131 protein-coding genes, 3 tRNA genes, 2 pseudogenes and 1 riboswitch (1 of these 137 cut by a window edge) are annotated in these 161,751 nt (G+C 71.8%); of the genes and pseudogenes, 82 read left to right on the top strand and 54 right to left on the bottom strand.

The annotated features are described in order from the left end of the window. The 15 genes from ACZ434_RS14110 to ACZ434_RS14040 form a co-directional block, all read left to right on the top strand. On the top strand, positions 1-567 hold a 567-nt coding region (locus ACZ434_RS14110; RefSeq protein WP_468455284.1), incomplete at its 5' end, for an ABC transporter permease. Next, the gene (locus ACZ434_RS14105) at positions 560-1,339 is read left to right on the top strand and encodes an ABC transporter ATP-binding protein (RefSeq protein ID WP_468455282.1); all 780 of its coding nucleotides are present in this window, start codon (positions 560-562) and stop codon (positions 1,337-1,339) included. The genes ACZ434_RS14110 and ACZ434_RS14105, both read left to right, overlap by 8 nt. Positions 1,340-1,707: 368 nt before the next feature. Next, positions 1,708-2,619, top strand: a complete 912-nt coding sequence (hpnC, locus tag ACZ434_RS14100; RefSeq protein WP_468455280.1) for a squalene synthase HpnC — start codon at positions 1,708-1,710, stop codon at positions 2,617-2,619. Beyond that, on the top strand, positions 2,616-3,566 hold the full coding sequence (gene hpnD, locus ACZ434_RS14095) for a presqualene diphosphate synthase HpnD (RefSeq protein WP_468455278.1): 951 nt from the start codon (positions 2,616-2,618) through the stop codon (positions 3,564-3,566). The genes hpnC and hpnD overlap by 4 nt, the downstream gene beginning before the upstream one ends. Then, positions 3,566-3,688, top strand: coding sequence for a DUF6380 family protein (locus ACZ434_RS14090; RefSeq protein ID WP_468455275.1), 123 nt, complete (start codon positions 3,566-3,568; stop codon positions 3,686-3,688). Before hpnD ends, ACZ434_RS14090 begins: the two co-directional genes overlap by 1 nt. Next, positions 3,685-5,112, top strand: a complete 1,428-nt coding sequence (gene hpnE, locus ACZ434_RS14085; RefSeq protein WP_468455273.1) for a hydroxysqualene dehydroxylase HpnE — start codon at positions 3,685-3,687, stop codon at positions 5,110-5,112. The genes ACZ434_RS14090 and hpnE overlap by 4 nt, the downstream gene beginning before the upstream one ends. A 71-nt stretch (positions 5,113-5,183) precedes the next feature. Next, complete coding sequence (locus ACZ434_RS14080) at positions 5,184-6,248, top strand: polyprenyl synthetase family protein (RefSeq protein WP_468455325.1); 1,065 nt, start codon at positions 5,184-5,186, stop codon at positions 6,246-6,248. A gap of 119 nt (positions 6,249-6,367) precedes the next feature. Continuing rightward, the gene (gene shc / locus ACZ434_RS14075; RefSeq protein ID WP_468455270.1) at positions 6,368-8,407 is read left to right on the top strand and encodes a squalene--hopene cyclase; all 2,040 of its coding nucleotides are present in this window, start codon (positions 6,368-6,370) and stop codon (positions 8,405-8,407) included. Positions 8,408-8,414: 7 nt separating this feature from the next. Beyond that, a complete protein-coding gene (locus ACZ434_RS14070) occupies positions 8,415-9,065 on the top strand; it encodes a 5'-methylthioadenosine/S-adenosylhomocysteine nucleosidase family protein (protein ID WP_468455268.1) in 651 nt (216 codons plus the stop codon). Between the two features lie 5 nt (positions 9,066-9,070). After that, entirely contained in the window at positions 9,071-10,102 is a 1,032-nt protein-coding gene (hpnH, locus tag ACZ434_RS14065) for an adenosyl-hopene transferase HpnH (protein WP_468455266.1), read from the top strand. Continuing rightward, positions 10,099-11,256: a flavodoxin-dependent (E)-4-hydroxy-3-methylbut-2-enyl-diphosphate synthase gene (ispG, locus tag ACZ434_RS14060; RefSeq protein ID WP_468455264.1), complete on the top strand. Its 1,158-nt coding sequence runs from the start codon at positions 10,099-10,101 to the stop codon at positions 11,254-11,256. The genes hpnH and ispG overlap by 4 nt, the downstream gene beginning before the upstream one ends. A 29-nt stretch (positions 11,257-11,285) precedes the next feature. Further along, a complete protein-coding gene (gene dxs, locus ACZ434_RS14055) occupies positions 11,286-13,199 on the top strand; it encodes a 1-deoxy-D-xylulose-5-phosphate synthase (protein ID WP_468455262.1) in 1,914 nt (637 codons plus the stop codon). Further along, positions 13,196-14,611, top strand: coding sequence for an aspartate aminotransferase family protein (locus tag ACZ434_RS14050; RefSeq protein WP_468455260.1), 1,416 nt, complete (start codon positions 13,196-13,198; stop codon positions 14,609-14,611). Before dxs ends, ACZ434_RS14050 begins: the two co-directional genes overlap by 4 nt. A 75-nt stretch (positions 14,612-14,686) precedes the next feature. Then, entirely contained in the window at positions 14,687-15,310 is a 624-nt protein-coding gene (locus ACZ434_RS14045; RefSeq protein WP_468455258.1) for a helix-turn-helix domain-containing protein, read from the top strand. Then, on the top strand, positions 15,307-15,435 hold the full coding sequence (locus tag ACZ434_RS14040; protein ID WP_468455255.1) for a DUF6126 family protein: 129 nt from the start codon (positions 15,307-15,309) through the stop codon (positions 15,433-15,435). Before ACZ434_RS14045 ends, ACZ434_RS14040 begins: the two co-directional genes overlap by 4 nt. Positions 15,436-15,468: 33 nt before the next feature. Here ACZ434_RS14040 and ACZ434_RS14035 read toward each other — a convergent pair whose 3' ends face one another. Then, positions 15,469-16,260, bottom strand: a complete 792-nt coding sequence (locus tag ACZ434_RS14035; RefSeq protein WP_468455253.1) for a tyrosine-protein phosphatase — start codon at positions 16,258-16,260, stop codon at positions 15,469-15,471. Between the two features lie 456 nt (positions 16,261-16,716). Beyond that, positions 16,717-16,875, top strand: a riboswitch (cyclic di-AMP (ydaO/yuaA leader). A 4-nt stretch (positions 16,876-16,879) separates the two neighbouring features. Here ACZ434_RS14035 and ACZ434_RS14030 point away from each other — a divergent pair. The 4 genes from ACZ434_RS14030 (at position 16,880) to ACZ434_RS14015 (ending at position 20,570) form a co-directional block, all read left to right on the top strand. Continuing rightward, a complete protein-coding gene (locus ACZ434_RS14030; protein ID WP_468455251.1) occupies positions 16,880-17,836 on the top strand; it encodes a peptidoglycan DD-metalloendopeptidase family protein in 957 nt (318 codons plus the stop codon). A 204-nt stretch (positions 17,837-18,040) separates the two neighbouring features. Next, positions 18,041-18,826: an SGNH/GDSL hydrolase family protein gene (locus ACZ434_RS14025; protein ID WP_468455323.1), complete on the top strand. Its 786-nt coding sequence runs from the start codon at positions 18,041-18,043 to the stop codon at positions 18,824-18,826. A gap of 25 nt (positions 18,827-18,851) precedes the next feature. Further along, the gene (locus ACZ434_RS14020) at positions 18,852-19,304 is read left to right on the top strand and encodes a GNAT family N-acetyltransferase (RefSeq protein ID WP_468455249.1); all 453 of its coding nucleotides are present in this window, start codon (positions 18,852-18,854) and stop codon (positions 19,302-19,304) included. A gap of 78 nt (positions 19,305-19,382) precedes the next feature. After that, positions 19,383-20,570 carry an MBL fold metallo-hydrolase gene (locus ACZ434_RS14015; RefSeq protein WP_468455247.1) on the top strand — a complete coding sequence of 396 codons (1,188 nt, stop codon included), beginning with the start codon at positions 19,383-19,385 and terminating at the stop codon, positions 20,568-20,570. A 92-nt stretch (positions 20,571-20,662) separates the two neighbouring features. Here ACZ434_RS14015 and ACZ434_RS14010 read toward each other — a convergent pair. After that, positions 20,663-21,838, bottom strand: a pseudogene (locus tag ACZ434_RS14010) (MFS transporter); the annotation flags it as partial. A 499-nt stretch (positions 21,839-22,337) separates the two neighbouring features. On the opposite strand from ACZ434_RS14010, the gene ACZ434_RS14005 reads away from it, so the two are divergent. The 9 genes from ACZ434_RS14005 to ACZ434_RS13965 all read left to right on the top strand — a co-directional run bounded on the left by ACZ434_RS14005 (position 22,338) and on the right by ACZ434_RS13965 (position 30,203). Further along, positions 22,338-24,251: a sensor histidine kinase gene (locus ACZ434_RS14005; protein WP_468455245.1), complete on the top strand. Its 1,914-nt coding sequence runs from the start codon at positions 22,338-22,340 to the stop codon at positions 24,249-24,251. A 71-nt stretch (positions 24,252-24,322) separates the two neighbouring features. Further along, on the top strand, positions 24,323-24,757 hold the full coding sequence (locus ACZ434_RS14000; protein WP_468455243.1) for a roadblock/LC7 domain-containing protein: 435 nt from the start codon (positions 24,323-24,325) through the stop codon (positions 24,755-24,757). A gap of 2 nt (positions 24,758-24,759) precedes the next feature. Continuing rightward, positions 24,760-25,131 carry a DUF742 domain-containing protein gene (locus ACZ434_RS13995; RefSeq protein ID WP_468455321.1) on the top strand — a complete coding sequence of 124 codons (372 nt, stop codon included), beginning with the start codon at positions 24,760-24,762 and terminating at the stop codon, positions 25,129-25,131. Then, entirely contained in the window at positions 25,109-25,738 is a 630-nt protein-coding gene (locus ACZ434_RS13990; RefSeq protein WP_468455241.1) for a GTP-binding protein, read from the top strand. Before ACZ434_RS13995 ends, ACZ434_RS13990 begins: the two co-directional genes overlap by 23 nt. Positions 25,739-25,796: 58 nt before the next feature. Beyond that, positions 25,797-26,372 carry a GAF domain-containing protein gene (locus ACZ434_RS13985; protein ID WP_468455239.1) on the top strand — a complete coding sequence of 192 codons (576 nt, stop codon included), beginning with the start codon at positions 25,797-25,799 and terminating at the stop codon, positions 26,370-26,372. Positions 26,373-26,554: 182 nt separating this feature from the next. Next, the gene (gene tdh / locus ACZ434_RS13980) at positions 26,555-27,583 is read left to right on the top strand and encodes an L-threonine 3-dehydrogenase (protein WP_468455237.1); all 1,029 of its coding nucleotides are present in this window, start codon (positions 26,555-26,557) and stop codon (positions 27,581-27,583) included. Positions 27,584-27,612: 29 nt separating this feature from the next. Then, complete coding sequence (locus ACZ434_RS13975) at positions 27,613-28,812, top strand: glycine C-acetyltransferase (protein ID WP_468455235.1); 1,200 nt, start codon at positions 27,613-27,615, stop codon at positions 28,810-28,812. Between the two features lie 36 nt (positions 28,813-28,848). Further along, on the top strand, positions 28,849-29,754 hold the full coding sequence (locus tag ACZ434_RS13970; RefSeq protein ID WP_468455233.1) for a LysR family transcriptional regulator: 906 nt from the start codon (positions 28,849-28,851) through the stop codon (positions 29,752-29,754). Between the two features lie 92 nt (positions 29,755-29,846). Beyond that, positions 29,847-30,203 carry an MmcQ/YjbR family DNA-binding protein gene (locus ACZ434_RS13965; protein WP_468455231.1) on the top strand — a complete coding sequence of 119 codons (357 nt, stop codon included), beginning with the start codon at positions 29,847-29,849 and terminating at the stop codon, positions 30,201-30,203. Positions 30,204-30,206: 3 nt separating this feature from the next. Here the strand turns inward: ACZ434_RS13965 and ACZ434_RS13960 are convergent, their stop codons facing one another. Both ACZ434_RS13960 and ACZ434_RS13955 read right to left on the bottom strand, forming a co-directional pair. Further along, a complete protein-coding gene (locus tag ACZ434_RS13960; protein WP_468455229.1) occupies positions 30,207-31,118 on the bottom strand; it encodes a transketolase family protein in 912 nt (303 codons plus the stop codon). Positions 31,119-31,193: 75 nt separating this feature from the next. Continuing rightward, complete coding sequence (locus ACZ434_RS13955) at positions 31,194-31,901, bottom strand: transketolase (RefSeq protein WP_468455227.1); 708 nt, start codon at positions 31,899-31,901, stop codon at positions 31,194-31,196. A gap of 135 nt (positions 31,902-32,036) precedes the next feature. Between ACZ434_RS13955 and ACZ434_RS13950 the strand changes: the two genes are divergently transcribed. From ACZ434_RS13950 to ACZ434_RS13940, 3 genes are all read left to right on the top strand, one after another. Continuing rightward, positions 32,037-32,110, top strand: a tRNA-Pro gene (locus ACZ434_RS13950). A gap of 302 nt (positions 32,111-32,412) precedes the next feature. After that, a complete protein-coding gene (locus ACZ434_RS13945) occupies positions 32,413-33,591 on the top strand; it encodes a sensor histidine kinase (RefSeq protein ID WP_468455319.1) in 1,179 nt (392 codons plus the stop codon). A gap of 17 nt (positions 33,592-33,608) precedes the next feature. Beyond that, a complete protein-coding gene (locus tag ACZ434_RS13940; protein ID WP_468455225.1) occupies positions 33,609-34,319 on the top strand; it encodes a response regulator in 711 nt (236 codons plus the stop codon). A gap of 11 nt (positions 34,320-34,330) precedes the next feature. On the opposite strand, the gene ACZ434_RS13935 is transcribed toward ACZ434_RS13940, so the two are convergent. The 5 genes from ACZ434_RS13935 to ACZ434_RS13915 all read right to left on the bottom strand — a co-directional run bounded on the left by ACZ434_RS13935 (position 34,331) and on the right by ACZ434_RS13915 (position 37,364). Then, positions 34,331-34,867, bottom strand: a complete 537-nt coding sequence (locus ACZ434_RS13935; RefSeq protein ID WP_468455223.1) for an NUDIX hydrolase family protein — start codon at positions 34,865-34,867, stop codon at positions 34,331-34,333. Between the two features lie 22 nt (positions 34,868-34,889). Then, positions 34,890-35,702, bottom strand: a complete 813-nt coding sequence (locus ACZ434_RS13930; protein ID WP_468455221.1) for an SAM-dependent methyltransferase — start codon at positions 35,700-35,702, stop codon at positions 34,890-34,892. Positions 35,703-35,840: 138 nt separating this feature from the next. Continuing rightward, positions 35,841-36,503 carry an HhH-GDP family DNA glycosylase gene (locus ACZ434_RS13925; protein ID WP_468455219.1) on the bottom strand — a complete coding sequence of 221 codons (663 nt, stop codon included), beginning with the start codon at positions 36,501-36,503 and terminating at the stop codon, positions 35,841-35,843. 2 nt (positions 36,504-36,505) lie between these two features. Continuing rightward, positions 36,506-36,838 (bottom strand): DUF3140 domain-containing protein, encoded by a 333-nt coding sequence (locus tag ACZ434_RS13920; protein WP_468455217.1) that lies wholly within the window; start codon positions 36,836-36,838, stop codon positions 36,506-36,508. Between the two features lie 43 nt (positions 36,839-36,881). Further along, entirely contained in the window at positions 36,882-37,364 is a 483-nt protein-coding gene (locus tag ACZ434_RS13915; protein WP_468455215.1) for a Dps family protein, read from the bottom strand. 316 nt (positions 37,365-37,680) lie between these two features. On the opposite strand from ACZ434_RS13915, the gene ACZ434_RS13910 reads away from it, so the two are divergent. Both ACZ434_RS13910 and ACZ434_RS13905 read left to right on the top strand, forming a co-directional pair. Further along, positions 37,681-38,868 carry a thiolase family protein gene (locus tag ACZ434_RS13910; RefSeq protein ID WP_468455213.1) on the top strand — a complete coding sequence of 396 codons (1,188 nt, stop codon included), beginning with the start codon at positions 37,681-37,683 and terminating at the stop codon, positions 38,866-38,868. Between the two features lie 76 nt (positions 38,869-38,944). Further along, positions 38,945-39,718: a sulfite exporter TauE/SafE family protein gene (locus ACZ434_RS13905; RefSeq protein WP_468455211.1), complete on the top strand. Its 774-nt coding sequence runs from the start codon at positions 38,945-38,947 to the stop codon at positions 39,716-39,718. Here ACZ434_RS13905 and ACZ434_RS13900 read toward each other — a convergent pair. From ACZ434_RS13900 to ACZ434_RS13890, 3 genes are all read right to left on the bottom strand, one after another. After that, positions 39,704-41,137: a diacylglycerol/lipid kinase family protein gene (locus ACZ434_RS13900; RefSeq protein ID WP_468455209.1), complete on the bottom strand. Its 1,434-nt coding sequence runs from the start codon at positions 41,135-41,137 to the stop codon at positions 39,704-39,706. The genes ACZ434_RS13905 and ACZ434_RS13900 overlap by 15 nt on opposite strands. A 106-nt stretch (positions 41,138-41,243) precedes the next feature. Further along, complete coding sequence (cobF, locus tag ACZ434_RS13895) at positions 41,244-42,017, bottom strand: precorrin-6A synthase (deacetylating) (protein ID WP_468455207.1); 774 nt, start codon at positions 42,015-42,017, stop codon at positions 41,244-41,246. Positions 42,018-42,086: 69 nt separating this feature from the next. Further along, a complete protein-coding gene (locus ACZ434_RS13890; RefSeq protein WP_468455205.1) occupies positions 42,087-42,614 on the bottom strand; it encodes a DUF309 domain-containing protein in 528 nt (175 codons plus the stop codon). Positions 42,615-42,713: 99 nt separating this feature from the next. Between ACZ434_RS13890 and ACZ434_RS13885 the strand changes: the two genes are divergently transcribed. Continuing rightward, positions 42,714-42,787 (top strand) — tRNA-Pro (locus ACZ434_RS13885). 138 nt (positions 42,788-42,925) lie between these two features. Next, positions 42,926-43,600, top strand: a complete 675-nt coding sequence (locus ACZ434_RS13880; protein ID WP_468455203.1) for an NUDIX domain-containing protein — start codon at positions 42,926-42,928, stop codon at positions 43,598-43,600. Here ACZ434_RS13880 and ACZ434_RS13875 read toward each other — a convergent pair. Next, positions 43,587-44,531, bottom strand: coding sequence for an endonuclease/exonuclease/phosphatase family protein (locus ACZ434_RS13875; RefSeq protein ID WP_468455317.1), 945 nt, complete (start codon positions 44,529-44,531; stop codon positions 43,587-43,589). The two genes, ACZ434_RS13880 and ACZ434_RS13875, sit on opposite strands and share 14 nt — an antisense overlap. A 208-nt stretch (positions 44,532-44,739) precedes the next feature. Here ACZ434_RS13875 and ACZ434_RS13870 point away from each other — a divergent pair, with 208 nt between their 5' ends. Further along, the gene (locus tag ACZ434_RS13870; RefSeq protein ID WP_468455201.1) at positions 44,740-45,720 is read left to right on the top strand and encodes an aldo/keto reductase; all 981 of its coding nucleotides are present in this window, start codon (positions 44,740-44,742) and stop codon (positions 45,718-45,720) included. A 16-nt stretch (positions 45,721-45,736) separates the two neighbouring features. On the opposite strand, the gene ACZ434_RS13865 is transcribed toward ACZ434_RS13870, so the two are convergent. Genes ACZ434_RS13865 through iolC form a run of 5 tightly spaced genes read right to left on the bottom strand, consistent with a single transcriptional unit; the run spans position 45,737 to position 51,235 of the window. Further along, positions 45,737-46,522, bottom strand: a complete 786-nt coding sequence (locus ACZ434_RS13865; protein ID WP_468455199.1) for a GntR family transcriptional regulator — start codon at positions 46,520-46,522, stop codon at positions 45,737-45,739. A gap of 41 nt (positions 46,523-46,563) precedes the next feature. Then, complete coding sequence (gene iolD / locus ACZ434_RS13860) at positions 46,564-48,435, bottom strand: 3D-(3,5/4)-trihydroxycyclohexane-1,2-dione acylhydrolase (decyclizing) (protein WP_468455197.1); 1,872 nt, start codon at positions 48,433-48,435, stop codon at positions 46,564-46,566. Beyond that, positions 48,432-49,325 (bottom strand): 5-deoxy-glucuronate isomerase, encoded by an 894-nt coding sequence (gene iolB / locus ACZ434_RS13855; RefSeq protein WP_468455195.1) that lies wholly within the window; start codon positions 49,323-49,325, stop codon positions 48,432-48,434. The genes iolD and iolB overlap by 4 nt, the downstream gene beginning before the upstream one ends. Before the next feature lie 28 nt (positions 49,326-49,353). Continuing rightward, a complete protein-coding gene (locus ACZ434_RS13850; protein WP_468455193.1) occupies positions 49,354-50,229 on the bottom strand; it encodes a Cgl0159 family (beta/alpha)8-fold protein in 876 nt (291 codons plus the stop codon). A 13-nt stretch (positions 50,230-50,242) separates the two neighbouring features. Continuing rightward, positions 50,243-51,235 carry a 5-dehydro-2-deoxygluconokinase gene (gene iolC / locus ACZ434_RS13845; RefSeq protein WP_468455191.1) on the bottom strand — a complete coding sequence of 331 codons (993 nt, stop codon included), beginning with the start codon at positions 51,233-51,235 and terminating at the stop codon, positions 50,243-50,245. Between the two features lie 318 nt (positions 51,236-51,553). Between iolC and ACZ434_RS13840 the strand changes: the two genes are divergently transcribed. From ACZ434_RS13840 to ACZ434_RS13820, 5 genes are read left to right on the top strand one after another with little or no spacing between them, the layout of a single operon-like run. Beyond that, positions 51,554-52,573, top strand: a complete 1,020-nt coding sequence (locus tag ACZ434_RS13840) for a sugar ABC transporter substrate-binding protein (protein WP_468455189.1) — start codon at positions 51,554-51,556, stop codon at positions 52,571-52,573. Further along, positions 52,573-53,649, top strand: coding sequence for an ABC transporter permease (locus ACZ434_RS13835; RefSeq protein ID WP_468455187.1), 1,077 nt, complete (start codon positions 52,573-52,575; stop codon positions 53,647-53,649). Before ACZ434_RS13840 ends, ACZ434_RS13835 begins: the two co-directional genes overlap by 1 nt. A 5-nt stretch (positions 53,650-53,654) precedes the next feature. Further along, on the top strand, positions 53,655-54,563 hold the full coding sequence (locus ACZ434_RS13830) for an ATP-binding cassette domain-containing protein (RefSeq protein WP_468455185.1): 909 nt from the start codon (positions 53,655-53,657) through the stop codon (positions 54,561-54,563). A 1-nt stretch (position 54,564) separates the two neighbouring features. Further along, a complete protein-coding gene (locus ACZ434_RS13825; protein WP_468455183.1) occupies positions 54,565-55,467 on the top strand; it encodes a sugar phosphate isomerase/epimerase family protein in 903 nt (300 codons plus the stop codon). A 26-nt stretch (positions 55,468-55,493) separates the two neighbouring features. Beyond that, the gene (locus ACZ434_RS13820) at positions 55,494-56,513 is read left to right on the top strand and encodes a Gfo/Idh/MocA family protein (protein WP_468455181.1); all 1,020 of its coding nucleotides are present in this window, start codon (positions 55,494-55,496) and stop codon (positions 56,511-56,513) included. Between the two features lie 72 nt (positions 56,514-56,585). Here the strand turns inward: ACZ434_RS13820 and ACZ434_RS13815 are convergent, their stop codons facing one another. Genes ACZ434_RS13815 through ACZ434_RS13805 form a run of 3 tightly spaced genes read right to left on the bottom strand, consistent with a single transcriptional unit; the run spans position 56,586 to position 59,615 of the window. After that, positions 56,586-57,590 (bottom strand): Gfo/Idh/MocA family protein, encoded by a 1,005-nt coding sequence (locus ACZ434_RS13815; RefSeq protein WP_468455179.1) that lies wholly within the window; start codon positions 57,588-57,590, stop codon positions 56,586-56,588. A gap of 52 nt (positions 57,591-57,642) precedes the next feature. After that, positions 57,643-58,419: an SDR family oxidoreductase gene (locus ACZ434_RS13810; RefSeq protein ID WP_468455177.1), complete on the bottom strand. Its 777-nt coding sequence runs from the start codon at positions 58,417-58,419 to the stop codon at positions 57,643-57,645. Between the two features lie 20 nt (positions 58,420-58,439). Beyond that, positions 58,440-59,615: a phytanoyl-CoA dioxygenase family protein gene (locus tag ACZ434_RS13805; protein ID WP_468455175.1), complete on the bottom strand. Its 1,176-nt coding sequence runs from the start codon at positions 59,613-59,615 to the stop codon at positions 58,440-58,442. Between the two features lie 109 nt (positions 59,616-59,724). Between ACZ434_RS13805 and ACZ434_RS13800 the strand changes: the two genes are divergently transcribed. Both ACZ434_RS13800 and ACZ434_RS13795 read left to right on the top strand, forming a co-directional pair. Further along, the gene (locus ACZ434_RS13800; RefSeq protein ID WP_468455173.1) at positions 59,725-60,759 is read left to right on the top strand and encodes a LacI family DNA-binding transcriptional regulator; all 1,035 of its coding nucleotides are present in this window, start codon (positions 59,725-59,727) and stop codon (positions 60,757-60,759) included. 54 nt (positions 60,760-60,813) lie between these two features. Next, the gene (locus ACZ434_RS13795; protein WP_468455171.1) at positions 60,814-61,419 is read left to right on the top strand and encodes a TMEM175 family protein; all 606 of its coding nucleotides are present in this window, start codon (positions 60,814-60,816) and stop codon (positions 61,417-61,419) included. Between the two features lie 134 nt (positions 61,420-61,553). Here the strand turns inward: ACZ434_RS13795 and ACZ434_RS13790 are convergent, their stop codons facing one another. Beyond that, positions 61,554-62,717, bottom strand: coding sequence for a Gfo/Idh/MocA family protein (locus ACZ434_RS13790; RefSeq protein ID WP_468455169.1), 1,164 nt, complete (start codon positions 62,715-62,717; stop codon positions 61,554-61,556). A 169-nt stretch (positions 62,718-62,886) separates the two neighbouring features. Here ACZ434_RS13790 and ACZ434_RS13785 point away from each other — a divergent pair. Beyond that, positions 62,887-62,960, top strand: a tRNA-Pro gene (locus ACZ434_RS13785). 154 nt (positions 62,961-63,114) lie between these two features. Here the strand turns inward: ACZ434_RS13785 and absR1 are convergent. Further along, on the bottom strand, positions 63,115-64,200 hold the full coding sequence (gene absR1, locus ACZ434_RS13780; protein ID WP_468455167.1) for a beta-glucuronidase AbsR1: 1,086 nt from the start codon (positions 64,198-64,200) through the stop codon (positions 63,115-63,117). A gap of 96 nt (positions 64,201-64,296) precedes the next feature. Here absR1 and ACZ434_RS13775 point away from each other — a divergent pair, with 96 nt between their 5' ends. Next, positions 64,297-66,033 (top strand): LuxR family transcriptional regulator AbsR2, encoded by a 1,737-nt coding sequence (locus ACZ434_RS13775; RefSeq protein WP_468455165.1) that lies wholly within the window; start codon positions 64,297-64,299, stop codon positions 66,031-66,033. 207 nt (positions 66,034-66,240) lie between these two features. Here ACZ434_RS13775 and ACZ434_RS13770 read toward each other — a convergent pair whose 3' ends face one another. After that, positions 66,241-68,808 (bottom strand): CHAT domain-containing protein, encoded by a 2,568-nt coding sequence (locus tag ACZ434_RS13770; RefSeq protein WP_468455315.1) that lies wholly within the window; start codon positions 68,806-68,808, stop codon positions 66,241-66,243. 165 nt (positions 68,809-68,973) lie between these two features. Between ACZ434_RS13770 and ACZ434_RS13765 the strand changes: the two genes are divergently transcribed. Genes ACZ434_RS13765 through ACZ434_RS13755 form a run of 3 tightly spaced genes read left to right on the top strand, consistent with a single transcriptional unit; the run spans position 68,974 to position 71,524 of the window. After that, positions 68,974-70,404, top strand: a complete 1,431-nt coding sequence (locus tag ACZ434_RS13765) for a S8/S53 family peptidase (protein ID WP_468455163.1) — start codon at positions 68,974-68,976, stop codon at positions 70,402-70,404. Positions 70,405-70,463: 59 nt separating this feature from the next. After that, positions 70,464-71,048 carry an RNA polymerase sigma factor gene (locus tag ACZ434_RS13760; RefSeq protein ID WP_468455161.1) on the top strand — a complete coding sequence of 195 codons (585 nt, stop codon included), beginning with the start codon at positions 70,464-70,466 and terminating at the stop codon, positions 71,046-71,048. 5 nt (positions 71,049-71,053) lie between these two features. Next, complete coding sequence (locus ACZ434_RS13755) at positions 71,054-71,524, top strand: hypothetical protein (RefSeq protein WP_468455313.1); 471 nt, start codon at positions 71,054-71,056, stop codon at positions 71,522-71,524. Between the two features lie 981 nt (positions 71,525-72,505). Here ACZ434_RS13755 and ACZ434_RS13750 read toward each other — a convergent pair. Then, positions 72,506-73,303 carry an N-formylglutamate amidohydrolase gene (locus ACZ434_RS13750; RefSeq protein WP_468455159.1) on the bottom strand — a complete coding sequence of 266 codons (798 nt, stop codon included), beginning with the start codon at positions 73,301-73,303 and terminating at the stop codon, positions 72,506-72,508. Positions 73,304-73,388: 85 nt separating this feature from the next. Here ACZ434_RS13750 and ACZ434_RS13745 point away from each other — a divergent pair, with 85 nt between their 5' ends. Continuing rightward, positions 73,389-73,730, top strand: a complete 342-nt coding sequence (locus tag ACZ434_RS13745) for a DUF5713 family protein (protein WP_468455157.1) — start codon at positions 73,389-73,391, stop codon at positions 73,728-73,730. Between the two features lie 109 nt (positions 73,731-73,839). On the opposite strand, the gene ACZ434_RS13740 is transcribed toward ACZ434_RS13745, so the two are convergent. Together ACZ434_RS13740 and ACZ434_RS13735 are read right to left on the bottom strand one after the other, a co-directional pair. Then, on the bottom strand, positions 73,840-76,059 hold the full coding sequence (locus ACZ434_RS13740) for an NADP-dependent isocitrate dehydrogenase (protein ID WP_468455155.1): 2,220 nt from the start codon (positions 76,057-76,059) through the stop codon (positions 73,840-73,842). Positions 76,060-76,292: 233 nt separating this feature from the next. Next, positions 76,293-77,390 (bottom strand): mechanosensitive ion channel family protein, encoded by a 1,098-nt coding sequence (locus ACZ434_RS13735; RefSeq protein ID WP_468455153.1) that lies wholly within the window; start codon positions 77,388-77,390, stop codon positions 76,293-76,295. Between the two features lie 320 nt (positions 77,391-77,710). Here ACZ434_RS13735 and ACZ434_RS13730 point away from each other — a divergent pair, with 320 nt between their 5' ends. Next, positions 77,711-79,615: an ABC transporter ATP-binding protein gene (locus ACZ434_RS13730; RefSeq protein ID WP_468455311.1), complete on the top strand. Its 1,905-nt coding sequence runs from the start codon at positions 77,711-77,713 to the stop codon at positions 79,613-79,615. A gap of 67 nt (positions 79,616-79,682) precedes the next feature. On the opposite strand, the gene secD is transcribed toward ACZ434_RS13730, so the two are convergent. The 4 genes from secD to ACZ434_RS13710 are packed head-to-tail and all read right to left on the bottom strand — an operon-like array spanning position 79,683 to position 84,138. Further along, on the bottom strand, positions 79,683-82,013 hold the full coding sequence (gene secD, locus ACZ434_RS13725; protein ID WP_468455151.1) for a protein translocase subunit SecD: 2,331 nt from the start codon (positions 82,011-82,013) through the stop codon (positions 79,683-79,685). 42 nt (positions 82,014-82,055) lie between these two features. Continuing rightward, positions 82,056-82,472 carry a hypothetical protein gene (locus tag ACZ434_RS13720; RefSeq protein WP_468455149.1) on the bottom strand — a complete coding sequence of 139 codons (417 nt, stop codon included), beginning with the start codon at positions 82,470-82,472 and terminating at the stop codon, positions 82,056-82,058. Continuing rightward, the gene (locus ACZ434_RS13715) at positions 82,469-83,155 is read right to left on the bottom strand and encodes a response regulator (protein ID WP_468455147.1); all 687 of its coding nucleotides are present in this window, start codon (positions 83,153-83,155) and stop codon (positions 82,469-82,471) included. The genes ACZ434_RS13720 and ACZ434_RS13715 overlap by 4 nt, the downstream gene beginning before the upstream one ends. Beyond that, the gene (locus tag ACZ434_RS13710) at positions 83,152-84,138 is read right to left on the bottom strand and encodes a HAMP domain-containing sensor histidine kinase (RefSeq protein WP_468455145.1); all 987 of its coding nucleotides are present in this window, start codon (positions 84,136-84,138) and stop codon (positions 83,152-83,154) included. The genes ACZ434_RS13715 and ACZ434_RS13710 overlap by 4 nt, the downstream gene beginning before the upstream one ends. Positions 84,139-84,411: 273 nt before the next feature. Between ACZ434_RS13710 and ACZ434_RS13705 the strand changes: the two genes are divergently transcribed. From ACZ434_RS13705 to ACZ434_RS13680, 6 genes are all read left to right on the top strand, one after another. Then, positions 84,412-84,738, top strand: a complete 327-nt coding sequence (locus ACZ434_RS13705) for a TraR/DksA family transcriptional regulator (protein WP_468455143.1) — start codon at positions 84,412-84,414, stop codon at positions 84,736-84,738. 43 nt (positions 84,739-84,781) lie between these two features. Then, the gene (locus ACZ434_RS13700; RefSeq protein ID WP_468455141.1) at positions 84,782-85,150 is read left to right on the top strand and encodes a TraR/DksA family transcriptional regulator; all 369 of its coding nucleotides are present in this window, start codon (positions 84,782-84,784) and stop codon (positions 85,148-85,150) included. Further along, a complete protein-coding gene (locus ACZ434_RS13695; RefSeq protein ID WP_468455139.1) occupies positions 85,147-85,950 on the top strand; it encodes a rod shape-determining protein in 804 nt (267 codons plus the stop codon). The genes ACZ434_RS13700 and ACZ434_RS13695 overlap by 4 nt, the downstream gene beginning before the upstream one ends. A gap of 36 nt (positions 85,951-85,986) precedes the next feature. Continuing rightward, positions 85,987-86,610: an Rv1733c family protein gene (locus tag ACZ434_RS13690; protein ID WP_468455137.1), complete on the top strand. Its 624-nt coding sequence runs from the start codon at positions 85,987-85,989 to the stop codon at positions 86,608-86,610. Positions 86,611-86,951: 341 nt separating this feature from the next. Next, the gene (locus tag ACZ434_RS13685; RefSeq protein ID WP_468455135.1) at positions 86,952-87,965 is read left to right on the top strand and encodes a glycoside hydrolase family 11 protein; all 1,014 of its coding nucleotides are present in this window, start codon (positions 86,952-86,954) and stop codon (positions 87,963-87,965) included. Between the two features lie 25 nt (positions 87,966-87,990). Continuing rightward, the gene (locus tag ACZ434_RS13680) at positions 87,991-88,995 is read left to right on the top strand and encodes a polysaccharide deacetylase family protein (protein ID WP_468455133.1); all 1,005 of its coding nucleotides are present in this window, start codon (positions 87,991-87,993) and stop codon (positions 88,993-88,995) included. Positions 88,996-89,082: 87 nt separating this feature from the next. Here the strand turns inward: ACZ434_RS13680 and ACZ434_RS13675 are convergent, their stop codons facing one another. Both ACZ434_RS13675 and ACZ434_RS13670 read right to left on the bottom strand, forming a co-directional pair. Beyond that, positions 89,083-89,724: a dienelactone hydrolase family protein gene (locus ACZ434_RS13675; RefSeq protein WP_468455131.1), complete on the bottom strand. Its 642-nt coding sequence runs from the start codon at positions 89,722-89,724 to the stop codon at positions 89,083-89,085. 11 nt (positions 89,725-89,735) lie between these two features. Next, a complete protein-coding gene (locus tag ACZ434_RS13670) occupies positions 89,736-90,143 on the bottom strand; it encodes a DUF2267 domain-containing protein (protein WP_468455129.1) in 408 nt (135 codons plus the stop codon). 136 nt (positions 90,144-90,279) lie between these two features. Here ACZ434_RS13670 and ACZ434_RS13665 point away from each other — a divergent pair, with 136 nt between their 5' ends. Then, the gene (locus ACZ434_RS13665; RefSeq protein ID WP_468455127.1) at positions 90,280-90,615 is read left to right on the top strand and encodes a DUF6343 family protein; all 336 of its coding nucleotides are present in this window, start codon (positions 90,280-90,282) and stop codon (positions 90,613-90,615) included. A 42-nt stretch (positions 90,616-90,657) separates the two neighbouring features. On the opposite strand, the gene ACZ434_RS13660 is transcribed toward ACZ434_RS13665, so the two are convergent. Then, positions 90,658-91,395, bottom strand: coding sequence for a nitroreductase family protein (locus ACZ434_RS13660; protein ID WP_468455125.1), 738 nt, complete (start codon positions 91,393-91,395; stop codon positions 90,658-90,660). 142 nt (positions 91,396-91,537) lie between these two features. Here ACZ434_RS13660 and ACZ434_RS13655 point away from each other — a divergent pair, with 142 nt between their 5' ends. Beyond that, on the top strand, positions 91,538-91,888 hold the full coding sequence (locus ACZ434_RS13655; RefSeq protein ID WP_468455123.1) for a deoxyxylulose-5-phosphate synthase: 351 nt from the start codon (positions 91,538-91,540) through the stop codon (positions 91,886-91,888). 76 nt (positions 91,889-91,964) lie between these two features. Here ACZ434_RS13655 and ACZ434_RS13650 read toward each other — a convergent pair whose 3' ends face one another. Then, entirely contained in the window at positions 91,965-92,987 is a 1,023-nt protein-coding gene (locus ACZ434_RS13650) for a LacI family DNA-binding transcriptional regulator (RefSeq protein ID WP_468455121.1), read from the bottom strand. 138 nt (positions 92,988-93,125) lie between these two features. Between ACZ434_RS13650 and ACZ434_RS13645 the strand changes: the two genes are divergently transcribed. The 10 genes from ACZ434_RS13645 to ACZ434_RS13600 all read left to right on the top strand — a co-directional run bounded on the left by ACZ434_RS13645 (position 93,126) and on the right by ACZ434_RS13600 (position 110,699). Beyond that, entirely contained in the window at positions 93,126-94,430 is a 1,305-nt protein-coding gene (locus tag ACZ434_RS13645; RefSeq protein ID WP_468455119.1) for an ABC transporter substrate-binding protein, read from the top strand. Positions 94,431-94,440: 10 nt separating this feature from the next. Then, positions 94,441-95,397: a carbohydrate ABC transporter permease gene (locus ACZ434_RS13640; protein WP_468455117.1), complete on the top strand. Its 957-nt coding sequence runs from the start codon at positions 94,441-94,443 to the stop codon at positions 95,395-95,397. Then, positions 95,394-96,212: a carbohydrate ABC transporter permease gene (locus ACZ434_RS13635; RefSeq protein WP_468455115.1), complete on the top strand. Its 819-nt coding sequence runs from the start codon at positions 95,394-95,396 to the stop codon at positions 96,210-96,212. The genes ACZ434_RS13640 and ACZ434_RS13635 overlap by 4 nt, the downstream gene beginning before the upstream one ends. After that, positions 96,209-98,590, top strand: coding sequence for a beta-xylosidase/alpha-l-arabinosidase (locus tag ACZ434_RS13630; RefSeq protein ID WP_468455113.1), 2,382 nt, complete (start codon positions 96,209-96,211; stop codon positions 98,588-98,590). Before ACZ434_RS13635 ends, ACZ434_RS13630 begins: the two co-directional genes overlap by 4 nt. Positions 98,591-98,673: 83 nt before the next feature. Then, on the top strand, positions 98,674-99,483 hold the full coding sequence (locus ACZ434_RS13625) for a class I SAM-dependent methyltransferase (protein WP_468455111.1): 810 nt from the start codon (positions 98,674-98,676) through the stop codon (positions 99,481-99,483). 120 nt (positions 99,484-99,603) lie between these two features. Beyond that, positions 99,604-100,143, top strand: coding sequence for a GNAT family N-acetyltransferase (locus ACZ434_RS13620; protein ID WP_468455109.1), 540 nt, complete (start codon positions 99,604-99,606; stop codon positions 100,141-100,143). Between the two features lie 169 nt (positions 100,144-100,312). Continuing rightward, the gene (locus ACZ434_RS13615; RefSeq protein ID WP_468455106.1) at positions 100,313-101,902 is read left to right on the top strand and encodes a TIGR02677 family protein; all 1,590 of its coding nucleotides are present in this window, start codon (positions 100,313-100,315) and stop codon (positions 101,900-101,902) included. After that, a complete protein-coding gene (locus ACZ434_RS13610) occupies positions 101,902-107,448 on the top strand; it encodes a TIGR02680 family protein (protein WP_468455104.1) in 5,547 nt (1,848 codons plus the stop codon). The genes ACZ434_RS13615 and ACZ434_RS13610 overlap by 1 nt, the downstream gene beginning before the upstream one ends. Further along, positions 107,445-108,740 carry a TIGR02679 family protein gene (locus ACZ434_RS13605; protein ID WP_468455102.1) on the top strand — a complete coding sequence of 432 codons (1,296 nt, stop codon included), beginning with the start codon at positions 107,445-107,447 and terminating at the stop codon, positions 108,738-108,740. Before ACZ434_RS13610 ends, ACZ434_RS13605 begins: the two co-directional genes overlap by 4 nt. 279 nt (positions 108,741-109,019) lie before the next feature. Then, positions 109,020-110,699, top strand: a complete 1,680-nt coding sequence (locus ACZ434_RS13600; protein WP_468455100.1) for a carboxylesterase/lipase family protein — start codon at positions 109,020-109,022, stop codon at positions 110,697-110,699. Between the two features lie 129 nt (positions 110,700-110,828). Here the strand turns inward: ACZ434_RS13600 and ACZ434_RS13595 are convergent, their stop codons facing one another. After that, positions 110,829-113,834, bottom strand: a complete 3,006-nt coding sequence (locus ACZ434_RS13595; protein WP_468455098.1) for a carbohydrate binding domain-containing protein — start codon at positions 113,832-113,834, stop codon at positions 110,829-110,831. A gap of 379 nt (positions 113,835-114,213) precedes the next feature. On the opposite strand from ACZ434_RS13595, the gene ACZ434_RS13590 reads away from it, so the two are divergent. Continuing rightward, a complete protein-coding gene (locus tag ACZ434_RS13590; RefSeq protein ID WP_468455096.1) occupies positions 114,214-115,935 on the top strand; it encodes a carbohydrate-binding module family 20 domain-containing protein in 1,722 nt (573 codons plus the stop codon). A gap of 163 nt (positions 115,936-116,098) precedes the next feature. On the opposite strand, the gene ACZ434_RS13585 is transcribed toward ACZ434_RS13590, so the two are convergent. Then, the gene (locus ACZ434_RS13585; protein ID WP_468455094.1) at positions 116,099-118,096 is read right to left on the bottom strand and encodes an N-6 DNA methylase; all 1,998 of its coding nucleotides are present in this window, start codon (positions 118,094-118,096) and stop codon (positions 116,099-116,101) included. 152 nt (positions 118,097-118,248) lie between these two features. Here ACZ434_RS13585 and ACZ434_RS13580 point away from each other — a divergent pair, with 152 nt between their 5' ends. The 4 genes from ACZ434_RS13580 to ACZ434_RS13565 all read left to right on the top strand — a co-directional run bounded on the left by ACZ434_RS13580 (position 118,249) and on the right by ACZ434_RS13565 (position 128,099). Beyond that, positions 118,249-119,193 (top strand): serine/threonine-protein kinase, encoded by a 945-nt coding sequence (locus tag ACZ434_RS13580; RefSeq protein WP_468455092.1) that lies wholly within the window; start codon positions 118,249-118,251, stop codon positions 119,191-119,193. Between the two features lie 114 nt (positions 119,194-119,307). Next, positions 119,308-120,570: a serine/threonine-protein kinase gene (locus ACZ434_RS13575; protein ID WP_468455090.1), complete on the top strand. Its 1,263-nt coding sequence runs from the start codon at positions 119,308-119,310 to the stop codon at positions 120,568-120,570. Between the two features lie 135 nt (positions 120,571-120,705). Then, positions 120,706-123,957 (top strand): DISARM system SNF2-like helicase DrmD, encoded by a 3,252-nt coding sequence (gene drmD, locus ACZ434_RS13570; protein WP_468455088.1) that lies wholly within the window; start codon positions 120,706-120,708, stop codon positions 123,955-123,957. Then, positions 123,954-128,099: an Eco57I restriction-modification methylase domain-containing protein gene (locus tag ACZ434_RS13565; RefSeq protein WP_468455086.1), complete on the top strand. Its 4,146-nt coding sequence runs from the start codon at positions 123,954-123,956 to the stop codon at positions 128,097-128,099. The genes drmD and ACZ434_RS13565 overlap by 4 nt, the downstream gene beginning before the upstream one ends. A gap of 6 nt (positions 128,100-128,105) precedes the next feature. Here the strand turns inward: ACZ434_RS13565 and ACZ434_RS13560 are convergent, their stop codons facing one another. After that, complete coding sequence (locus ACZ434_RS13560; protein WP_468455084.1) at positions 128,106-129,014, bottom strand: type IIL restriction-modification enzyme MmeI; 909 nt, start codon at positions 129,012-129,014, stop codon at positions 128,106-128,108. Positions 129,015-129,157: 143 nt separating this feature from the next. Between ACZ434_RS13560 and ACZ434_RS13555 the strand changes: the two genes are divergently transcribed. Then, positions 129,158-129,997 carry a tyrosine-type recombinase/integrase gene (locus ACZ434_RS13555; RefSeq protein WP_468455082.1) on the top strand — a complete coding sequence of 280 codons (840 nt, stop codon included), beginning with the start codon at positions 129,158-129,160 and terminating at the stop codon, positions 129,995-129,997. 81 nt (positions 129,998-130,078) lie between these two features. On the opposite strand, the gene ACZ434_RS13550 is transcribed toward ACZ434_RS13555, so the two are convergent. The 6 genes from ACZ434_RS13550 to ACZ434_RS13525 all read right to left on the bottom strand — a co-directional run bounded on the left by ACZ434_RS13550 (position 130,079) and on the right by ACZ434_RS13525 (position 133,346). Then, the gene (locus ACZ434_RS13550) at positions 130,079-130,258 is read right to left on the bottom strand and encodes a DUF397 domain-containing protein (RefSeq protein WP_468455080.1); all 180 of its coding nucleotides are present in this window, start codon (positions 130,256-130,258) and stop codon (positions 130,079-130,081) included. Between the two features lie 10 nt (positions 130,259-130,268). Continuing rightward, a complete protein-coding gene (locus ACZ434_RS13545) occupies positions 130,269-130,472 on the bottom strand; it encodes a DUF397 domain-containing protein (protein ID WP_468455078.1) in 204 nt (67 codons plus the stop codon). Continuing rightward, on the bottom strand, positions 130,469-131,329 hold the full coding sequence (locus ACZ434_RS13540) for a helix-turn-helix domain-containing protein (RefSeq protein WP_468455076.1): 861 nt from the start codon (positions 131,327-131,329) through the stop codon (positions 130,469-130,471). The genes ACZ434_RS13545 and ACZ434_RS13540 overlap by 4 nt, the downstream gene beginning before the upstream one ends. A gap of 183 nt (positions 131,330-131,512) precedes the next feature. Continuing rightward, positions 131,513-131,959 (bottom strand): DUF6086 family protein, encoded by a 447-nt coding sequence (locus ACZ434_RS13535; protein WP_468455075.1) that lies wholly within the window; start codon positions 131,957-131,959, stop codon positions 131,513-131,515. A 326-nt stretch (positions 131,960-132,285) separates the two neighbouring features. Next, entirely contained in the window at positions 132,286-132,492 is a 207-nt protein-coding gene (locus tag ACZ434_RS13530; protein WP_468455074.1) for a DUF397 domain-containing protein, read from the bottom strand. After that, positions 132,489-133,346 carry a helix-turn-helix domain-containing protein gene (locus ACZ434_RS13525; protein WP_468455073.1) on the bottom strand — a complete coding sequence of 286 codons (858 nt, stop codon included), beginning with the start codon at positions 133,344-133,346 and terminating at the stop codon, positions 132,489-132,491. Before ACZ434_RS13525 ends, ACZ434_RS13530 begins: the two co-directional genes overlap by 4 nt. Positions 133,347-133,521: 175 nt before the next feature. Here ACZ434_RS13525 and ACZ434_RS13520 point away from each other — a divergent pair, with 175 nt between their 5' ends. Beyond that, positions 133,522-134,061 (top strand): ATP-binding protein, encoded by a 540-nt coding sequence (locus ACZ434_RS13520; protein WP_468455071.1) that lies wholly within the window; start codon positions 133,522-133,524, stop codon positions 134,059-134,061. A gap of 23 nt (positions 134,062-134,084) precedes the next feature. Here the strand turns inward: ACZ434_RS13520 and ACZ434_RS13515 are convergent, their stop codons facing one another. Beyond that, positions 134,085-134,786 carry an 8-oxoguanine DNA glycosylase OGG fold protein gene (locus ACZ434_RS13515; RefSeq protein ID WP_468455069.1) on the bottom strand — a complete coding sequence of 234 codons (702 nt, stop codon included), beginning with the start codon at positions 134,784-134,786 and terminating at the stop codon, positions 134,085-134,087. Between the two features lie 315 nt (positions 134,787-135,101). Between ACZ434_RS13515 and ACZ434_RS13510 the strand changes: the two genes are divergently transcribed. Both ACZ434_RS13510 and ACZ434_RS13505 read left to right on the top strand, forming a co-directional pair. Continuing rightward, positions 135,102-135,368, top strand: coding sequence for a ParA family protein (locus ACZ434_RS13510; protein WP_468455067.1), 267 nt, complete (start codon positions 135,102-135,104; stop codon positions 135,366-135,368). A gap of 218 nt (positions 135,369-135,586) precedes the next feature. Beyond that, positions 135,587-136,240: a hypothetical protein gene (locus ACZ434_RS13505; protein ID WP_468455065.1), complete on the top strand. Its 654-nt coding sequence runs from the start codon at positions 135,587-135,589 to the stop codon at positions 136,238-136,240. Between the two features lie 195 nt (positions 136,241-136,435). On the opposite strand, the gene ACZ434_RS13500 is transcribed toward ACZ434_RS13505, so the two are convergent. Continuing rightward, positions 136,436-137,080: a response regulator gene (locus ACZ434_RS13500; protein ID WP_468455063.1), complete on the bottom strand. Its 645-nt coding sequence runs from the start codon at positions 137,078-137,080 to the stop codon at positions 136,436-136,438. Beyond that, positions 137,077-138,258 (bottom strand): sensor histidine kinase, encoded by a 1,182-nt coding sequence (locus ACZ434_RS13495; protein ID WP_468455061.1) that lies wholly within the window; start codon positions 138,256-138,258, stop codon positions 137,077-137,079. Before ACZ434_RS13495 ends, ACZ434_RS13500 begins: the two co-directional genes overlap by 4 nt. Before the next feature lie 156 nt (positions 138,259-138,414). Between ACZ434_RS13495 and ACZ434_RS13490 the strand changes: the two genes are divergently transcribed. Next, positions 138,415-139,050 carry a VanZ family protein gene (locus ACZ434_RS13490; protein ID WP_468455058.1) on the top strand — a complete coding sequence of 212 codons (636 nt, stop codon included), beginning with the start codon at positions 138,415-138,417 and terminating at the stop codon, positions 139,048-139,050. A gap of 219 nt (positions 139,051-139,269) precedes the next feature. Here the strand turns inward: ACZ434_RS13490 and ACZ434_RS13485 are convergent, their stop codons facing one another. Further along, on the bottom strand, positions 139,270-141,819 hold the full coding sequence (locus ACZ434_RS13485; RefSeq protein ID WP_468455056.1) for a GmrSD restriction endonuclease domain-containing protein: 2,550 nt from the start codon (positions 141,817-141,819) through the stop codon (positions 139,270-139,272). Between the two features lie 122 nt (positions 141,820-141,941). Continuing rightward, positions 141,942-142,784, bottom strand: a complete 843-nt coding sequence (locus ACZ434_RS13480) for a hypothetical protein (RefSeq protein WP_468455054.1) — start codon at positions 142,782-142,784, stop codon at positions 141,942-141,944. Positions 142,785-143,069: 285 nt separating this feature from the next. Here ACZ434_RS13480 and ACZ434_RS13475 point away from each other — a divergent pair, with 285 nt between their 5' ends. Further along, on the top strand, positions 143,070-148,955 hold the full coding sequence (locus ACZ434_RS13475) for an AAA domain-containing protein (RefSeq protein WP_468455052.1): 5,886 nt from the start codon (positions 143,070-143,072) through the stop codon (positions 148,953-148,955). An 84-nt stretch (positions 148,956-149,039) separates the two neighbouring features. Here ACZ434_RS13475 and ACZ434_RS13470 read toward each other — a convergent pair whose 3' ends face one another. Further along, positions 149,040-151,211, bottom strand: a complete 2,172-nt coding sequence (locus ACZ434_RS13470) for a UvrD-helicase domain-containing protein (RefSeq protein ID WP_468455050.1) — start codon at positions 151,209-151,211, stop codon at positions 149,040-149,042. A 179-nt stretch (positions 151,212-151,390) separates the two neighbouring features. Between ACZ434_RS13470 and drmA the strand changes: the two genes are divergently transcribed. Genes drmA through drmC form a run of 3 tightly spaced genes read left to right on the top strand, consistent with a single transcriptional unit; the run spans position 151,391 to position 157,868 of the window. After that, positions 151,391-155,215: a DISARM system helicase DrmA gene (gene drmA, locus ACZ434_RS13465; protein WP_468455048.1), complete on the top strand. Its 3,825-nt coding sequence runs from the start codon at positions 151,391-151,393 to the stop codon at positions 155,213-155,215. Beyond that, a complete protein-coding gene (gene drmB / locus ACZ434_RS13460; protein ID WP_468455045.1) occupies positions 155,212-157,107 on the top strand; it encodes a DrmB family protein in 1,896 nt (631 codons plus the stop codon). Before drmA ends, drmB begins: the two co-directional genes overlap by 4 nt. After that, a complete protein-coding gene (gene drmC / locus ACZ434_RS13455; RefSeq protein ID WP_468455043.1) occupies positions 157,104-157,868 on the top strand; it encodes a DISARM system phospholipase D-like protein DrmC in 765 nt (254 codons plus the stop codon). The genes drmB and drmC overlap by 4 nt, the downstream gene beginning before the upstream one ends. A 92-nt stretch (positions 157,869-157,960) precedes the next feature. Here drmC and ACZ434_RS13450 read toward each other — a convergent pair. From ACZ434_RS13450 to nhaA, 4 genes and pseudogenes are all read right to left on the bottom strand, one after another. Beyond that, positions 157,961-158,370, bottom strand: a pseudogene (locus tag ACZ434_RS13450) (carboxymuconolactone decarboxylase family protein); the annotation flags it as partial. Positions 158,371-158,659: 289 nt separating this feature from the next. After that, the gene (locus ACZ434_RS13445; protein WP_468455041.1) at positions 158,660-159,919 is read right to left on the bottom strand and encodes an amidohydrolase; all 1,260 of its coding nucleotides are present in this window, start codon (positions 159,917-159,919) and stop codon (positions 158,660-158,662) included. A 177-nt stretch (positions 159,920-160,096) separates the two neighbouring features. Then, positions 160,097-160,753: a trimeric intracellular cation channel family protein gene (locus ACZ434_RS13440; RefSeq protein WP_468455039.1), complete on the bottom strand. Its 657-nt coding sequence runs from the start codon at positions 160,751-160,753 to the stop codon at positions 160,097-160,099. Between the two features lie 47 nt (positions 160,754-160,800). Next, a protein-coding gene (gene nhaA / locus ACZ434_RS13435; protein ID WP_468455037.1) for a Na+/H+ antiporter NhaA crosses the window boundary here: on the bottom strand, positions 160,801-161,751 show its 3' portion. The gene runs 927 nt beyond the window's last position; 951 of the gene's 1,878 nt are visible here — the last part of the coding sequence; its start codon lies beyond the right edge, outside the window — the gene reads right to left on this strand; the stop codon is at positions 160,801-160,803.

Below are 161,751 nucleotides of genomic sequence, written 5' to 3'. Positions count from 1 at the left end.
AGCTCGGTGATGACCGGGGTGCGGGCGATCTCCGGCAACCTGGGCCTGGTGCGGGCGCTGCACTTCCCGCGGGCCTCGCTGCCGATCTCCTTCGCGCTCCAGCAACTCCAGCAGCTGCTGGTCTCGATGGCCGTCCTCGTGATCGTCATGCTGGCCTTCCGCAGTTTCCCGGACGTCTCCTGGCTGCTGGTCGTGCCCGCGCTGCTGCTGCAGTGTGTGTTCAACACCGGGCTGGCCCTGATCTTCGCGCGGCTCGGCAGCGAGACCCCGGACCTGGCCCAGCTGATGCCGTTCGTGCTGCGTACCTGGATGTACGCCTCGGGCGTGATGTTCAGCATCCCCGCGATGCTGCACGACAAGGACGTCCCCGCCTGGCTCAGCGACGTGCTCCAGCTGAACCCGGCCGCGGTCTACATGGACCTGATCCGCTTCGCGCTGATCGACGGTTACGACTCCTCGTACCTGCCCCCGCACGTGTGGGCGTTCGCACTGGGCTGGGCGCTGCTGACCGGCGTGCTCGGCTTCGTCTACTTCTGGAAGTCCGAGGAGAGGTACGGCCGTGGCTGACGACAGGACGGATGCGCGCGTACCCACCGTCATCGCGGACGAACTGCACATCGTCTACCGCGTCAACGGCGCGAAGACGGGCAAGGGCAGCGCCACGGCGGCGCTGAGCCGCATCCTGAAGCGGGGCGAGGAGCGGGGCGTGCGCAAGGTGCACGCCGTGCGCGGGGTGTCCTTCGTCGCCTACCGGGGCGAGGCGATCGGCCTGATCGGCTCCAACGGCTCCGGGAAGTCCACCCTGCTGCGGGCCATCGCCGGGCTGCTGCCCGCCGAGCGGGGCAAGGTCTACACCGACGGCCAGCCCTCCCTGCTCGGCGTCAACGCGGCCCTGATGAGCGACCTGACCGGCGAGCGCAACGTCATCCTGGGCGGGCTCGCGATGGGCATGTCGCGCGAGCAGATCAAGGCCCGCTACCAGGAGATCGTCGACTTCTCCGGCATCAACGAGAAGGGCGACTTCATCACCCTGCCGATGCGCACCTACTCCTCCGGCATGGCGGCCCGGCTGCGGTTCTCCATCGCCGCCGCCAAGGACCACGACGTCCTGATGATCGACGAGGCCCTCGCCACCGGCGACCGCAAGTTCCAGAAGCGCTCCGAGGCCCGGATCCGGGAGCTGCGCAAGCACGCCGGAACGGTGTTCCTGGTCAGCCACAACAACAAGTCGATCCGCGACACCTGCGACCGCGTGCTGTGGCTGGAACGCGGCGAACTGCGCATGGACGGGCCCACCGACGAGGTGCTCAAGGAATACGAGAAGTTCACGGGCAAGTAGCCCGGCCCGCCCGATCACCTTCTCCGAGCCCCGCAGGAACTTTCCGGCGGGGCCGGTCGTCTGCGAAGAGGGCGCCCCTTTCCGCCGCGAGGAACCGAAACGCCGTCCGGCGTGCCGCCGAGCTGCCCGGGAGACCCCCGCGATGCGCCCCGCGTTGTACAACGTAAGCTGGACCGGTCCCGAAAGGCGGCAATCAGGGCCATAATGCCCGTCACCATCCAGCGATACCGCCGGGCGGAAACCTGGGCGGCGTGTCCGAAATAGTGTGTATTGCGTCAGCAGTGTAGAACGGGAGATGTGACGGCAATGGCTACGGAGACCACTCGGCTGAACGCAGCGTGTGCCGTCCCCGCCCCGGGCAGCCGACGATGACGCCCACCGGTACGGCGCGCGCCGCCGGCGTCGAACGGGCCACGCTGGACAAGGCCGCCGCCGAGAACTTCCCCGTGGCCCCCTTCTTCCTCCCCAGGCCCTGGCGCGACGACCTCATGGCCGTGTACGGCTTCGCCCGTCTGGTCGACGACATCGGCGACGGGGATCTGGCGCCCGGCGGCGCCGACGCCCGGCTCCTCGGGGTCCCGGCGGACCGGGCCGAGGACCGGACGGCACTCCTGGACGCCTTCGAGGCCGATCTTCGCCGGGTGTTCGATCCGGCCGGTCCCGGCCCCCGCCATCCGCTGCTGCTCCGGCTGCTGCCGACGGTCCGCCGCCACGCGCTGACCCCGGGGCCCTTCCTCGGCCTGATCGCCGCGAACCGCCGGGACCAGCTCGTGCGGCGCTACGAGACCTACGACGACCTGCTCGCCTACTGCGAACTGTCGGCCAACCCCGTCGGCCGTCTCGTCCTCGCCGTCACCGGGACCGCCACCCCGGAGCGCATCCGCCGCTCCGACGCGATCTGCACGGCCCTGCAGATCATCGAGCACCTCCAGGACGTCGCCGAGGACCTCGGCCGCGACCGCGTCTATCTGCCCGCCGCGGACATGAAGCTCTTCCACGTCCAGGAGGCGGACCTCGCCGCACCCACCGCCGGCGCGTCGGTGCGCGCGCTCGTCGCGTACCAGGCACAGCGCGCCCTGGACCTGCTGAACGAGGGCGCGCCCCTGGTGGGCAGCGTCCACGGCAGGCTCCGACTGCTGCTCGCGGGGTTCGTGGCAGGAGGCAGGGCGGCCGTCCGGGCGATCGCCGCCGCCGAATTCGACGTACTTCCCGGCCCGCCCAAGCCCGGCAGGATCCAGCTGTTGCGCGAGGCGGGCCCGACTCTGCGAGGAAAGGGGTGATCCGGACCGTGGAGTCGCAACCACCCGCGTCCGCACCGGTACTCGCCGCCTACAGCTACTGCGAGACCGTCACCGGACAGCAGGCACGCAACTTCGCCTACGGCATCCGGCTGCTGCCGGCACCGGAGCGGCGCGCGATGTCGGCGCTGTACGCGTTCTCCCGGCGGGTCGACGACATCGGCGACGGCGCTCTCGCGGACGACGTCAAGGTCGCCCGACTGGAGGACACCCGGGCGCTGCTCTCGCGGATCCGCGAGGGAGCGGTCGACGAGGACGATACCGACCCGGTCGCCGTCGCCCTCGCCCACGCCGCGGCCCGCTTCCCGATCCCGCTCGGCGGCCTGGACGAGCTCATCGACGGCGTCCAGATGGACGTACACGGTCAGACGTACGAGACCTGGGACGACCTCAAGGTCTACTGCCGCTGCGTCGCGGGGGCCATCGGCCGGCTCTCGCTCGGCGTGTTCGGCACCGAACCCGGCGCGCGCGGCTCCGAGCGCGCCCCGGAGTACGCCGACACGCTGGGGCTCGCGCTCCAGCTGACCAACATCCTCCGGGACGTCCGGGAGGACGCCGAGGGCGGCCGCACCTACCTGCCCGCGGACGACCTCGCCAAGTTCGGCTGCTCGGCCGGGTTCGGCGGACCGACCCCGCCGGAGGGCTCCGACTTCGCGGGACTGGTGCACTTCGAGGTGCGCAGGGCCCGCGCCCTCTTCGCCGAGGGCTACCGGCTGCTCCCCATGCTCGACCGGCGCAGCGGCGCCTGCGTGGCCGCCATGGCCGGCATCTACCGCCGGCTCCTGGACCGTATCGAGCGCGACCCCGAGGCCGTGCTGCGCGGCCGGGTCTCCCTGCCCGGACGCGAGAAGGCCTACGTCGCGGTGCGCGGACTGTCCGGCCTGGACACCCGGAACGTGACCCGGCGGACCGTCAGGAGGCGGGTCTGATGGACACTCCGCTCCCCGGCGGAAAGCGGCGGGCAACCCTCCGCCACGACGCCGCGTCCCAGACGGAGACGGCCGGCCGCGCACCGTCGAGGCGGCCCGGCCGGACGGGGGAGGGCGCATGAGCCACGGCACACGCACCGAGCGGCCGCGCACGGACGGCCCGGTCCCGGCGGGCCGGCACGCCGTCGTGGTCGGCGGCGGACTGGCCGGCGTCACCGCCGCCCTCGCGCTCGCCGACGCCGGAGTGGGCGTCACCCTGCTCGAAGGCCGGCCGCGCCTGGGCGGACTCGCCTTCTCCTTCCAGCGCGGCGACCTGACCGTCGACAACGGCCAGCACGTGTACCTGCGCTGCTGCACCGCCTACCGCTGGTTCCTCGACCGGATCGGCGCAGCCGCGCTGGCACCGCTCCAGGACCGTCTCGAGGTGCCCGTGGTCGACCTCGCGCGCCCCGAGGGACGCCGGCTCGGCACCCTGCGGCGCGACGCGCTGCCGGTCCCCCTGCACCTGGGCCGCAGCCTCGCCACGTACCCGCACCTGTCACTGGCCGACCGGGCGCGGGTGGGCCGGGCCGCGCTCGCCCTGAAGCGGCTCGACCTCGCCGATCCGGCCCTGGACACCCAGGACTTCGGCAGCTGGCTGGCCGCGCACGGCCAGTCGGCGCGCGCCGTCGAGGCCCTGTGGGACCTGGTCGGGGTCGCCACCCTCAACGCCGTCGCGGAGGACACGTCCCTGTCCCTCGCCGCGATGGTGTTCAAGACCGGCCTGCTCTCCGACCCCTCGGCCGCCGACATCGGCTGGGCCCGGGTGCCGCTGGGCGAACTGCACGACCGGCTCGCCCGCGAGGCGCTCGACGCCGCGGGCGTACGCACCGAGGTCCGTACCCGGGTCACCTCCCTGTCCGCCCGTGCGGACGGAGGCTGGAGCGTGCGGGTCCCCGGGGAGACGATCACGGCCGACACGGTCGTGCTCGCCGTCCCCCAGCGCGAGGCCTACGACCTGCTGCCCGCCGGCGCGCTCGACGCACCCGAGCGGCTCCTCGGGATCGGCACCGCGCCGATCCTCAACGTCCACGTGGTCTACGACCGTCAGGTGCTCGCACGGCCCTTCTTCGCGGCCCTCGGCACCCCCGTGCAGTGGGTCTTCGACCGCACCGACGCCTCCGGACTGAAGCGCGGCCAGTACCTCGCCGTGTCCCAGTCGGTCGCCCAGGCCGACATCGACGAGCCCGTCGCCGCACTGCGCGCACGCTATCTGCCGGAACTGGAGCGGCTGCTGCCGCGCACCCGCGACGCACGGGTCGAGGACTTCTTCGTCACCCGGGAGCGCACCGCCACGTTCGCTCCCGCACCCGGCGTCGGACGCCTCAGGCCCGGCGCCCGCACCGAGGCCCCCGGCCTGTACCTGGCCGGAGCGTGGACCGCCACCGGGTGGCCCGCGACCATGGAGAGTGCGGTCCGCAGCGGCGTCGGCGCGGCGGACGCCGCGCTGGACGCCCTCGGCCGGCCCCGCCCCCGCCACCTCTTCGCGATCGAGGAGGCGGCCTGATGCTGCAACGGAGCGGCGCGGCAGGTCACCGCACCCCCGGTACCGCGACAAGAGGAGAGACTGTGCCCACTGTGCCCCCGGCCTCGCAGGCCGCTCGACGGACCGCGGTGGACGTCGCCGCGCTCCTGGAGCGCGGGCGGACCCTGGCCACGCCGGTACTGCAGGCGGCCGTCGACCGCCTGGCACCTCCCATGGACACGGTCGCCGCCTACCACTTCGGCTGGATCGACGCCCAGGGCCGGCCCGCCGACGGCGACGGCGGCAAGGCCGTGCGCCCCGCGCTCGCGGTACTGTCCGCCGAGGTCACCGGGGCCGCCCCGCAGACCGGCGTCCCCGGCGCGGTCGCCGTCGAACTGGTCCACAACTTCTCGCTGCTGCACGACGACCTGATGGACGGCGACGAGCAGCGCCGGCACCGCGACACCGTCTGGAAGGTGCACGGCCCCGCCCAGGCCATCCTGGTCGGCGACGCCCTGTTCGCCCTGGCCAACGAGGTGCTCCTGGAGCTCGGCACCGTCGAGGCCGGCCGTGCCACCCGGAGGCTGGCCACGGCGAGCCGCGCCCTCATCGACGGCCAGGCCCAGGACATCTCCTACGAACACCGCGACCGCGTCAGCGTCGAGGAGTGCCTGGAGATGGAGGGCAACAAGACCGGCGCCCTGCTCGCCTGCGCCAGCTCCATCGGCGCGGTGCTCGGCGGCGCCGACGACCCCACCGCCGACGCGCTGGAGAGGTACGGCTACCACCTGGGCCTCGCCTTCCAGGCCGTCGACGACCTCCTCGGCATCTGGGGCGACCCGGACGCCACCGGCAAGCAGACCTGGAGCGACCTGCGCCAGCGCAAGAAGTCCCTCCCGGTCGTGGCCGCGCTCGCCGCCGACGGACCCGCCTCCCGGCGGCTCGGCGAGATCCTCGCGGCCGACGCCAAGAGCAGCGACTTCGCGAACTTCTCCGAGGAGGAGTTCGCGGCCCGTGCCGCCCTCATCGAGGAGGCCGGCGGCCGCGAGTGGACCGCCGGCGAGGCACGCCGTCAGCACACCATCGCCATCGAGGCCCTCGACGCCGTGGACATGCCCGACCGGGTGCGGGAGCAGTTCACGGCGCTCGCGGACTTCGTCGTCGTACGAAAGAGATGATCACTATCGGTCGAATAGCCCTCGCGTAGTCGCCGGCCGGCGCCCCTGGGGAGAAGGCACCGGCCGACGGCGGACCCACAGCAGACGCACCGCTTGCAGGACTGCACGAAGGGGAAGCCATGACAGCGACGACCGACGGAAGCACCGGGGCGGCCCTCCCGTCCCGCGTGACCGCGGCCAGCGAAAACGACACCGACATCCCCGAGGCGGCCGGGGTTCCCGACAACGCCGCCCGCGCCATGCGGCGCGCCACCGACTTCCTGCTGGCCCGGCAGGACGACCAGGGCTGGTGGAAGGGCGACCTCGAGACCAACGTCACCATGGACGCCGAGGACCTGCTGCTGCGTCAGTTCCTCGGCATCCGCGACGAGGAGACCACCCGCGCCGCCGCCCTCTTCATCCGCGGCGAACAGCGCGAGGACGGCACCTGGGCCACCTTCCACGGCGGACCCGGTGAACTCTCCACCACCATCGAGGCCTACGTCGCCCTGCGCCTGGCCGGCGACCCGCCCGACGCCCCGCACATGGCCAGGGCCTCCGCCTGGGTCCGCGAGCGGGGCGGCGTCGCCGCCTCCCGGGTCTTCACCCGCATCTGGCTGGCCCTCTTCGGCTGGTGGAAGTGGGAGGACCTGCCCGAACTGCCGCCCGAGCTGATCTGGTTCCCCTCCTGGGTACCGCTCAACATCTACGACTTCGGCTGCTGGGCCCGGCAGACCATCGTGCCGCTGACGATCGTCTCCGCCAAGCGGCCGGTGCGCCCCGCCCCGTTCCCGCTGGACGAACTGCACACCGACCCGCACCACCCGAACCCTCCCCGCCCGCTCGCGCCGGCGAGGAGCTGGGACGGCGCCTTCCAGCGGCTGGACAAGGGCCTGCACGCGCTGCGCAGGGCGGTGCCGCGCCGGCTGCGCGCGGCGGCCATGAACACCGCCGCCCGCTGGATCATCGAGCGGCAGGAGAACGACGGCTGCTGGGGCGGCATCCAGCCCCCGGCCGTGTACTCGGTCATCGCGCTGCACCTGCTCGGCTACGACCTGAACCATCCGGTGATGCGCGCGGGCCTGGAGTCGCTGGACCGGTTCGCCGTGTGGCGCGAGGACGGGGCCCGGATGATCGAGGCCTGCCAGTCCCCGGTGTGGGACACCTGCCTCGCCGTGATCGCCCTGGCCGACGCGGGCCTGCCCGCCGACCACCCCCAACTGGTCAAGGCCGCCGACTGGATGCTCGGCGAGCAGATCGTACGGCCCGGCGACTGGTCCGTACGGCGGCCCCAGCTGCCGCCCGGCGGCTGGGCGTTCGAGTTCCACAACGACAACTACCCCGACATCGACGACACCGCCGAGGTCGTCCTCGCGCTGCGCCGGGTCGGACACCACGACCCCGAGCGGCTGGACAACGCCATCGGGCGCGGGGTGCGCTGGAACCTCGGCATGCAGTCGAGGAACGGCGCGTGGGGCGCCTTCGACGTCGACAACACCAGCCCGTTCCCCAACCGGCTGCCGTTCTGCGACTTCGGCGAGGTCATCGACCCGCCGTCGGCCGACGTCACCGCGCACGTCGTGGAGATGCTCGCCGTCGAGGGCCTCGCCCACGACCCGCGCACCCGCCGCGGCATCCAGTGGCTCCTCGCCGAACAGGAGCTCGACGGCTCCTGGTTCGGCCGCTGGGGCGTCAACTATCTCTACGGCACCGGCTCCGTGGTCCCCGCGCTGACCGCGGCCGGCTTCCCCGGTTCCCACCCGGCGATCCGGCGGGCCGTGGCCTGGCTGGAGAAGGTGCAGAACGACGACGGCGGCTGGGGCGAGGACCTGCGCTCCTACCGCCAGGTCCGCGAGTGGAGCGGCCGTGGCGCCTCCACCGCCTCGCAGACCGCCTGGGCGCTGATGGCGCTGCTGGCGGCGGGGGAGCGCGGCTCCGCGGCCGTCGAGCGCGGCGTCGCGTGGCTGGCGGCCACCCAGCGGGAGGACGGCTCCTGGGACGAGCCGTACTTCACCGGCACCGGCTTCCCCTGGGACTTCTCCATCAACTACCACCTCTACCGGCAGGTCTTCCCGCTCACCGCGCTCGGCCGGTACGTGCACGGCGAGCCCTTCGGCACGAAACCGGTGACGGCGCGGTCCGATGCCGGGCAGCCCCTCGCCGAGGCGAAGGGGAGCTGACGACCCGATGAGTCCCCGGCCCGCCCCGGTCCCGCTGCTGATCGCCTGCGCGCTCGGCATCGAGCAGTTCGCCCTGCGCAGGCGTGAGCGCGGCGGGCCGGGCGGGCCCGGAGGGCCGGTCACCGTCCTGCGCACGGGCATGGGTCCGGCGGCGGCCGAGCGCTCCGTCACCCGGGTGCTCACCGGCCCGGCCCTCGGCGGGGCGGCCGTCCTGGCCACCGGCTTCTGCGCCGGCCTCGCCCCCGGCATGCACCCGGGCGATCTGGTCGTCGCCGAGGAGACCCGCGACCCGCGCGGCAGCGTCCCCTGCGTCGGAACCGAACTGCTGGTGAAGGAACTGGCACGGGCGGTGCCCGGGCGCACCGTCCACACCGGTCCGCTCACCGGGTCCGACCATGTGGTCCGCGGACCCGAGCGGGCCGATCTGCTCGCCACCGGCGCGATCGCGACCGACATGGAGTCGGCGGCCACGCTTCTGAGCGCCGTCCGGACGGCCGAGCGCCCGGTTGCGGCCGTCCGGGTGGTCGTGGACGCTCCTGAACACGAGCTCGTCCGCATCGGCACGGTCCGCGGTGGAATATCGGCTTTCCGTGTCCTTCGTTCCGTCCTTCCGGCTTTCTATGAATGGCACCGTTCCTTGCTGCTCCCCAGGAGGTGAGCCAGATGGCCATGCCGCTGCGTCAGTCCATCAAGGTCGCTACATACTTGGCCGAACAGAAGCTCCGCAGGCGGGACAAGTTTCCGCTCATCGTCGAACTGGAACCGCTCTTCGCCTGCAACCTCAAGTGCGAGGGGTGCGGCAAGATCCAGCACCCGGCGGGGGTGCTCAAGCAGCGGATGCCCGTCGCCCAGGCCGTGGGCGCCGTCCTGGAGTCCGGCGCGCCGATGGTGTCGATCGCCGGCGGCGAACCCCTGATGCACCCCCAGATCGACGAGATCGCGCGACAGCTGGTGGCCAGGCGCAAGTACGTCTTCCTGTGCACCAACGCCCTGCTCATGCGCAAGAAGATGGACAGGTTCACCCCCTCGCCCTACTTCGCCTTCGCCGTGCACATCGACGGCCTGCGCGAACGGCACGACGAGTCCGTGGCGAAGGAGGGAGTCTTCGACGAGGCCGTCGAGGCCATCAAGGAGGCCAAACGGCGCGGCTTCCGCGTCACCACCAACTCGACCTTCTTCAACACCGACACCCCGCAGACCGTCGTCGAGGTGCTCAACTACCTCAACGACGACCTGAAGGTCGACGAGATGATGATCTCGCCCGCCTACGCCTACGAGAAGGCCCCCGACCAGGAGCACTTCCTCGGGGTGGAGCAGACCCGGGAGCTGTTCAAGAAGGCCTTCGCGGGCGGCAACCGCCGCCGCTGGCGGCTGAACCACTCCCCGCTGTTCCTGGACTTCCTCGAGGGCAGGGTCGACTTCCCGTGCACCGCCTGGGCGATCCCGAACTACTCGCTCTTCGGCTGGCAGCGCCCCTGCTACCTGATGAGCGACGGCTATGTGCCGACGTACCGGGAGCTGATCGAGGACACCGACTGGGACCAGTACGGCCGCGGCAAGGACCCGCGCTGCGCCAACTGCATGGCGCACTGCGGCTACGAGCCCACCGCCGTCCTCGCCACCATGGGATCGCTGAAGGAGTCGCTGCGCGCCCTGCGCGAGACGGTCTCCGCCAAACCGGGACCCCGGCCATGACCGCCGTCCCGCTCGGAATGCCCGAGGTGCCCGCACCGCCGCTCGCCGAGCGGCGCGTCTCGCGGCGCATCCAGGTCGGACCGGTCGCCGTCGGAGGCGGCGCACCGGTCTCGGTGCAGTCGATGACGACGACCCGTACCTCCGACATCGGCGCGACCCTCCAGCAGATCGCCGAACTCACCGCGTCGGGCTGCCAGATCGTCCGGGTCGCCTGCCCCACGCAGGACGACGCGGACGCGCTCGCGGCCATCGCCCGCAAGTCGCAGATCCCGGTGATCGCCGACATCCACTTCCAGCCCAAGTACGTCTTCGCGGCCATCGAGGCCGGGTGTGCCGCCGTCCGCGTGAACCCGGGCAACATCAAGCAGTTCGACGACCGGGTCAAGGAGATCGCCCGGGCCGCCGAGGACCACGGCACCCCGATCCGGATCGGCGTCAACGCCGGCTCGCTGGACCGGCGCCTGCTCCGGAAGTACGGCAGGGCGACCCCCGAGGCGCTGGTCGAGTCCGCGCTGTGGGAGGCGTCCCTGTTCGAGGAGCACGGCTTCCGGGACATCAAGATCTCCGTGAAGCACAACGACCCGGTGGTGATGATCAACGCGTACCGGATGCTCGCCGAACGCTGCGACTACCCGCTGCACCTCGGCGTCACCGAGGCCGGCCCCGCCTTCCAGGGCACCGTCAAGTCGGCGGTCGCCTTCGGGGCGCTGCTCAGCGAGGGCATCGGCGACACCATCCGGGTGTCGCTGTCCGCGCCGCCGGCCGAGGAGGTCAAGGTCGGCATCCAGATCCTCCAGTCGCTGGGGCTGAGGGAGCGGCGGCTGGAGATCGTCTCCTGCCCCTCCTGCGGGCGCGCCCAGGTCGACGTCTACAAGCTGGCCGACGAGGTCACGGCGGGCCTCGACGGCATGGAGGTGCCGCTGCGGGTGGCCGTCATGGGCTGTGTGGTCAACGGCCCCGGCGAGGCCCGCGAGGCCGACCTCGGCGTCGCCTCCGGCAACGGCAAGGGGCAGATCTTCGTGAAGGGCGAGGTCGTCAAGACCGTCCCCGAGTCGAGGATCGTGGAGACGCTGATCGAAGAGGCGATGAAGATCGCCGAGCAGATGGAGCAGGACGGCATCGCGCCGGGGGAGCCGGCCGTCACCGTGAGCTGAACAGCACGGAATCCGAAGGGGGCCCGAGCGTGACGATCCTGGAGAGCATCCGGCAACCACGCGACCTGAAGGCGCTGTCCGAGGCGCAACTCTGCGAACTGTCCGACGAGATCCGGGAGTTCCTGGTGCATGCGGTCGCCAGGACCGGCGGTCATCTGGGACCCAACCTCGGGGTGGTGGAACTCACCGTCGCCCTGCACCGGGTCTTCGAGTCGCCCGTGGACCGCATCCTGTGGGACACCGGTCACCAGAGCTACGTCCACAAGCTCCTGACCGGACGTCAGGACTTCTCCAAGCTGCGCGGCAAGGGCGGCCTGTCCGGCTATCCCTCCCGCGAGGAGTCCGAGCACGACGTCATCGAGAACAGCCACGCCTCCACGGCCCTCGGCTGGGCCGACGGACTCGCCAAGGCCCGCCGGGTCCAGGGGGAGAAGGGCCATGTCGTCGCGGTGATCGGCGACGGCGCGCTCACCGGCGGGATGGCCTGGGAGGCGCTGAACAACATCGCCGCCGCCAAGGACCGGCCGCTGATCGTCGTCGTCAACGACAACGAACGCTCCTACGCCCCCACCATCGGCGGGCTCGCCGACCACCTCGCGGCCCTGCGCACCACCGACGGCTACGAACGCGTGCTGGCCTGGGGCAAGGACGTGCTCCAGCGCACGCCCGTGGTCGGCCGCACCCTCTACGAGGCCCTGCACGGCGCGAAGAAGGGCTTCAAGGACGCCTTCGCCCCGCAGGGACTCTTCGAGGACCTGGGCCTGAAGTACCTCGGCCCGATCGACGGCCACGACATCAAGGCCGTGGAGTCCGCGCTGCGCCGCGCCAAACGGTTCCACGGTCCCGTGCTGGTCCACTGCCTCACCGAGAAGGGCCGCGGCTACGAACCCGCGCTCGCCCACGAGGAGGACCGCTTCCACACCGTCGGCGTGATGGACCCGCTCACCTGCGCGCCCCTCGCGCCCTCCGGGGGGCCGTCCTGGACCTCCGTCTTCGGCGAGGAGATCGTCCGGATCGGCGAGGAACGCCAGGACGTGGTGGCGATCACCGCCGCCATGCTGCATCCGGTGGGCCTCGGCGCCTTCGCCGAGCGCTTCCCGGACCGGGTGTGGGACGTCGGCATCGCCGAACAGCACGCCGCCGTGTCCGCGGCCGGCCTGGCGACCGGTGGCCTGCACCCGGTCGTCGCCGTCTACGCCACCTTCCTCAACCGCGCCTTCGACCAGCTGCTGATGGATGTGGCGCTGCACCGCTGCGGGGTCACCTTCGTGCTGGACCGGGCCGGCGTCACCGGCGCCGACGGGCCCTCGCACAACGGCATGTGGGACATGTCCGTCCTCCAGGTCGTCCCCGGGCTGCGCATCGCCGCCCCCCGCGACGCCGAACAGCTGCGCGCCCAGCTGCGCGAGGCGGTCGCCGTCGACGACGCGCCCACCCTCCTGCGGTTCCCGAAGGAATCGGTGGGCCCGGCGATCGCCGCGCTGGACCGCGTCGGCGGCATGGACGTGCTGCACCGGGCGGAGGCCCCCGAGGTGCTGCTGGTGGCCGTCGGTGCGATGGCGCCGGTCTGCCTCCAGGCCGCCGAACTGCTCCAGGCGCGCGGCATCGGATGCACGGTGGTCGACCCCCGCTGGGTCAAACCCGTCGACGCGGCGCTCCCGCGACTCGCCGCCGGGCACCGCATGGTGGCCGTCGTCGAGGACAACAGCCGTGCGGCCGGGGTGGGTTCGGCGGTGGCGCTGGCGCTGGACGACGCCGACGTCGATGTGCCCGTGCGGCGCTTCGGGATCCCGGACCGGTTCCTGCCGCACGCCAAACGCGGCGAGGTGCTCGCCGACATCGGTCTCACGCCCGTCGAGGTCGCCGGGCGGATCGGCGCGAGTCTCGCCGTCCGGGGAGAGTTCGCGAAACAGCCACCGGAACCACAGGAGCATCAGGCATGACGACAGCGGAGTCCGCGTCGGACTCGTCGCAGACCGGGGACTTCGACCTCGGCGCGCTGCTGGCCGAGCGCGGGGCCGAGCGGTACGAGCTGCACGCCCGGTACCTCAACCACCAGCTCCCGCGCATGCTGCACACCATCGGCTTCGACAAGGTCTACGAGCGCGCCGAGGGCGCCCACTTCTGGGACGCCGACGGCAACGACCACCTGGACATGCTCGCCGGGTTCGGCGTGATGGGCCTGGGCCGCCACCACCCGGTGGTCCGCAAGGCGCTGCACGACGTCCTGGACGCCTCCCTCGCCGACCTCACCCGGTTCGACTGCCAGCCGCTGCCCGGCCTGCTGGCGGAGGAGCTGCTCACGCACAGCCCGCACCTGGACCGGGTGTTCTTCGGCAACAGCGGCACCGAGGCGGTCGAGGCCGCCCTGAAGTTCGCCCGGTACGCGACCGGCCGGCCGCGCGTGCTGTACTGCGAGCACGCCTTCCACGGCCTGACCACCGGCTCCCTGTCCGTCAACGGCGAGGCCGGCTTCCGGGACGGGTTCGCCCCGCTGCTGCCCGACACCGCGGTACCGCTGGGGGACCTCGACGCCCTGGCACGGGAGCTGCGCCGGGGGGACGTGGCCGCCCTGATCGTGGAGCCGATCCAGGGCAAGGGCGTGCACGAGACACCGCCCGGCTATCTGCGGGCCGCGCAGGAACTGCTGCACCGGCACAAGGCCCTGCTGATCGCCGACGAGGTGCAGACCGGGCTGGGCAGGACCGGCGACTTCTACGCCTACCAGCACGAGGAGGGCGTGGAGCCGGACCTGGTGTGCGTGGCGAAGGCGCTCTCCGGCGGGTACGTACCGGTGGGGGCGACCATCGGCAGGGACTGGATCTTCCGGAAGGTCTACTCGTCGATGGACCGGGTGCTGGTCCACTCGGCGAGCTTCGGGGCCAACGCCCAGGCCATGGCGGCGGGGCTGGCGGTGCTGTCGGTGATGGAGAACGAGCAGATCGTCGCCCACGTCCGGACCACCGGTGAGCTGCTGCGGACCCGGCTGGCCGCCCTCACCGACAAGTACGAGCTGCTCGCCGACGTCCGCGGCCGGGGCCTGATGATCGGCATCGAGTTCGGCCGTCCCCGGTCGCTGAAGCTGCGCTCGCGCTGGACCGTGCTCCAGGCCGCCCGCAAGGGACTCTTCGCGCAGATGGTGGTCGTGCCGCTGCTCCAGCGGCACCGGATCCTCACCCAGGTGTCCGGGGACCACATGGAGGTGATCAAACTGATCCCGCCCCTGATCATCGACGAGGGGGACGTGGAGCGGTTCGTGGACGCCTTCACCGCCGTGATGGACGACGCGCACGACGGCGGACTGATCTGGGAGTTCGGCAGGACCCTGGTGAAGCAGGCGGTCGCCGACCGCTGACCGGAGACGGCCGGAGGTCTTTGCCTCTGAGGCAAGAAAATTGCCACAGGGGCAAATCTTCGGCTGAATGGAGGCATGAGCTCCTCCGAGACCGAGCCGTCGGCCCAGCCGGCCGGCGCGCTCCCCGCGGTCGCGCCGCAGCTGCGCGCCCTGAGGCGACGGGCCTCCCTGACCCTGGAGGCCGCCGCCCGCGACGCGGGGCTGTCGCCCGCCCATCTCTCGCGGCTGGAGACCGGGCAGCGCCAGCCCTCGCTGCCGATGCTGCTCTCCCTCGCCCGCACCTACGGTACGACGGTCTCGGAGCTGCTCGGCGAGGCGGCCGCCGGCCGGGACGCCGTGGTGCGCGCCGCCGACATGGACTCCACCGCGGCGGGCGGCTGGACCTACTGGCCGGCCGGTGCTCCCGGGCGCGGCATGCAGGCCCTGCGGGTCCATGTGCCGCACGGTTCGCAGGGCGACATCGTGCGCGTCCACCCCGGTGAGGAGTGGCTGTACGTCCTCAGGGGGCGGCTGCGGCTGCGCCTCGGGGACACCCTGCACCGGCTCGCCCCGGGCGACAGCGCGCACTTCGACTCGCTGACCCCGCACCGTATCGCCGCCGCCGACCCCGACGGGGTCGAGCTGCTGTTCGTCCACACCCTTCTGCAGAGTCCCACGGCCGCGCTGTGCCTGGGCCCGATCCACGGAGACGCGACATGACCGGCAAGGACATGGAGGAGAAGCTGCCCCGCGCGATGTGGGTGCGGCTGTTCATCTACGTGGTGGTGGGGCACGTCCTCGCCGCCTTCATCTACTTCCTGTTCGAGGTGGCGCCCCAGAAGTAGGGCCCGGTCCGCACGGCGGTCCGGGCCCCGGCCTCAGTCGAGCATGCGCGCGCGCAGCCGCTCCCGGGCCGCGGGGGTGAGCCCGAGCCCCTGCTCCAGATACGGGTCCACGCCGCCCCAGGTCTCCTCGACGGTCTCGAAGGCGGCCGACAGGTACTCCGCCCGCGCGTCGAACAGGGGGTCGAGCAGCTCCATGACCTCGGGGGAGTAGGCCGAGCCGCCGTTGCGGTGCACCTTGTAGCGGCGGTGCTTGGCGCTGGACTTCAGGTAGTCCTCGACGATCGCGTCCCGCTCGACGCCCAGGGCGAGCAGCGTCACCGCCACCGACAGCCCCGCCCGGTCCTTGCCGGCCGCGCAGTGCATCAGCGCGGGAACGCTGTCCTCGGCGAGCGAGCGCAGCACCTGGGCGTGCTCGGCGGTGCGCTCCTTCATGATCAGACGGTAGGAGCTGATCATCCGGTCCGCGCCCTTGCCGTCCGCGAGGACCGCCCGCAGCTCGTCCAGGTCGCCGTCGCGGACCATCTTCCAGAACTCGGCGCCGTCGGCGGGGTCGCTGAGCGGCAGGTTCACATTGCGCACGCCCGGCAGCTCGACGTCCGCCCCCTCCAGCTTCTGGTCGGCCGCGTTGCGGAAGTCGAAGATCGTGTGCAGTCCGAGCGAGGACAGGAAGACGGCGTCCTCAGCGGTCGCGTGCGCGAGGTGACCGCTGCGGAACAGCACTCCGTGCCGCACCCGCCGTCCATCCACGGTCGGCAGTCCGCCCACGTCGCGGAAGTTGCGTACCCCGGCCAGCTCGGGTTCGGTCGACGGGATCTGCTGCGTCACGAAGGACTCCTCCCTCTCCGCGCCGTCGCCGCGGCTCGTCGACGGACACCACACGACGATACGACATGCCTGCCTGAGGCAATGAGTTGTCCACAGGCGTGGCCCGGGGCGGGACGGCGTTCCGGCCGAGGCGCCCGCGATCGCCCGATTCGATCGTTCTGTCCGATTAGGTGTATTGGGTATAACGTGCCCCGGTAGAGCGGGAGATGGGGATGGAGTGCGTGAGCATCGTCATATCCGTGACGATGTGTTGTCGCCATGTGCACGTAATTCAGTGGAATGACAAGGGAATTTGCGGGGGAATCAGAATCCCGGTCGACGCTCGGTGACGTCATTTCCTCTTGTGGATCACGGAAAAGGAGCGTTCCGCGGAACCTCCGCTTGTCCCGTCGCGTCCGGGTCGCTTACGTTCCCAACCGATCCGGACGGACGCCTAATCCTGCCGCCGCCCGGAGCCCGCACACACTGACCCGTCCACGGCAGGAACGGGGGACCCACAGGTACGACTGCCTGTTCCGGTCTCCGGAACGGCTTGGGGTTAAGCCGCGCCACAGCGCGGCCGGGCATCTCCAGCCCGAACCCGACAGCTCACCTCGTAGGCGCCGGAGAGGAATTCGTCATGCCCGCGAAGGGTAAGCACCGCCGTACCAAGGCCCAGCGTTTCACCCGTTCCATCGCCGTCGCCGGAACCGGTGGCGCCGCACTCGCCCTGCCGCTTCTCGGCGCCACCGGCGCGCACGCCGCCACGCCGCAGACGGCCCCCGAAAAGGCCGTCCAGTCGCTTTCCGCCACCGGCCACAAGGCCTCCGCCGACCAGGGCGGCGAGGGCCGTACCTACACCGTGAAGGCCGGCGACTACCTCGCCAAGATCGCCGAGTCGGAGAACGTCGACGGCGGCTGGAAGCAGCTCTACGCCGACAACCGGGAGGCCGTCGGTGACGACCCGTCGCTGATCCACCCCGGCCTGAAGCTCTCCGTCGACGGCAAGGCCGCCAAGGCCGCGCCGAAGAAGTCCGCCGCGCCCGGGGCCGCGAAGCCCGCGACCCCGAAGCCCGCCGCGCCGAAGGCCGAGAAGCCCGCCGAGAAGCCGGCGCAGCAGTCGTCCGAGCAGTCCCCGGAGCAGACCGCCCCGCAGGGCTCCGCCCAGGCGACCGCCGGCCAGGCCGCCTCCGGCTACAGCTCCCCGGTGCCCGGCGGCGGCGTCGGCACCGCCTACAAGGTGGCCGGCAGCATGTGGTCCAGCGGCTACCACACCGGTGTCGACTTCAGCGTCCCGACCGGCACCTCCCTGAAGGCCGTCGGCTCCGGCACCGTCGTCTCCGCGGGCTGGGCCGGCGCGTACGGCAACCAGGTCGTCATCAAGCTCGCCGACGGCTACTACGCCCAGTACGCCCACCTGTCCTCGCTGTCCGTCTCCGCCGGCCAGAGCGTGAGCGGCGGCCAGCAGGTCGGCCTCTCCGGTTCGACCGGCAACTCGACCGGCCCGCACCTGCACTTCGAGATCCGCACCAGCCCGAACTACGGCTCGGACGTGGACCCCGTCTCCTACCTCCGCTCGAAGGGCGTCTCCCTCTGACCCCAGCGGCAACCTTCCTGACACGCGCGCCGAAGGCCGGTCCCGATCCCCGGGGCCGGCCTCCGGCGTATTCCTGAATCGGCCAACATTGTGAGAGTGGCTTATCTCACCGCGCGTCAACCCCTGCCTACGGTCGCGTAGGTCACATTCGAAGGTGAATCATGACCTGTCGTGGCAGACGATTCGAAGAATGACAGCAGAAAAGTGATCGGGTCGTACGTGGCGGTGGGGGACAGCTTCACCGAGGGCGTCGGCGACCCCGGCCCCGACGGGGCGTTCGTCGGCTGGGCCGACCGGTTCGCCGTCCTGCTCGCCGACCGCCGCCCCGAGGGAGCTTTCGACTACACCAATCTCGCCGTGCGCGGAAAGCTGTTGGACCAGATCATGGCCGACCAGGTGCCGAGGGCCGTGGAACTCGCCCCCGATCTGGTCTCGTTCTGCGCGGGCGGCAACGACATCCTCCGCCCGGGCACCGACCCCGACGAGGTGGCCGAGCGTTTCGAGCGGGCGATCGCCGCGCTCACGGCCGTGTCCGGCACCGTACTGGTGACCACCGGCTTCGACACCCGCGGCGTCCCGCTCCTCCGGCACCTGCGCCGGAAGATCGCCACCTACAACGGGCATGTACGGGCCGTCGCCGACCGCTACGGCTGCCCGGTGCTGGACCTGTGGTCCCTCCGGAGCGTGCAGGACCGCAGGGCGTGGGACGCGGACCGGCTGCACCTGTCGCCCGAGGGACACACCCGCGTGGCGCTCCGCGCAGGACTCTCCCTCGGCCTGGAGGTCCCCGCCGACCCGGAGCAGCCCTGGCCGCCCCTGCCGCCCCGCGGCGCCCTGGAGGTCCGCCGGGACGACGTCCACTGGGCCCGTGAGTACCTGGTGCCGTGGATCGGCCGACGGCTGCGCGGCGAATCCTCGGGCGACCATGTGATCGCCAAGGGAACGCTGTCGCCGGACGACATCAAGGTCCGGATCGCCTCCGTCGCCTGAGGAACCGCGCGGTAGCGTGACGGTCATGGGGCACTGGGGCATGCGGTCGGCCGCCGCGGCGGACGTCGACGCGGTGGCCGAGCTGCGCGCGGTGGTGCTCCGCCCGGATCTGGAGCGGCTCGGGCGGTACGACGCCCGGCGGGTGCGGCAGCGGCTGCGCGACGGATTCGACGCGGCCCACACCTGGGTGATCGAGGCCGGGGGCGCCTTTGCCGGCTGCGTGGCCCTGCGCCCCGCCGGGGACTGCCACTGGCTGGAGCACTTCTATCCGGACCCCGGGCTCCAGGGCGGCGGCATCGGCTCGGGCGTGCTGCGCGCCCTGTTGTCGCGGTGCGACCGCGACCGTGCCGTCGTCCGGCTGAACGTGCTGCGCGGCAGCCCGGCCCGGCGGCTGTACGAGCGCCACGGATTCACCGTCGAGACCGAGGACCCGGTGGACGTGTTCATGATGCGCGAGCCCGCTCCCGTGACCCCGTGACATCGGCCGCAACCGCACCACGGCACCGGACCGGCCGCACATAATGGAATGTCTGAACGACTCCACCCTGGAGGTACCGTGGCCGCTTCCCGTCTCCTGAGCCCCGGGCTCCACGCCCTGCGGCCCGAGGCCTTCGGCGCGGACCCCGGTGGCGAGCGCATGGCCCGCATCCGCAGATCCCCGCACTTCGAGGACGGCGTGTTCCAGAACCCGGGCGGCCCCGCCCGGACCCGCCCGGCGGGATCGGCGCGGGACTTCGCCAAGGTGTACTTCGACAAGGACACCCGCTCCCGCCGCGCCCCGCGGAGCGCCGTCCCGGTGCACCCCACCACGCTCGCCGACATCTCCCGCCCGCCCGCGACGGGACTGCGCCTGACCTGGATGGGCCACTCCGGCGTCCTCGCGGAGATCGACGGCCACCGCGTCCTGTTCGACCCCGTCTGGGGCGAACGCTGTTCGCCCTTCCCCTTCGCCGGCCCCAGGCGGCTGCACCCCGCCCCGCTCCCGCTGGCGGCGCTCGGCCCGGTCGACGTCGTCGTGATCTCCCACGACCACTACGACCACCTGGACCTGCCCACGATCAAGGCGCTGGCCGGCACGGACACCCTGTTCGCCGTGCCCCTCGGCGTGGGGGCGCACCTGGAGCACTGGGGCGTGTCCGCGGACCGGCTGCGCGAGCTGGACTGGCACGAGTCGACGAAGGCCGGCGGCCTCACCCTCACCGCCACCCCGGCCCGCCACTTCTGCGGTCGAGGCCTGCGCAGCACCCAGCACACCCTCTGGGCCTCCTGGGTCGTCACCGGCGGGGACCACCGCATCTACCACAGCGGCGACACCGGCTACTTCGACGGCTTCCGGGACATCGGCGCCGCCCACGGCCCCTTCGACGCGACGATGATCCAGATCGGCGCGTACTCGGACTTCTGGCCGGACATCCACATGACCCCCGAGGAGGGCGTACGGTCCCACCTCGACCTCCAGAGCGGCGCGCCGGCCGGTGTGCTGCTGCCGATCCACTGGGGCACCTTCAACCTGGCGCCGCACGCGTGGGCGGAGCCGGGGGAGTGGACGAGGGACGCGGCCGGGGAGGCCGGCCTGCCGGCGGCGTTCCCGCGGCCGGGCGAGCCGTTCGAGCCGGCGGGGACACTGCCGGTGCAGCCGTGGTGGCGGACGGTGTCCGGTCCGATCGCCCGCCCGTGGCGCCGTCCCCGGATCACCGAAGGCGCGGCCGAGGCGGGACATCTCGACCTCGCCGGTGAGCGGTGACGTCGCCGGAGCACGGTGGCCGGCCCGGTGCGGGGGCCGCCGCCCGAGGCGGGCCCCGCACCGTCGCGCCGTTTCTTCCGGCCGGCTCGGTGTCAGGTCGTCGCGGTGACGGTCCGGGGCTGTGACTGCCGCGCGGCCTCCGCCTCCAGGCGCCGGCGCCGGGTGGCCGGGCCGAAGAGCGCCAGCACGACGGCTCCGACGGTCCAGGTACCGGCGATGAACATGAAGACCGCCTCGTAGCCGACGCCGTTGCAGACGCCGGCGATCATCAGCGGGCCCACCGCGTTCGACAGGCGTCCCAGACCGTAGGCGATGCTGGTGCCCAGCGAGCGGCCGTCGGTGCTGAAGAGCTCGGGGGAGTACGCGTACGCCAGGGCGGTGTAGCCGCGCTCGAAGAGGTTGACCAGGAAGTCGAAGACGACGATGAGCACCGGGGTGAAGGTCAGGCCGTACATCAGTCCGGACGCGGCGATGACCAGCCCGAAGACCACCAGGCACCACTTGCGTTCGAACCGGTCGGTGACCATCGCGGCGAGGAAGGAGCCGAGCGGCGCTCCGACGGTCGTCAGGGCGACGTAGAAGATCGAGTCCTCCACGCTGACGCCCTCGGCGGCCAGCAGGGTCGGAGCCCAGCTGGAGTAGCCGAAGAAGCCGATCGTCTGGGTGATCCACAGCACCGACAGCAGGATCGTCGGGTACAGGAACTTCTTGTCCTTGAGCATGCCCAGTCCCGGCTTGACGGCCGGCGCCCGCGGCTCGGGCTCCCGCGCCCGGGGCAGCTCACCGTGCTCGGCCACCGCGCTCGCCTCGATGCGCGCCAGGACGGCCTCCGCCTCCTCGTGCCGGCCGCGGGCCTCCAGCCACTGCGGGGACTCCTCGAGCTTGCGCACGAAGAGCAGGAACAGCACACCGAGGGAACCCCACAGGTAGACCAGCCGCCAGGACCAGTCGGACACCGGCACCACCGCGGAGGGGATGAGGTTGGTCGCGGGGGTGCCGCAGATGCCGATGACGATGGCGTACGCCTGGTACTTGCCGCGCTTGGCGCTGGGGAAGAGCTCACTGATGTAGACGACGGCGACGACGGTCATCGCGGACAGGCCCGCCGAGGTCAGCACGCGGAAGACGCCGAGGGACCAGATGTCCCACGCGAAGACGCAGGCGAACGACCACACCGTGAACCACAGGGTGGTCGTGGTCAGGGTGCGTTTGCGGCCCAGCCGGTCGGCCAGCCCGCCGGCCACGATCGCGCCGATGAACATGCGCACCCCCTTCTGGTGTTACGGAGAGTGACGCTATGGCCGAAGGGGTGAGGGCCGTCGACGGCGGGCGGAACCCCTCTCGCCGCCGAGCGAGGGCGGCCGCGGGCCGCGGCGGCGCGAACCGTGCCGTCGAACCGCCTCCCCCCTCGCAGGCCCGCTGCGATCGGTTGTGACCAGCATCGATCGTTCTCTGCCCACTCCCGACCCCTCGCGCTGAACGGTTATCGGTCTGTCGTACGACGCCTCATACCAGAGCGCGATGCTGTCCGCACGAGTTTGTCAACTGCCCACCGCACATGATGCGGTGGCGACTACGGTGAGTGTCGGTCAGGAGGCGTGACGGCTCACACCGCAGGGCGCGTGCGTGCCGAAGGGCCGCGCCGACGAGTCGGGATCAGGGAGCGGGGACCGGTACGTGCAGCCACAAGGCGGACGAGGGAGTCGACGGGGCGGGGAACCCCGGCGCCCGGGCCCGGCCGCGGCCCAGGGCACCGTCCACACACCGGTGCCCGTCGGCACCGCGATCGTGGCCCGCGTACCGGACCGCGCCGGGCCGGGCCCCGGCGATGCCCGGGCCCGCGGGACCGGCCCCGCCGCCCGGCCGGAACGGCGTGAGGGCGGGCGGCACGGACGGCCGGCCCCACGGACCGCCGCCGCGCCGCCCGAGACGCACATACGGTCCCAGCTGCTGCGCCTCGCCGTGCTGCCGCCCGTCGCCGTGGCGCTCAGCGCCTGCGCGGCCGTGCTCTTCACCGTCCGCTCCACCGGAGTCCGGCCGGGCCCGACCCTGTGGGCCGTGCTCGGCGGCGCCACCTCGGTGACCTTCGCCGGCATCGTCATCGCCGCCGTGGCCGCCGACCGCGCCGCCCGCGCCGTCCACGACCGCGTCGGCGCCCTGCGCCGGAGCACCGTCCGGCGCGAAGCCGATCTGCACGCCCTCGTCGAGACGCTGCGCCACGGCGAGGCACCGCCCCCGCGGGCGCGGCGCGCGGAACCGGCCGCGGACGCCGACGAGTTCGACCTCCTCGCCGCCGACCTCACGCGTGCGCACGACGGCGCCGTCGCCGCCGTCGTCCAGGCGTCCCGGCTCTCCAGCCAGGCCGGCAACGAACAGAAGCTCGAGGTGTTCGTCAACCTCGCGCGCCGTCTGCAGTCCCTGGTGCACCGCGAGATCTCCATCCTCGACGAGCTGGAGAACGAGATGGAGGACCCCGACCTGCTCAAGGGTCTCTTCCACGTCGACCACCTCGCCACGCGCATCCGCCGCCACGCCGAGAACCTCGCCGTGCTCGGCGGCGCCGTCTCCCGGCGGCAGTGGAGCAACCCGGTCCCCATGACGGAGGTCCTGCGCTCGGCGATCGCCGAGGTCGAGCAGTACTCGCGGGTCAAACTCGTCCCCCCGATCGACGGCACGCTGCGCGGGCACGCCGTCGCCGATGTCATCCACCTGCTCGCCGAACTCGTCGAGAACGCCACGGTGTTCTCCGCCCCCCACACCCAGGTGCTGCTGCGGGCCGGCCTCGTCACCTCCGGGCTCGCCGTCGAGGTCGAGGACCGCGGGCTCGGGATGCCGGTCGCCGAACAGGACCGGATGAACGCGCTGCTCACCGACCCCGACCAGGTGCACGTCGCCAGCCTGCTGGCCGACGGCCGCATCGGACTGTTCGTGGTCTCCCAGCTCGCCAAGCGGCACGGCATCCACGTCCGGCTCCAGAGCAACATCTACGGCGGCGTCCAGGCCGTGCTCGTGGTCCCCCAGGCCCTGCTCGGCGCGGAAGGGGGCACCCTGGCCGGCGGGCAGGTCACGGGAGCGGCACCGCAGCCGCACGACAGCGGCACCGCGACCGTCCCGGCGGCCCGTCACATCCCCGCCGTACCCGGACCGCTGGACGTCTCCACCGCACCGGCCCCCCTGAACGCGCCGGCGGGTGGCGCCACGGGCGGAGGCACCGCCGCGCACCCACCCGCGGCGCCCCTCACCCCGGTCGCGCTCCAGCCCGGCCCCCGCACCCCGGCCCCGTCCGGCGACACCGGCGCGGTCGCCCCGCCACTGCCCCTGCGCGGAGCCCGCGAGGTGCGCCCCACCCCCGCCGAAGCCGTCCCCGGTGTCCACCAGGGCGACCGGGACGCCCTCGCCGACCACGGAGCCACACCCCTCACCCCGCGCGGCACCACGGTGCGCGGCACCATGGACAGACCCCGGCTGCCCCGCAGACGCGCCCAGGAGCACATCGCGCCGCAGCTCCGCGACGGTCCCGTGCCCCGCCAGGACACCGAGTACGTCGCCGGCCACGACCCCCAGCTCATGGCGGCCTTCCAACGGGGCATCAGCCTCGCCGAGTCCCGGCAGGAACCGCCCGCGGCCCCACCCCGCAGTGATCACACCGCCCGGCAGGACGGGAGCGCACCCGCCGGATGACCAGCCCTCACCCCACCACCCCCACCCCCAGCGCTCCCGCAGATCTTCGTACCCCAAGGAGTCGATCCACCATGGCGAGCGATGCGCCGACCGCCCAGGTATCCGACCTCGACTGGCTGATGAGCGGCCTCGTGCAACGCGTACCGCACACCAACAGTGCCGTACTGCTGTCCTGCGACGGGCTGGTGAAATCGGTGCACGGCCTCGACCCGGACAGCGCCGACCACATGGCCGCCCTCGCCTCCGGCCTGTACTCCCTCGGCCGCAGCGCCGGCATCCGCTTCGGCGACGGCGGTGACGTCCGTCAGGTCGTCGTCGAACTCGACTCGGCACTGCTGTTCGTCACCACCGCCGGCTCCGGCACCTGCCTCGCCGTGATGGCCGACCGCGAGGCCGACGCCGCGGTGCTCGGCTACGAGATGGCGATGCTCGTCAAGTCCGTCCGCCCGTACCTGATGACCGCACCCCGGCAGCAGGGCGTCGAACCGCCGGCGATGAGGCCTTGAACGTGAAGGCGGCCGGTGACGGGCCGTGGCTCGACGACGCGGCCGGCCGGCTGGTGCGCCCCTTCACGGTCAGCAACGGCCGTACCCGCCCCACCGTCGCGCTCGACCTGCTGTCGCAGGTGAGAACCACCGGCGCCACCCCCCTCGGCTACCTCGGCCCCGAGCACGCGCAGGCCCTCGACCTGTGCCGCGCCCCCGTACCGGTCGCCGAGGTCGCCGCCCATCTCGGGCTGCCGGTGGCCGTCACCAAGGTGCTGCTGGCGGACCTCGTCGAATGCGGCGCGCTGACCGACAAACCCCCCGCGTTCCACCACAACCCGACGGACCGGGCCCTTCTGGAGGCAGTGCTCGATGGACTACGACGACAGCTCTGACCGGGCCGGCGGCGCACCGCACGGCGACGACCCGTTCCCCACCGCGCTCAAGATCCTGGTGGCGGGCGGGTTCGGTGTGGGCAAGACGACCTTCGTCGGCGCGGTCAGCGAGATCGCGCCGCTCAGCACGGAGGAACTCCTCACCACCGTCGGCGCCGCCACCGACAACCTCGACGGCATCGAGAACAAGGTCGAGACCACCGTGGCCATGGACTTCGGCCGCATCACCCTCGACGCTCAGCATGTGCTGTACCTGTTCGGCACGCCCGGCCAGGAACGGTTCTGGTTCATGTGGGACGAGCTCTGCGAGGGCGCGCTCGGCGCGGTCATCCTCGCCGACACCCGGCGCCTGGAGGAATGCTTCGCCGCGGTCGACTTCTTCGAGCAGCGCGGCCTCGGATTCATCGTCGCCGTCAACGAGTTCGACGGCGCCTTCCGCTACGACCCCGGGGAGGTGCGCGCCGCCCTCGACCTTCCCGCGGACGTGCCCGTCGTGCGCTGCGACGCCCGGATCTCCAGCTCCGGCGTCCAGACCCTGCTGACCCTCGTCCGCCACCTCATCGTCCACGCCCCGGCCGCCACGACCGGGCACGGCGCCCACAGGTGAGCCCCGCACACCCCCGGAGCCCTTCCATGACCTTCGCCCACGACCCGGGAGCCCGCCCATGAGCTACGACCCGCCCCGCCCGGCCGGTCGTCTGCTGCTCACCCCCGAGGACAAGGAGGCACCGGCCCGCATGAGCAGGCTGCGCGGACTGGGGCTCGGAGACCGGCCCGAGCCCGCGCTGGACGTCTTCGCGTACGCGCTCGCGGAGCTCACGGGAGCGCCGTACGCCATGGTCAACTTCCTCGGTGAGGAAGGGCAGTTCTTCGCGGGGCTGCACACCCCCGCCGTCGCGCCGGCCGTCCGCGGCGACGGCACCGGCGCCCTCCTGGGCCGGGTGCTCCCCCGCGACCACGGCTTCTGCCCCCACGTGGTGGCCCGGCGCAAGGCGCTGGCCCTGGAGGACGTGAGCGACTACCCGAGGTTCGCCGGCAACCCGGTGGTGGACGAGTTCGGCATCCGCTCCTACCTGGGCGCACCGCTCATCGACAGCACCGGCATGGTGCTGGGCACCGTCTCGGTCACCGACATCCGGCCGCGCGCCTGGGGCCGGCCGGGCCTCGACGCCATCAAGGCGCAGGCAGGGGACCTCGTCGCACGGCTGGAGCGCCGGAAGGACGACGGCCTGCCGCCGTGAGACCCGCCGGCACCGCCGATGGGGTGACGGCGTGAAGCAAAGCTGTGGCCGCGCTTAAGAAATCCTCGATGGACCGGTGAGGGTGTTGTACGGCAGATTGCAGTGCGATTCCCACTCCTCCTCCCGGACCGGGCCGCTTCGGCGTGCCCGGGGACCGGACCCGATCCTCAGGAGCCGTAGCGTTGAAGGCGCTGGTCAAGCAGAAGGCGGAGCCCGGGCTGTGGCTCGCGGACGTCCCGGAGCCCGCCGTCGGACCCGGCGACGTGCTGATCAAGGTGCTGCGCACCGGTATCTGCGGCACCGACCTGCACATCCGGTCCTGGGACGGCTGGGCCCAGCAGACGATCAGCACCCCGCTGGTCCTCGGGCACGAGTTCGTCGGCGAGGTCGTGGAGACCGGCCGGGACGTCACCGACATCCAGACCGGTGACCGGGTCAGCGGCGAGGGCCACCTGGTGTGCGGCAAGTGCCGCAACTGCCTGGCCGGCCGCCGCCACCTGTGCCGGTCCACGGTCGGCCTCGGCGTCGGACGCGACGGCGCCTTCGCCGAGTACGTCGTGCTCCCCGCCGGCAACGTCTGGGTGCACCGGGTCCCCGTCGACCTCGACGTCGCGGCGATCTTCGACCCGTTCGGCAACGCCGTGCACACCGCGCTGTCGTTCCCGCTCGTCGGCGAGGACGTCCTGATCACCGGCGCGGGACCGATCGGCCTGATGGCCGCCGCCGTGGCCCGGCACGCGGGCGCGCGCAACGTCGTGATCACCGACGTCAGCGAGGAGCGGCTGGAACTCGCCCGCAAGATCGGCGCAACCCTGGCGCTGAACGTCACCGAGTCGACCATCGCCGACGGCCAGCACACCCTCGGACTGCGCGAGGGCTTCGACATCGGCCTGGAGATGTCCGGCCGCCCCGAGGCCATGCGGGACATGATCGACAACATGACGCACGGCGGCCGTATCGCCATGCTCGGCCTGCCGGCCGAGGAGTTCCCCGTCGACTGGTCCCGCGTCGTCACCTCGATGATCACCATCAAGGGCATCTACGGCCGTGAGATGTTCGAGACCTGGTACGCCATGTCGGTGCTGCTGGAGGGCGGTCTGGACCTCGCCCCGGTGATCACCGGCCGCTACTCCTACCGCGACTTCGAGGCCGCCTTCGAGGAAGCGGCCGCCGGCAAGGGCGGCAAGGTCATCCTCGACTGGACCGCGTAAGTCATCTGCCTCTCTAGGAGCTTCTGGACATGTTCGACTCCGTGCGCGACGATCTGCGCGCCACCCTCGACGAGATCCGCGCCGCCGGTCTGCACAAGCCCGAGCGCGTCATCGGCACCCCCCAGTCCGCCACCGTGAACGTCACCGCCAGCGGCCGCCCCGGCGAGGTGCTCAACTTCTGCGCCAACAACTACCTCGGCCTCGCCGACCACCCCGAGGTGGTCGCCGCCGCCCACGAGGCGCTGGACCGCTGGGGCTACGGCATGGCGTCCGTCCGCTTCATCTGCGGCACCCAGGAGGTGCACAAGGAGCTGGAGGCGCGGCTGTCGGCGTTCCTCGGCCAGGAGGACACGATCCTCTACTCCTCCTGCTTCGACGCCAACGGCGGTGTCTTCGAGACGCTGCTCGGCCCCGAGGACGCGGTGATCTCCGACGCGCTGAACCACGCGTCGATCATCGACGGCATCCGGCTGTCCAAGGCCCGCCGCTTCCGCTACGCCAACCGTGACATGGCCGACCTGGAGCGGCAGCTCAAGGAGGCCGCCGAGGGCGGCGCCCGCCGCACGCTCGTCGTCACCGACGGCGTCTTCTCCATGGACGGCTACGTGGCCCCGCTCGACGAGATCTGCGACCTCGCCGACCGGCACGGCGCCATGGTCATGGTCGACGACTCGCACGCCGTCGGCTTCGTCGGCCCCGGCGGACGCGGCACCCCGGAGCTGCACGGCGTCATGGACCGCGTCGACATCATCACCGGCACCCTCGGCAAGGCCCTCGGCGGCGCCTCCGGCGGCTATGTCGCCGCCCGCGCGGAGATCGTCGCCCTGCTGCGCCAGCGCTCCCGCCCCTACCTGTTCTCCAACACCCTCGCCCCGGTGATCGCCGCCGCCTCCCTCAAGGTCCTCGACCTGCTGGAGTCCGCCGACGACCTGCGCGTCCGGCTCGCCGAGAACACCGCGCTGTTCCGCCGCCGGATGACCGAGGAGGGCTTCGACATCCTCCCCGGCGACCACGCCATCGCCCCGGTGATGATCGGCGACGCCGCCCGCGCGGGACGCATGGCGGAGCTGCTGCTGGAGCGCGGGGTGTACGTGATCGGCTTCTCGTACCCGGTCGTCCCGCAAGGCCAGGCCCGGATCCGCGTCCAGCTGTCGGCCGCGCACTCCACCGAGGACGTGAACCGCGCGGTGGACGCCTTCGTCGCGGCGCGGGCGGAGCTCGACGCCTGAGCGGAACACACCGAGCGATTTGAGACAATCGCATCCATGATCGAGGCGCGGCGGCTCCACATCCTCCGTGCGGTGGCGGACCACCGCACGGTCACGGCGGCGGCCGCCGCGCTGTATCTGACCCCCTCGGCCGTGTCCCAGCAGCTCGCCGCCCTCGAGCAGGAGACCGGCCACCGCCTCGTCGAGCGCGGAGCCAAGGGCGTACGGCTGACCCCCGCGGGCGAGATCCTGCTCAGCCACACCAACGCCGTCCTCGCCCAGCTGGAACGGGCGGAGGCCGAGCTCGCCGCCTACGGCTCGGGGGAGGCCGGCACGGTCACGGTCGCGGCCTTCGCCACCGGCATCGCCCAGGTGGTCGCCCCCGCGGTGGCCCGCCTCGCCGGATCGGCGCCCGGCATCCGCATCCGGGTCCAGGACGCCGAGGGCGACGCCAGCCTGCCGATGGTCCTGGACCGGCAGGTCGATGTCGCCGTGGCGGTCGAGTACCGGGGGGCGCCCCCCGCCGACGACCCGCGGCTGACCCACGTACCGCTGTACGCCGAGCCCTTCGACGCGGTCGTCCCCGTCGCCCACCGCCTGGCCGGCACCGCCGAGGTGCCGCTCGCCGAACTGGCCAAGGACCCCTGGATCGGCCCCTACCCGGGCAATCCGTGCCACGACGTGGTCGTGCTGGCCTGCGAGAGCGCCGGCTTCCAGCCTCGTCTGGAGCACTCCTCGGACGACTTCCGCGCGGTGGTCGCCCTCGCCTCGGCGGACGTGGGCGTCGCGCTGGTGCCCCGCTCGGCGCTGCGCGGCACGGACCTCACGGGCGTCGTCGTCCGCCCGGTCGACGGCGTCGCGCCGACCCGCCGGGTCTTCGCCGCCGTGCGCCGCGGAGCGGAGGAGCACCCGCTGATCCGTCCGGTCCTGGACGCGCTCCGCGCGGCGGCCGAGGAGGCGTAGACCGGCGTTCGGGGTGCCGCGAGCGCCTGACAGCGGCCCCGGAACCGCCCGCCACCAGGTGATTGTCAGTGGCGGCCGCTACGGTGCCTGCCATGCCCGATGCCGAAGACGTACGACGGATCGCCCTGTCCCTGCCGGACACGACGGAGAAGACCGCCTGGAGCATGCCCACGTTCCGGGTCGCGGGGAAGATGTTCGCCACCCTCCCCGAGGACGAGACGTCCATCGCCGTGCGCTGCCCCAAGGAGGAGCGCGACGAACTGGCCCTCGCCGAGCCGGAGAAGTTCTGGATCGCCGGTCACGAGGCACAGTTCGCCTGGGTCAGGGTCCGTCTGGCCGCCCTGGAGGACGAGGGCGAACTGCGCGACATCCTCGCCGACTCCTGGCGCCAGGCCGCACCCTCCGGACTCCTGGAGACCCATCCCCGGCTGGGACTGCCGCCCGGCTGACCGCTAGGCCCTGTCGTCGGTGCCGGCGAACCCGCCGATGCGTGCCCGCAGCGACCGGGCGTCCAGGCCGTGCGCGGCGGCGTGCTCGTCGATCCTCCCGTACCGCCGCAGCTCGGCCCGGCCCACCCCGAGCCCCAGCACCCGGTGCGGCACATCGGCCAGCGCGTCGTTCGCCGCCGCCGTCGACGTACCCGCCAGATACGGCTCGACGAGCACCACGTCCGCCCACGCCGCCTCGGTGGCGCGGCGCAGACCGGCCGCGTCGAAGGGCCGGACGGTGGTGGCGTAGAGCACGGTGACGTCCAGGCCCTCCGTCGCGTCGAGCACGGCGTCCAGCATCGGCCCGACGGCGACGACCACCCCCGACCGTCCCTCGCGGACCGTGCGGAACCGCTCCCCGTCCACGGTCAGCCCCCGCGCGTTGGACTGCAGCGACAGCCGCACGTACACCTTGTCGTCACCGGCCGCCACCGCGCGCCGCAACAGCGTCTCGGCCTCGTCCGGATGCCCCGGCACGTGCACGGTCCAGCCGTCCAGGGTGTCCAGCAGCGCCACATCGCCCGGGGCCATGTGCGTGTAGCCGCCGGCCGGCCAGTCGAAGGAGGCGGCGGCACTCACCAGCACCGCCCCCACGTCCTGGTGCCCCAGATCCAGCTTGACCTGCTCGAACGGCCGCTCGACCAGGAAGCTCGCGAAGGTGTGCACCACGGGCCGCAGCCCGGTCAGCGCCATCCCGGCCGCAGCACCGACCAGCAGTTGCTCGCGGATGCCCACATTGACCACCCGGTCCGGATGCCGTCGCAGCGCCTCGGTGAAGTCGGCCACGCCGATCTCGGCGAGCACCACCGCGACCCGCGGGTCCTCGTCGAGCAGGCGGGTGACGACGGGGGCGAAACGATCACGCATGCTGTCCACGGAGATCGGTCCTTTCATCGGCGAAGAAGAGGGGGAGGAGACTGGGGGAACACCCGGTGTCGACGCCCGGGAAGGTCATGCGTTCTTCGGTTCGACCCGCGCCACGACGGCGTGCGGCCTGCCCGGGTGGGGCGCGGTGAAGGCGGCGTACAGCGCCTCGTGGTCACGGCCGTCGACCGTGAGCGCGGACCAGCCCGCCACCTCGAAGCGCGCCGCGATCCCGCCCGGCCGGGCGTAGGACGCGGAGGAGTTGTCGACGACGACGGTGTGCAGCCGTTCCAGCCCGGCCGGCCCGGCGAAGGCGATCGCCTCGTGGTTGCTGCCCTCGTCCAGCTCGGCGTCGCCGACCAGCGTCCACACCCGCGCCTCGTCGAGCCCCTGGGCGCGCAGCCCGAGCGCCGTGCCGACCGCGATCGGCAGCCCGTGGCCCAGCGACCCGCTGCCGATCTCCGCCCCCGGCACGAGCACCCGGTCGGGGTGGTGGCCGAGCGGGGAGTCGTAGGAGCCGAACCCCGGGAGCCAGTCGACCGGCAGGAACCCCTTGGCGGCCAGCACGGCGTAGTACGCCATCGGCCCGTGCCCCTTCGACAGCAGGAACCGGTCCCGGCCGGCGTCGTCCCTCCGCTCCGGCCCGACCCGCAGTACCCGGTCGTACAGCACCCACAGCACGTCCAGCGTCGACGTCGCCGCCGGGCCGTGCTTCTCGTCACCGGTCATCAGGCCCATCAGGGCCGGCAGATCGGTGAATCCGTACACCTGTGCGTGCTCGTCGATGATCGTCATACGGCCATCGTTCAACCTCAACCGGACTTCAGGTCAAGCGCCGGCCGGCGACAAACGGATGCGCGATCACCGCCCCGAGTGCGGTATGGTTTCCGTGCGCGTTCGGCCGGGGGAATCCCCAGGTCAGACGGGCAACGGGACGTGGCGCAGCTTGGTAGCGCACTTGACTGGGGGTCAAGGGGTCGCAGGTTCAAATCCTGTCGTCCCGACTTGCTGAGGCGGTCGGAGGTCGTGCCGGGGAAACCCGGGACGGCCTCTTCGTCGTTCCCGGCGGACGTGCGCGGAAGTCCGCGCCGGCATACCGCCAGGGTTTACCCCGGCCGTCATCCTCGGGTCTGACGATCCGTCGCGGCCGACGGCATACCGTCTGTGCCTGGGGGGCACCTCGCGACGACGGGGGAGGGGTCCCGGTCGCCGGGAACCGGCGGCCGGGGCGTCGTCATGGCCGTACGCTGCGCCCGTGCGCTGGATCAAACGCCTGATCGAACGACGAGACGTGTGGCTGGACGCCATGATCGCGGTGGCCTTCACCGTGGTGGCCGTCCTGCTCGGCCGCGAGCCCGAACGGGGGTCGGGCTGGCAGCCCCAGGACGGCCTCGGTATCGCCCTCACCTGCCTGGTCAACGCACCGCTCGCGCTCCGCAGACGCGCCCCGCTCGCCGTCTTCCTGACGAGCGCCTCGGCCTGGGCGCTGTTCATCACCCTCGACTACTGGCCCGTCGTGAACTCGATGGGCCCCTTCTTCGCCCTCTACACGGTCGCCGCGCTGCGGCCCCTGTGCCCGGCGCTGGCCTGCACCGCGCTGGTGGGCGCCGTATGGGTGTACGCCGGCTGGCGGGCGGGACAGGCCACGCCCGCCGTCATCGCCCAGGCGGCGGTCTTCCCGGCCGTCGGCTGCCGGGTCGGCATCGCCGCCCGGATCTCCGCCCGCCGCGCCGACCGCCTCGCCGAACTGACCGCGCAACTGCGCCGCGAGCAGCAGGACCGCATGCGCCGCGCCGTCGCGGAGGAGCAACGGCGCATCGCCCGCGAACTGCACGACGTGGTCGCCCACCACATGTCGGTGATCAACGTGCAGGGCGGGCTGGCGAGTTACGTGTTCGACTCGCAGCCGGAGACCGCGCGCACGGCCCTGCGCACCATCAACGAAACCAGCCAAGAAGGGCTCGGCGAACTGCGCCGCATGCTGACGCTGCTGCGCACCGGCCCCGAGGACGGCACGGACACGGATCCCGGCGGCCTCGGCGACGCGGACGCCGGGACGGCGCCGTACGCGCCGATGCCCGGCCTGTCCCGCCTGGCGGAGATGACCGAACGGGTCAGGGCCGCGGGCGTCCCCGTGACCCTGCGGACGGAGGGAACTCCCCGGTCACTGCCGTCCGGTGTCGAACTGTGCGCCTACCGCGTGGTGCAGGAGGCGCTGACCAATGTGATCAAGCACGCCCGCCCGGCCGGCGCCACCGTCGTCGTCGCCTACGGCCCCCGGGACCTGACCGTCACGGTCACCGACGACGGACAACGGGAGCGATCGCTTCCGGCCAACGTCCCGCCGTCGTCCGGACACGGCTTGATCGGCATGCGCGAACGCGCCAGGCTCTACGGCGGCACGGTGGACGTCGGTCCGCGCGCCGACGGTGGATTCAGGGTGTGTCTCACCCTGCCCACCGCGGTGCGGGCCGCCGGGAAGTGAGGGAATCGATTACGGGGATGATCAGGGTGCTCGTGGTCGACGACCAGGACCTGATCCGCGCGGGGCTCGTCGCACTGCTGCGGGCCGCGCCCGGAGTGGAGGTCGTCGCGGAGGCGACCGGTGGCGCGGAGGCGGTGGTCCGCGCTGCCCGTACCCGGCCCGACGTGGTCCTGATGGACATCCGCATGCCCGGCACGGACGGCATCACCGCCACCGAACGCATCCTCGCCGAGGCCGCCGCCGCTCCGCCCGCCGGACCCGCCCCGTCGGCGGGCGGGCCCGCGCTGCCGCGCGTCCTGGTGCTCACCACCTTCGACCTCGACGAGTACGTGTACGCCGCCCTGCGCGCCGGTGCGTCCGGGTTCCTCCTCAAGGACACCGGCCCCGAGCGGCTGCTGGAGGCGATCCACGCCGTCGCGCGCGGCGACATGCTGTTCGCGCCGAGTGTGACGCGCCGGCTCATCGAGGCGTACGTGCAGCGCTCGGAGCCGGTTCCGGACTCCCCGGCGTCCCTGGAGGCGCTCACCGCCAGGGAGCGCGAGGTGCTGCTGCTCACGGCGCGCGGACTGTCCAACACCGAGATCGCCGAACAGCTCTTCATCAGCGAGGCGACGGTCAAGACCCACCTCAACCGCACCATGACCAAGCTCGACCTCGACAGCCGTGCCCAGGCCGTCGTCGTGGCCTACGAGAGCGGTCTGGTGGTCCCCGGCGGCTCCACCGGCTGAACCGGCCCGCGTCAGATCGCGCAGCCCGCGTGCGCCAGGGCCTGCTTCAGCAGCACCCCGTGCCCGCCCGGCATCTCGCTCTGCACCGCCTCGGAGACGGCCTCCTGAGGGCTGAACCACACCAGGTCGAGCGCGTCCTGCCGGGGCCGGCAGTCGCCGGTCACCGGCACGATGTACGCCAGCGACACCGCGTGCTGGCGGGGATCGTGGAACGCGGTGACGCCCTGGGTGGGGAAGTACTCGGCGACCGTGAACGGCTGGAGCGACGCCGGGACGCGCGGCAGCGCCACCGGACCGAGGTCCTTCTCCAGATGGCGCAGCAGGGCGTCCCGGACGCGCTCGTGGTGCAGCACCCGGCCGGAGACCAGGGTCCGGCTGACCGTTCCGTCGGGTCCGATGCGCAGCAGCAGTCCGACGCTGGTGACTTCGCCGCTGTCGTCGACCCGCACGGGGACGGCCTCGACGTACAGGATCGGCATCTGGGCGCGTGCCATCTCCAGATCGTCGGAGGACAGCCAGCCCGGCGTGGTTTCGGTCATGTCTGACATTGCTTGATCATACTTTCAGCGGTCAGGGCTTCACGGCCACCGCGCCGTACTGCGGCACCACGAGGGCGGAGCCGGGCGCGGCGTGCCACTGCGAACAGGACACCAGGCCGGGTCCGACGAGTTCCAGTCCTTCGAAGAACGTGCCGATGTCGGCTGCGCCGCGGGCGGTGATCGGGGGAGTGGCGTTCTCGTTCCAGAACTCCATTGCGGGCACCTGGAGTTCGCCGCCCACCTCGGGGTCGGAGGTGGGGTGCGTGAGCACCAGGAAGCTCCCGGAGGGCACGGCCGCCATGATCCGGCGCACGATGTCGCGGGCCTGGTCGGTGTCGAGCACGAAGTTCAGGATGCCGAGCATCATCACCGCGACGGGCCGGGTGACGTCGAGGGTGCCGGATGCGTGCCGCACGATGGTCTCGGGGTCGCGCACATCGGCGTCGACGTAGTCGGTGACGCCCTCGGGGCTGCCGGTCAGCAGCGTGCGGGCGTGCACCAGCACGATCGGGTCGTTGTCGACGTAGACGACCCGCGAGTCCGGCGCGATGCGCTGCGCGATCTCATGGGTGTTGTCGGCGGTCGGCAGTCCGGTGCCTATGTCGAGGAACTGCCGCACCGCGCGCTCACGCGTCAGATACGTCACCGCCCGGCCCAGGAAGTCCCGGTCGGCGCGGGCGATGTCCCGGATGACCGGGATGATCGAGGCGACGTGGTCGCCGACCTGCCGGTCGACCTCGTAGTTGTCCTTGCCGCCGATCCAGTGGTTCCACACGCGGGCGTTGTGCGCCACACCCGTGTTCAGCCTGGCCGACCCGCTCGACGGGGTGTGGCTGTCGCTCACGTCCGCTCCCTCTCCCTCGCCCGTGCGGTCTCCTCGGACCACCCCGGTCATTGTGCCGCGCGGTGATCACCTTGTCCCGTGAACGGCGAAGCGGGGGAGCCTGGTTGAGCGGTGGACGCGGGTGGACGCGGGTGGGCGCTACGACGCGGCCCGGTTCAGCGAGTCCTCGGTCACCTCCTTGCCGGTCGCCGCACGCACCAACGCGGCCGCGAGCACGGCGGGTTCGGTGCCGTCGGCCAGATCGAGCAACCGCTGCGGGTCCTCGGGCAGCCTCAGCCGCCGGGCCCCGTCGAGTGCCTTGGCGTCCAGATACGGCACGGCCTCGGGCCAGACGCGCTGGACCTCGCGCAGGAAGATGTCGGCACCGGTGGGGCCGATCCCGGGGAACTCTTGGAGCAGACGGCGCAGTTCGCGGATGTCACCGGCCGCCTCCTCGCGGAGCCCGCGCAGGTCGCCGCGCCAGTGTTCGTTCAACAGCTCGGCCGCCTCGCCCAGTTGGGTCGCGGTGCGTTCGTCGTAGCGCCGGTAGCCGCCCCGGCCGAGCGCGTCCACCCGTTCCTGCCACCGCGCGTCCGCCATGCGGCGGGGATCGCGCAGCCCCGCCTCGTACAGGGCACGGGCGGAGGCCACGGCGATCGACCCCTTGATGCGGGCGCTGAGCAGCTGGGCCAGGACCAGCAGCCGGTACAGCGGCTGGGGGGTGTCCCGCAGCGCGAACCCGGCCTCCTCCGCGTACGTCTCGCCGTGCGCGTCGACGAGGGCGCGCAGCACGGCCCGCTGCTCGTCGTCCCGGCCGGCCACGGCTACGCCTTGAGCGGGTCGTGGCCCAGTGTCATCAGCTGGTGCCGCCGGGCGGTGTCCTCGGCCACGGGCTCGTTCTCCACGTCCGTCTCCGCGGTGACGGTGTCCACGACCTCCTCCATCACCCGCAGGTCGTCCTCGGTGAGGTCGGTGCGGCGCTTCTGCAGGATGGCCAGGACGTGCTGCCCGGTCTCGGAGCCCGCCTGGTCGGGCAGCGGTTCGGTCGTCTCGTCCGCGTCGCTCACCCGCAGCCAGGCCGCCAGTTCCGCCGAGGTCATGTTCACCACGCGGTGGAAGTCGTCCCACAGCGCGTCCATTTCGAGGGCGTCGCTCATGATGTGCCCCTTACGTACTCGTGTTTCCCTGGTGCCGCGGCGGTCAGGAATCCCCGGGGACGTTCTCCGCCTCGAACATCCAGCGCTGCTTCTCCAGCTCCGCGGTGATCGAGATCAGCAGGTCCTGGGTCACCAGGTCCGCCTTCTCGGTGGCGTCGATGCGCTCGCGCAGCCGCGCGACCGCCGCGCCGAGCGCCTCGGTCATCACCTCGACGGCCTCGGAGTCGCGCAGCCAGCCCTCCTTCGGGGCGGGCAGCGAGAAGACCTTGGCGATGGTCTCCGGGCGGCCGTCCGGCGGCACGCCCAGCGCGGCGGCCCGCTCGGCCACGGTGTCCGCCTGGGCGCGGGCCCCCGCGACCACCTCGTCCAGCTGGAGGTGGACGGAACGGAACCTCGGGCCCACGACGTTCCAGTGCGCCTGCTTTCCGATCAGTGACAGCCCGAGCAGGTCCACCAGGGTGTCCTGGAGGGCCTCGCAGGATATCCGGCGGGCCTCGTCGGGCAGGGTGCTCCTCACGACGGTCATGAAGTGCTGCTCCTCCTTCTCGTGATGTCCGTGGTCCCGCGGAGCGTGGGCCTCGCGCTCGTCCTCGCCGGTGCCGGCCCCGGACGCCCGAGGCGCCCGAGGCGGGTTCACTCGGGGTCCTCACCCGCGCGGGCCGCGCTCCACTCCATGAACGCGCGGGTGCCCGTGCCCCTGCGGGGCAAACACGCGAGGGGAGGGCCGGCCGGGATCTTCCCAGCGGACCGCACGCCGGTCTATAGTCGAAAACTAGCAGTGCTAATCACGAGGAGTCTCGCCGGTCACGGCAGCACGACCGGCGCGGGTCAGGAGTCCTGTCGTGCGTCCCGTCCACTTCGCGGCCGCCCGCCGCACCCCCATCGGCAAACTGCGCGGAGCCCTCTCCACGGTGCGCCCCGACGACCTCGCCGCCGCCGTGATCCGCGGCCTGGTCGCCGAGGTGCCCGCCCTGGACCCGGCCCGCGTCGACGACGTCTACTGGGGTGCCGCCAACCAGGCGGGCGAGGACAACCGCAACGTCGCCCGCATGGCCGCCCTCCTCGCCGGGCTCCCCGAGTCCGTCCCCGGCGCCACGGTCAACCGGCTGTGCGCCTCCGGACTCGAGGCGGTCACCACCGCCGCCCGCACCATCGCGGCCGGCGAGGCCGACATCGTGATCGCCGGCGGCTCCGAGTCGATGAGCCGCGCCCCCTTCGTCCTGCCCCGCCCCGACGAGGCCCTCCCGCACCGCATGGAGACCGCCGACACCCGTCTGGGCTGGCGGCTGGTCAACCCCGCGATGAAGGAGCTGCACGGCCTGCTCGCCATGGGGGAGACGGCCGAGGAGGTCGCCGCCCGGTACGGCGTCGGGCGCGAACGCCAGGACGAGTTCGCCCTGCGCAGCCACCGGCGCGCCGCCGACGCCCGGAAGAACGGCCACTTCGACGACGAACTCCTGCCCGTGACCCGCCCCGACGGGGTCGTCGTCGACGCCGACGAGTGCATCCGTGAGGACACCTCGCCCGAGAAGCTGGCCCGGCTGGGGCCCGTCTTCCGGCCCGGCGGTTCGGTCACCGCGGGCAACGCCTCCCCGATGAACGACGGCGCGGCCGGCCTGATCCTGGTCAGCGAGGAGGCCCTGAACGACCTGGGGCTGGAGTCGCTCGGCCGCTATGTCGCCGGCGCCTCCGCGGGCGTCCACCCGGACGTCATGGGCATCGGCCCCGTCCCCGCCACGCGCAAGGCGCTCGACCGCGCCGGCTGGACCATCGGCGACCTCCAGGAAGCCGAGTTCAACGAGGCGTTCGCCGCCCAGGCGCTCGCCTGCGTGGACCAGCTGGGCATCGACCCCGGCCTGGTCAACCCCAGCGGCGGCGCGATCGCCCTCGGCCACCCGCTGGGCTGCTCCGGCGCCCGCATCCTCACCACACTGCTGCACCGCATGCGCCGCACCGGCGCCGGACGCGGTCTGGCGACCATGTGCGTGGGCGTCGGACAGGGCAGCGCGGTGCTGGTCGAACGGCACTGACCACCCCCTGACGGGGCCATCGGGTGAGACGGTCCTTACGTGTGTTCGTTGCGTGCGCATAGCATCGCTTCCCGCAATGAACACCATGACCCTCTGGCACCTGAACGGCTGGGAATTCGCCGCGCTCGCCTTCGCCGCCCTGCTCGTCGGCTTCTCCAAGACGGCCGTCAGCGGGGCCAACACCGTCAGCCTGGCCGTCTTCGCCGCCGTCCTGCCCGCCCGGGAATCCACCGGCGTCCTGCTGCCCATCCTCATCGCCGGGGACGTACTCGCCGTCCTCGTCTACCGCCGGCACGCCCACTGGCCCACGCTGTGGCGGCTGTTCCCGGCGGTCGCCGCGGGCGTCGTCGCCGGCACCGTCTTCCTGATGTGGGCGGACGACGGGATCGTACGGACCTCGATCGGAGCGATCCTGCTGCTGATGGCCGGGGTGACGGTGTGGCGGCGCCGCCGGGCCGACGCCGGGGACGACCCCGACCGGGTCACCACCCGGGCCGGCCGCGCCAAGGCCCGCTCCTACGGCGTCCTCGGCGGCTTCACCACCATGGTCGCCAACGCGGGCGGCCCGGTGATGTCGCTGTACCTGCTCTCCGCCGGCTTCCGCAAGCTGGGCTTCCTGGGCACCTCGGCGTTCTTCTTTTTGATCGTCAACACCTCCAAGCTGCCGTTCAGCGCCGGGCTCGGACTCATCGACGCCGACTCGCTGCTGCTCGACGCCGCGCTCGTGCTGTTCGTGGTGCCCGGCGCGCTGCTCGGCAAGTGGGCCGTGAACAGGATCAACCAGCGACTCTTCGAGCAGATCGTGATCGCCGCGACCGTGGTGGGCGGTCTCCAGCTACTGCTCACCTGAGCGCGAGCCGCCCGGCCGCGCCTCCTCGCGCGGATCGGCCGCCCGGCCGGGTTCGGACGGTACGCCGTGGAACGGACGGTGGAGCCGGCTCGGCGCCGCGGTACGGCCGACCGTCGCCGCGAGCTTGCGCAGCCGCCGCCAGTCCATCCGGGGCGGGGCCGATGTGACACCGGGCCGCCTGCGCGGGACCCGGACGCGGAGCGCGCCCGGAGCGATGCGGCAGCGGACGGGGGCCGGCAGCACCATGGCCTCCCCGTCGACGCCGGCCTCGATCTCGTCGCGGTCCGCCTCGATGACGACGTCGGGGGCGGTCAGGACGGTGAGCCCGCTCGGTTCCGGGTTCAGCAGCAGGGCGGCGGCACCGACGGCACCCTCCAGCTTGACCCCGAGGACGCCCAGCACGGCCGAGTCGAGCCGTTCACGCCGGCCGAGCCCGAACGGGTCGCCCGTGCGGTACGGGTTGTTGCTGACCAGCACGGCCTGCGGAGCGGTGAGCGTCGTGTCCCCCGCGCGGGCCACCAGCCGCGGCCCCTGCTGACCGGTGAGCAGGTCCGGCAGCATCTCCAGGCTGGTGCCGATCTTGTCGTCCCGGTAGGCGGGGCTCTGCACGATCGCCGCGTACGCGCCGAAGGACGCGTTGTTCACGAACGGCTGCTCACCGGCGAACCCCAGGTCGACCCGGAGTTCCACGCCGTCGGTGAGCGCGTCGAGACAGGCGGCCGGGTTCCCGCGGTCCAGGCCGAGATCCAGGGCGAAGTGGTTGCGCGTCCCGGCGCTGATGACCAGGAACGGGATGTTGTGCTCGGCGGCCACGGCCGCGACCAGCGCCTGCGTGCCGTCGCCCCCGGCGGCGCCCAGCAGATCCGCCCCGTCGGCGACCGCCGCCCGGGCCAGCGCGGTGACGTCGTGCTGCTTGCCGGGTTCCAGGAGCACCACCCGTGCGCCCAGCCGCTCGGCCTTCTCCCGCAGCCGGAACCGGCCCACCTTGCCGCCGCCCGACCGGGGGTTCATGATCAGCACCGGTTTCCGGGGCGGCGGCAGCCGCCGCTCCCGTACGTGGGTGTGCCCGACGCCCGTGCCGCGCAGCGCGAACCTGCCGCTCCACACCGCCAGACCCCACAGGGCCAGGGACACCAGCAGCGCCCAGAACAGCGTCACGGCGAACAGGGCGAGCAGACCGGCCGGGACGCACACGGCGATCAGCGCGGACACCCACCGCAGGGGGCCCCGCAGGGTCAGCGTCCACCAGACGGCGGCCGCGCTCAGCGCCAGTCCCGCGACCCCGCACACCAGCAGCAGCAGACCGCGCAACCCGCCGTAGACCAAGGGGGTCGCCACCGCGAGCGCGGCGGCGGCCAGCGCCCCCCGCGCCGCCCAACGCTGGGCGTGATAGCCCCGCTCGCTCCAGTCCACGGCCATGACTCCTCCAGTCGCCCGGCGTCATCGTAGGCCGTGTACGCACGTGAGTGCGGCCGGACGGTGATCACCGGGGCCCGGGCCGGCCCGCACACCGCGCCCCGGCCGCTCAGCCCTCGGACGGCCGGCGGCGCAGCAGATACGTGTCCATGATCCAGCCCTTGCGCTCCCGGGCCTCCGCGCGCAGCCGCTCGATGCGGGGCGCGGCCTCGGCGAGGGGCCCGGAGACGAGGATCTCGTCCGGCGTGCCGATGTAGGCGCCCCAGTAGATGTCGACGTCCTGGTCCGCGTACGCACGGAAGGACTGGTGGGCGTCGAGCATCACCACCACGTCGTCCACCCCTTCCGGGAAGCCCTCGGAGAGTCGGCGGCCGGTGGTGATCTGGACCGGGCGGGCGACGCGGTTGAGCCCCGTCCGGTGCCGGGCCACGAGCGCGGACACGCTGCTGATGCCCGGTATCACGTCATAGGTGAAGGAGACGGCCCCGCGCTCCAGGACCTCTTCGAGAATCCCGAGCGTGCTGTCGTACAGCGAGGGATCACCCCACACCAGGAACGCGCCGGTCTCGTCCTCGCCGAGCTCCCGCGCGATCAGCCGCTCGTAGATGCCCGCGCGGGCGCTGCGCCAGTCCCCGACGGCGGGGGAGTACGCCGAGCCGTCGGCCGCCCGGTCCCGCTCCGGGTCACGCGCCTCGACGACGCGGTAGGCACCCTCCGGTACGTGCGCCTCGAGCATGTCCCGGCGCAGCCGGGTCAGGTCCGCCTTCGCCTCCCCCTTGTCCAGGATGAAGAACACGTCCGTGCTCCGCAGCGCCTTGACCGCCTGCAGGGTCAGCTGGTCGGGGTCGCCCGCGCCGATACCGATGACATGAATCTCTCGCACGCCCCGAGTGTGCCGCACGGCACTGACAGCGCGTACACCGCACCCGGCCCCTCCGTCAGGAGCGAGCCGTCAGGAGGCCCCCCGCAGCCGCGGCGCCCTGGCCCCGGCGTCCACGGGACCACCGCCCCGCTCGACCTCCGCCGCCAGCTCCCGGGCCCAGGCGATCACACCGGGCAGATCGATCCCGTGCGGCCGGCATTCCGCCCCCGCGGCCCACGCCTCCGCCGCACCGGCCCCGCGCCGCAGCAGCCGCGCCCCGCCCGTGACGTTCCCCCGCGCGGCATGCGTGAGCCCCACCGCGAGCTGGGCCAGCCCCCGCCACAGCTCCCGCTCCTCCTCCGGCCCCGACTTCCAGGCGTCCTCGAACACCTCGTGCGCGTGGAACGGCTTCCCCTCGTCCAGCAGCCGCTGCGCCTCCGCGACACTCTCCGCGGGCGGTCGCACCACCCCCTCCGGCTGCCGGGGCACGCCCCGCGCCCCGTACGGCAGGGGCCGCCCGAGCCCGTCCCGGGGCCGCGCGTTGCGCGCCCGCCCCTCACTGTCCCGGTCCCGCGCGGCGGCCGTCCGGCCCGTCGACGTGCTGTCCATGCTGCCCATACGCCGATTGTCCCAAGTCCCGGCCCGCTTCGGCCGGGCCCGGGACGTGGGGTAAAGTGCTGTTCGCGCGATCACGCGGGTCACCCCGCGCGAACGCATCGGGACGTGGCGCAGCTTGGTAGCGCACTTGACTGGGGGTCAAGGGGTCGCAGGTTCAAATCCTGTCGTCCCGACTTGCGAAGCAGCAGGTCGTCGGGCCGTACCGGATACTTCGGTACGGCCCTTCACCTGTCCCGCCTCCACGTGGCCGGGACCGTGGTAGAAGCGGGCATGAACACTGTGCACCCGCCCTCCCAGCCGCCGGCCCGCCGATGACCGCCGGTATCGACACCCCGGACCGCCGGGGCCGCACCGGACTCGACCGTGCCGGTCGTGACCTCACCGGCAACCCGCGCGTGAAGGTCCGGGACGTGAGACTGCTGTCCAGTCACTGGTACGTCGAGCGCACCACGACCTTCGACTACCAGCACGCCGACGGCACCTGGAGCACCCAGGAACGCGAGACCCACGACCGCGGCAACGGCGCCACCATGCTCCTCTACGACGCCGAACGCGAAACCGTGCTGCTCACCCGCCAGTTCCGCTTCCCCGTCTACGTCAACGGCCACCCCGACGGCCTGCTGATCGAGACACCGGGCGGTCTGCTCGACGACGAGGACGAGCACCCGGAGGTCGCCGTGCGCCGCGAGGTGGTGGAGGAGACCGGCCACACCATCGGCCCCGTCCAGCACGTCTTCGACGTCTACATGAGCCCCGGCTCGGTCACCGAACGCGTCAGCTTCTACGCCGCCGCGTACGGCCCCTCGACCCGCACCCACGAGGGCGGGGGCCTCGACGACGAGGGCGAGGACATCGAGATCGTCGAACTGCCCTTCCGCCGGGCACTGGACATGATCCGCACCGGCGGGATCAACGACGCCAAGACGATCATGCTCCTGCAATGGGCCGCCCTGGAGGGCCCCTTCGCCGGCATCAGCGCAGGGTGATCCGGGCCGCCACCGGCAGATGGTCGCTGCCGGTGGCGGGCAGGGCACGGATGTGGTCGACGGTCGCCGAGCGGGCCATCACCTGGTCGATCCGGGCCAGCGGCAGGGAGGCGGGGAAACTGAGGGCGAAACCCCGCCGCGCCACGCCCAGCCGTGAGGTCAGCGGCTCCAGCCCCCGGTCGTCGACCGTGCCGTTGAGGTCGCCCAGCAGGATCACCCGCTCCAGCCGCTCGGCGGCCACGGCCCGGCCCAGCAGACCGGCGCTCTCGTCCCGCCGGGAGGAGGCGAGGCCACCCGCCCCGAGACGGATCGACGGCAGGTGCGCCACGTACGCCGCGATCTCGCCGTACGGCGTGCGCACCACGGTCCGCAGGCCACGGCTCCAGGGCTCCGTGATGTCCCGGGGCCTGATGTCCAGGGTCCGGGCGCCGGTGAGCGGATGCTTCGACCACAGTCCGACGGTGCCCCGCACCGCGTGGTACGGATAGCCGGCGGCGAGGGTCTCCTCGTAGACCGGCAGCGCGGCGGGCACCAGCTCCTGGAGCGCGATGAGGTCGGGCCCGGCGGCGGCCAGGGCCCGGGCCGTGCCCGCCGGGTCGGTGTTCTCGTCGCTCACGTTGTGCTGCACCACCACCAGGGCGCGCGGTCCGGACGGCGCCCCGGGCAGCAGCAGCCCGCCGAAGAGGTGCGTCCAGGCCGCCGTGGGCAGCAGCAGGGCCAGCAGGGCGACGGCCGAACGGCGCAGCAGGGCCAGACCGAACAGCGGGACGACCACCAGACCGAGCCACGGCAGGAAGGCTTCCAGCAGACTGCCCAGCCGCCCCGGCGAGTTGGGCACCGCCCCGTGGAACGCCAGCAGCCCGCCCGTCAGCACCGCGCACGCTGCGATCGCACGCCCCCGCGTCCACACCTCCCGGCTCCAGGACACCATCGTCTTCTCCGCCGGCGTCACACCGCCGCCCTCCCGCTCCACCCGACTCCCCGTCCGCTCGTCTCCCTGGTCAGGACGAACCGCCGGGTGGATCAGTTTCCGACCGGGGGCGTCCGGGACGGTTCCGGCGCTTGACCTGGAGTGCGCTCCAGCGGGAAGACTCCCTTTCCGTACCCCGACAACGGGGTGCGGACGGGAGGTATCCGCCATGAAGTACCGCACCATCGGCACCGGCCCCGACAGCCGCCGTGTGAGCGTCCTCGCGCTCGGCGCGATGCTGTTCGGATCGGTGACCGACGAGAAGACCGCCTTCGCCCTGCTCGACCGCTACGCCGAAGCCGGCGGGAACTTCATCGACACGTCCGACAACTACGCCTTCTGGACCGACGGCGGCCAGGGCGGGCAGAGCGAGGAACTGCTCGGCCGCTGGCGGCGCAGCCGCGGCGTCGGCGACGAGATCGTCTTCGCGACCAAGCTCGGCGCACGGCCCCTCGCTCCCGGCACGACCTACATCGACAACGCCGAGGGCCTGTCCGCGAAGGTGATCCGGGAGTCGTCCGAACGCAGCCGCGAGAGGCTCGGGCTGGAGCGGCTCGACCTGCTGTACGCGCACATCGACGACCACACCGTCCCGCAGCGGGAGACGGTCGAGGCCTTCGGCGCCCTGGTCGCCGACGGCAGCGTGGGACTGCTCGGGGCGAGCAACCAGGCCGTGTGGCGGGTGGAGCGGGCCCGTGCGATCGCCGCCGCTGCCGGACTGCCCGGCTACGAGGTGCTGCAGTACCAGCACAGCTATCTGCGCCCCCGCTCCGACGTCCCCGAGGACCTCTTCCCCGACGGCAGCCTCGGCCACGCCGGCGCGGAACTGGCCGGCTACCTGCGCGCCGAGCCCGCACTGACCCTGGTCGCCTACTCGCCGCTGCTGAAGGGCGCCTACACCCACCCCGAACGGCTGCCCCACGACTACGACCACCCGGGCACCCCCGCCCGCCTCGCGGTGCTGCACGAGGTCGCCCGGGAGACCGGCGCGACCCCGGGCCAGGTGGTGCTGGCCTGGCAGTTCGGCCACGAGCTGCCGGTCCTCCCGCTGGCCGGCGTCTCCTCACCGGCTCAACTGGAGGAGAACCTGGCGGCGGTGGACCTGGAACTCTCGCCGGAGCAGCGCGCCCGGATGGACGCGGCGCACTGACCCGGCGCCCCGCGCCTCACGGTCTCACCAGCAGCTGGAAGTCGAACGAGTACCCGGACGCGCGGTAGATGTGGGTTCCGAACTCCACAGGGCGGCCCGTGTCGTCGTAGGCCGTGCGCTGCATGGTGAGCAGTGCGGCCCCCTCCTTCTCGTCCAGGCGCGCGGCCTCCTGCGCGGTGGCCGAGCGGGCGCCGACGGTCTGGCGGGCGCTGTGCAGGGTGATGCCGGCCGAGCGCATCATCCTGTACAGGCCGGTCGTCTCCAGCCGGACGCCGTCCAGGTCCAGCAGGCCCGACGGCAGATAGTTGCACAGCAGGGCGACCGGCCGGCCGTGGGTGCGGCGCAGGCGCTCCAGGAGGACGACCTCGGCGCCCTCCGCCAGGCCCAGCGCCGCGGCCACGCCGGGGGAAGCCGGGACCGTCTCGCTGCGGACCACCAGCGTGGTCGGCACCTGGCCGGCCGCCTCCAGGTCGTCGTAGAGGCTGGTCAGCTCCAGCGGGCGCCTGACCTGGCTGTGCACCACCTGGGTGCCCACCCCGCGCCGCCGGACCAGAAGCCCTTTGTCGACAAGGGACTGGATCGCCTGGCGCACGGTGGGCCGGGACAGGCCGAGGCGCACCGAGAGGTCCACCTCGTTGCCCAGGAGGTCGCCCGGGGCGAGGACCCCCCGCCCGATGGCCGCCTCCAGCTGCTGGGCGAGCTGGTGGTACAGCGGCACCGGACTGCCCCGGTCCAGGGCGAAGTCCAGGGTGCTCAGCGCGGGTTCGGCCGCCGCACGTGCGCGGTCACCGGTCTTCGCCATGGAACGTACCTCCCTGTAGGAGCGCGGACGGTGCGGCGGGTTCACAGGTGGCGGCGGCGTCCGGCGACCTGCGCGTCGTACCGTTCGCGGGCCCGGGAGGCGGCCTCGCGGGTCGCCACCTCGGCCACCGGCACGTCCCACCAGGCCTGGGCCGGGGGAGCGGTGGCGGCCGGGTCGGTCTCGACGTAGACGCAGGTCGGACGGTCCGAGGCACGGGCCTCGGCCAGCGCGTCGCGCAGTTCCCGCACCGTCTTGGCGCGCAGGACGTCCATACCGAGGCTGGCCGCGTTCGCGGCGAGGTCGACGGGGAGCGGGGCGCCGGTGAAGGTCCCGTCGGCGGCCCGGTGGCGGTAGGCGGTGCCGAAGCGTTCGCCGCCGGTCTCCTCGGACAGCCCGCCGATGGAGGCGTACCCGTGGTTCTGGATGAGGACCATGGTGACCGGCAGGCCCTCCTGGACGGCCGTGACGATCTCCGTCGGCCCCATCAGATACGTGCCGTCGCCGACCAGCGCCCACACCGGGGTGCCCGGGGCGGCCTGCTGGACCCCCAGCGCGGCCGGGATCTCGTACCCCATGCAGGAGTAGCCGTACTCCAGGTGGTACTGGCGGGGGCTGCGCGCGCGCCACAGCTTGTGCAGGTCGCCGGGGAGCGAACCGGCCGCGTTGATCACCACGTCCTCGTCGCCGACGACCGCGTCCAGGGCGCCCAGCACCTGCGTCTGCGTCGGTACCGCGTTCTCGTCGTCGGCCCGGTAGGCGTCCTCGACGACCCGCTCCCAGCGTTCCTTGCCCGCGCGGTACTCCGCCTCGTACGACGGTGCCACACGGTGCCCGGCCAGCGCCCCGGCGAGCAGTTCGAGACCCGCCCGCGCGTCGCAGACCAAGGTGCGCGCCGCCAGCTTGTGGGCGTCGAAGCCGGTGATGTTGAGATTGAGGAAGCGCACGTCCGGGTTCCGGAAGAGGGTGCCGGAGGCGGTGGTGAAGTCGGTGTAGCGGGTGCCGACCCCGATCACCAGGTCGGCGGTGCGGGCGAGTTCGTCGCTCACCTCCGTGCCGGTGTGGCCGATGCCGCCGAGGTCGGCGGGGTGGTCGTGGCGCAGGGAGCCCTTGCCGGCCTGGGTGGAGGCGACGGGGATGCCGGTGGCGTCCACCAGCGCCCGCAGCGCCTCCTCGGCCTCACTGTGGTGGACACCGCCGCCCGCGACGATCAGCGGCCGCCGCGCCGCCCGTACGGCCTGCGCGGCCGCCGTCAGCTCCACCGGGTCCGGGACCGGACGGCGTACGGACCAGACGCGCTCGGCGAAGAACTCCTCCGGCCAGTCGTACGCCTCGGCCTGCACGTCCTGCGGCAGGGCGAGGGTGACGGCGCCGGTCTCGGCCGGGTCGGCGAGCACCCGCATCGCGTTCAGCGCGGACGCGATCAGTGCCTCGGGGCGGGTGACGCGGTCGAAGTACCGCGACACCGGCCGGAGCGTGTCGTTGACCGACACATCGGCCTCGACCGGGTGTTCCAGCTGCTGGAGCAGCGGGTCGGCGGCGCGCGAGGCGAAGTAGTCGCCCGGCAGCAGGAGTACCGGCAGCCGGTTGACGGTGGCGAGGGCCGCGCCGGTGACCAGGTTGGTCGCGCCGGGGCCGATGGAGGTCGTCACCGCCTGCGCGGAGAGCCGGTTCAGCTGGCGGGCGTATCCGACCGCCGCGTGCACCATCGCCTGTTCGTTGCGGCCCTGGTGGTACGGCATGACGTCGGCGTACTCGACGAGCGCCTGCCCGACGCCGGCCACGTTGCCGTGACCGAAGATGCCCCAGGTGCCCGCGATCAGCCGGCGGCGCACGCCGTCCCGTTCGGTGTACTGGGCGGACAGGAACCGCACCAGTGCCTGGGCGGTCGTCAGTCGGCGGGTGGTGGCGCTCATGCGGACCTCTCCGGTGCGGTGTAGAGGGGGAGTCGGGGGTCGACCGGCGCGTCCGCCCACGTACCGCGGATCCAGGCGTGGTCGGGGTGGTCGCAGATCAGCCAGGCGCGCTCCTCCTCGGGGCCCGCCATGACGTTGAGGTAGTACATGTGGTGGCCGGGCACGGCCATGGACGGCCCGTGCCAGCCGTCCGGGATGAGGACGACGTCGCCGTCGCGCACCTCCGCCAGCACGTCCGTGTCGCGCCCCGGGCCGGAGGGGGAGACCCGCTGGTAGCCGAGGCCGGGGGTGCCGTCGTGGCCGGCGAACTCGAAGTAGTAGATCTCCTCCAGCACGGACTCCTCGCCCGGCCGGTGCTCGTCGTGCTTGTGCGGGGGGAAGGACGACCAGTTGCCGCCCGGGGTGAGCACCTCCACGGCGATGAGCTTGTCGCACTCGAACGTGCCCGCCGCGCCGAAGTTGTTGACCTGCCGTGAGCAGTTCCCGGTGCCGCGCAGTTCGACGGGCACGCCGGAGGCGGGACCGTGACGGGCGGGCAGGCGGCGGGTGCAGCGGGCGCCGGTGAGCGCGAACCGGCCGCCGCCGGCGGAGGTCACGCTCGCGCGGGCGTCGCGCGGGACGTAGGCGAAGTCGGTCACGCCGTCGAACACGCTGGTACGGCCGGTGAGTTCGAAGGTGTCGTGGCCGAAGTCGTCGTCCACGGCAACCGTGCAGCCGCCGCTCAGCGGCAGCACGATCCACTCGCTGTCGCCGGCGTCGAAGGTGTGGGTGCCGCCCGGCGCCAGCTCCAGGACGCGCAGACTCGAGTAACCCCACCCGGCGGATTCCGGGGTCACGTCGACCACGTAGGGGCCGGCGAGGGCCTTGCCCGCGGGAAGGTGATGCGTCATGCGATGCCTCCGTTGTCGTACGGGCTTCTCACAACAGGCCGACGGCCGTGTCGACGGCCTGCTCCACGCTGCCGCCGGCCGGGTAGAGCAGCGAACGGCCGACGACCATCCCCTGCACGGTGGGCAGCCGCAGCGCCTTGCCCCACCGCTCGTACGCCGCCTCCTGGTCGCCGACCTCCCCGCCGAGCAGCACCACCGGCAGCGTCGAGGTGCGCAGCACCTCCGCCATGTCGGCGACGTCGTCGGTGACCGGCAGTTTCAGCCAGGTGTAGGCGGAGGTGCCGCCCAGCCCCGAGGCGATGGCGATGGAGCGGGTGACGGCCTCGGCGGACAGGTCGTTGCGGACCCGGCCGTCCACCCGGCGGGAGATGAACGGCTCCACGAACACCGGCAGCCGGCGCTCGGCCATGGCGTCGACGGCGCGGGCGGAGGACTCCAGGGTGGTCAGTGAGCCGGGGTCGTCGTAGTCGATCCGGACGAGCAGCTTGCCGGCGTCGAAACCGAGCCGGGCGATGTCCTCGGCGCGGTGACCGGTGAAGCGGTCGTCCATCTCGAAGGACGCGCCCGCCAGACCGCCGCGGTTCATCGAGCCCATGACGACCTTGTGCTCCAGCGCCCCGAGCAGCAGCAGGTCCTCGAGGATGTCGGCGGTGGCCAGCACCCCGTCCACACCCGGCCGGGACAGTGCGACGCAGAGACGTTCCAGCAGATCGGCGCGGTCCGCCATGGCCAGGCGCCGGTCGCCGATGCCGAGCGCCCCCCGCGCGGGGTGGTCGGCGGCCACGATCATCAGCCGGCCGCTGTCGCCGATCAGCGGACGGCGGGCCCGGCGGGCGGCCGCCTCGGCGACGGCCTCCGGATTCCGGGCACGGACCGTGGTGAGGTCGGTGATGCTGAGATTCAAGGAAGGGCTCCGTTCAGGACTGGCTCGGCAGGCCCGCCGCGTCCGGCGACGCGGCCCGCGCGAGGAGGTCCGCCACCTCCGGCCCGGTCGGCATGGCGGACGAACAGGCGAGGCGCGAGGCGACGAGGGCACCGGCGGCGTTGGCGTGGCGCATGGTCCGCTCCAGGTCCCAGCCGGAGAGCAGACCGTGGCAGAGCGAGCCGCCGAAGGCGTCGCCCGCGCCGAGACCGTTGACCACCTCGACCGGCACCGGGGGCACCTCGGCCCGGGTGCCGTCCCGGTGCACGGCGAGCACACCCCTCGGGCCCTGCTTGACCACGGCCAGCTCCACGCCGGCCGCCAGCAGCGCCTCGGCGCAGGCCTCCGGCTCGCGCAGGCCGGTGGCGACCTCGCACTCGTCGAGGTTGCCGACCGCGACCGTCGCGTGGCGCAGTGCCTCGCGGTAGTACGGACGTGCCTGGTCCGGGTCCCGCCAGAACATGGGGCGCCAGTCCAGGTCGAAAACGGTCGTGCCGGCCCCGTCCCTGGCCGCGAGGGCGTCGAGCGTGGCCGACCGGCTCGGTTCCTCGCTCAGCCCCGTGCCGGTGATCCAGAAGATGCCCGCCGCGCGGACGGCGGGCAGGTCCAGCTCATGGGTGTGGATCTCCAGGTCCGGGGCCTTGGGGCGGCGGTAGAAGTGGAGCGGGAAGTCGTCCGGCGGGAAGATCTCGCAGAACGTGACGGGGGTGGGATACGCGGCCACCGGGGTGACCCAGCGGTCGTCCACGCCGAAGTCCTTCAGCGCCTCGTGCAGGTACGTGCCGAAGGGGTCCGCCCCCGTGCGGGTGATCACCGCCGCGGAGCGGCCCAGCCGGGCGGCCGCGACCGCGACGTTCGCGGCCGAACCGCCCAGGAACTTCCCGAATGTCTCCACGCGCGACAGCGGCACACCGGTCTGCAGGGGGTAAAGATCGACCCCGATGCGACCCATGGTGACCAGGTCGAAATACTGTGGTGAGTCGGCCATGACGCGATGCTCCTGAAGCGCTTGAGGATGCGGGTCCCAGGGCGCCCTGCCACGGTGGGGACGTGGATTCCAGGGACCTGTCGCCTCTCAGGTGTAGGTCTCCGAGGGCGGCGGTGTCAATAGTTTGTACTTACATTCGGACGAGCGCGTGAACTGATGTCTTAACAAAGTATTGACACCGGCCGTATCTGGGGATTGGATCGCGTCCCAGCACGACAGCCGTGTGCCACGGCACACACCCGGACTCCCGAGGCTCCGGGCCACCGGATCCTCGGACCCCCGCCCTTTCCCCGCGTAGCACAGTGAGGTGCAGGACAGATGGACCGCTCTTCTCACACCCGCTCCCGCAGAATCGCGCCGTTCGTCGCGGTCGCGGCGGCAGCCGCCCTGGCCCTCGCCGGCTGTTCCAGCGGTTCCGGAGGCAAGAAGTCCGAGGAAGGCGGAGACGGCGCCTCGGCGGGCAAGGCCTCCACGCCCCGTATGAAGGTCGCCCTCGTCACCCACCAGGCGCCCGGCGACACCTTCTGGGACATCGTCCGCAAGGGCGCCGAGGCCGCGGCCGCCAAGGACAACGTCGACCTCATCTACTCCGCCGACCCGAACGCGGGCAACCAGGCCAACCTGGTGCAGAACGCCATCGACCAGAAGGTCGACGGGATAGCCGTCACCCTCGCCAAGCCCGACGCCCTCAAGGCCGTCATCGACAAGGCCGAGGCGGCCGGCATACCCGTCGTCGGACTCAACTCCGGACTGAGCGACTGGAAGGAGCTCGGCCTGCTGGAGTTCTTCGGCCAGGACGAGTCCGTCGCGGGCGAGGCCTTCGGCAAGAAGCTCAACGAGGTCGGCGCCAAGAACGCCCTCTGCGTCGTCCACGAGCAGGGCAACGTCGGCCTGACCCAGCGCTGCGACGGCGTGAAGAAGACCTTCGAGGGCGAGACCCAGGTCGTCAACGTCAACGGCACCGACATGCCGTCGGTGAAGTCGACCATCACCGCCAAGCTCGAGCAGGACTCCGCCATCGACTACGTCCTCACCCTCGGCGCGCCGTTCGCGCCGACCGCGGTGCAGTCGGTGGGCGACGCCGGCAGCAAGGCGAAGGTCGCCACGTTCGACCTCAACAAGGAACTGACCAAGGCCATCCAGGACGGTTCCATCGAGTTCGCCGTGGACCAGCAGCCCTACCTCCAGGGCTACCTCGCCATCGACGGCCTGTGGCTCTACAAGAACAACGGCAACTACAGCGGCGGCGGTGAGCAGCCGGTCCTGACCGGCCCGGCGTTCGTCGACAAGTCCAACGTCGACGCGGTCTCCGAGTTCGCCGCGAAGGGCACTCGGTGATGAGCATGGCACAACAGGCTGAGCCGGCGGTGACCCCGCCGCCGGCTCCCGGCCCCCGGCAGAGCGACGGCCGCACCGTGCGGCGCCCGCTGGCGCTGCGGATGCTCGCCCGGCCCGAGGTCGGCGTGTTCCTCGGCGCCGTGGCCGTGCTGGTGTTCTTCCTGTTCGCCGCCCCGCCGGTGCGGGACGGCAGCTCGATGGCGAACATCCTGTACCAGTCGTCGACCATCGGGATCATGGCACTGCCCGTGGCCCTGCTGATGATCGGCGGCGAGTTCGACCTCTCGGCCGGTGTCGCCGTCGTCACCTCGGCACTGACCGCGAGCATGCTCAGCTACCAGCTCACCCTGAACGTCTGGGTGGGCGTGATCGTCGCCCTCGTGGTGTCCCTCGCCGTCGGCCTGTTCAACGGCTGGATGCTGGTCAAGACCGGACTGCCGAGCTTCCTGGTCACCCTCGGCACCTTCCTGATCCTGCAGGGCGTCAATCTCGCGGTGACCAAGCTCGTCACCGGCAACGTCGCCACCGACAACATCAGCGACATGGACGGCTTCGACCAGGCCAAGGCCCTCTTCGCCTCCAGCTTCGAGATCGCCGGCGTCCAGGTGAAGATCACCGTCGTGTGGTGGCTGGTCTTCGCGGCCCTGGCCACCTGGGTCCTGCTGCGCACCAAGTACGGCAACTGGATCTTCGCGGTCGGCGGCAACAAGGACAGCGCCCGCGCGGTCGGTGTCCCCGTCACCTTCACCAAGATCTCGCTGTTCATGCTGGTCGGCTTCGGCGCCTGGTTCGTCGGCATGCACAACCTGTTCTCCTTCAACACCGTGCAGTCCGGCGAGGGCGTGGGCCAGGAGCTCATCTACATCGCCGCGGCGGTCATCGGCGGCTGCCTGCTGACCGGCGGCTACGGCTCCGCGATCGGCCCGGTCTTCGGCGCCTTCATGTTCGGCATGGTGCAGCAGGGCATCGTCTACGCCGGCTGGAACCCCGACTGGTTCAAGGCCTTCCTCGGCGTGATGCTCCTCGGCGCCGTCCTCATCAATCTGTGGGTCCAGCGCACGGCGACCCGGAGGTGACCGCAATGACCGACAAGACGACCTCCGCCGACGGCGCCGTCCTGAAGGACACCCCGCCGGACGGCGACCGCCCCCTGGTGGAACTGCGCGGCGCGGGCAAGGCATACGGCAACATCCGCGCCCTGCACGGCGTCGACCTCGGCGTCCGTCCCGGCAGGGTGAGCTGTGTCCTCGGCGACAACGGCGCCGGCAAATCCACCCTGATCAAGATCATTTCCGGGCTGCACCAGCACACCGAGGGCGAGTTCCTCGTCGACGGCACCCAGGTGCGCTTCTCCACCCCGCGCGAGGCCCTCGCCAAGGGCATCGCCACCGTCTACCAGGACCTCGCGGTCGTCCCGCTGATGCCCGTCTGGCGGAACTTCTTCCTCGGCTCCGAGATGACCAAGGGCCCCTGGCCCCTGCGCCGCCTCGACATCGACCGGATGAAGAAGACGGCCGACGAGGAACTGCGCAACATGGGCATCGTCCTGGACGACCTGGAACAGCCCATCGGCACCCTCTCCGGCGGCCAGCGCCAGTGCGTCGCCATCGCCCGCGCCGTCTACTTCGGCGCCCGCGTCCTCATCCTCGACGAGCCGACCGCCGCCCTCGGCGTCAAGCAGTCCGGCGTCGTCCTCAAGTACATCGCCATGGCCCGCGACCGCGGCCTCGGCGTCATCTTCATCACCCACAACCCGCACCACGCCTACATGGTCGGCGACCACTTCAGCGTGCTGCGCCTGGGCACCATGGAACTCAGCGCCGACCGCAGCGAGGTCACCCTCGAGGAGCTGACCAACCACATGGCCGGCGGCGCCGAACTGGCCGCCCTCAAGCACGAACTGGCACAGGTGCGCGGAGTCGACACCGAGGAGCTTCCCGAGGAGGACGCCCTCCAGGCCCCCGCAGCAACTCCGGAAGGAAAGTCCTGACATGGCAGTCGCGCTCGACCGCATCCGGGTCGGTTCCGCCCCCGACTCCTGGGGCGTCTGGTTCCCCGACGACCCGCAGCAGGTGCCCTGGCAGCGCTTCCTCGACGAGGTCGCCGAGGCCGGCTACTCCTGGATCGAACTCGGCCCCTACGGCTACCTCCCGACCGACGCGGCCCGACTCACCGACGAGGTGAACCGGCGGGGCCTGAGGGTCTCCGCCGGCACCATCTTCTGCGGACTGCACCGCGGCCCCTCCGAGTGGGAGTCCACCTGGGAACAGGTCAGCCGCGTCGCCGCCCTCACCCGGGACATGGACGCGCGGCACCTCGTCGTCATCCCGTCCTTCTGGCGCGACGACAAGACCGCCGAGATCCTCGAACCCCCGGAGCTCACCACCGAACAGTGGGGCCACCTCACCCGCGGCATGGAACGCCTCGGCCGCGAGGTGAAGGACACCTACGGGCTCGACATCGTCGTCCACCCGCACGCCGACACCCACATCGACACCGAGGAGCACGTCGAGCGCTTCCTCGACTCGACCGACTCCTCCCTGGTCGGCCTCTGCCTGGACACCGGACATTACGCCTACTGCGGCGGCGACAGCGTCAAGCTGATCGAGACCTACGGCGAACGCATCGGCTACCTGCACCTCAAGCAGGTCGACCCGGAGATCCTCGCCGAGGTCGTCAGGGACCAAGTGCCGTTCGGGCCCGCGGTCCAGCGCGGAGTGATGTGCGAACCGCCCGCCGGCGTCCCCGAACTCGGCCCGGTGCTCACCGCCGCCCAGAAGCTCGACGTGGACCTGTTCGCCATCGTCGAGCAGGACATGTACCCCTGCGAGCCCGACAAGCCCTTCCCCATCGCCGAACGCACCCGCAAGTTCCTCCGCTCCTGCGGCGCCTGACGACCCGGACGGGAAGGCGAGAAGTGATGAACCGGCGCGAGCCACTGGGCATCGCCGTCATCGGCACCGGCCGCATGGGCACGGACCACGTACGCAGGATCGACCGGGTCATCAGCGGCGCACGGGTCACCGCCGTCGTCGACGTCGACGCCGGACGGGCCGAGGCCGTCGCCGCGGGCATCGACGGCTGCACCGCCCACACCGACGCGGCCGCCGCGATGGCGGCGGCCGACGTCGACGCCGTGCTGATCGCCAGCTCCGGACCGGCCCACGAGGCCGCCCTGCTCACCGCGTTCGAGCACGACCTGCCCGTCCTGTGCGAGAAGCCGCTCACCCCCGACGCGGCCTCCGCCCTGCGCGTCATGGAGGCCGAACTGGCCCTCGGCCACCGCCGGGTGCAGGTCGGCTTCATGCGCCGCTACGACAGCGAGTACGTGAAGCTCAAGGCCCTGCTGTCCACCGGCCGGCTGGGCCGCCCCCTGATGCTGCACAACCGCCACCGCAACGTGGCGAGCCCGCCCTTCTTCACCAGCGCGATGCTCATCACCGACTCGGTCGCCCACGAAGTCGACGCCACCCGGTGGCTGCTCGGCCACGAGATCACCGCCGTGACGGTGCTGCGCCCGGCCCCGTCCGCCGGCGCCCCCGAAGGACTGCGCGACCCGCAGTTCGTCGTCCTGGAGACCGACGGCGGAGCCCTCTCCGACGTCGAGATCTTCGTCAACTGCGGCTTCGGCTACCAGGTCCAGGCCGAAGTGGTGTGCGAACGCGGCACCGCCCGCATCGGCGACGGCCACGACCTGGTCACCCACACGGCCGGCCGCTGGGGCGGCACCATCGCCCAGGACTGGACCGACCGCTTCGCCCAGGCCTACGACGACGAGATCCAGACCTGGGTCGACACCACCCGCCGCGGGGAGATCACCGGCCCCAGCACCTGGGACGGCTACGCCGCGGCGGCCGTCTGCGAGGCCGGCGTCCGCGCCCTGGAGGAGGGCGGCCGGGTGGAGGTCGACCTGGCGGAGAAACCACCGCTGTACCGGTGACCCCACGTGTACGGCCGCCCCCTCGGGGAGCGGCCGTACACGTGCGAGCGCCGCGCCGTCGGCGCGGCACGCTCAGGCCTGCCGTACCTCCTCGACGGTGACCGGACGGTGCTCGTGCAGCGACCGGGTGCAGGCCTCGGCGATCCAGCCCGCCTCCAGGGCGTCCTCGATCGTGCACGGTGAGGGACGCCCGCCGGCCACGACCTCGGTGAACGCGGTCAGTTCGGCGCGGTAGGCGGCCGTGAAGCGGTCCATGAAGAAGTCGTGCGGGACGCCCGCGGGGAAGGTCACGCCCGGCTCCACCGACCGCAGCGGCAGCTTGTCCTCCAGGCCCACCGCGATGGAGTCCAGGAAACCGTGGATCTCCATGCGGACGTCGTAACCCCGGGCGTTGTGACGGCTGTTGGAGACCACCGCGAGGGTGCCGTCGTCCAGGGTGAGGACCGCGCCCGTGGTGTCGGCGTCGCCCGCGTCCCTGATGTAGTCGGCGCCCCGGTTGCCGCCGGCGGCGTACACCTCGGTCACCTCCCGCCCGGTCACCCAGCGGATGATGTCGAAGTCGTGCACCGAGCAGTCGCGGAAGATGCCCCCGGAGGCGGCGATGTAGGCGGCCGGCGGCGGCGCCGGGTCCAGCGTGGTCGAGCGCACGGTGTGCAGCGTGCCCAGCTCCCCGCTCCGTACGGCGGCCCGAGCGGCGGCGAAGCCCGCGTCGAAGCGGCGGTTGTAACCGATCTGGACCGGCACGTCCCGCCCCCCGACGGCCTTCAGCACCTCCACGCCCTCGGCCATGGTGCGGGCCACGGGCTTCTCGCAGAACACGGGCACGCCCGCCTCCGCGCAGGCCACGATCAGCGCCGGGTGGGCGTCGGTCGCGGCGGCGACGACCACGCCGTCCACCCCGGCCGCGAGCAGCGCCTCGGGGGAGTCCGCGACCTCGGCGCCGAACCGCTCGGCGGCGGCCTTCGCGGCGTCCGCGAACGGGTCGGAGACGACGAGGGACTCGACGGCGTCGAGCCCGGACAGGGTCTCGGCGTGGAAGGCGCCGATACGGCCGAGGCCGAGGATTCCGATACGCATGGGGACGGTGCTCCTTGCTTGCGGGGTTCGTACGGGCGGGGGGTGGGGGAGATCAGTCGAGGCCGCCGAGGACGTTCTGGTCCCAGTCGATCACGGACCCGGTGACCACCCCGGACCGGTCGGAGAGCAGCAGGACCACGAAGTCGGCGATCTCGTCCGGCCGGCCGAGCCTGCCCATCGGCAGCCGCGCGGCGGCCTGTTCGCGCCAGTCGTCCCCGGCGGCGTGGTAGGTGCGCTGGGTGGCGTCCTCGCCCTCGGTGGCGGTCCAGCCGATGTTCACGCCGTTGATCCGGATCCGGTCCCAGCGGTGGGCGTGCGCGGCGTTCCGGGTGAGTCCGATCAGCCCGGCCTTGGCCGCCACGTACGGCGCGAGGTACGGCTGCCCGCCGTGCGCCGACGAGGTGATGATGTTGACGATCGTGCCGGGCTCCTCGCGCCGCACCATGTCCGCGACGGCGGCCTGCATGGCGAAGAACGGCGCCCTCAGGTTGACCGCCATGTGCCGGTCGAACAGCTCGGGCGTGGTGTCCAGCAGGGTTCCGCGCGCGGTCAGACCGGCGGAGTTGACCAGGCAGTCCACCCGGCCGTACGCCGCCACCACCCGGGCGACGCAGGCCCCGGCCTGCTCGGCGTCGGCCAGGTCGGCCCGTACGAACATCGCCTGGCCGCCGCCGGCGGTCAGCTCGGCGGCCAGCGCCTCGCCGGGCTCCGGCCGGCGCCCGCTGAAGGCCACGACCGCCCCCTCACGGACCGCGGCCCGCGCGACGGCGGCACCGACGCCCTGGCTGCCGCCGTTGACGAGGACGACCTTGTCGTCGAGAAGTCCCATGATGTGTCCCCGGGCTCCTTTCAGCTCTCGCGCCGCTTGCCGCCGGCCCGCAGTTCGTCCCGCAGGGCCCGCGCGGTCCACCCCTCGCGCAGCGCCCGGCGCACGACATCGGCCTGCGACGGCGGGGCCAGGCCCTCGACCGGCGGGTCGTTGTCGAGGTTGGTGGGGAAGGGGTAGCTCTCGGCGCTCGCGGCGATCACGTTCTCCAGCCACCGCTCCCCGGCACCCTCCGCCTTCCGGGCCAGGAGCACCGGGTACACGGCGCCCGCCACAGCCTCCCGGTCGACGGTCTCCATGGCCCGCCCGAACGCGGAGGACACCTGGAGCAGATTGGCCATCCGCCGGATGTCCGCCGAGTGGTTGGCGCCCGCGGCGTGGAACAGCGCCGGGTTGAAGAACACCGCGTCACCCTTGGCGAGCGGCAGCTGGACGTGGTGCTTCTCGAAGTACGCGTGGAACTCCGGGAGCCGCCAGGCGAGATAGCCGGGCCCGTACTTCTGCGAGTGCGGAAGGTAGAGCGTGGGCCCGGACTCGACGGGCATGTCGCAGTGCGCCACCGCGCCCTGGAGGGTGAGCACGGGGGAGAGGCGGTGCACGTGGGCGGGGTAGCGGGCGGCGGTCTCGTTGGAGAGGAAGCCGAGGTGGTAGTCGCGGTGCACGGTCTGCGCGGCACCGCCCGGGTTGACCACGTTGACCTGGGAGGTGACCTGGTAGCCGGGGCCCAGCCAGGCCGAGGAGACCAGCGCGATCACGTCGTTGGCGTAGTAGTCGGCGAACGCCCGCGGGTCGTGCAGCGCCGCCTTCTCCAGGGCGTTCCACACCCGGTCGTTGGCGCCCGGCTTGGCGAAGTGGTCCCCGGCGCCGGCGCCCGAGGCCCGCTGTTCGGCGATCAGGGCGTCGAACACCGCGGTGGCCCGGTCCACGACCGCCGGGTCGGGGAAGGCACCGCGGACCACCACGATGCCGGGACCGTCGGCCAGGGCCTCCACCAGTTCGGCCTGTACGGCGCGGCGGTCGGCCGGCGCGAGCCGCTCGGCGTCGTAGAGCAGCACGTTCCGCTCGACGGCGGAGGCGTGCGGGTAGCGGGCGAGGTCGGTCTGCTGCTCGACCAGGGCGCGCAGGGCGTCCAGGTCGCAGTCCTCCTCGGACAGCCAGGCGGCCGGGGCGGGGGTCTGCACGGAAGGTGATGCGGACATGGGGTCGTCCCTTCTGGTCACGGAGCGACGCGGCTGGTGTCATTCTTGTCAGTACAAACCCTTCGAACAACCAGCAGGGTGCCATCAAAAACCCCTCAGGAGCCTCCGTATGGGCCATCCCTTCCCGATCAGGGAAATCGCACGTCAGGCAGGGTTGAGCGAGGCCACGGTGGACCGTGTCCTCAACGGCCGGGGCGGAGTGCGGGACAGCACCGCGCAAGAGGTGCACCGCGCGATAGCCGACCTGGACCGGCAGCGCACCCAGGTCCGGCTCGTCGGCCGGACCTTCATGGTGGACATCGTGATGCAGTCGCCGGAGCGGTTCTCCACCGCCGTCCGCACCGCCCTGGAGGCCGAACTGCCCTCCCTGCACCCGGCGGTGGTCCGCTCCCGCTTCCACTTCCGGGAGACCGGCCCGGCGGAGGAACTGGTCGCCGTCCTCGACCGGATCGGCCGGCGCGGCTCGCAGGGCGTGTTCCTCAAGGCGCCGGACGTCCCGGAGATCACCCTCGCCGTCGGCCGGCTCGCCGCGGCCGGCATCCCGGTGGTGACCCTGGTGACGGACCTGCCCGCGAGCGCCCGGATCGGTCATGTCGGCAGCGACAACCGGGCGGCCGGCGCCACCGCCGCCTACCTCGTGGGACAGTGGCTGGGCGACCGGCCCGGCAATGTCCTCACCAGCCTCTCCAGCGGCTTCTTCCGCAACGAGGAGGAGCGCGAGATGGGCTTCCGCGGCGCCATGCGCGCCCGCCACCCCGGCCGGGCCCTCGTCGAGATCGCCGAGGGGCAGGGCCTGGACGCCACCCAGTACGACCTGGTCCGGGCCGCCCTGGACCGTGACCCGGAGATCCGCGCGGTGTACTCGATCGGCGGCGGCAACATCGCGACCCTGCGCGCGTTCGAGGACGCCGGGCGAGAGTGCGCCGTGTTCGTCGCCCACGACCTCGACCACGACAACACCCGGCTGCTGCGCGAGCACCGGCTCTCCGCCGTGCTCCACCACGATCTCCGTCACGACCTGCGCGAGGCCTGCCACCTCGTGATGCGGGCCCACGGCGCCCTGCCGCCGGCCGGGCCCACCCCGCCGTCCGCCATCCAGGTGGTGACCCCCTACAACATGCCGTCCCCGGCGTTGGCCGGGTGACGGCCCAGGCGTGTACGCCGCTGAGCCGGGGCGGCTCTGCCTACCGTCGTGCGCATGAGGAAACCGACCCCGGAAGGCGGGCCCGAACGGCTGGTCGCGCTCGCCGACGGCGTGTTCGCCATCGCCATCACCCTGCTGGTGCTCGACATCTCCGTACCGCAGGGGCTGGACTCCGAGAAGTACCGGCAGGCCCTGAGCGACACGCTGCCCAACCTGGGCGCCTACGCCATCAGCCTGGCGGTGCTGGCCGGCTTCTGGCGCGACCACCGGGCGATCTTCCGCACCGTCCGGCAGGTCGACGGGGACGTGATCGCGCTGACCGTGTTCGGTCTGGGGCTGGCGGCACTGGTGCCGTTCCCGACCGCGCTGGTCTCCGAGTACGGCGACGAACGCTCCTCGGTGGTCATCTACTCGGCGGCGGTCGCCTCGCTCGGCGCGGTCCATCTCGCGCTGGCCATGGTGGTGGCGCGGCGGCCGTGGCTGCGGGGTGGGGCGGCGCCGGTGCGGGACGAGAAGCTCTCCGCGGTCGATCTGGGGGTGACGGTGGGGGTGTTCCTGGTGACCATCCCACTGGCCCTGCTCATCGGGCCGGCGGCGATGTGGTGGTGGCTGGTGCTGGTGCCGGCGAAGGTGTGGCTGGGACGGCGGGAGAACCCGTGAGGGGACGGCCCGGCGGCCCCGCTCCTCGAACGCCGGAGCGGCTGATTCCAGCCCCTCCGGCGTTTGAGGAGCGGGGGTCCGGGGGCAGCGCCCCCGGGGGACGGGAACGGGAAGGGGCGGCGGGGGCGAGGGAATCAGTCCGGCGTGCCCACCGGCACCCACGCCCCGCTCGCAGCCGACCGCGCCATCGCGTCCAGCACCACCGCACTGTGCACGGCGTCGGCGAGGGTCGCCCCGTACGGCACCCCCTCCGCCACCGACCGCAGAAACCGGTACGCCTCGATCACCTTCAGGTCGTCGTACCCCATGGCATTCGCCGCACCCGGCTGGAACGCCCCGAACTCGCCCTGCCCCGGCCCGACGTACACCGTGCTCACCGGCTGATCCTGGTACACGCCGCCCCGGCTGACCCCGAGTTCGTTCATCCGGCGGAAGTCCCAGAACACCGCGCCCTTCGTACCGTGCACCTCGAAGCCGTAGTTGTTCTGCTCGCCCACCGACACCCGGCAGGCCTCCAGCACCCCGCGCGCTCCGGAGGCGAACCGCAGCAGGCAGCTGACGTAGTCCTCGTTCTCCACCGGGCCGAGTTCACCACCCGCCGCCCGGGAGTGGCCGGCCGTGGCGCCCGCCGGCCGGGCCCGCTCCGGCAGGAAGATCGCCGTGTCGGCGGTCAGCGAGGCGATGTCGCCGAGCAGGAAGCGGGCCAGGTCGGCGCCGTGCGACGCCAGGTCGCCCAGCACTCCGCTGCCGCCGCGCTCCCGTTCGTAACGCCACGTCAGGGCCCCTTCGGGGTGGGCCGCGTAGTCGCTGAACAGCCGCACGCGGACATGGGTGACCGTACCGATCTCCCCGGACGCGATCAGCTCGCGGGCCGCCTCCACGGCGGGCGCGTTGCGGTAGTTGAAGCCGACCGCGCCCTGGACCCCCGCCTTGGCGACGGCGTCGGCCACCGCGCGGGCGTCCTCGGGGCCGAGGCCCACCGGCTTCTCGATCCAGATGTGCTTGCCGGCCTCCGCCATCGCGACACCGATCTCGCGGTGCAGGAAGTTCGGCGCGGTGATGCTGACCGCCTGGACACGCGGGTCGGCGGCCACCTCGCGCCAGTCACGCGCCGTCGAGGCGAACCCGAACCGCTCGGCGGCCTCCTCCGCCCGGCCCGGCACCTCCTCGGCGACCGTGATCAGCTCAGGGCGCACCGCGAGCTGCGGATAGTGGTGCCGCACGCGCGCGTACGCCTGGGTGTGCACCCGCCCCATCCAGCCGAATCCCACGACGGCGACACCCAGCGCATCCACCATGAAAGCCTCTCTCCGGCCCGTTCCCTGTCCTGTGCGCTCACCCTCCGCGCGCAGCGGCGTCCTGTCAACCTTTTGACAGGACATTCCCTCGCCGCCGCCTCACCGGACGACTCTTCACATGAGGTAAGGTTGACCTGCGTGATCACGCGATCCACCGCGTGAGCCGCATCGGGACGTGGCGCAGCTTGGTAGCGCACTTGACTGGGGGTCAAGGGGTCGCAGGTTCAAATCCTGTCGTCCCGACGGAAGTCGAAAGGGAGCCGTACCGGAATCGTCCGGTACGGCTCCCTTCGCCGTATGTGGGCCGGGGCACGCCGCCCTCCCCCGAAGGTGGCGTGCCCCGGCCGCTCCCCCGGCGCCGGAAATGGCTCTGATGTCGACGGCCCGGCATGTGCCGTCACCAGCACATGACCGCCGTCTCGCCCGGCCCCCACGCGGAGTACAGACGGATACGGACGTGATAGCGGCGGCCCTTGACCAGCCGGGCCACGATCGTCGCGTCGCGTCCGCTTCCCCCGTCGTCGTCACCGGCGAGGAAGCGGGGCTCCCCGTCCCGCTCCTCGAACAGCACGACGACCCGGTCGGCGTCGCCGAAGGTGCCCACCGTGTAGTCGCGGGTCTCCGGCGGGTCGATACGGAAGTCCGCCTGCTCCCCGGGCCCCAGGCCCAGCGGCACCGACCGGAACGGCACCAGCGCGGGCGGCTGCCCCGGTGACGGCGGCGGATACCGGCGCAGCACGAACTCCTTGTCCGCCGGGGACAGCGTGCCCGGCGGGTGCACGCCCCCGCGGTACTGCTCCGGCTCCAGGATCAGCCCCGGCTCGAACGCGTACTGCATGATCGACTGCGGGTCCCAGACGGGGCCGTTGACCTCGTCCGGGCCGAGCTCGCGCAGGACGTTGTCGTACGTCCTGTCCCGGCTGAAGTGGTTCGGCGGGCCCGCCAGCTCGGCGTACACGGCCTCCTCGTCCCAGTGGAGGCCGGCGTACGGGCTCTGGTGCTCGTGCAGCATGCCGAGCGCGTGCCCGATCTGGTGCAGGGCCGCCGCCCGTTCACCCGGCGCGGTCAGGTCCCAGCCGAAGTTCATGGTCCGCTCGTGCACTCCGGTCCGCAGCGCGTCCCGGCCCACGGCCGACCAGGAGCCGTCGCCCCACTGGAACCCGATGCGCAGCTCCGCCTCCGTGCGGTCCCGGACCTCGGTGAACGTCAGCCCGAGACCGAGCCCCCGCCACTCCTCGAAACACTCGCGCACCACGTCCTGCTGCTCCTTGGCCCCGCCCCAGGGAACCCAGCGGCTCCGCCCGGTGCCCGGCACCGAGATCCGGGAGCCCTCCTGGTCGCCGTCGAAGAAGCAGTAGTGCAGCACCGTGCCGTTGACCCACAGCCGCCGCCCGCCGGTCAGCGCGCCGAGCCGCTCGGCGGCCAGCCCCGGCGGATACGCGGGAGCCGGCTGCTGCGGCAGCGAGCAGTGGCGAGCGGTCATGGACCACATGCTGCCCCGCGGCCCGGTCGCGGCGCCTGAGCCGGGGTCTGCTCAACCGGCCCTGTATCAGGATTGAGTACCCGTGCTCCTGTTCTCGTGACGACTTCACGACAGCACGCCACCGGACCGCGCGAGACGCACGCGAAGGACCCGACGACACCGCCCCCGGCCTGGCCGTTCACCGGCCGGGAGGACGAACTCGACCTGATACGACGGTCGCTGAGCGGCGCCCGGCGCGGGCTGGTGGTGACCGGGCCGGGCGGACGGGGCAAGACCCGGCTGGTCACCGAGGCCGTCCACGGCACGGACTGCGCCCGGGTCACCGGAACCCCGCACAGCCGGCACCTTTCCTTCGCCGCCTTCGCCCACCTGCTGCCCGAACCCGTCACCCTGCACCGCGCGCTGCACCACTTCTCCGGGGTGCGGACCCTGCTCGTGGACGACGCGCATCTGCTCGACGACGCCTCCGCCGCCCTGCTCCACCAGCTCGCCGCACACGGCCGCACCCGGCTGCTCGTCGTCGTCACCGACGGCGAGCCGGTGCCGGCCGCCGTGTCCCGGCTGTGGACCGGGGAACTGCTGCCCCGCCTCGCCCTGGCGCCGCTGCCCCGGGAGGAGACAGTACGGCTGCTCTCGGCGGACGCGGAGAGGCGCCCCGAGCCGCTCACCGCGCGCCGGCTGCACCGGCTCTGCGACGGGGACCTGAGGCTGCTGCGGGAACTCGCCGACGCGGTACGCGACTCCGGCCGGCCCGGCGCCGTCCCGGGCACCTGGGCCTGGCGCGGCCCGGTGCCCCTCACCCCGGCGGTACGCGGGCGCACCGCGGACCTCCTGGACCGCGGCCCCGGCGAGCGCGAGACGCTCGACCGGCTCGCCTTCGCCGAGCCCCTGTGCCCCGCCGCGGACGACCTGGACCTCACCGCCCTGGAACGGCTGGAGGCCGACGGCCTGATCCACGTCGACGACGACCACCGCATCCGCCTGGCCGACCCCCTGCACGGCCCGGTCCTGCGCTCCGCCGCGGGCCGGCTGCGCACCCGCAGGCTCGCCCGCCCGCCCGAGGAGTACGCCCCCGCCCTGGACGCCGAGGCGGCGGAGCTGACCCGGCGCATCGAACGGGCCGACGTCTCGGCGACACCGGCACCGGTGGGCGACTGGCTCGTGGGGGAGGGGCTCGTCGGGGAGGGGCTCGCCGGGGAAGGGGCGACGCTCCCGCCCGGATACGCGGCCCTGCGCGCCCGGTACGCCCGGCTGCGCGGCGAACTGCGGGAGGCGGCCGCATGGGCCCACGAGGGCCTGCACACCGACTCCGCGGACCAGGAATGCCGTACGGAACTGGCCCTCGCGGCAGGGAACCCCGACCCGGACGGCGACCCCTACGACGCGGTACGCCTCGGCGCCCCCGAACGGGCCCGCGGCCGGCTCACCGGCGTCTTCGCCGACCACGCCGACGCCCTCGCGCGGGCCGACGGACCCGGCCTGGACCGGGTGGCGGAGGAACTCGCGCGGCGCGGTTTCCTGCTGTTCGCCGCGGAGGCGTACGCCCAGGCCGTGCCCGCCCACCGCGAACCGCTCGCGGCCCGCACGGCCCGCACGCGTGCGGTCGCTCTGGCGCGGCGCTGCGACGACGCGGGGACGCCTGCGCTGTCGGGGCTGGTGCTGGGTGAACTGACCGCCCGGCAGCGGCAGATCGTCGCGCTGGCGGCGGCGGGACTGAGCAACCGGCAGATCGCGGAGCGGCTCACCCTCTCCGTCCGCACGGTCGGCAATCACCTGTACGGCGCGTACACCCGCCTCGGCCATTCCGACCGCCGCGCGGTGGTCGCGGCCTGACAGCCCGGACGGCGCGGCCCCGCCGGCGGCTGCGGAAGGCCGCCGGCCGGTCGCACCCACGCGGCGGCACCCCGCGGCCCTTGACGGGGCGGGGCTCCGCCGACCTCAAGGGGCGCGGGGCCCTACACTCGAGGCTCCCCCGCGTGAGTGCGACCAGCCACCGACGACCCGCAGTCACCGACGACCCGCAGCCGCCGACCGACTGGTTCACGCCGCCCCGAACGCGGTGAACGCCCACCCCGTGGCCCGGTGCACCGCATCCGCCGGCAGCGCGGCGCGCGCGTCGCGCAGGGCCTCCGCCAGGGAGAGCCCCGCGTCGAGCCCCGCGTGCAGCGCGAGCATCAGCGGCACCACCGCCGCGTCATTGACCGGCGCACTGCACGCCACCACCCCCGCCGTGCCCAGCGGCAGCAACGCCGTGACCAGGCCCAGGAGTTCGTCCGCGCCGACCGAGGCGAACCGGGCCGTGTCGCAGCACGACAGGATGATCCGGTACGGGCTGCGGTCCAGCCGCTCGAAGTCGTGCACGATCAGCGGCCCGTCGGCCATCCGCAGGGACGAGAACAACGGCCCGTCCGCGCGGAACGCGCCATGCGCGGCGATGTGCGCCAGTCCCGCCCCGTCCAGCTCCGTCAGCACCCGCGGCACCGTCGCGTCCTCGTGCTCCAGGACCGTCGCACCGCCGTAGCGGCCGGCCAGCTCGGACACCTCCGCGCCGCCGGTCGCCAGGCCCGGACCGCGCACCAGCACCTGGCGGCCCCCGCGCGGCGGCGCCGTCTCCCGCGCGCGCAGCCAGCTGCTCGCCGACGGGGACACGCTCAGCACCCGCTCCCGCAGCGAGGGCAGCAGCGCCCACGGCACCCGGTGCAGCCGCCCCGGCGGCACGATCACCACCGGCCCGTCCCCGAGATGCGCGGCGGCAGGACCCAGCAGCAGCTCCTCCAGCCGCCGGCCCGCCGCCTCCACCACCGGCAACCGCGCCTGAGCCCCCGGATGGGCCAGCCGCCGCAGCCCCGCCTGTACGTGCTCGGCCTCGGTCTCCGCCGCCGCCAGCAGCCCCGCCTCGAACCGCCGCACCCTGCCCCGCCCGCACAGCAGCACCTGCACCCGCCCGTCGAGCACGGCCAGCTCCACCAGCCGTACGTCGTCGCCCAGCCGCGCCAGCAGCCGGCCGACGTCGAAGCGGTCCCCGCCGTCGGGAGCCGCACCGCGCATGTGCAGCGTCCGGGACCGGATCTCCCGTTCCAGGCGCCGCTGCTCCCGCTCCAGCGCGGGCACCGGCTTGCCCTCCCTGCGGGCCTCCTCCGCGCGGGCGGCGATCTCCCGGTAGGCGGTCATGTCGCTGAGCAGCGCGGGGTCGGCCGGAGGCCGGGTGGGCGGTGCGGACAGGGCGGTGGCACGCCGGCGCTCGCTCCACACCAGCAGCCGCCGGGGCCCGCCCGAGACCAGGCTGGCCTTCTGGGCGAGGGCGGCCAGCTCGGCCCCCTGCGCGGTCGCCCGGGCCCGCAGCTCCGAGGCGCCCAGCGTCATCCGGTGGTCGTCCAGCACGTCCAGGCCGCGCCGGCACGCCTCCAGCACCCCGCGCGGGGAACCGGCGGCCTGCGCGCGCAGCGCCTGCGCCGCCCAGCCCGTCATCCGCGCGAGGGGCGGTCCGCCGCGCCGGCTGCGGGCGGCGACCGCCAGGTGCCGCTCCGCGTCCGCCGTCCAGCCGAGGTCCAGCGCGATCCGGCCCGCGAGCAGCGACGCCTCGGGGGCCGCCGGAGCGCCCAGCGCGACCAGTTTCTCCGCGACCTCCGCCGCTTCCGCGACCAGCCGGCCCGAACCGCGGCCCGCCGCGTGCCGGGCCCCGATCAGCACCAGCCGCGCGTGCGCCTCCCACCAGGTGCGCCGCTGGCCGGCGAACAGCCGCACGGCCAGCGCCGCGCGCGCGATCGCCGTCCGCGGATCGTCCGCGAGCCGGGCCGCCCGCGCGGCGGCCAGCAGCAGCTCCGCCTTGCGCGTCGACTGCCCGCCGATCCCGTCCAGCGCCCCGAGCGCCGTGTCCGCCTCCGCCAGTGCCTCCGCGGCCAGCCCGGCCGCCATCAGCACCTCGCAGCGCCGGATGCTCAGCATGAAGGTGGGCGTGCCCAGTTTGGCGTACCGTTCCTCCGCCTCGTCGAGCAGCCGCAGCGCCGCCGGGACGTCGCCCGAGCGGAACGCCGCCAGGCCCCGGCTCTCCACCGCGTCAGCCTTGTCGTGCTCCTGGCCGGTGGTCTCCCAGAGGGCCTCCGCCGCGGTGAAGTCGGCGTCCGCCCGGTCCACCGAGCCGAGCGCCAGATGCACCGTCGCCCGCAGCGTCAGCGCCCGCGCCGTCCAGATGACGTCATCGGCCTGCCGCAGGACGGGAATCGCCCGCCGCACGTCCTCCAGGGCCTCCTTGTGATGACCCAGCACCCACCACGAGTACGCCAGCCGGAACAGCACCCGCGCGCGGGTGTGCCCGGTGCCGCGCTCGACGCCCCGGCGCAGGGCGTCCATGCCCTGCCGGGTGCGCCCCGCGTGCACCAGTGCGACCCCGAGCGTGGCGAGGACGTCCGCCTCCCGCTCGGCGGAGTCCGCGCGGGCCGCCCAGGCCCGCGCCCGCCGCAGATGGCTCAGGGCGAGCCGCATGTCGCCGAAGTCCCGCTGCCAGATGCCGATCACCTGATGGGCGACGGAGGCGTGCAGCGGCGCGGGACGGCCGCTCAGGACCCCTTCCGCCCTCGCCAGCGCCTCACCCGGGGCGGCGAACACCATCGGCAGCAGTTCCAGCACCGTGTCGCTTCCGGCTGTCACCCCACGATGGTAGTGGTCCGCAACCACGCCCCACAGGTGTGACGTTGTATCAAAAGACCGCCCCCCGACTCTTCATCACGACAGCTCCGCGGCCGCGGCCGCCGTCGCCCGAGTGGAGGACATGCCATGGCACCACAGCGTTTCCGTGAGCAGTTCGCACAGATCCAGCGCTCCATGCCCGACGTACCCCTGGCGATGGGGCCCGACGACGCGGGCGAGTTCCTCTACGAGAAGGGCGTCGTCCTCGCCCGCGACGGAGAGGAGGCCCGCGTCGTCGAGGACACCGTGCGGCAGCACTTCACCACGTTCGCCGGGCTCACCCCGGACCGGGTGCGCCGGGCGAGCCCGGAGACCAACCGCTCCGGCATCACCCGGATCCAGGTCGCCGACCCGGGCCGGGGCGACGGCAGCGGCGACCCGGCCGTCGCGGGCGCCCTGCGCGCGCTCTCGGCGACCGAGGGCCGCACCGGGCGCCGGCTGATCAGTCGCAACCACGTGGTGTCGATCGCCGTCAACGCCTGCCCCGGTGACGAGCCGGTGCCCGTCGCGCCCGGCGCGCGGCCCAACCCGGCCGCCGCGGACGCCGCCCACGACCCGGACAGCGCCGTCGGCGTCCTCGTCATCGACACCGGGCTCATGCACGACCACCGTTCCTACCCGCTGCTCGCCCACACCCGCGGCGACGCCCAGGTCGCCGAGTGCGACGACGACGGGATCCTCCAGCAGTACTGCGGCCACGGCACCTTCATCGCCGGACTCGTCGCCGCCGTCGCCCCCAACACCGACATCACCGTGCGCGGCACGCTCAACGACGCCGGGGCCATCCTGGAGTCCGAGTTCGGCGAGAAGCTCTTCGAGGCCGTCGACGAAGACGGCTGGCCCGATGTCATCAGCCTGTCCGCCGGAACCTCCAACGGCCGCACCGACGGCCTCCTCGGCGTCGACGCCTTCATGCGCGAACTGCGCGAGCAGCACACGCTGCTGGTCGCCGCCGCCGGCAACAACGGCAGCGCCACCCCCTTCTGGCCGGCCGCCTACGCCGACCTGCCCGGCTACGAGAACGCCGTGCTGTCCGTCGGCGCCCTGCGCGGGGACGGCGAGTTCGGCGCCTGCTTCAGCAACCACGGCGGCTGGGTGAAGGCGTACGCGCCGGGCGAGCGTCTCACCAGCGCCCTCACCGGCTTCGACACCCCCGTCCCGTACGTCTACCAGCACTCCACCTACGACGCCTGCCGCTACGGATTCGGTTACGCCTGCACCTGCCTGCACCCGCGCCACACGGGCGTGTTGAGCGAGGACGGCGGCTCCGCCAAGCCGGACCAGGTGATGTTCGAGGGGCTCGCCCAGTGGAGCGGTACCTCGTTCGCCACCCCCGTCGCCGTCGGCATGATCGCCGCCCAGATGACGGCGCAGGCCCAGACCGAACCCCGCAAGGCACGCCGGCAACTCATGGACTCCACCACCGAGTTCGCCGAAGTGCGCGGGGCGCACGTTCCCGCGCTCCTTCCGCCCACCTGGCGCCCCGTGCAGGTCTCACCGCCCTCCGCGCGGGCATGAGGAGCGGAGCCGTCCCCTCCACGGCGTACCATGACGTGCCGTACACGAGGGGTGGGACCGTGGAGCACAGGGAAGTCGGCGCGTTGGTCCGGTCCGCTGTCGACGGCGACGCGGCGGCCTGGAAGGCGATCGTGGAGGGGCTGGGCCCCCTGGTGTGGTCCGTGGTGCGCGCGCACCGGCTCTCCGACGCCGACGCACACGAGGTCTGCCAGACGGTGTGGTTCCGCTTCGCCCAGCATCTGGGGCGGATCCGGGAACCGGAGAAGGCGGGGTCCTGGCTGGCCAGTACCGCGCGGCACGAGTGCCTGAAGGTGCACCGGAACGCGCGCAGGCTGATGCTGACGGACGATCCGCATCTGCTGGACCGGGTCAGCGAGGACGGCACGCCGGAGCAGTCGCTGCTGGAGTCGGAGGAGGCGGCCGCGCAGAGCGAACGCGTGCGGCGGCTGTGGCAGGAGTTCGAGGAACTCGGTGAGCGGTGCAGGGAGTTGCTGCGCGTGCTGATCGCCTCGCCGCCGCCCAGTTATCAGGAGGTGTCCGCCGCGCTCGGCATCGCGGTGGGCAGCATCGGTCCGCTCCGCCAGCGCTGTCTGCGCCGGCTGCGGGCCCGGCTCGAGGCACGGGGAGCATCGTGGACGACGTGAGCGACATGAGCGACATGAACGACGACGCGGAATTCGGCGACGACTTCGACACCGGGCTGCTGGAGGAGGAACTCCGGCAGGCGGCGGCCGTCCTGGACCCGATGCCTCCCGCCCTCCTCCAGGCCGCCGTGGACGCCTACGCGCTGCACGACCTCGACGCCCGCGTGGCCGAGCTGACCTTCGACTCGCTGGTCGACGCCCTTCCGGTCAGGGGAGCGACGGACGTGCCGCGCATGCTGACGTTCAGCGCGGGCGAGGTGACGCTGGACGTGGAGGTGAGCGCGCAGGGCCTGATGGGCCAGGTACTGCCGCCCCAGCCGGCCCGCATCGAGGTGCTCGGCGGCCCCCGTACGACCGCCGCGCTCACCGCCGACGGCATGGGCCGCTTCACCGCCGACACGGCCCCCTCCGGCCCGTTCGCCCTGCGCCTGCGCACCGGCGACGAGGTGGTCACCACGGAGTGGCTCCGAGCCTGACCCCTCCGGGGACGGCGGAGCAGCACGGACGGACGACACCGAGTCCGGCCCCGCCCCGCTGCCGCGGTGCTCCGGCCGCCTGGGCGGGAACTGGCCGACCGCACCCGGCGCAGACCGACCCGCTCCGGCCTCGCACCGACGCCCCCTGAGCCACCGGCGCACGGACGCCGGACCTGGGGCCCGGTGGGCGGCCGACCCGCGACGCCCCGCACGGGCGTCCCCGCCGTGCCGGGTGGCCGGGCCGGCCGCCCCTGACTGCGCCGCACCGCCAGGCCGGGCCCGCAGCACCGGAGCCGCCGGCCGCCCCCCACGGGCGGTCGCCGCCACGCCTGCCACCACAGCGCCGGGCGTCAGCCGGAGACCGCGTCGACCAGGGGTGGCGAGTGCCGAGGCGACGCGGTGCACACCGGGGCCCGCGCGGGCGTCTGCGTCGGAGCCCGGCGGTGGAGCCCGACCGTCCGGGACCGGGTTTCGTCGTCAGGTTGGAGCGGCGGCCGGTGCTGGATCCCGGGGGCTGTCCGCGTGCGGTGGCTCGCCACCGGTGCGGGCGGCTGGGGTCTGTACTGCCGTGACGCCGGGCGTCAGCCGGAGACCGCGTCGACCAGGGCGGCGACCGCCGAGGCGAGGCGGTGCATGCCGGGGCCCGCGGGGCCGCCCGCGTCGCCGGGCGGCTGGGACGGTGCGGGCCCCGGCCGTCCCCCGCGCGGGCGGTTGAGCCGGGGCCCGGCGGTGGAGCCCGACCGTTCCGGACCGGGCCCCGTCGTCGGGGTGGGCCGGTGCCGGTTCCCGGGGCCCGTCCGTGTGCGGTGGCCCGCCGCTGGATCGGGCGGCCGGGGTTCGTACTGCCGTGGCGCCGGGCGTCAGCCGGAGACCGCGTCGACCAGGGTGGCGAGTGCCGAGGCGGGGCGGTGTACGCGGGGGCCCGCGGGGCCGCCCGCGCCGCCCGGGCGGCCGGGGTTCGTACTGCCGTGGCGCCGGGCGTCAGCCGGAGACCGCGTCGACCAGGGTGGCGAGTGCCGAGGCGAGGTGGGGGAGGCCTGGGCCCGCGGGGCCGCCCGGTTCGGTCATGTAGGTGTCCCGGCGGATCTCCACCATCAGCGCGGACACCTCCGCCCGCTTCCCGTAGAACTCCAGCGGTACGTACGTCCCCGCGAACGGGCTGTCCAGCCCCGTCTCCCCGCACGGCGCGAACGCCTCTCGCGCGGCGTCGAGCAGCCCCTGTGGGGTGTGGAAGGGGTCGGTGCCCAGGCAGATCTCCGGCCGGGGCCCGTCGCCGTGCAGTTCGTAGGGCAGCGGCGCGCTCGGATACGAGTGCACGTCGATGATCACGGCCCGTCCGGTCGCCGCGAGCCGCCCGGCGACCGCCTCCGTCATCGCCCGCGCGTACGGCCGGAAGTACCGTTCGACCAGCGGCCCGGCGTCGAATCCGTCGGGCCGCAACACGTCCTTGTGCGTGGTCCGCGTGTAGACCGCGCCCATCCCCACCGCCAGCATCTCCTCCCGCTCGTCCGGGAACCGCTCCGGGTCGACGACCAGCCGCGACAGCCGGTTCACGAACCGCCACGGCACGGCACCGGCCGCCCGGGCCGCCGCCTCCGCGACCGACGCGGTGTGCGCGTCCGTGATGTGGTCCAGCTCCCGCTCCAGCCCGGAATCGTCCAGCACGATCCCGGACCGCACGTCGGCCGGTATCTCCCGCGCGGAGTGCGGGACATGCAGGATCACGGGGGAGTCCGCGTCACCGGGAAGGAACGCGAAGGACGGCGGGACATCGGTCATACGGCTGCTCCAGGGCGTTGTCAGTGGCACACGGAAGGATCAAGGTGCCACACCCCACTGACAACGCCGACGAACGAGGCCCCGCATGCCGATCAGCAACGAGCACATCGCAGCCCACCCGTTCCTGCGGGCCCTGTACCGGAGCGACTACTACCCCGACCATGTCGTGGACCGGGGCCGGGCGGTCCTGCTCGCCCTCTGCGCACGGATCGAGGCGGACCGGCCCGCCGGCCTCGCCGCGCTCTACGCCCTGACCCACGCCGCCACGGAGGAGTTCAACGACCTCCAGGCCGCGTTCGAGGCGGCCGGCAGTGAGATCGAGACGGTGGCCCGTGACGCGATAGGCGAGGAGTTCTGGTTCGTCGCCCGGGCCTACGGCTTCGCGGACGCCGACATCGAGGAGCTGATCGCCCCGCGCGAGTGGTGAACCGGCCCGCGGGGGGCATGGAACCGCCCCGGTCGGACGCATTGCCGACCGGGGCGGATCACAGGATCACCGGATCACAGGATCACCGGATCACCCGAAGGTGCTCGCGTCAGCTCAGGGACGCCAGTGCCTCGTTCCACGTGGTGGACGGGCGCATGACCTCGGCGGCCCTGGCCGGGTCGGGCTGGTAGTAGCCGCCGATCTCGGCCGGCTTGCCCTGGACGGCGTTCAGCTCCTCGACGATCTTCGCCTCGTTGGCGGCGAGCGCCTCGGCGAGCGGGGCGAAGGCCTTCGCCAGGTCCGCGTCGTCGGTCTGGGCGGCCAGCTCCTGCGCCCAGTACAGGGACAGGTAGAAGTGGCTGCCGCGGTTGTCGATGCCGCCGACGCGACGGGTCGGGGACTTGTCCTCGTTGAGGAAGGTCGCCGTGGCGCGGTCGAGGGTGTCGGCGAGAACCTTGGCACGGGCGTTGCCGGTGGCCGCCGCGTACTGCTCCAGCGACGGCACCAGCGCGAAGAACTCACCGAGCGAGTCCCAGCGCAGGTAGTTCTCCTTGACCAGCTGCTGCACGTGCTTCGGCGCCGAGCCGCCCGCACCCGTCTCGAACAGGCCGCCGCCCGCCATCAGCGGGACGACCGACAGCATCTTGGCGCTGGTGCCCAGCTCCAGGATCGGGAACAGGTCGGTGAGGTAGTCACGCAGCACGTTGCCGGTCACCGAGATGGTGTTCTCGCCGCGGCGGATGCGCTCCACCGACAGCTTGGTCGCCTCGACCGGGGACAGGACACGGATGTCCAGGCCCTCGGTGTCGTGCTCCGGCAGGTACTGCTCGACCTTGGCGATCAGGTTGGCGTCGTGCGCGCGGGTGGCGTCCAGCCAGAACACCGCCGGGTCGCCGGTGGCGCGCGCACGGGTGACGGCCAGCTTCACCCAGTCGCGGATCGGGGCGTCCTTGGTCTGGCAGGCGCGGAAGATGTCCCCGGCGGAGACGGCCTGCTCGATGACGGCGTTGCCGTCCGCGTCGACCAGCCGGACCGTGCCCGTGACGGGGATCTCGAAGGTCTTGTCGTGGCTGCCGTACTCCTCGGCCTTCTGCGCCATCAGACCGACGTTCGGCACCGAGCCCATGGTGGACGGGTCGTAGGCGCCGTTGGCCCGGCAGTCCTCGATCACGGCCTGGTAGACACCGGCGTAGCTGGAGTCCGGCAGGACGGCGAGGGTGTCGGCCTCCTGGCCGTCCGGGCCCCACATGTGACCGGAGGTGCGGATCATGGCCGGCATGGACGCGTCGACGATGACGTCCGAGGGCACGTGCAGGTTGGTGATGCCCTTGTCGGAGTCGACCATCGCCAGCTCGGGGCCCTCGGCGAGCTCCGCGTCGAAGGACGCCTTGATCTCCGCGCCCTCGGGCAGGGACTCCAGGCCCTTGTAGATGCCGCCCAGGCCGTCGTTCGGGGAGAGGCCGGCCGCGGCGAGCTTGTCGCCGTACTCGGCGAACGTCTTCGGGAAGAACGCGCGCACCACGTGGCCGAAGACGATCGGGTCGGAGACCTTCATCATCGTGGCCTTGAGGTGCACGGAGAACAGCACGCCCTCCTGCTTGGCGCGGGCGACCTGCGCGGTCAGGAACTCGCGCAGCGCGCCGACGCGCATCACGGAGGCGTCGACGACCTCGCCCGCGAGGACGGGTACGGACTCGCGCAGCACGGTGGTGGAGCCGTCGTCGCCCTTGAGCTCGATGCGCAGCGCGCCGTCCTCGGCGATGACGACCGACTTCTCGGTGGAGCGGAAGTCGTCCGTGCCCATGGTGGCGACGTTGGTCTTGGACTCGGGGGTCCAGGCGCCCATGCGGTGCGGGTGGTTCTTGGCGTAGTTCTTCACCGAGGCGGGGGCCCGGCGGTCGGAGTTGCCCTCACGCAGGACCGGGTTCACGGCGGAACCCTTGACCTTGTCGTAGCGGGCGCGGATCTCGCGCTCCTCGTCGGTCTTCGGGTCGTCCGGGTAGTCCGGCAGCGCGTAGCCCTGCTCCTTGAGCTCGGCCACCGCGGCCTTGAGCTGCGGGATCGACGCCGAGATGTTCGGCAGCTTGATGATGTTGGCCGCGGGCGTCTTCGCGAGCTCACCGAGCTCGGCGAGGGCGTCCGGGATGCGCTGGTCCTCGGTCAGGTACTCCGGGAACACGGCGATGATGCGTCCGGCCAGCGAGATGTCCCGCGTCTCCACGGCGACACCCGCCTGCGAGGCGTACGCCTGGACCACCGGCAGGAAGGAATACGTCGCCAGGGCCGGGGCCTCGTCAGTGTGCGTATAGATGATGGTCGAGTCAGTCACCGGGTGCTCCGCTCCACGTCTGCAACATTGCTCGACATCAAGATATCTTGTGACGGTCCCCGGCTCGACAGGGGTCCACGCCGACTTCCCGGCGATCTCCCGCCACACGGCCGCGCCGCCGCGGCGGGAGATCACCCGTGCGGCCCCGCGGACCGCCTGCTCGGCCCCGCGGGACCGCCTGACCGGCCCCGCGGAGCACCCGTCCGGCCCCGGCGGACCGCCCGTCGCGGACCTCAGATCGGCCGGGTGACGGTCATCTCGTCCGGCGCGGACTCCGCGTCCCGCTGCTGGGGGAACATCACCGCGCCCTGCTGGAGCGCCACCGTACGCGCGGGCGAGGGGATGCGGATGCCCTCCTCGCGGTAGCGGCGGTGCAGCCGCTTGATGAACTCGTGCTTGATCCGGTACTGGTCGCTGAACTCGCCCACGCCGAGGATCACGGTGAATCCGATGCGGGAGTCCCCGAAGGTGTGGAAGCGCACCGCCGGATCGTGCTCCGGCACGGCGCCGGTGATCTCGGTCATCACCTCGGCGACGACCTCCTTCGTCACCGCCTCCACCTGCTCCAGGTCGCTGTCGTACGACACCCCGACCTGCACCAGGATGGTCAGCTGCTGCTCGGGCCGCATGAAGTTGGTCATGTTCGTCTTGGCGAGCTGGCCGTTCGGGATGACCACGAGGTTGTTGGACAGCTCGCGGACGGTCGTCTGCCGCCAGTTGATGTCCTCGACATAGCCCTCCTCCCCGCTGCTCAGCCGGATGTAGTCACCGGGCTGCACGGTCTTGGAGGCGAGGATGTGGATGCCCGCGAACAGGTTGGCGAGCGTGTCCTGCAGCGCCAGGGCGACCGCGAGACCGCCGACGCCGAGCGCGGTGAGCAGCGGGGCGATGGAGATGCCGAGGGTCTGCAGGCCGACCAGGAAACCGATCGCCAGGACCAGGATCCTGGTGATGTTCATGAAGATGGTCGCCGATCCGGCGACACCGGAGCGGGCCTGGGTGACCGAGCGTACGAGGCCCGCGACGACCCGCGCGGCCGACACCGTGGCGGCGAAGATGACCAGCAGGGTCAGCACCTGGTTGACGTTGTGCTGCACGGTCCGGGTCAGCGGCAGCGCCGCCGCGGCGGAGGCCATGCCGCCCGCGACCGCCGCCCACGGCGCGATCATGCGCAGCGCGTCCACGAGGACGTCGTCACCGCGCCAGTTGGTGCGCTCCGCGTGCCGGCCCAGCCAGCGCAGCAGCATGCGGAGCAGGAACGCCGCCAGCAGGCCGGCGGCGAGGGCGATACCGGCGAACACCAGATCGTCCACGGTGAGCGGGCGGGTCACCGGCCACCTCCGGCGCATGCCCGGGCCGACGGGGGTATGTGAAGTCGTGTCACGTGGTCACCTGCTCGAGGTCATCGGGATGTGCGTGGGTGCCGGCCGTCCTGACCCGCGGTCGGCACGACCGCTCATCCTGCCGTATCCCGCAGGGCAGTTCGTACCACGACGGTCCACCACCGGTCCCCGAACGAGCCGTGCCGCCCCCCGCGACAGACCCCCGCCCCGCACCCCGGCGGCGGCAGTCACCCCGAACCCGGCGTCCTTCCCGGGGTACCGCCCTTGACCTCAATCATGGTCGAGGTTCTACCTTCGCACTCATGAGCATGGAGACCACAGCGTGGACACAGCTGCGCGGCGTCATGTCCGCCGAGGACGAGCACCACCCCGTGACGCGGGCGACGCTGCGCCGTATCGCCGCCTTCGCCCGCCCGCACCGCCGCCGGCTCACCCTGTTCGTGCTGCTCGGCACGGCGACCGCGGCACTCGCCGTCGCCACCCCCGTGCTCGCCGGGCGGGTGGTGGACACCATCGTGTCCGGCGGGGACGGGGCCACCGTCGTCCGCCTCGCCCTGCTCATCGCGCTCATCGCGATCGTGGAGGCCGCCCTCGGCATCCTCGGCCGGAGACTGTCGGCGGCGCTCGGCGAGGAACTCATCCTCGATCTGCGGACGGCGGTGTTCGACCATGTCCAACGCATGCCCGTCGCGTTCTTCACACGCACCCGAACGGGAGCGCTGGTCTCCCGTCTCAACAACGACGTCATCGGCGCCCAACGGGCCTTCAGCAACACGCTGTCGACCGTCGTCGGCAACATCGTCACCCTGGTGCTCACCCTCGCGGTGATGCTCACCCTGTCCTGGCGGATCACGCTGCTGGCGCTGGTGCTGCTGCCGGTGTTCGTGGTCCCGGCCCGCCGGATGGGCCGCCGCATGGCCGGCATGCAGCGCGAGGCCGCCGCCCTGAACGCGGCCATGGGCACCCGTATGACCGAGCGGTTCTCCGCGCCCGGCGCCACCCTGGTGAAACTGTTCGGCCGCCCCGAGGAGGAGTCGGAGGAGTTCGCGGTGCGCGCCCGCCGGGTCCGTGACATCGGCGTCCGTACGGCCACGGCGCAGACGGTGTTCATCACCGCGCTGACCCTGGTCTCGGCCCTCGCCCTGGCCCTGGTCTACGGGCTCGGCGGGCGGCTCGCGCTCAGCGGCGTCCTGGAGCCGGGCGCGGTGGTGGCGCTGGCGCTGCTGCTGACCCGGCTGTACGCACCGCTCACCTCACTGGCCGGGGCGCGGGTGGAGGTGATGAGCGCGCTGGTCAGCTTCGAGCGGGTCTTCGAGATCCTGGACCTCGAGCCGCTGATCACGGAGCGGCCGGACGCCCGCGAGGTGCCCGAGGGCCCGGTCTCCGTCGAGTTCGACGACGTCCGCTTCGGCTACCCGTCCGCCGAGAAGGTCTCCCTGGCCTCCCTGGAGGAGGTCGCCGCCCTCGACCCGCGCGGCGGCGAGGAGGTCCTGCACGGCATCTCCTTCCGCGCCGAGCCGGGGCAGACCGTCGCCCTCGTCGGCTCCTCCGGCGCGGGCAAGTCGACCGTCGCGGCCCTGCTGCCGCGGCTGTACGACGTCGACTCGGGCGCCGTACGCGTGGGCGGCGTCGACGTCCGCGACCTGACCGCCGCGTCGCTGCGCGCCACCCTCGGCATGGTCACCCAGGACGGACACCTCTTCCACGACACCGTCCGCGCCAATCTGCTGCTCGCCCGGCCGGACGCGACCGAGCCCGACCTGTGGGACGCCCTGCGCAGGGCGCGCCTGGAGACCCTCGTACGGGCCCTGCCCGACGGCCTGGACACGATGGTCGGAGAACGCGGCTACCGGCTCTCCGGCGGGGAACGCCAGCGCATGACCATCGCGCGGTTGCTGCTGGCCCGCCAGCGGGTCGTCATCCTGGACGAGGCCACCGCCCATCTGGACAACACCTCCGAGGCCGCGGTCCAGGAGGCGCTCGGCGAGGCACTTCAGGGCAGGACGGCGGTGGTGATCGCGCACCGGCTGTCCACGGTCCGCGCGGCCGACCTCATCCTGGTGGTCGAGGCCGGCCGGATCGTGGAACGCGGCACGCACCGGCAGCTGCTCGCCGCCGGGGGCCGCTACGCCGAGCTGCACCGCACCCAGTTCGCCCACGCTCCGGCGGGAGAAGCCCCGCAGGACGGGCGCGGCGAGCCGGCGGCGGCGTAGGACTCCCCGCCGCGGCAGCACGCCGCCGCCGGCCCGGGAAACGGGGCCGGCGGCGGCGTGCGTACGGTTACTTCACCGCGCCGGTGGCCTTCGCGCGGCCCGCCTCCTTCACGGCGCCGGACCTGGCCCGGCCGGACCCGCCGCGGGAACGGCCGCGACCACGGCCCCGCCCCCGGCCGCCCTTGCCGTCACCGGAGTGCGCCTCGAGCTCGATGGCGAGCGGCGAGGCGGTCAGCACCGACGAGTACGTGCCCACGAGCATGCCGATCAGCAGGGCGAGCGCGAAGTCGGTGAGCGAGTCGCCGCCCAGCAGCGCCAACGCGGCCAGAATGAAGATCACACCGATACCGGTGTTGACCGTCCGCGGCACCGTCTGCAGGATCGCCTGGTTGGTGACCTGCGCCAACGGCTCCTTGGGCTCCTTCCGCCACAGCTCGCGGATGCGGTCGAAGACCACCACGGAGTCGTTCACCGAGTAACCGATCACGGTGAGCAGCGCGGCCAGGAACACCCCGTCGATCGGCTTGCCCAGCCAGGCGAAGATGCCGGTGACGATGACCACGTCGTGGGCGAGCGCGGCCACCGCTCCGGTGCCGAACATCCAGCGGAACCGGAAGGCCAGGTACACCAGCTGGGCGGCGAGGGCCAGACCGAGCGCGATCAGCGCGTTGCGGCGCAGCTCGTCGCCGAGGCTCGGGCCGATCAGCTCGTCCCGGACCTTCTCCGCCCCGCCGCCGACCTCGTCGATCGCCTCGGCGACCTCGACCGCCTCGGCGTTGGTCAGCTCCTCGGTGCGCACCGTCAGGTTGTTGTCGCCGGAGGACTGCACGACGGCCTGCGGGAAACCGGCGTCGGCCAGCGCCTCGCGGGCGCGGTCCGGGTCGACGGTGGTGCTGGTGGAGTACTCGATCAGCCGGCCGCCGGTGAACTCCACACCGAAGTTCAGCCCGCGCACCACGATGCCCGCGGCGGCGACGGTGAGGACGACGGCGGACACGGCGAGCCAGCGGCGCGGACGCCGCATCAGCTGCGGATTGCGGCGGGTGAGGTACCTGCGGACCCGGCCGATGGAGGCCAGACCGGTGAACGCCGGCCGCCGGTGCACCCACTTGCGGGCCACGGCGAACTCGGCCAGCACCCGGGTGATCACCAGGGCGCTGACCATGGACGCGATGACACCGATGCCCAGGGTGACGCCGAAGCCCTTCACCGGGCCGGACGCCAGCAGGAACAGCAGCACGGCCGCGATCAGCGTGGTGACGTTGGAGTCCGCGATGGCGCTGAACGCGCCCTTGAAACCGGCGGTCAGGGCCGAGCGGCTGCTGGGCCGGTTGCGCTTGCCGTACTCCTCCCGGGCCCGTTCGAAGACCAGCACGTTGGCGTCCACCGCCATACCGATGGCCAGCACGAAACCGGCCAGACCGGGCAGGGTCAGCGTGGCGCCGAGCGCCGCCAGACCGGCGTAGGCGATCAGGCCGTAGCAGGCCAGGGCCAGCGTGGCCAGCACACCCATCAGCCGGTAGACGACGATGATGAAGATCGCGGTCAGCGCGGTGCCGACGACGGCCGCCCAGGCACTCGCCTCGATGGCCTCGGCGCCCAGCGTCGGGCCGACCGTCCGCTGCTCGACCGTCTCGACCGGCACCGGAAGGGCGCCGCCCTTGACCAGCAGGGCCAGTTCCTTGGCCTCGTCGCTGGTGAAGGAACCGGTGATCTGCGTGGACCCGCCGGTGATGCCCGCGCCGCAGGAGACGGACGGGTCGACCTGGGGCGAGGAGATGATCTTGTCGTCCAGGACGATCGCGACCCGGCGCTTCGGGTCACCCGCGGGGTGGCAGGCGGCCTCACCGGTCAGCTTGGCCCAGCCCTTGTCGTCCTTGAAGTCCACCATGACGTGCCAGCCGGCGCCGGTCTGCTGGTCGAAGAGCGCCTCGGCGTCCTCGACGTCCTGGCCGCTGAGGGACGCGGGGGCGAGCCGCAGCCGTTCACCGGACTCGTCGGGAAGGATCTGCTCGCCCTTCTCCGCCGGCTTGTCCGCCTCGGTGGCGGCGCCGAGCACCGAGTGGACGGAGAGCTGGGCCGTACGGCCCAGGACGTCGGCGGCCTGCCGCGGGTCCTGCAGACCGGGCAGCTCGACGATGATCCGGTTCTCGCCGGAGCGGACGATGCTCGGTTCGGCCACACCGAGCGCGTCGACGCGCCCGCGCAGCACCTCCAGGGTGCGGTCGGTGGCCTCCCCGTCGGCCTTCACGGTCTCGGTGGAACGGGTCTCCAGCACGATCTGGGTGCCGCCCCGCAGATCCAGACCCAGACGGACCGGAACGGTGACGGCGATGAACACGGATGCGGCGATCACGGCGAGCGCGAACAACGCCCTGAAGCGGGCGGGACGTTTCACAGATGCCTCCAGCAGGCACGCGGAAAGAGGGAACGGGGAATGTCAGGTGCTGGAGGCGGCGGGCGGAGCCCGCCCCAGGTCCGACGGCACGTACGCGGCCGCGTACGGCACGTGCCCGGCCACCGGCGCGGGCCGCGCCGGCCGGGGCGGTATCGACGGCGCGTACGCCGCGGTGAACAGCAGATGCCCGGCGTGCACCGTCCGCTCACCGGCATCCCGCTCCAGCCGGGTGAGCAGGGCACGGGCACAGACGTAGGCGTCGTCGCTGTACGGACGGGTGTCGGAGGAGTACGACGCCGGGGCGGGCGACGCCGGGGGAGCGGACGCCCCGGCCCGGGCGGCGAACTCGACACCGCCGGTGACGCCCAGGGCCAGCAGCACGGCCGCGAACGCGGCGAAGCCGGCCGCGGCAGCACGGAGCGTGAGGCGGGGGGAGTGCCCCCGCGGGTCGGCGGTCAAGGTTCGACGAGCCCGGCGCGAATGGCGTAACGGGTCAGCTCGAGCCGGTCCCGCAGCCCCAGCTTGTGCAGCAGGTTCTCGCGGTGCCGCTGCACCGTCTTGATGCTGATGAACAGCAGCTCGGCGATCTCCTTCGACGAGTGGCCCTCGGCGACGAGCTTCAGCACCTCCTCCTCGCGGGGCGTCAGCAGCTGCTCGGGCGCCTCCTCCCCGTGCCGCACCCGGTCGAGGTAGTTGCGGATCAGGGCGGTGACCGCCCCCGGGTACAGGAACGGCTCGTCCCGCATCGCGGCCCGGCAGGCGGCGACCAGATCACGGTCGGCGACGGACTTCAGCACATAGCCGCCCGCACCCGCCTTCAGCGCCTGGAACAGATACTGCTCGTTGTCGTGCATGGTCAGCATCAGGATGCGCAGCCCCGGCTTCAGCGCGGTCAGCTCACGCGCGGCCTGCAGACCGGTCAGCCGCGGCATGGCGATGTCCAGGACCGCCAGGTCGACGTCATGGGTACGGGCCATGGCGATCGCCTCCGCACCGTCACCGGCCTCGGCCACCACCTCCAGGTCCGGCTCCCGGTCGAGGATGAGCCGGACGCCACGCCGCACCAGCGCGTGGTCGTCGGCGAGCAGGATCCGGATCTTCGGCTGCGCCCGCTGATCCGCGGGGGGTTCCTGATGGGTCATGACTGCTTCCTGACGGCGGGCACGGTGAGGCGGATACGTGTCCCGGTTCCTGTGACGGAGGTGACGGAGGTCCTGTCCGGGCTCCTGATGTCCAGCTCGGCCCCGATCAGCAGCGCCCGCTCCCGCATCCCGCGAAGACCGGCACCCTCCTGGGCGGCACCGATGCCGCGCCCGTCGTCGGCCACCTCGAGGACGACACCGCCGCCGTCCCCGCGCAGGCTCACCTCCACGCTCCGCGCCTCCGCATGCCGGGCGGCGTTGGTCAGACTCTCCTGCGCCACACGGTAGATCACCAACTCCGTCTCGTGGTCCAGCACCGGAAGATCGGCGTCGAAGCGGCGCCGCACGAGCAGCCCGGTGTGCGTGGCGAACTCGGTGGCCAGCGAGGTCACCGCACTGACCAGGCCGAGGTCGTCCAGGACGCCCGGACGCAGCCGCCGCACCAGCCGGCGGACCTCGTCGAGGCTCTCCCGGGTGATCTCCTGCGCCTGCTGGAGCTCACCGCGCAGCGGCTCGGCCGCCTCGTCCGAGGCCCGCTTCAGGGCCAGCAGCACGGCGGTCATGCTCTGCCCGACCTCGTCGTGCAGCTCCTGGGCGATACGGCGCCGCTCGCCCTCCTGGGCCAGGATGGCACGGGCGCTGCTCGCGACGCGCTCCGCCTCCAGCCGCTCCAGCATCGCGTTGAAGGAGCTGACCAGCTCGGCCACCTCTCCGCCCCCGCGTTCGGGCAGCCGCTGGCCCGGGCGCAGCAGGTCGACGGTGGACATCAGCCGGGTCACCCGGTCCAGGGGGGTCAGCCCGATGCGCAGCAGCGCCGCGTTGGCCACCAGCATGACCGCGAGTCCGCCCACGAGGACGACCGCCTCGGTGAGCAGCACCGGTACGGAGACGGTCACCGGAGCCAACAGCAGCAGCGCGGTGGCACTGCCCAGCACCACCGCGTTGAGCCCGAAGATCCGCCAGTACAGGGACACGGAGGTCACGCCTTCCTCTTTCTTGTCTGCCTCTACTGTCGGTCACCGCGCATTCTCCCGCGGCGGCGGCCCCCGTCGTCCCGGCGGACAAGCGGGAAGTGTGCACCACCGGGGCCGCCCCGGTCGATGGGCCGCACACCCCATTTTCGGCGGCCCGCCCGGCCCACGCCGCACGGGGTGGGTCCTCGGACCCGTCACAGATGGGTACCGCGCCCAATGGGCCCCAAGCCGGAAAAGGGCGAGGCTGAGGACAACATCCGTACGTCATGAGGAGGCCCCTCCGTGTCGCTCGACCTGCCCCGCACCGAACCGCGCTCCGTTCTCCCGGCCGCGGACGAGGTCCGTCAGCGGCTCGAACACGCCCGAACGACCCGTCTCGCGCAGCTCAAGGCTCTCGACGAAACCGGTCAGAGCCCCGGCGACCACCTGATGTCCAACCAGGTCGACGCCATCAAGCGCGTCCTCACGGAGATCGACGAGGCCTTCGCCCGGGTCGAGGACGGCACCTACGGCACCTGCCTCGGCTGCTCCAAGTCGGTCCCGCCGGAGCGGCTGGAGATCCTGCCCCACACCCGGTACTGCGTCGCCTGCCAGAGCCGCGCGGCCTGACCCGCCACCGTCCCGTTCCTCCCCGCTCTGCCCAAGGGGTGCAGTGGTGACCCACCAGACCATCGGCGAGCGCGACACCGTCCTCACCCCCGAGGACCTGGCCGCGCTGCGCGAGAACCTGCACGAGCAGCGGCTGTTCCGACAGGAGCAGCTGCGGCAGTTCGCCTCCACGACCCGCGACGACGACCGTCGCCGGCGGGCGGACGCCGCCCAGATCGAGGTCGGCGTCAAACTCGCCGCCTCCGCGCGCATGGTGCTCGCCGACGTCGAGGCGGCGCTCGCCCGGATGGACTCCGGGAGCTACGGCACCTGTCATCTCTGCCGCCGCCAGGTCGAACGCCACCGCCTGCTGATCGTCCCCCAGGCCCGCTACTGCGGGCGCTGCCAGCAGGTGAGGGAGGCCGGCCGGTGACCGTGATCCGGCACCCCCGGCCGGCTCCCGTGCGTCACCGGCACTGGCCGCTGTGCCGGCGCTGCTCAGGTATCGCTCTCGACCTGGGCAGCGCCCGCACTCGCGCGTGGATCGCGGGACGGGGCATGGTCCTCGACGTCCCCACCGTGACCTTCCCGGGCACCGGTGCCGTCCACCCCATCCAGCGCGGCACCATCGTCGACACCGCCGGCACGGCCCGCATGCTGGACCGGCTGCTCGGGCACCGGATGCCCAGGATCGGCCGCCCGATGGTCGTCGTCACGGCACCCGTCCTGGACGGACTCGCCTTCCGGACCGCGGCCCGTACGGCCGTGGAGATCCTCCGCCCGCGCTCCGTGGTGACGGTTCCCGGCGCACGGGCGGTGGCCCTGGCCGCGGGCGCCGACCACATCCGCCCGCTGCTGGTCGTCGACATCGGCGCCCACCTCACCGAGGTGGTGCTGCTCGCGGACGGCGCGGTGACCGACGCCCGCCGCACCGCGCTCGGCACCGGCGACCTCTCCGACGGCACGGAACCCGGACTCATCACCGAAGCGGTCACCGGGATGGTGACGGCGATGCTGCGACAGGACCGCACCGCCCTCACCCGCACCGCCCTGCGCCGTGGCGTCCTGCTGGCCGGCGGCGGCGCGCTGCGCCCCGACATCACCCGCGACCTGCCCGACGGCCTCGGCTGCGCGGTCCAGCCGGTGCCGTCCCCGCACACCGCCGCCGTCCGGGGCGCCGCCGGGCTCCTCGCCGCCGCCCACCACCACCCCTCCGTCACCGGAGCGCCCTGAACCCCGGCCGCCTGCGACCACGAAGGGAGAGACCACGTGGCGGGTGAGAGACCTCCGGCACCGCAGGCCCCCGGCCCGCCCCCGCGCGTTCTGCCGTGGCGCCGGCGCCACAACCCCCTGCGCCGTCGCACCGACCGGCTGCGCACCTGGATCGGCCTCGGCGTGCTGGTCACCGTCCTGGCCGTGGCGCCCGTGGCCGCCGTCCTCGTCGGCGACGCCGCCCGCGGCCACTACGAGGAGACCGCCCGCCACCAGCTCCAGACCCGGTACGAGACGGACGCGACGCTCATCCGGGACGCGCCCCGCCACCCGGAGCCGGGCTCGGACGAGGAGAAGCACACCCGCTACCCGGTCGAGGTCCGGGTCGTCACCCGCGAGGGCCGCACCCGCACCACACGCGCGGAGGTCCGCCCCGGACTGACCGCCGACAACACGGTACGCATCTGGATCACCTCCGACGGCGAGGCGACGGAGCCTCCGCTGACGTCCAAGGAGGTCCGCAGCCGCACCATCGGCTGGTCCCTCCTCGCCGCCGTGGGCGTCGCGCTCACCGGCGCCGCCGCCCACCTCCTGACCGGCCTGGTGCTGCGCCGCCGCGACCTCGCCCGCTGGGACACGGCCTGGGCGGAGACGGCCCCCCGCTGGACGACACCCACGTGAGCCGGCGCCACCGTTCCGACGGGAACGCGTGGCGGTCGCCGGTCGCCGAGCCCGGACGCCGAACTGGCGCCCGGGCTCCGGTGTGTGGTGTGCGACCAGCCCCGTCGAAAGTTTCGCGTCCGCATTCATGGTCTTCGCAGGTGTGGAGTCCGCTGGAGTTGAACCCCTCTGATCGACCGGTTCATCAGCCGCTATCACCTGGGGTTACGTGATTCCTTCTCGTTTCCCGATCAAGCGAAGATTTCGAAACATTCACCGAAACTGTTGACGGTTGACGCGCACAGGCCAACACTGTCCGGCATCGACCTCCCCCCACCGAGCCGTCACAGGAGGCGCACCACATGAACGTGTTCGCCCACCCCGGGGGCCGTAGACGCGGCCGTCCGATGCTCAGCGTCCATCGTGTCTGGACCGTCGTGCTGGCCGCCGTCAGCGCCCTGCTCCTGACCGCCACCACCGCGACCGCCGCTCCGGTCATCTCCACGAACCAGACCGGCACCAACAACGGCTGGTGGTACTCGTTCTGGACCGACGCCCAGGGAACCGTCTCCATGGACCTGGGCTCCGGCGGCGGTTACAGCACCCAGTGGAGCAACACCGGCAACTTCGTCGCCGGCAAGGGCTGGAGCACCGGCGGCCGCAAGACCGTCAACTACTCCGGCAGCTTCAACCCGTCCGGCAACGCGTACCTGACGCTCTACGGATGGACCACCGGCCCGCTCATCGAGTACTACATCGTCGACAACTGGGGCACCTACCGGCCCACGGGTGAGTACAAGGGCACCGTCACCAGCGACGGCGGCACGTACGACATCTACAAGACGACCCGGCACAACGCCCCCTCCATCGAGGGCACCAGGACCTTCGACCAGTACTGGAGCGTCCGGCAGTCCAAGCGCACGGGCGGCACCATCACCAGCGGCAACCACTTCGACGCCTGGGCCCGCCACGGCATGAACCTGGGCAACCACAACTACATGATCATGGCCACCGAGGGCTACCAGAGCAGCGGCAGGTCCAACATCACCGTGAGCGAGGGCTCCGGCGGTGGCGGTGGCGGTGGCGGCGGTGGCGGCGGTGGCAACACCGGCGGCTGCACCGCGACCCTGTCGGCCGGTCAGCAGTGGGGCGACCGGTACAACCTCAACGTCTCCGTGAGCGGCGCCGACGACTGGACCGTGACGATGCGGGTCCCCTCCCCGGCGAAGGTCTCCTCCACCTGGAACGTCAGCGCGTCCTACCCCGACGCCCAGACGCTCGTCGCCAAGTCCAACGGCAGCGGCAACAACTGGGGCGCCACGATCCAGACCAACGGCAACTGGACCTGGCCGTCGGTCTCCTGCAGCGCCGGCTGACCCGCGCACGAGGAGGACCCCTCAGATGAGCACCGGAAAACGACAGCCGGTCACCCGGTACCTGGTCCCGGGCCTGGCCGTCGCCGCACTGACCGTGGCGGGAACCGCGACCTCGGCCGTCCACGCGCCCGAGGCGCGGGCGGCCGCCTGCAACGGCTACGTCGGACTCACCTTCGACGACGGTCCGTCGACCGGCTCCACCACCAGGCTGCTCGACGCGCTCGGGCAGAACGGACTGCGGGCCACGATGTTCAACCAGGGCCAGTACGCCGCCGCCAACCCCTCCCTGGTGAGGGCCCAGGTCGACGCCGGCATGTGGGTCGCCAACCACAGTTACACCCACCCCCACATGACCCGGCTGAGCCAGTCCCAGATGGACTCGGAGATCGCCCGCACCCAGCAGGCGATCGCGAACGCCGGCGGCGGCACACCGAAACTGTTCCGGCCGCCGTACGGCGAGACCGACGCGACGCTGCGCGCCGTCCAGGCCAAGTACGGCCTGACCGAGGTCATCTGGGACGTCGACTCGCAGGACTGGAACAACGCGAGCACCGACGCCATCGTGCAGGCGGCCTCCCGGCTCACCGACGGCCAGGTGATCCTGATGCACGACTGGCCGGCCAACACCATCGCCGCGATCCCGCGGATCGCGCAGAACCTCGCCTCCCGGGGCCTGTGTTCCGGCATGATCTCCCCGCGGACCGGCCGCGCGGTGGCCCCCGACGGCTCCGGCGGCGGGGGAGGAGGGGGCGGTGGCGGCGGTGGCTCGTGCGCCGCGACCCTGTCGGCGGGCAGCCGCTGGGGCGACCGCTACAACCTCGACGTCTCCGTCAGCGGCGCCGACAACTGGACCGTGACCATGAACGTGCCGTCACCGGCGAAGGTCTCGGCGACCTGGAACGTCAGCGCCTCCTACCCCGACAGTCAGACGCTCGTCGCCCAGTCCAACGGCAGCGGCAACCGTTGGGGGGTGACGATCCGGACCAACGGCAACTGGACCTGGCCGACGGTCTCCTGCACCACCGGCTGAACCGCCGAACCGGGAGCGAGCCGCGGCACGCACCACGCCGCGGCTCGCCGCACGCCCGCTCACGGATGCCCGCTCATCGATGGCCGCTCATGGATGCCCGAGGAACCAGTCGGCGGCGAGTCCGGTGACCTCCTCCAGTGCCCCGGGTTCGGGAAAGAGATGTGTCGCGCCGGGCACCACATGGACGCGGTGCTCACCGGGCAGCCGCTCCGCGGCCCGGCGGTTGAGTCCGAGGACCGTCCCGTCGTCACCGCCGACGACCAGCAGCACCGGGCAGGCGACGAGCGCCAGCGCGTCCCCCGCCAGATCCGGACGCCCACCCCGCGAGACGACCGCCGACACCCGCTGGGGCCGCTCCGTCGCCGCCACCAGCGCGGCAGCCGCGCCCGTGCTGGCCCCGAACAGTCCCACGGGGAGGTCCGCGGTGTCCGGACGCTGCTCCAGCCAGTCGATCGCGTGCGCCAGACGCCGGGACAGCAGCCCGATGTCGAACCGGTGCTCTCCCGTTTCCGCGTCCCGGCCCGCCTCCTCGTCGGTCAGCAGGTCGAGCAGCAGCGTGCCCAGCCCCGCCAGTTGCAAGCCGGTGGCGACGGCGCGGTTGCGGGGGCTGTGCCGCGAACTGCCGCTGCCGTGCGCGAACAGCACCATCCCGCGGACCCCGGCCGGTATCTCCAGATCACCGGCGAGAACCGCCCCGCCCGAGGGAACCGTCACGGATGCGGACACCATGCCGCGCTCCCTCAGTCGGATTCCTCGGCGGCACGCCCGGCCGGCAGCAGACCTCCGATGTCCTTGGGCAGCGCCGCGACCACCTTCTCCGTCAGCTCCGGAGCGAGCGCCGCGTCCAGCACCTCCAGTACGGCGGCGGCCTCCCGTACGGCGGCGTCCTCGTCCGTCTCCGCCCGGCCGGCGATCCGTCCGGCGAACGTGGTCAGATCGAAGCGCTCGTCCCCGGGGGTGGTCTCCTTCGCCTGTCGCATGGGGGAGCCCAGGGTCGGTGGCAGCTGCGCGGCCACGTGCTCCGTGAGACCGGACGGCAGCCGTTCCGCCAGCGTGGTCAGCACGGCACGGGTCGCCATGTCGGCCGATCCGCGGTCCGGCAGCCGGGTGAGGGCCTGCACTTTTCCGATGATCTCATCGTGCTGCATGAGGTGGCGTCCTTCCTCATGGTGCGATGGTGCGGTCGTCCGCGGCGAGTACCCGAAAGCGGGCACCGGATACCGGTTTGTCCCCGGTGCCGAGGGCTACCCGTACCCTCCGAAGGAGGCCGAGGAGGTGTACGGCATGCGCGACGAACGTACCGACCGGGCCGGAAACCAGGTCCCCCGCTCCCGTTCCGGGACGATCGGCCGGCGCTTTCCCCGGACCGGCACCGAGCCGGTCACCGCCCGCAGCCCGCTGGGCCTGCGCCTGCTGCTCGCCTCGGTCTTCCTGCCGCTCTTCGTCGCGGGCTGCGCCCTTTTCGCCGTCTGGGCCGCGGACGCCGGCCCGGGCGACAGCCCCGGCCGGGGTCCGCTGATCTTCCTCTCGGTCGTCTGCGGCTTCCTCGCCCTGACGGCCCTGGTGGACCTCGTCGTCGTCGTGCGCCGCCTGCGCCGCGAACGAGGCACCCGCGGCTGAACCGGCCGCCGGGCCGGGCGCACCCCGCCCGGCAGCCGTGACCTACCAGCGGTTCCGGTGCACGACCTCTGCCACCGGGCGGCGGCTCACCGGACCGAACCGGCCGCGCGGCCACCCCACCGGGATGGCCGCGAAGGTGTTCATGTCCTCGGGGATGCCGAGGGCCGCCTTCCACTCCTCCTCCAGGAACAGGTGCCAGATGGTGATGTTGGCGGCCAGTCCCAGGGCTCGCGCGGCCAGCAGCAGGTTCTGCACGCCCGGGTAGACGCAGGAACCCTCGGCGAGCGCGGAGAAACGCTCCTGGATCCGCCCCATCCGTGCGGTCGCGTCGGGGCCCAGCGCCTCCGCGTACCGCCGCATCCCCTCCTCCTCGATCCTCGGCTCGGGGAACCGGTAGCAAGGGATGATCAGCGCCGGAGTCGCGGCGAAGTGGTCGCGCTGGTACTCGATGGCGGCGACCATGCGGTCGTAGGCGGCCTCGTCCATACCGGCCGGCGCGTACTTCCCGGTCGTGGCCAGGTAGGCGTCCACGCAGCGCTGCCACAGCGGTGCCAGACCGGCCATGACCGCGGGGTCGGTGACGACGACGTACTCGTAGCGCTGCATGTTGCCGCCGCTGGGCCCCCAGACGGCCGCCTGTATCAGCCGGTCGAGGATCTCGTCGGGGACGGGGTCGGGCCGCAGGCGCCGCATGGCCCGCGTGGTGGACATGGTGCCGAAGAGAGCCGGGTCGGCGGTGCCGTCGACCGGGGGTTCTGACAGAGCCTCTGGAGTATGCATGATCGCGAGTGTAGAGAGCATCCGCCCGGAGGGCACCGGGTGTTGACGCCGCGTCATCCGGGGGCTGCGGCAGGGGCCGTTCCAACGCCCCGCCGCCGTAAAGGAGTCGAGGCCCGGGCGGCCCCGCGCCTACGCTGCCGGCATGAGCCGTGCCAAGACCTCCTACGTCTGCCTGCCCTGCCGGGCCTCGTACAAGCAGCCGTACGACCGGGACCGGCCGCACCGGGCCTGCCCGCGCTGCGCGGAACCGCTGATCCACGTGGGGTCGGCCTTCGCGGCGCCCCGCCGCCGGGACACCGCGGCCTGGCGGACGCTGTCCGTCCTCCTCCACGCGGGAGTCCGCTTCCACCAGGGCTGCTGCCGGGGGCCCGGATACCGGCCGCGCACCCTCGGCGAGGTCCGTGAGCGGATGACGTACGCCCGGCGTACGGGCGAGCCCTTCGCCGGTGCGCTCGTCCGCCACGACCTGCCGTGGGACAGGACGCGCACCTGACCCGGCCGCGACGCCACCCCCGCGCGCGCCCGCGGGTCCCGGACCCCGGTGCGAGGCCGGCCGGCGGTCCCGCGCCTCACGCCCCTTCGAGGCGCGCCGTGCTCTGCCGTACCACCAGGTGTGTGGCCAGTTCGATCCGCTGCGCGGCCGTGCCCGGGTCGTCCGGGCGGAGCAGCATGCGGGAGGCCTCCTCGGCCATGTGGCGCAGCGGCTGGTGGACGGTGGTCAGGGGCGGGCTCGACCACTGGGCCAGCGGTACGTCGTCGTAGCCCACCACCGACAGGTCCTCCGGTACCCGCAGGCCCTTGACGCGGGCCGCCTCCAGGACGCCGAGTGCCTGCAGGTCGCTGCCCGCGAAGACCGCCGTCGGACGGCCGGGGCCGTCCAGCAGCTCCATGGCGTGCTCGAATCCGCCCTGTACGTGGAAGTCGCCGAAGCGTGTCAGGCGCGGGTCGGCCTCCAGGCCCGCCATCGCCATGGCCGAGCGGTAGCCGTCCAGGCGGGCCAGTGAGCAGAGCATGTCCTCGGGGCCGGTGATGATGGCGACCCGCCGGTGGCCGAGGTCGGTGAGATGGCGGGTGGCGGCGAGACCGCCGGCCCAGTTCGCCGAGCCGACCGAGGGGACGTCGGGGTCGGGGTCGCCCGCCGGGTCGATCACGACGAAGGGGATCGCCGCCGCCCTGAGCTGGCGTTTGATGTCCTCAGGGAGGGCGGAGAAGACCAGCACGACACCGAGCGGCCTGCGTTGCAGCACGCCCGGCAGCCACTCCGGCGCGGGGGTGTGCCGGGTGCCGCTCTCGGTGAGCGCCACCGTCGCGCGGTTCTCCTTGGCGACGTTCTCCACCCCCCGGATCAGCTCCATCGCCCACACGCTCTCCAGCTCGTGGAAGACGATCTCGATGAGCGGGGAGCGGGACGCCGGCTGGGCGCGGCGGCGGTAGCCGTGGGCGTCCAGCAGCCGTTCCACCTTGGCCCGGGTCGCGCGAGAGACATCCGATCGGCCGTTGAGGACCTTCGAAACTGTCGGCATGGAAACCCCGGCCTCTTTCGCTACCGTGGCCAGGGTGACTCTGCCGCTCACCTCGTCGTCATCGTGCATAGCCGCAGGATACGGCACCGCCCGTCGATAACGGTTTGGGCGAGTACCGACTCGACCGTTGACCGAAAGTCTCGTCTGACCTACTGTCCCACGGCATGGACTTTCGGTGATGAGGCCGAAACTTTCGAAAGGCGAACGATGAAGACACGTGCGCGCTTGCCCAGACTGGTCGCCTGCGGTGCGACGCTCACCCTCGCACTGACCCTCTCGGCCTGCGGTGGCGGGGACGGCGGGGCGTCGGCGGACGACGGCAAGATCCATGTCCTGGTCTACGGGGACGCCACCAACAAGGTCGAGAAGCAGATCGTCGACACGTTCAACAAGACGTCCGACGTCAAGGTCGTCCTCGACACCATTCCCGGTGCGGACTACCAGAAGAAGCTGCAGACGATCATCAGCACCCCGCAGGCCCCGGACGTCTTCTTCAACTGGGGCGGCGGCAGCATCAAGCCGTTCGTCAGCGCCGACCTGCTGCTGCCGCTCGACGACTTCATCGAGAAGAACCCGGACCTGGAGAACAAGTTCCTGCCGTCCGTCTTCAACAACGCCGTCGTCGACGGCAAGCCCTACGGCATCCCGATGCGCGGCACCCAGCCGGTCCTGCTCTTCCACAACAAGGCGGTCCTCGACAAGGCGGGCGTCCAGCCGCCGAAGACCTGGGACGAACTGCTCGACGCGGTGAAGAAGCTCAAGGACGAGGGCGTCACGCCGATCGCGCTCGGCGGCGGCGACGTCTGGCCCACGCAGATGTGGTTCCAGTACCTCTACGACCGCATCGCCGGACCGGAGCTGCTCCAGAAGGCCCTCGAGGGCGACAAGAGCGCCTGGGAGAGCGCGGACAGCAAGAAGGCCCTGACCATGATCAGGGAGCTGGTCGACGCCGGCGCCTTCGGCAAGAACTACGACTCCGTCAAGTACACCAACGGCGGCTCGGTCGCGCTGCTGGCCTCGGGCAAGGCCGGCTTCGAGCTGATGGGGTCCTGGTACTACTCCCAGCAGCTCACGGACCACAAGGAGTTCGCCGAGAAGGACCTCGGCTACACCACCTTCCCGACCGTCCAGGGCGGCAAGGGCGACCCGGCCAACATCGCCGGCAACACCAACAACTACTACTCGGTGCTGAAGAAGACCAAGCACCCCGAGGCCGTCGCCGAGTTCCTGAAGCTCATGTACTCCGACGACTTCGTCAAGGCGCAGCTCGAGGTCGGCAACCTGACGACCACGACCAACACCGACAAGTTCATCGACACCGCGGGCAACCCCGAGTACTCCCGCTTCCAGTACGACCTGGTCGCCGACGCCCCCTCGTTCCAGCTCTCCTGGGACCAGGCGTACCCGCAGAAGGCGAGCTCGGACATGCACAAGGCCATCCAGCAGTTCTTCAACGGACAGCTCGACGCGGACGGCTTCATCAAGGCCATGCAGGCCCTCCCGACCGAGTGACGAACGGCTCATGACCACAAAGATCACGAGCGTCCGGCCCGCCGCCGGACCCCGCAAGGGGTCCCGGCGGCGGCCGCCCGCCTCCTCCGCAACGACGGTGGGCCGCCCGGGCTTCGCCTGGGCGCTGCCCGCCGCCGTGTTCTTCGCCCTCTTCGCGATCACCCCGCTGATCATGGTCGCGGTGCTGTCGTTCATGAGCTGGGACGGTCTCAGCTCGCCCCAGTTCGTCGGCATGGACAACTGGTCGCGCCTGATGGACGACCCGGTGATGCTCAAGAGCATCTGGCTGACCCTGCTGCTGACCGTGCTCGGCGTGGTCATCCAGACGCCGCTGAGCATCGTGCTCGGCGTCTGGGCCGCCGGCCACCAGCGCAACCGGGCCGTGCTGTCCGTCATCTACTTCATTCCGCTGCTGCTGTCCGCGACGGCCGTCTCCGTGCTGTGGCGGGCGCTGCTCGACCCGAACTTCGGCATCCCGGCCGACGCCGCCTGGCTGTTCGGCGACGGCAACCTGTTCGGCGAACAGGCCACCGCCATCGGGGTGCTGGCGTTCGTCAGCACCTGGCAGTTCACCCCGTTCCACACCCTGATCTACCAGGGCGCCGCCCGGGCGATCCCCCAAGTGCTCTACCAGGCCGCGGAGATCGACGGAGCGGGCCGCTACCGGCAGTTCTTCCACATCACCCTGCCGCAGCTGCGCAACGCCATGATCACCTCGATGATCCTGATGATCGTCGGCGGTCTCACCACGTTCGAGACCGTCCTCATCCTGACCCAGGGCGGCCCCGGCACCGACACCACCATCAGCGCCTACTACATGTACGACAAGGCCTTCAAGAGCTTCGACTACGGCACCGGCTCCGCGATCGCCCTGGCCCTCGTCGTCGCGGCCACGATCATCTCGCTGATCGTCGTCCGGGTCTCCGGCTACGACAAGATGCGCAGCTCCATGGAGGGTGTGTCATGAGGCGCCGTCCCCACTACCTGGCCGGCGCCGGCTCGCTCGTCTGGCTCTTCGTCGTCGGCCTGCCGTTGTACGTGCTGCTCGCGGCGACCCTGCGCACCCGCCAGGACTACGCCGAGAACGGCCCGGTCTCCATCCCGGACAGCTTCACCCTGGACAACTACACCGGGGCCTTCGACTCGGGCTTCGGCCAGTACTTCTTCAACACGCTCGTCGTCACCGCCTGCGTGATCGGCATCGTGCTGCTGCTGGTCCCGCCGCTCGCCTACGCGATCGTACGCAGCCGCGGCAGGACCACCTCGGCGATCTTCCGGCTGTTCCTGCTCGGACTCGCCATCCCCGCCCAGGCCGTCATCGTGCCGATGTTCTACCTGATCAGCGAGGCCGGGCTGTACGACAACCTGCTCGGCGTCATCCTGCCCACGGCCGCCTTCGCCCTGCCCATGTCCGCGCTGATCCTCAGCGGCGCGATGCGCGACATCTCCCCGGAGCTGTACGAGGCCATGGCCATGGACGGCGCCTCCCCGCGGCGGATGTTCTTCCAGCTCGTCCTGCCGCTGTCGAGGGGCGGACTGTCCACCATCGTGGTCTTCTCCGCACTCCAGGCCTGGAACGGCTTCCTGTTCCCGCTCGTCCTGACCCAGTCCGACTCCTCCAAGGTCGTCACCCTGGGTCTGTACAACTTCCAGACCGAACACGGCATCGACATCCCCGGTCTGCTGGGAGCCGTGGTGCTGTCCATGGTGCCCATCCTGCTCGTCTACCTGTTCGCCCGTCGCGCCCTGGTCCAGGGTCTGATGGGCGTCGGAGGAAAGTGACTGCCGACGTGGCCGTAGAGACCACCCCCGAAATCCCCCTCTGGAACGACCCCGACCACCCCGTCACCGCCAGAGTCGACGCGCTCATCGGCGCGATGACCCTGGACGAGAAGATCGCGCAGCTGTACGGCGTGTGGGTCGGCGCGTCCGCCAACGGCGGCGAAGTCGCCCCGCACCAGCACGACATGGAGGAAGCCGTCGACCTCGACGCGCTTCTGCCCAGCGGACTGGGCCAGTTGACCCGCCCCTTCGGCACCGCGCCCGTCGACCCGGCGCTCGGCGCGCTCTCCCTGCTGCGCACCCAGTCGCGCATCACCTCGGCCGGCCGCTTCGGCATTCCCGCCGTCGCGCACGAGGAGTGCCTGGCCGGCTTCGCCGCCTGGGGCGCCACCGCCTACCCCGTCCCGCTCTCCTGGGGCGCCACCTTCGACCCCGGCGTGGTGCGCCGCATGGCCGCCGCCATCGGCCGCGACATGCGGTCCGTCGGCATCCACCAGGGCCTCGCCCCCGTCCTCGACGTGGTCCGCGACGCCCGCTGGGGCCGCGTGGAGGAGACCATCGGCGAGGACCCCTACCTCGTCGGCACCATCGGCACCGCCTACGTCCAGGGCCTGGAGTCCGCCGGGATCATCGCGACCCTCAAGCACTTCGTCGGCTACTCCGCCTCCCGCGCCGGACGCAACCTCGCCCCCTCGCCCATGGGCGCCCGCGAACGCGCCGACGTCCTGCTGCCGCCGTTCGAGATGGCCGTCCGCGAGGGCGGCGCCCGCTCCGTCATGCACTCCTACACGGACACCGACGGCGTCCCCGCCGCGGCCGACGAGAGCCTGCTGACCGGACTGCTCCGCGACACCTGGGGCTTCGACGGCACCGTCGTCGCCGACTACTTCGGCATCGCCTTCCTCAAGACCCTGCACGGCGTCGCGGGCGACTGGGCCGGCGCCGCGGGAGCCGCGCTGAACGCCGGCGTCGACGTCGAACTGCCCACCGTCAAGACGTTCGGCGCACCGCTCGCCGAGGCCGTCGCCGACGGCCGGGTCCCGGAGTCGGTCATCGACCGCGCCCTGCGCCGCGTCCTCGGCCAGAAGGCGCTGCTCGGCCTGCTCGACCCGGACTGGAGCCCGGTGCCGCCCGCGCTCGACGGCGCCGACCTGGACGACCCCGACGCGCTGCGCGGCACGATCGACCTGGACGGCCCCGAGAACCGCGAACTGGCCCGCGAGGTCGCCGAGAAGGCCGTCGTCCTCCTCACCAACGACGGCGCCCTGCCCCTCTCCCGGCCCCGCCGCATCGCCCTGGTCGGCCCCAACGCGGCCGAGGCCACCGCCGTACTGGGCTGCTACTCCTTCCCCCAGCACGTCGGCGTGCAGTACCCGGACGTCCCGGTCGGCATCGACCTGCCCACCCTGCGGGACACCCTGGCCGCCGAGTTCCCCGACGCCGACATCACGGTCGCCCGCGGCACCGGCGTCGACGACGGGGACCTCACCGGCGTCGACGCGGCCGTGGCCGCCGCCCGGGACGCGGACATCGTCATCGCCGTCCTCGGCGACCGCGCCGGCCTGTTCGGCCGCGGCACCAGCGGCGAGGGCTGCGACGCCGAGTCCCTCTCTTTGCCCGGCGCCCAGCAGCACCTGCTGGACGCGCTGCTCGACTCCGGCACGCCGGTGGTGACCGTCCTGCTCGCGGGCCGCCCGTACGCGCTCGGCCGCGCGGTGGCGGAGTCCGCGGCGATCGTGCAGTCCTTCTTCCCCGGAGTCGCCGGCACCCACGCCATCGCCGGCGTCCTCAGCGGCCGTACCAACCCCTCCGGCCGTCTCCCGGTCAGCGTGCCACGCGGCCCCGGCTCCCAGCCGACCACCTACCTCGGCGCACGCCTCGCCCAGGTCAGCGAGGTCTCCAACATCGACCCGACCCCGGCGTTCGGCTTCGGCCACGGCCTGACGTACACGAGTTTCGCCTGGAGCGACCTCGCCGTGGACGCGCACGAGGCGGGCACGGACGGCGAGTTCGCCCTCGCCCTCACCGTCCGCAACACCGGCGACCGCTCCGGCACCGAGGTCGTCCAGCTCTACCTCCACGACCCGGTCGCCTCCGTCGTCCAGCCGGTGCAGCGCCTCGTCGGCTACACCCGCCTGGAGCTGGCACCGGGGGAGTCCCGCCGCGTCCACGTCACGGTCCCGGCCGACGTGGCCTCCTTCACCGGCCGCGACGGCCACCGGATCGTCGAACCGGGCGACCTGGAACTCCGCCTGGCCACATCGAGCACCGACACCCGCCTGACGACGACGGTCACCCTGACGGGCCCGGAACGCCGGGTGGACCACACCCGCCGCTTCCACGCGGCGTTCACCGAGGAGCCGGCCCCGGAGGTGTGACCCGGACCCGCCCGCCCCGCTCCGGCCGGCCCGAACCGCACACGCGGTGCGGGCCGGCCGGAGTCGAGTAGGGTCCGGTGTCGATGACGACGTTCGACGAGAGCGAGCGGCGGATGTGGGCGGGCCGGGGCGCCGCCTATGCCGGAAGCTTCGCCGAGCTGTGCGCCCGCCCGGTGCCGCGACTGCTCGATGCCGCCGAGGTGGGACCCGGAGTGCGGCTGCTGGACGTGGGGACCGGACCGGGAACGGTCGCCGCCGCCGGCTGTGCGCGGGGTGCGACGGTGACGGCCGTCGACGCGGAGCCGACCATGGTCGAGTTGGCGGTGCGGGCCGCTCCCACGGCGGACGTGCGCGTGGCCACGCTGCCCGATCTCCCTTTCGCGGACGGTCAGTTCGACGCCGTCGTGGCGAACTTCGTGCTGAACCATGTCGGCAGGCCCCAGGCGGCCCTGGCCGAGCTCCGTCGTGTCGTGAGGCCCGACGGTTGGATCGCGGTGACCATCTGGGCGGCTCCGCCGGCACCGGGGCAGGCATTGATCGGCCGCGCGATTCAAGCCGCGGGTGCGGTGCGTCCACCCCATCTGCCCGCCGGATTGGCCCCCGGTGACGACTTTCCCCGTGACGAGAGCGGGCTGACGGGGCTGATGGATGCGGCGGGGCTGCGCGAGGCGAGGTGCGAGACCCTGCGCTGGGATCACCGCGCGAGCGCGGACGAGTGGTGGGCCGGCCCTTCGAGTGGCGTCGCGTTCGGCGGGCAGATGGTGAACAGCCAACCCCCTGGGATCCGCGCCGACATCAAGCGCCACTTCGACCTGTTCAGTGCTGATTTCGCCGACGCGGACGGTGTGCTGACGTTGCCACATGCGGCGTTGCTCGCCCGCGCGCGTCGCTGACTCGCCTGCTGCCGGCTGCGGCGCGTCGTACTCGCTCCGCGTTGCGGAGTTCGCCTTCACAAGAGCCGCTGCGGTGGGCCGTATTGATCGCGTGCCCGGCCATCTGATGGGGTGGCCGGCATGACCGAGCTCGGACCCGTCCCCTGGCCGCCCGCACCGATCAGGACCGAGAGGCTGGTGCTCCGTGCGCCCGAGGACCGGGACCGAGGGGCGTTCATCGAGTTGCTGGCGTCGCCTGAGGTGCACACCTACCTGGGCGGCCCTCGCCCGAGGGACGAGCTCGAGCGCGAGATGCCCGGGGCGCCCGAGCGGTGGCCCGGGAACTTCGCCGTCGAACTCGACGGGGCGATGATCGGTCAGGTCCTGCTCCGCAGAGCGACGGAGCACCGTCGCCCGGCCGCCGCGGGGAAGGTCGATCTCGGCTACCTGTTCCTCCCGCGGGCGTGGGGATTCGGGTACGCCGCCGAGGCGTGCACCGCGGCACTGGACTGGCTCGCCGGGGCCCTTCCCGGCGAGCCGGTGGTGCTCGCCACCCAGACCGCCAACGCCCGTTCGATGAGCCTCGCGGCACGACTGGGGTTCACGGAGGTGGAGCGGTTCCACGCCTGGGACGCCGAGCAGTGGCTCGGTCTGCGGTCCCCGGTCACGCCGTCCGCGTGAGCGAACGGGCGGAGGCTTTCGCGGCGGCGCGCCGTCACGAATCCGAGCCCGACCAGACCTTGCACAAAACGGATGAGATTGTCCATAAGTGATCGAATGGCGTGCCTGATCGACCGGCCCTCCCCCACCCCGCTGTGCGCTGTCAGTGGCGGTCCGTAGTCTCGACGGTGTGGAGGGGAAAGAGGGAAACGCACCGCAGGCGCAGGAAACGGACGCGGAGGTCTGGCAGCGGCTGAGCGCGTACGCCTACCTCAGCGCGCCCGAGCGCCTGGAGTACATGGCGGTGATGCGCGTGTTCTGCGGCACGCTGCTGGCGGACCTGTCCGTGCCCGACCTGGCAGGCAAGCTCGCCGAGCTGGGCGGCCCGGGCGCCGGAATGGACACGGAAACGCTCACCCGCAGGCTCGAGGAACTCGTGCGCTGGGGCAACCTGCTGCGCAGCACCCACACCGTCAGGGCGACGAGCATCTCCGAGTACCAGCGCTCCCGCTCCCGCTACCAGCTGTCCAAGCTGGGGGAGCGCGTACAGCGCGACGCGGACGAGGTGCTGGCCGGGGCGGACGCGGCCCGCGAGGTGAGCAGCGAGCTGCTGGCGCTGGTCGACCGCGGCCTGCGCGAGCTCGCCGTCATGGCCGCGGCGCCGGGCGGTGCGGACCCGCAGCAGGCACTGGAGCGGATCAGCACACTCTTCGTGCAGTTCACCGGCTTCGCGGAGTCCGTCCGGGACTTCTACGCCTACCTCGGCCAGGTGCTGGCACGCTACGACCTCGACTCGGCCGAGTACCAGGGCTTCAAGGAGCTGCTGCTCGACTACGTGGAGGCCATCACCGAGGACGTCTCCTTCCGGGCCCCGCGCATCGCCGCCCACCTGGACGACCTCCGGCCGCACCTGCCGGCGCTGCTCGCCCGGATCGACGCGCACGCGGCCGGCATCGGAGCACCCGCCGACGGACTGCCCGAGACGCGAGTGCAGCGCAGCCGCGGCCGGGACCTGGCGGACTGGGAGGGCATGCAGGAGTGGTTCACCACCGGCGGAGCGCACTCCAGCCAGGTGGACCAGCTGCGGGACGCCACCCTGCGCGCCCTGCAGTCACTGCTCGCCAACGCCAAACGGATGCTGCGCTCGGCCTCCGGGGAGATGTCCCGCCGCAAGGACCTGCTGCGGCTCGCGGCCTGGTTCGACGCGGCCGGACCGGAAGAGGCCCACGACGTGGCGGTCGCCGCCTTCGGCCTCTACGGCGCACGGCACCTGGGAGTCGCGCCCGACCCCGACCAGCCCGTAGCGGCCCACGTGAGCTGGTGGACCGGCCCCGTGGTGGACGTACCGGTGGCACTGCGCGAGCGCGGCAGCAGGTCACCGCGCGGACGCGCGGCGGCGGCCGAGGACCACTCCGAACAGAAACGCCGCCTCCTGGAGCAGGCCCGGCAGCAGGCCGAGGCCCGCCGATCGGCGGCCGACGAACTGCGCAGCGCGTCCGGCCGGTTCGACCAGGTACGCCTCGGCGCCCCGGCCATGCGCCTGCTGCTGGAACTGCTCACCACCGCCCTCGGCAACGCCCGGCTGCACCAGGACACGGGCGGCTTCCTGCTCGACGGCGCACAGGCGGACGACGCGGACCTCGGCATCCGGCTGACCGCGTGGCGCACGCCCGGCCGGTCCACCGTCCTGCGCTCCGTGGACGGCGACCTGACCGCGGACGACCTCACCGTGGCCGTCGAGAGCACGTCCGCGCACTCCGCGCGGGAAGCGAGCGCCTGATGCCCCTGCCCTCCGCCCACGACGTCGCCCTCGCCGCCGAGCGCCGCACCGCCGCCCGGCTCCTGCTGGCCCACCCGCTGGTCACCAGTACCGGACCGCACAGCGACACGTTCCCCCTGATCCGCCGCCACGCCGACTGGCTCGCCCAGCGCTTCCAGCAGGTGTTCGGCTACCGCCTGCTCGTCGAGGCCTCCTACGCCCGGCTGTTCAAGGCGGGACTCGGCCCGGGTTCCGGCCACCGCCTGGAACGGCCGTCGACCGGAACGCCGTTCACCCCACGGACGTACGCCTACCTGGCCCTCGCCCTGTCCGTCCTCGTCACCGCCCCGGAACAGCTCCTGCTCTCCCAGCTCGTCGCCGACCTGCGCGCCGCGGCCGTCGACGCCGGGATCGAGATCACCGACACCGGACGGCAGGCCGAGCGACGCACCCTCGCGGCCGCCCTGCGGCAACTCGTCGACTGGGGCGTCCTGGTGGAGACCGAGGGCCAGGTGACGGCCGTCGCCGAGGAACGGGCCGGGGAAGCACTGCTCACCGTGGACCGCGACATCGCGCGAGCCGTCGTCGCCGGCCCGCTCGCCCAGAGCCGCGACGGCGCCGACCTCGTCCGCCGGGCCGCCGACCCCGGTTTCGGAGGACCCCGTACGTACGTCCGCCGGCGCCTCGTCGAAACCCCCGTCGTCCACCTCGACGACCTCACCGACGCCGAGCGCGAATGGCTGCGCACCCGGCAGCGGCGCGAGGCGCAGGCCTTCTCCGAACTGCTCGGCCTGGAGGCCGAGATCCGCGCCGAGGGCATCGCCCTGATCGACACGGACGACGACCTCACCGACCTCCACCTCCCGGGCACCGGCACGGTCGCCCAGGCCGCGCTGCTCCTCGTGGAGCGACTGGTCGAGCGGCTGCGGCCCGAGGACCCCGGCCATCCGGCGGTCGGCGGACGGCTCGTCATCGGCGTACCCGTCCCGCACGGGCTGCTGCCCGGCCTGCTCGACGAACTGATCGAGGAGTACGGCGGACGTGGCACCTGGCAGCGCGGCCACCTGGAGGACCGGAACGGATTCCTCGCCGCCGTGCTCGACCACCTCGCCCCGGATGCGCCTGATGGCACCCGCAGGACCCGTCCGCGCGGACGGCCACGGCGTGCCCGGGGGATACGACGGGACGACGGCCGACGGCCGCTCCGTCACCGATGTCTCGGGTGCACGCGGCCAGGGCCCCGCCGACGGCGGCTGGATCCTGCTCGCCGCTGCCGCACGCTACGCCACCACGGTGGCCGTCGGACCACGTACCACCCGGTCGTCGACGGACGACCCCGCCAAGGAGCAGACCCGATGAACCGCCCGCCGTCCCCGCACCGCTACCGACTGCACCGCGCGGGCATCCGGAACGTCTGGCAGTACGACCACCAGGAGTTCACCTTCGGCGAGGGCCGCCTGCTGCTGCGCGGCAAGAACGGCGCGGGCAAGTCCAAGGCCCTGGAGATGCTGCTGCCCTACCTCCTCGACGGCGACGCCCGCGCCCTGGACGCCACGGGAACCGGCCGCACCACCCTGAGCTGGCTGATGCTCGACGGCTTCACCCGGACCAACCGGCTGGGCTACCTCTGGCTGGAATTCGCGCGGACGGACGAGGAAGGCGACGAACAGCGCCTGACCGTCGGCGCCGCCGTCCGGGCGTCCCAGTCGACCAGGACGGCGAAGCCCTTCTTCTTCACCACACGCCTGCGCGTCGGCGAGGACCTCGACCTCGCCCCCGGCGACCACCCCCTCCCCGTCGACCGGCTGAAGACCCTGGTCGGCCCGGAGAACGTCACCGACCGTGCCGTCGAGCACCGGGCCCGGGTCGCCCGCGACCTGTTCGGCCTCACCGACCCGGCGCGCTACCGCAACCTGCTCCACCTGCTGCACCGGCTGCGCCGCCCCACCATCGGCGACCGCATCGACTCCGGCGGACTCGTCCAGATCCTCGCCGAGACCCTGCCCGCCCTCGACGACGAGATCGTGGAGAAGGTGGCCCGCAGCCTGGACGACCTCGACTCCGTCCGCGCCTATCTCGGACGCCTCGAACGCACCGACCAGGCACTGCGCACCTTCCTCACCGCCTACCGCGGCTACCTGCACGGCACGCTGCGCCGCCGCACCGACCAGGCGAGCGGTGCGCTGGAACGGCTCGCGGAGCACCGCGAGTCCGCCGCCGACGCCGTGTCCAAGGCGGGGGAACTCCGCGCGCGCGAGCGGGAACTCGACGCCCGCATCGAGACCCTCGAAAGCGAGTCGGCCGCGGCCGCGACGGACCTGGCCGCGCTGCACGCCGGCACCGCATACCGCAGCCTGCGGGAACTCGGAGAGAAACGCGACACCGTCACCGCCCTGCGCAGCGCGGCCGACGCCGCCTTCAAGGCCGTCCGCCACGCACACCTGAACGAGGAGGAAGCAGGCCGGCGCCTCACCGCCGAGGCCGGGCGGCTCGGCGAAGAACTGGTGGAACTGAGCACCGCACACGCCGAGTCGGTACGAGAAGCCGAGCGGTCCGGAGTGGACCCCGCGCACCTCGGGGAGCCCACGGCAACCCCCGTCGCCCCGGTCGCACCCGCCACCACGGCCGAACTGACCGTACCGGGAGGCGACTTCCACCTGGTCCGGCACGGCGAGGTACTGGCGGTCGACACCGAACTCTGCGCGACCGCGCTGCACGCCTGGGACACCCGGCTCGACGCCGCACAGCCGCTGATCAGGAACCGGGTCCGCTTCATCACCGAACTGGCCGCCCTCATCGAGCGGTCGGACGCGGCCCACCGGGAGGCGGACGAGGCCGACGCCACCCGGGAGCGCCTTGAGGAACAAGTGGAACAGGCCCGCACCCGGACCGGACAGCGACGCCAGGAGACCGCGCACGAGGGAGAGGCGTACGCGGATGCGGCCACGACGTGGGCCGGGCGCCTGCGCGAACTCACCGGACTGCCCCTGGACGACGTACTGGCCCCCCTCACCCACGACCCGGCCGACGGCCCGCTGCCCGCCCACACCCCCGACGAGGTGGCCGACACCGCCAGATCCGCCGTCGACCCCTGGCTGGCGGACCTGGCCGAGGAACGCGACACCCTCGCCCTGACCGCCCGCGCACGGGAGACCGAACGGAACGATCTCCGGCAGCAGCGCGAGCGATGGGAACGCCTCACCGACCCCGAACCCTCACCGCCGCCCCACCGCACGGCCGACCGCGCACCCGGCACCGGAGCACCCCTGTACCGCCTGGTCGACTTCGCCCCCGGCCTGGAACCGGCCGCGCGGGCCGGGCTGGAAGCCGCGCTGGAGGCGAGCTGCCTGCTCGACGCATGGGTGTGCGCCGACGGCACGCTCCTCGACCCGGCCACACGGGACACCCTCCTGATCCCCGGAACACCCGCGCCCGGGCCGACGCTCCTCCAGGTGCTGCGCCCCGTCGCGGCACCGGACAGCGGCGTGACGGAGGAGCGGGTGCACCGCCTGCTGGAGACGGTGGCCCTCGCCGCCGGCGGAGTCCCCCTCACCGCCGCCGCCCCGGCCGCCGACACGGAGACCGGCCCGCACGCCGCGATCGGCACCGACGGCTCCTGGCGGCTCGGCATCGCCCGAGGCCGCCACTCCAAGCAGACCGCCGAGTACGTCGGCGCGGAAGTGCGCGCGGAGACCCGCCGCCGCGCCCTCGCGGACATCGACCGCAGGCTGAGCGACGTGGACGGCGAGCTGGAGGAGCGCCGGCAGGCCCTGCGCGTCCTGACCGACCACCGTGACCAGGTCGACCGAACCGTGCGCCGACCGCCCTCGGCCCGTGGGCTGACGGACGCGTGGGCCCGCACCGCCGAGGCCGACCGCGCCGTCGAGTCCCTCGCCTCGCAGGCGTCCACGGCCGCCCGCGAGGCACACCGGGCACGTGCCCGCGCGGTCGCCGCCCGGCGCGAGACCATGGCGACGGCGAACGCCCAGGACCTCCCGACGGACCCGGCCGCACTCGAAACGGTCCGCCTGGCCCTCGACCGCCTCGGACAGGGCACACGGCACCTTCGGCGGCGCATCCGCGCGGTCCTGGCCACGGCCGACAACCACCGCGACAGCCGGACCGACTACGAGCGCACCGCCTCGGCCCGACGGGAGGCCGAAGCGGACTACGCCGAACCTCTCGGCCGCCTGGAGGCCGCCCGCCGTACCGTCCGGTCCCTGGAGGAGGCCCTCGGCGCCACGGAACAGGAGATCCTCGCGCGGGAAGCCGACGCCCAACGCCGCCTGGACGCGGTGGGACGCCAACTGCCGCCCGCCCGGAGGGACCGGAGCGCCGTGCACGACCTGTGCGTCCGGGCCGAGGAGGAGGAGCGGAAGCGGCACGAGGCACTCGCCGCGCAGGAGACCGAGGCGCTGGCCTGCGGCAGAAGGCTGCGCACCGCCCTCGCGCTGTCGGGCGTACTGAAGGGAGCGGGCCTCGACACCGGCGCGGACGGGGGTGCGGTCCTGAAGTCACAGGATCCCGTGCACCATGACGTGCCGGAGCGCATCACGGCACTGGGCCTGCTGACCGACGCCGTGCGCCGCGGCCTGGACGCCGAACGCCGCGACGTCTCCGACACCGCCCTCCTCAACCGGCACACCGAACTGCGCGACCAGCTCTCCGGCGGCTACGACGCGACCATCGAGGAAAACGAAGGCATCAAGCTGTGCCGACTCGTCGACGACCAGGGCCCGCGGGACATCGCCGAGGTCGGCGAACGCATCGCGACCGAGGCCGCCGAGGCACGCGACCGTCTGACGGAACGCGAGCGCGAGGTATTCCAGCGCTTCCTGACCGGAGAGCTGGGCGACCACCTGTCCGCACAGGTACTGGCCGCGGGAGCCCTGGTCACCGCCCTCAACACCACCCTCGCGACGGTCCGCACGTCACACGGCCTGGGCGTCACCCTCGACTGGAAGCTGGCCGACGGCGTGGAGGCCGACGTCAAGGCGGCCGTCGACCTCCTGCGCAGCCCCTCGGGCCTGCGCACCCGCGAGCAGTCCGAGCAGCTCCGCGAAGTCCTCCAGCGCCGTATCGAGGACGCCCGCCGCGCCGACCCGGCCGCCGGATACGCGGCCCACCTGCGCACCGCGCTGAACTACCGGGACTGGTTCACCTTCACCCCCTGGGTGGTGAACGACGCGGCACCGGGCAGCCGCCGCAAACTGTCCGGCCGTACGGGCCTGAGCCAGGGCGAACAGCGGGTCCTCTCCTACCTGGTCCTCTTCGCCGCGGCGGCGGCCCACTTCACCGGCCTCGCCGACGCCGCCCCGCACACCCCCCGCCTCATCCTCCTCGACGACGCGTTCGCCAAGGTCGACGAGCCCACACACGCCCGTCTCGGCCGCATCCTGGTCGACCTGGACCTCGACTTCGTCCTCACCAGCGAACGCCTGATCGGCAACTGGCCCGACGTGCCGTCCCTGCACATCTACGAGTGCCTGCGCGACCCGCACGTCCGGGGCGTGGCGACGCTCCACTACACGTGGAACGGACGGCAGCGGAGACTGATGCCGGTATGAACCGCCCCGGACCCACCGAGGGCTCCCTGGACGCCGAGACCCTCGCCTTCCTCACCCGTCCGGGCCTCACCCGCCTCTGGACGGCGGCCCGCACCCGCCTCGAACGCAACGGCCTCCGGCCCACCGGCACCCTGAGACTCCAGCACCTGGACGCGGCGGAGCGCGAGGCCCTCTCCCTCCTCCTGGCCAGACCCGTCACCGCCCCCACCACCACGGTCAGCCTTCCCGACCTGGACGCCCGCCTGCGGGCCAGCGCGGCCGGCCGGGGCCTGGCCGCGACCCTGGAGGAACTGGGCCCGCCCCTGAGGGACCGCGGGGCGCTCCGCGACGCGGCGGCGGCCGAACGAGCCCGCGTCTGGTCGACGGCCCGGGCGGAGCTGGAGTCCACCTCCCTGTCGTCCCGCCCCTGGACGGCACGGTGGCTGGAGGACCTGCGCCGCGGCGGCACCCTCACCCGCCAGGCCCCGCACACCGCGACCACGGTCGTCACCCAGGCGATCCGCACCCTGGCCACCCTCTTCCCGGACGGCGAAGCGCATCCCGCCCCGGCCTCCTGGGGCCGCGGCGAACTGGCCACCCGCACCACCGGCTCCGCCCACGGCCTGGACGACGGCACCCTGCTGTCCCGGCTGGTCCTGCGCGGCATAGCCCTGGCACACGACACCGACCTCCCCACCGACGCCCCCGCCCGCCGGGCCCTGTGGCGCGCGGCCTCCGTCACCCCGGACGAGGTCTCCAGCACGGTCCTCACCTACGGTCTGCGCCCCACCGGCACCACCTGGCAGGAGACGGCCCTGCGCGACCGCGCCGACCACCACGGGGAAACCCACCTGACCCTGCGCGACCTGCGCACACTCCGCTTGACGATGCCACCCGGCACCCGGATCCACGTCTGCGAGAACCCCCGCGTGGTCGAAGCCGCCGCCGACACCGCCCGCACCGCACCCCTGGTCTGCACCTCGGGCAGCGCGACGACGGTCGTCCTCACCCTCCTCGACGCCCTGGCGGCGACCGGCTGCGCCTTCGCCTACCACGGCGACTTCGACTGGCTCGGCATCACCCTCGCCAACCGCATCACCCGGCGCTACGCCGCCGAACCGTGGCGCATGAGCGTCCCCGACTACGAGCACCTGGCGACCCGCACCCGACTGCACGGCACGCCGCACCTCCCCCTCACCGGCCCACCGGTGGAGGCCGCGTGGGACCCGGAACTGGCGCCCGCCATGGAGGCCTCGGGCGTCGCCCTGCACGAGGAGGCGGCGCTGGACCTGCTCCTGGAGGACCTCGGGTAGGCCGGACGAGGTTGCCTCATACGTCCATGGCGTTCCGAGGGCGCTCGACGAACTGGCCGCGCTTCGCCGCCACATGGTTCAGACGACACCTTTCGAGTGATGACGAGGAGCGACCGGAAGCGCGGAGGCGGGCGGCAGGCCCCGCCCTTGGCGCCGGGCCTGCCGGCGGCCGTCACGCTGCTCCACGGCCGGACCTGTCCGGGCCCGGTGACGCGTCCGATCAGGTCCTCCCCGGCGCAGTCGTGCACCGGGCCGACGCCCGCGAGGAAGGCTTCCGCCGTGACGAACCGCAGAACCTCCCGCCGGGCGGCCGGCGTGCGAGCGGCCTCTGCCCTGGTGCTCACCGCGCTGGTGTCCGCCCCACTCGCCTGTACCGCGCCCCTCGGCCCGGCAGCCACCGGAGTCCGGCGCGCGGATCCGGCCGGCGCCGCCACCGGCGAGACGGTACGCACGGACGCGGGCCTGGTGCGCGGCACCCGGTCGGGCGCGTACCGGATCTTCCAGGGCATCCCGTACGCCGGGGCCCCCGAGGGAAAGCACCGATGGGCCCCGCCCCGCCCGGTGCGGCCGTGGAAGGGGGTCCGGGACGCGACCAGGCCGGGCCCGCTGTGCCCGCAGGTCGCCTCACCGTACGCGCCGATCTCCAGTACGCAGGAGGACTGCCTGGTCCTGAACGTCACGACGCCACCGGCCTCGGAGCAGCGGCGGCCCGCTCCTGTGCTCGTATGGATCCACGGCGACGGCTCCGTGGGCGGCGGCTCCTTCTTCGACGGACGCCGCCTGGCCGAGCGGGGACTGGTCGTCGTCACGATCAACTACCGTCTCGGGGTCTTCGGCGGCCTCGCCCTGCCCGGCCTGGAAGGGGCCGGTACCTTCGGCCTCCAGGACCAGCGAGCGGCACTGACCTGGGTGCGGAACAACGCGCGCGCCTTCGGCGGTGATCCCGGCAACGTCACCGTGGCCGGGGTGTCGTTCGGCGCGTCCGCCATCGCCGGGCACCTGACGTCCCCCGCGTCCCGGGGTCTGTTCCACCGGGCCGTCATGGCGAGCGGTGAGGCCATGATGGACATGCCGGCCGGCGCGATGGGCCCGGACGTACCGGGATACCCGTGGTACGTCTGGCGGACGGGCCGGGAGATGGAGGACATCACCACCGAGATGACCTCGCCCCTCGGCTGTCGGGACGACCGCCCGGAACGCACCCTCGCCTGCCTGCGCGCCCTGCCGGTGGAGAGGATCCTCGAGGTGCCGCACATCATGAACGCCTTCCAGGCGTTCGGACACGGCAACGCCACCCTGCCCGAGCTGCCGCCCACGGCCCTGCGCGCCGGCCGTTTCCACCGCGTTCCCGTCCTGTCGGGCGCGACCCGCGACGAGCACCGCGTGTTCGTCGGGATGTCGTACGACGCGGTGGGCAAACCGTTCACCGAGGCCGACTACGACCGCGCCCTGCGCACCGCGTTCGGCGAGCCGGCGGCGGAGCGGGTGCGGGCCGAGTACCCCACGACCGCCTACCCGTCACCGGGGCTGGCGTGGGCCGACGTGATCACCGATCGCATGTGGGCGCGCGGGACACAGGCCCAGAACGACGTGCTGGCATGTCATGTACCGCTGTACGCGTACGAGTTCGCCGACCGGAACGCGCCGATGTTCCTGCCGCTCGGGGGCGGGTTCGACTTCGGCGCCTACCACGCGGCTGACACCCCCTACCTGTTCGAGGACGAGGCGGCCGAGCCGTTGTTCACCCCGGCTCAGCGCCGCCTGTCGGCCACGATGACCGAGTACTGGGCCGCGTTCGCCCGCACCGGCGCGCCCCGCGGCACCGGCCTGCCCGCCTGGCACCCCCACCGCCCGGGCCCCGTCGGCCGGCCGTACACGCAGTCGCTGGCGCCGGGGCGCATCGGGCCCGTCGACTATCGCCGCGAACACAACCTCGACTTCTGGAACGGCATGCCCTGACACGGCCGATCGGGTCCCACGGTCGCCGGGGGACAGGGAGAACGCGGCGGGGTGGCCGAGCCGGTCCTGGCCGCCTCGGCCACCCCGCCGCGGCCGCCACCCGGCCCGCGGTCGGAGAGTTCCGCCGCTCTACTTCAGGTAGGGTCCGGCGGTTCCGATCTTCCCGGGGCCGTTCAGGACGTAGACCCGCAGATTGCCCTTGCCGGGTGCGGCCACCGTGAGCCTGCCGTCGGTGACGGTCCGGGTGTCGCCGGTGACCGCGTCGGTGTAGGTGCCGTCGGGGACACCCGTGAACGTGGCGCCGCCCGAGACGGTGATCAGGGCGAAGCTGTCCGTGCCGTTCGCCGTGTAGCGGCGTTTGAAGGCCATGTCGCCGGTGATGCCGTCCGTGGAGTACTGGCCCGTCTGGAGGGCGGGGACCGCCCGGCGGATCTGGTTCAGGCGCTGTACGTGCTTGACCAGCGGCTGCTGCAGCGTCGCGGCCACGGCGCCGGAGGCCGAGTCGACCCGGGAGAAATCGGATGACTTCACCTCGCCGGCGACATGATCGCCGTAGTACGCCCTGCCCGTCGTGGCCAGGGGGCAGCTCGGGCCGCAGTCGATCCTCTTGCCCTTCTGGAACTCGATCTCCGAGCCGTAGTACAGGGTGGGGATACCGCGGAACGTCCACATCAGGGACATGTTCTCGGCCCAGGCGTCGGTGCCGCCGGTGTAGCGTTCGCCGCTCTTGTTGGGGCCGTAGTCGTGGCTGTCGACGTAGACGACGTTGTACGTGGCGTCGTTGTAACTGTCGTCGGAGTTCTTGCCGTTGTGGAAGGCGTTGCTCGCGTCACCGAAGTTCATGTGCATGCGCATGTCGATGACGTTCATGCCGGAGAAGCGGCTGTGGTCGGGGGCGTGGTAGGCGTTGCCCTCCAGGAACGCGTTGGTGGACGTGGGCTGGTTCCCCGTGCCCTGCTGCTGCTCGTACTCGTACATCTCCAGGGCGGCCCGCGCGTCGTCGGCGCTGTACTCCTTGCGCTCCTTCCAGGTGAAGAACTGGGCGGAGTGGTTGACCGAGCCCCGGTTCCACTTGTCGTTGACGAAGGCGGCGACCTCGCCGAAGACGAAGAAGTTCTTCGCGGCCTCGGCTCCGTGCTGCTGGGTCACGCGATCCTGGATGGCGGGCAGGAAGCGGCGGTTCCAGGTGGTGCGCGGGATGTGGACGGCCGTGTCGACGCGGAAGCCGTCGACGCCCATGTCGATGTACTTGTTGTAGGCGCCGATCAGGTAGTTCTGCACCTGGACGTTCTCGGTGTCGAAGTCGGCGAGGTCCTCGTGCAGCCAGCAGGAACGGGAGTCCTCACCCTCCCAGTTGCCGATCCAGCAGTCGTGGTAGAGCGCTTTGGGGAACATGCCGGACGTGGGGCTGGGCCACTGGCAGTTGTAGAGGGTGTAGCCCTCGGGGCTCTTGCCGCCGGTGGGCTTGCCCCAGTTGACGCAGGTGTTGCCGGACGGTTCGGCGGTGGACCAGAGGTCGCCGTTGTAGTAGGACTTGCCGGTCCTGGGGTCGACGGTCAGGCCGTCGTACTCGAATCCGGGCTGCTTCTCGTCGTAGTACCAGCTCCACTGGGAGTCGCGGATACCGTAGACGGTCGGTGTGAAGAGGCCCTTGGCGCCCCAGCGGGAGGAGTGGTTGTAGACGACGTCCTGGTAGATCTTCATGTCCTTGGCGTGGGCCGCGTCGATGAGGTCCTGGTAGGAGGCGCCGGCGGACTCCAGGCGGGGGTCCACCTTGTAGAAGTCCCAGCCGTGGTAGCCGTGGTGGTCGTAGTCCGAGCGGTTGAGGACGACCGGGGTGATCCACACGGCGGAGAAGCCGAGGCCCTTGATGTAGTCGAGCTTGTCGACCAGGCCCTTGAAGTCCCCGCGGAACATCGGGTCGTCGTGGGCGGCGTTGCCGGACTTCTCGTGCTGGCTGCCGCCGCGGTTGTTGGAGCTGTCGCCGTCATTGAAGCGGGCGGTGAGGACGAAGTAGATCGGGTCCTTGCGCGGGTCGGTGCCAAGTGGCTTGCCGGCCGCGGGTGTCGGCGGCTTTGAACCGGTGGTCGCCGTGGCCGCGGCCGAGGCGCCGGACACGTTGCCGGCGGCGTCCACGGCACGGACGGTGTAGGTGTAGGCGGTCTTCTCCTCCAGTCCGGTGTCCGAGAGGACGGTGGAGCCGACGTCGGTCACGAGATTGCCCTTGGTGCCGCCGGTGCGAGTGACCTGGTACTTGGTGACGCCCCTGTCGTCGGTGGACGGCTCCCAGGTGAGCACGACGGACACGCCGTCGGCCCGTGCCGTCACCCCGGCGGGAACGCTCGGTGTCTCCGTGTCGGGCACCTCGTCGGCGCACGGGTCGTCGGCGTTCTCGGTGACCGTGTTGTCGGCGACGGTGGTGACGCCGCTGGGCAGGGTGTAGTCGGCGCCCTTGTTGTTGTCCCACACGCCGTTGCCGTTGTTGAACGCGGCTTTCATCGAGGTGGCCGTGCCGAGGTCGATGTCCTTCTTCCACCAGCCCGTGCACGCGGCCCGCATGCCGGCCCCCGGTACGTCGGTCCATGATCCGCCCGCCGGCCGGTAGTGGATGTTGGCGGTGGTCCAGCCGAGGGTCCGGGTGGAGTAGTAGACGGTGGCCAGGTTGCCGTCCCCCGGCGTCGGGTCCGGGTCCGGGTCCGGGTTCTCACCGCCGTCACACGGGTCGGAGTGGGCGATCACGCCGTCCTTGACCGTGATGTTCCCGGTGCCGAGGGCGTAGTCCTTGCCGGAGTTGTTGTCCCAGGTGCCCGAGCCGTTGTTGAAGGTGGCCCGCAGGCCCTCCGCGGTACCGAGGGTGACCGTCTTCTTCACCCAGTCGGTGCACGCGGGCTCCATCGCCACGCCCGGGACCGCGGTCCAGGCGCCACCGTCGGGCGCGTAGTGCAGGTTGTACCGGTCCCAGTTCTTCGTCTTCGTCCAGTAGAAGACGGTCGCCGTGTTGTCGGCCGTGGCGGCGGCGGAGTCGGTTGTGGGGGAGGGGGCCGCCGGGGGGACGGAAACCAGCCCCAGGACGGCACCGACGGCCACGGCTGCGGCCGGCGCCCGTCCGGGCAGCCGTGTGCGGATGCGTCTCATGCGTGTCTCCTGAGAAGGCGGGCGGTGGGGCCCGCGGTCGACCACGGCGTCCCCGCCGTGAAAGTCCGGTCGGAAAATTGCAGAAAGCACTTACGGCAGCCGGAAGTTACCCGTCCGCGAGGGCGCCGTAAAGGGGTCCTGCTTCAACCATCTGCTGCGCGGTCGTGGGAAGCGAGCGCGGCGTCACTCTTCTGATGTGGCGTCACCAGCCGTCAGAAGAGGCGGTGTTCGGAGGGTTGACGGTAGTTGAACGCTGCCCTTACGGTCACGACCGCAACCCCTTGCAGACATCTTGCTGCAACACATTGCAAGGGTGGGCCGATTCCCCAGTCACCCTCGGCCCCGCCCGGGACACCCGCATCCTCACACGGGAGACTCCATGCACCGGAGTACCAGCAGAGCACGCAGAACCACCGCGGCGACGCTCGCCCTCACCGCCGGCGTGGCCGCCGGTCTCGTCGCCACCACCGCACCGGCGCAAGCGGCGCCGCCCGGCGACAAGGACGTCACCGCGGTGATGTTCGAGTGGAAGTTCGACTCGGTGGCCAAGGCGTGCACCGACACCCTCGGCCCGGCCGGCTACGGCTTCGTCCAGGTCTCCCCGCCGCAGGAGCACATCCAGGGCGGGCAGTGGTGGACCTCCTACCAGCCGGTGAGCTACAAGATCGCGGGCCGCCTCGGTGACCGCGGGCAGTTCAAGAGCATGGTCGACACGTGTCACGCGGCCGGTGTGAAGGTCATCGCCGACTCGGTCATCAACCACATGGCGTCGGGCAACGGCACCGGCACCGGCGGCACGTCGTACACCAAGTACAACTATCCCGGCATCTACTCGTCCAACGACTTCGACAACTGCACCTCCAAGATCAGCGACTACCGCAACCGCTTCGACGTCCAGGAGTGCGAACTTCTCGGCCTCGCGGACCTCGACACCGGCGAGGACTACGTACGGGGCAGGATCGCGGGCTACCTCAACGACCTGCTGTCCCTCGGCGTCGACGGCTTCCGGATCGACGCGGCCAAGCACATGGCCGCCGGCGACCTGGCCGACATCAAGTCCCGGCTCAGCAACCCGAACGTGTACTGGAAGCACGAGGTCATCCACGGTGCCGGCGAGGCGGTCTCCCCGCCCGAGTACCTCGGCAGCGGCGACGTCCAGGAGTTCCGCTACGCACGTGACCTCAAGCGCGTCTTCACCGGCGAGAACCTCGCGTACCTGAAGAACTTCGGCGAGAGCTGGGGCTACATGGCCTCGGGCAAGTCCAACGTCTTCGTCGCCAACCACGACACCGAGCGCGAGGGCGACACCCTCACCTACAAGAACGGCGCCGACTACACCCTGGCCCACGTCTTCATGCTGGCCTGGCCCTACGGCAGCCCCGACGTCCACTCCGGGTACGAGTTCACCGACCGCGACGCCGGCCCGCCCAACGGCGGCCAGGTGAACGCCTGTTACAACGACGGCTGGAAGTGCCAGCACGCCTGGCGCGAGATCTCCTCCATGGTCGCCTTCCGCAACACCGCCCGCGGCCAGGCCGTCACCGACTGGTGGGACAACGGCGCCGACCAGATCGCCTTCGGACGCGGCTCCAAGGCGTACGTCGCCATCAACCACGAGGGCTCCTCGCTGACCCGCACCTTCCAGACCTCGCTGCCCGCCGGCGACTACTGCGACGTCCAGTCGGGCAAGGGCGTCACCGTGGACGGCTCCGGCCGCTTCACCGCCACCCTCGGCGCCAACACGGCCGTGGCCCTGCACGTGGGCGCCCGCACCTGCGACGGCGGCACCGACCCCGACCCCGACCCGGTGACCGACGGTGTCTCCTTCGCCGTCAACGCCACCACCAGCTGGGGCCAGGACATCTACGTGACCGGCAACCGCCCGGAGCTCGGCAACTGGAACCCGGGCAGCGCCCTCAAGCTCGACCCGGCCGACTACCCGGTGTGGAAACTGGACGTGGAACTCCCCGAGGGCACGTCCTTCGAGTACAAGTACCTCCGCAAGGACGCGTCCGGCAACGTGACCTGGGAAAGCGGCGCCAACCGCACGGCAACGGTCACCTCGACCAAGCCGGTCCTCAACGACACCTGGCGCAACTGACACACTCCCGGCCGACGCTGCCGTACCGGACGCCTGCCCTGCCAGGGCAGGCGTCCGGCTGGATTCTCGCCCGCCACGGCGGCTTCGACTGGTCCGGCGTCGCACTGGTCCGCCCGGCACGAGGCGGCGGCGCCGGACCTGCTCATGGAGGTCCTCGGCCGAGTCAGACGTCGAGCCCGCCCGCCGCGAGCAGATCGGAGACGTCACTCAGCAGTTTCCTGCCCAGCTCCTCGGCGGTACCGAGACGTGTCTCGAAGTCCCGGAGGCCCCGGAAGACCTCGGCGTAGGCTTCCTGCTCCCGCAGAGGGAGTTGGAGCACTTGCAGGCGCCGGATGTCGACCCGGGACGAGCTGGAGGCGTGGGTGCCGGCCTGACGTCCGTTGGAGGGCGCGCGCAGACAGCCGGCGAGGAAATACGCGTCGAGTTTGGCCGCGTCCACCCGCAGGGCGTACAGCTGTGGTCCCAGGGCCGTCGGGGGCCCTTCGTGTACCCATGCCCGGTACGCGCGTACGACACCGGCGACCACGACGTCGCCCTTCTCTACGATCACGGGCGCCGATCCGGCGGTGACGAGCCCGCTGGGAGTGCCGTCCGTCAGCAGGTCGGCAACGGTGAGGAGAGGCATGGAACCGCCGCCGGGTGCCGTCGTGTCGCCCGACGTCTGTTGTCCGGAACGCAGCGACAGAGCACCGGCTTTGACGAGATCGCCCACGCTGGTCGTGGTCTGGGGCGCGTCGGTCGAGAGCCTCAGTTCGGACAGTCGTCCGGCTCGATGGGCCAGGTCGGTCAGCACCGTCCCCGCTTCCCGCCAGGCCGCCGCGAGCTCCAGGCCGGTCGGTTCGGCGGTCACCGACGCGTAGCGTCCAGGGGTGACGTCCACCTCGTCGTCCAGGAGTTCTATGAGAGGAACACGGACGGCTCCGTCCGGCAGGTCGGCCGCCGGGTGGTCGAGGGTCTCCAGCGCGGAGAGGGCGAAGGCCCGCAGCGGTTCCCAGTGGGGACCGGATTCACGCGTGCCGGTCCTGGCGAAGCGTGTCGCGTCGACCAGGAGTACGTCCTGTCCGGGTGGAACCGTGGCCGTGCCGTCCGGTGCCGCCCTGAGAACCCACAACTGGAGCGAGACACTGTGCGGCTGGGCGCTGCCCGGCGGCAGGGCCACCACGGCACGGAGTGCGCCGGTCCGCAGCAGGGAGCCCCGGATGCGTCGGCCCGCCTTGCGCGAGGCGACCGCCGGAGGCAGGACGACGACGGCCGCCCCGCCCGGCTTGAGGTGGGCGAACAGGTGCTGTACCCAAGCCAGTTCAGGCTCGGTCCGCGGGGGGAGACCGTGCGTCCAGCGTTGATCGGTGGCGAGTTCCGCGTAGCCCCAGTCACGTTCGTTGAATGGCGGGTTGCAGAGGACGATGTCCACCCGCGCTCCGGCGAACGGATCCTCGCGGAGAGCATCCGCCGTGGCGATCTCCGTACGGACGTCGTGGTCGTCCGTGAGGAACGCCAGCCGTGCGGACGCCAGCGCGGCAAGGGCGGGATCCCGCTCGCACGCCAGCACCGACAGCCCCGAGCCCGCCCCTTCCTCTATGGCCGCAGCCGCCAAGTGCCCTGTTCCGCACGCCGGGTCGAGAACGGTGAGCTTCTCGTCGGCTGCTTCGCCGCTCCCGCCGCCACGGACGCCGAGCGCGATCCGCGCCATCAGGGCGGCGAGTGGCGAAGGTGTCGTACTCAGCTGACGTACATGCGTCTCGAGCCATCGTTGCAGCAGGAACTCGAACGTCTCGCGCGCCCCCTCGTGCCGCCCCAGCTTCGCCGCCTCGTTCGCCAACTCCTCGGCCTCCGCCGTGAGTTCAGCGCGCGATCCACGTGTCCGGGGGGAGCGCATGCGGTGGGCCGCCTCGGCGATGGCCAGCCCCGACTCGTCCCTGCTGCCCAGTGCCTCGAACCGTGGCCACAGAAGCTCGCGCCCCCCGATGGAGTCGAGTTTGCCGTTGTCCCTCAACCACTGCTCGACCTCGGCCAGGGAGAACTGGGGGCTGACGTCCGTACCGCCGATGCGTGTGGGAAAGGAGTCATGGCGCCGCCGCCAGTTGCTCACCGCGGCGCGCCCCACGCCGGCGATCCGGGCGATCTCGGCGAGGCTGACGGGTACGGAGTCGGTTGTACTCATCGACAGTCTCCGAGGTGCTGGGGCTCTGGTGTGCGGGCCGGCGGTGGACGGGGTCTCTGGATGGCTATATATGAGAGGCTACTACGCTCATTGACTTTGTTCACAGCGTAAGAGCCCGAGTTGCTGTGCGGGAAGTGTGGAGGACGGGAGCAATGCAGGAATTCACGCCGGGAACGGTGCTCCTGGACCGTTACCAGCTCACATCGGTCCTCGGTCGCGGTGCGATGGGCCGTGTCTGGCAGGGGCGTGACCTGCGCCTGGAGCGACCCGTGGCCGTCAAAACGGTCGCGGCGGAGCTGCTCGCCGTCCCCCGGAGCAGAGAAGAGGCGTTGCGGCGCTTCCGGCGAGAGGCGAAGGCCGCGGCGCGCCTCCACCACCCCAACACGACCACCGTCTTCGACGCGTCGATCACGGACGAGGGCACCTGCTGCCTGGTCATGGAGCTGATCGAGGGCACCACCCTCGAATTCCTCTTCGACCAGCAGGACGACGGCCGGTTCGACGTGCCCACGGCCGCCGCCGTTGCCGCCCAGCTGTGCGCCGGCCTGTCGGCCGCCCACGGGGCCGGCCTTGTCCACCGCGACCTCAAGACCCAGAACATCATGGTCCGCGCGGACGGCATGGTGAAGATCCTGGACTTCGGGCTGGTGAAGGTCCTGACCGACACGGACCCGCGCCTGACCATGACCGGCGAGAGCATCGGCAACATCGCGTGCGCCTCGCCCGAACTGCTCTCCGGCCAGGACCGGCTCGACGGACGCAGCGACCTCTACGCCGTGGGCTGCCTCCTGCATCACATGCTCACCGGCGAGACCCTCTTCGCCACGGACCAGCCGGCCCTGCTGGCGAGCCATCACCTGAGCTCGCCGCCGCCCGCGATCACGGACGCGGGCGTCGATGTCCCCCGCCCGCTGCGGCACCTGGTCACTGCCCTGCTGGCCAAACACCCGGACGACCGGCCCACCTCCGCCGCCGAGGTGTACACGGCCCTGGCCCCCTACCTGCCGGCACCCAGCCCAGAGCTGGCCGTCCGGCCCGCCGCACCGGAGGACCCCCGCCGCCCCTTCCTGGTCCCGCAGGGACCGAGCCCCGTGTGAACGGTGCGAAGATGACCGCGTCGACCGGGCGCGTGCGCAGGTGCGTGGCCTCGCCCGGACACAGGGGAGTGAAGGGCGCCAGGGGCGCCGGGACTGGGACTGGGGACGGGCGCGATGCGGCGAAGCCTGGGACGGTACGAGCTCACCCGGGAGCTGGGCCGGGGCGGCATGGGGGTCGTGTGGGCGGCACATGATCCGGACCGCGGCGGCGAGGTCGCCGTGAAGCTCCTCGCGCCACGTGCGGGAGCCGCGGACTTCACCTCCCTGGAGCGCCGCTTCCTCCGCGAGGCGAGCCTCACCGGCCGCCTGCGCCACCCGGGCATCCCCGCCGTCCACGACCACGGCAGCCACGAGGGCCGGCTCTACCTGGTCATGGACCTCGTCCCCGGCCGGGCGCTCGACGCCGTCCTCGAGAGCGACGGCCCGCTACCCGTCGAGCGCGCCGCGGACCTCACCCGGCGCACGGCCGAGGTGCTCGCCCACGCCCACGCCCAGAACGTCGTGCACCGCGACCTCAAACCGTCGAACCTGATGCTCACCCCCGACGGCGAGTTGAAGGTCCTCGACTTCGGCGTCGCCGCAGCCCTCGACCCGCAGCCCGGCGAGACCCGCTTCACCGCGGCGAACGCCACACCCGGCACGGTGATGTACATGGCCCCCGAGCAGGCGGTGGGGGAGACGGTGCCCGCGAGTGACCTCTACTCGCTGGGCTGCGTCCTCTACGAACTGCTGACCGGTGCCCCGCCCTTCGCCGCCGGCAGCCAGTTCCTGCTCTACCACCGGCACGCGCACGACCCCGTGCCGCCGCTCGACAAGCGCCGCTCCGGCGTCCCGGCCGGACTGCGGGAACTGGTGGAGGCGCTGCTGGAGAAGAAGCCGCAGGACCGTCCCGCCTCCGCGAGCGAGGTCGCCGCACGGGCAGCCGCGTGGGCGCCCGCCCCGGTACACACGCCGAAGCCGGTGATCCCGCACCCCCGGCTGGCCGAGATCGACCGTGTCCGCCGCTCGGGCCGGCCCGCCCGCGCCCTGGAGGAGTACGGCGCCCTCCTGGCCGCCCCCGGCCTCGGCCGGGCCGACGTCCTCGCCGCCCGCGCCGGGCACGCGCTGTGCGTGGGCGGCCTCGGCCGCACCCGCGAGGCACTGGACGAACTGAAGTCGGTCCTCGCCGAGCAGCGCAGCCTCCTCGGAGCGGACGACCCCGGTGTCCTGGACACCCGGTACGAGATCGCCGTACTGCTGGCCCGCACGGGTGAGCGCCACGCGGCCAGGGAACTGCTCAAGCGGCTGGCCGACGACGAGGACCGGATCCTTCCCGGCGCCGAACCCCGGCATGGGCGCGCCCGCACTTTGCTGGACCGGCTCTCCCGCATCGTGTGAACGGTCCGCACTCACATTTTCGTAATCTATGTTCACAGTCAATACAGCGTGTTACGCTGCGACCGCGCCGCCCGGAGGGGAGACGGGACACTGTCTACGGACGGCCGCAGGAGAGACCCGAGGGGAACAGCGCCCATGACGCCAGCAGCCCAGCGCGAGACCGAGCGGACGGGGGCCGAAAAGCTCCCCGAGGAGGGCAACCTCGTCGAGGTGCGCGGCCAGTCCTGGGTGGTCGCCCGCGTCGAGCCGTCCCCGGCCGCCGACGCCTCCGACGGCGGCGGCGAGCGCAGGCCCGCCACCCTCGTCCACCTCCAGTCCGTCGCCGACGGCCGCTTCGGCGACACCCTCTCCGTCATCTGGGAGGTCGAGCCGGGCCGCCGCGTCCTGCCCGCCGGCTCCCTCCCCGACGCCTCCACCGGCGCCTACGACTCCCCGAACCGCCTCGCCGCGTTCCTCGACGCCGTCCGCTGGTCCGCCGTCGCCTCCGCCGACGCCAAGACCCTCCAGGCCCCGTTCCGCTCCGGCGTCGCCGTCGAGCCGTACCAGCTGGAGCCGGTCTCCCGCGCCGTCGGCGCGCCCCGCGTCAACCTCCTCCTGGCCGACGACGTCGGCCTCGGCAAGACCATCGAGGCCGGACTCGTCGTCCAGGAACTGCTGCTGCGCGGCCGGGCCCGCCGCACCATGGTCGTCTGCCCGGCAGGCCTCACCCTCAAGTGGCGCGACGAGATGGCCGAGAAGTTCGGCCTGGAGTTCACCATCGTCGACTCCGAGCACTGCGCCCGCCTGCGCCGCACCCACGGCACAGCAGCAAATCCCTTCCGCGTCCACCCGCTCACCATCGTCTCCCTGCCCTGGCTGCGCGGCCAGAAGGCCCAGCGCCTCCTCGACGAGGTCATCGGCGCCCCCGAGGAGAGCCCCGACGGCGAGCACAAGCGCTTCTTCGACCTTCTCGTCCTCGACGAGGCCCACCACGTCGCCCCCGCCGCGCCCAAGCAGGTCTACGCGGTCGACTCCCAGCAGACCAAGCTGATCCGGCGCCTCGTCCCGCACTTCGAGCACCGCCTCTTCCTCTCCGCCACCCCGCACAACGGCTACCCCGAGTCGTACACGGCCCTCCTCGAGCTCATCGACGACCAGCGTTTCGCGCGCGGCGTCGACCCCGACAAGGAGGCACTCAGGGACACCGTCGTACGCCGCCTGAAGTCGACGGTCACCAACGCCGACGGCACGCCCCGCTTTCGCACCCGCGTCACGCGCGAACTCTCCGTCGACTACACGCGGCAGGAGCGGGCGATCCACGAGCTGCTCGGTTCGTTCGCCGAACTGCGCCGCAAGAAGCTCACCCCGAAGGCCCGGGGCGGCCGCCGCGCCGCCGACCTGGTGACCCTGCTGCTGAAGAAGCGCCTGTTCTCCTCCCCGGCGGCCTTCCTGCACACCGTCCAGGTCTACCTCTCCCATCTGGAGGACACCGGCGGCCCCGCCCGCGGACGCTCGGCCGCCGCCGAAGTCCCCGAGTGGCTGGAGGAGTTCGCCGACCTGGTCGCCGACCTCGACGACACGGGCCTGGTCGACGCCGAGGACGACGCCCTGACCCGCTCCACCTCCCTCACCCCCGCCGAGGACGGCCAGGAACTCGACCTGCTCCAGGAGATGGAGCGCTGGGCCCTCACCCACGAGGCCGCACCCGACTCCAAGGCCGAGGCGCTGATCAACGAGATCAAGGCGATCTGCCGCCCGGACGGCAAGAAGTGGACCAACGAACGGGTCGTGATCTTCACCGAGTACCGCGACACCCAGGAGTGGCTCCACGACCTCCTCCAGGCGGAGGAACTCACCGACGGCGGCCGCGTCGAGCGCCTCCACGGCGGCCTCTCGGCAGAGGAGCGCGAGCGCATCCGCCTCGGCTTCCAGACCGAGCCGTCCCGCGAGGAGGGCAAGGTCCGCATCCTCCTCGCCACCGACGCCGCCGGCGAGGGCATCGACCTCCAGAACCACTGCCACCGCCTGATCAACTACGACATCCCCTTCAACCCCAACAAGCTCGAACAGCGCATCGGCCGAGTCGACCGCTGGGGCCAGAAGAAGGACCCGGAGATCACCCACTTCATCGGCTCCGGCTGGCAGCAGGCGCAGGCCGGCTCCTACGAGGCCGACTTGGAGTTTCTCTCCCGCGTCGCGAAGAAGGTCGCGCGCATGGAGCACGACCTCGGCTCCGTCAACGCCGTCCTCGCCGACGCCGTACAGCGCCGCATGACCGGCGACACCGCGCCCGTCGACATCGAGAACGCCAAGCCGAAGCCCATCAAGGGCCGCCGCACGGGCGGCGACGTCGCCCCCGAGCAGAACGTCACTACACAGACGAAGAAGCTCGCCGACCAGTACGAGGAGACGGTCAGCACGCTGGGCCTGACACCGGTCAACGTCAAGCGCGTCGTCGACACGGCCCTGGCCCTCGACCACCAGCCGCCGCTCCTGCCATCCACCGTCCGCGCCGAGGACTTCGAACCGGGCGACCTCTTCGCCGTACAGCCCCTGTCCGGCAGTTGGGAGCGCGCGACCCGCGGCCTCGCCCACAAGCTCCGCGAGGGCGAGCAGCGCCCGCTCACCTTCTCCCCGCAGGTCGCCGCGCAGGGCAGGGACGACGTGGTCCTCGCCCACCTCAAGCACCCGCTCGTCGCGCTCTCGACGCGCCTGCTCACGGCGGCCGTCTGGAACGCCGACTCGGTCGGCCTGAGCCGCGTCACCGCCGTCGTCACTGACGACCCGGCCGTCACCACCACCCTCGTCTCGGCGTACGCCCGCTACGTCCTCGTCGGCACGGACGGCACCCGCCTCCACGAGGAGGTCCTGTACGCGGGCGGCTGGTTCGGCGACACCGGCCGCTTCCGCCGCTGGGAGTCGGTGGGCGAGCAGGGCCGGGTCCTCTCCCAGGCCCTCACCCAGGGCACGGAGGCCGCCCCACACCTGCGCAAGGAACTCACGGAGGCCTGGCCCAAGCTCCGCGACTCTCTCTACCGCTCCTTGGAGGCCCGCGCCGCCGAACTCGGCCGCCAGCTCGAGAGCCGCCTCGCCGACCGCCGGGCCGAGGAGGAGCGCCGCATCACCGCCACCCTCGACCGCTTCGAGAACACCCTGCGCACCAAGCTCAAGGAGGAGGGCGACGGCGAGGGCGAACAGCTCGCCCTGCTCTCCACCCACGAACTGACCGGCCACGAGCGCCGCCAGTTCGAGGAGGACCGCCAGCGCTGGCAGCACCGCCTCGAAGGCCTCCCCGCCGAGCGAGAGCGAGAGCTGGCCGCCATCGCCGCCCGCTACCGCGAGCCCCGCTCGCACCTCTTCCCCGCCGCCGTCGTCTTCGTCGTCCCCGCAAAGGAAGCCCGCCGATGAGCCCCCGCCGCCCCGTGAGCCGTGGAGTTGCCGCCGCCAAGGCACAGGCCGCCGACGGCCGCCGGCAGCACCAGGAATGGCTGGACCTCACCGAGGTCTCCGGCCCGTTCCTGACGATGCCCGTCCTGCTGCGCGCCTGGCCCCAGCTCGACGCCCTGGAGAAGGACGAACGGGCCCGCCTGCGCGCCCACCACGCCGACTGGCAGACCGACACCGTCGCCGGGCGCGACGCGTGGGTGGCGTACATCCTGCGCCGCCTGCTGGGCTGGGACGACGCGCTGACCTTCCGCGAGGGCGAGTCCGAACACCACGGCCTGGACCGCCTCACCCTGCGCGTCGCCGAGCACAACACCGAGGTCCGCCCCGACTTCGCGTTGGTGGAACCGGGCGCCGACCTCGCCGCCGAGCCCGACGTGGACTCCGCCGCCAAGCGCGTACGGCTCCTCGGCGTCACCGTCCCGGCCGGCACCGCGCCCACCGCGCGGGCGGGCGGTGGCGGTGACTGGGCGGCGGCTCCCGCCGACCGCCTGGCCCGCCTCCTGCGCCACCACGGCGTCCCGCTGGGCCTGGTCACGGACGGCCGCTGGTGGTGCCTGGTCTGGGCCCCGCTGGGTGGCGTGACGACCACGGCCGTCTTCGACTCCATCGGCTGGAACGAAGCGGCGGAGCGCAACGTCGTCCGCGCGTTCGGGTCCCTGCTGAGCCGCCGCCGCTTCTTCGAGTACGACGAGCCCGAGACCCTGGTCGGCCTGCTCAAGGCCAGCCTGGCGGCTGGGGAGGACGTCACCGAGGCGTTGGGCGTCCAGGTCCGGCAGGCGGTCGAACTCCTCGTCGACGCGATCGGGCGGGCGGACGTGCGTGCCGTCGAGAACGGTGCGGCAGGGCTTCACGCGTCGGGGGTGCCGGCGGGCGAGATCTACCGCGGCGCGGTCGCGGTGATGATGCGCGTCGTCTTCCTCCTCTTCGCCGAGGAGCGCGGCCTGCTGCCGGCCGACAACGAGGTGTACGCACGCTCGTACTCCGCCCGCTTCCTGCGCGATGAGCTGAAGGCACGGGCGGACGAGGAGGGCGAGACGTCCCTCGAACACACGACGTCGGCCTGGCACCGCCTGATCGCCCTCTTCCACGCCGTGCACGGGGGAGTGGACCACCCGGGCTCCGGTTTCCGACTCCCCGCCTACGACGGCTCGATCTTCGACCCGGACAAGTACCTGTGGCTGGAGCGCACCACCCCGCTCCTCCCGATCGACGACCGTACGGTCCTGCACATGCTCCAGGCCGTGCAGGAGGTCCGCGTCGGCAAGGGCAAGGACCGCGAGGTCCGCACGCTCAGCTTCCGTGCGCTGGACGTCGAGCAGATCGGCTACGTGTACGAGGGCCTGCTGTCGTACGACGGGCGTCGCGCGACCGAGCACATGGCGGGCCTCATCGGCCCGGAGGGCCTGGAACACGAGGTCCCGCTGCGGGAGCTGGAGTCCCTGGCGGCGAAGGCGGGCGGCTCGCTGAAGACGCTGGCGAAGTCCATCCACGAGAAGTGGAAGGACCCCAAGCCTCCAGCGACGGCCGGCCAGTTGGAGAAGAAGCTCGCCCCGTTGGGTACGGAGGAGTCGGCGGAGGCCCGTCGCCGCCTGAACGCGGTGACGAAGGACGCGGCGCTGACGGAGCGCCTGCTCCCGTTCGTCGGCATCCTCCGCGACGACCTGCGCAGCCTGCCGACGGTCATCCCCAACGGCACCCTGTACGTCACCGAGTCCTCGCTGAGGAAGAACACGGGCACGCACTACACGCCCCGCTTCCTGGCGGAGGAAGTCGTCCTGCACGCGCTGGAGCCCTTGGTGTACGAGCCGGGTCCGCTCCAGACGGCGGACACAGGGGAGTGGCGGCTGAAGTCCGCCGACCAGATTCTCGACCTGAAGGTCGCGGACATCGCGATGGGCTCGGCAGCGTTCCTGGTGGCGGCGTGCCGCTACCTGGGTGACCGCCTCATCGAAGCTTGGGAGACCGAGGGCCGCACGGACGCGATGGCGTACCGCGCGGGCCGGGCGGTAGACGCCGTGACGGCGGCGGACGCGGAACAGGACCCGGTGCTGGTCGAGGCCCGCCGCCAGATCATCGAGCACTGCCTGTACGGCGTGGACATCAACCCCATGGCGGTGGAGATGGCCAAGCTGTCGCTGTGGCTGGTATCGATGGACCCGGAGCGCCCTTTCACGTTCCTCGATGACCGCTTGGTGTGCGGTGACTCGTTGCTGGGCGTGCACACCATGGAGCAGATCCGTGCCGAGCACCTCAAGCCGAGTGAGAAGCGCAGTCTGCTGACCCAGCAGGTCGATGAGCGCGCTGAGGCGTTGCGGCTGAAGGCCAAGGAACTAAAGGCCCTTCGCCTGGCGATCACCTCCGTCAAGGGTGTTGACCTGCCAGCACTGCAAAGGAAGCGCGAACGCCTGGCGGAAGTGAACCGGCACTCCGCGCGCCTGCGTCTCGTGGGAGACCTGTTGGCGGGCGCAGCCGTTGCGACCTGCGCCTCGGGCCGGGTCCCGTGGTACTCGGAGGACGGTGGCAAGCGGCTCAAGGATCTCTTCCCACAGGCTGAACTCATCGTCGAAAGGATCATCGACGAGCGGGTAACTGCGGACACTGAGCTGGTGAGCACTGCCACGGCAACCGCGGAGACCTGGCTCGCCTCTGAACTGCCCGAAGGAAGCTTGGAGCGTCGGCCGGTGCACTGGCCGCTGGTCTTCCCCGAGGTGTTCACAGAGCACGGCGGCTTCGACGCCATCATTGGGAACCCACCGTTCCTCGGAGGCCAGAAGCTCACGGGCACGATGGGCGAGGCGTACCGCGAGTACATGGTCGACTACCTCGCCGAAGGCAAGCGGGGTAGCGCGGACCTCGTTGCCTACTTCGAGCTCCGCGCCCATCAGCTGCTGAACCGGCGTGGGCAGACGGGGCTCATTGCTACCAACACGCTGGCCCAGGGGGACACCAGGGAGGTGGGCCTCGATCAGTTGGAGACAAAGTCCACTATCCGGCGTGCGATCAAGAGTGCCCGTTGGCCCTCGAAGTCCGCAGCGCTGGAGTACTGCGCTGTGTGGACTACGGTGCCGGCTGTAGCCGAGGAGGCGGCTCGGATCCTGGACGGCGAGAAGGTCCGAGGTATCACGACGTCCCTGGATCCGCAATCGAGGGTGACGGGGCGGCCACACCGGCTGGTAGCAGGGAATCGTCCGGGGGCATACATTGGGTCCTACGTTCTGGGCAAGGGGTTCATCCTGTCGCCTCAGCAGGCCGAGGACCTGATCCAGCGTGACCCCCGCAACAGGGATGTCCTCTTCCCTTACCTCAACGGCGAGGACCTCAACTCGAGGCCGGACTGCTCCGCCAGCCGATGGGTGATCAACTTCCATGACTGGCCCGAGGAACGGGCACGCGAGTACCCAGAAGTATTCGCCATCGTCGAACGAGACGTGAAACCAGAGCGACTGAAGAACAACCGCAAGGTCTACCGAGACTATTGGTGGCAGTACGCCGAGAAGCGTCCAGCGATGCTCAGGGCCATCAAGGGGCTTGACCGCGTCCTGGTAGTAGCACTCGTCTCACGCACCGTAATGCCTGTGGCAGTTCCGACCGGCCAGGTCTTCTCGCACATGCTTGGTGTCTTTGCGACACCGGAGATGAGCCACTTGGCGTTGCTTGACAGTGGTATCCATCGGGCGTGGGCAATCTCCCGTGGCTCAAGCCTGAAAGGGGACCTCCGCTACACTCCGTCCGATATTTATGAAACTATGCCCTTGCCTGCTAATAGCGCACCTTTGGGCGGAATAGGTGAGGCTCTGAACCGGTACAGATGCGGGCTGATGGGGGATCGAAAAATCGGATTGACCAAGCTGTATAACCTTTTTCACGATGGCAGAGTATGGGATCGCGACATTAAGGAGTTGCGTGAAAAGCACCAAGAAATTGACCACGCTGCCATCCAGTGCTACGGCTGGAACGACCTCTACTTGCACCATGGATTTACCGATACCCGGCAAGGTGAACGCTTCGGACTCCCATCCTCTACTTGCGTAGAGATTGTCGATCGCCTAACCGAGGTTAACCATGCGCTGAGGTCCGTACCTGGCCCTTCTCGCCTTTTCTGAGGTGCATCAAAAGAGAACGCCTGGCCTGGTTCCTGGAATGTTCACGCGTGAGTGCGTCTCATGATTCAACTCTAGCAACCTATCCAATATCTCAAGAAGGATGCCTGGCGGAAAAGTGAAACGCACGCCTTGACGGGTTTCGAAGAAGGCGTGCTCCAGGCTCAGGTCTGTCCAGTCGTACGCATCAGCGGTCGCCCCATCAAGGTCGCGGTGATGGTCTCGCAACTTCACTATGTCAGCATCGTTGTTCCCTGGATCGTGAAAGAGGTTGTACAGCTTAGTCAAGCCGAATTTTCGCTCTAGCATTACAGATCTACGACACTCTTCCAACCGGCTTCCGATTGCGCTCAGGGCAGGGTTTTCTGATTCCGGCTGGGGCATAGTTTCGTAGACATCGGATGGGGTGTATCGGATTCGGGTCTCGAGGGTAGAAGCCTGTGCCACCACCCATGCGCCGTGGATACCACTGTTAAGCAGGGCTAGCACCTGAGGGCGGTCTGTCGCAAAAGCAACGGTTTGTTCGCTCATCACCTGCCCCGTGGATGCAAATACAGGCAGGCCTGTCTTGCTGACCCGTGCTACTACCAGGACACGGCCAAGCCCTGCAATCTTGCTGTACAACTCGGGGCGACTACGTTCAAAAAGCCACCAGCGCTCACGAGCATTCTTGCTGTGTCGCACCTTCAGTCGCTCTGGTTTCACGTCTCGTTCGACGATGGCGAATACTTCTGGGTACTCGCGTGCCCGTTCCTCGGGCCAGTCATGGAAGTTGATCACCCATCGGCTGGCGGAGCAGTCCGGCCTCGAGTTGAGGTCCTCGCCGTTGAGGTAAGGGAAGAGGACATCCCTGTTGCGGGGGTCACGCTGGATCAGGTCCTCGGCCTGCTGAGGCGAAAGGATGAACCCCTTGCCCAAGACGATCGAACCTTGGAACGCGAGCCCGCGGTTCGCTACCAGCCGGGCGCCGGGAAGGTGCAATTAAGACATGTGCCAATGATTTATGGTCAAATTGCGCGGCGGTGGTTTGTTTTTATGCCAGCGCTGCACATCCTCCCCTCATGATCCTCGACGAGTTCATCGCTGCGCAGCGCGCCGACGGATACTCGCGCAACACCATCGGTGCCAGAGTTCGTTGCATCCGAGCCATCGCCCAAGCCGCTTTGGTCAGAGTCGAGGAACTGACCGTCAATCACGTGTTGAGCTATTTCGGGGCGAGATCACTCAAACCCTGGTCCAGGCGGACATACCTCAACCACCTTCAGGCTTTTGGGAAGTGGCTGGGCGTGGATCTCACAACGGGCATACGCAAGCCGCCGGCACCGAGATCAACTCCCAACCCGTTGCCCGAGGAGGAACTGGTCCAGCTGACTGCCCACACCGAAGGGCGTCAGCGTGCGTGGGTGCTTCTGGGCGCCTTCTGTGGCCTCCGGGCGCACGAGACCGCCAAGCTCAGGCGTGAGGACATCTCAGTTCTCCAGGAGGGAGAAGTGGTTTTGCGGGTCCAGGGCAAGGGGGGACGCACCGACATTGTTCCGGTCCCACCGGTTGTCGTTCGCGAGTTGGACCTGGCGAACAACGGCCTTCTCTGGGACGGCGTAAGTCCTCAGCGCGTGTCGCGTACCGTCGCAAGCATTGCGGCGAAGCATGGCATACGGATGCGGTATCACCAGCTCAGGCACCGTTTCGGTACGGCGGTCTACCGTGCTTCCGGCCGCGATCTGCTGTTGACCCAACGCCTGATGCGTCACGCTTCGCCCGCAACCACCGCTGGCTACGCGGCAGTGGCGGATGAGCAGATCCACTCAGTGGTTTGTGCGTTGCCCGGCGCAGACCCTGATGCCCGGCCGAGGCGATCACGGCGACGTCGCGCGGTCGCATGCGCCTCCTGCGGGGCATAGCCAGCCAGGCCGCCTGGAGAAAGAAGTTACGGGCTCACCTGCCGCACTGAAGCGAGTGAGCCCGTTGTTGTCGCAGGAGACCTACCTCGCCGCAAGCTTCACAAACGTCATCCATGTGTCCTGACCGACCCGCAGCACAGGCCCGCCGCTTGCGATTTTGGAGTCGCGTACGTACACGGCGTCGAGACCGGCGGCCACCTCGACGCAGTCACCGCCACCTGATCCGCTGTAGCTGCTCTTGACCCAGATCAATGCTTTCACGCGTCGGTCCCTACTCTGCGAGTGCCATGAATGCCACCCACTTTTCCCGGCTAACCCGCAGCACTGGCCCGTCGCCCGCAGCCTTGGAGTCTCGCACGTAAACGGCGTTCAGGCCCGCGGCCACCTCCACGCAGTCGCCGCCGTCCGATCCGCTGTGGCTGCTCTTGAACCAGTGCAGCCCGTCCACGCTCTCGGTCACCTGCTCCACGCTCACGTCTCTCCCACCATCCGCTCGATGAGTCGTGCAGACTCCTCGACGTTCAGGGCCTGCGATCGCAGCTTGCCATACCGCAATGAGAAGGCGCTGACCTCGGCGGGATCCGTGACGACGCATCCGACCCCTTGGGACTCGAAGTACCCGAGGAGCCGGTGCTCGTGTGACTCCACCACCACGAACGGACCGTTCTTACCCGGATGGAATCCCCGCCCGGCGGGCATGACCTGCACCTCCACGTTCCGCAACGCGCTGACCTCCAGTAGGCGTTGCCACTGCTCGCCCATGACCTCCGGGCCGCCCACCGGATCGCGCAACGCCTCCTCACTCACGATGAACGACAGCTCCGCCAGCGGCACCCGAGTCAGCAGCTTCTGCCGACTCAACCGAGCCTCCGTGTGCTGGTCGATGATCTCCTCGCTCAGCGGTGGGCAGGGCCCCGCGAACACCGCCCGCGCGTACCCCTCCGTCTGCAACAGCCCCGGTACCAGCAGCGGATCGTACGAGAAGCGGCTGACGACCTCCGCCTCGATGACCGCGAAGTTGCGGAAGAAGCGCGGGAGTTTCGCCCGGTCCACCTCGTCTTGGAGCACCTCCAGAACGCCACCCGCCTCCAACACCCGGTCCGCCGCCCGTGTGAACGCTGCCTTCGCCGGCCGCCGCCCCTGCTCGACCGAGGCGACCTGTTCCAGCGAGTAGTCGATGGCCTCCCCGAGTTGCTGCTGGTTCAACCCGGCCCGCTTGCGCAGATGCTGGAGCAGCCTCCCGTACGCAGCCCACGCCCCCGGCAGATCACCCCCGCCCTCCTCCTTCGCCTTCCCCGCCTGACCGCCCCGCGTCTCCCGCACCGTACTCATGCCTCACGCCCTTCCGTCCCGCACCGCACCCCGCTCACCCGCACCGCAGCGACGCTCAGCCCGCCGCCGGGACCTTGTTCAACGCGCGTCGCATTGACAGGGGCACGGCCCCGGCCCCGTACAACAGCCGTACAGAATCCCGTACGGCCACAGGCGGCGACCGGCGGTGCCGGGCGAACCGGTTCAGCGAGCCATCCAGCGGTCCACCTGCCGCGCCCGCGTGTTCAGGGCGTCGACGACGGCGACCGACGAGACTTGGGCATCGCCGGGGACCTGCACGTCGTGTCGGACACCACCCCACGCATGGCCGACTTCCGGCGCGGGCATCTCCACCTCGATCCCCGCCCGACGCGCGAGCGCGACCGCTGTCGCCGCGAATCCCTCGGAGAGCGTGAGGATCACGGAGTGGCTTGTTTCGCAGTGCCGGGCGACGAGGCCGTGCACGAACTCCGCGTACATGACCGGATTGACCTCAAGTGTGTCCGGGTCCCCCCAATATCTCCCCTGGCCGATTCCCGAGGGCAGCCCGAGTTCCGCCTCGAAGACTTCTATCTGCCGCATGAAGAGGCGGCCGGCACCGTTCGATGGGTTCCACAGCGTCTCGTCACCCAGCTCGAAGTACATGCTCATCGTCGATCTCCCCGCTCCAGCTCAACCGCCCTGGCACAGGGTAGATGCTGAAGTGACCAGCCACCCCAGTCCCGTTCACCAGCCGGACGGCTTCGCCGTGCGCGGCGACCGGGCCGTGCTGACCCCGCCGCGACCACAACCGGCGGACCGTCGAGCTCACCAGCGCCGAGTTCGAGGCACCACCTGGACGTCGACCGACCGCCGCACACTGCGCGTACCTGGCCGGGTCGTCGGACGTTGCGGTCAGGGCCGCGACGGCACACTCTGGCTCCGCGCGGGCGGCACCTGGCTGCGCATCGAGGTGTGAGGGGCTGAACGCGCCGGGACTACCCGGCCGCGTGCGTCACGAACGCGGCCCACTCGCCCCGGCCGACCCGCAGCACGGGGCCGTCGCCCGCGGCCTTGGAGTCCCGTACGTACACGGCGTGTGCCGCGGCGGCCACCTCGACGCAGTCGCCGCCGTTGGTTCCGCTGTGGCTGCTCTTGAACCACGTGAGGTCGCCGGGCTGCTCAACGTGCTGGTCGATGCTCATAGCTCCCCTGCCAAGCGCTCGATGAACCTGGCAGACTCCTCGGTGTTGAGGGCCTGTGAGCGCAGCATTCCATACTGGAGACAGAACTCGCTCACCTCGTTCCGGTCGGAGCGGATGTTCACGATCCCCTGGGCCTCGATGGACACGAACTGCCGTCGTTCGACGGTCTCCAGCAGGACGATCTGGCCGTTGACCCCACTGTGCGCGGCCCGCTGGGTCGGCATCACCTGAACTTCCACGTTCCGCATACGGGTGTGGTCCCGCAGCCGCGCGAGTTGCTCCCGCATGACGGCCTTGCCACCCACCATCCGCTGAAGGGCGCCCTCTTCGAGGATGAACGAGAACACGACACACGGATTCCTGCGCGTCAGCAGGAACTGCCGGGCGAGCCGGGCGGTGAGGTGCTGCTCGATGGCCTCCTCTTCGAGGGGCGGGAAGTGAGCTTCGAGAAGGGCACGGGCGTACGCCTCCGTCTGCAACAACCCCGGCACCAGCATCGGGTCGTACGAGAAGCGGCTGACCGCCTCCGTCTCCAGCGAGGCGAAGTCCTGAAAGAACAGGGGAAGTTTCGCCCGGTCCACGTCGCCCTGGAGCACCCGCAGCGCCCCGCCCGCCTCCAGCACCCGCTCCGCGGCCTCCGTGAAGGCGGCCTTCGCGGGTCTGCGCCCCTGTTCGACGGAGGCGACCTGCTCCAGCGAGTAGTCGATCGCCTCCGCGAGAGCCTGCTGGGTGAGGCCGGCGCGTTCGCGGAAGAGGCGGACGAGCTTGCCGTAGGCGCTCCACGCCGCCGGGCGTTCCTTGTCCGGTCCGCGCCGGCCGGTGGTCCCGCATTCCCGCTGGGTCGTCCTGCCCATCGCGCCCCTCGTTCCGCGTAGCGTTCCGTCGTGAGCGACAACGACCGACCCGGGGTTCCGGCCACGCGCACGCACCCGTACACCTGCCGTACGAACCCGTACAGCGGCCGTACCACGTGACCGGGTACGGAGGTCCGACCTCGCCCCGCTGCCCGCGTGACGGGACGGTAACCCTGTGAAGTCGACCAACAGCAAAGTGGAATCGCCCACCGGCGCCCCTCACCTCACCGTCCGCCTCAGCAGCACCGCACGCGGAGCCCGTCTCGCCCGCCGCCTCGCCGGACAACAGCTTGCGGCCTGGGGCATCCCGTACGACTCCGAGACGTCACAGGCCGTTGCCCTCGTCACCGCCGAGCTGGCGGCCAACGCCGTCACCCACGGTCGTACTCCCGGCCGGGACTTCCGTCTGACGCTGCTCCTCCTGCCCGAGCACGGCGTCGTCCGCGTCGAGGTGACCGACACCCGCCCGGGGCACCGCCCCCGCGACCCGGCGGCCGAACCGACGGCGCCCTACGCCCTGTCGGGGCGCGGACTGCTGCTCGTCGCGGCGTGTGCCGAGCGATGGGACTGCGAGGTGCGGGACGCGTACACGAAGACCGTCTGGGCCGAAGTGGCCCTCCCGCCGGCGTCCGTGTCGCGACACCTCAGCCGCGCTGCCGCCGAGGGAGACCGGGCGATGGCGGGTCAGTCACAGCGATCGACTCTTGGGAACTGAATGGATGAGAAAGACGAGCGAGTTCACCGAGGAAGCCGGACCAGGTGCTTGCCGCGGGTGAACAACGCGGCCTCGATCTGGTCCGGGAGGACACTCTCTCGCCGCGCGTGCTCGTGGACGAGGGACAGGTACCGCTCGTAGCGGGGTGTTCTCCATCCGCTCGTGGGCCACTTGCCGTCGGTGTCCGAGGCCCGCAGCGCCAGGGCGACGAAACGGTCCAGGATCAGCGGTCGCCACGCCCCGGCACAACGCTCACGACCGGCGAAGTACAGCACCTTGGTGAAGAAGGCCGGGCCCAGGAATCTGATCCGGTGCTCGTTGTTGAAGGCGTAGTACGCCGCGACGGCTCCCTCCTGGCGGAGGACGCCCAGTGCGGCTTCCAGACGCGCGTCGATGTCCAGGGATGAGGAGTCGGAGAATATGCGTGCGCGCCACGCTACGGACCGCGCTTTGGTGCCGGTCCCCCAGACGAGGGCCGCGGTCAGAAGATGCCGTCGGCCTTCGACGCTGTCCGAACGGTCGGCGATGCCAAAGACCACGCTGCGGTCGACTCGCCGCCGACCCGCCGCGGTGGGGCAGTTGTCGAGTTCCGGCGGCCACCAGTTCGCACCGGGCAGATGAGCCAGCCAGCGATCCCGGTCGAACGGAATGGCCTGGCCGAGCACCGCGCCACGCTCGGGAACAGCGGTGCCGGCGGGCATCGGATCCGCCATGGCTGACTGCATGATCCGAGTGTGGCCCAACGCGGGAGCAACCGTCCACGGGTCACGTCCGCTGGAGTGGCCATCGATACACCACTCCAGCGGACGTGCCCCTCGCGGCGGCGACGAAAGGGCTCGGCTACGTGAACCGGTTCGGACGGGGGATCGGGCGGGTTCAGGCGGCGCTCGCCCGCAACGGAAACCCGCCGGCCGAATTCCAGGTCGACGATTCGTCGTGGGCCGTCGTCCTCCGGAGGGCCTCGTGAACCGCACGTCGATCGCGCTCTTCAACAACAAGGGCGGGGTGGCGAGACGACCCTGACCTACCACCTGGCCCACATGTTCCGCAGGCTCGGACTGACGGTCCTGGCCGTCGACCTGGATACCCAGGCGAACCTCACCTCGATGTGCCTGGACGGGAACGAGATCGAGGAACTCTGGGACAACAAGTCCGAGCTGATCGCCCAAGGGGCGGTCTCCGCGGCCCTGCCCGGCACCGGCCGGATGTCGACGACGGCGTCCAGCGCCTGCTCGTACTCCAGCGTGTCCTTCTTCATCGTTCTCTTCCCACCCCGGTGTCCGGTTCTGAACCGGCTCAGAGCCTAAGTGCCCTGCGCGCCGAGGGACAGGGGTGCACACCAGATTTCTAGCATAGAGTTGTGAACTCAGTGCACGAGCCTGCATACTGGGTCGACCGGTGCCGTCGAGCCCAATTCCGACGCGCACCGGTGGAGCACTTTGCCGGGCTCGACCGGCGACGCATCGGGCCCCGCTCGCGTCCGCACGACCGGCCACTCTCATCCGCAACTCCCCTGGGGTTCACCATGCGCATCATCCGTGTCTCCGCAACCGCGGCGCTGCTGCTCGCCGCGCTCAGCGCCTGCGCTCCGACCGCCGACACCGGTGCGGACGTCGCCACGTCCACCACCCCGTCGGCCCCCGAGGCGCCGGCAGCCGACCCCGGTGAGCCGGCCGAGGAAGCCTCGGCCGGCGCCGAGTCCTCCGCGACGCTCCCGGACATGGTCGGAAAGGGACTGCAGAGCGCCCAGGACGAGGCGCAGGCCGCCGGTTTCTACCACCTCACATCGCACGACGCGCTCGGCCGTGGCCGCAACCAGATCCTCGACCGGGGCTGGAAGGTCTGTTCCCAGTCACCGGCGCCCGGGGCGCACGCGACGGACACGAAGGTCGACTTCGGCACCGTCAAGCTCGAGGAGACCTGCCCCGCGGGCGGTGACAAGGGTGAACCCGAGAAGGCGGGTTCCGTCATGCCGGACTTCACGGGCAAGTCCGTCAAGGTCGCCCGCCAGGCCCTCGACGGCTCCACCAGTATCACGGTCGACGACGTGTCCGGTCAGGACCGGATGGTGCTCGTCGAGTCGAACTGGCAGGTCTGCTCGACCGACCCGGGGGCCGGAGCGGAGCTCGACGGACAGCCGGTGACGATCGGGGCCGTCAAGTTCGGCGAGAGCTGCTGACCGCGTGCCAGCTCCTTAACAGGTGCACCCCAGAGCCTGCGGCTTCCACCCCCTCGAACCCTGAACCCTGAGCCGGGGTTCGGCGCGCGGGCACCTCGGACCCGGGCCGTCCGCGCGGCTCGGTCGCTGACGCCCCGTAGCGAAGGCACTTCTGTTCGGCCCGTCCCGGTCGTGGGGCCGCCGCGCACGGTCCGGTCAGCGGGCGAATCCGGACTCCCAGGCCCAGGCCGCTATCTCGACCCGGTTGCGGGCGCCGAGTTTGCCCTGGATGTTGGCGAGATGGGTTTTCACCGTGCCTGCGCTGATGTGCAGGGCGGCGGCGACCTCCGCGTTGGTGTGCCCGCGGGAGACGAGGGCGGTGACCTCGGTCTCGCGCTCGGACAGGGGCGAGGGGCGGGCCGCGGCGGCAGCGGGGCGGGCGAACTGCCGGAGCAGGCGGACGGTGATGGAGGGGCTGATGAGGGCTTCGCCGGAGGCGGCGGAGCGGACGGCCTCGGCCAGCAGACGAGGCCCCGCGTCCTTGAGGAGGAAGCCGCAGGCACCGTTGTGCAGGGCCTGGTGGACGTACTCGTCGTCGTCGAAGGTCGTCACCATGACGACCTTCGGGGTGTGCGCGGCCCCGGGACGGTGCAGGTGCCGCAGCGCCTCGATGCCGTTCAGCCGCGGCATGCGGATGTCCATGAGGACGACGTCGGGGCGGTGCAGGTCGGCCTGCTGGATCGCGGCGACCCCGTCGGCGGCCTGGGCGACGACCTCGATGTCGTCCTCGGCCGACAGGATCATGGCCATGCCGGTGCGGACGATCGTCTGGTCGTCCGCGAGTACGACACGGATGGTCATCGGATCACCTGGCGCAGAGGAAGAGGGAGTTCGAGTGCGACGCGCCAGCCGGACCGGGGGCCGGGGCCCGCGGTCAGCGTGCCCCCGGCGGCGACGGTGACCTCACGCAGGCCACGCAGCCCGTAGCCGGTGCCGTCGGACGGACGGAGGTGTCCGTCGTCGGTGATCCGCACGGTCACCCGGCGGCGGGAAACCGCCAGGTGCACGTGTGCGGTGGTGCAGTCGGGGGCGTGCTTGCGGATGTTCGTCAGCGCCTCCATGACCACGCGTTCCACGATGTGGGCGGCGTCCGCGGGGAGGCCGTCGACCGGGCCGGTCTCGGTGAGGTCGACCCGGGCCCCGGGCAGCCGGCAGTCGGCGACGAGGGCGCGGACGGCGTCCGTGCCCAGTGCCCGGGTGTCCGGGACGGTGTCCTCGCGCAGGGCGCCGACCATCCTGCGCATGGCGGTCAGCGCCTCCGCCCCGGTGGTCTCGATCAGTGCCAGGGCGTCGCCCACCGCCTGGGGCTTCCTGGCCGCGACGGCACGGGCGCCCTGCGCCTGGAGCACGATGCCCGATATGTGGTGGGCGACGAAGTCATGCAGGTCGCGGGCGAAACCCAGGCGCTGTTCGAGTCTGATCCGCTCCTCGTGCTGTCGGCGGGAGGCGACGACCAGGCGGACGGTGAGGCCGGAGGCCAGGGCGCCGCCGGCCACCAGCGTCAGGACGAGCGCGACGATGCTGCTGCCCTCGTCCACCTCGATCACCAGCGGACGCAGGACGACGGCGGCCATCAGCAGCGGCAGGGCGACAGCGGTGCCGGCCGGGGAGCCCCGCCGTGCCGTCATGTGCAGCAGCACCATCAGGGCGATCGGCTCGAACAGGGTGTAGGCGTCGGAGGCCTGGTCCAGGACCGAACCGCCGCTCGCCGCCACGCGCAGTCCGGCCGAGCAGGCCAGTGACACCAGGGCAACGCCGCACGCCGCCCACGCCAGCACCGCGGGGGACGACTTGATCCCCACGGCCGGGAAGGCGACGGCCGCCGCCGTGGCCGTCGACAGGAACAGCGTGATCCCGGTGCCCTGGCTTTCGAGGGTGCCGGTGTCGATGTCGATCAGCAGGGCCGCTCCGAGGAGGCAGAGCAGCAGGGCGCTGACGGCGAACCGGACGGCGGCCGGCGCGCGCAGTGGTCTGAGCATGGTGAGAACCCTAGCCGCGCGTGACACCGGGCTCCCTCTGCCGAAAGTCGTAGCCGTCCACCGGGGAATGGATCCTTCGGGAGATCCGCCGGAGCTGGCCCGGAAGGAAGCTGAAGCACGTCAGCACCGCTCGCCCCGACCGAAGGACCAGCCCTCATGGACATCCGCTTCCAGGTGGACTCCGCACCCGTTCTCGGCCCCGCACTCGTCCTGTTCGCGGCCGGCACCGTCATCCGGGTAAGACGCGGGGTGTGGGACAAGCGCCGTGGTCTGCTGCGGCTGGCCGCCGCCGTCTACGTCGCCGCCGTGCTGTCCCTGACGGTCTTCCCGCTGAACGTGACGTGGGGCGAGTACGCCAACCAGGCTCCCTGGATCGGCCAGATCAACTTCGTCCCGCTACTCACCGCGGACATCACCATGGTCCCCAACGTCATCATGATGGTGCCGGCCGGCTTCCTGCTGCCCCTGCTGTTCCGGAACGCCACCTCGGCGTCGCGGGCGACCCTGATGACGGCGGCGGCCAGCCTGTCGGTGGAAGCCGCGCAACTGTTGTCGTACATCGTCCTGAACAACGGTCGCGCCGTGGACGTCAACGACCTCCTCGCCAACACGCTCGGCGGACTCGCGGGCTACGCTCTGGTGACCCTCGCCTTGCGTGCGCCGGCCCTGCGCGGGATCCTCCTGGCGTCCGCGCTGCCCCGCTCCGCGGCGTCGAAGGCCGACCGCCGGCGGGCGGCGACCGCCGACGGCACCCGGGAGGTCCCGACCGAAGGCCCCGTCGTCCGCTCTTGACCCTGCCCGCTCCCGCACCACCCTGGTTCACACGGAGAACGGCGGCTCACGACCACGGGGGTCGTGAGCCGCGAGGCGTCGGGCACGCCGAGGTCGCGTGACGCGCCGTCCCGCGCACGCTTCTCACCCCTGGATGTCCAGGAAGCCGAGTGCCCACATGAGCCGTACGCCGGCGGATCGGGTCAATGAGGACCACCGTGGGTCCACCGGGCGCTTCGCTCAGTCCCGTTGTGCCAGATCCAGTGCCGCCGTGTGCACGAACCAATCGAGTACGCCGCAGATCTCCTCCCCGTGTTCCGCGAACACCCGCACCGGGAAGGACGGACGCAGTTCCAGCTTCGCCTCGGGCAGGTCGATCCCCTCGATCTTGTTGAGGCGGTTCAGCAGCTCGCGGCGTTGTTCCGTGTCGTCGAAGGGACTGCGGTCCTTGAGGTACTGGAAGACGACCTCGACCGTTCCGCTCACCGGGTAGATCGCCATGGGCCAGATCAGATGGGGGCGGCGACTGGTGCCGGCGTCGAGCACAGGGAAGCAACTCGTCTCCTCGTGACGGCCGTAGTTGACGTAGCCACCCTGGAGACGCCAGAAGTCGAGTGCGCTCAGGACTCCGGCGGCCGTCTCTGGCCAGTGCTCTTGCAACTGTGTCCGGAAACGCTGCGCCGCTGCCGCGTCTTCTTCGTCGGGGAGCGGGTCGTGCGAGGCGGGTTGTGTGACGTCCTTGCCGAGCAGGGTGGCCAGCTCGGCGGCGGTCAGGCGCTGCGACGCGTTGGCACGGCCCGACGGGTCGAACCTCACCCCTTCACCCGTCAGCAGTTCTTGCGGCGGCTGCCGGTCACTGCCGTCGGCCCAGCGGAACGCCGGGGAGATCTTCCCGTCCGCGGTGAGAACTCGGTACGCCCCCAGCACCGTCGGGTTGGAGCCCAGGTAAGTACCGACGGGCACCGGGTGACTGCCGATCAGCTCGGCGACATCTCCGTACGTCGTCCACGTACCGCTCGGCATCGCCACCAGAGCCGCCCGCAGCTCGGCCCAGCCCGGCCACTCCTCGGCCGTCGGCTTGACCCCGCCGATGGGGCCGGGCCAGAGCCGCACCGCCCGCTCCGTCAGGCGATCGGCGCGGTCCAGGATCTCGGCCTTGCCCCAGCGGCGCGTCGAGGCGATCTCCTGGTTCATGCGCAGGGCGCTCGAGTCGAGGATCTGCTGCTTGCGTTCGAACGGGCTGTTGGACAGCTTGGCGTTGTCCCCGGTGAGCGTGAGGTTGCCGAGGGTGTGGACCAGCAGGTCGTGCAACTCCTGGGGAGTCTGGTTCGGCTCGGTCTCGTCGGCGAGCAGATCGAACCAGGCGGAGGTCGGACGCTGCGGAAGGACGTGCTCCACACTGAGCGACGCCTTCACGAAGTCGACCGGCTCGCTCGACCCGTAACTCTCCTCCAACCGGCGCAGGATGTAACTCCGTTGCGGGGGCCGGCCGCTCCAGTAGAACGGCTTGCTGCGGATCGCCTCACGCAGTTCGTCGTCGCTCGGCCACCGGCGGCGCCGCCCGGAGAGGAACCGCCGGACCGCCTCGGCGGCGGGACGGTCGGTCTCCAACTCCTTCGGAGCCTCCATGAAGATGCGGTTGAGGCCGGTCGTGGATGTCTGGCAGACCAGCCGCCGTACCAGGTAGGACTCGACGTATCGCAGCGCCTCCGCCGCATCCTCGGGTGTGGTGGCTCCGCCGTCGACGAGGTCCAGCAGGTGAAGAGCCAGGGGATAGTGGGTCTGGCCGCCCCAGGAGGCCAAGCGCTCCAGCACGCCGCGCAGCGCCGGCGATTGCTCACGCCGGGGTTCGATGATGCGGAGGAACCTCCTTCCCCGCTCGGCCAGCTGCGCGATCTCTCGCTGTAGTGAGTCCTCGTCCCCGGCCAGTGGCTGGAGCCGCTTCTGCTGTTCCCGGTAGATCTCGCTCTGCTTGGTTTTGTTGTGGCCCCGGACGACCAGATCCAGCCAGACGAGGAGTTCGAGGTTCTTGGGTCCGAGACTCTGCTGCATGGGCAGCCACAGCTCCTGATAGACCCGCTCGCCCCGCTTGGGGAGGAGCATGAACACGTAGTTGCGCAGCAAGTCGCTCTGACTCAGCCCGACGCCGGTGTTGTTGATCGACTCGAAGATCCGGTAGACGTTGTCGCCCGGCTCCGCGCTGATCTCGACGATCGACAGCAGATCCTTGAGCACGGTCCCGACCGTCGTGATCCACCGGTCGTCGCCGGAGGCTTCCTGGCCCTCAGAGAGCACGCCGCGGAAAAAGCGGTAGGCGGCGCCGATGTTGTCGCTCCCGCCGGCCTCCGCCCGGGACTGGATGCAGGCCGTGTACGCCTGTCGGTCGGCCTGCGTCGGCAGCAACCGGTAGTGGTCGAGGCCCTCGTGGTACTCGTTCACCAGGAGCTGGTGGTGGATCCGGATGACACCCCGTGTGTCACCCGTCTCCTTGAGATGGTCGCGCAACGCGGCGAACGCCAGCATCAGTGTGGTCAGCCGTTGCTGACCGTCCACGACGAGCCACCGTTGCACGCCGCCGGCCTGGAACTGGCCGGGTGCGAGCACCACGGAGCCGAGGAAGTGCGGTGTGGCGCTTTCACCCGAAAGATGCTGGTCGACGAGCTCGCTCACATCTTCCCAGAGTCGCGTCAGCTGTTCCCTGCCCCAACTGTATGTCCGCTGATAGAGGGGGACTTGGAACTGCTTCTCCCCCTGGATCAGTTTGAGGAAGGTGATTTCCTGCGCGCGCATACGTTTCCTTTCGCGGTCAGGCGGGCAGTGCCTGACGGCTCGTCCGACGGCTTGGAGCCCGAGGCGGTCACTCAATCTACGGTGTACTCAGTCAACAGCGAGGAGTTTCTGGCCATCTACCGTCAGGCAGTACCCCTGAGAGTGGGAACTGTGGCCGTCTGCTTGGAGATTCGGGGCATCGTTTCGTTGGGGGACCGGCGCAGCAGCTTGATCGACCGGCCCTCCGCCCACGCGTTCCAGGCCTTGAGGTAGTAGAGCAAGTGCTCGCGTGAGTCGTCGCGGCGACGGTGCGACGTGCCCGTGGCGAGGTTGAGCATCGTGTTGCGCAAGGTGAGGCGGGGGTCGCCCGGTTCCAGACGTGCGCCGGTCACGATGCCCTCCTTCCACGTGCTTTGATCGATGTCGGGGCGCGCCTCGCTGGTCACGTACCAGCCGATGGTCGCCGCCGTGACGGTGATACGGCATGCGCGGTTGAGTGCGACGCCGTGCTGAAGGGCGTCACGGATGCCAGGGTGTTTGTCGAGCATGGTCAGGAGCTGGTCGTTGCTGGTCATCGACGACCCGCCGCTCCATGACGAGTTGGGTGCGTTCAGGTAGAGGTGCAGGCCGCGCAGGGCCGCCGCCAGGTGCGTGGCATTGGCCTCGCCCGCGAGAGCGAGTGTGTCCCGGCCCGTGCGTTTGCGTCCTGTGTCCATCACCGTGAACGCGGTGCGCGGAACGCCGCGGGTGACGGTCAGAGGGACGGTGATGCCCGCCTTGGCGATCGCCGCGAGGCGGTGCTGGCCGTCGATGAGTACACCGTCCTCGTCGAAGGCGATGCCCTGGTGCGTCAACTGCCACTCGCCGCGCTGGATACGGCTCACCAACTGCTGTACCGCAGCCTTGCTGAGCGGCCGGTTGCCGGTGTTGTGGGTGAGCCACTCCGTTGCGAGCTGTGGACTGACGTGGAGCACTTCCATCTGCATGGCGCGTGGGCCCTTCTGTGGCGTCCGCCTGGCTGTGCGTGTGGTGCCGGATCATGTTGACGCGTGGGTGTGAACTTAGTCAACTGTCTCAATGGATTGTTTTGATGCTTCCGATGCGGTTCCATGGGGCGCACCGACATCCGGAGGTCTGCTGCTACCCTCGGCTCGTGTGCTCAGTTCACACTCGAGACAGCGGGCTGGGGGCGGAGACGTACTCGGGGTGGGCCGGGCGGATGACACCAAGCGGCCACGCAAGTGGCTCCGGACAGCAATGGGGTGGGGCGCGTGAGCCAGCGTGAGCACGGCCTGGACGACGAGACGCAGCCGGTCGGATCGGTCTATCAGTACGACGACGGGTTGCATGTGCGCGTGGACGACGTGGTGCCGTACGAACTGGTCGATCCCGAAGACTCCGACGGGTACCGTCAGGGCGACGACCTGGTCCGGTGCACGTTGTACCTGAGCAACGGCACGGCCCGCCCCATCGACGTCGACGGCGTCACCTTGCTCGTGCGCGGCGGGCCCTACGGCAAGACGGCACGGCGGGTACTGGACTACCGGACCGAGCTGCTCGACGACGGACTGGAAGGCACGCTCCGGAAAGGCCGCCGCGCGTCCGCGACCTGGGCCTACAGCATCCCAGCGGGAACCGTCGCGGAGCTGGACATCGAGGTCCGGTTCCCCCACGACCACAAGCGCGAGAGCGTCACCTTCACCACGGCGAGGACCACGGCGCCCGCGCCGGCACGGGCGGGACGGCTGCCGGACCAGGCGCCGCTGTTCGGCGAGCGACAGCCCTCCCTGTTCACCGGCGCCGACGACGCCGACCCCGCAAGCGCCGACGGCGGAGCACTCCCTACCGCACTCGGAGCCGTACCGTCACAGCCCACGGGACCGGACCCGCGCCTCACCACGCCTCTCGTGACCCCGTCGGCCGGGATGGTGCCCCGTCCTCGGGACCTGTCGTCCGACGAGCTCGACGCCGCCCGCGTCCGCCAGATCTTCCGGTTCCTCGCCGAGGCGGAGGAGTCGAAGACCCGCCCCGTCCGCACTCTTGACGGTGCCGCCGGCACCGTCTGGTTCGACGAACTGCCGGACGCCCCCGAGGTCACCTTGATGCTTGACGGCGTGCTCGACACCGAGGAGCCGGCCTGGCTGACCCTCGCCCGCCCTGAACGCGAGGACGCTCCCCACCCCGAGACCCTCCTCGCGCCCTGGATCGACGAGACCCGCATCCGCGACTTCAAACAGACGCGCGCCCCGCACCTTCGCCGGCGGATCGAGCCGGAGTTCCCCGACTGGTCCCACGGCATCCCCCTGGACAAGACGTACCACGAGCTCGACGACCACCCGAAGCGGGAGAGGATCGAGAAGCGGTACGCCGCCTGGGAGCAGGAATGGCTCGCCTGGGCCGAGCGGCGGCGGGCCGTCGACCCCGTCGTGAGGCTGTACGACCGTTTGCACAAGATGCACGAGGACGCGGCCAACCTCGGCGAGGCGTACGAACTCGTCCTCGGACTCGGGCGGCTCACCTGGCAGACGACCGGCGGCCAGCGTGTGGAACGCCACCTCGTCACCCACCGCGCCATCCTCCACCTCGACCCGGCCACCGGCACCCTCACCGCCGCCCCCGACCCGACCGGCACGGGGCTGGAACTGGAAGAGGGCATGCTGGAAGGCGCCCAGCACGTGCCCGGCGCGGTGCGCGAGCAGATCGTCGACACGCTGGTCGATGCCTCCGACGTCACCGACCCGGCACACCTCGACGCCGTGCACACCGCCCTGCGCAGCTGGATCAACGCGGCCCACAGCGCCGGCGGCTACGCGCCGACCGTGGAACGCGCACGGCCGCGCACACTCGAGGTACCCCAGGTGGGGTTCACTCCCGCGCTCCTTCTGCGGGAGCGCAACCGCCGATCCACGATGGACGCCCTCAAGGCCATCGCCCGTCAGATCGACGCCGGCACGCCTCCCACCGAGCTGCTCGGCTACATCGCGGGCCGCGACGGGGCGCTGACCGCCGCCGACCTCGCGGCGACCGAGGACGACGGTGCGGAGGCCGGAACCGACGAGATGTACTTCGCGCTGCCCGCCAACGAGGAGCAGCGCACCATCGCCGAACGCCTGCGCGCCAACCGGCTCGTCGTGGTGCAGGGCCCGCCCGGGACCGGCAAGACGCACACCATCGCCAACCTGGTCACGGACCTGCTCGCCCAGGGCAAGCGGGTCCTCATCACCAGCCACACCCCGCGCGCTCTGCGCGTCCTGCGGGACAAGCTGCCCGAGAGCATCCGCGACCTGTGCGTGAGCCGTACCGAGGACGGCGCCGCAGCCCAGCGAGAGCTCGAAGCGTCCGTGCAGAGGATCCTCGGCGAGTACGCCGGCTACGATCCCAAGGCCTCGCAGAACGACATCCGGACGCTGCAGGCCCGGCTGGCCGCGGCCCGGTCGGCCCAACAGACCATGCTGCGCGACCTCGCCGTACTGCGTGAACAGGAGACCCACCGCTTCGAGGCGGAGATCGGCGACTACACCGGCAGCCTCCAGGAGATCGCCGAGCGCCTCACCGCCGAGACGGAGCGGTACGACTGGCTCGGGCAGGTGCCTCGTGAACAGCCCTCCGTCACCGCCGACGACGCGCTGAGACTGCTGCACACCACGCGCGCGTTCACGTCGCACCACCGTGCCCTGGCCGCCGAGGTGCCCGGCCCCGCCGAACTGCCCGCCCCCGGCGACTTCGAGGAAGCCGTGCGGGTCGTGCGCTCCGCCGAGGAGGCGCACGAGACGGCACGACAGGACCCCGTGTGCCTGCGGTACGACACTGCCGTACGAGGTCTGAACGAGGCCGAACAGCGCCGTCTGACGGAGGCTCTGGACGTGTTCTCCGCGGCCCGGGCCCGCGCCGCGTCCCTCGCCACCGCGGCCGGCGGGTGGGCCGGGACGCTCCTCGAGGAGGTGGCCGCGGGACAGGACTGGCAGACCCGCAGTCGATACGCCGCTGTCCACGACGCCCTGGCGGCGCTCGACGCGTCGCTCGCCACGCTGGGCACGGCGCTGGTCAGCGGCCTGGAACAGTACGACCCGGCCACCGCGCTCGGACAGGCCACCACCCTGTACGACGGGCTGACGCAGGGACAGAAGCTGCGCGGACCGCTCGGCACCCGCACGAAGCTCGCCAAGGCCGTCGGCGCGTTCGTGCAGGCCGTGCGCGTCGACGGAAGGGCTCCCGAGGACCCCACAACGGCGGAGGTTGTCGTCGCGCGTGTCCGGCTCGAACTGCGCCTGGCACAGGTGGAGGCGGAGTGGGGCACCCCGGCCGTCGCGTGGCAGGGACACGGCCCGCGCCTGGCCCGCCTGAGGCAGGACGCCGACGTGCTCGAAGCCCTGCTCGCCGTCGTCGCCGCCCGCACCGACGTGCTCACCGCGGCCGCCACCTCACCCGAACTCGCCGTCGCCACATGGCACGACACCTCGGTCGAGAACGCCGTGCGCGCCCTGCTGCGCGCGGCGGCCACACTGCGTGCCGCCGAGCGGTCGCGCCGGACCGTCACGGATGCCGAGGAACTGCTGCGCTCCTGGAGCGACCGGCCCGGTGTGGCACCTGCCGTCGCCCGCGCACTCGAAGCCGTGCGCGCCCGGGATCCCCAGGGCTACCGGGGGTTCAGCGAGGAGATGGCCGAGGTGCGGGCGGCCGCCCGGTTGCGGGCCGAGCAGCATGCCGCGCTCACCCGCGTGCGCGATGCGTTTCCCGCACTCGCCGAGCGGGTCACCGGCTCCCCGGAGAACACCGCGTGGGACGACCGGCTGCCGCAACTCGCCGAAGCCTGGGCCTGGTCGGCGTGGTACGAACGGATGGAGCGGCTCACCGACCCCGAGGCTGAGCGCACCCTGCGGCGGCGGCTGACGGAGGCCGACGACGAGGCACGGATCATGCTCGCCCGGCTCGCCGCCGCCCGCGCCTGGCACCGCTGCCTCGGGCTGCTCACCGGCGACCAGTCCCGGGCCCTCAGCGCGTACCAGCAGGCCGCCCGCCGCATCAAGGGCAAGTACCAGCACCGCTACCGGCGCGACGCCCAGGCCGCGCTGCGCAAAGCACAGACGGCCGTGCCGGCCTGGATCATGCCGCTGCACCAGGTGGCCGAAACGGTGCCGATGGACCGGCCCGGCCTCTTCGACGTCGTCATCGTCGACGAGGCCAGCCAGTCCGGCCTGGAGGCCATGATGCTGAGCTGGCTCGCCGACCGGATGGTGGTCGTCGGGGACAGCAAGCAGGTCAGCCCGTCCAACGTCGGCCTCAAGCAGGACGAGTACTTCCACCTGCGGGACCGGCTGCTCACCGCGCTGGAGCCGGACGTCCGCAGCCTCTTCGGCCCCGACTCCAGCTTCTTCGACCTCACCGAGGCGCTCTCCGCCGGTCGCGGCACCCTCATGCTCAAGGAGCACTTCCGGTGCATGCCGGAGATCATCTCCTTCTCCAACGACCTCTGCTACAACGGCCGGCTCCAGCCGCTGCGGCAGTACGGTGCGGACCGGCTGCCCCCGGTCCGCACCGTGTACGTCGAGGACGGGGAGGCGGTCGGCGGCAACGAACGGCTGGTCAACACGGCCGAGGCCGAGGCCCTCGTCGACGCGGTCGCACGCTGCTGCGCCGACCCCGCGTACGAGGGGAAGACCATGGGCGTCGTCAGCCTCCGAGGCGCCAAGGGGCATCTGACGGAACTTGAGAACCTGCTCGCCGAACGCCTCGACTACGAGCAGCGCGAGGCCCGGCGCATCCGGATCGGTGACGCCGAGGACTTCCAGGGCGACGAGCGGCACGTCATGTTCGTCTCCTGCGTCAACTCGGCCACCACGGCCGCCGGAACGGTACCGGGCGGCTACAACGGCAAGACGTACGAGCAGCGGCTCAACGTGGCCGCCTCCCGTGCCCAGGACCAGGTCTGGGTGTTCCACAGTGCACGGCCCGAGCAGTTCCACGAGAACGACCTGCGCCGCCGGTGGCTCGACCACCTCACCCGGCCCGTTCAGGAGGACACCGTCGCGGTCGAGGGGGAGGTGCTGCCCGACGTGCGCCACGAGGCGTTCGACAGCCTCTTCCAGCAGAGGGTGTATCTGGAGCTGACGGCCCTGGGCCACCGGGTGCGGCCCGGCTACCGGGTGGGCCGCCACACCATCGACCTGGTCGTCGAGGGCGGCACCCGCAGGCTCGCGGTCGCGTGCGACGGCGACACCTTCGCCGACGGCGAGGACGCGTCCACCGCCGCCGCCCGGCAGCGGGACCTGGAACGCGTCGACTGGACCTTCGTCCGGATCCGGGGCAGCCGTTTCCACCTCGACCGCGAGCAGGCACTCGCCCCGCTCTGGGCGGAGCTGGAGCGGCTGGGGATCGAACCGGTGCCCGTTACGCCGGTCTCCGCGGAGCCGGTTTCTCCCGCGTCGCTTCCCGCCGCGCCAGTGGAACCCGCCGCTCCCGCCGATGTGGAGGAGGCCCGGATCCTGCCCGCCGACGGCCCGCGCACGGACGACGGGGCGGGGGAGTGGGAGCCACGGGAAGACGACCGCTCGCGTGCCCCGGGCCCGGCACCCGGGGCGACTCCCGAGGCAGCGGTGGCTTCCGTCACCGAGCCCGCGGAACCGCGCACGCCCCGGCCGAGCCCCACCGCGCAAGCGGCCCCGGAGCCCGCGTCCGGTCCGGTAAGCCCCGGTACGCGGAGTTCCCTCCCCGTCCGAGAGATCCCCGCCGCCGCCTTCCACCGGCTGGTGCGCGAGATGCAGGAGCTGCAGGCCGTCATCGACGCCCCGGACGAGACACCCGTGGACGCGGACCCGGCGAACCTCGTCTTCCTCAGGAAGACGCAGGCCGACCAGCGTGAGCGCCGCACGAAACGCCTCGGCTTCCTGCGGTCCTTCCTCGACGCCGTGCGCGTCGGCGCGGAGGATGCACCGAAGGCGGTGCACCCCGGCGCGCTGCTCGTCCTCGAGTTCGACGGACAGGTCGACGACACGACTCTGTACACCGTCGCCGAACTGCCCGCCGAGGACGCGGAGATCATCTCCCCGTCGTCACCGCTGGGCCACGCGCTGATGTGGCAACCGACGGGGCGGACGATCTCGTACGACGCCTCCAGGGGAAAGAGCCACGAGGTCGTCGTCCGGGAGATCCGGGCCTGACGCCCACAGAGCTCCGCGCAGAGCACTCCGCGGCGAAGGCCTCGGTGCCCCGGACCCGGAACAGGGTCCGGGGCACCGTGTGTCTCAGCCGGCCACCGGGTCCAGCATCCGGCTGCGTTCACCGCTCCACGAGATCGCCAGCGCGTCCCGAGCCCGCGTGCAGGCCACGAACAGCAGGCAGTGCTCGGCCAGCAGGTCCGACTGGTGCTGGACGGGATCGACCTCGGCCGGCGTCACCTGCGGGGCGAACGGCAGCACGCTCGACGTCAGGCCCACCACCGCCACGCACCGGAATTCCAGCCCCTTCATCGCGTGCATGGTGGCAACGCGGACACCGGAGACGTCCGGCCCCGGGTTGTCCTTGACGGCCACCGCCGGGATGCGCTCCCGTCGCAGGCGGGTGATGACGCCGTCGACCAGTGTGTTGAACCGGGCGCACACCGCCACCTCGGACGGCTTCACCCCGTCCTGCTCGATCCAGGTGCGCACCTGCTCGACCAGCGCCCGCAACTCTTCGTCCTGGCTGCCGTATCCGCGCGCCGCCGGGACGCGGCCGTGCAACTGGGACCGGTAGCCGCGCAGGGAGTCCCGGCCGCCGTCCTCGTCGTCGTCCTCGCCGAGCCGGCCCACCGGCTGACCGTCGAGGAGGGACGCCGACCAGCGCAGGATCTCCTCCGTGCTGCGGTAGTTGAGGCGGAGCCGGGAGGTGCGTCCCCGGACGTCGATGCCCAGCGAGCGCAACGAGACGCGGGAGTCGTAGATGCGCTGGTGGGGGTCGCCGACCAGGAACATGTCGTCGGCCTGGGAGGCGACGCAGGCGCGCAGCACCCGCCACTGGGCCGGATGCAGGTCCTGCGCCTCGTCCACGACGACATGGCGGTAGCGCGGTGCGCCTTCGGCGAGGATGCGTGCCGCCCGGTCGCACACCTGCGTGTACGTCGCCGCGTCGCGCGAGGCGAGGTCCGCCGTGAACCGCTCCATCACCCGCCACAACCGGGCCCGTTGCACCCGGCCCACCTGGGTGCCGCGTCCTCGGCGTACACAGCGCAGGTACTCCTCGGGTGTGCGCAGCCCCTGTGCCAGGACGACGTTGCGGAACTCCTGGGACAGGAACTGTTCCGTCCACGGCAGTTCCTCGCGCGCAGCGGCACGGGTCCAGGCACTCTTCTCGGCGGCGGCCGACAAGGGCTTCGGGGAACCGCCCCGCGCCTCCCGGAGAACGCGCGCGGCGAGCGAGTCCACCGTCGTGACGTCGACACGGTCCAGCAGATGGGCGTCGGCGTCACCGAGCAGCAGCGCGAGGCTGTCCCGCAAGGCCGCCGCCATGGCGTTGGTGAAGGTGGTCAGCAGGATCCGGTCGCCCTCACGACCGGTGCGCAGCAGGTGCCGTACGCGATGCAGGGCGACCACCGTCTTGCCGGTGCCCGGCCCGCCGGTGACCTGGGCGGGGCCGTTGAAGCCGGGATGGTAGGCGTAGCGGCGCTGGGCGGGGTGAAGGAAGATCCGCCAGCGGGTGAAGTCCTCGGTGAGGATGCGTTCCAGCTCGCCGGGGCCCGTCACCTCCACGATGCGGTCGGGCGTGTTGAGGATCGCCTCGGTGAGCGTGACCGCCGGCCGTTCCTCCGCAGTGCGCACGGTCTGGCCCCGCGGGGCGATCAACTGCTCCCAGACGTCCTCGGCTGATTCGCCCTGTGCCAGGAACCACAGCACCTCGTACTGGTCGGCGGGCATCATCGGGGGCGCCATGACCGTCAGGTCGTCGGCCGTGACACAGACGCGGGCCAGCCTCAGCACCTGGTCGTCGACGCCGAGGTCGCGCAGAACGGTGTCGGAGTGTCCTGCGAAGAGACGGGTGGGGGTGGTGTCCGCCTTGGTCTCGAAGTAGGTCTCCATCTGTTCGAGCGCCTCGACGTTGCGCACCTCCAGGCCGCCGGTGGCGCCGTTGGCGGAGTAGGCGCGCTTGCAAGCCCAGTTGATCGCCTCGTCGTGCGGCGCGACCCGCAACAGCATGAAGAGGTCGCTGCCGTCGTCGGGGGCCAGGAGGACACCCCGGTAGAACTTGGTGATGCGAATGGTGCGAATCCGGGGATCGCGTGCCCGCTCCAGCTTCTCCAGGTGCATGCCCTTGCTCGCGTGGAGCTGGGGGACGGTCATGCTGCGGAACATCTGGATCGCGTCGCCGACTTCCTTCTGGACCGGTCGCTGAAGCGAGATGAGATCCGCGACGAAGTCGTCGGAGAGAGCGAGTCGGGGCATCGGCGTCCTCGGTGACGGGCGGGCGGTGGTCGGGACCAGCCTAGAGACCCCGGCGAGCGGGAGCGACGGAGCGTCCGATACTCATTGTGTGAACTGAGTCAACGGTCTAAGCTCTGTGTGCTGTCACACGTTCGGTTCCCGTTCGTGCTCCATCGGATCCGTCCGAAAGGACCCACCGCATGCCGGCCCAGCCCGCCCAGGCCGCTGTCCCGCACCCGCTCGACGAAGTGCCCCAGACGTTCCGCGCCGGGGACTCGTACGAGGTGCGGGACGGACTCGTGACGTACATCCGTCGTGATCTGCTGGGCCCCTGGGACGGAGAGGCCGAAACCTTGCCGAGCGCCTCGTCCGGGCCACGCGACCGGTATCTCGTGGGCATGCTCGGTCCGCGGCCCCAGGGCGTCACCGCCGACCGGATCGCGCTCGTGGCCGCCCAGAGCGCGGACGGGGAATCCGGTGACGAGCAGGAGGGGGACGACACCGAGTTGCAGGACCGGCTGACCCCGCAGGCCGCCGGCCACATCTGGGCGTCGTCCATGGGGCTGTCCTTCACGGTCCCCGCCTCCGTCGGCACGCTCAGCGTCACCGTCCGCTGGGGGCGCTACACGCAGTCGGAGGAGGCCACCGACCGCGGCACCACCCGCAGGGTCTGGTCGCGCGAGCCCGTGGAGCACCCGGTGGACATCGACGTGACGGACCTGGCGGACCGGATCGTCGAACTCGAAGGGGGAGCGGCCGTCCTCGACGTACAGGTGCGCAGACACTCCGGCGGAGGCGGGACCGAGGGCCTCCGGGTCGTCGAGCTGGCTCTGGTGAACCGGCAGCAGGACAGCCGTGAGGCCCGCGACGCCCACTGGCTCTTCCAGACCCGGATCGACGTCACCGCCTTCCCGGACGACCAGGCGGCGGTCTTCCTCCCGGTCGACGACCCGCTCGATCCCGCCCACCGAGGCAACGGCGCGGAGGACGCCGAGGAACGCCGGCTCCGGCTCCTCTACCGGGACAGCCTCAGCCACGCCAAGGGCCGCAATGTCGCCGTGCACGCCCAGGTGCGGGACGGGGAACGCAACGCCCACCGGCTCACCACCACCTGGCTTCCCGAGTACGACGTACGGGCCACCACCGCACCCACCGTGGAGGAGCAGGATCTGCTCCGCGGCCTCGAACTCGGCATGGACGAACTCGCGGCTCTCGCGGTTCCCGCGCGCCGGACCGCACTCAGCGCCGCACTGGCCCCGCTCGCCGACGGCTACGGCACCTGGCTCGACCGGCAGCGTCGCAAGGCGCGCTCGCTCCCCGACGACCTGCGCGCATCGGCCGACGCGGCCATCGACCAGGCACTGGACATCTGCGACCGGATAACCCTGGGCATCGACCGGCTCGTGGCCGACGACACCGCCCTGGAGGCCTTCCGGTTCGCCAACCGGGCCATGGCGCTCCAGCGCCGCAACACCGCGATCGCCGCGGCCCGCGCCGGCCGCGAGGACGACCGCGCCTCCTACCGGGATGCGTACGACGAGATCCACGCGAAGGGCAAGGCGGCCGCGAGCTGGCGCCCCTTCCAGCTCGCCTTCGTCCTGCTGAACCTCGACTCCCTCAGCAGGCCCGGACACCCCCACCGCGGCACCGGCCGCGAAGCCCTCGTCGACCTGCTGTTCTTCCCGACCGGTGGAGGCAAGACGGAGGCCTACCTCGGCCTCGCCGCCTACACCTTCGCGCTGCGCCGCCTGCAGGGCACGATCGGCACGGGCACGGAGGCGCGCAGCGGCGAGGCGGGCGTCGGCGTCCTCATGCGCTACACCCTGCGCCTGCTGACCGCCCAGCAGTTCCAGCGCGCCGCTGCCCTGGTCAGCGCCTGCGAGGTACTGCGCCGGGAGGAGTTCGCCCGGGACGCCCGCTGGGGCGCCACCCCGTTCCGCATCGGGCTGTGGGTGGGAACCTCCGTCTCGCCCAACTGGTTCGGCGAGGCCAAGGATCAGATCGCCGAGGCCCGGGAGAGCGCGAGTGACAAGCACGCGCGCGTCCTCCAGGTCCTGACCTGCCCGTGGTGCGGAAGCGGACTGACGGCCCGCTCGCACATGGAGTACGACGAGGGGCGGCGCCGCGTCCTGCTGTACTGCCCGCGCGGGGAGGGCGAGGACCGCTGCCCCTTCTCCCGGCGCGAGTCGCCCGGCGAGGGCATCCCGGTGCTCACGGTCGACGAGGAGATCTACCGGCTCGCGCCCTCCCTGCTGATCGCCACCGTGGACAAGTTCGCCCAGCTGCCCTGGAACGGATACGCCGGTCTGCTGTTCGGCAGGGTCACCGAGCTGTGTCCGCGCCACGGCTACCGCCACGACGACCTCGACGCCAAGACCGGCTGCGGTAGCCGTCACAACGCCAGGGGAGACCTGCCCGGCGTCACCGCGCAGCCGGTGACGCGCCTGCGGCCCCCGGACCTGATCATCCAGGACGAGCTGCATCTGATCTCCGGCGCCCTCGGCACCACTGTCGGTCTCTTCGAATCCGCCGTGGACCAGTTGTGCACCTGGAGCGTCACCGACGTCCAGGGCCAGCGCCACGAGATCGGACCCAAGATCGTCGCCTCCACGGCGACGACCAAACGGGCCGCCGACCAGGTGCTGGGTGTCTTCGGGCGCAAGGTCGCCGTTTTCCCGCCGCAGGTACTCGACGTCGGGGACACGTTCTTCTCCCGCCAAGTCGAGCTGAGCCGCACCGACCCCGGCCGTCGCTACCTGGGCGTGTGCGCGCACGGCACCCGCCTCAAGGCTGCCGAGATCCGGGTCGCAGAGATCCTGCTCCTGGCCGCACAGCAGCTCTTCGACGACTACGGCAAGCCGGCCGACCCGTACATGACCCTGGTCGGCTACTTCAACGCGACGCGTGAACTCGCGGGCATGCGGCGGTACATGGACGACCAGATCACCAGCCGGGTGCGCTCCAACGGCAGCCGCAGGGGTCAGGAGACGCTGGCCGACCGCATCGTGAGCCGAACCGGGATGCTCGGCATCCAGGAACTGACCTCACGTATCTCCTCCGCGGACATCGGCGCCGCACTCAAGCGCCTGGAGGCCGAGTTCGACCCCGAGCGGGACACTTCGGAGCGGCGACGCGCCTTCCTGCGGGAGTACGCGGTGGCCATGAAGGAGAAACGGGAACCCCGTGCCGCCATGACGCCGATCGCCAGGCAGGCGGTCGACGTCGTCCTGGCCACCTCCATGCTCCAGGTCGGCGTAGACGTCTCGCGGTTCGGCCTGATGCTGGTCGTCGGCCAGCCCAAGAACACCGCCGAGTACATCCAGGCGTCCTCGCGTGTCGGCCGTGACGCCTCGCGCCCCGGTCTCGTCGTGACCCTCTACAACTGGTCGCGTCCCCGGGACCTCGCCCACTATGAGGACTTCGAGCACTACCACGCCACCTTCTACCGCCAGGTCGAGGCCCTCTCCGTCACCCCGTTCACCCGCCGTGCACTCGACCGGGGCGTCGCCGCCACCTACGTGGCGGCGCTGCGTCAGGCGGCTCACGACACCTCACGCAACCTGGACGCCCACCACGTGGATCTCGACGGTCCCCTCGCCAGGGACGTCGAGCGCCGGCTGCTGGAACGCGCGGAACGGGTGGGGGGCGACCTTCCCCGCCAGTACCTGAGCGAACGGCTGGACCGGCTGAAGGACGAGTGGCGCCGCAAGCGGGACGAGAACAGCTCGGCTCTCGGCTACCGCAAGGAGAAGCACAAGACCACCGTCGTGAATGGGCTGCTCCGGCGGGCGGACGGGTCCCGGTGGACCGAGTTGACCGTCGGTATGTCGATGCGCGAGACGGAGAACGAGATCAACCTGCTTCTGCCCGGTGGCGGAGCGTTCCTCGCGGATCCCTCGGGAGGCGGCCCGGACTGGAACTTCGGGGCGGCCGACACCGATACCGACCATGATTCGGCGGCCACCGTGGACAGCGACGAATATGGATCCACCACCGCGGACACGCCCAGGAGGGGACAGCGATGAACACCTGGAGCAACCGCAGGGTCGGGGCCGTCCGCCCCAGCCACCTCATGTTCACCGCCGGTGTCGGCTCCCTCGTCGACCTGCCGAACTTCTCGGTTCTCGTCAGGGGCCTCGACGCATGGAGCTACTCCGGCATCACCGACTACGACATCGACGAACCCCGGCTGCGTGCCGCCGTCAACCGCTCGCTCCAGCGCTACGGACGCGCACAGATCGAGCAGTTGAGGGCCGCTCCCTGGCTGGAGGGCGGCGACACGGATCCGAAGGGCTGGGCCGCGCAAGGCGTCGGAGTGCCCGTCGCACCGTTCCCGCAGTGGCTGCGTTGCACGGCCTGCGATGTCCTGGCCGCCGTCGACTCCGACGAGTTCACCTTCCTCAACGGCAACCCCCGCACACCGCACGAGGCGAAGTTCGTCCACGACTGCAAGCGGGGCAAGCCCCCGCTCGCCGTGGCCGCCCGCTTCACCCTCGCCTGCACGGCCGGTCACCTCGACGAGTTCCCGTACACCCCGTACGTCCACCACGGGCAGGCCTGCGGCAAAATCCCGCGACCCAAGCTGCGCATGAAGGACCATGGCGGCAACCAGGCGGCCAACGTCACCATCGAATGCGTCGCCTGCGGAGCGAAGCGCAACATCCGCGAGGCCATGGGCGAACGCGGGCGCCGTCACCTGCCCCATTGCCGGGGCCGCCATCCCCACCTGGGCACCTATGAGCCGAACGGCTGCGACCGGGGTTCGGTGCTGATGGTCGCGGGCGCCTCCAATCAGTGGTTCCCGCTCACCCTCAGCGCGCTCGCACTGCCCAAGGGGCAGGGCGGGGACATCGACAAGCTGCTCGACGACCACTGGCCGGAACTGGAGAAGGTCGAGGACCGCAGTGAGCTCGCCTTCATGGCGCGTCTGCCCCAGTTCGGGTTCCTCAAGGAGTTCGACGCCGACGCCGTCTTCGCGGCGGTCACGGCCCGCAAGCGGGGGCTCGACGGACCGGCCCCTTCCGCCCCCGACGTCCAGGCCGACCTCTTCCGCCCCGAATGGGATGCTCTGTCCGGACCGGTCCCCACGCCCAGTGACGACTTCGCCCTCCGACCGGTCTCCGTCCCGGCCCCGCTGGACGAACTGTTCTCGGACGTTCGCCAGGTCGAGCGGCTGCGCGAGGCACGCGCGTTGATCGGTTTCACCCGTCTCGACGCCCCCGACCCCGAGTCCCCGGAGATCGCGACCCGGGTGGACCTGTCCCGGGGCACGCAGAACTGGGTACCCGCCAGCGAGGTCCGCGGAGAGGGCGTCTTCCTGCGCGTGCGGGACGACCTCATGGCCGAGTGGGTGGCGCGCATGGAGAAATCTCCACAGATGGAGGCACACCGGGAGGCCTACGGCCGGTTCCGGGCCAACCGGAAGTCGGACCGCAAGACGAGCGACTTCGACCCCTTCCACGGCTGGCCCGGCGCTCGCTACATCGCGCTGCACACCCTCTCGCACCTGCTGATCCGTACCATCGCCCTGGAGTGCGGCTACAGTTCGGCATCGCTGGCCGAGCGGATCTACGCCGGCGACGAACAGAACCCGAGGACCGGGATCCTGATCTACACGGCCGTTCCGGACTCCGAGGGCACCCTCGGCGGACTCGTCTCCCTCGCCGAGGAGCGGGAGTTCGGCAGGATCGTCCGCCGGGCCCTGGCCGACGCCGGGCACTGCTCGGCCGATCCGCTCTGTTCCGAGCGGCTGCCCCACGACCCCGGCGACTACCTCCACGGAGCTGCCTGCCACGTCTGCCTCTTCGTCTCCGAGACCACCTGCGAGCGCGCCAACCGGTTCCTCGACCGCCGCTTCCTCGTTCCGCTGTCCGGGGACAAGGAGCAGGTGCTGACACCGGTCGGCCTGCTGCCGTGAGCCGGCGCGCGTTCGAGGCCGCCACGGAGTCCGCCGTGGCGGTCCTGGGCCCGTCCCGGGGAAAGGACCTGGCCGGCCTGCTGGCACGAAGAGGCAGCAAGGAGCGTGCTCTGGTCGAACTGACCGCGCCGGGGGCCGGTGAGGTTCTCGCGGACCTGTACGAGGCGATGGAGCGGGACGCGGTCCCGTTCCAGGAGGCGGCCGCCTATGTGCGGGGCTATGTCGCGGCAACGCTGCGGGCCCGGGACAGGGTGCGGGTACGCACGGTGTGGAGCGGTCCCTCGTCACCGGGTGTGCCTGTGCGAGCGACCGCCCAGGTACTGGTCGACGTCATCGACGAGGCCCAGGACGAACTGCTCGCCATGACCTACGCGGCCCGCCCGTACACGGCGCTGACCCGGGCTCTCACGGCGGCAGCCGAGCGGGGCGTGAGGATCCATATCGTCGTCGAGACGCTGGCCGGCGCCGGAGGGCTCCTCGCCGGCCGCGAGCCGGCTGAGGCGTTCACGTCCGTTCCCGGGCTGAGTCTGTGGCACTGGGCGAGAGACCCGGACGTCCATCGTCACTCGCGCCAGCACGCCAAGCTCGCGGTCGCCGACCGGCGCACGCTGTTCCTGGGCAGCGCCAATCTGACCGAGTCCGCCGCGCACCGCAACATCGAGGCGGGGGTGCTGGTGAGCGGTGGTGAGGCGCCACGACGGGCGGCGGAGCACGTGGTGGAGCTGCAACGGGCGGGCGTCCTCGCGCTGCTTCGACCGTGACCGCTGCCCGGTGCCGCGGAGGAGGACGGCCCGCACCGCCCGGGACCGAGTGACCCGGGGTGGGCCGGAAGCCCCCGCGCCCACCCCTCCACCGCCTCAGCGAACATGCCCGCCTCGTACGAGCCGCCCTTCTGGTGGACGATCACCGCGAGCGGTTCGGCCGCGTTGATCAGGGCTACCAGGAGCACCATGTCTTCGGGGCGTCGGCGAGGCGGGTGCCCTCCTCGGCGAGGGCGAGTGCGGCCTGCTCGGCCTAGGTGAACATCGCGGACTCGCGCCAGGCGACGACCAGATGGAGCCGGACCGCGCTCTCGCCCCCGGCCTCCTTGACGTGCATGTCGATGCAGTGGCCGCAACCGTTGATCTGGCTGGCGCGCAACGACACCAGTTCCTGGGTGCTCCTCGGTAGCGGCGAGTCGTGGATCAGCAGGCCAAGGCCCGCGAACCGCTTGACGAACCTGGCCGCGATCTCGTTCTCGAACAGGTTGAACCCGGGGTCCATGGCATGTCGACCTGCTGGGCGACGGAGGCGGCATCAAGCAAGCCGGTCCTCAGGTCGGTGGCGGGGACGGGTAAGGTCGTCCGCCTGCTGCGGCCCGGCCGGGCGGGCTCACCGTCGAGGTGTCGCTGCGGCCGGTGGCGGGCAACCGCCGTGCCGCGCTGCTGGTCCGGCCGGGTGGCGTCCTCGACACCGTCCTCACGGTCCGCTTCGACGACGGTCTGTCTCGTCACCGGCCTCCACGCCGTCCGCACACGCGGAGCACCGCCCTGCTCCGCTCGGCGCACGCGATTCAGCCGCCCAGCCAGGCCAGGCTCGCCACCGTCAGCGCCGCGATGCCGGTGTCCAGGGTGGGCTGGACGACGGGGGCGAAGGTGGCGCTGTGGTTGACCGGGACGTCCTGGGTGACGGTGCCGTTCCTCGCGGCCTCGGCGTAGCGATCGGGGTCGGTGCCGCCGATCGCCCAGTAGGTGAACGGTGCGCCGAAGGCCCGGGGGATCTCGCTCATGTCCTCGCTGGCGGTCTGCAGTTCGACGGTGTGGGCGCCGGCGCCGAAGTACGCGGTGAAGGCGTCCGCGATGCGCCGGGTCGGTTCCTCGTCGTTGACGGTGGGCGGGAAGGAGGCGGTCCGCTCGATCTCGGGCGGCCGGGGGGAGCCGGAGGCGGCGCATTCGGCCTTCACGATGCGCTCGATGGCCTCCAGGACGTGCGTGCGCGTGGTGTCGTCGTAGGTGCGTACGTTGAGTTCGACGACGGCCCGGTCCGGGATGACGTTGGGGCCGCTGCCGGCGTGGATGCTGCCCACCGTCAGCACGGCGGGGGTCGTGGCGGCCAGCTCCCGGCTGACGACGGTCTGCAGCCGTACGACGATCATGGCGGCCGCCACCACGGGGTCGACGGCGGCCTGGGGCATGGAGCCGTGCGCCCCGCGGCCGTGGACGGTGACGCGCAGGCTGTCCGCGGCGGACAGGAAGGACCCCGGGCGGGTGCCGACATAGCCGGCCGGGTAGGGCAGGACGTGCTGGGCGAGTACGACGTCGGGCCGGGGGGACTTCGCCGTGAGACCGTCCTCGATCATGGCCCGCGCGCCGTTGCCCTGCTCCTCCGAGGGCTGGAAGAGGGCCACGAACGTTCCCCGCCAGGCGTCCCGGTGCCCGCTCATCAGCTGGGCGCAGCCGACCAGGCAGGTCACGTGCACATCGTGGCCGCAGGCGTGCATCACCGGCTGCTCGCCGCCGTCCGGGTCGGTCACCGTCTCGGTGGAGGCGTACGGGAGCCCGGTGCGTTCGCGGACGGGCAGCGCGTCCATGTCGGCCCGGGCCATGACGACCGGGCCGTCCCCGTTCGCGAGGACCCCGATGACGCCCGTGCCGCCGACGCCCTCGGTGACGTCGTAGCCGGAATCCCGCAGGGCGTCCGCCGCCTTCTGCGCCGTGCGGTGCTCCCGCAGACCGAGTTCCGGGTGCCGGTGCAGGTCCCGGTACAGGTCCTCCAGCGCGGGACGGACGGCGGCGAGGCCGTCCAGCACGGTACGGGCGGCGGCATGGTTCATCGGGGCTCCCGGCGTGGTGACAGCGCTTCGTCGCCCGTCGCATCGGCACCATGGGCGGGCCGTGACCGAGCCTACCCACGGCCCCGCTTCCGGCCACCCGGCGAGGACGCGGCGCGGGGGAGGGCCGTACGGGGGAGCCGGCCGGGGACCCGCCTGCGCGCCGGCCTGTGCGCCGGCCTACGCGCCGGGTTCCCGTGAGTCGCGGCGGGCCCTGGTCTCGGGCGGCTCCGGTGCGTTGAGGCTGTAGCGCAGGCCGAGCATGCGGATGAGGAAGCAGACCGCCGCCGCTCCGAGCGCGGCCGGCAGCCCGTACACCCCCGTCTCCACGGTGACCACGGTCACCGTGGCACCGACCAGGGCGGGGACGGCGTACAGGCCGGTGCGCAGCACCGAGGGGATCTGACCGACGAGCATGTCGCGGATGGTGCCCCCGCCCACCGCGGTGATCACGCCCAGCAGGATCGACGGCGCGACACCGAGCCCCGCGTCCAGGGCCTTGGTCGAGCCGATGACCGCGAACGTACTGAGTCCGACCGCGTCGAGCACGTTGATCGGTGCCTCGAGCCGCCGCAGGTGCCTGCTGAGGGCGAAGGCGAGCAGCCCGCCCACGGCGGCGAGCGTGTAGTAGCGCCAGTCGAGAAGCGTGGCGGGCGGCAGGGAGTCGATGAGGACGTCCCGGATGAAACCGCCGCCCATCGCCGTGATCATGCCGAGCACCACCACGCCCACCACGTCCAGCCGCGCCGCACGCACCGCCGTCAGCGCCCCGTTCAGCCCGAAGGCGAAGGTGCCGGTCAGGTCGAGGGCGAACAGCGCCACGGGCTGGGAGCTCATACCGGTCTGCATACCCCGCCGGACACCGGCAGCCCCCGTCGTCGTGGTCAGGCCGGGCCGTGCGGCGCGGACTTCTCGAGTTCGACGGCGAGCGTCTCCGCGTCGTACGGTCCCGTGTGCCGCCGGCCGCCGACGAAGAAGGTCGGTGTGCCGCGGGCGCCGCTGGCCTCGGCGCTGGCCGCGTCGGCCCGTACCCGTTCCGCGGTCCGCTCGTCGTCGATGTCGTCCAGGAACCGCCCGATGTCGAGCCCGATCTCGATGGCGTACCCGGCGATGTCCTCGAACTCCAGCCGGTCCTGGTGCGCGTAGAGCATGTCGTGCATCGGCCAGAAGCGGCCCTGCTCGCCGGCGGCGACGGCGGCGCGTGCGGCGAGGACGGCATGGGGGTGGACGTCGGGGAGCGGCAGGTGCCGGAAGACGTACCGCAGCCGGTCGCCGAACCGCTGCCGCAGTTCCTTGGTGACCCCGGTGGCGCGGGCGCAGTACGGGCATTCGAAGTCGCCGTACTCCACCAGGGTGAGCGGCGCGTCCGTGGGGCCGTCCAGGTGGTCCTCCTCCGGGTCGACCGGACGGTCCAGGCGCCGGGGAAGATCGGCCGACGTCTCGCCGCGCAGCACCGCGGCGAGGTGGAACACGAGCCAGCCCAGCGCCGTGGCGAACACGGCCGCCAGCAGCACACCCACGGTCGCCTGGGTGTACGGCACCGGATCCTCGAAGGCGAGCCGGACGATCAGGAGGGAGACGGTGAAGCCGATCCCGGACAGGACGGCGCCGCCCATCACATGTCCCGGTCCCACCCCCTGGGGGAGCCTTCCGAGGCCGAGGCGGGTGCCGAGCAGGGCTCCGCCCCAGACGCCCAGCAGCTTGCCGACGACGAGGCCGACGACGACGGCCCAGGTGAGCCATGAGGTCAGGGCGCGCTCCAGGGCACCTCCGCGCAGGTCGATGCCGGCGCCGGCCAGGGCGAACAGCGGGACGACCACGTAGCTCGCCCAGGG

It is taken from the genome of Streptomyces sp. NPDC030893 (assembly GCF_055571535.1).
This window is presented reverse-complemented; position numbering and strand designations above follow the sequence as displayed.

What these genes read in the sequence shown, in the direction of transcription:
- ACZ434_RS13625 (WP_468455111.1), top strand. Translation starts at nt 98,674, where the DNA reads ATGACGACGTTCGACGAGAGCGAGCGGCGGATGTGGGCGGGCCGGGGC.
- ACZ434_RS13840 (WP_468455189.1), top strand. Translation starts at nt 51,554, where the DNA reads ATGGACCGCTCTTCTCACACCCGCTCCCGCAGAATCGCGCCGTTCGTC.
- ACZ434_RS13635 (WP_468455115.1), top strand. Translation starts at nt 95,394, where the DNA reads ATGAGGCGCCGTCCCCACTACCTGGCCGGCGCCGGCTCGCTCGTCTGG.
- ACZ434_RS13555 (WP_468455082.1), top strand. Translation starts at nt 129,158, where the DNA reads ATGATCCTCGACGAGTTCATCGCTGCGCAGCGCGCCGACGGATACTCG.
- ACZ434_RS13790 (WP_468455169.1), bottom strand. Translation starts at nt 62,717, where the DNA reads ATGGTGGATGCGCTGGGTGTCGCCGTCGTGGGATTCGGCTGGATGGGG.
- ACZ434_RS13830 (WP_468455185.1), top strand. Translation starts at nt 53,655, where the DNA reads ATGACCGACAAGACGACCTCCGCCGACGGCGCCGTCCTGAAGGACACC.
- iolD (WP_468455197.1), bottom strand. Translation starts at nt 48,435, where the DNA reads ATGAGCGCCACCACCCGCCGACTGACGACCGCCCAGGCACTGGTGCGG.
- ACZ434_RS13640 (WP_468455117.1), top strand. Translation starts at nt 94,441, where the DNA reads ATGACCACAAAGATCACGAGCGTCCGGCCCGCCGCCGGACCCCGCAAG.
- ACZ434_RS13580 (WP_468455092.1), top strand. Translation starts at nt 118,249, where the DNA reads ATGCAGGAATTCACGCCGGGAACGGTGCTCCTGGACCGTTACCAGCTC.
- ACZ434_RS13750 (WP_468455159.1), bottom strand. Translation starts at nt 73,303, where the DNA reads ATGACCGATGTCCCGCCGTCCTTCGCGTTCCTTCCCGGTGACGCGGAC.
- ACZ434_RS13660 (WP_468455125.1), bottom strand. Translation starts at nt 91,395, where the DNA reads ATGCATACTCCAGAGGCTCTGTCAGAACCCCCGGTCGACGGCACCGCC.
- ACZ434_RS13990 (WP_468455241.1), top strand. Translation starts at nt 25,109, where the DNA reads ATGGACTACGACGACAGCTCTGACCGGGCCGGCGGCGCACCGCACGGC.
- ACZ434_RS13445 (WP_468455041.1), bottom strand. Translation starts at nt 159,919, where the DNA reads ATGAACCATGCCGCCGCCCGTACCGTGCTGGACGGCCTCGCCGCCGTC.
- ACZ434_RS13810 (WP_468455177.1), bottom strand. Translation starts at nt 58,419, where the DNA reads ATGGGACTTCTCGACGACAAGGTCGTCCTCGTCAACGGCGGCAGCCAG.
- ACZ434_RS13440 (WP_468455039.1), bottom strand. Translation starts at nt 160,753, where the DNA reads ATGAGCTCCCAGCCCGTGGCGCTGTTCGCCCTCGACCTGACCGGCACC.
- ACZ434_RS13510 (WP_468455067.1), top strand. Translation starts at nt 135,102, where the DNA reads ATGTTCCGCAGGCTCGGACTGACGGTCCTGGCCGTCGACCTGGATACC.
- ACZ434_RS13915 (WP_468455215.1), bottom strand. Translation starts at nt 37,364, where the DNA reads ATGACCGTCGTGAGGAGCACCCTGCCCGACGAGGCCCGCCGGATATCC.
- ACZ434_RS13670 (WP_468455129.1), bottom strand. Translation starts at nt 90,143, where the DNA reads ATGCAGCACGATGAGATCATCGGAAAAGTGCAGGCCCTCACCCGGCTG.
- ACZ434_RS13815 (WP_468455179.1), bottom strand. Translation starts at nt 57,590, where the DNA reads ATGCGTATCGGAATCCTCGGCCTCGGCCGTATCGGCGCCTTCCACGCC.
- ACZ434_RS13755 (WP_468455313.1), top strand. Translation starts at nt 71,054, where the DNA reads ATGAGCGACATGAACGACGACGCGGAATTCGGCGACGACTTCGACACC.
- ACZ434_RS13935 (WP_468455223.1), bottom strand. Translation starts at nt 34,867, where the DNA reads ATGTCAGACATGACCGAAACCACGCCGGGCTGGCTGTCCTCCGACGAT.
- ACZ434_RS13470 (WP_468455050.1), bottom strand. Translation starts at nt 151,211, where the DNA reads ATGCCCCGACTCGCTCTCTCCGACGACTTCGTCGCGGATCTCATCTCG.
- ACZ434_RS13495 (WP_468455061.1), bottom strand. Translation starts at nt 138,258, where the DNA reads ATGCTCAGACCACTGCGCGCGCCGGCCGCCGTCCGGTTCGCCGTCAGC.
- ACZ434_RS14020 (WP_468455249.1), top strand. Translation starts at nt 18,852, where the DNA reads ATGGGGCACTGGGGCATGCGGTCGGCCGCCGCGGCGGACGTCGACGCG.
- ACZ434_RS13730 (WP_468455311.1), top strand. Translation starts at nt 77,711, where the DNA reads ATGGAGACCACAGCGTGGACACAGCTGCGCGGCGTCATGTCCGCCGAG.
- ACZ434_RS13820 (WP_468455181.1), top strand. Translation starts at nt 55,494, where the DNA reads ATGAACCGGCGCGAGCCACTGGGCATCGCCGTCATCGGCACCGGCCGC.
- ACZ434_RS13975 (WP_468455235.1), top strand. Translation starts at nt 27,613, where the DNA reads ATGTTCGACTCCGTGCGCGACGATCTGCGCGCCACCCTCGACGAGATC.
- ACZ434_RS14050 (WP_468455260.1), top strand. Translation starts at nt 13,196, where the DNA reads ATGACGACAGCGGAGTCCGCGTCGGACTCGTCGCAGACCGGGGACTTC.
- shc (WP_468455270.1), top strand. Translation starts at nt 6,368, where the DNA reads ATGACAGCGACGACCGACGGAAGCACCGGGGCGGCCCTCCCGTCCCGC.
- drmD (WP_468455088.1), top strand. Translation starts at nt 120,706, where the DNA reads ATGACGCCAGCAGCCCAGCGCGAGACCGAGCGGACGGGGGCCGAAAAG.
- ACZ434_RS13540 (WP_468455076.1), bottom strand. Translation starts at nt 131,329, where the DNA reads ATGAGTACGGTGCGGGAGACGCGGGGCGGTCAGGCGGGGAAGGCGAAG.
- ACZ434_RS13715 (WP_468455147.1), bottom strand. Translation starts at nt 83,155, where the DNA reads ATGACCCATCAGGAACCCCCCGCGGATCAGCGGGCGCAGCCGAAGATC.
- ACZ434_RS13825 (WP_468455183.1), top strand. Translation starts at nt 54,565, where the DNA reads ATGGCAGTCGCGCTCGACCGCATCCGGGTCGGTTCCGCCCCCGACTCC.
- ACZ434_RS13890 (WP_468455205.1), bottom strand. Translation starts at nt 42,614, where the DNA reads ATGGGCAGCATGGACAGCACGTCGACGGGCCGGACGGCCGCCGCGCGG.
- hpnH (WP_468455266.1), top strand. Translation starts at nt 9,071, where the DNA reads ATGGCCATGCCGCTGCGTCAGTCCATCAAGGTCGCTACATACTTGGCC.
- ACZ434_RS14040 (WP_468455255.1), top strand. Translation starts at nt 15,307, where the DNA reads ATGACCGGCAAGGACATGGAGGAGAAGCTGCCCCGCGCGATGTGGGTG.
- ACZ434_RS13665 (WP_468455127.1), top strand. Translation starts at nt 90,280, where the DNA reads ATGCGCGACGAACGTACCGACCGGGCCGGAAACCAGGTCCCCCGCTCC.
- ACZ434_RS14000 (WP_468455243.1), top strand. Translation starts at nt 24,323, where the DNA reads ATGGCGAGCGATGCGCCGACCGCCCAGGTATCCGACCTCGACTGGCTG.
- hpnE (WP_468455273.1), top strand. Translation starts at nt 3,685, where the DNA reads ATGAGCCACGGCACACGCACCGAGCGGCCGCGCACGGACGGCCCGGTC.
- ACZ434_RS13835 (WP_468455187.1), top strand. Translation starts at nt 52,573, where the DNA reads ATGAGCATGGCACAACAGGCTGAGCCGGCGGTGACCCCGCCGCCGGCT.
- ACZ434_RS13745 (WP_468455157.1), top strand. Translation starts at nt 73,389, where the DNA reads ATGCCGATCAGCAACGAGCACATCGCAGCCCACCCGTTCCTGCGGGCC.
- ACZ434_RS13590 (WP_468455096.1), top strand. Translation starts at nt 114,214, where the DNA reads ATGCACCGGAGTACCAGCAGAGCACGCAGAACCACCGCGGCGACGCTC.
- ACZ434_RS13880 (WP_468455203.1), top strand. Translation starts at nt 42,926, where the DNA reads ATGACCGCCGGTATCGACACCCCGGACCGCCGGGGCCGCACCGGACTC.
- ACZ434_RS13685 (WP_468455135.1), top strand. Translation starts at nt 86,952, where the DNA reads ATGAACGTGTTCGCCCACCCCGGGGGCCGTAGACGCGGCCGTCCGATG.
- ACZ434_RS14090 (WP_468455275.1), top strand. Translation starts at nt 3,566, where the DNA reads ATGGACACTCCGCTCCCCGGCGGAAAGCGGCGGGCAACCCTCCGCCAC.
- ACZ434_RS13525 (WP_468455073.1), bottom strand. Translation starts at nt 133,346, where the DNA reads ATGGGCAGGACGACCCAGCGGGAATGCGGGACCACCGGCCGGCGCGGA.
- iolC (WP_468455191.1), bottom strand. Translation starts at nt 51,235, where the DNA reads ATGGCCGACTCACCACAGTATTTCGACCTGGTCACCATGGGTCGCATC.
- ACZ434_RS13870 (WP_468455201.1), top strand. Translation starts at nt 44,740, where the DNA reads ATGAAGTACCGCACCATCGGCACCGGCCCCGACAGCCGCCGTGTGAGC.
- ACZ434_RS13575 (WP_468455090.1), top strand. Translation starts at nt 119,308, where the DNA reads ATGCGGCGAAGCCTGGGACGGTACGAGCTCACCCGGGAGCTGGGCCGG.
- ACZ434_RS13595 (WP_468455098.1), bottom strand. Translation starts at nt 113,834, where the DNA reads ATGAGACGCATCCGCACACGGCTGCCCGGACGGGCGCCGGCCGCAGCC.
- ACZ434_RS13955 (WP_468455227.1), bottom strand. Translation starts at nt 31,901, where the DNA reads ATGACGATCATCGACGAGCACGCACAGGTGTACGGATTCACCGATCTG.
- ACZ434_RS13865 (WP_468455199.1), bottom strand. Translation starts at nt 46,522, where the DNA reads ATGGCGAAGACCGGTGACCGCGCACGTGCGGCGGCCGAACCCGCGCTG.
- ACZ434_RS13965 (WP_468455231.1), top strand. Translation starts at nt 29,847, where the DNA reads ATGCCCGATGCCGAAGACGTACGACGGATCGCCCTGTCCCTGCCGGAC.
- ACZ434_RS13620 (WP_468455109.1), top strand. Translation starts at nt 99,604, where the DNA reads ATGACCGAGCTCGGACCCGTCCCCTGGCCGCCCGCACCGATCAGGACC.
- ACZ434_RS13505 (WP_468455065.1), top strand. Translation starts at nt 135,587, where the DNA reads ATGCGCATCATCCGTGTCTCCGCAACCGCGGCGCTGCTGCTCGCCGCG.
- ACZ434_RS13655 (WP_468455123.1), top strand. Translation starts at nt 91,538, where the DNA reads ATGAGCCGTGCCAAGACCTCCTACGTCTGCCTGCCCTGCCGGGCCTCG.
- ACZ434_RS13920 (WP_468455217.1), bottom strand. Translation starts at nt 36,838, where the DNA reads ATGAGCGACGCCCTCGAAATGGACGCGCTGTGGGACGACTTCCACCGC.
- ACZ434_RS13945 (WP_468455319.1), top strand. Translation starts at nt 32,413, where the DNA reads ATGATCGCGGTGGCCTTCACCGTGGTGGCCGTCCTGCTCGGCCGCGAG.
- ACZ434_RS14030 (WP_468455251.1), top strand. Translation starts at nt 16,880, where the DNA reads ATGCCCGCGAAGGGTAAGCACCGCCGTACCAAGGCCCAGCGTTTCACC.
- ACZ434_RS13585 (WP_468455094.1), bottom strand. Translation starts at nt 118,096, where the DNA reads ATGAGTACAACCGACTCCGTACCCGTCAGCCTCGCCGAGATCGCCCGG.
- ispG (WP_468455264.1), top strand. Translation starts at nt 10,099, where the DNA reads ATGACCGCCGTCCCGCTCGGAATGCCCGAGGTGCCCGCACCGCCGCTC.
- ACZ434_RS13985 (WP_468455239.1), top strand. Translation starts at nt 25,797, where the DNA reads ATGAGCTACGACCCGCCCCGCCCGGCCGGTCGTCTGCTGCTCACCCCC.
- ACZ434_RS13770 (WP_468455315.1), bottom strand. Translation starts at nt 68,808, where the DNA reads ATGGTGTTCGCCGCCCCGGGTGAGGCGCTGGCGAGGGCGGAAGGGGTC.
- ACZ434_RS13565 (WP_468455086.1), top strand. Translation starts at nt 123,954, where the DNA reads ATGAGCCCCCGCCGCCCCGTGAGCCGTGGAGTTGCCGCCGCCAAGGCA.
- absR1 (WP_468455167.1), bottom strand. Translation starts at nt 64,200, where the DNA reads ATGACCGCTCGCCACTGCTCGCTGCCGCAGCAGCCGGCTCCCGCGTAT.
- ACZ434_RS13795 (WP_468455171.1), top strand. Translation starts at nt 60,814, where the DNA reads ATGAGGAAACCGACCCCGGAAGGCGGGCCCGAACGGCTGGTCGCGCTC.
- ACZ434_RS13490 (WP_468455058.1), top strand. Translation starts at nt 138,415, where the DNA reads ATGGACATCCGCTTCCAGGTGGACTCCGCACCCGTTCTCGGCCCCGCA.
- ACZ434_RS13515 (WP_468455069.1), bottom strand. Translation starts at nt 134,786, where the DNA reads ATGCAGTCAGCCATGGCGGATCCGATGCCCGCCGGCACCGCTGTTCCC.
- ACZ434_RS13535 (WP_468455075.1), bottom strand. Translation starts at nt 131,959, where the DNA reads ATGAGCATGTACTTCGAGCTGGGTGACGAGACGCTGTGGAACCCATCG.
- ACZ434_RS13485 (WP_468455056.1), bottom strand. Translation starts at nt 141,819, where the DNA reads ATGCGCGCGCAGGAAATCACCTTCCTCAAACTGATCCAGGGGGAGAAG.
- ACZ434_RS13645 (WP_468455119.1), top strand. Translation starts at nt 93,126, where the DNA reads ATGAAGACACGTGCGCGCTTGCCCAGACTGGTCGCCTGCGGTGCGACG.
- ACZ434_RS14070 (WP_468455268.1), top strand. Translation starts at nt 8,415, where the DNA reads ATGAGTCCCCGGCCCGCCCCGGTCCCGCTGCTGATCGCCTGCGCGCTC.
- ACZ434_RS13480 (WP_468455054.1), bottom strand. Translation starts at nt 142,784, where the DNA reads ATGCAGATGGAAGTGCTCCACGTCAGTCCACAGCTCGCAACGGAGTGG.
- ACZ434_RS13530 (WP_468455074.1), bottom strand. Translation starts at nt 132,492, where the DNA reads ATGAGCATCGACCAGCACGTTGAGCAGCCCGGCGACCTCACGTGGTTC.
- drmB (WP_468455045.1), top strand. Translation starts at nt 155,212, where the DNA reads ATGAACACCTGGAGCAACCGCAGGGTCGGGGCCGTCCGCCCCAGCCAC.
- ACZ434_RS13905 (WP_468455211.1), top strand. Translation starts at nt 38,945, where the DNA reads ATGAACACCATGACCCTCTGGCACCTGAACGGCTGGGAATTCGCCGCG.
- ACZ434_RS13610 (WP_468455104.1), top strand. Translation starts at nt 101,902, where the DNA reads ATGCCCCTGCCCTCCGCCCACGACGTCGCCCTCGCCGCCGAGCGCCGC.
- ACZ434_RS13970 (WP_468455233.1), top strand. Translation starts at nt 28,849, where the DNA reads ATGATCGAGGCGCGGCGGCTCCACATCCTCCGTGCGGTGGCGGACCAC.
- ACZ434_RS13650 (WP_468455121.1), bottom strand. Translation starts at nt 92,987, where the DNA reads ATGCACGATGACGACGAGGTGAGCGGCAGAGTCACCCTGGCCACGGTA.
- ACZ434_RS13900 (WP_468455209.1), bottom strand. Translation starts at nt 41,137, where the DNA reads ATGGCCGTGGACTGGAGCGAGCGGGGCTATCACGCCCAGCGTTGGGCG.
- ACZ434_RS13765 (WP_468455163.1), top strand. Translation starts at nt 68,974, where the DNA reads ATGGCACCACAGCGTTTCCGTGAGCAGTTCGCACAGATCCAGCGCTCC.
- ACZ434_RS13800 (WP_468455173.1), top strand. Translation starts at nt 59,725, where the DNA reads ATGGGCCATCCCTTCCCGATCAGGGAAATCGCACGTCAGGCAGGGTTG.
- iolB (WP_468455195.1), bottom strand. Translation starts at nt 49,325, where the DNA reads ATGACGCATCACCTTCCCGCGGGCAAGGCCCTCGCCGGCCCCTACGTG.
- ACZ434_RS14045 (WP_468455258.1), top strand. Translation starts at nt 14,687, where the DNA reads ATGAGCTCCTCCGAGACCGAGCCGTCGGCCCAGCCGGCCGGCGCGCTC.
- ACZ434_RS13805 (WP_468455175.1), bottom strand. Translation starts at nt 59,615, where the DNA reads ATGTCCGCATCACCTTCCGTGCAGACCCCCGCCCCGGCCGCCTGGCTG.
- ACZ434_RS13680 (WP_468455133.1), top strand. Translation starts at nt 87,991, where the DNA reads ATGAGCACCGGAAAACGACAGCCGGTCACCCGGTACCTGGTCCCGGGC.
- ACZ434_RS13940 (WP_468455225.1), top strand. Translation starts at nt 33,609, where the DNA reads ATGATCAGGGTGCTCGTGGTCGACGACCAGGACCTGATCCGCGCGGGG.
- ACZ434_RS13500 (WP_468455063.1), bottom strand. Translation starts at nt 137,080, where the DNA reads ATGACCATCCGTGTCGTACTCGCGGACGACCAGACGATCGTCCGCACC.
- hpnC (WP_468455280.1), top strand. Translation starts at nt 1,708, where the DNA reads ATGACGCCCACCGGTACGGCGCGCGCCGCCGGCGTCGAACGGGCCACG.
- drmA (WP_468455048.1), top strand. Translation starts at nt 151,391, where the DNA reads ATGCCGGCCCAGCCCGCCCAGGCCGCTGTCCCGCACCCGCTCGACGAA.
- ACZ434_RS13875 (WP_468455317.1), bottom strand. Translation starts at nt 44,531, where the DNA reads ATGGTGTCCTGGAGCCGGGAGGTGTGGACGCGGGGGCGTGCGATCGCA.
- ACZ434_RS13675 (WP_468455131.1), bottom strand. Translation starts at nt 89,724, where the DNA reads ATGGTGTCCGCATCCGTGACGGTTCCCTCGGGCGGGGCGGTTCTCGCC.
- ACZ434_RS13605 (WP_468455102.1), top strand. Translation starts at nt 107,445, where the DNA reads ATGAACCGCCCCGGACCCACCGAGGGCTCCCTGGACGCCGAGACCCTC.